Origin of the sequence: Streptococcus suis, from assembly GCF_019856455.1 — a bacterium.
Lineage (GTDB): Bacteria > Bacillota > Bacilli > Lactobacillales > Streptococcaceae > Streptococcus > Streptococcus suis_AE.
On record NZ_CP082205.1, the window covers coordinates 978,982 to 1,209,667 of the forward strand.

197 protein-coding genes and 16 pseudogenes (2 of these 213 running past the window's edge) are annotated in these 230,686 nt (G+C 39.6%); 175 read left to right on the plus strand and 38 right to left on the minus strand.

What is annotated here, in order from left to right:
• Nucleotides 1–163, plus strand: partial view of an IS110 family transposase gene (locus K6969_RS04845; protein WP_015445098.1) — the final stretch only. Its footprint begins 959 nt before the window's first position; the window shows 163 of its 1,122 coding nt (coding positions 960–1,122); the start codon falls outside the window, past its left edge; its stop codon occupies nt 161–163.
• A gap of 933 nt (nt 164–1,096) precedes the next feature.
• On the opposite strand, the pseudogene K6969_RS04850 reads toward K6969_RS04845, so the two are convergent.
• Nucleotides 1,097–2,260 (minus strand): annotated as a pseudogene (locus K6969_RS04850) (IS30 family transposase).
• Nucleotides 2,261–2,739: 479 nt separating this feature from the next.
• Between K6969_RS04850 and K6969_RS04855 the strand changes: the two are divergent.
• The 5 genes from K6969_RS04855 to K6969_RS04875 all read left to right on the plus strand — a co-directional run bounded on the left by K6969_RS04855 (nt 2,740) and on the right by K6969_RS04875 (nt 7,685).
• Nucleotides 2,740–3,699 (plus strand): ABC transporter substrate-binding protein, encoded by a 960-nt coding sequence (locus tag K6969_RS04855; RefSeq protein WP_029174304.1) that lies wholly within the window; start codon nt 2,740–2,742, stop codon nt 3,697–3,699.
• A 23-nt stretch (nt 3,700–3,722) separates the two neighbouring features.
• On the plus strand, nt 3,723–4,697 hold the full coding sequence (locus K6969_RS04860; protein ID WP_029174303.1) for an ABC transporter substrate-binding protein: 975 nt from the start codon (nt 3,723–3,725) through the stop codon (nt 4,695–4,697).
• A gap of 54 nt (nt 4,698–4,751) precedes the next feature.
• Nucleotides 4,752–5,645, plus strand: a complete 894-nt coding sequence (locus K6969_RS04865; RefSeq protein ID WP_024378161.1) for an ABC transporter permease — start codon at nt 4,752–4,754, stop codon at nt 5,643–5,645.
• Nucleotides 5,646–5,654: 9 nt separating this feature from the next.
• Entirely contained in the window at nt 5,655–6,455 is an 801-nt protein-coding gene (locus tag K6969_RS04870; RefSeq protein WP_024376553.1) for an ABC transporter ATP-binding protein, read from the plus strand.
• A 108-nt stretch (nt 6,456–6,563) separates the two neighbouring features.
• Complete coding sequence (locus K6969_RS04875) at nt 6,564–7,685, plus strand: IS110 family transposase (RefSeq protein WP_061366882.1); 1,122 nt, start codon at nt 6,564–6,566, stop codon at nt 7,683–7,685.
• Nucleotides 7,686–8,208: 523 nt separating this feature from the next.
• On the opposite strand, the gene aroB is transcribed toward K6969_RS04875, so the two are convergent.
• The 4 genes from aroB to K6969_RS04895 are packed head-to-tail and all read right to left on the minus strand — an operon-like array spanning nt 8,209 to nt 12,276.
• Nucleotides 8,209–9,276, minus strand: coding sequence for a 3-dehydroquinate synthase (gene aroB, locus K6969_RS04880; RefSeq protein ID WP_171942506.1), 1,068 nt, complete (start codon nt 9,274–9,276; stop codon nt 8,209–8,211).
• A 12-nt stretch (nt 9,277–9,288) separates the two neighbouring features.
• The gene (locus K6969_RS04885) at nt 9,289–10,158 is read right to left on the minus strand and encodes a shikimate dehydrogenase (protein ID WP_171942507.1); all 870 of its coding nucleotides are present in this window, start codon (nt 10,156–10,158) and stop codon (nt 9,289–9,291) included.
• A 45-nt stretch (nt 10,159–10,203) separates the two neighbouring features.
• A complete protein-coding gene (locus tag K6969_RS04890) occupies nt 10,204–11,229 on the minus strand; it encodes a 3-deoxy-7-phosphoheptulonate synthase (protein ID WP_044760237.1) in 1,026 nt (341 codons plus the stop codon).
• 9 nt (nt 11,230–11,238) lie between these two features.
• Complete coding sequence (locus K6969_RS04895; RefSeq protein ID WP_024376550.1) at nt 11,239–12,276, minus strand: 3-deoxy-7-phosphoheptulonate synthase; 1,038 nt, start codon at nt 12,274–12,276, stop codon at nt 11,239–11,241.
• A gap of 212 nt (nt 12,277–12,488) precedes the next feature.
• Here K6969_RS04895 and aroA point away from each other — a divergent pair, with 212 nt between their 5' ends.
• The 11 genes from aroA (at nt 12,489) to aph(3')-IIIa (ending at nt 23,904) form a co-directional block, all read left to right on the plus strand.
• Nucleotides 12,489–13,769 (plus strand): 3-phosphoshikimate 1-carboxyvinyltransferase, encoded by a 1,281-nt coding sequence (gene aroA / locus K6969_RS04900; protein ID WP_171942508.1) that lies wholly within the window; start codon nt 12,489–12,491, stop codon nt 13,767–13,769.
• 8 nt (nt 13,770–13,777) lie between these two features.
• The gene (locus K6969_RS04905; RefSeq protein ID WP_024400925.1) at nt 13,778–14,269 is read left to right on the plus strand and encodes a shikimate kinase; all 492 of its coding nucleotides are present in this window, start codon (nt 13,778–13,780) and stop codon (nt 14,267–14,269) included.
• On the plus strand, nt 14,260–15,087 hold the full coding sequence (pheA, locus tag K6969_RS04910) for a prephenate dehydratase (protein ID WP_074413912.1): 828 nt from the start codon (nt 14,260–14,262) through the stop codon (nt 15,085–15,087). Before K6969_RS04905 ends, pheA begins: the two co-directional genes overlap by 10 nt.
• Nucleotides 15,088–15,098: 11 nt before the next feature.
• On the plus strand, nt 15,099–16,421 hold the full coding sequence (locus K6969_RS04915; RefSeq protein ID WP_171942509.1) for an LCP family protein: 1,323 nt from the start codon (nt 15,099–15,101) through the stop codon (nt 16,419–16,421).
• A 66-nt stretch (nt 16,422–16,487) separates the two neighbouring features.
• Complete coding sequence (gene rlmD, locus K6969_RS04920; protein WP_171942510.1) at nt 16,488–17,843, plus strand: 23S rRNA (uracil(1939)-C(5))-methyltransferase RlmD; 1,356 nt, start codon at nt 16,488–16,490, stop codon at nt 17,841–17,843.
• Nucleotides 17,844–18,233: 390 nt separating this feature from the next.
• On the plus strand, nt 18,234–18,404 hold the full coding sequence (locus tag K6969_RS04925; RefSeq protein ID WP_053863315.1) for a hypothetical protein: 171 nt from the start codon (nt 18,234–18,236) through the stop codon (nt 18,402–18,404).
• 525 nt (nt 18,405–18,929) lie between these two features.
• Nucleotides 18,930–20,414, plus strand: a complete 1,485-nt coding sequence (lsa(E), locus tag K6969_RS04930; protein WP_171942511.1) for an ABC-F type ribosomal protection protein Lsa(E) — start codon at nt 18,930–18,932, stop codon at nt 20,412–20,414.
• Nucleotides 20,415–20,467: 53 nt separating this feature from the next.
• Complete coding sequence (gene lnu(B), locus K6969_RS04935; protein WP_018659192.1) at nt 20,468–21,271, plus strand: lincosamide nucleotidyltransferase Lnu(B); 804 nt, start codon at nt 20,468–20,470, stop codon at nt 21,269–21,271.
• A 327-nt stretch (nt 21,272–21,598) separates the two neighbouring features.
• Complete coding sequence (locus K6969_RS04940) at nt 21,599–22,507, plus strand: aminoglycoside nucleotidyltransferase ANT(6)-Ia (protein WP_001255866.1); 909 nt, start codon at nt 21,599–21,601, stop codon at nt 22,505–22,507.
• Nucleotides 22,504–23,046, plus strand: coding sequence for a streptothricin N-acetyltransferase Sat4 (gene sat4 / locus K6969_RS04945; RefSeq protein ID WP_000627290.1), 543 nt, complete (start codon nt 22,504–22,506; stop codon nt 23,044–23,046). Before K6969_RS04940 ends, sat4 begins: the two co-directional genes overlap by 4 nt.
• A gap of 63 nt (nt 23,047–23,109) precedes the next feature.
• On the plus strand, nt 23,110–23,904 hold the full coding sequence (gene aph(3')-IIIa, locus K6969_RS04950) for an aminoglycoside O-phosphotransferase APH(3')-IIIa (RefSeq protein WP_001096887.1): 795 nt from the start codon (nt 23,110–23,112) through the stop codon (nt 23,902–23,904).
• 239 nt (nt 23,905–24,143) lie between these two features.
• Here aph(3')-IIIa and K6969_RS04955 read toward each other — a convergent pair whose 3' ends face one another.
• From K6969_RS04955 to K6969_RS04970, 4 genes are all read right to left on the minus strand, one after another.
• A complete protein-coding gene (locus K6969_RS04955) occupies nt 24,144–24,824 on the minus strand; it encodes an IS6-like element ISS1S family transposase (protein WP_015063485.1) in 681 nt (226 codons plus the stop codon).
• An 83-nt stretch (nt 24,825–24,907) separates the two neighbouring features.
• The gene (locus tag K6969_RS04960; RefSeq protein WP_256769111.1) at nt 24,908–25,036 is read right to left on the minus strand and encodes a hypothetical protein; all 129 of its coding nucleotides are present in this window, start codon (nt 25,034–25,036) and stop codon (nt 24,908–24,910) included.
• Nucleotides 25,026–25,253: a hypothetical protein gene (locus K6969_RS04965; RefSeq protein WP_171942512.1), complete on the minus strand. Its 228-nt coding sequence runs from the start codon at nt 25,251–25,253 to the stop codon at nt 25,026–25,028. The genes K6969_RS04960 and K6969_RS04965 overlap by 11 nt, the downstream gene beginning before the upstream one ends.
• 2 nt (nt 25,254–25,255) lie before the next feature.
• Nucleotides 25,256–25,945: a helix-turn-helix transcriptional regulator gene (locus K6969_RS04970; protein ID WP_171942513.1), complete on the minus strand. Its 690-nt coding sequence runs from the start codon at nt 25,943–25,945 to the stop codon at nt 25,256–25,258.
• Nucleotides 25,946–26,081: 136 nt separating this feature from the next.
• Between K6969_RS04970 and K6969_RS04975 the strand changes: the two genes are divergently transcribed.
• From K6969_RS04975 to K6969_RS04995, 5 genes are read left to right on the plus strand one after another with little or no spacing between them, the layout of a single operon-like run.
• Nucleotides 26,082–26,282 (plus strand): helix-turn-helix domain-containing protein, encoded by a 201-nt coding sequence (locus tag K6969_RS04975; RefSeq protein ID WP_014638143.1) that lies wholly within the window; start codon nt 26,082–26,084, stop codon nt 26,280–26,282.
• Between the two features lies 1 nt (nt 26,283).
• Complete coding sequence (locus K6969_RS04980) at nt 26,284–27,012, plus strand: DNA-methyltransferase (protein ID WP_171942514.1); 729 nt, start codon at nt 26,284–26,286, stop codon at nt 27,010–27,012.
• On the plus strand, nt 27,005–28,072 hold the full coding sequence (locus K6969_RS04985; RefSeq protein ID WP_171942515.1) for a DNA cytosine methyltransferase: 1,068 nt from the start codon (nt 27,005–27,007) through the stop codon (nt 28,070–28,072). The genes K6969_RS04980 and K6969_RS04985 overlap by 8 nt, the downstream gene beginning before the upstream one ends.
• Nucleotides 28,065–29,903, plus strand: coding sequence for an AAA family ATPase (locus K6969_RS04990; RefSeq protein WP_253911785.1), 1,839 nt, complete (start codon nt 28,065–28,067; stop codon nt 29,901–29,903). Before K6969_RS04985 ends, K6969_RS04990 begins: the two co-directional genes overlap by 8 nt.
• A gap of 13 nt (nt 29,904–29,916) precedes the next feature.
• Nucleotides 29,917–31,206 (plus strand): LlaJI family restriction endonuclease, encoded by a 1,290-nt coding sequence (locus K6969_RS04995; RefSeq protein ID WP_171942516.1) that lies wholly within the window; start codon nt 29,917–29,919, stop codon nt 31,204–31,206.
• Here the strand turns inward: K6969_RS04995 and K6969_RS05000 are convergent, their stop codons facing one another.
• Nucleotides 31,207–32,388: a hypothetical protein gene (locus tag K6969_RS05000; RefSeq protein ID WP_171942517.1), complete on the minus strand. Its 1,182-nt coding sequence runs from the start codon at nt 32,386–32,388 to the stop codon at nt 31,207–31,209.
• A gap of 411 nt (nt 32,389–32,799) precedes the next feature.
• Between K6969_RS05000 and K6969_RS05005 the strand changes: the two genes are divergently transcribed.
• Nucleotides 32,800–33,405, plus strand: coding sequence for a hypothetical protein (locus tag K6969_RS05005; RefSeq protein ID WP_171942518.1), 606 nt, complete (start codon nt 32,800–32,802; stop codon nt 33,403–33,405).
• A 43-nt stretch (nt 33,406–33,448) separates the two neighbouring features.
• Here the strand turns inward: K6969_RS05005 and K6969_RS05010 are convergent, their stop codons facing one another.
• The 5 genes from K6969_RS05010 to K6969_RS05030 all read right to left on the minus strand — a co-directional run bounded on the left by K6969_RS05010 (nt 33,449) and on the right by K6969_RS05030 (nt 37,738).
• Nucleotides 33,449–35,404 carry a DNA polymerase gene (locus tag K6969_RS05010; protein WP_171942519.1) on the minus strand — a complete coding sequence of 652 codons (1,956 nt, stop codon included), beginning with the start codon at nt 35,402–35,404 and terminating at the stop codon, nt 33,449–33,451.
• A 234-nt stretch (nt 35,405–35,638) separates the two neighbouring features.
• A complete protein-coding gene (locus tag K6969_RS05015) occupies nt 35,639–36,187 on the minus strand; it encodes a DUF2815 family protein (RefSeq protein ID WP_171942521.1) in 549 nt (182 codons plus the stop codon).
• 4 nt (nt 36,188–36,191) lie between these two features.
• Complete coding sequence (locus K6969_RS05020; protein WP_171942522.1) at nt 36,192–37,313, minus strand: DUF2800 domain-containing protein; 1,122 nt, start codon at nt 37,311–37,313, stop codon at nt 36,192–36,194.
• Nucleotides 37,306–37,629, minus strand: coding sequence for a hypothetical protein (locus K6969_RS05025; RefSeq protein ID WP_171942523.1), 324 nt, complete (start codon nt 37,627–37,629; stop codon nt 37,306–37,308). Before K6969_RS05025 ends, K6969_RS05020 begins: the two co-directional genes overlap by 8 nt.
• Nucleotides 37,604–37,738 (minus strand): hypothetical protein, encoded by a 135-nt coding sequence (locus K6969_RS05030; protein ID WP_015057839.1) that lies wholly within the window; start codon nt 37,736–37,738, stop codon nt 37,604–37,606. Before K6969_RS05030 ends, K6969_RS05025 begins: the two co-directional genes overlap by 26 nt.
• Nucleotides 37,739–38,046: 308 nt before the next feature.
• On the opposite strand from K6969_RS05030, the gene K6969_RS05035 reads away from it, so the two are divergent.
• From K6969_RS05035 to K6969_RS05295, 53 genes are all read left to right on the plus strand, one after another.
• The gene (locus K6969_RS05035) at nt 38,047–40,329 is read left to right on the plus strand and encodes a phage/plasmid primase, P4 family (RefSeq protein WP_029185054.1); all 2,283 of its coding nucleotides are present in this window, start codon (nt 38,047–38,049) and stop codon (nt 40,327–40,329) included.
• Nucleotides 40,330–40,675: 346 nt separating this feature from the next.
• On the plus strand, nt 40,676–40,957 hold the full coding sequence (locus K6969_RS05040; RefSeq protein ID WP_029185055.1) for a VRR-NUC domain-containing protein: 282 nt from the start codon (nt 40,676–40,678) through the stop codon (nt 40,955–40,957).
• Nucleotides 40,938–42,314, plus strand: a complete 1,377-nt coding sequence (locus K6969_RS05045; protein WP_171942524.1) for a DEAD/DEAH box helicase — start codon at nt 40,938–40,940, stop codon at nt 42,312–42,314. The genes K6969_RS05040 and K6969_RS05045 overlap by 20 nt, the downstream gene beginning before the upstream one ends.
• On the plus strand, nt 42,307–42,810 hold the full coding sequence (locus K6969_RS05050; RefSeq protein ID WP_000361943.1) for a hypothetical protein: 504 nt from the start codon (nt 42,307–42,309) through the stop codon (nt 42,808–42,810). The genes K6969_RS05045 and K6969_RS05050 overlap by 8 nt, the downstream gene beginning before the upstream one ends.
• A 185-nt stretch (nt 42,811–42,995) precedes the next feature.
• Nucleotides 42,996–43,223 carry a hypothetical protein gene (locus K6969_RS05055; RefSeq protein WP_171942525.1) on the plus strand — a complete coding sequence of 76 codons (228 nt, stop codon included), beginning with the start codon at nt 42,996–42,998 and terminating at the stop codon, nt 43,221–43,223.
• 88 nt (nt 43,224–43,311) lie between these two features.
• A complete protein-coding gene (locus K6969_RS05060; protein ID WP_024388637.1) occupies nt 43,312–43,494 on the plus strand; it encodes a DUF6900 domain-containing protein in 183 nt (60 codons plus the stop codon).
• 47 nt (nt 43,495–43,541) lie between these two features.
• Nucleotides 43,542–44,579: a methionine adenosyltransferase gene (gene metK, locus K6969_RS05065; protein ID WP_171942526.1), complete on the plus strand. Its 1,038-nt coding sequence runs from the start codon at nt 43,542–43,544 to the stop codon at nt 44,577–44,579.
• Nucleotides 44,580–44,611: 32 nt separating this feature from the next.
• The gene (locus K6969_RS05070) at nt 44,612–44,983 is read left to right on the plus strand and encodes a hypothetical protein (RefSeq protein ID WP_171942527.1); all 372 of its coding nucleotides are present in this window, start codon (nt 44,612–44,614) and stop codon (nt 44,981–44,983) included.
• 24 nt (nt 44,984–45,007) lie between these two features.
• Entirely contained in the window at nt 45,008–45,373 is a 366-nt protein-coding gene (locus K6969_RS05075; protein WP_018374780.1) for an HNH endonuclease signature motif containing protein, read from the plus strand.
• A gap of 298 nt (nt 45,374–45,671) precedes the next feature.
• Complete coding sequence (locus K6969_RS05080; RefSeq protein WP_171942528.1) at nt 45,672–46,133, plus strand: helix-turn-helix domain-containing protein; 462 nt, start codon at nt 45,672–45,674, stop codon at nt 46,131–46,133.
• On the plus strand, nt 46,105–47,358 hold the full coding sequence (locus K6969_RS05085; RefSeq protein ID WP_171942529.1) for a site-specific DNA-methyltransferase: 1,254 nt from the start codon (nt 46,105–46,107) through the stop codon (nt 47,356–47,358). Before K6969_RS05080 ends, K6969_RS05085 begins: the two co-directional genes overlap by 29 nt.
• Complete coding sequence (locus tag K6969_RS05090) at nt 47,358–47,948, plus strand: HNH endonuclease (protein ID WP_014636330.1); 591 nt, start codon at nt 47,358–47,360, stop codon at nt 47,946–47,948. Before K6969_RS05085 ends, K6969_RS05090 begins: the two co-directional genes overlap by 1 nt.
• The gene (locus K6969_RS05095; protein ID WP_171942530.1) at nt 47,945–49,225 is read left to right on the plus strand and encodes a DNA cytosine methyltransferase; all 1,281 of its coding nucleotides are present in this window, start codon (nt 47,945–47,947) and stop codon (nt 49,223–49,225) included. Before K6969_RS05090 ends, K6969_RS05095 begins: the two co-directional genes overlap by 4 nt.
• Nucleotides 49,226–49,297: 72 nt before the next feature.
• Nucleotides 49,298–49,546: a hypothetical protein gene (locus tag K6969_RS05100; RefSeq protein ID WP_171942531.1), complete on the plus strand. Its 249-nt coding sequence runs from the start codon at nt 49,298–49,300 to the stop codon at nt 49,544–49,546.
• Nucleotide 49,547: 1 nt separating this feature from the next.
• Nucleotides 49,548–49,760 (plus strand): DUF4314 domain-containing protein, encoded by a 213-nt coding sequence (locus tag K6969_RS05105; RefSeq protein WP_136647579.1) that lies wholly within the window; start codon nt 49,548–49,550, stop codon nt 49,758–49,760.
• 282 nt (nt 49,761–50,042) lie between these two features.
• Nucleotides 50,043–50,516, plus strand: coding sequence for a phage terminase small subunit P27 family (locus tag K6969_RS05110; RefSeq protein WP_018374773.1), 474 nt, complete (start codon nt 50,043–50,045; stop codon nt 50,514–50,516).
• A complete protein-coding gene (locus K6969_RS05115; RefSeq protein ID WP_171942533.1) occupies nt 50,513–52,105 on the plus strand; it encodes a terminase large subunit in 1,593 nt (530 codons plus the stop codon). Before K6969_RS05110 ends, K6969_RS05115 begins: the two co-directional genes overlap by 4 nt.
• Before the next feature lie 70 nt (nt 52,106–52,175).
• A complete protein-coding gene (locus K6969_RS05120) occupies nt 52,176–52,433 on the plus strand; it encodes a type II toxin-antitoxin system Phd/YefM family antitoxin (protein ID WP_018374772.1) in 258 nt (85 codons plus the stop codon).
• Nucleotides 52,430–52,801 (plus strand): type II toxin-antitoxin system death-on-curing family toxin, encoded by a 372-nt coding sequence (locus K6969_RS05125; RefSeq protein WP_024409988.1) that lies wholly within the window; start codon nt 52,430–52,432, stop codon nt 52,799–52,801. Before K6969_RS05120 ends, K6969_RS05125 begins: the two co-directional genes overlap by 4 nt.
• 140 nt (nt 52,802–52,941) lie before the next feature.
• Nucleotides 52,942–54,225, plus strand: coding sequence for a phage portal protein (locus K6969_RS05130; RefSeq protein ID WP_171942534.1), 1,284 nt, complete (start codon nt 52,942–52,944; stop codon nt 54,223–54,225).
• Nucleotides 54,218–54,913, plus strand: coding sequence for a head maturation protease, ClpP-related (locus K6969_RS05135; RefSeq protein WP_171942535.1), 696 nt, complete (start codon nt 54,218–54,220; stop codon nt 54,911–54,913). Before K6969_RS05130 ends, K6969_RS05135 begins: the two co-directional genes overlap by 8 nt.
• Before the next feature lie 18 nt (nt 54,914–54,931).
• A complete protein-coding gene (locus tag K6969_RS05140; protein WP_171942536.1) occupies nt 54,932–56,137 on the plus strand; it encodes a phage major capsid protein in 1,206 nt (401 codons plus the stop codon).
• Nucleotides 56,138–56,139: 2 nt separating this feature from the next.
• The gene (locus K6969_RS05145) at nt 56,140–56,397 is read left to right on the plus strand and encodes a head-tail connector protein (RefSeq protein ID WP_171942537.1); all 258 of its coding nucleotides are present in this window, start codon (nt 56,140–56,142) and stop codon (nt 56,395–56,397) included.
• Nucleotides 56,397–56,735, plus strand: coding sequence for a head-tail adaptor protein (locus K6969_RS05150; protein ID WP_003054988.1), 339 nt, complete (start codon nt 56,397–56,399; stop codon nt 56,733–56,735). The genes K6969_RS05145 and K6969_RS05150 overlap by 1 nt, the downstream gene beginning before the upstream one ends.
• A complete protein-coding gene (locus K6969_RS05155; RefSeq protein WP_029173171.1) occupies nt 56,728–57,096 on the plus strand; it encodes an HK97 gp10 family phage protein in 369 nt (122 codons plus the stop codon). Before K6969_RS05150 ends, K6969_RS05155 begins: the two co-directional genes overlap by 8 nt.
• Nucleotides 57,097–57,102: 6 nt before the next feature.
• Nucleotides 57,103–57,429, plus strand: coding sequence for a hypothetical protein (locus K6969_RS05160; RefSeq protein WP_171942538.1), 327 nt, complete (start codon nt 57,103–57,105; stop codon nt 57,427–57,429).
• A gap of 1 nt (nt 57,430) precedes the next feature.
• On the plus strand, nt 57,431–58,000 hold the full coding sequence (locus K6969_RS05165; RefSeq protein ID WP_018374763.1) for a major tail protein: 570 nt from the start codon (nt 57,431–57,433) through the stop codon (nt 57,998–58,000).
• Between the two features lie 11 nt (nt 58,001–58,011).
• The gene (locus K6969_RS05170) at nt 58,012–58,431 is read left to right on the plus strand and encodes a hypothetical protein (RefSeq protein WP_003054982.1); all 420 of its coding nucleotides are present in this window, start codon (nt 58,012–58,014) and stop codon (nt 58,429–58,431) included.
• Between the two features lie 182 nt (nt 58,432–58,613).
• Nucleotides 58,614–61,472 carry a phage tail tape measure protein gene (locus tag K6969_RS05175; protein WP_171942539.1) on the plus strand — a complete coding sequence of 953 codons (2,859 nt, stop codon included), beginning with the start codon at nt 58,614–58,616 and terminating at the stop codon, nt 61,470–61,472.
• Nucleotides 61,469–62,191, plus strand: coding sequence for a phage tail protein (locus K6969_RS05180; RefSeq protein WP_024399338.1), 723 nt, complete (start codon nt 61,469–61,471; stop codon nt 62,189–62,191). Before K6969_RS05175 ends, K6969_RS05180 begins: the two co-directional genes overlap by 4 nt.
• Nucleotides 62,191–66,672 (plus strand): phage tail spike protein, encoded by a 4,482-nt coding sequence (locus K6969_RS05185; RefSeq protein ID WP_171942540.1) that lies wholly within the window; start codon nt 62,191–62,193, stop codon nt 66,670–66,672. The genes K6969_RS05180 and K6969_RS05185 overlap by 1 nt, the downstream gene beginning before the upstream one ends.
• A 12-nt stretch (nt 66,673–66,684) precedes the next feature.
• Entirely contained in the window at nt 66,685–66,879 is a 195-nt protein-coding gene (locus K6969_RS05190) for a hypothetical protein (protein ID WP_044777125.1), read from the plus strand.
• Between the two features lie 17 nt (nt 66,880–66,896).
• Nucleotides 66,897–67,265, plus strand: a complete 369-nt coding sequence (locus tag K6969_RS05195; protein WP_024407620.1) for a hypothetical protein — start codon at nt 66,897–66,899, stop codon at nt 67,263–67,265.
• A complete protein-coding gene (locus tag K6969_RS05200) occupies nt 67,243–67,638 on the plus strand; it encodes a holin family protein (protein WP_002943563.1) in 396 nt (131 codons plus the stop codon). The genes K6969_RS05195 and K6969_RS05200 overlap by 23 nt, the downstream gene beginning before the upstream one ends.
• Before the next feature lie 6 nt (nt 67,639–67,644).
• On the plus strand, nt 67,645–69,114 hold the full coding sequence (locus tag K6969_RS05205; RefSeq protein WP_171942541.1) for a LysM peptidoglycan-binding domain-containing protein: 1,470 nt from the start codon (nt 67,645–67,647) through the stop codon (nt 69,112–69,114).
• A gap of 221 nt (nt 69,115–69,335) precedes the next feature.
• On the plus strand, nt 69,336–70,577 hold the full coding sequence (locus tag K6969_RS05210) for a recombinase family protein (protein ID WP_171942542.1): 1,242 nt from the start codon (nt 69,336–69,338) through the stop codon (nt 70,575–70,577).
• Nucleotides 70,540–71,832: a recombinase family protein gene (locus K6969_RS05215; protein WP_261984157.1), complete on the plus strand. Its 1,293-nt coding sequence runs from the start codon at nt 70,540–70,542 to the stop codon at nt 71,830–71,832. The genes K6969_RS05210 and K6969_RS05215 overlap by 38 nt, the downstream gene beginning before the upstream one ends.
• Before the next feature lie 84 nt (nt 71,833–71,916).
• Nucleotides 71,917–72,555: a GmrSD restriction endonuclease domain-containing protein gene (locus K6969_RS05220; RefSeq protein ID WP_171942543.1), complete on the plus strand. Its 639-nt coding sequence runs from the start codon at nt 71,917–71,919 to the stop codon at nt 72,553–72,555.
• A 48-nt stretch (nt 72,556–72,603) separates the two neighbouring features.
• Complete coding sequence (locus K6969_RS05225; protein ID WP_171942544.1) at nt 72,604–73,668, plus strand: hypothetical protein; 1,065 nt, start codon at nt 72,604–72,606, stop codon at nt 73,666–73,668.
• Nucleotides 73,669–74,002: 334 nt separating this feature from the next.
• The gene (locus tag K6969_RS05230; RefSeq protein WP_044474380.1) at nt 74,003–74,170 is read left to right on the plus strand and encodes a hypothetical protein; all 168 of its coding nucleotides are present in this window, start codon (nt 74,003–74,005) and stop codon (nt 74,168–74,170) included.
• A gap of 2 nt (nt 74,171–74,172) precedes the next feature.
• On the plus strand, nt 74,173–74,991 hold the full coding sequence (locus K6969_RS05235; protein WP_029177878.1) for a replication initiator protein A: 819 nt from the start codon (nt 74,173–74,175) through the stop codon (nt 74,989–74,991).
• 147 nt (nt 74,992–75,138) lie between these two features.
• Nucleotides 75,139–76,494 (plus strand): DNA (cytosine-5-)-methyltransferase, encoded by a 1,356-nt coding sequence (gene dcm / locus K6969_RS05240; RefSeq protein ID WP_171942545.1) that lies wholly within the window; start codon nt 75,139–75,141, stop codon nt 76,492–76,494.
• The gene (locus K6969_RS05245) at nt 76,478–76,906 is read left to right on the plus strand and encodes a hypothetical protein (protein WP_171942546.1); all 429 of its coding nucleotides are present in this window, start codon (nt 76,478–76,480) and stop codon (nt 76,904–76,906) included. Before dcm ends, K6969_RS05245 begins: the two co-directional genes overlap by 17 nt.
• Nucleotides 76,907–76,916: 10 nt before the next feature.
• The gene (locus K6969_RS05250) at nt 76,917–77,300 is read left to right on the plus strand and encodes an arsenate reductase (protein WP_044791326.1); all 384 of its coding nucleotides are present in this window, start codon (nt 76,917–76,919) and stop codon (nt 77,298–77,300) included.
• An 8-nt stretch (nt 77,301–77,308) separates the two neighbouring features.
• A complete protein-coding gene (locus K6969_RS05255) occupies nt 77,309–77,542 on the plus strand; it encodes a transcriptional regulator (RefSeq protein WP_171942547.1) in 234 nt (77 codons plus the stop codon).
• Nucleotides 77,543–77,544: 2 nt separating this feature from the next.
• Nucleotides 77,545–78,129, plus strand: coding sequence for a CPBP family intramembrane glutamic endopeptidase (locus tag K6969_RS05260; protein ID WP_171942548.1), 585 nt, complete (start codon nt 77,545–77,547; stop codon nt 78,127–78,129).
• A gap of 77 nt (nt 78,130–78,206) precedes the next feature.
• Entirely contained in the window at nt 78,207–78,695 is a 489-nt protein-coding gene (locus K6969_RS05265; protein WP_002936460.1) for a hypothetical protein, read from the plus strand.
• Nucleotides 78,695–80,512: a VirD4-like conjugal transfer protein, CD1115 family gene (locus tag K6969_RS05270; RefSeq protein ID WP_000287329.1), complete on the plus strand. Its 1,818-nt coding sequence runs from the start codon at nt 78,695–78,697 to the stop codon at nt 80,510–80,512. Before K6969_RS05265 ends, K6969_RS05270 begins: the two co-directional genes overlap by 1 nt.
• A 17-nt stretch (nt 80,513–80,529) precedes the next feature.
• Entirely contained in the window at nt 80,530–80,772 is a 243-nt protein-coding gene (locus tag K6969_RS05275; RefSeq protein ID WP_001072172.1) for a hypothetical protein, read from the plus strand.
• Between the two features lie 18 nt (nt 80,773–80,790).
• A complete protein-coding gene (locus tag K6969_RS05280; protein ID WP_001872352.1) occupies nt 80,791–81,645 on the plus strand; it encodes a conjugal transfer protein TrbL in 855 nt (284 codons plus the stop codon).
• Between the two features lie 61 nt (nt 81,646–81,706).
• Entirely contained in the window at nt 81,707–82,060 is a 354-nt protein-coding gene (locus K6969_RS05285) for a PrgI family protein (protein WP_001097579.1), read from the plus strand.
• Complete coding sequence (locus K6969_RS05290; RefSeq protein WP_000734144.1) at nt 82,017–84,368, plus strand: VirB4-like conjugal transfer ATPase, CD1110 family; 2,352 nt, start codon at nt 82,017–82,019, stop codon at nt 84,366–84,368. Before K6969_RS05285 ends, K6969_RS05290 begins: the two co-directional genes overlap by 44 nt.
• A 1-nt stretch (nt 84,369) precedes the next feature.
• The gene (locus tag K6969_RS05295; protein ID WP_171942549.1) at nt 84,370–87,171 is read left to right on the plus strand and encodes a phage tail tip lysozyme; all 2,802 of its coding nucleotides are present in this window, start codon (nt 84,370–84,372) and stop codon (nt 87,169–87,171) included.
• Between the two features lie 62 nt (nt 87,172–87,233).
• On the opposite strand, the pseudogene K6969_RS05300 reads toward K6969_RS05295, so the two are convergent.
• A pseudogene (locus K6969_RS05300) lies at nt 87,234–87,632 on the minus strand (nucleotidyl transferase AbiEii/AbiGii toxin family protein); the annotation flags it as partial.
• Nucleotides 87,633–87,741: 109 nt separating this feature from the next.
• On the opposite strand from K6969_RS05300, the gene K6969_RS05305 reads away from it, so the two are divergent.
• Complete coding sequence (locus K6969_RS05305) at nt 87,742–88,863, plus strand: IS110 family transposase (protein WP_321537345.1); 1,122 nt, start codon at nt 87,742–87,744, stop codon at nt 88,861–88,863.
• Nucleotides 88,864–89,239: 376 nt separating this feature from the next.
• Here K6969_RS05305 and K6969_RS05310 read toward each other — a convergent pair.
• Together K6969_RS05310 and K6969_RS05315 are read right to left on the minus strand one after the other, a co-directional pair.
• Nucleotides 89,240–89,686: pseudogene (locus K6969_RS05310) on the minus strand (nucleotidyl transferase AbiEii/AbiGii toxin family protein); the annotation flags it as partial.
• Nucleotides 89,683–90,273: a type IV toxin-antitoxin system AbiEi family antitoxin domain-containing protein gene (locus K6969_RS05315; protein WP_000037237.1), complete on the minus strand. Its 591-nt coding sequence runs from the start codon at nt 90,271–90,273 to the stop codon at nt 89,683–89,685. The gene K6969_RS05315 and the pseudogene K6969_RS05310, both read right to left, overlap by 4 nt.
• 278 nt (nt 90,274–90,551) lie before the next feature.
• Between K6969_RS05315 and K6969_RS05320 the strand changes: the two are divergent.
• The 21 genes and pseudogenes from K6969_RS05320 to K6969_RS05420 form a co-directional block, all read left to right on the plus strand.
• Nucleotides 90,552–95,446: pseudogene (locus K6969_RS05320) on the plus strand (SspB-related isopeptide-forming adhesin).
• A complete protein-coding gene (locus K6969_RS05325; protein WP_171943054.1) occupies nt 95,447–95,638 on the plus strand; it encodes a calcium-binding protein in 192 nt (63 codons plus the stop codon).
• Nucleotides 95,622–96,173 carry a hypothetical protein gene (locus K6969_RS05330; RefSeq protein ID WP_171943053.1) on the plus strand — a complete coding sequence of 184 codons (552 nt, stop codon included), beginning with the start codon at nt 95,622–95,624 and terminating at the stop codon, nt 96,171–96,173. The genes K6969_RS05325 and K6969_RS05330 overlap by 17 nt, the downstream gene beginning before the upstream one ends.
• A 48-nt stretch (nt 96,174–96,221) precedes the next feature.
• A pseudogene (locus tag K6969_RS05335) lies at nt 96,222–101,672 on the plus strand (DEAD/DEAH box helicase family protein); the annotation flags it as partial.
• A 509-nt stretch (nt 101,673–102,181) separates the two neighbouring features.
• Nucleotides 102,182–103,960, plus strand: coding sequence for a reverse transcriptase/maturase family protein (locus tag K6969_RS05340; protein WP_001258309.1), 1,779 nt, complete (start codon nt 102,182–102,184; stop codon nt 103,958–103,960).
• A gap of 92 nt (nt 103,961–104,052) precedes the next feature.
• Nucleotides 104,053–105,441, plus strand: a pseudogene (locus K6969_RS05345) (helicase-related protein); the annotation flags it as partial.
• A gap of 70 nt (nt 105,442–105,511) precedes the next feature.
• On the plus strand, nt 105,512–105,811 hold the full coding sequence (locus K6969_RS05350; protein ID WP_000169469.1) for a DUF5962 family protein: 300 nt from the start codon (nt 105,512–105,514) through the stop codon (nt 105,809–105,811).
• A gap of 13 nt (nt 105,812–105,824) precedes the next feature.
• A complete protein-coding gene (locus tag K6969_RS05355) occupies nt 105,825–106,115 on the plus strand; it encodes a DUF5966 family protein (RefSeq protein WP_000893083.1) in 291 nt (96 codons plus the stop codon).
• A 94-nt stretch (nt 106,116–106,209) separates the two neighbouring features.
• Complete coding sequence (locus K6969_RS05360) at nt 106,210–106,941, plus strand: hypothetical protein (RefSeq protein ID WP_024402539.1); 732 nt, start codon at nt 106,210–106,212, stop codon at nt 106,939–106,941.
• A complete protein-coding gene (locus tag K6969_RS05365; RefSeq protein WP_001140406.1) occupies nt 106,881–107,255 on the plus strand; it encodes a TnpV protein in 375 nt (124 codons plus the stop codon). The genes K6969_RS05360 and K6969_RS05365 overlap by 61 nt, the downstream gene beginning before the upstream one ends.
• Nucleotides 107,256–107,621: 366 nt before the next feature.
• On the plus strand, nt 107,622–109,541 hold the full coding sequence (gene tet(O), locus K6969_RS05370; RefSeq protein WP_000691759.1) for a tetracycline resistance ribosomal protection protein Tet(O): 1,920 nt from the start codon (nt 107,622–107,624) through the stop codon (nt 109,539–109,541).
• Nucleotides 109,542–109,592: 51 nt separating this feature from the next.
• Nucleotides 109,593–109,766, plus strand: coding sequence for a cysteine-rich KTR domain-containing protein (locus K6969_RS05375; protein ID WP_002779755.1), 174 nt, complete (start codon nt 109,593–109,595; stop codon nt 109,764–109,766).
• A 487-nt stretch (nt 109,767–110,253) separates the two neighbouring features.
• Nucleotides 110,254–110,766 carry a sigma-70 family RNA polymerase sigma factor gene (locus K6969_RS05380; protein WP_321537478.1) on the plus strand — a complete coding sequence of 171 codons (513 nt, stop codon included), beginning with the start codon at nt 110,254–110,256 and terminating at the stop codon, nt 110,764–110,766.
• A gap of 94 nt (nt 110,767–110,860) precedes the next feature.
• The gene (locus tag K6969_RS05385; RefSeq protein WP_000323895.1) at nt 110,861–111,286 is read left to right on the plus strand and encodes a sigma-70 family RNA polymerase sigma factor; all 426 of its coding nucleotides are present in this window, start codon (nt 110,861–110,863) and stop codon (nt 111,284–111,286) included.
• 83 nt (nt 111,287–111,369) lie between these two features.
• Nucleotides 111,370–111,844 (plus strand): annotated as a pseudogene (locus tag K6969_RS05390) (RNA polymerase sigma factor).
• A 154-nt stretch (nt 111,845–111,998) separates the two neighbouring features.
• Nucleotides 111,999–113,024, plus strand: a complete 1,026-nt coding sequence (locus K6969_RS05395; protein ID WP_001170964.1) for an AAA family ATPase — start codon at nt 111,999–112,001, stop codon at nt 113,022–113,024.
• Nucleotides 113,025–113,548: 524 nt separating this feature from the next.
• Entirely contained in the window at nt 113,549–114,514 is a 966-nt protein-coding gene (gene mobV / locus K6969_RS05400) for a MobV family relaxase (RefSeq protein ID WP_001820668.1), read from the plus strand.
• 8 nt (nt 114,515–114,522) lie between these two features.
• Nucleotides 114,523–115,377: a ParB/RepB/Spo0J family partition protein gene (locus tag K6969_RS05405; RefSeq protein ID WP_000743700.1), complete on the plus strand. Its 855-nt coding sequence runs from the start codon at nt 114,523–114,525 to the stop codon at nt 115,375–115,377.
• A 45-nt stretch (nt 115,378–115,422) separates the two neighbouring features.
• Nucleotides 115,423–115,653 (plus strand): YdbC family protein, encoded by a 231-nt coding sequence (locus K6969_RS05410; RefSeq protein ID WP_001206986.1) that lies wholly within the window; start codon nt 115,423–115,425, stop codon nt 115,651–115,653.
• A gap of 71 nt (nt 115,654–115,724) precedes the next feature.
• Nucleotides 115,725–115,915: pseudogene (locus K6969_RS05415) on the plus strand (stage II sporulation protein R).
• A gap of 54 nt (nt 115,916–115,969) precedes the next feature.
• Nucleotides 115,970–116,131 (plus strand): annotated as a pseudogene (locus tag K6969_RS05420) (recombinase); the annotation flags it as partial.
• A 28-nt stretch (nt 116,132–116,159) separates the two neighbouring features.
• Here K6969_RS05420 and K6969_RS05425 read toward each other — a convergent pair.
• From K6969_RS05425 to K6969_RS05450, 6 genes and pseudogenes are all read right to left on the minus strand, one after another.
• Nucleotides 116,160–116,420 (minus strand): annotated as a pseudogene (locus tag K6969_RS05425) (topoisomerase DNA-binding C4 zinc finger domain-containing protein); the annotation flags it as partial.
• Nucleotides 116,421–116,589: 169 nt separating this feature from the next.
• Nucleotides 116,590–117,327, minus strand: a complete 738-nt coding sequence (gene erm(B) / locus K6969_RS05430) for a 23S rRNA (adenine(2058)-N(6))-methyltransferase Erm(B) (protein WP_002321849.1) — start codon at nt 117,325–117,327, stop codon at nt 116,590–116,592.
• A gap of 124 nt (nt 117,328–117,451) precedes the next feature.
• The gene (locus K6969_RS05435; protein ID WP_001809736.1) at nt 117,452–117,547 is read right to left on the minus strand and encodes a 23S rRNA methyltransferase attenuation leader peptide; all 96 of its coding nucleotides are present in this window, start codon (nt 117,545–117,547) and stop codon (nt 117,452–117,454) included.
• A 48-nt stretch (nt 117,548–117,595) separates the two neighbouring features.
• Complete coding sequence (locus tag K6969_RS05440; RefSeq protein WP_020220349.1) at nt 117,596–117,829, minus strand: peptide-binding protein; 234 nt, start codon at nt 117,827–117,829, stop codon at nt 117,596–117,598.
• 97 nt (nt 117,830–117,926) lie between these two features.
• Nucleotides 117,927–118,781 (minus strand): ParA family protein, encoded by an 855-nt coding sequence (locus K6969_RS05445; RefSeq protein ID WP_000409924.1) that lies wholly within the window; start codon nt 118,779–118,781, stop codon nt 117,927–117,929.
• 196 nt (nt 118,782–118,977) lie between these two features.
• Nucleotides 118,978–120,180, minus strand: coding sequence for an IS110 family transposase (locus K6969_RS05450; protein WP_105115525.1), 1,203 nt, complete (start codon nt 120,178–120,180; stop codon nt 118,978–118,980).
• A 398-nt stretch (nt 120,181–120,578) separates the two neighbouring features.
• On the opposite strand from K6969_RS05450, the gene K6969_RS05455 reads away from it, so the two are divergent.
• From K6969_RS05455 to K6969_RS05610, 32 genes and pseudogenes are all read left to right on the plus strand, one after another.
• Nucleotides 120,579–122,222: a recombinase family protein gene (locus K6969_RS05455; RefSeq protein ID WP_253911843.1), complete on the plus strand. Its 1,644-nt coding sequence runs from the start codon at nt 120,579–120,581 to the stop codon at nt 122,220–122,222.
• Nucleotides 122,215–123,174, plus strand: a pseudogene (locus K6969_RS05460) (hypothetical protein); the annotation flags it as partial. The gene K6969_RS05455 and the pseudogene K6969_RS05460, both read left to right, overlap by 8 nt.
• Nucleotides 123,175–123,244: 70 nt before the next feature.
• A complete protein-coding gene (locus K6969_RS05465) occupies nt 123,245–123,544 on the plus strand; it encodes a DUF5962 family protein (RefSeq protein ID WP_014636619.1) in 300 nt (99 codons plus the stop codon).
• A gap of 13 nt (nt 123,545–123,557) precedes the next feature.
• The gene (locus K6969_RS05470) at nt 123,558–123,848 is read left to right on the plus strand and encodes a DUF5966 family protein (protein WP_014636618.1); all 291 of its coding nucleotides are present in this window, start codon (nt 123,558–123,560) and stop codon (nt 123,846–123,848) included.
• Between the two features lie 95 nt (nt 123,849–123,943).
• Nucleotides 123,944–124,582 carry a hypothetical protein gene (locus tag K6969_RS05475; protein WP_014636617.1) on the plus strand — a complete coding sequence of 213 codons (639 nt, stop codon included), beginning with the start codon at nt 123,944–123,946 and terminating at the stop codon, nt 124,580–124,582.
• A gap of 39 nt (nt 124,583–124,621) precedes the next feature.
• Nucleotides 124,622–125,698: a toprim domain-containing protein gene (locus tag K6969_RS05480; protein WP_014621291.1), complete on the plus strand. Its 1,077-nt coding sequence runs from the start codon at nt 124,622–124,624 to the stop codon at nt 125,696–125,698.
• Nucleotides 125,699–125,751: 53 nt separating this feature from the next.
• Complete coding sequence (locus K6969_RS05485) at nt 125,752–125,979, plus strand: DUF5965 family protein (RefSeq protein WP_171942881.1); 228 nt, start codon at nt 125,752–125,754, stop codon at nt 125,977–125,979.
• The gene (locus K6969_RS05490) at nt 125,976–126,365 is read left to right on the plus strand and encodes a DUF5945 family protein (protein WP_000048066.1); all 390 of its coding nucleotides are present in this window, start codon (nt 125,976–125,978) and stop codon (nt 126,363–126,365) included. The genes K6969_RS05485 and K6969_RS05490 overlap by 4 nt, the downstream gene beginning before the upstream one ends.
• A gap of 50 nt (nt 126,366–126,415) precedes the next feature.
• Nucleotides 126,416–126,706 (plus strand): hypothetical protein, encoded by a 291-nt coding sequence (locus K6969_RS05495; protein WP_000667951.1) that lies wholly within the window; start codon nt 126,416–126,418, stop codon nt 126,704–126,706.
• 69 nt (nt 126,707–126,775) lie between these two features.
• Nucleotides 126,776–127,252, plus strand: coding sequence for a type II toxin-antitoxin system antitoxin PezA (pezA, locus tag K6969_RS05500; protein WP_000578719.1), 477 nt, complete (start codon nt 126,776–126,778; stop codon nt 127,250–127,252).
• Nucleotides 127,252–128,008: pseudogene (gene pezT / locus K6969_RS05505) on the plus strand (type II toxin-antitoxin system toxin PezT). The gene pezA and the pseudogene pezT overlap by 1 nt, the downstream one beginning before the upstream one ends.
• A 36-nt stretch (nt 128,009–128,044) precedes the next feature.
• Nucleotides 128,045–130,552, plus strand: coding sequence for a Spaf_1101 family AAA-like ATPase (locus K6969_RS05510; protein ID WP_171942885.1), 2,508 nt, complete (start codon nt 128,045–128,047; stop codon nt 130,550–130,552).
• Nucleotides 130,553–130,889: 337 nt separating this feature from the next.
• Nucleotides 130,890–131,252 carry an SAG1252 family conjugative relaxosome accessory protein gene (locus K6969_RS05515; protein ID WP_000140674.1) on the plus strand — a complete coding sequence of 121 codons (363 nt, stop codon included), beginning with the start codon at nt 130,890–130,892 and terminating at the stop codon, nt 131,250–131,252.
• Nucleotides 131,253–131,254: 2 nt separating this feature from the next.
• Nucleotides 131,255–131,620 carry a MobC family plasmid mobilization relaxosome protein gene (locus K6969_RS05520; RefSeq protein ID WP_000431640.1) on the plus strand — a complete coding sequence of 122 codons (366 nt, stop codon included), beginning with the start codon at nt 131,255–131,257 and terminating at the stop codon, nt 131,618–131,620.
• Complete coding sequence (locus K6969_RS05525; protein WP_000261812.1) at nt 131,607–133,490, plus strand: SAG1250 family conjugative relaxase; 1,884 nt, start codon at nt 131,607–131,609, stop codon at nt 133,488–133,490. The genes K6969_RS05520 and K6969_RS05525 overlap by 14 nt, the downstream gene beginning before the upstream one ends.
• A gap of 96 nt (nt 133,491–133,586) precedes the next feature.
• Entirely contained in the window at nt 133,587–134,960 is a 1,374-nt protein-coding gene (locus tag K6969_RS05530; RefSeq protein ID WP_171942882.1) for a S8 family peptidase, read from the plus strand.
• A 40-nt stretch (nt 134,961–135,000) separates the two neighbouring features.
• A complete protein-coding gene (locus K6969_RS05535) occupies nt 135,001–135,699 on the plus strand; it encodes a response regulator transcription factor (RefSeq protein WP_000276751.1) in 699 nt (232 codons plus the stop codon).
• Nucleotides 135,677–137,020, plus strand: coding sequence for a sensor histidine kinase (locus tag K6969_RS05540; RefSeq protein ID WP_000977993.1), 1,344 nt, complete (start codon nt 135,677–135,679; stop codon nt 137,018–137,020). Before K6969_RS05535 ends, K6969_RS05540 begins: the two co-directional genes overlap by 23 nt.
• Nucleotides 137,021–137,209: 189 nt before the next feature.
• Nucleotides 137,210–137,911, plus strand: a complete 702-nt coding sequence (locus K6969_RS05545) for an ABC transporter ATP-binding protein (protein ID WP_000452012.1) — start codon at nt 137,210–137,212, stop codon at nt 137,909–137,911.
• A complete protein-coding gene (locus K6969_RS05550) occupies nt 137,904–138,641 on the plus strand; it encodes a lantibiotic ABC transporter permease (protein WP_000181737.1) in 738 nt (245 codons plus the stop codon). Before K6969_RS05545 ends, K6969_RS05550 begins: the two co-directional genes overlap by 8 nt.
• Nucleotides 138,619–139,305 (plus strand): hypothetical protein, encoded by a 687-nt coding sequence (locus K6969_RS05555; RefSeq protein WP_001033677.1) that lies wholly within the window; start codon nt 138,619–138,621, stop codon nt 139,303–139,305. Before K6969_RS05550 ends, K6969_RS05555 begins: the two co-directional genes overlap by 23 nt.
• Before the next feature lie 347 nt (nt 139,306–139,652).
• Entirely contained in the window at nt 139,653–139,820 is a 168-nt protein-coding gene (locus tag K6969_RS05560) for a gallidermin/nisin family lantibiotic (protein WP_001058290.1), read from the plus strand.
• Between the two features lie 240 nt (nt 139,821–140,060).
• On the plus strand, nt 140,061–143,036 hold the full coding sequence (locus K6969_RS05565) for a lantibiotic dehydratase (RefSeq protein WP_171942883.1): 2,976 nt from the start codon (nt 140,061–140,063) through the stop codon (nt 143,034–143,036).
• Nucleotides 143,029–144,825: an ABC transporter ATP-binding protein gene (locus K6969_RS05570; protein WP_031912841.1), complete on the plus strand. Its 1,797-nt coding sequence runs from the start codon at nt 143,029–143,031 to the stop codon at nt 144,823–144,825. The genes K6969_RS05565 and K6969_RS05570 overlap by 8 nt, the downstream gene beginning before the upstream one ends.
• Nucleotides 144,818–146,095 (plus strand): annotated as a pseudogene (locus K6969_RS05575) (lanthionine synthetase C family protein). The gene K6969_RS05570 and the pseudogene K6969_RS05575 overlap by 8 nt, the downstream one beginning before the upstream one ends.
• Nucleotide 146,096: 1 nt before the next feature.
• A complete protein-coding gene (locus K6969_RS05580) occupies nt 146,097–146,813 on the plus strand; it encodes a NisI/SpaI family lantibiotic immunity lipoprotein (RefSeq protein WP_001226539.1) in 717 nt (238 codons plus the stop codon).
• A 267-nt stretch (nt 146,814–147,080) separates the two neighbouring features.
• Complete coding sequence (locus tag K6969_RS05585; RefSeq protein ID WP_000878635.1) at nt 147,081–147,485, plus strand: sigma-70 family RNA polymerase sigma factor; 405 nt, start codon at nt 147,081–147,083, stop codon at nt 147,483–147,485.
• Between the two features lie 361 nt (nt 147,486–147,846).
• Entirely contained in the window at nt 147,847–147,936 is a 90-nt protein-coding gene (locus tag K6969_RS05590; protein WP_306341207.1) for a hypothetical protein, read from the plus strand.
• 53 nt (nt 147,937–147,989) lie between these two features.
• Nucleotides 147,990–149,807 (plus strand): recombinase family protein, encoded by a 1,818-nt coding sequence (locus K6969_RS05595; protein WP_171942884.1) that lies wholly within the window; start codon nt 147,990–147,992, stop codon nt 149,805–149,807.
• Between the two features lie 133 nt (nt 149,808–149,940).
• The gene (locus K6969_RS05600; protein WP_321537479.1) at nt 149,941–150,441 is read left to right on the plus strand and encodes a GNAT family N-acetyltransferase; all 501 of its coding nucleotides are present in this window, start codon (nt 149,941–149,943) and stop codon (nt 150,439–150,441) included.
• A gap of 13 nt (nt 150,442–150,454) precedes the next feature.
• Nucleotides 150,455–150,910, plus strand: coding sequence for a GNAT family N-acetyltransferase (locus K6969_RS05605; RefSeq protein ID WP_029945645.1), 456 nt, complete (start codon nt 150,455–150,457; stop codon nt 150,908–150,910).
• A 318-nt stretch (nt 150,911–151,228) separates the two neighbouring features.
• A complete protein-coding gene (locus K6969_RS05610) occupies nt 151,229–152,605 on the plus strand; it encodes an IS1182 family transposase (RefSeq protein ID WP_105142655.1) in 1,377 nt (458 codons plus the stop codon).
• Nucleotides 152,606–152,709: 104 nt separating this feature from the next.
• Here the strand turns inward: K6969_RS05610 and K6969_RS05615 are convergent, their stop codons facing one another.
• Nucleotides 152,710–154,428, minus strand: coding sequence for a phospho-sugar mutase (locus K6969_RS05615; protein WP_029173694.1), 1,719 nt, complete (start codon nt 154,426–154,428; stop codon nt 152,710–152,712).
• Nucleotides 154,429–154,643: 215 nt separating this feature from the next.
• Between K6969_RS05615 and K6969_RS05620 the strand changes: the two genes are divergently transcribed.
• Entirely contained in the window at nt 154,644–155,807 is a 1,164-nt protein-coding gene (locus K6969_RS05620) for an IS30 family transposase (RefSeq protein ID WP_321537413.1), read from the plus strand.
• A gap of 272 nt (nt 155,808–156,079) precedes the next feature.
• Here the strand turns inward: K6969_RS05620 and K6969_RS05625 are convergent, their stop codons facing one another.
• From K6969_RS05625 to K6969_RS05640, 4 genes are all read right to left on the minus strand, one after another.
• Nucleotides 156,080–156,649 carry an ECF transporter S component gene (locus tag K6969_RS05625; RefSeq protein ID WP_044760524.1) on the minus strand — a complete coding sequence of 190 codons (570 nt, stop codon included), beginning with the start codon at nt 156,647–156,649 and terminating at the stop codon, nt 156,080–156,082.
• A complete protein-coding gene (coaC, locus tag K6969_RS05630; protein WP_029174004.1) occupies nt 156,636–157,184 on the minus strand; it encodes a phosphopantothenoylcysteine decarboxylase in 549 nt (182 codons plus the stop codon). Before coaC ends, K6969_RS05625 begins: the two co-directional genes overlap by 14 nt.
• 1 nt (nt 157,185) lies before the next feature.
• Nucleotides 157,186–157,875, minus strand: coding sequence for a phosphopantothenate--cysteine ligase (locus tag K6969_RS05635; RefSeq protein ID WP_029174005.1), 690 nt, complete (start codon nt 157,873–157,875; stop codon nt 157,186–157,188).
• A 593-nt stretch (nt 157,876–158,468) separates the two neighbouring features.
• Nucleotides 158,469–159,590 carry an IS110 family transposase gene (locus K6969_RS05640; protein ID WP_321537345.1) on the minus strand — a complete coding sequence of 374 codons (1,122 nt, stop codon included), beginning with the start codon at nt 159,588–159,590 and terminating at the stop codon, nt 158,469–158,471.
• Between the two features lie 394 nt (nt 159,591–159,984).
• Between K6969_RS05640 and K6969_RS05645 the strand changes: the two genes are divergently transcribed.
• Nucleotides 159,985–161,655 carry a formate--tetrahydrofolate ligase gene (locus K6969_RS05645; protein ID WP_029173510.1) on the plus strand — a complete coding sequence of 557 codons (1,671 nt, stop codon included), beginning with the start codon at nt 159,985–159,987 and terminating at the stop codon, nt 161,653–161,655.
• A 43-nt stretch (nt 161,656–161,698) separates the two neighbouring features.
• On the opposite strand, the gene K6969_RS05650 is transcribed toward K6969_RS05645, so the two are convergent.
• Complete coding sequence (locus tag K6969_RS05650) at nt 161,699–162,508, minus strand: PrsW family glutamic-type intramembrane protease (protein WP_002943604.1); 810 nt, start codon at nt 162,506–162,508, stop codon at nt 161,699–161,701.
• Between the two features lie 215 nt (nt 162,509–162,723).
• On the opposite strand from K6969_RS05650, the gene K6969_RS05655 reads away from it, so the two are divergent.
• The 15 genes from K6969_RS05655 to K6969_RS05725 all read left to right on the plus strand — a co-directional run bounded on the left by K6969_RS05655 (nt 162,724) and on the right by K6969_RS05725 (nt 178,077).
• Entirely contained in the window at nt 162,724–164,040 is a 1,317-nt protein-coding gene (locus tag K6969_RS05655; protein ID WP_171942672.1) for an FAD-containing oxidoreductase, read from the plus strand.
• A gap of 76 nt (nt 164,041–164,116) precedes the next feature.
• The gene (locus K6969_RS05660) at nt 164,117–164,734 is read left to right on the plus strand and encodes a DUF5052 family protein (protein WP_171942673.1); all 618 of its coding nucleotides are present in this window, start codon (nt 164,117–164,119) and stop codon (nt 164,732–164,734) included.
• Entirely contained in the window at nt 164,735–165,244 is a 510-nt protein-coding gene (locus tag K6969_RS05665; RefSeq protein WP_029173514.1) for a GNAT family N-acetyltransferase, read from the plus strand. It abuts the gene before it with no gap.
• Entirely contained in the window at nt 165,234–165,887 is a 654-nt protein-coding gene (locus K6969_RS05670; RefSeq protein ID WP_029173515.1) for a DNA alkylation repair protein, read from the plus strand. Before K6969_RS05665 ends, K6969_RS05670 begins: the two co-directional genes overlap by 11 nt.
• Nucleotides 165,888–165,895: 8 nt before the next feature.
• A complete protein-coding gene (locus tag K6969_RS05675; RefSeq protein ID WP_029173516.1) occupies nt 165,896–166,183 on the plus strand; it encodes a DUF1905 domain-containing protein in 288 nt (95 codons plus the stop codon).
• Nucleotides 166,184–166,619: 436 nt separating this feature from the next.
• Nucleotides 166,620–167,696, plus strand: coding sequence for an aspartate-semialdehyde dehydrogenase (locus tag K6969_RS05680; protein ID WP_002943623.1), 1,077 nt, complete (start codon nt 166,620–166,622; stop codon nt 167,694–167,696).
• A 72-nt stretch (nt 167,697–167,768) separates the two neighbouring features.
• The gene (dapA, locus tag K6969_RS05685; RefSeq protein WP_029173517.1) at nt 167,769–168,704 is read left to right on the plus strand and encodes a 4-hydroxy-tetrahydrodipicolinate synthase; all 936 of its coding nucleotides are present in this window, start codon (nt 167,769–167,771) and stop codon (nt 168,702–168,704) included.
• A gap of 478 nt (nt 168,705–169,182) precedes the next feature.
• The gene (locus tag K6969_RS05690) at nt 169,183–170,535 is read left to right on the plus strand and encodes an FAD/NAD(P)-binding oxidoreductase (protein ID WP_171942674.1); all 1,353 of its coding nucleotides are present in this window, start codon (nt 169,183–169,185) and stop codon (nt 170,533–170,535) included.
• Nucleotides 170,525–171,988, plus strand: coding sequence for a helix-turn-helix domain-containing protein (locus tag K6969_RS05695; protein WP_029173518.1), 1,464 nt, complete (start codon nt 170,525–170,527; stop codon nt 171,986–171,988). Before K6969_RS05690 ends, K6969_RS05695 begins: the two co-directional genes overlap by 11 nt.
• Before the next feature lie 229 nt (nt 171,989–172,217).
• Nucleotides 172,218–173,732 (plus strand): glycerol kinase GlpK, encoded by a 1,515-nt coding sequence (gene glpK, locus K6969_RS05700; RefSeq protein ID WP_171942675.1) that lies wholly within the window; start codon nt 172,218–172,220, stop codon nt 173,730–173,732.
• A 75-nt stretch (nt 173,733–173,807) separates the two neighbouring features.
• Nucleotides 173,808–175,637: a type 1 glycerol-3-phosphate oxidase gene (gene glpO, locus K6969_RS05705; protein WP_171942676.1), complete on the plus strand. Its 1,830-nt coding sequence runs from the start codon at nt 173,808–173,810 to the stop codon at nt 175,635–175,637.
• 13 nt (nt 175,638–175,650) lie between these two features.
• Complete coding sequence (locus K6969_RS05710) at nt 175,651–176,358, plus strand: MIP/aquaporin family protein (RefSeq protein ID WP_029173521.1); 708 nt, start codon at nt 175,651–175,653, stop codon at nt 176,356–176,358.
• Between the two features lie 131 nt (nt 176,359–176,489).
• Nucleotides 176,490–176,891: a VOC family protein gene (locus tag K6969_RS05715; RefSeq protein WP_228381421.1), complete on the plus strand. Its 402-nt coding sequence runs from the start codon at nt 176,490–176,492 to the stop codon at nt 176,889–176,891.
• Nucleotides 176,892–176,904: 13 nt separating this feature from the next.
• Nucleotides 176,905–177,447, plus strand: coding sequence for a hypothetical protein (locus tag K6969_RS05720; protein WP_228381548.1), 543 nt, complete (start codon nt 176,905–176,907; stop codon nt 177,445–177,447).
• A gap of 12 nt (nt 177,448–177,459) precedes the next feature.
• Entirely contained in the window at nt 177,460–178,077 is a 618-nt protein-coding gene (locus tag K6969_RS05725) for an alpha/beta hydrolase (protein ID WP_253911795.1), read from the plus strand.
• A 221-nt stretch (nt 178,078–178,298) separates the two neighbouring features.
• On the opposite strand, the gene pepF is transcribed toward K6969_RS05725, so the two are convergent.
• The gene (pepF, locus tag K6969_RS05730) at nt 178,299–180,089 is read right to left on the minus strand and encodes an oligoendopeptidase F (protein ID WP_171942677.1); all 1,791 of its coding nucleotides are present in this window, start codon (nt 180,087–180,089) and stop codon (nt 178,299–178,301) included.
• 166 nt (nt 180,090–180,255) lie between these two features.
• Here pepF and K6969_RS05735 point away from each other — a divergent pair, with 166 nt between their 5' ends.
• The 9 genes from K6969_RS05735 (at nt 180,256) to K6969_RS05775 (ending at nt 191,120) form a co-directional block, all read left to right on the plus strand.
• Nucleotides 180,256–180,594, plus strand: coding sequence for an ATP cone domain-containing protein (locus K6969_RS05735; RefSeq protein ID WP_002935455.1), 339 nt, complete (start codon nt 180,256–180,258; stop codon nt 180,592–180,594).
• 507 nt (nt 180,595–181,101) lie between these two features.
• On the plus strand, nt 181,102–182,469 hold the full coding sequence (gene nox / locus K6969_RS05740) for a H2O-forming NADH oxidase (protein WP_044760507.1): 1,368 nt from the start codon (nt 181,102–181,104) through the stop codon (nt 182,467–182,469).
• A gap of 142 nt (nt 182,470–182,611) precedes the next feature.
• Nucleotides 182,612–183,823: a Fic family protein gene (locus K6969_RS05745; RefSeq protein WP_029173525.1), complete on the plus strand. Its 1,212-nt coding sequence runs from the start codon at nt 182,612–182,614 to the stop codon at nt 183,821–183,823.
• 538 nt (nt 183,824–184,361) lie between these two features.
• Nucleotides 184,362–186,641 (plus strand): DNA helicase PcrA, encoded by a 2,280-nt coding sequence (pcrA, locus tag K6969_RS05750; protein WP_029173526.1) that lies wholly within the window; start codon nt 184,362–184,364, stop codon nt 186,639–186,641.
• Between the two features lie 2 nt (nt 186,642–186,643).
• Entirely contained in the window at nt 186,644–187,030 is a 387-nt protein-coding gene (locus K6969_RS05755) for a hypothetical protein (RefSeq protein ID WP_029173527.1), read from the plus strand.
• Nucleotides 187,031–187,345: 315 nt separating this feature from the next.
• Nucleotides 187,346–188,029 carry a YjjG family noncanonical pyrimidine nucleotidase gene (locus K6969_RS05760; protein ID WP_029173528.1) on the plus strand — a complete coding sequence of 228 codons (684 nt, stop codon included), beginning with the start codon at nt 187,346–187,348 and terminating at the stop codon, nt 188,027–188,029.
• A 78-nt stretch (nt 188,030–188,107) separates the two neighbouring features.
• Nucleotides 188,108–188,872, plus strand: coding sequence for a CPBP family intramembrane glutamic endopeptidase (locus tag K6969_RS05765; protein WP_029173529.1), 765 nt, complete (start codon nt 188,108–188,110; stop codon nt 188,870–188,872).
• Nucleotides 188,873–189,832: 960 nt separating this feature from the next.
• Nucleotides 189,833–190,588, plus strand: coding sequence for an LD-carboxypeptidase LdcB/DacB (gene ldcB / locus K6969_RS05770; protein ID WP_079397226.1), 756 nt, complete (start codon nt 189,833–189,835; stop codon nt 190,586–190,588).
• Between the two features lie 88 nt (nt 190,589–190,676).
• On the plus strand, nt 190,677–191,120 hold the full coding sequence (locus K6969_RS05775; RefSeq protein ID WP_002935466.1) for a VOC family protein: 444 nt from the start codon (nt 190,677–190,679) through the stop codon (nt 191,118–191,120).
• Between the two features lie 27 nt (nt 191,121–191,147).
• Here the strand turns inward: K6969_RS05775 and K6969_RS05780 are convergent, their stop codons facing one another.
• The 4 genes from K6969_RS05780 to K6969_RS05795 form a co-directional block, all read right to left on the minus strand.
• Nucleotides 191,148–192,446: a permease gene (locus tag K6969_RS05780; RefSeq protein ID WP_321537480.1), complete on the minus strand. Its 1,299-nt coding sequence runs from the start codon at nt 192,444–192,446 to the stop codon at nt 191,148–191,150.
• Nucleotides 192,447–192,932: 486 nt separating this feature from the next.
• Nucleotides 192,933–194,054: an IS110 family transposase gene (locus K6969_RS05785; protein WP_015445098.1), complete on the minus strand. Its 1,122-nt coding sequence runs from the start codon at nt 194,052–194,054 to the stop codon at nt 192,933–192,935.
• 83 nt (nt 194,055–194,137) lie between these two features.
• Nucleotides 194,138–194,365 carry a hypothetical protein gene (locus tag K6969_RS05790; protein ID WP_321537481.1) on the minus strand — a complete coding sequence of 76 codons (228 nt, stop codon included), beginning with the start codon at nt 194,363–194,365 and terminating at the stop codon, nt 194,138–194,140.
• A complete protein-coding gene (locus K6969_RS05795; protein ID WP_011922278.1) occupies nt 194,362–195,105 on the minus strand; it encodes an ABC transporter ATP-binding protein in 744 nt (247 codons plus the stop codon). Before K6969_RS05795 ends, K6969_RS05790 begins: the two co-directional genes overlap by 4 nt.
• Nucleotides 195,106–195,305: 200 nt before the next feature.
• Between K6969_RS05795 and uvrC the strand changes: the two genes are divergently transcribed.
• The 5 genes from uvrC to K6969_RS05820 all read left to right on the plus strand — a co-directional run bounded on the left by uvrC (nt 195,306) and on the right by K6969_RS05820 (nt 199,878).
• Entirely contained in the window at nt 195,306–197,075 is a 1,770-nt protein-coding gene (gene uvrC / locus K6969_RS05800; protein WP_171942679.1) for an excinuclease ABC subunit UvrC, read from the plus strand.
• Nucleotides 197,076–197,466: 391 nt separating this feature from the next.
• Nucleotides 197,467–197,619 carry a hypothetical protein gene (locus K6969_RS05805; protein ID WP_321537482.1) on the plus strand — a complete coding sequence of 51 codons (153 nt, stop codon included), beginning with the start codon at nt 197,467–197,469 and terminating at the stop codon, nt 197,617–197,619.
• A gap of 171 nt (nt 197,620–197,790) precedes the next feature.
• Complete coding sequence (locus tag K6969_RS05810) at nt 197,791–197,919, plus strand: DUF4044 domain-containing protein (RefSeq protein WP_002935474.1); 129 nt, start codon at nt 197,791–197,793, stop codon at nt 197,917–197,919.
• Nucleotides 197,920–198,120: 201 nt separating this feature from the next.
• On the plus strand, nt 198,121–199,434 hold the full coding sequence (gene obgE, locus K6969_RS05815; protein WP_171942680.1) for a GTPase ObgE: 1,314 nt from the start codon (nt 198,121–198,123) through the stop codon (nt 199,432–199,434).
• Between the two features lie 279 nt (nt 199,435–199,713).
• Nucleotides 199,714–199,878, plus strand: coding sequence for a hypothetical protein (locus K6969_RS05820; protein WP_002943677.1), 165 nt, complete (start codon nt 199,714–199,716; stop codon nt 199,876–199,878).
• A 127-nt stretch (nt 199,879–200,005) separates the two neighbouring features.
• Here K6969_RS05820 and K6969_RS05825 read toward each other — a convergent pair.
• Nucleotides 200,006–200,864: pseudogene (locus tag K6969_RS05825) on the minus strand (IS630 family transposase); the annotation flags it as partial.
• A gap of 678 nt (nt 200,865–201,542) precedes the next feature.
• Nucleotides 201,543–202,664 carry an IS110 family transposase gene (locus tag K6969_RS05830; RefSeq protein WP_321537483.1) on the minus strand — a complete coding sequence of 374 codons (1,122 nt, stop codon included), beginning with the start codon at nt 202,662–202,664 and terminating at the stop codon, nt 201,543–201,545.
• A gap of 432 nt (nt 202,665–203,096) precedes the next feature.
• Between K6969_RS05830 and K6969_RS05835 the strand changes: the two are divergent.
• The 5 genes and pseudogenes from K6969_RS05835 to K6969_RS05850 form a co-directional block, all read left to right on the plus strand.
• Nucleotides 203,097–208,454, plus strand: a pseudogene (locus K6969_RS05835) (MucBP domain-containing protein); the annotation flags it as partial.
• A 39-nt stretch (nt 208,455–208,493) separates the two neighbouring features.
• Nucleotides 208,494–210,485: pseudogene (locus K6969_RS12345) on the plus strand (MucBP domain-containing protein); the annotation flags it as partial.
• A 164-nt stretch (nt 210,486–210,649) separates the two neighbouring features.
• Nucleotides 210,650–213,916 (plus strand): ATP-dependent nuclease subunit B, encoded by a 3,267-nt coding sequence (gene rexB / locus K6969_RS05840; RefSeq protein WP_171943083.1) that lies wholly within the window; start codon nt 210,650–210,652, stop codon nt 213,914–213,916.
• The gene (addA, locus tag K6969_RS05845; RefSeq protein ID WP_171943082.1) at nt 213,916–217,569 is read left to right on the plus strand and encodes a helicase-exonuclease AddAB subunit AddA; all 3,654 of its coding nucleotides are present in this window, start codon (nt 213,916–213,918) and stop codon (nt 217,567–217,569) included. Before rexB ends, addA begins: the two co-directional genes overlap by 1 nt.
• A gap of 102 nt (nt 217,570–217,671) precedes the next feature.
• Nucleotides 217,672–218,961 (plus strand): IS4 family transposase, encoded by a 1,290-nt coding sequence (locus K6969_RS05850; protein WP_321537485.1) that lies wholly within the window; start codon nt 217,672–217,674, stop codon nt 218,959–218,961.
• A 227-nt stretch (nt 218,962–219,188) separates the two neighbouring features.
• Here K6969_RS05850 and plsY read toward each other — a convergent pair whose 3' ends face one another.
• A complete protein-coding gene (gene plsY, locus K6969_RS05855) occupies nt 219,189–219,890 on the minus strand; it encodes a glycerol-3-phosphate 1-O-acyltransferase PlsY (protein ID WP_321537486.1) in 702 nt (233 codons plus the stop codon).
• 142 nt (nt 219,891–220,032) lie between these two features.
• Here plsY and parE point away from each other — a divergent pair, with 142 nt between their 5' ends.
• The 9 genes from parE to K6969_RS05900 all read left to right on the plus strand — a co-directional run.
• Complete coding sequence (gene parE, locus K6969_RS05860; protein ID WP_321537487.1) at nt 220,033–221,982, plus strand: DNA topoisomerase IV subunit B; 1,950 nt, start codon at nt 220,033–220,035, stop codon at nt 221,980–221,982.
• A 23-nt stretch (nt 221,983–222,005) separates the two neighbouring features.
• Nucleotides 222,006–222,608 carry a protein adenylyltransferase Fic gene (gene fic / locus K6969_RS05865; RefSeq protein WP_174852245.1) on the plus strand — a complete coding sequence of 201 codons (603 nt, stop codon included), beginning with the start codon at nt 222,006–222,008 and terminating at the stop codon, nt 222,606–222,608.
• 32 nt (nt 222,609–222,640) lie between these two features.
• Nucleotides 222,641–223,144 (plus strand): YkvA family protein, encoded by a 504-nt coding sequence (locus K6969_RS05870; RefSeq protein WP_029174927.1) that lies wholly within the window; start codon nt 222,641–222,643, stop codon nt 223,142–223,144.
• Nucleotides 223,145–223,170: 26 nt separating this feature from the next.
• Nucleotides 223,171–223,731, plus strand: a complete 561-nt coding sequence (locus K6969_RS05875; RefSeq protein ID WP_029174928.1) for a GTP pyrophosphokinase — start codon at nt 223,171–223,173, stop codon at nt 223,729–223,731.
• Nucleotides 223,732–223,734: 3 nt separating this feature from the next.
• Nucleotides 223,735–225,759, plus strand: a complete 2,025-nt coding sequence (locus K6969_RS05880) for a class I SAM-dependent DNA methyltransferase (RefSeq protein WP_029174929.1) — start codon at nt 223,735–223,737, stop codon at nt 225,757–225,759.
• A complete protein-coding gene (locus tag K6969_RS05885) occupies nt 225,702–226,943 on the plus strand; it encodes a restriction endonuclease subunit S (protein WP_029178562.1) in 1,242 nt (413 codons plus the stop codon). Before K6969_RS05880 ends, K6969_RS05885 begins: the two co-directional genes overlap by 58 nt.
• A gap of 360 nt (nt 226,944–227,303) precedes the next feature.
• Nucleotides 227,304–229,757, plus strand: coding sequence for a DNA topoisomerase IV subunit A (gene parC, locus K6969_RS05890; protein ID WP_029178561.1), 2,454 nt, complete (start codon nt 227,304–227,306; stop codon nt 229,755–229,757).
• 153 nt (nt 229,758–229,910) lie between these two features.
• The gene (locus K6969_RS05895) at nt 229,911–230,528 is read left to right on the plus strand and encodes a DUF4230 domain-containing protein (protein ID WP_029178560.1); all 618 of its coding nucleotides are present in this window, start codon (nt 229,911–229,913) and stop codon (nt 230,526–230,528) included.
• A 110-nt stretch (nt 230,529–230,638) separates the two neighbouring features.
• Nucleotides 230,639–230,686, plus strand: partial view of a branched-chain amino acid aminotransferase gene (locus K6969_RS05900; RefSeq protein WP_029178559.1) — the 5' portion only. It continues 975 nt past the right edge of the window; 48 of the gene's 1,023 nt are visible here — the first part of the coding sequence; it begins with the start codon at nt 230,639–230,641; its stop codon lies beyond the right edge, outside the window.

The following is a 230,686-nucleotide window of genomic DNA, read 5'->3' on the forward strand; positions in this document are numbered from 1 at the left end:
AGTGGAGGTGATTGCTTATGCGGATAAGGCTAATGAACGCTTAAGAAGACGTTATCGCACACTTGTTCTAGGAAAAAATAAGAAACAAAATGTTGCTAAAACAGCTATTGCACGAGAATTGTCTGGTTTTATTTGGGGGATGATGACAGGAAGAATAGCTTGAAGTTAGCGCTTGTTTTCATGTACACTTTTGACCATTAAGTTTTATCATCGCAGAGCGATGAGGAATCCCTATTTCTATCCAAAATCACTGGGTGAATTTGGACAGAAATAAGGATTGAAATCATGTTTGAATGGAAAGTATCTTGAAGGAGTTTAGGACTTCAAGGATTGAGTCATCTACGAAACGACTAAGTGGCACAATTGTGATCCACGCTTATAGAGAGTAGGACTCGCGGCAGAACCATTGACCTGTAGGTAACCAATCCACGAATATCAGAGTGGCCAATGCCCGAAGCTAAGAACTAGGCTCTTTCTAGATACTTTTCATTTTTTAATCAGTTCGATTGTTTTTACTTGACAAAGGGCTTTACATATCAGTCATTTATACTCTTCGAAAATCAAAATCAGTCGATGTTGACCTGGTTTTGCAATCCGCTCTTATATCTCTCACCTTGAACAGTCCATTTACTGTGTAAGCAATCCCAGAAACAGTTATAGCTGCGGTTGTTGACGCAAACCTTGTTCCCCTTATTTCCAACCTCTGACTATTTGTGAAATAGTTGGAGCAAGTACTAAAAGGCTATATAAACATGATGACAGGTCATTTTATAGCTAATAATATAGGGGGCTATTTTTAGAAAAATTCGAAAAAACTTGAAAAATGGTAAATTCTCAAAGTAAGTTCTAGTTCCCGTCCTTCCAGAAGTTACTTTGAGAAAACTGCATAACATCAACAGAATTTAGTCTCAGACTAAGTTCTGTTTTTGACTAAAAATGTTGATAGTAGTGAGTTTTAGGGTTGAAAATGTTGAAAAAAAGAGTACACTAAAGTTACTGGCTCTGAGACGTCTCAAAGTAAGTTCTAGCTATCTGGAATTTTGGATGGGACAAGTTCCTTTCTATTTTGAAATTATTTTTTGATAAAAACTAACGATTATTTATCCAATAATCGAGGTGATTGGATGACGTTCTCAGGGTTAATTTTAGAGATTCCCAAAAGTGTTGCCAATTCATCACCGTAGGTAAATGTAAAGAGTTCATAGGCGGATTTTCCGTTGAAAGAAGCTCGTCTGACGCTGTTGACATGCGAACAAACCAGGTTGATGTCCTCCTGTGTCAAGTTATCAAACGAACTTCCTTTAGGAAGAATATCTCTGATAAGTGTGTGATTCTTCTCAATTCTCCCTTTCTGGTCAGAACGATTTGGGTCACAGAAGAATAGCTTAGATTCTCCACGAACATCCATTTCGATATCGTCCACTCTAGCGAATTCACCGCCATTATCGGTCAGAATGACAGGGAATAGTTCGCAGAAGTCCATCTCTTTCTGATGTAGGTCATTCTTGATAGCGTAGAGATGTTTAGCGACCTCATTAGCTGTTTTATTATCAAGTAATCGAGCGAAGATAAAGTTACAGAAGGAGAGGTTAAAGGTGAGAAGTACCTTTCCGCCGATCCGTCCAGTAACGGTGTCCATTTCCAGCCAATAGCTGCTTCCTTTCTCTATGAGGAAGCGTTGGAAGTCCTCGTAAGACCGTCCTTCTTTGGCAGTTTTAGGAATGGGTTGTAGGTTTCTGGTTCTTCGCTTTCTGAATTTCACGACACGGGGGAAATCAATGGGCTTTGTGGAAAGATAGCCTTTTTCAAGGTATCGGTAGATAGAAGCTCTGGATGCCGAAAGTTCGTTTGAGGCGATGATGTGGTTGAGGTGTTACCCCTTTTGGATGGCTGAAGAGACAATCTCATCCATGCGATAGAATTCTTCCTTGTTTAGTGCAACCCCTGTTCTCGAGTCTGAGAGCTTAGCTTCATAATCAAGCTGAGCTCTTTTTGCGTAGTAGAACTGTTTCTGGTATCCGCAGTTGCTTCTCTTTTTCGGACAGGCATTACAAACGTATGGAGCCTTTTTGAGTAGAGGGCAGGCCTCACAATTGGAGGTACTAGAGTTCTCTTTTATCACCCTATTTCTCCGAACTTCTTTTGAGATTGTGGACGGGTCTTTTCCTAGCTTAACAGCGATAGCTGAGAAGGGCTTAAGTTGTTCAATTCCTATTTGAATATCGTTGCGATCAGAGAGGGTTAAGTGTTTGTTTTTCATTGTCAGTTACCAACTTGTCCCATAGTAAGTTCTACCTTATTTCTTTGTCTCAGTCTAATTTCCAGTTTTTAAGATAGACTAGAACTTACTTTGGGAATTTAGCAAACTTGAAAAATCTGAAAATTTACGCAATTTCCTATTGACAAATAATTTGAAAACAGTTATGATAGTTACAAATAAATGAGAAAGGGAAACAGAGATGTTACAAATGTGTCAAAATCATTCAGCTAATCATACTTATTTCTACGGCTATTTTAGATAGTGTTTGTAGACATGGTAAACATGGATGCAAACACGGGAACGTAAAGTTTGTATCTATGTGGCTGTAGCTATTTTGACATGTGCCCATAGATGATACATCTAAATGGCACGGATAATTCATTCTGTTTTCCTACACAGATGAAATATAAGGACCGTTTAGAGTGTAGTCTAAGCGGTCCTTTCTTGTTTGCTATTATATTTATAAAAGGAGAATAATCATGGGATTTAAAAAAATTATACTTAGTTCAGTAGCACTTTTGTCAGCAGTAACACTTGCTGCATGCAGTTCCAATTCGTCAGATTCAAGTTCAGTCAATGTTGGTATTATTCAATATGCTGAACATGAAGCGTTGAGCTCAGCTCGTGAAGGCTTTGTAGAGGCGCTCGAAGAAGCAGGCTACAAGGAAGGTGAAAATCTGACGCTTGATTTGCAAAATGCCCAAGGTGATCAAGCAAACTTACAGACAATGGTTGAGAAATTGGCAGGAAAAAATGATCTTAACTTTGCCATCGCAACACCGGCAGCCCAAGCCATGCTTAATGCAGATAGTGAAACATCAAGTGTATTCACAGCTGTCACAGATCCAGTTGAAGCAGGTTTGGTTGAATCATTGGAAAAACCAGGTGGGACCATGACCGGATCGACTGATGCAACTGATGTGGAAGGTCAAATCGAGATGTTGCTCAAAGTTGTACCAACTGCGAAGACTGTCGGTATTTTCTACAATTCTAGCGAGGTAAACTCAGAAGTTCAAGCTGAGCAGGCTAAAAAAGCACTCGAAGCAAAAGGTGTAAAAGTAGAAGTGACAACAGTTACGACGACAAACGATGTTCAGCAAGCTATTACTTCACTTGCAGGAAAAGTCGATGCTATCTATCTTCCAACTGATAATACAGTTGCCTCTACAGCTTCAACAATCGGTGATATTTTAAAAGAAGCAAAAGTTCCAGCTATGGGAAGTGACGCGGCAGTTATTGACGCAGCTCTATTTACCTACGGTGTCGACTACCATGCTATCGGTGTTCAAGCTGGTGAATTGGCTGTTAAGATTTTGAAGGGTGAAAAGCCTGCTGACTTAGCAGTTGAAAAACCAAATACAGCGGCTATTACCGTCAATGAAGAAATGGCTAAAGCTGTTGGTATTGATGCAACGACTATAAAAGCATTAGAAGAGTAAAATATTTAGGAGAAGAAACGTTTATGTATTATAAGCTAGTAAAAAAATTGGCAACTATTTCAGTAGCAAGTATGGGTTTGTTAACACTTGCAGCTTGTTCCTCATCATCAGAACAAGCTTCCTCAGATGTGGTCAAAGTTGGAGTTCTTCAATATATGGAGCATGAATCATTGACAGCTGCCCGTGAGGGTTTTGTGGCGGAATTAGAAGCAAATGGTTATAAAGAGGGTGAAAAATTGGTTTTGGATTATCAAAATGCCCAAGGCGATCAATCTAACCTTCAAACCATTTCAGAACAATTAATCGATGGAAATGATATTGTCTTGGCAATCGCTACGCCGTCTGCCCAGAGTTTAGCGACTGTGTCTACTGAAACGCCGATTGTCTTTACTGCGGTTACAGATCCCTTGTCAGCTGACTTGGTAGAATCCATTGAAAAACCAGGTGGACTTTTGACAGGTACTTCTGATCAAGCTCCAATTGACAAACAGGTTGAATTGCTAGGTCAAGCTGTTCCAGATGCTAAGACCGTTGGTATTTTGTACACTACTAGCGAACGTAATTCAGAAGTCCAGGTAGAGCAAGCTAAGGAATTGCTAGAAAAAGCAGGTTATAAGGTAATTGTCAAAGGAATCACATCTTCAAATGAAGTCCAAGATGCGACAACAAGCTTGATGAAGGATGTAGATGCTCTCTTTATTCCAACAGACAATACTGTCGCTTCAACCATGACCATGATCGGTGAATTATCTGTGGAGCATAAGGTTCCAGTAATCGGTGGTTCAACGGATATGGTGGATGAAGGAGGTCTTTTGACTTACGGTACCAACTATGAAGCTTTAGGTCGTCAAACTGCAAAAATGGCTATTAAGATTATCGAAGGAGCTAATGTGTCAGAAACGGCAGTAGAATACCCAGAGACCGTCAGTCTTCACGTCAATGAAGAAATGGCTCAGAAATTAGGTATCGATACTTCTAAGCTTGCTGTATCTGAATAAGATCGGTAAGATAGAACCTAGTATCGACTACGAATTTAGAAAAAGGAGAAAATCGTGGATATTATTTTATCAAGTATCTCGCAAGGCTTGCTTTGGTCAGTTATGGCGATTGGTGTTTACTTGACGTTTCGTATTTTAGATATTGCTGATATGACAGCTGAGGGGTCTTATCCGCTTGGAGCTGCTGTTTGTGCGACAGGGATTGTGAACGGAGTGAATCCCTTGCTGGCAACCTTTATGGCTATGGTAGCTGGTATGGGTGCAGGATTGATTTCTGGTTTACTTCATACAAAACTAAAAATTCCAGCCCTTTTGACCGGTATTGTAACCTTGACAGGTCTCTACTCTATCAACTTGAAAATATTAGGCAAAGCCAATGTGGCTCTGCTTAAGCAAGAAACTCTAGTGACCCAATTGCAGGATTTCGGTTTGACAAAAACAAATGCCGTTTTGGTGATTGGTCTGGTCTTTGTACTAGCAGTTGTAGGTTTATTGACGCTCTTGCTCAATACACAAATTGGTCTAGCTATTCGTTCAACAGGGGATAATATTCCAATGAGTGAGTCCAATGGTATCAATGTAGACAATATGAAAATCTACGGCTATATGTTGTCGAATGGTCTAATTGCCCTTTGTGGTGCTCTTCTTACTCAGAATAATGGCTATGCAGATCTCAACTCAGGTACTGGTACCATTGTTATCGGCCTAGCATCTGTCATTATTGCAGAAGTTATCTTGCGTAACTTACGCTTGGGTTGGAGACTCCTATCGGTTGTTCTCGGTGCAGTTGTTTACCGTTTGATTATCTTAGCGATTTTGGAAATTCCAGGTATGGATGCAGACCTTGTTAAACTCTTCTCAGCTATCCTTCTGGCAACCGTTCTCTATGTGCCAGAATTGCAGAAGAAATTGAATATTCGTCGTCCAAAATTGAATGGAAATGCTTAGGAGGAAGTCATGTCTACAATTTTATCAATTCAAAATATTCATAAAACCTTCGAAGCTGGAACAGTTAATGAGAACCATGTCCTTCGTGGGTTGAACTTAGATGTAAAAGAAGGGGATTTTATCTCCATCATTGGTGGTAATGGTGCTGGTAAATCAACTTTCATGAACTCACTTGCAGGTGCCTTGACGGTTGATTCGGGCGATATTTTGCTTGAAGGTAAATCCATTAAGCATGTCTCAGCTGCCAAACGTTCTAAGGACATCAGCCGTGTTTTCCAAGATCCTAAGATGGGAACAGCTTCTCGATTGACCATTGAAGAAAACATGGCTATTGCCTATCGTCGTGGATTGTCACGTGGTCTTGGTTGGGGTGTGAAGGATAGTGAACGTGCTATTTTTAAGGAATCCTTGAAAGAGCTTGGTCTGGGACTAGAAAACCGTATGAAGGTTGACACGCAATTTCTTTCAGGTGGTCAACGTCAGGCTCTGACCTTGATGATGGCTTCGCTGGTTAAACCAAAAGTTCTGCTCCTGGACGAACATACTGCGGCCCTTGATCCAAAAACCAGCGATATGGTTATGGAATTGACCAAGAAAATCGTGGAAAGTCACCAGTTGACAGCTCTGATGATTACGCATAATATGGAAAATGCCATTGAATATGGTAATCGTTTGGTCATGTTGCACCGTGGTCAGATTGTTGTCGATGTAGAAGGAGAAGAGAAGAAGAACTTGACTGTTCAAAATTTGATGGACCTTTTCTACAAAAACAGCGGTGAGAAACTAACTGACGATGAGATGATTTTATAGACAATATGTAAAGACCCCCAGTTGAGAATTCGTGGATTTACCTGTACACTAGAATAAAAAAACAATCAACTTCTAACAGGAATTACCACACTCAATTGGAGGTCTTATATGTTTCATTTTACCACACTTTTCATCGGAATGGATGTTCACAAAGAAAGTTTTTCACTCTGCTATTATGATATGATGGCGAATCAATTCAAACATAGCACTAAAGTTGGTCCAAATGTTAGCTATATTGTGAACTATGTGAATGAGCTTCGTCGTTTATATGGTCAAGATGCAGAAGTGTTATGTGGCTACGAAGCCGGATGTCTTGGATTTACCCTATATCACCAGCTACAAGCTCACGGGATTCCCTGTATCGTGATGGCGCCTACAACGGTGATGAAGGAAGGATCTAAGCGTGTTAAGACTGATAAAAAAGATGCAGCTCAGCTCGCAAAAGCTCTGGCCTTTCGTAGCTATCGGCCTGTTCATATTCCTACTGTTGAGGATGAACAAGTCAAAGAATATATCCGCATGAGAACAGACCACAAAGTGGCTCTGAAGAAAATCAAACAACAAATTCTTGCCTTCTGTCTCCGACATGATTTTCGCTATACCGAGGGAAGCAGTAATTGGACACAGAAACATGTTCGCTGGCTCCGTTCCCTAAAACCTGAGGGACTTTACGCAGAGATTTTGACAGAATATCTATTGACCTATGAGAAATTAGTAGATCAAATAGAACGGTATGATGCACGAATTGAGCAACTGGGTCAAAGCGACAGTTACCAAGAGAAGGTCTCACGGCTTTCTTGCTTTATTGGCATTAAAACACTAACTGCTCTTTCCATTGTGACAGAAATCGGTGATTTTAATCGCTTTGCGACAGCTCAACATTTTGCTTCTTATCTTGGGCTAACTCCTAGCGAAAATTCTAGCGGCGACAAGGAGAGAAGAGGTGCTATCACCAAAGCGGGGAATAGCCATGTGAGACGACTTCTGATAGAAGCTGCACAATCATTGGCTAAGGGGACGATTGGGTATAAATCCAAAGAATTGAAAAGGAGACAAAGTGGAAACCGAGTGGAGGTGATTGCTTATGCGGATAAGGCTAATGAACGCTTAAGAAGACGTTATCGTACACTTGTTCTAGGAAAAAATAAGAAACAAAATGTTGCTAAAACAGCTATTGCACGAGAATTATCTGGTTTTATTTGGGGGATGATGACAGGAAGAATAGCTTGAAGTTAGCGCTTGTTTTCATGTACACTTTTGACCATTAAGTTTTATCATCGCAGAGCGATGAGGAATCCCTATTTCTATCCAAAATCACTGGGTGAATTTGGACAGAAATAAGGATTGAAATCATGTTTGAATGGAAAGTATCTTGAAGGAGTTTAGGACTTCAAGGTTTGAGTCATCTACGAAACGACTAAGTGGCACAATTGTGATCCACGCTTATAGAGAGTAGGACTCGCGGCAGAACCATTGACCTGTAGGTAACCAATCCACGAATATCAGAGTGGCCAATGCCCGAAGCTAAGAACTAGGCTCTTTCTAGATACTTTTCATTTTTTTATCAGTTCGATTGTTTTTACTTGACAAAGGGCTTTACATATCAGTCGTTCAGTTTATCTTTTATTACGTCGTTAACTCGTTTTGCCGTACTCCAGTACTGTCTTCAACTCGTTGCCTAGTACTAAAAGCAAACTGAAAGACTATACAAAAAATAAGACTACTGATTTCATGCAAGTCAGTAGTCTTTTTTTTATACTTGTAGAAATTCTAGCATTTCTTCCATTGGAATTTGATGGATGGCAGCCTGTCCCAATTGAGGAACGATGACAAGTTTGATGGTCTTGCCACGTGCTTTTTTATCGTGAGTTAGGGCGGCGTATAATTCATCTACATTCCAAGGCTGGTGTGTAGTCGGCAAGCCGAATTTTTCACACATGGCGATAATCTTTTCTGTCATACCAGCTGGCATCAGTCCTTTTTTCTCAGCTGTGCGTGAGATTTGTACCATACCGATGGCAACAGCTTCACCGTGCATGACCTGGCCGTAGCCAGCGGTCGCTTCAATAGCATGTCCAATCGTGTGACCGAAGTTGAGGTAGAGTCTGACACCGTTGTCTAATTCATCTTCGACAACAACCTTGCGTTTGACTTCACAGGAGTGGTAGATAATATAGTCAGCATGCTCCAGAATGCTCTCGATAGAGCCGTCTAATTGGTCTAGGGTTTCCCAGAGCTCCACATCATCTATTAAGCCATATTTGACAACCTCGCCCATTCCTTCAATCAATTCTCGTTTGCCGAGTGTTTTTAGGGTATCAGGGTCAATGAGAACGCCGTCTGGCTGGCAGAAGGTGCCCACCATATTTTTGGCAAATGGGATGTTCACGCCAGTTTTTCCCCCGATAGAAGAATCGACTTGGGCAGTTAGGCTGGTTGGAATTTGTAGGAAATGGATACCACGCATATAGGTAGAAGCGACAAAACCTGCCAAATCGCCAACGACTCCCCCACCGAGAGCAATGATTCCATCACTTCGTGTCATACCATTTTTTACGAGAAATTCGTAGGCCTGGTTGACGGTATCAAGATTTTTTGAGGCTTCACCTTCTGGAAATTCAAAGACAATGGTTTCAAAACCAGCTTGTTCTAAGCTTGACTGAACTGTTTCGCGGTAGAGTGTGCCAACGTGGTCATCTGTAATAATGGCGATTTTCTGAGGTTTCCAAAGTTCTTTGATCCATGTACCTATCTGTGCTAAACTTCCTCTTTGGATAAGGATGTCGTAGGGAGTGTTGGGAAGATTGACGGTCAGTTTCATCAGATTTCCTCTCTATTTGATGTCGTATTTCTGGACTAATTGGTCCCAAATCAAGTCAGTCGGCATTTCCTTACCAGTCCAGGCTTGGAATGCTTCAGCCGCTTGGAAAAGGAGCATGCCCAAACCGTTAATAGTAGGGGTGCCTTGTGATTGGGCTAGTTTTAATAAAGGTGTTTCGAATGGTTGATAAATCACATCTGCAACCAAAAGATTTTCGGGAAAGCGAATGGTAGACGGAACAGGTTGAGAATACCCATCCATGCCTACACTGGTTCCGTTGACTAGTAAGTCGGAGTTGGTGATATGTTCCTGTAGTAATTGGCTATCTTCAAGCGCTAGGACCTGTATGGGAACTCCAGTTGCTTGAGCAATAGGTGTAAGACTCGTCTGTGTTCTTTCCAAGCTTTGTTGACGGCAGAAAATGGTAATGTTCTTTGCACCATCCAATGTAGCCTGAGCTATGATAGCAGTAGAAGCACCACCACCACCTAGAATGGTCAGTCGCTTGTTGCGTACTTGGAATCCTCTTAGTTTTTCTAAACTTTTGAAGAATCCAATGCCATCGGTATTATGACCGATTAGTAAGCCATCCTGATGAATGACGGTATTGACAGCGCCAATCAAGCGAGCAGAGTCAGTCAGGTTATCGAGATAAGGGATGACAGCCTGCTTATAGGGCATGGACAGGTTGATACCAAACATATCATATCGTTTGATATTTTCAAGCGTTACAGCCAAATATTCCTCGGGAATTTCCCAAGCGACATAGACACCATTTACACCTGTTTCTTTAAAGGCCAGATTATGTATGAAGGGAGAAATGGAGTGTTTGATTGGCTTTGCAACTACGGCAGCAAGACGAGTGTAACCATCAATGTTCATAGCTTACCTCCAAATTATTTATCGTATAAAAAATTAAGGAAAGAATTAGACAGTTTGATGAATTTCACGAATCAGAGCTTCCGTTTTTTCCCAACCTAAGCAAGGGTCGGTAATGGATTTGCCGAATACCTCAGGGCTATCTTGACGGCCGTCTTCTAAGTAGGATTCAATCATGAAACCACGGACATATTTGCGAATGGATTCGTTCCAAGCACGGTTGATGAGGGTCTGACGGACGATACGGATTTGTTCCAGGTAGTTTTTACCAGAATTATCATGGTTGGTATCAATTACGATAAATGGATTTTTAAGACCAAATTGTTCATACTGTTTGATGGTTTTCAAGAGAATATCATAGTAGTAGTTTGGCTCATAACCGCCCTTTTCAGTATTGGCACCACGAAGGATAGCATGAGCTAGAGGGTTGCCATCTGTATCAACTTCTGCATCACGGTAAATAAAGTTCTGTTTGTTTTGTGCGGCGTAGATACCATTGAACATAACGGTCAAATTACCAGAAGTTGGGTTTTTCATACCAGTTGGCATATCGATACCTGATGCAACAAATCTATGTTCTTGGTCTTCAACCGAACGCGCTCCGATAGCATGGTAGGACACCAAGTCTTCCACAAGAGGGTAGTTGGCAGAATAGAGCATTTCATCAGCAGTTGTGAGTCCGGTCTCAGTAATGACACGGTAGTGCAGATTACGAACGGCAGCGATTCCGTTAATGAGGTCTGGTAATTTAGAAGTATCTGGCTGATGAACCAGTCCTTTATAGCCTTCCCCATTGGTACGTGGCTTAGCTGTGTAAACCCGCATGACCATGAAGATTTTATCTTTGACTTCCTCTTGAAGCTTAGAGAGACGACGTGCATATTCTAGAACGGCCTCTTCATTATCTGATGAGCAAGGGCCGATAACCAAGAGCAGACGGTCATCTTCGCCTCGGATAATTCTTTTCAGTTCTTCATCGCGCTGATTTTTTGCAGCTAGAAATTCTCCTTCTAACTTGGAAAGTTCCTTTACTTTATCGATGTCTAAACTGGTGCTACGTTTGTGAATTCCCATAATATCTTCCTATCTGTTGTAAATTTCTCGGATGAGTTCTTGTGTTTTTTCCCAGCCTAAGCAAGGGTCTGTGATGGATTTTCCATAGACATCTGGATTGTCTTGGCGACCGTCTTCAATGTAGGATTCAATCATGAATCCGCGAACGTAGTTACGAATGGATTCGTTCCAGTCACGGTTGATTAAGGTTTGACGGACGATACGGATTTGTTCCAAATAATTTTTCCCAGAATTGTCATGGTTGGTATCGATGATGATGAATGGATTTTTCAAACCAAATTGGTCATAGAGGTCAATGGTTTCCAAGAGATTGTCGTAGTAATAGTTTGGTAGGTATTTACCATTTTCATTGACTGCGCCACGAAGAATAACATGAGCAAGTGGGTTGCCAGATGTTTCAACTTCAGTATTGTTGAAGAGGAAGGATTGCTTCTTCTGAGCAGCAAAAAGACCGTTGAACATGACTTTGAGGTTGCCAGAAGTTGGATTTTTCAAGCCTGTTGGAACATCAATGCCTGATGCTACAAAGCGGTGCTGCTGATTTTCAACCGAACGAGCTCCGATAGCGATGTAGGAAACCAAGTCATCAACCAAAGGCAGGTTTTCAGGGTAGAGCATCTCGTCAGCAGTAGTTAAACCTGTTTCCGTAATGACACGATAGTGGAGGTTACGAACTGCTTTGATTCCGTTGATGAGGCTTGGTGCAGCATCGGTATCTGGTTGGTGCATGAGTCCTTTATAACCATCACCATTGGTACGTGGCTTGGCAGTATAGACGCGCATGACCATGAAAATTTTATCTTTGACCTCTTCTTGGAGCTTGGCCAAGCGGTGAGCATAATCTAAAACAGCCTCTTCATTGTCAGAAGAACATGGTCCAATTACTAGGAGAAGACGATCATCTTCACCTTTTAAGATGGCTTCAAGTTCACGGTCACGAGCTTGTTTTTTAGTAAGTGTTTCTGGAGAAAGTTTTGAATGTTCTCGTACTTGATTAATATCAATTTTTTCGCTGATTGGTGTAAACAATAGGTCTTCCTCTTTCATTTATAGATTTCTCAATTATACCATTATTTTTAAGAATTTAAAACCAATATTCATGATTTTGTGTAAAAATTACAGTAAATTCTGAAAATTCTTTCTTTAATTTCTGTAGATTTTGAGCATTTCTTTAATTTATACATAATTTGCCAAAAAAAATCTGAAAATATTCAATAAATATGATAGAATAGGTCTAACACTATTTCGAGGTATGAGTTATGAAATTAAGAACAAATGTAGAAAAATTACAAGGAAAAATTCGTGTCCCAGGTGATAAATCAATCAGTCATCGTTCTATTATTTTTGGTTCCCTTGCAAAAGGTGTTACTCGTGTCCACGATATTTTACGTGGGGAAGATGTCTTGTCAACCATGCAGGTCTTTCGTGATTTGGGTGTAAAAATTGAAGACAACGGTGACATTGTTGAAGTCCACGGTGTTGGTTTTGATGGTCTTCAAGTACCCAAAAATGATTTGGATATGGGAAATTCTGGAACCTCGATTCGTTTGATTTCAGGCGTTTTGGCAGGTCAAGACTTTGAGGCGACTATGTTTGGTGATGATTCCTTATCCAAACGTCCCATGGACCGAGTGACTATTCCACTCAGTCAAATGGGAGTAGAGATTTCTGGACAAACTGAACGTGACCTACCTCCGTTGACCATCAAAGGGAATAAGAATTTAAAACCAATTCGCTACCAACTCCCTGTAGCCTCTGCCCAAGTAAAATCAGCTCTGATTTTTGCTGCCTTGCAGGCTGAGGGAGAGTCGGTCATCGTAGAAAAAGAGTTGACTCGAAACCATACAGAAGATATGATTGTCCAGTTTGGTGGACAGTTGGAAGTCAATGGCAAGGAAATCCGCATCCAAGGTGGTCAGGAGTTTATTGCCCAAGAGATTACAGTTCCAGGAGATATTTCAAGTGCTGCCTTTTGGTTGGTTGCTGGCTTAATCGTACCAGGTTCAAAAATTGTCCTTGAAAATGTGGGAATCAATGAAACTCGCACTGGTATTCTAGATGTCATTAAAGCTATGGGAGGAAAAATGACCCTTTCTAACATAGATAAACTTGCAAAATCAGCAACCATTACAGTTGAAACGTCGGAATTGAAGGCTACGGAGATTGCAGGCGAATTGATTCCTCGTTTGATTGATGAGTTGCCAATTATTACCTTACTAGCGACTCAAGCACATGGAACAACGATTATTCGTGATGCTGAGGAGTTGAAAGTCAAAGAAACGGATCGTATTCAGGTTGTTGCAGATGCTCTAAATAGTATGGGAGCAACTATTGAACCAACAGAAGATGGTATGATTATTCACGGACCAACTGCTTTACATGGTGCTGAAATCAATACATTTGGTGACCACCGTATCGGTATGATGACTGCCATTGCTGCCTTGTTGGCCAAAGATGGAGAAGTTGTATTGGAAAGAGCAGAAGCTATCAATACTAGCTATCCTGCCTTCTTTGAACACTTAAATAGTTTGATGGATTAGGAGAACGTATGCCAATCGTTTTACTTGGATTTATGGGAGTTGGAAAAACAACAACAGCACATTTGTTAAATCTCCCCGTTTACGATATGGACCATATCATTGAAGAACGGATTGGTATGCCTATTGCTGACTACTTCAGTCTTGAAGGAGAGGCTTCGTTTAGACAACTGGAGACAGAGGTACTGAAAGAATTGCTGGACTTACCTAGTAATTGTATCGTGTCAACTGGTGGTGGTGTGATTAAATCTGAAGTAAACAGGGAATTGCTGTTGGCAAATAGGGAGAACAATGTACTTCTTACTGCCTCCTTTGAAGTTTCCTATCAGAGAATTAGTAAGGATAGACAATCGCAAAGACCTCTCTTTTTACAGTACAGTAAGGAAGAGTTTGAAGCCCTCTATCGTGAACGAATGGCACTTTATCAAGGTTTAGCTGATACTGTAATCGATACAGATAAACTGAATCCAGAACAAGTAGCAAGGAAAATTTTATGCAAGTAGCCTATCTAGGACCTCGTGGTTCTTTTACACATCAAGTGGCCCAGCAGGCCTTTCCGACTGCGGATTTGCAGGCTTTTGAGACGATTACAGAGGTTATCAAGGCCTACGAAACGGGAGAAGTTACCTATTCCGTTATTCCAGTAGAGAACTCGATTGAAGGTAGTGTTCATGAAACGATTGACTATCTCTTTCATCAGGCGGAGATTCATGCGGTTGCAGAGATTGTTCAACCGATTGCTCAACAACTGTTAGCCACGAGTGCCGATAAGGCTGTAGAGGTTATCTATTCTCATCCGCAGGCAATTGCTCAGGGGAAGAAATATATTCAGGAACATTTTCCTCAGGCTCGTATTGAAATAACAGCTAGTACAGCCTATGCTGCTCGCTTTGTGGCAGAACACCCTGAACAACCATTCGCGGCAATTGCTCCGCAAGCGGCAGCAGTTGAATATGGACTGGAAGTAATTGCGCAAGACATTCAGGAAATCAGCGAGAATTTTACACGTTTTTGGATTTTGGGGGATAAAGCTCCGTCTATTGCCCTGAAACAAGTAGCTAAAAAAGTCAGTCTTGCATTGACATTGCCAGATAACCTGCCAGGAGCCTTGTATAAGGCCATGTCTGTTTTCTCATGGAGAGGAATCAGCTTAACAAAAATAGAAAGCCGACCCCTGAAAACGGCTTTGGGTGAGTATTTTTTCATACTGGATCTGGATAATCAGTCTGAGGAATTATTAGCCTATTCTCAAAAAGAATTGACTAGTTTAGATATAACCTATAAAGTACTAGGGAATTACCTGGTCTATATGACCAGCTAGGATGAAGACAGATGAATAAAAACAATAATATCCTAACCCATCATGAACAATTGAGGTTAGATTATTTGCAAAAAAATATCCACTACTTAAATGACAAAGAATGTCGTGAGTTGGATTATCTATTATATAAAAAAGAGCTGAGAGAACGGCATAGAAGTCCAAGGCAATCTCTACGTAGCTTCACACCAACGGCTTATGAAGATGACTTCGAGGAAGATTATTTTGAAGAGGGTGATGAGCAAGAGGAACTGTTGCCTCGCTATCCTGAACGTAAATCCAGAAAAAACAGACAAGCCAAACCTCAACGGTTTCAGTCCTCTCGTATCGAGCCCAAAGCGAAAGTACCTAAACCTAAAAAAGCTCGTAAAAAGGGTGGTTTCAAGCGCTTTATTGGTTTCGTATTGCTTGCTATAGCGCTAGTGATTGTAGCGATGGGCTATAATTTCTTCAAAGGTATGAATAGCGTGAGCGAGAAGCCGGTAGCTGAGGTCTTCAACGGCGTAGATACATCGAATGGGACAAATATTTTAATTTTGGGAACAGACGGTCGTGTTGGCGAAAGCTCAGGTGAAACTCGAACGGATACCATCATGGTTCTAAATGTGAATAACACGGATAACAAAGTCAAACTTGTTAGCTTTATGCGGGATACCTTGGTGGATATTGAGGGATATGAATATAAACTCAATACTGCCTATACTTTGGGAGAACAGGATAATCAGCAAGGGGCTGAAGAAGTTCGGAAGGTGTTGAAGAATAATTTTGACATTGATATCAAGTACTATGCGATGGTGGATTTTGCAACCTTTGCGACAACGATTGATACACTTTTCCCTGAGGGCGTAACGATTGATGCACAGTTTTCAACTATTAATGGTGAAGTCGTTAGCTCAGTAGAAGTGCCGAATGATTTACAGCTGGAAGAAAATGCTCCTGCTTATCAAACGATTCAGGTCGGTGTACAGCAGATGGATGGTAAGACCTTGCTTAACTACGCGCGCTATCGTTCGGATGATGAAGGTGATTTTGGTCGTACGAGACGTCAACAGGAAGTGTTATCTGCTGTTATGACACAAGCTAAAAATCCAATGAAACTATTCTCTGGCTCCGAAGCTATCGGTAAGGTTGTGGCCATGACTCCGACAACAGTGCCACAAAGCTTTATGTGGCTACAGGGACCAGGCCTTCTATTGGATGCGGCAAATGGTATCGAACGTGTTACAATCCCAGAATATGGAGACTGGATTGACGACTATGATATGTATGGTGGTATGGCTCTTCGTGTTGATTTTGAAAAATACCAGCAGCGCTTGGCTGAGTTAGGCCTGCGTTAAGAAATATGGTATACTAGAAGTGACTTCGGTCACTTTTTTAGTGGTCCAAAAATAGAAAGTAGAATTATGTTAAAGAAAAACGATATTGTCGAAGTAGAAGTTGTAGATTTGACACATGAGGGGCAGGGTGTGGCAAAAATTGATGGTTTTGTCTTCTTTGTAGACAATGCTCTTCCAGGCGAGAAAATTTCTATGCGCATCTTAAAACTTAAGAAAAATATTGGTTTTGGTAAGGTGGAGCAATGGCAGAGCTTCTCACCAGACCGTAATCAGGACTTGGATTTGACCTATCTAAGAACAGGTATTGCTGACTTGGGGCATCTCACTTATCCAGCCCAACTAGCTTTTAAGAAAAAACAAGTTGAGAATAGTCTACGTAAGATTGCGGGTATTTCAGAAATAGAAGTAGCAGATACGTTGGGAATGGACAATCCTCTTGCTTATCGTAATAAGGCAGCTGTTCCAGTTCGTCGTGTGAATGGGCAGTTAGAAACAGGATTTTTCCGAAAAAATTCACATGATTTAGTTCCGATTGAGGATTTTTACATTCAACATAAGGAAATTGATGCCTTGGTTCTAGCGACACGTGACCTCTTGAGAAAATTAGACTTGAAGCCTTACGATGAGAAAGAACAGACAGGACTTGTGAGAAATATTGTTGTTCGTCGTGGTCATTATTCAGGTCAGTTGATGCTAGTTTTAGTTACGACTCGTCCGAAGATTTTCCGTGTTGAAACCCTTATTGAGCGTTTGACAAGCCAATTTCCAAATCTTGTTTCTATCGTTCAGAATATTAATGACCAGAATACCAATGCTATATTCGGTCAAGAATTCCGTCTTTTGCATGGCAGTGAAACTATTGCAGATACCATGTTGGGCAATGAATTTGAAATTTCTGCACCGTCTTTCTATCAAGTCAACACAGAAATGGCTGAAAAACTCTATCAGACCGCCATTGACTTTGCAGAATTGTCGGCAGATGATGTCGTGATTGATGCCTATTCAGGTATTGGGACAATTGGTCTCTCCTTTGCAAAACAAGTCAAGCATGTTTACGGCGTAGAAGTCGTTGAAAAGGCTGTCCTTGATAGTCAGAAGAATGCTGCTCGAAATGGGATTGATAATGTTACCTATGTCTGTGATAGTGCAGAATCCGCTATGCAAAAATGGGTGGCAGATGGAGTCAAACCAACTGTGATTTTTGTCGACCCACCACGAAAAGGTTTGACAGAAAGTTTTATCAAAGCAAGTACTTCTGTAAAACCAGAGAAAATCGTCTATATCTCTTGTAATGTGGCAACCATGGCGCGTGATATTAAACTTTATGAGGAATTGGGGTACAAATTGACGAAGGTACAGCCGACTGATTTATTTCCGAATACGCATCACGTCGAGTGTGTTACTCTGCTCGTAAAAGCTTAGAAACCTTTGAACGAAAGGGATAATGAAAGCCTTGATTGCAAGGCTTTTTGCTTTATGGTGGGTAAGTATCAGAGTGAGAAAATTTTTGGAATGAGTAGAAGTGATAGCTAGAAATTATCAGTTTCTATTTCCATTTACCCTGTGGGTACGTGTTTGTTTCCATTGACAAGGAGTTTGTGGGAATAGAAATGTACCCACCTTGTTTGAATCAAGTGAAGTGTAGTTGAAGGAAATCTGTTGAAAGCAATACTTCATTTTACCGAATAAGTAATAATTTAGGCAACTTCAAATCGATTAAAAAAAACTATTTTAAAGGTTAAGAGTAGACAAAAATTGTCCACTCTTTTTTGTAAACTCAATTTATCAATAAATGAAATGAGGGAATGTAAAATGAAATATTTTGAGGTTGAGTTAGAAAATCCTGATGAATTTTTAAAACTACAAACAGAAGATTTTGTGAAAGCTAATCGCTTGCTACTAAGGAAGATAATCCAGAGCGTTACAGTCTATGAAGAACACTTCGTCATAGCCTTTAAATCTGGCATCGAAATGGAAATATGAAAAAGTTGTGATAATATGAAGATAAACTCACGATAAATTCAAGTCAAAAGTCAGAATTGATATAGAGTTGTAATCTTTAGAAAAAAACAGAAAAATCACAAAAGCAGAAAAATTATATTGGATTTTTGAAGATAATATGATATAATAAAAAGACTTGGAGGTGGAAGAATGTATAACTTTTCTTGCTAATTATATGATGCATAATAAGATATTTAAAGAAACGGATATAGAACCGTTTGTTTTGTTGTGCAAATTGCAAGAAAGTTAAGTATTCGACACTCAATAATACATTACAGTAACCTTATATATTACAAAAGGTAATAATAGTATTTGTTTTTGAGCCGTAAGAATTTACTTTCTTGCGGCTTTTAATATTTGTAAAAGAAAGGAAGATAAATGTGATAGACAATAACACTATGCCATCCATGACAAAATCCATGCAGAGTTGGATAACATTGTAGAGTAATTAATGCCGAAAACCAACTTTGCTTATAAAATTATTATAATATAAAGGAGGAAGAATATATGTCTATAATAAATGTTTCAAATCTAACTTTTTCACACGAGGGAAGTTACGACAATATTTTTGAAAATGTAAGTTTTCAGATAGATACAGATTGGAAACTCGGTTTTATTGGAAGAAACGGACGCGGAAAAACTACTTTCTTAAATTTATTGCTTGGCAAATATGCGTATTCCGGCAATATAAGTTCTACAGTTAAGTTTGAGTATTTTCCTTATGATGTGGAAGATAAGAGTCTATATACAATTGAAGTAATGAAGAGTATTTGTACGGAATGTATGGATTGGGAGATTTTTCGTGAAATATCATTGCTTGATGTTCAAGAAGATGCTTTATATCGTCCGTTTAATACATTGTCAAATGGTGAGCAAACGAAGGTCCTTCTTGCAGCTTTATTCCTTACAGAGAGTTGTTTCCTGCTTATTGATGAACCTACAAACCATCTTGACATCGATGCACGTAATGTGGTGCAAAACTACTTGAAACGCAAGAAGGGGTTTATTTTGGTATCTCATGATAGAAGCTTACTTGATCAATGTGTTGACCATATACTATCTATCAATAAAACGAATATCGAAATCCAAAAAGGAAACTTTACTTCTTGGTGGGAAAACAAAGCGTTACAAGATAATTTTGAACTGGCGGAAAACAAGAAACTCCTTAAAGAAATAGGAAGGTTGTCTTATGCAGCAAAACGTAGTTCAAATTGGTCAAATAAAGTAGAAAAAAGTAAATATGGAACAACAAATTCTGGCTCAAAACTGGATAAGGGCTATGTTGGACATAAAGCTGCAAAAGCGATGAAACGTGCCAAAAATATTGAGTCAAGACATCAGGAAGCTGTTTCACAAAAATCAGAGCTGCTCCACAATATCGAACAATATGACGACTTAAAAATTTCGCCACTTGAATTTCACAAAGAGTGCCTAATAGAAGCGAATGATTTATCATTGTCTTATGGAGATAAAGAAGTATGCAGTAATCTTAATTTCAGAATCAATATTGGTGATAGAGTTGCCATTATCGGAAAAAATGGGAGTGGTAAGTCTAGTATCCTAAAATTGATTAATGGAGATGATATTAAATTTACCGGAAATTTTATTTTAGCAAGTGGACTAAAAATTTCTTATATTTCGCAAGATACTTCATATTTAAAAGGTAATCTATCTGAGTTTGCCTATAATAATAAGATTGACGAAACTTTATTTAAAACGATTCTTCGTAAACTGGATTTTAATAGAGAACAGTTTGATAAGAACGTGGAGGATTTTAGTGCTGGTCAGAAAAAGAAAGTACTAATTGCTAAAAGCCTGTGTGAAAGTGCACATTTGTATATATGGGATGAGCCATTGAACTATATTGATATTTTTTCACGTATCCAAATTGAAAAAATGATTTTAGAATATTGTCCTACACTATTGTTTGTGGAGCATGATGATGCTTTTTGCAATAATATTTGTACGAAAAATATCAATTTATGTCTATAGAGATTTTGAGTTGCCACAATAACTAAAAGATATTTAGATGAAAGGGTGAAGAAATGTTAAAACAAAAAGAATTAATTGCAAATGTTAAGAATCTTACTGAGTCAGATGAACGAATTACAGCTTGTATGATGTATGGATCGTTTACCAAAGGAGAAGGTGACCAATACTCGGATATAGAGTTCTATATATTTTTGAAAGATAGCATAACCTCGAACTTTGATTCATCCAACTGGTTGTTTGACGTAGCTCCGTACTTGATGCTTTATAAAAATGAGTATGGAACAGAGGTAGTTATTTTTGATAATCTTATACGTGGGGAATTTCATTTCCTTTCTGAAAAAGATATGAACATAATCCCCTCGTTTAAAGATTCAGGTTATATTCCTGATATGAAGGATATGCTTATTTACGATGAAACAGGGCAATTAGAAAATTATTTATTAGAGATAAGTGGTGCAAGACCAAATAGACTTACTGAAGAAAATGCTAATTTCTTGTTGTGTGATTTCTCTAATCTATGGTTGATGGGAATCAATGTTCTAAAAAGAGGAGAATATGCTCGTTCTTTAGAACTCTTATCACAGCTTCAAAAAAATATACTACAACTTATACGTATGGTAGAAAAAAATGCGGATAATTGGCTAAATATGAGTAAGAACCTTGAAAAAGAAATTAGCCTTGAAAATTATAAAAAGTTTGCAAAGACCACTGCTCGATTAGATAAGGTAGAATTATTTGAAGCCTATAAAAATTCCTTACTGTTAGTTATAGATTTGCGAAGTCACCTTCTTGAACAATACAACTTAAAAGTTACACATGATATTTTAGAAAGATTGTTGAATTACATTAGTGAATAGAAGAGTAACGTTATTTAGAGCATTGGTTACTAAGAATTAACAGTATACCTCGGTTTTCAAAAAACAGCGAAGTCTATGGATATGTTCCCACATACGCAAGCCCTCAGTGGATATCTTCCCTCAAAGACAATAATGTTCAAGTGACTAATTTTTGACAGCTATCCCCTCATCTCAAAACACGTCGAGACTGTTGCACTATTGTCCAAACTTGATGCTGAGCATCATATTAACATTGAAATTGATGAGGAAGATTTTAGTTCCATTAATATAAAAAAAGACGCAACATATCCAGAGATAAAATAGAAAAAATAAACGAGGAGTATGTAAATGAGATCAGAAAAAGAAATGATGGATTTAGTACTTTCTTTAGCAGAACAGGATGAACGTATTCGAATTGTGACCCTTGAGGGGTCACGCGCAAATATTAATATACCTAAAGATGAATTTCAGGATTATGATATTACATATTTTGTAAGTGATATAGAACCGTTTATATCTAATGATGACTGGCTTAATCAATTTGGGAATATAATAATGATGCAAAAGCCGGAGGATATGGAATTATTCCCACCTGAAGAAAAGGGATTTTCCTATCTTATGCTATTTGATGATTACAATAAAATTGATCTTACCTTATTGCCCTTGGAAGAGTTAGATAATTACCTAAAGGGCGATAAATTAATAAAGGTTCTAATTGATAAAGATTGTAGAATTAAAAGGGACATAGTTCCGACTGATATAGATTATCATGTAAGAAAGCCAAGCGCAAGGGAGTATGATGATTGCTGCAATGAATTTTGGAATGTAACACCTTATGTTATTAAAGGATTGTGCCGTAAGGAAATTTTATTTGCTATTGATCATTTTAATCAGATTGTTCGCCATGAGCTGCTGAGAATGATATCATGGAAGGTCGGCATCGAAACAGGCTTTAAATTAAGTGTAGGCAAGAACTATAAGTTTATTGAAAGGTATATATCCGAGGATTTGTGGGAGAAACTTTTGTCCACCTACCGGATGGATTCCTATGAAAACATATGGGAAGCATTATTTCTATGCCATCAATTGTTCAGGGCGGTATCCGGTGAGGTGGCGGAAAGGCTTCATTATGCCTATCCGGAGTATGATAGGAATATAACAAAATATACCAGGGACATGTATAAAAAATACACTGGTAAAACCGGCTGCCTGGATAGCACATATGCCGCTGATATAGAAGAGAGGCGGGAACAGTGATTACAGAAATGAAAGCAGGGCACCTGAAAGATATCGATAAACCCAGCGAACCATTTGAGGTGATAGGTAAGATTATACCGAGGTATGAAAACGAGAATTGGACCTTTACAGAATTACTCTATGAAGCGCCATATTTAAAAAGCTACCAAGACGAAGAGGATGAAGAGGATGAGGAGGCAGATTGCCTTGAATATATTGACAATACTGATAAGATAATATATCTTTACTACCAAGACGATAAATGCGTCGGAAAAGTTAAACTGCGAAAAAATTGGAACCGGTACGCTTATATAGAAGATATCGCCGTATGTAAGGATTTCAGGGGGCAAGGCATAGGCAGCGCGCTTATCAATATATCTATAGAATGGGCAAAGCATAAAAACTTGCATGGACTAATGCTTGAAACCCAGGACAATAACCTTATAGCTTGTAAATTCTATCATAATTGTGGTTTCAAAATCGGCTCCGTCGATACTATGTTATACGCCAACTTTGAAAACAACTTTGAAAAAGCTGTTTTCTGGTATTTAAGGTTTTAGAATGTTATAATTAGCTTCTTGGGGTATCTTTAAATACTGTAGAAAAGAGGAAGGAAATAATAAATGGCTAAAATGAGAATATCACCGGAATTGAAAAAACTGATCGAAAAATACCGCTGCGTAAAAGATACGGAAGGAATGTCTCCTGCTAAGGTATATAAGCTGGTGGGAGAAAATGAAAACCTATATTTAAAAATGACGGACAGCCGGTATAAAGGGACCACCTATGATGTGGAACGGGAAAAGGACATGATGCTATGGCTGGAAGGAAAGCTGCCTGTTCCAAAGGTCCTGCACTTTGAACGGCATGATGGCTGGAGCAATCTGCTCATGAGTGAGGCCGATGGCGTCCTTTGCTCGGAAGAGTATGAAGATGAACAAAGCCCTGAAAAGATTATCGAGCTGTATGCGGAGTGCATCAGGCTCTTTCACTCCATCGACATATCGGATTGTCCCTATACGAATAGCTTAGACAGCCGCTTAGCCGAATTGGATTACTTACTGAATAACGATCTGGCCGATGTGGATTGCGAAAACTGGGAAGAAGACACTCCATTTAAAGATCCGCGCGAGCTGTATGATTTTTTAAAGACGGAAAAGCCCGAAGAGGAACTTGTCTTTTCCCACGGCGACCTGGGAGACAGCAACATCTTTGTGAAAGATGGCAAAGTAAGTGGCTTTATTGATCTTGGGAGAAGCGGCAGGGCGGACAAGTGGTATGACATTGCCTTCTGCGTCCGGTCGATCAGGGAGGATATCGGGGAAGAACAGTATGTCGAGCTATTTTTTGACTTACTGGGGATCAAGCCTGATTGGGAGAAAATAAAATATTATATTTTACTGGATGAATTGTTTTAGTACCTAGATTTAGATGTCTAAAAAGCTTTAACTACAAGCTTTTTAGACATCTAATCTTTTCTGAAGTACATCCGCAACTGTCCATACTCTGATGTTTTATATCTTTTCTAAAAGTTCGCTAGATAGAGTTCTATATTAGAGATGTAAAGAGTTTTGGTGAAGAGGTTTGTGAGTATGGCTTTTATGGTTCTGTTGCAAAGTTTAAAAATCAAATACAAGGTTTATAATCCTTCTTGTTCTTAAGCTAATATTCCCATTAAGACCTTAATCTCAGTAGATACCGAAAATCCGAAGAGCGTTCCATTTCTTCGGTTCTTTTTGTATATTCCTCGAATTGTTTCCATGCCCTTAATCGTGGTTGAGGCAGTTCGTAGACTTCGATAAAATTTATTGCGTCGTTTGATTGGTCGATGGTCTTGCTCAATGAGGTTATTGAGATACTTCACGGTTCGATGCTCTGTCTTAGTATATAAACCGTTACTCTGTAACTTTCTAAATGCAGAACCAATAGAGGGCGCTTTATCCGTGACAATTACTCTTGGTTGACCAAACTGTTTATGGAGTCGTTTCAAGAACGCATAAGCAGCTTGAGTATTCCGTTTCTTGCGTAGCCAGATGTCTAAAGTCAATCCATCCGCATCAATTGCACGATAGAGATAATGCCAACGACCTTTGATTTTGATATAAGTTTCATCCATTTTCCACGAATAGAAGGACTGTCTATTTTTCTTTTTCCAGAGATGATAGAGGACTTTACTGTATTCTTGTACCCAACGATAAATAGTTGTGTGACAAACGTTAATCCCACGATCATAAAGGAGTTCTTGAATTTCACGATAGCTTAGATTGTAACGTAGATAATAACCAACAGCGACAATAATCACATCTTTTTGAAATTGTTTACCTTTAAAATAGTTCATTGATATATCCTCGCTGTCATTTTTATTCATTTTACACTAAAATAGACTTATCAGAAAACTTTGCAACAGAACCGCCCATAGGATTATCTCCGTTTGAGTTTTTCTAGCTCTTCGATAAGTTCGCCGATGTAGTCTGTGATGTCGTATTCAAATTTGTCAGGAGTAAAGATAATGCGTTCGTCCTTTATGTAAATCATTTCTTTAATGTTCATTGGTATTGTCATCCTCCTCGGTCATTGCAATCAAAATAGAATCTTCTATCAAAAAAGCGTAAGGATAGATTTTAGAATCCTCATTTTGAGGAATAAGAATTTCATCGAATCCTTCATTCTCTAGTCGCTCTTCAAAGTTGTCCATATTGAATATTTCAACTTTACAATCAGGGTTGAAGCCATACGTTCCAAGTTCTAAAATATCCTTTAGCTTCATGATTATACCCCCTCTACAGGCATAAAGTGACCCACAACTAGACCGACAATTCTTGGCTCATCTTCATAAGGGATGAACTTCTCAGGATAGTCCTTATTCAGGGAAACCATTCTAAATCCATCCTCATCACGGTAGAGCTTTTTGATATAAACTGAGTCATTCCAAGATAGTGCATAGACAGCCCCATCGTAGTCGAAACCGTTGGATCGAATAAGTGCAACTTCACCACTCTTATAGACAGGCTCCATAGAGTCTCCCTCAATCCAAGCAGCAATGTCGTAACCGTATTGTTCCTCATCAGAGTAGATTGTTTCAGTTTCAAACTCGTCAAAGAATCCTTCTCCAAGACCAGCTGAGAGTTGGATATCTGATAGCACTTGGACTGAGAAGAGAGGAATGACGTTTGAAGTTTGTTGGGAAAGAAGAAGTTCCTCAACATACTCCTCTGCCTTTAGCTGGTTATCGGGAGATAACTGAAGATAGTTATTTACGATATTGTATTCAGATTCAAAATAAGTGACTGGGACATCTAGGATTTTGGCGAGAGTAGTTAGGTTTTTTTGGTTAGGGATACTCTTTCCATTTTCCCAATTATGAAACGCAGTTCTATTGATTCCTATCATTGAAGCAATTTCGGATTGTGATAACATTTTTTCGTTTCTTCGATGCTTTAAACGTTCTTTTGAAAACATAAATCACCTCGTGTTAAATTATAACTTAACAAAATTATAACAAATTTGGATAAAAAAGCAATAAGTGAGTTAAATTGTACTGTTTTCGGTACATTTATGATAAAATGGTGTTTGATATATAAATTTAGGAGTTTGCATGAATATTAGCTACAATCCATTATGGGAGAAACTAAAAGAGAAGAATATTACAAGAACTGAGTTGCGAGAATCAGTGAAACTAGGCTCTAGTACATATTCAAATTTAGTGAAGAACCAAACCGTAACAACTGATACGCTTTTGAAAATTTCTAATTTCCTTTGTTGTGATGTTTCTGAATTGATAGAGAGTGGTAAGTAAGATGGTTAAAATAGAGTTAATTAATGATGACTGTAGTAACGCAATGAAAAACATAAATTCAGGTTCAGTCGACTTAATTTTGACAGATCCTCCATACAATCTTGGTGTTTTCATGAAGAATAGAGACACAAATTTACATAAAATGCGTGATAATTTTTTTGGTGCAGCAGGTTGGGATGATATGGAGTATGATGATTGGATAGAATCAATGGACTCTTTTTTTCATGAATCTTCGAGAATCATGAAAAAAGGTGGCAGTATGATAATGTTCATGTCACTAATAAAAATCGAAACCATTATTCAGTTAGCTACTAAGCATGGTTTCTACTATAAAACTACAGGGATATGGCATAAGACAAATCCGATGCCTAGGAATATGAATTTACACTTTGTAAACTCAACGGAAGCGTGGCTTTACTTCACTTATAGAACAAGGACTGGTACTTTTAATAATGAGGGGAAACTTTTTCATGATTTTATTGAAACTTCATTAGTTACAAAAAACGAAAAAATTTTTGGTAAGCATCCTACTCAGAAGCCTATTCAATTGATTAGTCATTTTGTTGAGTTACTTTCGAATAGTGGAGATTTAATAGTTGATCCATTTATGGGAAGTGGTACAACAGGGGTTGTAGCAAAAAGTCTAGGTAGAAACTTCATTGGAATAGAACTGAGTGAAGAATATTTTGACATTTCGTCTAAAAGGATAGAGGAGCTAGATAATGACTAAGACAATAATTGATCTTTTTTCTGGAGTTGGAGGACTATCCTTAGGTTTTGAACAAGCAGGATTTAGTACAATTGTAGCAAACGAATTTGATAAAAGTATAGCCTATTCTTATTCAAAGAATCATCCCTTTACAAAAATGATTGTTGGCGACATTACCTCTTTAGAGCTAGAAGAGGAGTTTTTACAGTACAAGAATAAAGTTGATGTAGTTGTGGGTGGCCCCCCTTGTCAAGGATATTCTCAAAAAGGGAGTAGAAAAACAATTCATGATGAAAGAAATTTCTTGTTTAAATATTTTGTAAAAGTCGTTGAACTTGTGTCACCAAATTATTTTGTAATGGAAAATGTTCCTAATTTGCTTACTGCTGAAAAAGGATTCTTTAAACAAGAGTTGATAACTTTATTTGAAGAATTAGGCTATAGTCTTTCTATGGAAATTATTGATGCTTCTAAGTTTGGAGTTCCTCAAAGACGTAGGCGTGCAATTATTTTGGGTAAGAAAGGGAAAAAATCTGTAACTTTTCGATTAGAGGAAAAAGAATCGGTCACAATTTGGGATGCGATAAGTGATCTTGCTTTTTTAGAATCGGGTGATGGTGCGGAAGAACAAAATTATTTGTTCCCTGCGCAATCAAATTACCAACAAGAATTACGTAGTGATTCAAAAATTCTGTATAATCATAAAGCTACAAATCACTCCCAAATAGCATTAGAAAGATTGAAAATGATACCAGAAAATTCTGGTAAGGACTCTCTACCAGAAGAGCATTTAACAAAATCTATATATAGTGGTACATGGGAGAGGATGAGAAAAAATGAGCAATCAGTTACTATAACGACAAGGTTTGATACACCATCATCTGGGAAATTTACTCATCCGTTTTTGAATAGGGCGATAACGGTTAGAGAGGCAGCTAGATTACAATCTTTTCCTGATAGTTTTATTTTTTTCGGACCAAAAACTTCTCAAATGAAGCAAGTTGGGAATGCAGTTCCCCCAAAATTAGCCAAAGTAATAGCAGAAATGATAGTGAAAGATATGGAGGTAAGCAATGGTTAAAGTGTCTAAATTAGCTGAATATCAGCCTGTTGACTTAAAACTTGGTATTAAATCTTCAATGCCTAATGTTAAGTCAGCGATTGCTTTAGTCTTACTCTTAGGTTTGACCGCCGAAAATTCGTATTCGGTTTCATACTCTATTGAAAATGGGGATACGATAGTTATACAAGAGTCTGTTTTTGACTCTCTACTATCGGTACTTAGAGAAATACTAAAAGATGAGGGAATTACTCTAGACGATTTCAGAAATAATCTAAATGATAATCAACTTTTTAACTCACAAATTGAAGCTCTTATTGTAACATTTGAACTATGTTATGAGTTAGCTAGATTCTCATTTAATAATAAACAACTTGCTTTCAGTTCAGAAAGAACTGGAGGTAAAAGGTATGCTAAGTCAATTGAGTTTACATCTAACATAGACTATGTTGAATTGATAGCTAGTGGAAATGAGAGGAAATTTTATTTAGTTCTTTTAAATTGGCTTGGTTTCCGGACATTGGTCGATTTAGACACTGAAAATAAACTTGTCAAGTTATTGACGTTAATTTCTGAAAAAGCTATATATAAAATTAAGGATGGAGATACAGATGTAATTTTTAACAATTTATCTATCTATAAACCTTTGCAAGAACATTCATCTATCCATTTAGCTAGTGATGAAGAGCCGAAAGGCTCATTTAGAGTTTTAACTTCAATTTTGAAGGGAGGATTAAATTCATACTTAAAATATCATCGCAGTGTTGTAGAATCTAAGGTTGAGAAAGATGAATTAGTTGGTTATATTAACAGGGTAGAGAAATATTTAGAATTGGAGAATAAAAAACTTTCTCTTGATAGTGAGAACAATACACAAGTGTCAGATGCAGAGGAATCATTAGAAAAAGAAGAAAGGATAACAGGTGGGGAAAATATCTTATTCTATGGAGTTCCAGGCTCTGGGAAAAGTCACGCTATAGATAGTAAGTATGGACAGGAGCGGATGTATCGAGTTGTTTTCCATCCTGATTATATGAATACTGACTTTATTGGTCAAATCTTGCCAACAATAAAAGAAGATGAGACAATTTCATATGAATTTAAACCTGGGCCATTCACAAAGGTAATGAGAAAAGCATACGAAGATCCAGCAAATATGTATTATCTTATCATTGAAGAAATTAACCGAGGGAATGCTCCAGCTATTTTTGGTGAAATTTTTCAATTACTTGATAGAACTGATAGTGGCGAAAGTAAATATTCAGTTGTAAATTACGATATATCTAAAGCTATATTTGATAATGATAGCATCCCAATAAGGATTCCGTCCAATTTGACAATTCTTGCTACCATGAACACATCAGATCAAAATGTTTTTACTTTAGATACTGCTTTTCAACGTCGGTGGACTATGAAATTGATATTAAATGATATCAATAAAGCGGAACATAAAAATGTAAAAATATCAGATACATCTGTTACTTGGGGATTATTTAATAAAGTTATTAATGAATTAATCATTAGTAGTAATGCAAGTATGCTTTCATCAGAGGACAAGAGATTAGGTGCATATTTCATTTCTCCAAGTGATTTAAGTAGGGACGATATAGAAAAGAGATTTTCTGAGAAGGTGATAAAATATCTGTGGGATGATGCTTTTAAGTTTTCAAGAGACAAGTTATTTAATACAATGTCATATAAAAGTCTGGAAGATATTATTGTTGGATTTTTATCTAAGAAAGCTGATGAGCGATTTATTATTTTTAAAGATGAAATCAGAGATTTACTGTCCTCTGAATCTGCAGATGTAATGGAAACGACCGATTATGAAATAGAAGATCAGAATCCATAATAGGGAGCATAGAATGGGTAATTTTGAAGACTTACAAATAGATAAGCCTCTTTATGAATATTGTAAAAATGCGACCAATAAGGAAGGTGATACATTTGTCGGTATTAGGTCAGAAATTGTAGATGAAAAACATAATTTGACTATCTATTTTCCTTTAGGATTTGAAATATCTAAAGATGAAACTTTAGTTAGAAATGAAATAATACAATTATTATCGGTGCTTCAGGATTATAATGATGAACAGTCTCAGGTTGCATCAATTACACCAGAACAGTTGTTAAAAACTGTCAGGTTTCCAGCTCAAGCTTATATAAGAGTAATTTCTGATTATTTAAATAGTGGATACTATAAAATGATTGAAGATGAGTTTAAACTGGGGCAGTCTGGAGCAGTTTCTTGGAATAAGACCAGAAAAAAGGTTGAGCCGATAGTAACCAAAAATGGGATTGTTTATCCACAATATGTGGTACGCCAACATAGTGAGACAGACAAGCAATTGATTACAGAAATTAGTCAGTATTGCGTTTATGAGAGTTACGTAAAAATTGGTTGGTTATATAGAATGCCAGATGTACTAAAGCCACATAGAACTAGAGACTTAGAAGTTTATAAATCATATATACATAATATGATGTTAGTTGCTACTAAGGATAGGGATAAGCAATTATTTTCAGCTATGCATGATATCCTAAATTTTACAAATCAGGATGATGAGCCAGAAGAATTTTATTTTGGAACCAACAGATTTGAGTATATTTGGGAACGCCTAATTGAAGCTACTTTTGGAAACGAGAATAAAGAGTATTATTTCCCACGAACAAAATGGTTACTTGACATTGGAGTAGAAAAGACCAACAAAGCTATTGAACCAGATACTGTGATGAAAAAAAATCATGATATTTATGTGCTTGATGCGAAATACTATAAATTTGGTGATACTTTAAATCCAAATCATTTACCTACATCAACTTCAATCAATAAGCAGATTTCATACGGAGAGTATATACAAACAAATGCTAAGTTTGAATCTGAAAGAAAACAGGGAATGGCAGTATATAATGCATTTTTGATGCCCTATAATTCTAGAAGTAAACCATTCAATGATGTGAGTAAGAGTACTTACTATTCCATTGGTGAATCCGTTGCAGATTGGAAAAATTCTACTGAAACGTATGAAAGAGTACAAGGAATTTTGGTTGATGTTAAGCATCTAATTAGTAATGCAGTAAGACCAAACAATATCGAAATCGAGAATCTATCTAATACAATATTAAAAAGTATTGAAAAAAAACGAGGGAAATAATTAACTCCTTCGTTTTTTTCGTTGTCGCATAATTCTAGCATTCTTACTATCTCTACAGTTATCAGAACAATGTCGTTTGGTACTATTGGTACTGGATACCTCGAAATACTGCTTACAATAATCATTTTGACATACTCTATAAATGATATTTTTAGAATTTTTATAATAGATTGAGAAGTATAGTGCACTAATCAATGAGGGTAACTTCCAATCGGGTGCCATAGTATCTGTGTTATATGTAAAGTGTATGTCCTCAAGCATTCTCTCAAATTCCTCACGAATAGTTATTTTTGATACTTCTAGAAGATATTCAGTAAAGTGATGTTGTGCTTCTATTTCTACGTAAATTGCCGTTGAGAAAGTATTTTTTATTTTAACTTGTTCTGAATAGAACGGATTCAGTATATATATGCAACCGAATAAGAAATCAATTTTTTTATTTAATTCATCAGTTAAAACAAGGTTATCAAGACTATAAAATAAATTGAAAATTCTTTTACACCAGTGAGGTGTATTTTCGTCCTGCATAATTTGCTGAGCTTCTAGCAAATCAAATTCAACCGTTTTATTCAATGATTCTGAATATCTTGAAAGTTTTGATTGAATTTGCCCTTCTACTGATACAGTTTTTACAGCATTATGATCTTTTGTTAGTGGAGTAATTGCTGCATCGAGTTGATTTTGAAGATCGGAGTTTGTAGGTAAAAACTTAGACTTCTTATAAGCTGTTGTAGAATATTTTCTTAAAAGGAGATAAAGTGTTGAGTCAAATAATTCTCGGTATTTTATTTGTGATTTGTTTTGATTGTTTATCAAATTAATAAATGCTTTTAAGCGCTCTTGAATCGAGTGTAGCTCTTCAATATCCACCGGACAATATTTTTCTTGTGATATAGGATAGATGAAACCGTATTTGTCAATAAAGTTTTTTAATTCGGATAAGTTATTTAAGTCGAGTCCTAGAAACTCACCAAGTGGGTTATTCTTTCGTCTGTTCCAAGTGATTATTTTTAACCCTTCACCAGGACTATAGCCCATTTCAATGTAAGGAAGATTAATTGATTTTATCACTAAGCGTTCTGTCTTTAATCCAGACACTTCATCTATTAGTGATTCAAATTCAGAAGATACAGCTTCATTTGTAAATGTAAATTCTCCTAAGTAACTTTTTTCACTACTCATTTTGTCCTCCGTAATTGGTAATTTAATAAAACTCTATGACAATATCTATTATATCACTTATAACAAGCAAAATACCAATGATAAAAATTTTTTATCATTGGTATTTTTGATATCTACTAAAATAGCATGAATTGATAGAGAATATATATATCAAGAAATATTTATGAAATGACATGACGATGTTGTTTAGCATGAATGTTTAGCTATTAACAATAGCACTTGAGGTATCTAGGCTACATTGTTACAACTGTAACTAAGCCATTAATGTTAGTTTGGATACAGTCATCTCAAATGGCAAGTTGACTAATTATGTATAAACCGCAAAGGAAAAGCATATGAGGTCAAAAATAAAACTAAATATTGGTTTGTCGTACTCTTTTTCTTTGCTTGTCAGAGAAAAGGAGTCAAGATATGACAACAAATGATAAAAATACTAATTCAAAATACACTCCAGAAAGCTATCGTGATGAGAAACCCTACAATGATATTCCTTGTGAAGAAGGGGAAGTTCTTGTTCCAATCGTGGTAATGAATAACGATATGATTAAAGCGATGGGTATTAATCGTTCAAATATGAAAACTGCTCGTATGAAAAACGGTTCAAGAGTACCAGTTGCTTATGCTCCAGTCAAACTTGAACATTTTGACAACGCTTTGAAGATATATTACAAGGATGTCAATATCTATCTAAATCAATTTAAAAGAGATTCAGATGTTTTATCTTTGGAAGAGATGATGGAAAATATGAATAATGAGAATAAAATGGGATATGACCCAACCGGAATTCCTTCTCACGAGGAGAAACTGATGCTTATTGTAACACTAGAAGAATTGATTGATGTTGTTTATCAACGTAATGAAAAGTACGGTAAAATCCTAAAGCTAATTTACCAAGATGTCACAATTAGCAAACAAGAGATCATTGAAAAACTTGGTCTGAAAAAGACCCAAGGTTATGATGCAATCAAGAAAGCACATGCACTCGCAAAGGAGGTATATAAAGAACTTAATCAATAATTTAAAATCGCCATCTCAATATTTTTGAGGTGGCGATTTTTTGCTAATCTTTCTGATAGAATAAGCATTCGTATCCGTCGGCACGAAGGTTAATATCAGATATCCAGTCTGGTGCAATTCCCATCAACGATGCAATCTCATCAAGTTTTTGTTCCATTGGGGATTCTATAATAACTTCATCATGTACATGTCCTACAATTTTAAACTCTTTTAGTTGCTTCAAAGAGTAAGCAAGAATGTCTCTACTGATAGCTTGGACAATGTTCTCCACAAATTTGGGACCATAACTTTCTAGCCTCTCCCAACGTTTGGCAGTTCCAGTCCCTTCGTAAGTGACGGACTCTCCACCGAACTGGTTCTCGCTAATTCTTGGTTTGATATATGATAATTTACGACCAGAAGGAAGAGTGATGAACAAAATGCCACTTTTAACTTCAAATTGTATACCGTGAATAGATGTTGGAATTAGGTCCTTTACAGCAGTCTTAACCGCCCTGTCCACATCCCACCATAAGAGAACGATATTCGGATTAGCTAGTCGCCATGAGTTTACTAGTGGTTGGAGTTCTTCCTCAGTTAGTCCCATATCAAGCGCACCCATGGCTTTGAGTGCACCGACTGAACCACCATAGCCACAAGCAAGCTCCGCAATTTTCCCTTTTTGTCTCAATTCAGAATTTTGTCCATGTTTTTCAACTGGTACTCCAAACATCTGAGAAGCGGACATACAGTAGATGTCTTTCCCTTGTTCAAATACCTTACTACGCCATCTCTCCCCTGCCAAGTGGGACAGGACACGAGCTTCGATTGCTGAAAAGTCGCAAACAATGAATTTCATTCCTTCACTTGGAATGAAAGCAGTACGGATAAGTTGCGATAAGGTATCCTGAGTATCGTAGAGTGGCTCAGTAGCTTCTAGGTCAGCTGTTCTGAAAAGTTCTCTAGCTTCCTCTAGGTCACGAAGGTGATTCTGTGGTAAGTTCTGAAGTTGCACTAAGCGACCAGCCCATCGACCTGTACGGTTAGCTCCGTAAAATTGAAACATTCCCCTTGCTCGATCATCCTTACACACACAGTTCATCATGGCCTGGTATTTAGACACACTTGATTTGGCAGCTTGCTGACGAAGTTTAAGAACTTGAGCTGTTTTTTCATCAACTGTTTGGAGTAATTCTTTCACAGCTTTTTTGTCTAGAGAATCTGTAGTTACACCATGTTCACGTAGCCAGTCAATCATCTGCAGAACAGAGTTGGGATTTTCAAGGCCAGTTAATACTTTTAACTCTTCTTGAATCTTGGCTTTGCTCTCACTGTCTATTTTTATAGCGGCTTTTACAAAGTCAACATCAATGCCAATACCATGGTCATTGATAATCTGATCCTGGAGGTACTCATCCCAAACAAAATCAGGTACTGGGAAGTTTTTCAGTCGTTCCTTGATAGCCAATTCGACCTCAACATCACGTCTGTTGTAATCGATGAAGGTAGACCACTTGTCAGGCGCGTGATGAGCAAAGTTTCGAACTCGCCCTCCATTGACCTTAGTAGGCTTACAAGGTACGCAGAAGTAGCGAATGAGGTCAGCACCCTCTCTCATCTTTTGGTCTTTGAGTTTGAGGACTGTTCCAACTCCCTCAAGGGAGAGTGGAAATCCTAAATAGGCTGACCAAATCATGCTACATCTCCATGAAACTGGAGATAAAAATTCATCTGATAACAATTCGGGGTGATATTTCTTGAGCCAGTTTGATAGACAAATTCGCTCAAATGAAGCGTTGAATGCCCATTTGATGACTCTATCGTCTACTAAAGCTTCAAGAATATCTTGTGGTAACTTCTCCTTAGTTAAGTCGTAAACAGTTACTGGTCCATTATCGACAGATACCGCAAACAAAAGGATTTCAAAACTGTTATCCTCCGCATAGCGATAGACACCAGATTTTCGTAAGTCAATTTCACAATAAGTTTCGATGTCAATGCTGAGTTCTCTAATTGGCATAGTACGTCCTTTCTGAAAAAGGTGACAGAAGTACTGCCACCTAAAGTTCTATTTGTTTTTTCGACTGAGCGGTGTTTGGCTAAGTTTTTCTTTGTTTAGCTTTGCCTTTCGTTCCATTTCATTTCGAATGTCATCTCTAATGGTCATATAGCCGAAGTATAGTCCGATAAGCACCCAGAGTCCCATAATTGTACAAGTTAAAATAGTATACATCATCAATCTAATTCTCCATTTCTAGTTCAAAAAGTCATCATCTTCTTCTGTCGCAAAATCATCCTCAGCACGAGTGCGTCCTCCGAGGGGTTCACCATCACGCAATTTTTGCAAGTTATTCAAACCGCAAGCAATCCCTTTGTTGCCATTAGAATTGAAAGCATAGAAGGTAATAGAAGCACGACCGTAGATACCAGAGTACAATTCTGAAGTATCAATGATTTCTTGACGATTGCCGTCAACCACCCCAGGTTTGTGTGGAGAGTTGGCATTTACAAAGTAAGCATTTTTGTATGCTTCATCATCCGGGCGTTCAAGATCACCGTCACGAAGTGGAGTTTTCAGAGTAGATAATGCAGGTACAGATTTACCGTTGCCTTTGAGTTTTGACTCACCTTCTTTGTAAGCTTGTTCAATAGCAGACTTGATTTTGTTAATAGTGATTGTATCCTCTTTTGGGATGATGAGTGAGGCACTGTACTTGGGAGTGCTACCGTTAATTGACTTTGGCTCATTGGCATTTAAGTAGCTGAAGCGCGTGTTTGGTCCTGTAATTACTTTAGTTGTCATATAGTTAATCCTCTTTAAATTCATGTTTTGCTAGGTTCATCTCTTGACGGCTATCGTCAATTGGAACGAGTGTTGGTTTACCACTTGGTTTTATTACGAGACCACCAAGTAGGTCGTTAAAGGTTTTCTTGCCGAGGAGTTTGGTCATGGCAGTGATAGTCAAGAGTTTCTTTTCGTAAGGGTCATAGCCAGCATCCATCACAGCTTGACTCACGGCTGACTCATCTGAGAATTTACGAATAGAGCGACCTTCAACCAGTTTGTATCCTGGGATGTGATGTCCTTCGGTAGCTTCTTTCAAAGCATAGGCTTTGACATCATTTGCCCACGAAACTAGCAAGTCCAGTTTAGGCAAAATCTCTGCAATGTCCTCGTTATCAAGAGTAGCTGGATTCGCAAACTCCATCTTGGCAAGAGCCAAATTATCCTCCGAACGTTTGCGACAGATATTCTTTAGTTTACAGAATTGGCAGTGTTTACCAGACTGCATATCCCCCTCACCTTTGAATGCAAGTTCAGCTTTTGGAGCGAGTTCGTTTTCTGCCCATTCAATCAACTCAGTCTTTTCTATCTCAAAGGTAGATATGTTATGTTTTCGTGGTTGAAAGATGGTCATGGTGACTTTATCAAAATCATAAAGCCCATCAAACATCTCAAGAGCACCTAGGGCATAACACATCATTTGTGGGTTATAGTCTGCATCAACCAGAACACCAAGACCGTGCTTATAGTCGATAACCTGAAGTAATCCGTCAGCCACGATGATGCAATCCCCAGTTCCAAAACCCTCAGGTACCCACTTGGAAAAGTCCAGTCGTTGTTCGACAAGAACTGTAGGGTCACGAGAGTAACCTCTAGCTTTCTCGACTTGTTCCATGACATAGTTGCGATATTCTTCTGCGCAATACTGCATTTCCTCGTTGTAATATGCTAAATCCTCAGTCGGGTCACGCGCATTCCTTCCCAGAGCTTTCTCGACAAGATAAGCACATAGCTCGTGAGCATCCGTACCTTCAAGGGCAAACTCAGAGTTTACATCTGGCATATCTTCTGTTAATCGAACGGAAGGTGGACAGTTCAACCAACGATGTGATGCAGATGCGGATAGAATGGCGTGGTTAGTCATTACCAATCCCTCCAGCTTCTTCAAGGACTGCCGCAAAGTGTTTAGGGTCAAGAGCTGATAGAGAAGAAGCACCGTAGGCATTTAGCAGAGAACGAACCTCATTCTTAAAGCCATCTTTTGCCTTTGTAGCAAGGACTGCACGGACATCCTCCAATTGAATTTCCTTTTGTGGTTCATTTTTTGGTGGATTTGATTTAGGTACTGTTTCCTCCTCAGTAGTGAGGAGTTTCTTGAACTCATCCACCAAGCGAAGGTAGTACTTTGCGGTTTCTTCCATATCATGAATTAGTCTATTCAGTTCTTTCATTTTGCTCATTGATTTCTTCCTCCTTTATTTTACGAGCGAGTTGCTTTGAGATGACGCTGATGGCGGTAAGTGTATCGACCAGTTCATCATTGTGATTCACAGTTATTTCTTGAGTCATTTTGTGACCTCCTATCTTATTAGGTAGAGATGTGAACAAAAATTCCGGTTTTTATTAAAAATTTTTTGAATCGATGTTTTTCATCCCTTACACCTATATAGGTAATACTAGGATGTAATTTTCCGCTTTTTTATAAAATTTTTTTTATTTGGTAAACATGAAAATAATCTTCCTCTAGCTATATAAAGGAAGATTATTTTTTTTGAAAAAAATTTTATTAAGGTGCGGAAAAATGAGCCGTAGTTCTACCTAATAAGGTAGGAGGGAAAAATCTCCACACATCATTAATTACATTTGGAGGGTGCATAATGCAATTTACCTTATCTCATTCTGGACAGACTGGGGTTCAGACAACCACGGTTTATCCCAATCAAGTAACTGTTACAGATGAAATATCGCTACAAACTGTTGCGCAATTCGACCATGTGGCAGGGCTGTTTTTAAACAATACACGCTCAAATACCAATTTCATCCAGTCGGACGTTTTGGTCATGGATATTGATAATGACCATTCTGAAAATTCAGATGAGTGGATAACTGTAGAGCGATTAAAAGAAATCTTTGCGGATTATAACTTCGCTTTGGTGACAAGCCGTAGTCACATGCAGACTAAGGCAGGAAAAGCACCTAGACCCAAGTTTCATATCTACTTCCAAATTAATGAGGTAACAGATAAAGACATCTATGTAGCAATGAAGGAAGAACTTTGTAATCAATACAAGTTTTTTGATGATAATGCCAAGGATGCGGCAAGGTTCTTCTTTGGAAATCCCAATGCACAGGTTATATGGCATGATTCATGGCTAACTATTGATGAAGATTTGTTTCAAGCTGTGTCTATTGATGACGAGGAAGATTTCGATGCAGACTTCTATACTCCTTCCAGTGGACCAATCCAGCAAGGAAGTCGTAATTCAACGATGTCAGTATTTGCAGCTAAGATTGTCAAACGGTTAGGCGTGACCCAAGAAGCTAGGGATGGTTTTGATGAGCAGGCACAGAAATGTGTACCACCACTTGATATAGCAGAGTTAGATTCCATCTGGGGAAGTGCAGTCCGATTTTACAATCGAACCATTAAGCAGTCACAAGATTATGTATCACCTGAGGCCTATAACCGAGAAGCCATGCGACCTGATGACTATACCGATATTGGTGAAGCAGGACTGTTAGCTCGTGAATATGGAGACCGAATTGCTTTTACTCGTGAGACTGACTATCTTGCTTTCAATGGGAAACACTGGGTGGAGGATGAGCAATTGGCCATGCGACAGGTTCATGTTTTCTTGGATGAGCAACTAGCAGTGGCAGATGCCAACCTAGAGGATAAGACAAAACGGCTCATCCAAACAGGTATTTCAGAGGAACTGATTTTTAAGGGGGTTAAAGCCATTGAAAAAGCCCTTGATGGACCAAGTCAATTATCAGCCTTTAAGGAGTACAAGAAAGCATTTGACTTCCATAAATTTGTCATGAAATATCGTGATTATCGCCATCTCTCAGCTATCGTTAAAACCGCTAAACACATGGTTCGGATGAGTGTGTCTGAGTTTGATAACAATGAAATGTTGCTCAATACTCCTAAAGCCACCATTAACTTATCCCAGGGCTTAGCTGGTGTAAAAGATCATGATTCAACTGACTATATCACGAAGATGGCAACAGCTTCGCCAAGCGATAAGGGAAAAGGCTTGTGGCTAGAGACTCTAGCAACTTTCTTTTGTGGTAATCAAGAACTAATCGACTACGTTCAGATGGTGGTGGGTATGGCTGCTATCGGTAAGGTTTACCAAGAGCACCTTATTATCGCTTACGGCAGTGGGGCAAACGGCAAGTCTACCTTTTGGAATACCATTGCACGAGTGCTGGGCAACTACTCAGGCAAATTATCGGCAGATGCTCTAACCATGAGTGTCCGACGAAATGTTAGCCCTGAAATGGCAGAGTTAAAAGGAAAACGTCTTATTATTGCATCTGAGATGAGTGAGGGAATGCGGTTGAACACTTCAATGGTTAAACAACTTTGTTCGACAGATGAAATCTTAGCTGAGAAGAAGTACAAGGCACCATTTCATTTTGTGCCATCACACACGCTAGTTCTTTACACCAACCATCTACCAAAAGTAGGTGCGAACGATGATGGGATTTGGAGACGTCTGATTGTCATTCCTTTTAATGCCAAAATCACAGGTCGGTCAGATATCAAAAACTTTGCGGACTACCTGTACGAGGAAGCATCCGAGGCAATTATGTCATGGATTATTGAAGGTGCAGAGAAAGCAATCAATGCCAATTTCAAGTTAACTCTGCCAAAGGTTGTTGCTCAATCTGTGTCTGCCTATCGAGAAGCTAATGATTGGATGGGTCAGTTTCTTGGTGATTGTTGTGAAATCGGCGACCAATTAACTGAGAAATCAGGAGAACTTTACTCAGCTTATCGAGCTTATTGTGCTGGTATCAATGAGTACACGCGCAGCACAACGGATTTTTACACAGCTCTTGCGAATGCTGGTTTCACCAAAAAAAGAACAAACAAAGGTGTTATAGTGAAAGGTTTACAGTTGAAATTAGATGATGATTTCCTTGATTAACAGTGTAAATCAGTGCAAGTTGCCTCTAGCAATAGGAGGTGTTAGTGCATGTCGTGATAGTTAAGTCACAGAGTGATTATCAGAGTAGCTGAAAGTTGATGTTTTTAGTGAAGAGAAAAGTTTATACAAAACTGTCACGACTTTCACTGGAGTTAAAAAGTGCATGTCGAGAATGTCACATACAAAAGTTGCCATAGGAAGATTTAAAGTGCAGGTTTAGTAGGTCTTTTCTATAACTTAGATATAAGAAAAAATAAAAAAGATAAAAGAGATATAGGAAAGTAATGTAACTGACTATCGTGAGATACACTTTTTCCTTGGCGATGTTTTGACGAGAGGATTTATTATGCGAGAAAAAATTGTAGAACAGAAGTTAGTGAGTGAAGTGAAAAAGCGTGGAGGGATTTGTCCTAAATGGGTATCGCCATCTTTTTCTGGTGTACCAGACAGGCTAGTGTTTTTACCCAAGGGCAAGTTTGGCTTGGTGGAAGTGAAGTCTCCTGACCAAAAGCCAAGGGAGTTACAAGTGTCAAGGCATAAACTGTTCGCACGGTTAGGTTTCAAGGTTTATGTGATTGACCGCATTGAGATGATTGGAGAAGTGCTAGATGAAATTGACATTACATAACTATCAGGTAGTCGCCAAGGACTTCATCATAGGTCACCCTTATGCAGCAGTCATATTAGACATGGGGATGGGAAAGACGGCAACAACCTTGTCTGCAGTGAATGAATTGATGTTTGACCGATTTGAAGTCACAAAGGTTTTGGTTATTGCCCCACTGCGCGTCGCAAATACTGTCTGGAGTGATGAGATTGAGCAATGGGCTGAGTTGCGTCACTTACGGTATTCGAAAATTGTGGGAACCCCCAAGCAACGAAAAGTAGCTCTTCAGAAAGATGCGGATATCTATATCGTCAATCGTGAAAACCTTCCTTGGTTGGTAGAACAATGTAGTCCCTACTTCAAGTGGGATATGGTAGTGATTGATGAATTGAGTTCTTTCAAGTCATGGCAGTCCAAACGTTTCAAAGCCTTTATGGTAATGCGTCCTTACATGAAACGTATTGTTGGGTTGACTGGAACACCAAGCTCAAATGGTCTAATGGACTTGTTCGCAGAGTTTAAAGTCATTGACGGAGGAGAACGTCTTGGTCGCTTCATCGGTGAGTTTCGTAGTCGCTACTTTGAAGAAGGTCGTCGCAATGGCAATATTGTCTATGAATACATCCCCATGGACTATGCGGAGTGTCAAATTCAAGACAAGATTAGTGATATTACCATTTCTATGAAAGCCTTAGACTATCTGGATATGCCTGATTTGATTTCAACCAAGAAACTAGTGCGTATGTCAGAAAAGGAGAAAGAAAGGTACAGTCAGTTTAAGAAAGAGTATGTATTGTCAGAGTTGGATGGATTAGAAGTAACTGCTACCAATGCTGCAAGCCTTACGAACAAGTTAGTTCAGTTATCTAATGGTGCTGTATATTCTGATGATCATACAGTCGTGTCACTTCATGAACAGAAACTAGATGCCCTTGAAGATATCCTTGAATCCGCAAATGGGGAGCCTGTTTTAGTTGCCTATTGGTTCAAACATGACTTGGCTCGGATTATGGGTCGTTTAGAAAAACTCAAGGTAAAGAGTCGGGTATTGAAAACAGAAGAAGATATTCGTGAATGGAATAAGGGTAATGTACCAGTTGGCTTACTTCATCCAGCTGGAGCAGGTCATGGGTTGAATCTTCAAAAAGGCGGTCACCACTTGGTCTGGTTTGGTTTAACGTGGTCGTTGGAACTATACCAACAAACAAATTCACGACTTTGGCGTCAAGGCCAGGAGGCTGAGACAGTTGTTATTCAACACATTGTGACTGAAGGAACGATTGATGAGGAAATTCTCAAGGCACTAGAAAACAAAGATGCAAAACAAGAACGGCTGATTGAAGCTGTTAAAGCACAAGTAGGAGGAACAGATGGATAAGGTGGAATATATAGCTAAAAACTATCGTGACATGAAAATGAAGTTACATTTAGTTCAGGAGAAATTGCTCAACTATCGACCTATCTCAGAGAATAGTGTGATTCAGTCACTGGTATTTGAGAAGTCAGAGCATGAAAAGGTCAAGAAAAGTAAAAACCATGGTCGTAGTGAGCTGATTTCTCTTAGTTTTAGAGAAAAACAAGAACAAGAAAATCAAGAGTACCTCAGTAGTTTGCTTAATACCTACTACTGCTTAAAAATGGATCTTTACTACTTTGAGTTCGTTATGGAGCTAATACCTGAGGATTTGAAGCCATTAGCCAAGGATTTAATTTACTTAGGCAAGAGTTGGACTGAACTAGAAGAGATTTATGAAATCAGTCATTCAACACTTGCTTATCGTAGGCGTAAGATTCTAAAACAATTACGCAAGTGTTATCGTTGGACTTCAAAAAGTCTTGAACTTAAGGTGGAAGATTATCACATCCCTATCTAGTGATGGTTGAATGCACTAAATTGGTACTAAATTAGCACTAAATTTGTACTGGTTTAGTACTGATTTTCAACCTAGACCTGTGATATACTTAAGATGTCAAAAAAGATAAAAATCTCCCTCAAATGACTGGATATTCTTTGGCTGATAGGGTAATATACACCTAGAAAAACCAAAGGAGAATAACCATGTGGACTGACGGACGGATTGATTATCAAGGACAAAAAGTGGATTACATTGCCAAGGTTAGTCCCCAACCTTCAGAAGTTGGAATTGACCTTGGATGTGTTTTCAAATTAGATATTGAAGTAGCTGAAGAAACAATCGTTTCTTACGACAGAGGATGGGAACTCTATCCTGAAACAGAAGAACGTGAAGCCATTCTTGAGGCGGTTTTGTTAATTTTAACTGTTTAAAATATCTATAAATTAATGCATAAAAGACTGGCTATATCTCCTTTTTAGAGTTAATATGTACACAACAAAAGAAGAGGAGAATAATACAATGACAAAACGCCAACAAGAAAAACTCAATGCCCTTTTAACAGAAATTGCAAAGGAAGAACTTTTTGTAGAAACCTTGGAAAAACGTTGGAGCGACAATCTAGACTTCTACGATGTTTCGGTATGGGGTATCAAAAGAGCATTGGAGAGAGCCTACGAAGCAGGCCAAAAATCAGTAAAATAAAGTAAAGCCTAGCCTCATAAAGGTTGGGCTTTTTGCGTGGAGGAATTATGATTATTTCTAGTGAACAAGTTTCAGTTGGACACCCAGATAAAATCTGTGATCAGATTTCAGATGCCATTTTGACGGAGTGTCTCAAGTTTGACAAATCAAGTCGAGTGGCAGTTGAGACCTTAATCAAAGATACCCAGGTTATAGTAGCTGGTGAAATTTCGACAAGACATTACTTTAATCTCGAGAACATTGTTCGTCGGGTTGTCGAGCCACTTGGTATGAAGAATGTTCGGGTAACTAACCTACTTGGACTCCAAAGTTCTGATATTGCCCAAGGTGTTGATAATGGTGGTGCTGGTGACCAAGGAATGATGTTTGGTTATGCGACTGATGAAACACCTGAGTACCTCCCACTGCCTTATGTTCTAGCAACTCGAGTTCTTGAGAAACTGATGTCGCTTGGTCACCCCTTACTTGGAAAGGATGCCAAAGCTCAGGTATCCTACGACTATGAGAAGAAACGGATTGATACCTTTTTAGTTTCCATCCAGCATACTGAAATGGCCGACCTTGCCAAAGTGAAACGAATTGTGACCGAAGCTATGATGTCAGTAGCACTTCGTTACCGTCAGAATCTAGATTTCAAAGTTCTAGTCAATCCAACAGGTCGTTTCGTACTTGGTGGTTCTTTTGCGGATGCAGGAGTTACTGGTAGAAAGATTGTGGCGGATACCTACGGCGGTTTCGCACATCATGGTGGAGGTGCCTTCTCTGGAAAAGACCCAAGCAAGGTGGACAGATCCGGTGCCTACATGGCACGAAAGATTGCAAAGGATATTGTTAGAGAAGGCTATGCGAAACGATGTGAAGTACAATTAGCCTATGCCGTTGGAGTAGCCAAACCTGTTTCGGTGTATGTAGATACCTTTGGAACCAGTCGCTACACCGCAAAACAACTGGAAGGAATGATCCGTGAGCGGTATGATTTAACACCACGAGGTATCATTAAGGAACTTCATCTCTTGAATGTAGACTACACCAAGACAACTTGCTTTGGGCATTTCACAAAAGGTTATCTTCCTTGGGAGAAATAGTGATATAATTGAGAGAGTAAAGGAGTGTTCATATGCCCAATCCTCAAGTATCTTCTATAACCGTATCACTATTTAGTTTCATGTTGCCGATGATTTCAATTGACATTAACGTAGAAGAAAAATTGGTAAGTATCCAAAAATTTCCTGAGACAGAAGCCGAGATAATAACAATCTCCAATATCCGATTATTTTTCTTCTTAAATCAATTAAAACGTGTGAAACTGTCTGAATGGAAGGAATATTATTCAAATGAGATGGAGATTTTAGATGGTACTCAGTGGAATGTATCATTTGTCATGAATGGAAGAACTTACAAATGCTCGGGGGATAATAATTTTCCAAGAGAATGGACGTTATTTTGTAGGGCAATAAATAGATTAGTAAAGCACAATTACCTAGAATAATTGTGCTTTTTCTTTGGAGGGAAAATGCCAAGAAGACCAAGCACACCTTGTAAACAAAATGGTTGTCCTAACCTAGTACCTTATGGACAGAAGTATTGTGAGAACCATAAAGCAAACTACCAACTGGATACCAAGTCAACCAGAGCCAAAGGATACAATGCCCAGTGGAATAAAGCACGACTTCGTTACTTAAAAGTTCATCCACTCTGTGTTCAATGCAAAGTCAAAGGTCGATTGACCAAGGCAATAGTGGTTGACCATATCACACCCCACAGAGGTGACCAAGAACTCTTTTGGAATCAAACCAACTGGCAAGCACTTTGTAAGTCATGTCACGACCGCAAGACCAAGACGACTGACCGATATGTGGAGTATACGTATCGATTTTAGTCTTTGAGTTTCGTTACAAAAGTATCTAATTTTTAACCCTATGGGGGAGGGGGGATGAAATCTCTAAACCCTTGGGAGACTAAGACCGACGCCCCCTCAAACGTGCAATTTCGCAAAATTCGCAAGCGGGTACATTAAAATCGCTTCATTTTGACGTTCCTTCCCACCGTTATCACGTTTCTAATGTGGGGATGTAGCGTTCCCTAGTATGGCATTTTGGTAATAAAATAGTGAAAAAGGCTAGAAACAATGTAGAAAATAGTTGTTTTTAGTCCTTTTTTGCTGGAAAGGAAAACAAATGGACGAAAGTCAACGCAAACAAATCTGGAAAATGCGAGCAGAAGGTCTTGGCTATGGATTCATCGGCAAGGCTACAGGACTGTCTAGAGATTCTGTTAAAAAATACTGTAAACGAAATCCAGCATTGCTTGGTTATGGAGCGGCGACAAAGCAAATGGCAAAAGCCGACCAGAATGACGGACTCCGTTGCCCTCAGTGTTATCAAACACTTAAAATTCATAAAATAGGAAGACCAAAGAAGTTCTGTTCGGATAAGTGTCGTAAGGTTTGGTGGACAACACATTCTGACGAACACGATAAATCAAAAACCGCATATGAAGATTTGACTTGCCAACAATGTGGCAGGTCATTTTTATCTTATGCCAATCCAAATAGAAAATATTGTAGCCATTCGTGTTACATTCAATCACGATTTTATAAAGGAGAAACCAATGACAAGTCAACCAACAATGGAAATTAGAGAGATTCGATTATCTGAACTACACCCAGCCTCTTACAATCCTCGAAAAAAACTCAAAAAGGGTGACAAGGAGTATGAAAAGATTAAGCAAAGCCTACTCAAGTTTGGCTACGTTGACCCCATCATCGTCAATAAAGATTTGACGGTTATTGGTGGCCATCAACGATTAACTGTATTGAAGGACTTAGACTATGAAACTGCCAAATGTGTCATTGTCGATTTATCCAAGGAAGATGAAAAGGCCTTAAACATTGCCCTTAATAAAATCACCGGTCAATGGGATGACCAGCTTTTGGCGGACTTGCTTTTGGATTTACAGGAGTCAGATTTCAATCTCGACCTGACTGGTTTTGAACCACCAGAAATTGACGATATCCTATCAAATATCCATGATAAAGACCTATCAGATGATGATTTTGATGTTGAAGAAGAATTAAAGAAACCGACCTTTTCAAAACGAGGTGACATTTGGCAACTTGGTAAGCATCGAGTGATTTGTGGCGATTCAACTAAAGCTGAAACGTATGACCAACTGTTAGGTGATAAAAAGGCAAACTTGGTTGTGACAGACCCGCCGTATAATTGCGATGTTGAAAAGACGGCAGGTAAAATTCAAAATGACAATATGGGTGATTCTGAATTTTATCAGTTTCTTTTAGCTATGTTTACTCAAGTTGAGAACCACATGGAAGCCGACGCCTCAATCTACGTATTTCATGCGGATACGGAAGGATTGAACTTCCGTAAGGCATTTAAGGATGCTGGTTTTTATCTCAGTGGATGTTGCATTTGGAAGAAGAACTCATTAGTGCTTGGACGTAGTCCTTATCAATGGCGACATGAGCCAGTCTTATACGGGTGGCGTCAAAAAGGCAAACACCAATGGTTCAGTGACCGTAAACAGACGACCATTTGGGAATACGACCGTCCTAAGTCCAGCAAAGACCATCCAACCATGAAGCCGATTCAGCTCATGGCTTACCCTATTCAAAATTCATCCATGAGAGGGACTTTGGTATTGGATCCTTTCCTTGGGTCTGGGTCAACCCTCATTGCGGCAGACCAGACAGGACGTATCTGTTATGGGATTGAACTTGATGAGAAGTTTGTGGATGTCATTGTGAAACGCTACATGGAAGCAACGGACAATACAGATGTGACGGTAGTCCGTGAAGGTCAATCAATCAGTTATGAAGAAGCAGTGAAACAGTTAGGGGGGATGTAATGTCTAATGTTCACTATTCATTTATTGGTTCAATTGGTATAGGAACTTTGAAAGATGGCACTCAATTTAGGTTTGATAGAGACAGATTCTCACTTATAGAAGATATTAACTTCTACCGAAATAAAAATAACGATGAAGATGCAAAGTCGTACATTATTTGTGCGAAAGGCAAATATCTTCATCGTTATTTATTTGGTCATCGCCATGGATATGAAATCGACCACATTAATCTAGATACCTTTGATAATCGTTCTGAGAATATTCGTTTTTGTACGCATCAACAAAACCAAATAAATCAAGGTCTACAATCAAATAATACTTCTGGAGTAACAGGGGTTAGTTATTATAAACCAAGACAAAAATATCGTGCCAGAATCAAAATCTCTCAACGTGATATTCACCTGGGTTATTATGATACATTCCTAGAGGCAACCCAAGCTAGGAATGTTGGCATTGAATTGTTGTTTGGTGAGTACGGTCGTTATAACAAAGTTCCTGAAGTACCAAACTGGATTCGTAATAAAGTTGAGAAAATATGTAGGAATTATAAGTCATTCGCTTTAACAAATTATAGGGAGGAGACGGTATGACCTTAACTTTTCTTGATTTCTTTGCAGGAGTGGGTGGTTTTCGTCGTGGTTTGGAATTAGCTGGTTTCAAATGTATCGGTTACTGTGAAAAGGATAAATTTGCAAGAAAATCTTACGAAGCAATGTACGACACGAAAGGAGAATGGTTTCATGACGACATCACAAGCATTGACCAAACACAACTTCCAAAAGCAGATCTCTGGTGTGCGGGAAGCCCTTGTCAAAATGTGTCTATCGCAGGAAAGCGAGCAGGCCTATACGGTGAGCGAAGTGGACTCTTTTTTACATTTGTTGACATCATCCAAAGCCAAGAGGAAGAAGATAAACCCGAGTGGATACTCCTTGAAAATGTTAAGGGACTTTTATCAAGTGGCGGGGGACGAGATTATCTCGACTATCTCTCTATCTTGGATGAAGCAGGGTACGACCTCGAGTGGCAAGTGTTCAATTCAAAAGACTACGGAGTTCCCCAAAATCGAGAACGCATCTACACTCTCGGACATCTTAGAAGTAGAGGTCGACGAAAAGTACTACCTATCAGCGGAGAAAGCGGTAGCCATCTTAAGCAACTTGTAGGTGGTATGCAAAGCTATCGTGTCTACGACCCTAGTGGAATTGCCACAACCCTTGTTGGTGAGGGTGGTGGACTGGGTGCTAAGACAGGTCTTTATCTTATTGACCAATCTTTGACAGAACCAAAGTTGACAGATGAGGCACGATGTATCACCGCACGATATACTGCTGGAGCTACAAAGCGGACTGCGATGAATTCTGGAGTACTCGAAATTCAACCCATTCTGACACCCAATCGAATCAATAAGCGTCAAAATGGACGTAGGCTCAAGGAACAGGATGAGCCAATGTTCACATTGACCTCTCAAGACCGCCATGGTGTTCTTGAAGGTATCAAGGTCAGAAATGGTACAAAGCAAGGTTATCAAGTTGCTGAGGTTGGAGATTCGGTGGATTTATCTTATCCCAACTCTCCAACGAGACGAGCAAGAGTTGGGAAGGGAATTGCCCATAACCTCTCCTGTGGTGGGCAAATGGGTGCTGTGGTTTGGAATGATCGAGTTGTAAAAATCAGACGCTTAACCCCTCGAGAATGTTTTCGCCTACAAGGTTTTTCGGATGATTTGTTCGAGAAAGCCCAAGCAGTAAACTCCGATGCCCAACTATATAAACAAGCTGGAAATGGTGTGACGGTTACAGTTGTATATGCCATTGGTTGTGCCATTCTAGCAAGCGAAGAATTATCAAAAATATCTTCAAAATAATCTAGAAATGACTGGATATAAGTCTCCTTTAGAGTTAATATGTACACAACAAAGGAAGAGGAGAACAAAACCATGGCAACAACACTTGAAAAACTTTACGAAATCTACCCAGCAACCGCAAGCATCATTCCTTACAAAGATTGGGTCATCGTTGCATCGAATGGATATAAAGGAACAGAAGTTGAGATTTACGAAACGGCTGATAGTCTTGAGGAGTTTGAAAACTTTGACCGCAGATTTGACCGCATTTACCAAGAAGCAGGAACATTCGAAGACTTTGGACATGCAGTTAAGTGGGCATTTGAAAAGATTGGAGAATAACATGGACGCAAAAATTTTCAATAACCTAAAGGCAATCTATCCGGTTGGTACAAAGGTTAGATTAGTAAAAATGGATGACCCACATCCAGTTCCTAAAGGAACACTTGGAACTGTGATTGGAGTGGATGATATTGGATCACTCCTAGTTAAGTGGGAAAATGGCAGTTGCCTAAATGTTTTGTATGGAATTGATATCGTAGAAAAGGTAATGTGAGATGTGGGAAATTATGACTCGAACGGTTGGAGACAGACATTACGTTTGTGAGTTTCTCCGTGAAGACACAACAGACCCAAGGAATATAGACGGTGCTTGGATTAGAATACTAACTATCAAGCGAGATGGTAACTATATTTACCAATATCGATATGGGAATGAAATAGATAACATGGACGATATTGACAGAACTGTCTGTCAGTCTGTACTTGATAACTTTAATGAACTGTAAGAAAGAACTCGAATTGAGTTCTTTTTTCTTACTCTAAAGGAGGTGAGATTGTGGCAATCAGGGGGCGAAAACCAAAGCCTACGAATATGAAAATACTTGAGGGAAACCCTGGTAAGCGACCACTCCCTACGAATGAAGTCAAACCCAAACAAAAAGCCCCACGTTGCCCACAGTGGCTTGAAGATGATGCAAAGAAGGAGTGGAAACGGATGGGAAAAATTCTCGAACAGATGGGAATTTTGACCGAAATGGACATGACTGCTTTTGCAGGATATTGTCAAGCTTACGCACGCTGGAAAGAGGCGGAAGAGTTTCTTACCAAGCATGGCTCCATTATCAAAACCCCGAATGGTTATCTGCAACAAGTCCCTCAAGTCTCTATCAGCCAGACTAACCTCAAAATCATGCTTAAATTCTGTGAACAGTTTGGTTTAACACCATCAGCACGTAACCGTTTAGCGACGATGGATTCGGAAGTTGGTACTGGTGATGAAATGGAAGATTTGTTAGGAGGAATTTTATGAGCTATCATTATGAACCAAGTCCATTCATGCTTCCAACCTCACACTATGATAAGGTAAAGGCTGATAGGGCAGTAACATTTATCAATAACCTCTCCCATACCAAAGGCAAGTGGGCAGGAAAGCGATTTGATTTGTTGCCGTGGCAGGAACAGATTGTCCGTGACCTATTTGGAATTGTCAAGGAGGATGGTAACCGTCAGTTCTTAACAGCCTATATAGAAATTCCAAAGAAGAATGGTAAGTCTGAGCTAGCAGCGGCTATCGCTCTTTATCTACTATATGCGGATAATGAAGCCAGTGCTGAAGTTTATGGTGCGGCTTGTGACCGAAACCAAGCATCAATCGTATTTGATGTGGCCAAACAGATGGTGCAGATGAGTCACCCCTTGGAAAAGCGTTCTAAGATAATGGGTGCTACCAAGCGTATTGTCAATTATTCTAATGCTGGGTTTTACCAAGTTCTTTCTGCAGAGACTGGGACAAAGCATGGACTAAACGTATCTGGCTTGGTCTTTGATGAAATCCACGCTCAGCCTAATCGCCATTTGTATGATGTATTGACCAAAGGGTCAGGAGATGCAAGGGAACAACCCCTCTTTTTTATTATCACGACAGCTGGAACGGATAGGAACTCCATCTGTTATGAATTGCATACTAAAGCATTGGATATTTTGAATGGTAGAAAGAAGGACACGTCATTCTATCCTGTGGTTTATGGATTATCCGATGAAGATGATTGGAATGATGAAGCAAACTGGAGAAGAGCCAACCCTTCACTTGGGCATACTATTGGGATTGACCGTGTTAGAGAAGCCTACCAACAGGCACTTGACAATCCTGCTGAAGAAAATGTCTTTAAGCAGCTCCGTCTAAATATGTGGACAAGCTCAAGCATTGCTTGGATTCCTGAACATGTTTATGCTAAGGGAAATGATCCTATTCAATATGAAAACCTCAAGGGTCGTAGTTGCTATGCAGGGCTAGACCTTTCTAGTACGTCAGATATAACAGCTTTAGTCTTGGTATTTCCTCCTAGATTTGAAGAGGAAAATTATATCGTTCTGCCATACTTTTGGCTACCTGAGGATACATTGGAACTGCGGTGTCGACGTGACCATGTTCTATATGATATTTGGGAGCGTCAGGGCTACATTAAAACTACAGAGGGTAATGTTGTTCACTATGGTTTCATCGAAAAGTTTATTGAAGAATTATCGGAAATTTATCATATCAAGGAAATAGCCTATGACCGTTGGAATGCGACACAAATGGTTCAGAATCTAGAAGGTATGGGCTTGACCTTGGTGCCTTTCGGTCAGGGATACAAGGATATGAGTCCACCATCAAAGGAACTTTATAAACTTATGATGGAAGGTAAGATTCAACATGGTGGGCATCCAGTTCTGAAATGGATGGGACAAAACGTAGTCATGAGACAAGATCCTGCTGGTAATATCAAGCCTGATAAGGAAAAGTCAGTCGAGAAGATTGACGGTATTGTAGCACTCATAATGGGGCTGGACCGTTGTATTCGTCATCAAATCGATGAAGGAAGTGTGTATGATGAACGTGGAATATTGAGTTTTTAGGATGAAAATAACCTAAATAGGTTGAATATATCCTAAAAAGTGGTAGAATAGTGAAAAGGAGGATATTACCATGCAAATCAATATTGAAAACTTAGTCTCTATTTCTGAAGCAAATCAAAACTTTTCTAAGGTAGCTCGTATGGTCGATACGAATGGTACTGCAGTAATATTGAAAAATAACACACCAAAGTATGTATTAGTGGACTATCAGAGTCTAATTAAAGAGGAACAGGCAACCCCTACGGTTGTTGAACAATCAACTTTGGATGAAGTTGCGACTTCGGTTTTATCACGCCATCTTGATGCATTTAAGGAATTGGCAAAATGAAAGTATTAACTGTTGAACAGGTTATTGAATTACATACTAGGTTAATTCAAGCTACTGGGGGTTTAGATGGTGTTAGGGATGTTGGTTTAATAGAATCTTCACTATCTTCAGCTTTTAGTACTTATTTTGGTGTTGAGAAGTATCCAAGTATTGAAGAAAAGGCTGCTAGACTTTGTTATTCGCTAGTTAATAATCATGCCTTCCTTGATGGGAACAAGCGAATTGGAGTGTTTGTCATGATTATTTTTCTAGAATTAAATGGCATTGTGTTAAATCAGACTGATGATGAAGTAGTGAAGCTAGGACTTGGAGTAGCTTCATCAGAATTAGATTATGATGCAATTTTAGAATACATACGGAATCATTAAAACTTTTCTTATTGAGGATATAACTTCAAGAAAGTGATAGAATATGGTATCTATTTGAAGAAGGAGAGATGAAAACCATCTAAGAACAAACGATAAGCACTTCAATCGAGGTGCTTTTTTCGTACTCAAAAGGAGGAAGTATGGGACTACTAGATTTACTGGGACGTAAGCGTTCTAGAGATAAACCACGAAATAGTTATGAAGGTCAGGACTTCTCATATCTGTTTGGACGAACGACCAGTGGGGAGAACGTAGATGAGTTTAAAGCTATGCAGACGACAGCTGTTTATGCTTGTGTCCGTATCTTAGCTGAAGCGGTAGCTTCACTACCCATTCATGTTTATGAGAGAACGGCAACTGGAAAGGAAAAGAAGGTGGAACATCCCCTTTATTTTCTCTTACATGATGAACCTAACTCTGAGATGTCATCCTTTATCTTTAGAGAAACCTTGATGACCCATCTATTGATATGGGGCAATGCCTATGTCCAGATTATCCGAGATAGGAGTGGACAAATTATCAGTCTTTACCCACTTTTACCAGATAAGATGTCTGTTCATCGAGACGAGAGTGGCAAGCTCTATTACAAATATAAGCGTCAGTCAGAAGAAAATCCTAACTTTAAGGAAAAGGGTGATGCTATCTTGAGAGCAGAAGATGTTCTCCATGTTCCAGGTCTTGGTTTTGATGGCTTGATAGGTTATTCTCCAATTGCCCTTGCTAAAAATGCTATCGGTATGACCTTGGCTACGGAAAACTATGGGGCATCATTCTTTAAAAATGGTGCAAATCCAGGTGGTGTTTTGGAACACCCAGGTATTCTCAAAGATCCCAAACGAGTGAGAGATTCATGGAATGCAGTCTACAATGGGGTAACCAATGCCCATAAAGTGGCAGTTCTTGAGGAAGGGATGAAATACACTCAAGTAGGCATTCCACCAGAAGAAGCCCAGTTTCTCCAAACTAGAAAATTCCAAATCAATGAAATTGCAAGGCTCTACCGCATTCCACCTCATATGGTTGGTGACTTGGAGAAATCCTCATTTTCAAACATCGAGCAACAATCACTAGAATTTGTTAAATATACCTTAGACCCTTGGGTAGTTCGTCTCGAACAGGCTTTCAAGAGGTCTCTTTTTTTACCTGAAGAAAAGAAAACCTACTTTGTGAAGTTCAATGTAGATGGTCTTCTTCGTGGAGACTATCAGAGTCGAATGAATGGCTATGCGATTGGGAGACAAAATGGCTGGCTGTCGACGAATGATATTCGTGAACTTGAGGACTTGAATCTCCTTTCAGATAAGGAAGGAGGCAATCTCTACTTGATAAATGGAAACATGACGAAACTGAAGGATGCGGGTGGCTTTATGAAACAAGCACCGTTAGTACAAGAAACACAATCTGAGGAGGATATGGATGCATAAGTTTTGGAATTTTACAGAAGATGATAGTGGTCGAACACTTCGTATTGAAGGACAGATTGCTGAAGAGACGTGGTTTGGCGATGAAGTCACGCCACAAGTATTTAAAAATGATTTACATGCAGGAAACGGAGACATCACCCTCTGGATTAATAGTCCAGGGGGTGATGTTTTTGCGGCTGCACAAATCTATAACATGCTGATGGATTACAAAGGTGATGTCCATGTCGTGATTGATGGCTTAGCCGCAAGTGCTGCTAGTGTCATTGCCATGGCAGGTACAACGGTTTCTATGAGTCCGGTTGCCATGATGATGATTCACAACCCTTGGACTGTGGCACAAGGTGAAGCCAAGGATATGCAGAAGGTCATTGAAATGCTGGGAGAGATTAAGGAATCCATCATCAATGCCTATGAATTAAGAACAGGACTTTCAAGAACCAAGCTATCACACCTCATGGACTCAGAGTCTTGGTTCAATGCCAAAAAGGCTGTTGAACTAGGCTTTGCGGACAAGATTCTCTTTGACAAACAAGGGGAACATGGAATGGAAATTGAGAGTTATTCTTTTAGTCGAACTGCTGCCCAACAAGATTTACTTGTAAAAATGCAGGCGAAACTTGAAGTCCAACAACCAAAGAAAACAATCCCTATCAATCAGTTGGAAAAACGATTGAATTTGCTCAAATAACGAAAGGAAAATGAATTGATGTCTAAATTACTTGAATTGAAAGAAAAACGTAACCAAGCTTGGCAACAAGCAAAAACCTTCCTTGATTCTGTCCGCTCTGAGGACGGACTGGTATCAGAGGAGGATTCTAAACGCTATGATGATATGGAAGCAAAAATCAACCTCTACAATCAAGAAATTGCACGATTGGAGCGTCAAGAAAAGATTGACCTTGAACTTTCTCAACCAGCCTCACAGGCTCTAATTGGACAACCCACTACAGTTTTGAATGACAAGACTACAGAAGAGGAAAAGAGAGGTGTGGCTTCAGATAGCTATGCCAAGACATTTTGGACAAGTGTACGTAAGCGTCACTTCTTTGATGTCAAGGATATCCTTCGAGTTGGGGAAGATACCGAAGGTGGTCATCTGGTTCCTGATGAGTATGAGAAGAAACTAGTTCAAGGATTACAAGAAGAGAATTTCTTCCGTAGCCTTGCGACTGTTATCAAAACATCTAGTGGTGAACGTAAGATTCCTGTTGTGACAGGACATGGTTCAGCCTCGTGGATGGATGAAAATGGTCTTTATCCTGAAACGGAAGAAACCTTTGGTCAGGTGACACTAGACTCTCATAAGATTGGGACTGCCATTCGTATTTCAGAAGAGTTGCTAAACGATTCAGTCTTTGACCTTGAATCCTATATGACAGCTGAATTTGCTCGTCGAATTGGAACGGAAGAAGAAAAGGCATTCTTGATTGGTGACGGTTCTAAGAAACCGACAGGTATCTTTACTCAGGCAGAAGTTACAGGTCCAACGACTGCTACAAAAGATATTACCTTTGATGACATGATTGAACTGTATCATTCTCTACCAGCACCATATCGTAAGAATGCAGTTTGGATTTTACATGATACGACTGTCAAAGCTATCCGTAAACTCAAGGACAATAATGGCAATTACATCTGGCAACCGTCTACACAAGCTGGACAACCAGATTTGATTCTAAATCGTCCATACTATACCTCAACCTTTGCTCCACTTCCTGAAGCAGGAAACAAGGCCATTGCATTTGGTGATTTCTCATATTATTGGATTGCGGACCGTCAAGGTCGGACCTTCAAACGATTGAACGAACTCTATGCCAATAATGGACAGATTGGTTTTCTTGCGTCACAACGTGTTGATGGTAAGTTAGTCCTACCTGAAGCCGTGAAGACACTAACAGTAAAGGCTAAGTAGTCATGGTTAGTTTAGCGGAAGCAAAACAGTATCTCAAAGTGGAACACGATGATGAGGATGGACTGATTGAGCAGTTGCTTGAAACCAGTCAACAACTCTGCGAAGATATTTTGCGACAATCAATTTATTCAGACGTTCTAAAGACGGCAATCCTTTATGGGGTTGCCTATCTTTATGAACACAGAGAAGATGCCAATCATAAGGAGTTGAAAGAGACTCTCTATCATTTGTTGTTGGCCGAACGAAAGGATGTTTTCTGATGAAGATTGCACCATTGAGGGAACGCTTGTCATTTCAGATTCGACAGATTGTTCAAGATGAGATTGGCAATGAAACTTCGACATGGATACCTTTATTTGACCGGTGGTGCTCTTGTCGTCCTCTCACCTTGACCGAAAGGGATGGGAGTGTGACGAAACTGGAACAAGAGAAAGTCCAGTTCACCCTCAGGTATGAAAAGGCAATTCTTGGACTTCATTCCTTAACGACTCACATTCAATTTCGTGGTCAAACCTATGAGATTGAGTCTATTGATGGAGATACAGTGCCACGTCAACTGATTTACATCGTCGCCATTAGGGAGGAGAGTTATGACTAGAATTGAACTAGATGCACTTGAAACTGCCATCGCAAATGAGCTGGCGGAATTTGTAGAGGATACAACAGAGGTGATGCGTGAAGTTGTAGAGGAAGTCACCGAGGAATCCATCGTAACCTTGAAAGCAACGTCACCTAGAAAGAGTGGTTCCTATGCCAAAGGGTGGAAGAGTAAAGCAACGATTGATACTAGTACAGGTCTAACCAAGACCATTCATAATCGAACGCCAGGCCTGACGCATCTGTTAGAAAATGGTCATGCCAAAAGCTCTGGTGGGCGAGTTGAGGGAATCAAGCATATCGCTCCCGTTGAGAAACAAGCGATACAATCCTTAGAAGAAAAGCTGAGAAAGCGAGTGTGATAAGACATGTTACTGAGTGAAATGTACTCCATTCTCAAAGAATTACAGCTCCCAGTTGCCTACCATCATTTTGAAGAAGGGAGTCATCCAAGACCACCGTATCTAGTATATTTGGTGCCTGATTCAGATAATCATGGTGCAGACAATTGGACCTATCATAAGCAGAATAACCTGCAAGTGGAACTCTATACCACTAAGAAAGATTTAGCAACTGAACACAAGGTGGAGTCATTATTTGACAGCCACCTTATTTATTTTGAAAAAGTAGAGACCTATATCTCATCAGAGAAACTCTACCAAATAACCTATTACATCACATTACATGGAGGATAATATGGCTGAAAAGAATAAGGTCACCTTTGGACTACAAGATGTCCATTGGGCAGAAGTTACAAGCGAAGGTTCGGATGGTACGTTGACATACGGCAATGTAGAACGCCTTCGTGGTGCTGCAGAATTAACCCTTGAACCAACAGGAGATAAGGGTTCTTATAAGGCAGACAATATCAATTTTTATACAACAGAGTCAAACGATGGTTACGAAGGGACACTAAAAGTTGCTCTTCTAACGCAGGAATTTTTGACACGAGTCCTTGGAGAACAGTTGGATGCGACGACAAACACCATTTCAGAGATCGCAAACAGCGAGAAGAAAAATTTTGCTTTGATGTTTCGTTTTGAAGGGGATAAAAAAGAAACATTACACGTTTTGTATTATTGTTACGCATCTCGTCCGACTGTTGGTTCAAAAACCAAGTCTGGTTCAGATATCAATGAGGTAGAGTTGACCTTTACTGCCAGTCCTCGTCCACTTGATAAAGTTGTACGTAGACGTACAACGGAGGAAACGAGTGATGAGATTCGTGAAAACTGGTTCAAGGCAGTTTTTGAGCCTCGTAAGTAAGGGAGAAGGCAATGAGAGAAAGTATTACCATAGCAGGCACGACCTACGAGTTAGCAACCAATGCCTACACACCAATTGCTTATAAAGAGCAGTTTGGTAAGGACTATTTCCAAGACTTATTCTCGATGGTCAATAGTCAAGCAATCTTGGCAAAACTTGACCAGTTAGAAGATGGAGAGGAATTACAGGCCCATCATATTGATGTTTCTATTCTGTCTGATTTCGATATGACATTTTTCCATCGAATCTTTTGGGTTTTTGCGAAGTCAGCCAATCCACGAGTGAAACCATTTGTGGATTTTTATATGGAGATGGAAGAATTTCCAGTGCAGGAAGTAGCCCCTGTCTTGATGAATATGTTGAACCAAGGGATGTCAACCAGAAAAAAGCAGATGAAACAGAAACAGCGAGTGAAGAAATCTTCACAGTAGAGAGTTATTTCTCCTGTTGTAAGGAGACTGGTCTGACTATTGACGATTTAAAACATATCTCTATTGGGATGGCACTTGACTACCAAACGGACTATGTGGAGATGCGTACTCGAGAAACTTCTCAAACACGCCCAGCAACTCAAGCTGATTTTGATAATTTCTGATGGTAGAAAGGAGGGACTATGGCAGGAAACATAAAGGGAATTACGATTGAAATTGGTGGCGATACTCAACCCTTACAAGATGCCTTAAAGGGTGTAAACAAACAAGCATCTGAAGCTACCAAAGAACTAAGACAAATTGATAAGGCTCTCAAGTTTGATACAGGCAATGTCACCCTCCTTACTCAAAAGCAGGAAGTCTTGGCAAAACAAGTCGAGACAACCAAAGAAAAATTGGCAACGCTCCGTCAAGCCCAATCACAGGTGGAAGCTCAATTTAAGGCTGGGGATATTGGGGCAGACCAGTACCGTGCCTTTCAACGTGAGGTGGAAACTACTCAAAGGTTGCTAACGTCCTATGAAACTAAGTTAGCTGATGTGTCATCAACACTTGAGAATCACGGTCGAGCTAGTAGTTCAGCGGCTCAACAATTAGATAAACTCCAAGTGGAGCAGGGGCAGTTAGCAAGTGAGATGAACAAGGTCATATCTCAATTTGAGTTACAAGAAAGTGCTTTGTCATCCAATAGTTCCGAAGCAGAACGCAATGCCATAGCCCAACAAAAGATTGGAGCACAGTCAGAAATTGTTTCTAAACAGATTTCCAATCTCGAAAAGCAACTAGCCCTGACAAAGAGTGAATATGGTGAGAATTCCATTGAAGCCAATAAGATGGAAGCTGAGTTGAATCAAGCAAAGACCGCACTCAATAACCTGAACAACGAGATGGATGAGACTAAATCCTCTGCCGATGGTGCTCAGGATGGCATGAAAGCCATGTCTGACACCATTCGGGCTGAGGCACTTCAAGCGACCAGTGAGAAGCTAGCAGACATCTCTCAGAAAATCTTCGAAGTCGGAACAGAGTCCATGTCTGCGGCAGCTCAACTTCAAGCCAGCAATGCCCAATTCTCTACCGTATTTGGGGATATGGAGAATTCTGCTAAGGATGCCCTCAATAAGATTGGGGAAGAGATGGACATTGTTCCAGAGCGTCTTCAAGGCTCCTTCACTCAGATGGCTTCCTTTGCCAAAACCTCTGGGATGGATACGGCTCAGGCTTTGGATCTGACCACTCGTGCCACCAGAGCAGCGGCTGATGGGGCAGCATTTTACGACAAATCCATCGAAGAAGTCACCGAAAACCTGCAGTCCTTCCTCAAAGGAAACTATGAAAATGACGCAGCTCTAGGTATTTCTGCGACAGAAACCACTCGTAATGCAGCGGCAAACAAGCTCTATGGAAAGTCCTTCAATGAACTTTCAGAAGCTCAGAAGCAGTTAACCCTCCTTCAAATGGTAGAGGACGGCAATGAACTCTCTGGAGCCCTGGGACAAGCTGCAAGGGAATCAGACGGACTGGAAAACGTTCTGGGTAACTTAAGACAGTCTGGAACTAATGCTCTAGCAGCAATCGGTCAACCGATTCTGGAGATGCTTATTCCAGTCTTTCAAAGTTTGGCAGACATTGTTAGTCAACTAGCGACTTGGTTTACCAACTTATCCAGTCCCATCAAGGAAGTCGTCATTATCTTCACAGGTATTTTAGCCGTGGTAGGGATGTTACTTCCAGTTTTCTTGGGCTTACAGGTTGCGGCAGCCGCTATGGGGACAACCGTTGTTGGAATGATAACGGCATTCTTGCCGATTGTGGGGATTATTGTTGGTATTGTAGCTGCCATTACCTTACTGATTGTTGGGTTAAAAGAACTCTGGACGAATCACGAAGGCTTTCGAACGGTTGTGACGGAAATCTGGAATAGTATCTATGCCTTTCTGTCCATGATCATCCAGCAGATTTCTAGTTTTGTTATGTCCATCTGGGGAACGCTAACCACATGGTGGACTGAAAACCAGCAATTGATTTTAAATGCTGCAACCACGGTATGGAATGCCATCACTACGGTTATTCAAACGGTGATGACTATTCTTGGACCGCTCATCCAAGCAAGTTGGGAGAATATCAAACTCATCATCACAGCCGCTTGGGAGATGATAAAGATTGTTGTCGAGACTGCTATCAATGTGGTACTTGGTATCATCAAGGCAGTCATGCAGGTTATCACTGGTGATTGGACTGGCGCTTGGGAAACCATCAAACAGGTCTTGTCGATGGCATGGGAGGGCATCAAGTCCCTTATTTCCTTAGCCCTCAATTTCATCGTCCAGTACATCTCAATTGCTTGGACAGGTATCAAGAATACCATCTCAAATTTACTGACAGCTATCAGTTCAGTCGTTTCATCCATTTGGTCAGCAATCCAATCGACCATATCCAGTATTTTATCTAACATCGGCTCAACAGTCTCCAATATTTGGAACAGTATCCGAAACACGGTCTCTAGTGTCTTGAATGGCATTTCAAGCACGGTGTCATCCGTTTGGAATGGTGTCAAGAATACCATTTCAAATGCCATCCATGGGGCAAAAGATGCCGTGAGTAACGCTATCAATGCCATCAAAAATCTCTTTAACTTCCAAATTCGCTGGCCGCATATCCCCCTCCCTCACTTTAGGGTGTCTGGGTCTGCCAATCCTCTTGATTGGTTGAAGGGTGGAATTCCTAGAATTTCCATCGATTGGTATGCCAAAGGTGGTATTCTAACCAAACCAACCGCATTTGGAATGAATGGCAATAGCCTGATGGTTGGTGGTGAAGCAGGAAAAGAAGCGGTGTTACCTTTGAATGAACAAACCTTGGGTGCCATTGGTCGAGGAATCGCAAAGACCATGACAAGCAATCTACCACCCATTCACATCACTATTACAGGTAACACAGTAAGAGAAGAGACTGATCTTTACCGACTAGCGGAGATGGTTGGAGAAAAACTAGTGTATGAATTAGAACGTCAACAAGGATTGAGAGGAGTGAAACCATGATTAGACATAATGCATTAACCATTGGTGGAGTATCCACGTCTAGTTTTCCTTTTAAGGTAATCGTGGAAGATAGTCCTTCAATCACAGTAAGTGAAAGTAAGACGCAATTGATAGAACACCAAGGCCTGTCAGGAGCGGTTCTTCAAACCAATCCTCGTAGAAGTGTCATGGAACTGAGCTACACCCTCTATCTTGTAAAACCTAGTGAAGAACAGTTATTTTCCTTTTTGAAGCTATTTTTGAAAGAAGGATTTTGGCTTGAGAACACTAGTTTCAAGACCATACGCTTTTGGTGTTACAAGGTTTACCATACTCCAGTTCAAAAGGATAAGCTGGGGGTGTATGGGCTTAAGGTTACCTTTTCTTGTCACCCAACCAAGTGGTTCAAAACGACGACCTCGCAGGTGTTTAGGACTAGTGGTACTTTGAGAAGTCAAGGTTCAGCCATTGCTTTTCCAAAGATTACCATTAGTGGCAACTCAAGTAGTGAAACTAGCTTTACGATTGGGGATGATGTCATCCGCTTGGAGCGATTACAAGAAACAATCATTATGGATAATAATCCTAGTCAGCCAAGTTTTAAGACACAAAGAGGTCAGCCTGTAAAATGGTCTGGTGATTTTATCTCCATTGATGCAGGTAGAAATGATTCAGTTGGAGTTGTCTTAGGTTCTGGCATCACATCATTAACAATAGAAACGAATTGGGGGTGGGCATAGTGCTATCATTATTAGACAAAACAGTTCGAACGGCAAAATGGCATGGGAAACCACTCCCAGAAACCATTAAGGCAAGTGTCAAAGAAACCTTGAATGGGGATTTTGTCCTGAACTTTACCTATCCGATCACAGATAGCGGATTATTTCGAGAGTTAAAAGAGGACTACCTCGTTCGTAGCCCAGTTCCAGTATCGGGACACCAGTTGTTTCGGATTAAGAAAGTCATCGAAGGAGACACCAGTCTTGAAGTTGTGGCCTATCACATTTCAGATGACATCATGACGAGGTTAGTATCGCCATTTAGGTGTGAACAGGTACCCTGTGCAACAGCACTATCAAGCATGGTCATGGCAAGCAAGTCTCCATTGGGGGATTTTTCTTTTACCAGCGACATTGTCAAGAACAGAACCTATACAACAGACAAGGAACAGACGCTTTACTCCACACTACTGGATGGTAAACACTCTATCCTTGGTACTTGGGAGGGAGAATTGGTTCGAGATAACCTTGCACTTTCAATAAAGGGTGAGCGAGGACAAGACCGTGGGGTAGTCATCTCTACTCACTACAATTTGAAAAAATATCAGCGAACCAAAGAAAGTTCACAGATTATCACTCGCATTCATGCCACTTCAAACTTTAAACAAGAGGGGCAGGATAGGGAAACTGTACTTCAAGTCACAGTAGATAGTCCACTTATAAACTCCTATCCTTTCATCAATGAGGTGACCTATACCAATAATAACCTCAGATCTCGTCAAGAGTTAATAGAGTGGGCTAGTAGCAAGTTTCGATTAGAGGGAATTGATAAACCAAAAGATGCCATCATCATTGAAGCATTTGAGTTAGATGGTCAAACGGTTCATCTAGGCGATACCGTAACTTTAAAAAGCAAGCTACACGGCATTGATGTGAGGAAGAAGGCCATCGCCTATGATTATGATCCTTTAGCTAAAAATTACCGCTCTATCACATTTGATGATAAGGCAAGTATCGGAACAGGTAAAACTGGCGGTAGCTTGACTACCCTAGCAAATAATCTCCTTGATGGGAATAAGCGGAGTGAGGATGTTGCCATTGAAATTGCCCTTGAGAATGCCAACAGAGCATTTGATGCAGAATTTGAGAAACGTCAAGTAGCTATCGATAACGCTATCGAACAGGCTCAAAGTCGTGGGGAGGTCTATTCGGATCGATTAAAGGCTAGCATTGATAGTGAACTTTCAACTATTCACCAACAGATGCGACAACAGGAAGAGGAGCAGCAACTCACAACTCGTGATTTATTGGCAAAGGCTGGGGTTAACACCAACCTAGCTACAGAAGCCAAACAAAAAGCAGAACAGGCTCAAACTGGGGCGACTGAAGCCCTCAGGAGGGCAGAACAAGCCAAGCTTGATGCCATTCAAGAGGCTAACCGCTTGACTGTAACGGAGCGTAGTCAAACTGAGATAAAGATTGCGACAGCAAAATCACAAGCTATCTCTGAGGCTAGTCGATTGGTTGATGTAGCAAAATCACTGTTGGGTGGACAGTTGGCTACTGTCAGTACCAATCTGTCACAAACCAAGGAGGGTATAAAACTTCTTGCGAGTAAGCAAGTTGTAGATAGTCTGACTGGTCGAGTAACCGGTGCAGAATCCATGATTCAAGTGCAAGCAGACCAAATTTCTCAGCGTGTTAAAACCAGTGATTTTAACCAAGCGAAACAGAGAATCGAAACTGCCGAGTCGTCTATTACGCAATTGGGGAATCGGATAACGACTGAGATTCGAGAGACCATAGCTAAGATTCCAGTTGATTTTGGTGGTCGAAATTACATACTAAAAAGTGATACTTATATTACATCCGGGAGTAAGTTTCTGGATAGTGCTTCGGACTTTATCGACTATGCACAGGCAGGGAAGTTTGTGACGATCAGCGTTGATATTAAGGGGGAAAATCTGTCGCCTGATGAAAGTGGACAGTCTAGAATAGGATGCGAGCTACGCTTGACTTTATCCAATGGCAAACCTCTCTATCTAAACTGCTATAAAGTTGTTTCAGCAACCCAACCTCGCGAGCGGATATACCGAACGGTTCGTATTCCTGATGGTGTATCGGTTGTTAGTGTAGCAAAGCTCAATCTTTTTGTGCAAGTCAGAGGAAATGCCTTAGCTGGAAGACCAAAGTTTGAACTTTCTTCTATGCCTACAGACTGGTCACCTGCACCTGAGGACTTAATCACAGATCTTACCCAAACCAGAACCCTAATTACTCAGACAGCTGAGGGACAAACTCAACTGTCTACAAAGGTTACTCGTACTGAGAATAAAATGATGAATGCTGAAACCCAAATCAGGCAATTGTTGGGTGATGTGGCTAGTAAAGTATCAAAAACGGACTATGACAATCTCAAGAGTACAGTTGAGAATCATACGACAAGTATTAATCAAACGTCCCAGTCCATTTTACTTAAAGCTGACAAGACCTTTGTGGACGGTGTGAAATCTACGGCAGAAACCGCCCTTTCAAAAGCAACTAGCAATGCGACAATGATTAGTCAGACTAAGTCTGAGCTAACTGTTGCCACTGATGCCATCTCACAGAAAGTCGCAAAGACGGATTTTAATAACTTGACTGGTCGAGTAGCAAGTGCAGAAACCACTATCCGAACACAGGCTGGGCAAATTGAACAACGACTAACAAGTACGCAAGTTGAATCTGCCATTAACTCAAAAGGCTACCAAACCAAGTCTCAGGTTGATTCCAATATAACGGGTCGTGGTTATCTAACCAGCAGTTCACTACAACCCTATGCGACAACAACTAGTGTGCAGAATTTGGTTAGAACCACCTCTGATAGTTTTACTCAACGAATCAGTCAAACGGAAAGCAGAATCCCTTCATCAGTTTCGCATCGCAACTTGATAGCTGGTACTTCGGATAGATGGGGTACTTATCAGACGATAAATGCCAATAGCAACTGGATAGCCTCTTTAGGAAGGGTGCAATTTGGAGATGGAAGCGGTATATATGTTGGGTCGAAAGTGCATTTATATGTTCATATCTCAGCGGATGAGATTACCTTTGACCCTGCTGTAACGACACGTACTATGAAACTTCAAGGTCCAATCTTGGATAGTCAAAATGTTTGGACATGGACCAACTGGAATTTGTATCACCCTTTCTACAATAAATGGAGCAGCAATCTGACGACGGGTAACAACTATCGCTTGATAAAACTGACCGCCACTGTCACTCAAGAGATGTACCAACACTCTAAAGGATTTGAACTTCAAGTCAGAGTTGATGGGGTTAAGACTGGTAAGTTCCATGTGAGAGCCTTAATGGTATCAACTGGTGATATTTTTCCAGACTATTGGACACCGTCATTAGATGACTTTACGACTGTAACCGCCTTTCATGAAGTGCGGGATACTGTAAGCAGTCACACTCGAACAATTGGAGATCACACCAATCAAATCAGTCAGGTTGTTCAAACGGCTACTGGGATTGTGACACGAGTTGGCAATCTAGAAACAAGTCGAGCGACAACGGCTGCCGTCAATGCCATTCAAACTCAAGTTTCAACTCTTGCAGGGTCGTGGTCGGTTCGAAATTTGACCAGTGCAGGAACAGTCCTGAGTCAGCTCAATCTCAATAAGGATGGCACAGTCAAAATCGATGGAAAACTCGTCCAAATTACAGGAACTACCTATATCCAAGAGGGTGTCATCTCAAGTGGTAAGATTGCAAGTCTTGATGCAGGCAAGATTACGACAGGTATTATCTCTGCAGCTCGAATTGGAGCAGAAGCAATCACTGCGGATAAGTTAAAGGTTGACCAAGCTTTCTTTACCAAGTTTATGGCAACAGAAGCCTATCTCAAGCAGTTGTTTGCCAAATCAGCCTTTATAACCCAAGTGCAGTCAATAACCCTATCTGCCAACAAAATTTCTGGTGGAATCTTGTCAGCAATCAACGGAGCTATGAAAATCAATTTATCACTTGGAAACATCAAATTCTTTACAAACTCTCCATCCATTTCTCGTGAGGTTAGTGGCTATCCCCACCAATGGGTTTCATTTGAAACAGGTACCTCAAACGGTAAGCCATGTGGTGTAACCATTATCGGTTCCAATCGATGGAACAACTGGAATGCCAATGACGGTGGTTTTGTAGGAATTCGAGCATGGAACGGTACAGATACCGACCAAATTGATGTGGTAGGTGATAAGGTTCGTTTGGCCAGTGCTCCATATACCAATCCAGATGGCTGGGAAATAGTAACGTTGCCTAACCGACTGAGTATTGATGCCTTTAAAGCATCTGATCGACCAAGTTCAATTTTGAATATCGGAGATATCCGCATCTATCGAAACGGTACAACCTACGTCAGTTTGAAAGATGTTCTCCATCAATTCAACCACAATTTTAAACACTTAGTAAACATCACAGGTCGAGGTGATGTCATCTTGACATGGGATACGATTAAATAAAGGAGTTCACAGATGAATCTAGAACAAATCAACCAATCATTAAAACTAACTATTCAGGAGCTTGTCACAAAGCTCTCTGATGAAATTACCGCTAAGAACCTCATTGCCATCCAATTGGTGGAAAGGGATGAGGAACTTAGCCTATTGCGTAAAGAAAAACAGGAATTGACTGAGTTGTTAGAAGTTCAGACAAAACCTGAAGAATAGAAAGGAGAATAGTTGCTATGGCACTACTCAATATTGACAAAGTAACAGAACCATTTGATTTGGAAACAGCTCTCGCTTACATGCGTAAGAATGGAGAGTTCATCCGATGTAAGACAGCCGAGCAGGATTTTTACATGTATCTTGAAGAAGTAAGGCGACCTGCCATTAAAAATGGAAAGCGGCAGTTGGTTACAACAGAAACAGTTTGGGCATTTAATCAGTGGGGTAGTACGACATTAACTCTGAACCTTTCTGATTTATTCCATGAATGTTTTTATCTGATGCGGTTTGATGAGAACGGTCAACCGGATTGGTCAGACCCTACCATTGTACAGGAAGGTTCAGTAGAAAGCGAGGTGACCGATGAAGGAACTGTTAACTCTTAATAAGATTTTATTTTCCATGATTGGAGGCTTGATTGGTAGTCTATTTGGAGAGTTGGATGGTATTCTATATGCCCTACTTGTCTTCATTATTATTGACTATCTAACAGGAATTTTTGCGGCGGTTGTAGAGAAACAATTGTCTAGTAGTATTGGTTTTCGTGGCATCTTTAAAAAGATAGCCATTTTATTTTTAGTTTCTATTGGTCATCTGATTGATACAGCTATTATCAAGCAGGGTGGAACAATTCGAACCATGGTTATATTCTTTTATCTCAGTAATGAGGGGTTAAGCATTCTAGAAAATACCGTTCGAATTGGTCTACCAATACCTGAGAAACTACAAGCAATTTTAAAACAAATCAACGAGAGGTGATAAGATATGGGAAAACATCTAGTCATTTGTGGTCATGGACAGGGGCGAACAGGCTATGATCCTGGAGCAGTGAATGCCAAACTAGGCATCACAGAAGCAGGAAAGGTTCGAGAATTAGCCAATTTAATGTCTAAGTACAGTGGGCAACAGATTGATTTTATTACCGAACAAAATGTTTATGATTATCGGAGTATTACTAGTATTGGTAAGGGATACGACTCAATTACTGAATTGCACTTCAATGCCTTTAATGGTAGTGCCAAAGGTACAGAAGTCTTGATTCAATCTTCTTTAGAAGCAGACAAGGAGGATATGGCTATCCTATCTCTCCTTTCACGATACTTTCAAAATCGTGGCATAAAGAAGGTAGATTGGCTCTATAATGCCAACCAAGCAGCGAGTCGTGGATATACCTATCGTTTGGTGGAGATTGCCTTTATCGATAATGAACAAGATATGGCGATTTTTGAAAACAAGAAAGAGGACATTGCGAAAGGTCTTGTGTCAGCAATAACAGGAGTTGAAGTCAAGACAATAGTTCCCTCGCCCCCCAGTTCAACTGTTGGGAGTTCAGGTACTCCTTCAAAATCAATCTATCTTGTTGGTGATAGTCTTAGGGTGTTGCCTCATGCGACTCATTATCAGACTGGTCAGAAAATTGCCAACTGGGTCAAAGGGCGCACCTACAAAATCCTCCAAGTGAAGAATGTTCACCAGTCCAACAGTAAGAGAGCTTATCTACTTGATGGAATCAAGTCATGGGTGCTAGAGCAGGATGTAGAAGGAACAACCAACGGCCATAGTGAGCAGACCTATCAAGCACAGAAAGGCGATACGTATTATGGAATCGCTCGGAAGTTTGGTCTATCAGTAGATACCCTTCTTGTAGTGAATGGTTTGAAGAAGTCGGATATCCTGAAAGTTGGACAAACACTCAAGGTTAACGCTGCTTCAAGGACAACAACTGCTATTCCAACTAGCGTTGCAAGCCGTGTGGTTGCATCAGCATTATCCAAGGTCGGTCAAAAGGTGACCGTTCCATCTAACCCTTACGGTGGACAGTGTGTCGCCTTGGTGGATAAGATTGTGCAAGAGTTGACGGACAAGAATATGTCCTATACTAATGCCATTGACTGTTTGAAGAAAGCAAAATCAAATGGTTTCCAAGTAATCTACGATTCTTGGGGTGTGAATCCTAAAGCAGGTGATTTCTATGTCATTCAAACAGATGGTATGGTATATGGGCATATTGGTGTCTGTGTGACGGATTCTGACGGAAAAAGTATTGATGGTGTGGAACAGAATATTGATGGATATGCTGACCATAATAAGAACGGTATCAATGACCAATTAGAAATTGGTGGCGGTGGGATCACTCGTCGTGTGAAACGTCAATGGATGGCGGATGGCTCACTCTACGATTCAACTGGAACAGTTAAACTCGGTAAAGTTGTTGGTTGGTTTAGAATTTCATAATTTAGTAATAAGCCTGGTGGGAACATCAGGCTTTATTTTTTTGCTTTTTTTCAAAAAATGCGGAAAAATTACTCCCAAACCTACCTAGTAAGGTAGGAGGAATATTTGTATTCCATGAACTATGGCATAAATTTATCAGGTCGAATTAGTTTGTCTGATAACTTGACTAATTTTCCCTTTAGAGTGATATATAGTGTGCCATTACATAGGAAGGAGAGTAAATGTCCGTAAAAAAGATTAGAGTCAATAATCAAAAACACAAGCAGAGGATCTGTGCCTACATTCGAGTTTCGACGACTAATGGAAGTCAGTTAGAATCGTTAGAAAATCAGAAACAGTATTTTGAAAATCTGTATTCCAATAGAGACGATATTGATTTTGTAGGTGTTTATCATGACAGAGGTATATCTGGTTCTAAGGATAATCGTCCAAATTTTCAAGCCATGATTGAAAATTGTCGTAAAGGTATGATTGATGTTATTCATACCAAGTCGATTGCCCGCTTTGCCAGAAACACGGTTACAGTTCTTGAAATTAGTCGTGAACTGAAGGCAATAGGAGTAGACATATTCTTTGAGGAACAAAACATTCATACCCTTTCAAGTGAAGGGGAAGTGATGCTTTCAGTATTAGCGAGTATTGCTGAGGACGAGTTGAGGAGTATGAGTGGCAATCAACGTTGGGCATTTCAAAAGAAGTTCCAACGAGGTGAGCTAGTCATTAACACCAAGCGATTCTTAGGATACGATTTAGACGAGAATGGTGAGTTGATTATCAATCCAGAAGAAGCTTTGATAGTCAGGCAAATATTTGCACTTTACCTTGAAGGGTATGGTACTCATCGTATTGCCAAGCTGTTAAATGAAAAGGGAGTTGAGACTGTTACAGGTGCTAAATGGCATGACACCACAATCCGTCAAATGTTAAGCAATGAAAAGTACAATGGTTCAGTCTTATTGCAGAAGTATTTTCACGATGGTGTGAATGGTCCTAAAAAATTGAATCAGGGTGAACTCGAACAATACTTTATAGAGGATAATCATGAAGCCATTATTTCTATGGAAGATTGGCAAGCAGTCCAGGACAAACTAATCAGTAGAAGATGGCAACAAGGTAGAAACAAAACCTATAAATTTACGGGGTTATTAAAGTGTCAGCATTGTGGTTCGACTTTAAAGAGACAAGTTTCTTACAAGAAAAAAATTGTTTGGTGCTGTTCCAAATACATAAAAGAGGGAAAAGCAACTTGTCAGGGTATGCGAGTGCCAGAAGTAGATATTTCAAATTGGGAGATAACCTCAACTGTTACAGTAATAGAAAGGGATAGAAATGGGGAAAAGTATTACAGTTATTCCGGCCAAGAAAGTGCAGACCAGTGTTCAACATCAGGTCAGGAAGAAAATCAAAGTAGCCGCATATTGTCGAGTGTCCACCGACCAAGAAGAACAGCTATCAAGTTATGAAAACCAAGTTAATTATTACCGAGAGTTTATCTCTAAACACGAGGACTATGAGTTAGTTGACATCTATGCGGATGAGGGCATCTCAGCAACCAATACCAAAAAACGTGATGCTTTTAACCGGTTGATACAAGATTGTAGGGCTGGTAAGGTGGATAGGATTTTGGTCAAGTCGATCAGTCGATTTGCCAGAAACACCCTTGATTGTATCAAATACGTCCGAGAGCTGAAAGAACTTGGTGTTGGTGTGACTTTTGAGAAAGAGAATATAGACAGCCTGGATTCCAAAGGTGAAGTTCTCCTTACAATCCTTTCTTCCTTAGCACAGGATGAGTCACGCTCTATCTCAGAGAATGCGACGTGGGGAATTCGTAAGAAGTTTGAACGTGGCGAGGTGCGCGTGAATACCACTAAATTCATGGGTTATGACAAGGATGATAATGGTAGGCTTATCATTAACCCTCAGCAAGCTGAAACTGTTAAATTTATATACGAGAAATTCTTAGAGGGGTACAGTCCTGAATCCATTGCTAAGTATTTGAATGACAATGAAATACCTGGTTGGACAGGAAAGGCAAATTGGTATCCAAGCGCAATACAGAAAATGCTTCAAAATGAAAAGTATAAGGGTGATGCCTTATTACAAAAGACTTTTACAGTTGATTTTTTGACTAAGAAACGGATTGCCAATGATGGTCAAGTTAACCAATACTATGTAGAAAATAGCCATGAAGCTATTATTGACAAAGACACTTGGGAATTAGTACAGTTGGAATTGGCAAGGAGGAAAGCCTACCGAGAGGAGCATCAGCTCAAGTCCTATATCATGCAAAATGACGATAACCCTTTTACAACTAAGGTGTTCTGTAAAGAATGTGGTTCAGCCTTTGGTCGAAAGAACTGGACCACCAGTCGAGGTAAACGCAAGGTTTGGCAATGTAACAATCGATATAGGGTCAAAGGACAGATTGGCTGTCAGAATAACCATATTGATGAAGAAACGTTAGAGAAAGCCGTAGTAATGGCTGTAGAACTATTGAGAAAGAACGTGGATCTGTTGCATGGGAAGTGGAATAAGATTCTAGAAGAAAATCGTCCGCTAGAAAAGCATTATAGTACAAAGTTGGCTGAAGTGATAAACAAGCCATCCTGGGAATTCGATTCGTATGAGATGTGTCAGGTATTGGACAGTATTACAATTTCAGAAGATGGGCAGATAAGTGTAAAATTCTTAGAGGGGACTGAGGTAGATTTGTAAGTGACTGTGGCCGAAAGGTTGCAGTTTTTTTTTTGTTTCGTGGTATAATAAAACTAATTTAATGAATGATAAAAGGATATTTCTATGAATACATACGTTACAAATCTTGATTTGAACAAAGTTTTTGATAGGTTTATTATCAGTGATATACAGAAGAAAGTTGGTGAGATAGATACGACTAGCTCAGACAAAACTATAAAATGCCTAATCGAGTATGTTCTTAAGCATTTCAATATATATGATTCCTATGTTACTCCCAAGATTTCTAATTTTTATCGTAAACATAAAAAATTCACTCGTTTTATTTTAGTAACTATTTCGCTTGTTTATTCACCTAATAGCATTAATGAAATGATAGAAAAGTATGAATTTAATCAATCGTTAAAATGGGAAATTGAACATATCGTACCTCAAAATCAAAATTATAATAAATTTAATTCTAAAAACTCTAGACTAAAAAATCGCATTGGAAATCTTGGATTATTGTCAAAGGATACCAATGTAAAAATAAGTAATCAATCTTTCCACAAGAAATGTAGGAGTCTTTCTGATAAGGAAAAAGAGTTGAAGGTTAATGAAGTTTTTCAAATTGAAAAGACTAATTTATCTAAAGCTGATATACTGGTACGTGAAAAGTGTATAAATAACTATATATTTGAAATTTTTTTTAAAAACGATGGTTTATTACTGAAGGATAAATTTAGAGAGTACTTTGAAAATTAAGTTCAGTGAGCATATTGTTATTATCTCTAAAAAATTAGGAGGTGGAAAATGGGGAAATGGACTTGTCAATGTGGTTATCCAATGAATGACCATGCCGCTCCAGATCCGAATGCTTTTTCAGTGTTTTCGGATGAGTTATGGGAAGAAATCACTAGTACTGCAGATGAAGATAACAAGATTGATTATGTTGATATTTCTGATGCCTCCTACTATGTTTGGGAATGCCCTAACTGTCACGGCTTGATGGTATTCGGTGAAGATGGTAATCATAATCGTTATACCTTTTATAAGAAGATCGATTTAGATATCGAAGAGGAGGAGCAAGTTATTGATTATAGTTCATCTAACAGGATTTATAGAGTAGCTACAGTTACTTTTTCGGAATTTGGTGATGAGTACACCTATCTTTGTGAGGATGAATCCATTAAAGAGGACAATTATGTGGTTGTACCTGTTGGAACTAATAATGTTGAAAAAGTTGCACATGTTGTAAAAGTACATCAGGCTACGCAAGAAGATATCTCATATCCAATTAACAAGTTGAAACATGTAATAAAGCGCTATTCAGATTTTGATAAAGAGGGTGCAGGGAAAATTGCAGCTGAGTTAGTAACGTCAGGTCGATGTTTGAAAATTGATGATTTTTCTAAATCATTAGCAGCAGACGAGTATTTTGATGTTTTGCACAATAAACTTGGACATTGGTGGTTGGAACTCAATGGCGTTCCTATTCCAATGAAAGTTATCCTATTGAATACCAACTATGAGAAGTATCATGTTGACTGTGCTGTACATATCAAACCCCACAATATCCACTATAGTACTTTCCAATCGTTGAAGTTATGTACCGACTTTGAGATTGACGCTTCACGCTGGGTTGATGTCATTTCTGATGAATATATTTGGGGAAATTCCTGGGAACTTGATGGTATTCAGTTTGGGATAACCTGTCAGGAATCATTAGAGGAGGATGAGGTGACACTTGGCAAATACAGTCGTGTTCCATATTATGTCGATTGGCATCCAGATTGGAGTGATAGATACGGTTTTAATTTAGCTTGGAAACGACATGAATCTGACGAAGACTTGTCGGTAGACTTTTACATTTCTTAGAGTAAAAAATTCGTTCAATAGTATAATAATAAAGCCAAACTAGACTTTTCGTTCTATAGTATAGAGGGTTGCTATCACCACACGTGGAGTGCGTAGTGTTGCTACAACGAAGCAACGGGTAAAAATCCTTTATTTTAAGCACTTTTTCAAGCATTTTGTCTTTATTGAAAAGAGTGATTTTGACATAAAAAAGGTTCAAAAAAAGTACATTGATGTGAATGTCTGTTTGGATGTCGACTGCGTAGACAAAAAATAGATACGTCATAAAATATAATAGTTCAACGAGAACATTTTAATAAGTGTTCTCGTTTTTTTTTTTTTTAAGGAGGAATTCATGAAAAAGAAGGAACAATCATCACGCCAAATCGTGATGTGCCATCTCGTGGCTATTTTAGGAGTTGATATTGAGAAAGCAACTCATCTGGTTGATGAATTGGAACAAGTAGGTTTAATCCGATTTGATGAATTCGGAAATGTTGGACTTTTAGTCTTGGAGGGATAATCATGAAACGTATTACCGCTAATCAGTATCAAACATCAGAGCGTTATTATAAACTCCCTAAAATTTTGTTTGAGAGTGAACGTTATAAGGATATGAAGCTGGAGGTTAAGGTAGCCTACGCGGTTTTAAAGGATCGGTTGGAGTTATCTTTGAGTAAGGGCTGGATTGATGAGGATGGGGCTATTTATTTGATTTATTCCAATTCAAATCTGATGGCACTTTTAGGCTGTTCAAAGTCAAAACTACTCTCTATCAAGAAAACCTTACGCGAATATGGCTTAATTGATGAAGTCCAACAGTCCTCTAGTGAAAAAGGTCGTATGGCAAATAAAATTTACTTGGGGGAATTAGAACATGAAACTACCCCAGTCTTACATACAGACGGGGCTAGTGTTAAAAAAACACTAGGGGGGTCTCAAAGAAAGACGGGGCCGGTCTTAAATTCAGCCCCTAGTGAGACTGAAGGAAGTGAGACTAAATATAGTGAAACTAAAGGGAGTGATTTCCTTATTGAGGACGAGGAGGAGAGGCAGCAAGTAGATGAGAAACAAGAAGAGAACTTTACTTCAAAAGTCGATGGCGTGACCAAGTACGATCGAGATTATATTTGGGGTTTGGTTCATGACCAGTTAAGACAGTCGGGGCTATCTCAGTCAGCTAGTGACTATGCCATGATTTATTTTAGTGACCGTTATCAGTATGCTTTGGAACATATGCGATTTGCTCGGTCAGCGGAAGTAATAGCTGAATACGTATTTAATGGTGTGCTGTCAGAGTGGACCAAGCAACTGAGACGACAAGAAGTAAAGGGAGGTGATTAAGTTGATTTGCTGGATACTAGGCGGAATCTATCTGATTTCTATCATCATTTTGATTGTTGAAATCATCCGTGCACCAGAAATGGATGATCATATATAAGCAAGAGTTTTACAAGTGTAAGGCTCTTTTTTAGTTGGAAAGAGAGGAAAATGAAATTTTTAGATTTATTTGCTGGAATAGGCGGTTTTAGGCTAGGAATGGAATCACAGGGTCATGAGTGTTTGGGCTTTTGTGAAATTGATAAATTCGCCAGAACATCTTATAAAGCCATGTTTAACACAGAAGGGGAAATAGAATACCATGACATTAAAGAGGTCACAGACCATGACTTTAGACAATTTAGAGGGCAAGTGGACATCATCTGCGGGGGATTTCCTTGCCAAGCATTTTCACTCGCAGGCAGACGATTGGGATTTGAAGATACTCGAGGGACTCTCTTTTTTGAGATTGCTCGAGCGGCCAAACAAATCCAACCACGTTTTCTATTTTTGGAAAACGTCAAAGGCCTACTCAATCACGACGAGGGACGGACGTTCGCCACTATCCTCTCCACGATGGATGAATTGGGGTATGATGTCGAATGGCAGGTGCTTAACAGTAAGGACTTCCAAGTCCCGCAAAACAGAGAGCGGGTCTTTATTATCGGACATTCTAGAAGATACCGTCCCAGATTCATATTTCCTCTCAGAAGAGAAAACAGCCCAGCTCATCTTGAAAGGCTAGGAAATATCAATCCCTCTAAACGTGGTTTGAATGGTGAAGTCTATCTGACGAGTGGACTTGCTCCTACACTAACAAGAGGTAAAGGAGAGGGAGCTAAAATCGCCATTCCAGTCTTAACACCAGATAGACTAGAAAAACGGCAACATGGTCGTCAATTTAAGGACAATCAAGACCCTATGTTTACTTTGACAAGTCAAGACAGACACGGAGTTGTTGTCGCAGGAAATCTGCCCACTAGCTTTGACCAGACTGGAAGAGTATTTGACATATCTGGTTTGTCACCGACTTTGACCACCATGCAAGGTGGAGACAAGGTGCCAAAGATTTTGCTGAGGGAGGAGCTGCCATTTCTGAAAATCAAGGAAGCCACAAAAAGAGGGTACGCAAAGGCAACTCTTGGAGACTCTGTCAATCTGGCTTATCCAGACTCAACCAATCGTAGAGGACGAGTGGGAAAGGGAATATCCAATACCCTGACAACTTCAGACAATATGGGAGTGGTAGTTGCTGCTCTGGAATATCGACAGGATAAGTGGTATGAAGTTACAGGCATTGTCTTAGAGGGGAAACTTTTTCGCCTGAGAATAAGACGACTGACACCAAGAGAGTGTTTCAGACTTCAAGGCTTTCCTGACTGGGCTTATGAAAGAGCAGAAAGTGTTTCCAGTAAGAGCCAACTATACAAACAGGCAGGCAATAGCGTGACTGTCACAGTTATTGAAGCCATTGCCAGAGAATTTAGAAGAATAGAAGAGGAAGAAAAACATGAATCTACTACATAAGAAAAGTATCCTAGATTGTACTGAATTAGAGGAACGTATTCACCAAGTTGAAACCAATCAGCAACTACAAAAGATATTGTCGCTCCCCAATTTTGATTGTGACTTTGAGGTGACTTTTGAAGATGATTACCACAAAGAGATGAATGATCCCCTATTCTACGAATCCAATCTTCATCGGATTTCGGATTATTTGGAAACTAGGGACATTAAAAATGGAGTGGATACCCTATTGACGAAAGACAATCACCTGGCCTTTCGTGCCTTTGGTGAAAATTATTCTGCTAGGGGAAAGGATGGCATTTTAACGACTCTGGTGACGGTCAAGTGTTTTGGTGAAGGACGGATGCCCATTGATATGAGTCGCTATTTCCCAACTCCTGAACCAACAGTTGAAAATAGCCTAACCCTTTAAGGAGGAGCCTATGCTTGAGGTATATCTAGGAAATAATGCCAATACAAATCAAGACTTACTAACCATTTTGACGACCTATGGTGTGACTTACCGTTGTACAAAAGCATGTGATGTAAACCGTGAAATCATACTGTCACTCTTTGCCAAAACCACGGATTGTTTTGAGTTGCTGTCGCCACGATTTCTTCGCTTTAAACGTCAATATTCGATAAGTTTGAATGAAATGATTCAGCTTATTCTCCAAAAACCAGACCAGAACCTTCGGCTGCCACTCATTGTCTGTCAGAATCATGTCTATCCAGCTATTGGGCTAGACGAAGTGAGAACCTTTCTTCCCAGACAGGTAAAAGAAGAACTGTTTCAGGCCAGTCTGATGAAACAAGTGACAGGGTAGGTGTGAAGATGAATGAACGATTTTGGGACAATTTAGAAATCATTCTGGCAGAAAATGACCTCACTTGGGCAGAACTAGCTCGCAAAGTATTCAACGGTCAATATGTTTATCCAAGTGAGTTTAATCGCCTCTATCAAAAACTGCGACATTACAAATCCAATCGCCTGATGCCACAAACAAGATGGGTTGAGCGTATTGTTCTAGTCTTAGATATTGATTATGAAGATTTATTCAAGAGGTGACAATGATAAGGATAGTGGTGTTTTATCTAGCCATACAGCTTAACGGTCTTCTGGTGAGTTTATACCTGAAAGAGTATCTGACAATAGAGGGTATAGTCTTGCTACAATTGATCCTATTAAGTGTGACTTGCTTAGAGATTGCCCGTCATAAAACTCTTCAAGCAAAAAATATAACCTTAAGAAATTGCCTAAGTTGGTTGCTTCTTGGCTTTGTGGCTATGTTTGTTTTTGCAGTCTTCATCAGTTTCCTATTTCCAGTTCAGACTAGGAATCAAGCGGTATTGGTACAAGTAGGAAAACAGGTTCCTCCTATTATCTTTTTATTGTTTCTGGTCAATGCAAGTCTCCTTGAAGAGATTGTTTATAGGCAGTTGCTGTGGGAAAAATTGACATTCCCTTTTGTACAAATAGGCGTGACCAGTTTTCTCTTCGTTCTATCCCATGGACCCAATCAGATAGGGAGTTGGCTCATGTATAGCTATCTTGGCTTGACCTTGGCTGCTGTTCGATTGAAAACTGATTGTATGATGGTAATCGCCTTACATTTACTTTGGAATAGTTTGGCTTATGTCGTAACTTTCTTGTGATACCAAAATCAAGAGTGTTTCCGTATTATGAAAACACCTTATGTTTGATAGGGAATCGAAAAAAAGAGGAGGTCACCATGTCATCTGAACAACAAGAACGTCAAGCGATGCAATACGTGGAAAGAAGTAGTTTATTGACAGTTAGAACCCTCTTAAAGCTCTTAGAATGGTCGGCTAGGCAAGCCTTAGCTCAAGATTCAGCTTATAAGATTGGGGTTCAAAAACTGGAAGAACTCCTTCAAAGCCCTTACGCAATTGAAGCGATAGATGTTAGTAAAGACATACTGGATAAGCCAATCGATGTAGAGAAATTTAAGGAGTTGATGGAGTCAGAAAAACTGCCAATTGCAATTAGTTGGCAAAAAGACTATCTCTACTTTTATGCCAAGGATAAGACCTTGCTTGATCATCACTTGGATGAATTGTTGAAGAAACTGATGTCTAATCCAGAGAAGCTAGAAGGTTTAACCTTTGATAAAACCTTGGACCAAGAGATAGAACTGGCCAAAGAGAAAATTAGAGTGACAGAACCTTCGGCAGTCAAAACCAAGGAGGTGACCTTGTAATGTATTCAAGACGAAAAGCTTTAGTCTTTGGACTCTTGGGTCTCGCCTTTGGTTATTTCTGCCATCGTCTAACCCTGCTCTATGATAGTTTAACCAATGCCCCACCTATGGAACGTTTTGCCTACCTCTTAGGAGAGGGGCTAAATCAAGTCTTCAATCCTTTATGGCTATTTTCCTTTACTCAAAAATCTCTTCTTGCCTTTATCCTTGGGGTTCTAACGATGACATTAGTCTATCTTTATGTATCGACAGGACAAAAGGTGTATCGAGAAGGGGAAGAATACGGTTCTGCACGATTTGGAACCAGTAAGGAAAAGTGGAACTTTTACAGTAAGAATCCTTTAAATGACACGATTTTGGCTCGTGATGTTCGTCTAACCTTGTTGGAAAAGAAGAAACCCCAGTTTGACCGAAATAAAAATTTGATTGTCATTGGGGGTTCTGGGGCAGGTAAGACCTTTCGCTTTGTGAAACCCAACCTTATCCAACTTAATTGTTCCAATATTGTCGTAGATCCGAAAGACCATTTGGCTGAGAAGACAGGTAAACTCTTTTTAGAGAACGGTTATCAGGTCAAGGTTTTAGACTTGGTTAATATGACCAATTCGGACGGTTTTAATCCCTTTCGTTATGTAGAAACAGAGAATGATTTGAACCGCATGTTAACGGTCTATTTTAATAATACCAAAGGAAATGGTTCTCGCAGTGATCCATTTTGGGACGAGGCTTCCATGACATTGGTGAGAGCTATTGCCTCTTATTTGGTAGATTTTTACAATCCTCCAGGAAGTTCCAAGCAAGAGCAGGAAGCAAGACGTAAGCGTGGCCGTTATCCAGCCTTTTCTGAGATTGGGAAACTCATCAAACTCTTATCAAAGGGAGATAATCAGGACAAAAGTGTTCTTGAAGTCCTGTTTGAAGATTACGCTAAAAAATACGGTCATGAGAACTTTACCATGAGAAACTGGGCGGATTTTCAGAACTACAAGGACAAGACCTTGGATTCGGTGATTGCGGTCACAACAGCTAAATTTGCCCTCTTTAATATCCAATCGGTGATTGATTTGACGCAAAGAGACACTATGGATTTGAAAACGTGGGGCACTCAAAAGACCATGGTCTATCTTGTTATTCCAGATAATGACACTACCTTTCGTTTCCTATCTGCTTTATTTTTCTCTACGGTTTTCTCCACTTTGACCAGACAGGCTGATGTTGACTTTAAAGGGCAACTGCCTATTCATGTTAGAAGCTATCTGGATGAGTTTGCGAATGTCGGAGAAATCCCAGACTTTGCTGAACAAACCTCAACAGTTCGCTCTAGGAACATGAGTCTAGTTCCAATCTTACAAAATATCGCCCAACTCCAAGGACTTTATAAGGAAAAAGAGGCTTGGAAAACTATTCTGGGAAACTGTGATAGCCTCCTCTATTTGGGTGGAAATGACGAGGAAACTTTCAAATTTATGAGTGGTCTATTAGGCAAACAAACCATTGATGTCAGAAGTACCAGTCGTTCTTTTGGGCAGACTGGCTCAAGTTCTACCTCTCACCAGAAAATTGCCCGTGACTTGATGACGGCTGATGAAGTCGGGAATATGAAACGAGATGAGTGCCTTGTACGCATTGCAGGGGTTCCTGTTTTTCGAACCAAGAAATATTTTCCACCCAAACATAAGAATTGGAAATGGCTTGCGGATAAGGAAACCGATGAACGCTGGTGGCACTATCGCATCAATCCCCTAACCGCTGAGGAAGAGCTAGAATTGTCAGGCCATAAAATAAGGGATTTAAGCACAGAAACGACACTACATTAATAGAAATGAGGAATTATATGAATCAAAAACTATCAGGCTTTGTTTACGGAGTGGACGCTAGCTCCATGTTCTCCCAAGCCATGTCTCTATTACAAAAAGGTTTGATTGCAGTAGGAGCCTTTCTTGTTGTCATGGGCATTATCAACCTTTCAACCAACATTAAAGATGGTGGGCCAGGTGTCCGAAATGCCATTCTAGAAATTGTTGGTGGGGTCATGGTGGGAGCCGCGGGTACTTTTGTGACTCAGATTACCATTTAGGGGAGGACAGCACATGACATGATAATGAATTTTACGTCATCTTTTGTATATCTAGCCTCTGAAAAAGTGTCTAGCGATAGCCTTTTTGAAGGGTTTCAAGTGGATTTAGAATCAACCGCCAACTTGGTTAAGTCACTAGCGGACTTTAATCCGACGGTTTGGTCTTACATGACAGCCATTACCAAGGGGATTATGCAACCCTTGGGAGTAGCTATTCTTGCGGTTGTTCTCGTACTCGAATTTTCAAAAATGGCCAAGAAAATCGCAAACTCAGGTGGTGCAATGACCTTTGAAGCTATGGCACCTATGATTGTCAGCTACATCATGGTCGCGGTCGTGATTACCAATACGACGGTTATTGTGGAAGCCATTATTGCCATTGCCTCTTATGTTATTGAACAAGTGGCAGAGCTTGTCACGAATGGTGGTGCTAATTATGATACCATCTCAGGCATTAAGGGATCTGGAATTGTAGGTAAAATGATTATTGGCTTTTTTGCGATTCTCATTTGGTTGGTACGAATGGCCAGTATCATGGTTGTCAATATCTTGATTACCATTCGCTTTATACAACTCTATCTGATGATACCCTTTGCCCCTGTTACCATTCCGACCTTTCTTAGTGATGACTGGAGAAGTGTTGGGATTGGTTACCTTAAAAACATCATGGTCTATGCCGTTCAAGGTATTTTGATTTTTCTAATTGTATCTCTTGTTCCCTTGTTTGAATCGGCTGGAAAGATTGCCGTATCAAATGGAGCTGGAGTGATGGAATCACTCGCCATTATGTTTGGTGGCTTGGTACAGGCTATATTGTTAATCATTGCCTTAGTTGGCAGTCAACGAACCGCCCGAAGTATTTTGGGGATGTAGGAGGAAGGGAGTCATTATCTCGCTTCCTCTTTTTATAGCTTACTTAGATTGGAGAACATTTATGAACACTCGTGTCTTTAAGGATATCTCAAAGGTTCAACACAGGGCATGGCTAGGATTTACAACTAGACAGGTTATTTTTGTATTTCCAGCTGTCGCCCTAACCATTTTGGTACTGGGCTTGAACCTATTTTATTGGCAATTTGGGGATTGGTTTGTCTATGGTTTTGTTTTTAGCTTTACCATTCCACTCATGTTATTTGGGGTCTATCGCCCTAATGATTTACCATTTGAAACCTACCTCAAGTACCGTTTTCATTATGAACTAACAGTACCAGATCGTACATTTACTGGAAGAAAAGGAGACCAACGTGAAAAAATTAAAACACTTAATGAAACCAAAGACCTCTTCTAATGACAAAAAGCAAAAGACGAAAACGCAGAAGCAGGAGATCAGACCTTCTACCGTAAATACGTTAGCCTATCAAGGGCTTTTTCAGAATGGCCTTATGCAGGTCAGTCCAAGCTATTTCTCACAAACCTATCTCTTAGGAGATGTCAATTATCAAACAGTTGGCTTAGATGATAAGGGAGCTATTGTTGAGAAATATTCCGATTTAATCAATTCACTGGATGATAAGACTAATTTCCAACTGACCATCCTCAATCAAAAGGTCAATCTGGAAAAATTCCGTAAGAGTATTCTCTATCCCTTACAGGAAGATGGGTTTGATGCTTATCGTGATGAATTGAATCGCATGATGAATGCCAACTTAGAGGCGGGTGAGAACAACTTTTCAGCTGTCAAGTTTCTTTCATTTGGCAAGAGCGACCAAACACCAAAACTAGCTTTTCGTTCTCTATCACAGATTGGGGAATATTTCAAAAGTGGCTTTTCAGAGATTGATGTATCTCTTGGTTTACTTGGTGGAGAGGAGCGAGTGAATGTCCTTGCGGATATGTTACGAGGTGAAAATCATTTACCGTTTTCTTACAAGGATTTGACCCTCTCAGGTCAATCCACCAAACACTTTATTGCCCCAACCTACCTTTCCTTTAAACACAAGAATCATATTGAATTGGACGATCGATTATTACAGATTGTTTATGTTCGTGACTATGGCATGGAGTTAGGGGATAAATTTATTCGTGACCTCATGCAGTCAGATTTAGAAGTGATGATTAGCCTACATGCTAAAGGCTCTACCAAGTCTGAAACCATGACCAAGCTGCGAACCAAGAAGACCTTGATGGAATCGCAAAAGATTGGGGAACAACAAAAGATGGCTCGGACTGGAATCTATTTGGAGAAGGTCGGGCATGTTCTTGAAAACAATATTGATGAAGCTGAGGCTCTTCTTCAAACCATGACTCAAACAGGAGATAAACTGTTTGACACCGTATTTCTAATTGGCGTGCTGGCGGATACTGAAGACCAACTCAAACAATCTCTTGATATTATCAAGCAAGTGGCTGGGTCAAATGATATGATTATCGATAACTTGACCTATATGCAAGAAGCTGCCTTTAATAGTCTCTTGCCATTTGGGAAGAACTATCTCGAAGGTATTTCTCGGTCTCTATTGACTTCAAACATTGCCGTGAATGCCCCTTGGACTTCCGTAGATATTCAGGACAAGGGTGGGAAATTTTATGGCATCAATCAAATCTCAAGTAATATCATCAGTATTGACCGTGGCAAGTTAAATACTCCGTCAGGTTTGATTTTAGGGACTTCTGGAGCTGGCAAAGGGATGGCGACAAAACATGAAATCATCTCAACTAAGCTCAAGGAAGCAGATAGTGATACTGAAATTATTATTGTTGACCCAGAAAATGAGTACAGTATTATCGGTCAAGCCTTTGGTGGGGAGAGTATTGATATTGCCCCAGATTCTACCACCTTCTTAAATGTCTTAGATCTATCTGATGAGAATATGGATGAGGATCCGGTTAAGGTCAAGTCCGAATTTCTCTTGTCTTGGATTGGAAAGCTCTTGGACCGTAAAATGGATGGTCGTGAAAAGTCCTTGATTGACCGTGTGACAAGACTCACTTATAAGCATTTTGACACACCGTCCTTGGTCGAATGGGTCTTTGTCTTAGCTCAACAACCTGAACAGGAAGCTAAGGACTTGGCACTGGATATGGAACTCTATGTGGAAGGGTCGCTGGACATATTTTCACATCGGACCAATATTAAAACAGACAGTCATTTCCTGATTTACAATGTCAAAAAGTTAGGCGATGAATTAAAACAAATTGCCCTCATGGTTATCTTTGACCAAATTTGGAATCGGGTGGTCAAAAACCAAAAGCTAGGTAAGAAGACCTGGATTTACTTTGATGAAATGCAGCTTCTCTTATTGGACAAGTATGCCTCTGATTTCTTCTTTAAACTTTGGAGTCGTGTCCGTAAGTATGGGGCGATACCGACAGGCATTACTCAGAATGTAGAAACGCTTCTTTTGGATGCCAACGGCAGACGCATTATTGCCAATAGCGAGTTCATGATTCTTTTAAAACAGGCTAAGAGCGATCGAGAAGAATTGGTGCATATGCTTGGACTTTCCAAGGAACTGGAGAAATACTTGGTCAATCCTGAAAAAGGTGCTGGGCTAATCAAGGCCGGTTCAACCGTTGTTCCATTTAAAAATAAGATTCCACAACACACCAAGCTCTTTGACATCATGAGTACGGACCCTGAAAAAATGAGGACATGAGATGAAAGAGGATAAAAAGCTAGTCAAACATGCTAGGCAAAACTTTCGAAGCAACTTAAAATCAGCCCGTATGCATTATCGGAAAGAAGTTAGAGCCTTAAAACAGACTGTTCCTAAAAAAGGACGATTTCGAAAACCAGCCCAAAATTCTCTTTTTCAGGAAAAGAAAACAGAGATAAAAGGAAATCTACTCAGTAGCCAAAAGGAAGCAGAAGAGAAGTTCCTAAAGGAAATTACCTATGTTTCTCCTAGACTGTTGAAGGTAAAGGAAATCAAGAACTATCGACTTCCTCAAGCTCAAGAGCGTTTGCGGACTGCAAGAAAACATTTGTCAGAAGTGAAACTAAGTGAGAAGCAAAAGGCAGTTAATCCCAAGTTTACTTTCCAAAAAGAAAATCCTTCCCCGAAGTCTCGCTTTCAGTTTCACCAAGAAAAATCATTTGATCGACTAAGTGCAGAAAAAGACGTAAGTTCTGCCAAGCGTGAGGTTAAACAACTCAAGAAAGTCCAAAAGACTAAGAAAAACTCTACCAAAGTCAAAGTTGGATTAGGCTTAGTTGCATCTGAATCCCTTGACCTGATAGCACAGGAGGATGATTTAGATGGTCTAAGATCCATGAAGGATATTAGTTTGAAAGCCAGACGCTATGGAAGGTTTACCTTTCAAGCAGGTAAGGTGGTAGTAAAAAGTGGACAGACAGGTGTGAGGTTTACCAAAACAAAATTTTCTCATGGAAAGGAACGATTCCAGAACTTCAAAAAGGGAAAAGGATTCACACGCCAGAAACCTCTTAAACCAAGAAGACGTTACCAGACCTTTTTAAAGCATGTGAGAAAACAAAGTGTCGCAGGTATCAAAGGAATCGTCCAAGCCATTAAGGGAAGTGTGACTTTCTTTTCTGTCCTTGCGGGAAATCCTTTGACTTGGATTGTCTCAGGCATTCTCTTGATACTCCTTTTGATGATGAGCTTTTTCATGAGTGTTTCAGGTAGTAGTGTCATTCAACAAGATGAGATGGAGTTGACCAAGGCCTATACCCACATGACGTGGGAAGATGCGGAACATACGAGAACCAATGAAAAAGGGATTGCCTACTACACCAAGATTGATGAGATTATGGTTTACATCAATCATCAATACCAAGACTACAAGCTTGACGATTTCATGGAAACAGGTGGTGTGACCTACAAAGCGTTTCTCAGTCAAGTGTGGACAGACTTAAATGGTGGAGATTCTATTAAATCCATGTCTGACTTATATAAAGAACCTACTTACAAGCTGTCTGATGAGGACCAGGAAGAGTTAAAGGAGTTGACAGAAGGAGGCAACTATCTAGCCCTTCAAGAATTGGACAATCCCTTTCAGGGACAGACTGACGAGGATAGCTTAAGCATGACCTACCGATATGGGTATGAGGTCATTGATGAGAAACCAACGCTGCATCACCATATCATCTTAGAAGCGAAAGAAGGTCAAGTCATTGTAGCTCCGATGGATGGCAAGGTATCTCTTGATGGAGAGAACGTTGTTTTGACATCTGGTAAGGGAGTGAATAAGACTAAACTAACCTTGTTTGGCATTCATTCAGGCCGAGTGAGTGAACATCAACATGTCTTGGCAGGAGATATTATTGGTCAGACCAAAGACGGAACGGGTCTAAAAGTCACCTATCAAAAGGTTGATGATGATACGGATAAGTTGGTCTATGTCAATCCAGCTTTCTACTTTCCAAAAGTAATCCAGGTTCAGACCACCATTCTTCCAACTATCGGTCAGTTTGGCGGCGATGAGTTCGAGAGAGCCAAGGCAATTTATGACTATCTTAAAAGCAAAGGTGCGACAAATCAAGCTATAGCAGCTATTTTAGGAAATTGGTCGGTAGAATCTTCCATTAATCCAAAACGAGCTGAAGGCGACTATTTATCTCCGCCAGTTGGTGCGACTGATAGTTCGTGGGATGATGAGGGCTGGCTCTCACTTAATGGTCCAACTATATACAATGGACGTTACCCAAATATTCTCAAACGTGGTTTAGGCTTAGGCCAATGGACAGATACCGCGGATGGGTCACGCAGACATACTTTATTGTTGGAATATGCCAAAGGAAAACATCAAAAGTGGTATGACTTAGAGTTACAACTGGATTTCATGTTGCATGGGGACAGTCCTTATTACACCAACTGGTTAAAAGATTTCTTCAAAAATACAGGTAGTCCAGCTAGTCTTGCCCAACTCTTCCTCATTTACTGGGAAGGAAATTCAGGGGATAAGCTACTTGAGCGTCAGACACGGGCAAGTGAGTGGTATTACCAAATTGAAAAAGGCTTTAGTCAACCCAACGGTGGGACAGCACAAAGTGATCCAAAAGCACTTGAAGCTGTACGAGGAGACCTTTTTGAAAACTCTATTCCAGGAGGTGGTGACGGGATGGGTTACGCTTTCGGCCAATGTACTTGGGGAGTCGCAGCCCGTATCAACCAACTGGGGCTAAAACTCAAAGGTAAAAACGGTGAGAAGATTCCAATTATCAGTACCATGGGCAATGGCCAAGATTGGGTACGAACAGCCGCAAGTCTCGGTGGGGAGATAGGGACAAGTCCACAAGAAGGAGCTATCCTTTCCTTTGCGGGAGGAGGACATGGCACACCAACAGAATACGGACATGTGGCTTTCGTCGAAAAAGTCTACCCAGATGGCTCCTTCCTTATCTCCGAAACCAACTACAATGGCAATCCCAACTACACCTTCCGTAAATTATCTGGAGTGGATAGTAGCTTGAGTTTTGCTTATACGACGAAATAAAAAAAGGATATGCTAACAAAATGAATAAATGTTAGCATATCTTTTGTGTTTTTTTGTCACGATTAATCAGAATTTATAGAAATGAGAACTGTTATGAGACGAATCATCTCATCAAGAACATCTGCAAGTGAAATCCCTTTTGTATAGCTATATTTTTTTGAATAATTTTGCCATTGTTTATTCTGAATAGGGTCAGATTTGAACCTCTCGAGTAGTTCAATAATCTTTACAAAATCGAGTTCTGTTTCGCGATATGAAAATGTTCTCTGACAGGCATTTCTCAACTGAATGAAGTCAATGTCTTCTTTCTTCAGTTTGGAAAGAATATAAACATCGTAAAAATCTTTGCTTCTACTGTTCAAGAAGTTACGTGAATAGATGGTTTGAAGTTTTTCAGCTAGAATTGTTTCAATTGTATAAGCAATGATTGGAAAATTGTCTTCATCAAAAATAGCTTTATAGACAATATGTAAAGACCCCCAGTTGAGAATTCGTGGATTTACCTGTACACTAGAATAAAAAAACAATCAACTTCTAACAGGAATTACCACACTCAATTGGAGGTCTTATATGTTTCATTTTACCACACTTTTCATCGGAATGGATGTTCACAAAGAAAGTTTTTCACTCTGCTATTATGATATGATGACCAATCAATTCAAACATAGCACTAAAGTTAGTCCAAATGTTAGCTATATTGTGAACTATGTGAATGAGCTTCGTCGTTTATATGGTCAAGATGCAGAAGTGTTATGTGGCTACGAAGCTGGATGCCTCGGATTTACCCTATATCACCAGCTACAAGCTCACGGGATTCCCTGTATCGTGATGGCACCTACAACGGTAATGAAGGAAGGATCTAAGCGTGTTAAGACTGATAAGAAAGATGCGGCTCAGCTCGCAAAAGCTCTGGCCTTTCGTAGCTATCAGCCTGTTCATATTCCTACTGCTGAGGATGAACAAGTCAAAGAATATATCCGTATGAGAACAGACCACAAAGTGGCTCTGAAGAAAATCAAACAACAAATTCTTGCCTTCTGTCTCCGACATGATTTTCGCTATACCGAGGGAAGCAGTAATTGGACACAGAAACATGTTCGCTGGCTCCGTTCCCTAAAACCTGAGGGACTTTACGCAGAGATTTTGACAGAATATCTATTGACCTATGAGAAATTAGTAGATCAAATAGAACGGTATGATGCACGAATTGAGCAACTGGGTCAAAGCGACAGTTATCAAGAGAAGGTCTCACGGCTTTCTTGCTTTATTGGCATTAAAACACTAACTGCTCTTTCCATTGTGACAGAAATCGGTGATTTTAATCGCTTTGCGACAGCTCAACATTTTGCTTCTTATCTTGGGCTAACTCCTAGCGAAAATTCTAGCGGCGACAAGGAGAGAAGAGGTGCTATCACCAAAGCTGGGAATAGCCATGTGAGACGACTTCTGATAGAAGCTGCACAATCATTGGCTAAGGGGACGATTGGGTATAAATCCAAAGAATTGAAAAGGAGACAAAGTGGAAACCGAGTGGAGGTGATTGCTTATGCGGATAAGGCTAATGAACGCTTAAGAAGACGTTATCGCACACTTGTTCTAGGAAAAAATAAGAAACAAAATGTTGCTAAAACAGCTATTGCACGAGAATTGTCTGGTTTTATTTGGGGGATGATGACAGGAAGAATAGCTTGAAGTTAGCGCTTGTTTTCATGTACACTTTTGACCATTAAGTTTTATCATCGCAGAGCGATGAGGAATCCCTATTTCTATCCAAAATCACTGGGTGAATTTGGACAGAAATAAGGATTGAAATCATGTTTGAATGGAAAGTATCTTGAAGGAGTTTAGGACTTCAAGGTTTGAGTCATCTACGAAACGACTAAGTGGCACAATTGTGATCCACGCTTATAGAGAGTAGGACTCGCGGCAGAACCATTGACCTGTAGGTAACCAATCCACGAATATCAGAGTGGCCAATGCCCGAAGCTAAGAACTAGGCTCTTTCTAGATACTTTTCATTTTTTAATCAGTTCGATTGTTTTTACTTGACAAAGGGCTTTACATATCAGTCGTATGTAATCGGCTGAGGAGTTACAACATCACCTGTCGCAATATCCAAATGGATAACTTGTTTAATATTCTCAAGTTGGCACGAAATTGTTGCTCGATAGCCACCATAGTCATCACTTTCTTTAATAGCTGTGATTGATTGAATCACAAAAGATATACCTTCTTCGGAATCTGCTAAAATTTCCTTGAGTTGCTGTTTAACAGTTTCTTCTGAGAGTGTTATTTGATGGAATAAAAAGTCAATATCAACAGTGCTACGAGATTCAACTCCGATGACATTCGAAAGTAGGAATCCTCCTTTGAAGATATAGTGATTTGAATAAGAACTTTGACTTAATTTTTTCAAAATGACTTCTAGGAAGTAATAGGTCATGACGGAATTAAAGGTTAAACCAGTATTCTTTGATATTTTATGACAGAGTGCTGTTAATTTAGCTTTGTTCATATTAGAACCTCCAGAGTTTGTTTAACTTTTTCTAAAGTATTCATTTTTGTCGCATATTCATAGAGTTTTGCTAGATTTTTTTTAGGATAGTTCCCATAAGATTGAAGTGTCTTGACAAAGAGTTCGGAATCAATCTTTTCTCGATGTATTACAAAATCACAAATAATACGTTCAAAATCATATACCCTTACGTTGTTTCCCAAAGGAGTAGGTACAGTAGTCATTCCCAGCTCGCTGTATTCTTTAGAGACAAAGTGAATATTTAGATTAGCTGGAGGAGTATTAAAGCGGTAGCCTCTAGGAACTGTCACATCAAAATATTGTGGAATTTCATCTGTAAACTGTTGTAGATACAGTGCCGAAATATAAGAGAAAATAGCCTTAGGAAAACGATATTGAAAGAAGTAGTATTCATCATAGTCTCCGTTTTGGGTTAGGAAAATACCTTTTTCAACTCGGAAGATAATGCCTTCTTTCTCTAGTCTTGTCAGATATATTGTTGGAATACCTAGTGCTTTACAATCTTTGTTTGTGACAATTCCATTGTTCTTTTCTATAAAATCGAGTAGAATCTCTTTTTTTGACATACGGCCTCCCACTTGTTGCTTTTACACTACAATTTTACAATATTTGTGGTATAAAAGCAACATTTTCTTTTCCCTCATTTTATTGTGATAACAAAATCAAGCCTTCTTTTTTATGATGGTATTGAACTTGGGCTACGAGCTGTACAAAAAAGAGAGTTTCTCCTAGAACGGAAAGTTCTTCGTCAAAACTCCTATTTTTGTCGTGCTCGCTTAACGCTCTCGTATCTAATAAAGAGTGACAGTTTGTTGCTACATAAAAAAGAAAAGAAGGACTATTTATGACCAAAACATGTAATCATCACTTTCTTGTCAATCAGGAAAAAGGCGAGAAACACGTCTTTCGCAAGAGTAAAAAATATCGCACTCTATGTTCCGTTGCTCTTGGAACAATGGTGACGGCTGTTGTTGCTTGGGGAGGAACGGTTGCACATGCTGATGAAGTCACATCATCAGTTGACACCGCCATTCAACGAACGGAAAATCCAGCTACGAATTTACCAGAAGCACAACCAAGCCCTGTTTCTGAACAAACTGAAAGTTTAGGGTCAACTGGACAATCTAACGGTACAATTGCAGTCACCGTACCACATGATACGGTAACACAAGCAGTTGAAGAGGCCAAGGCTGAAGGTGTTTCTACAGTTGAAGATAGCCCAATGGATTTGGGAAATACAACTTCTGCGTCAGAAACCAACCAACAAATTTCAAAAGCAGAAGCGGATGCCCAAAAACAGGTTGAGGCTATCACTGAAGTTACTGAAACCTACAAAGCTGATAAAGCGACTTACCAGTCGAATAAATCCCGCATTGAACAGGAAAACAAGGAACTGTCACAAGCCTATGAGGTAGCTAACCAAACTGGTAAAGCGACTAATTCCTGGGTTGAAACTAAAGTCAATAGCCTAAAAACTCGGTATGCAGATGCTGATGTGACAGTAAATGTACAAGTAGTTTCATCAGGAAATGGGACATCTGTACTTGACTATACAAACTATGGCAAGACTGTTGAAACCAGTCAATCAACTAACGAACAAGCTGTAGCGGATTATCTAATAAAGAAAACTAAGGCAGATGATATTGTTGCGAAAAATCAGGCCATTCAAAAAGAAAATGAAGCTGGACTTGCTAAGGCAAAGGCAGATAATGAAGCCATTGAAAGGCGTAATCAGGCAGGTCAAGCAGCTGTTGATGCTGAAAACCGTGTAGGTCAAGCCGCAGTAGATCAAGCGAATCAGGAGAAAAACAATTAGTTTCAAATCGTGCAGCCGAGATTGAAGCCATTACTAAACGAAATAAAGAAAAAGAAGCCTCAGCCAGAAAAGAGAATGAAGCGATTGATGTCTACAATGCCAAAGAAATGGAACGCTATCAACGTGACTTGGCCGAGATTTCAAAAGGTGAAGAAGGTTATATTTCTGAAGCCCTTGCTCAAGCCCTCAATCTCAATAACGGTGAACCCCAAGCACAACATGGAGCCATTACCCGAAATCCTAATCAAATCATTTCAACTGGTGATGCTATGCTGGGTGGCTACTCAAGAATATTGGATTCAACAGGATTCTTTGTCTATGATAGCTTCAAAACAGGTGAGACTCTTAGTTTTAGCTATCAAAATCTTCAAAATGCACGATTTGATGGTAAAAAGATTAGTCGAGTGACTTACGATATTACCAACCTTGTATCACCAGCTGGAACCGATGCCGTGAAATTGGTTGTGCCAAATGATCCTACCGAAGGCTTCATTGCCTATCGAAATGACGGAAATGGTGACTGGCGAACAGACAAGATGGAGTTTCGTGTAGTTGCTAAGTATTTCTTGGAAGACGGAACGCAGGTCACCTTTTCTAAGGAGAAACCAGGAGTCTTCACGCATTCTTCCCTCAATCATAATGACATTGGTTTAGAATATGTTAAAGATTCATCTGGGAAATTTGTGCCGATTAATGGTTCAACCGTTCAAGTGACTAATGAAGGTCTAGCACGTTCTTTGGGTTCCAACCGTGCAAGTGATTTGAATTTACCTGAGGAATGGGATACCACATCAAGTCGTTATGCTTATAAAGGAGCTATTGTCTCAACAGTTACATCAGGAAATACCTACACAGTAACCTTTGGCCAAGGCGATATGCCACAGAATGTTGGATTGTCTTACTGGTTTGCCTTAAATACTCTACCAGTTGCACGTACAGTAACACCATATAGTCCCAAACCTCATGTAACGGTGGAACTTGAACCCATTCCAGAACCTATTACGGTAACACCAGATGTCTTTACTCCTAAAACATTTACACCAGAAAAGCCTGTGACCTTCACGCCAAAACCTTTGGAAGAGGTGGTGCAGCCTAGTCTGACCTTGACCAAGGTAACCTTACCTGTTAATCCTACTCCAAAAGAACTTCCAACGCCACCACAAGTACCGACTATCCATTATCATGCGTACCGTTTGACGACAACTCCAGAGATTATGAAAGAAGTGATCAATAGTGACCAAGCTAATCTTCATGATAAAACTGTCGCAAAAGATTCAACGGTGATTTATCCCTTAACAGTTGATGCCTTATCGCCCAATCGTGCCCAAACGACTAGTCTCATTTTTGAGGACTACTTGCCTGCTGGTTACCTATTTGATAAGGAAACAACACAAAAAGAGAATGGAAACTATATCCTTAGCTTTGATGAGACTAAGAATTTTGTGACCTTGACCGCAAAGGAAAACTTGTTGCAGGAGGTAAATAAAGATTTAACCAAGGTTTATCAACTGACCGCTCCAAAACTCTATGGTTCTGTTCAAAATGATGGGGCAACCTATTCCAATAGTTACAAACTCCTTTTGAACAAGGGTACAACCAATGCTTACACAGTCACTTCAAATGTTGTAACGGTTCGTACACCAGGTGATGGGGAGACAACCACACTCATTACACCAGATAAAAACAATGAAAATGCGGATAGTGTCCTCATTAATGACACGGTCGTAGCCCTTGGCACAACCAACCACTATCGTTTGACTTGGGATTTGGACCAGTATAAGGGAGATCGTTCTGCTAAAGAGACAATTGCACGAGGCTTCTTCTTTGTGGACGATTACCCAGAGGAAGTGCTTGATGTGGTGGAAAATGGGACGGCTGTTACAACCCTTGACGGTCAGAAGGTATCAGGAATTACGGTTAAAAACTATGCTTCCCTAAATGAAGCCCCTAAAGACCTTCAAGATAAATTGGCTCGTGCTAAGATTACACCGACAGGTGCCTTTCAAGTCTTTTTGCCGGATGACAACCAAGCCTTTTATGACCAGTATGTTCAAACAGGAACTTCTTTAGCTCTTTTGACCAAAATGACGGTGAAAGATAGTCTCTATGGTCAAACTAAGACCTATACAAACAAGTCTTATCAAGTTGATTTTGGAAATGGCTATGAAACCAAGGAAGTGACCAACACCCTTGTTTCTCCAGAACCCAAGAAACAGAACCTCAATAAAGACAAAGTGGATATCAATGGGAAGCCCATGCTAGTGGGAAGTCAAAATCACTATACTCTCTCATGGGACTTGGACCAATACCGAGGGATTAAAGCAGACAACTCTCAGATTGCACAAGGTTTTTACTTTGTGGATGATTATCCAGAAGAAGCTTTACTGCCGGATGAAGCAGCTATTCAGTTTGTCACATCTGATGGTAAAACAGTTTCAGGAATCATGGTGAAGGCTTATTCTCGATTATCAGAAGCTCCTAAATCTTTACAAGAAGCCCTTTCTAAACAAAAAATTCAGCCTAAAGGAGCTTTTCAAGTTTTCATGCCTGAGGACCCACAAGTCTTTTTTGAATCTTATGTGACCAAGGGGGAGAATATTACCATTGTCACTCCGATGACGGTTTTGGAAACCATGCTTAATTCAGGGAAGTCTTATGAAAACGTGGCCTATCAGGTGGATTTTGGCCAAGCTTATGAAACCAATACGGTGACTAATTTCGTCCCTAAAGTAACTCCACATAAGTCTAATACCAATCAAGAAGGCATTTTAATTGATGGAAAGACTGTCCTTCCGAATACAGTCAATTATTACAAAATTGTCTTGGATTACAGTCAATACAAGGACATGGTCGTGACGGATGATGTTCTTGCCAAGGGATTTTACATGGTAGACGATTACCCAGAAGAAGCCCTTACCCTAAATCCTGATGGCATTCAAGTTTTGGATAAGGATGGCAATCGTGTATCTGGTATCTCTGTCAGCACCTACGCTAGTTTGTCAGAAGCTCCGAAAGTCGTCCAAGATGCCATGGTTAAACGTCAGTTTACACCTAAAGGAGCCATTCAAGTTCTTAGTAGCGATGATTCAAAAGCCTTTTATGATACCTATGTGAAGACTGGTCAAACCTTAGTTGTCACGCTTCCGATGACGGTAAAAAATGAGTTGACCAAAACAGGTGGTCAGTATGAAAATACAGCCTATCAGATTGATTTTGGTTTGGCCTATGTCACGGAAACAGTGGTTAATAATGTTCCAAAATTAGACCCACAAAAAGATGTGGTGATCGACTTGTCTCATAAAGATGACAGCCTTGACGGGAAAGAAGTGGCCTTGCATCAAACCTTTAACTATCGCTTGGTTGGAGCATTGATTCCAAGTAATCGTGCGACTGATTTATTTGAATATGGTTTTGAAGATAACTATGATGAAAAGCATGATGAGTATAATGGTGTTTATCGCAGCTATCTGATGACGGATGTCATCCTCAAAGACGGTTCTGTCTTAAAAGAGGGGACAGAAGTCACGAAATATACCTTGCAACAGGTGGATACAGAAAATGGCCTAGTGTCAATTTCATTTGATAAATCCTTCTTAGAGACTATATCTGATGATTCAGCTTTTCAGGCAGATGTTTACCTGCAGATGAAACGGATTGCGACTGGTCAGGTGGAGAATACCTACCTTCATACAGTGAATGGCTATGTCATTAGCTCAAATACAGTTGTAACACATACACCTCAACCTGAAGAACCAAGTCCAAATCAACCCACACCACCTCAACCACCAATTGAGACTATTGAACCGCCTGTTCCAGCAAGCATTTTGCCAAATACAGGGGAACAGGAATCCCTTTTGGGCTTAATTGGAGCTGGTATTCTACTTAGTACGGCTTATGGACTGAAGAGAAAGGAGGAGAAGTAGATGAATCCAAAAAGCATTTATGAAAAGGATTCAGACCAAGATGGTCTGACAGATGCTCAGGAACTAGCTTTGGGAACCAATCCGCAGTCTGTTGACACAGATGGTGATGGTCAAGCTGATTTAGAAGAGCTACAATCTGGACATTCACCACTACTCCCACAAAAGGAGTTGTGCGATGACTTGGAACTTTGACACCATGAAAGAGGCTTTGTCTGAAATGGAGAAGGTCGATTACCAAGAGTTTATCAAAGCCTTTCTCTCTTTGGAATTAAGTATTTCTGATAGAACAATCCTCAATCAGGTTTATCAAGATTATATGGATGAGGATGACTTATCCTTGATTAGTGATGAGCTACGAGTTAAAGTGGATAGTTATCAGGATGAAGTACAGGCAGATATGACTGACATTCTGGAAAAGCTGTACCGAACAGGGGAAGGCTCTAGTTTTATTATGGATGTCATGTCTTCGAATAGTCTTTCTGACACGATGGATCAATATGAAATTTTGGATAGTGAAGACTATTCCTTAATCGGTCTTGAAACCTTACAGGCCATGATTCAACAGGACTTGGCCATTTCCAGTCAGGATTATTTTGGAGACTTGGTTCACCTTGCCTTGCAAAAAGATTTACTAGACCAGAAAAGTCAATTCTTACAAAACTACGTGGCTACTGTAATGGAAGGTATTCCACAAGAAAGAGACCAACGAGCCTTGGTCCTTGATTAACACAAAGGGCTGAGAAACACTCTCAGCCTTTTTAAAATGGGAGGGAAAATGAATCAAGAAGTCTTACTACAAATGATGAGAGCCACCATTCCTCGTGATAGGGCCCTGCTTGAGGCATTTTTATATTACCAAGCAGAGCATTTTGATGAGGAGTGGAATAGTCTTATTCGTCAGTTTTTGACCAATAGGCAGGAATTCAAAAGATCTGTTCAGGTACTTCACTTTGAGACAGATGTTTCAGCTTTTGTCCAGGCTAGTCCTTATGATACTGCTCATGATCTATTGACCTATACACAAGTATTCGGCCAAACTGGTCTCCAAAAACTTGACCAACTATCGCCGTCTGAAAAAGACTTGGTGATTGAAGTGGCCTTGTTCAATCTGGCCACTCGTTTTCAACTATTAGACTCAAATGGACACTACCAAACTATTTCACCAGATTCTCTATTACAAAAGAGTAGGGGAGCTAATTTGGTCAATGTTTATCGTGTGGCTAATAATTTAGCGGATCGTATTAGCCGAGATATTGAACAGTTTCTCTTAACTTACGAGCCTGAGCTTGAAACAAGAGCTGATGAAACTATTCTAGAAAATGAAGAAACTATTGATGAGCACAAAACAAGTGTTCATCAAGCAATATCTTTTCGAGAAGAGGGCTCTCTGGTTATTGCTAGTTTAGATGTAGATTTGTCTCAACTAGATGTTCAAACAGGAAAAACCAGTCATCTGCCTGCTTATGAAGAGTTATCTTTACGACGTAAATTTGAGATTCTAACATATTTTGACCAAATTCGAAATGAACGTTCCAAAGTCGCAAGTTTTAGACGAGGTGATTTTGATACTGAGATGGAAATGACACCAATCTTTGAGGGCGAGGAGTTACTTACCTATCTAGAGGCTGATGGTAGTCCCTATGAGTTGAAACGAACGCTGACTACAGTCGAAGAAAAGGAATTAGAAAAAATTGGACAAGCCATTAGGATAGAAAATCAAGAAAAATTGACTCAGCTAGGGATTGAGCTATCTCAGTTTGAATCAGACCAAGTCGGTATTTTATTGGATGCGGCAGGTCGTTTTCGTTTAAAAAATGCGGACCTTGCTTTACTAGGTGGTTATCCCAAAGCCTCGGTAACTCAACTAGCCCTTGCGACAGAACTACTCCAAATGGGACTAAGTCATGAAAAGGTTGAATTTTTCTTTGGTAGTCAGCTTTCCATTGAAGAGTTGCGACAAGTTGCCTACGCCTTTTTACACCAAGAACTCAGTAGAGAAGATGCGGAGTATTTTGAAAAAGATAAGGGCAACCAGCCAGATTTGACCTTTAGAAATTGGAAGAACAAGCTAGAGAAAGCTGAGACGAAAGTAGTAGTTGATGAAGAATTTGCGGAAAGTCCACTAGTCCAGAGAGTATTGGACACTTATCCTCTGGGGTCATTGGTTTCCTATAAGGGACAGGACTTTGAGGTCATGTCGGTCAGCGATGCTCGATTGAACGGTTTGATTCGGATTGAGTTAGTTAATGACTTTTCGGATATCATTGAACAAAATCCAGTTCTTTATGTGAGGACCTGGGAAGAAGTCAGTCAGGCACTTCATCAGCCAAAGGCAGAACCACAAACAGAGTTAGAAGAAGCGGACCAAGAACTAAATCTTTTTTCATTTCTGGAAGAGGAGCCAGTTCAGAGTATTGGACTATTGGAACCCGATGGTTCTGAAAAAGGTCATAACGATATTGATCTTGAAGAAACAGATAGTCAAATTCCTGAAGAGGTAGTCGTCGAAACAATTCCAGAGATTCCAGTAATGGACTTTTATTTTCCAGAAGATATGACGGACTTTTATCCAAAGACTGCTAGAGATAAGGTTGAGACAAACATTGCGGCTATTCGTTTGGTAAAAAAACTAGAAGTAGAGCACCGCAATGCTTTACCAAGTGAACAAGAACTCCTTGCCAAGTATGTAGGCTGGGGTGGACTAGCCAATGAATTTTTTGATGACTATAATCCAAAATTTTCTAAGGAACGAGAAGAACTGAAAAGCCTAGTCACAGATAAAGAGTATTCGGATATGAAACAGTCCTCTCTGACAGCCTATTATACAGACCCTGCCCTTATCCGTCAGATGTGGGATAAGTTGGAAAGTGATGGCTTTACAGGTGGCAAAATCCTAGATCCTTCCATGGGAACAGGGAATTTTTTTGCAGCAATGCCCAAACACTTAAGAGAAAAGAGTGAGTTATATGGTGTGGAATTAGATACCATTACAGGAGCTATTGCCAAACACCTTCATCCCAATAGTCACATTGAAATTAAGGGCTTTGAGACGGTGGCTTTTAACGATAATAGTTTTGATTTGGTGATTTCAAATGTGCCTTTTGCCAATATACGAATTGCGGATAACAGGTACGATAGGCCTTACATGATTCATGACTACTTTGTCAAAAAGTCACTTGGTTTGGTCCATGATGGTGGACAAGTAGCGATTATCTCTTCCACAGGAACTATGGATAAGCGAACAGAAAACATTTTACAAGATATTCGTGAGACAACTGAATTTCTTGGTGGGGTTCGACTGCCTGATTCTGCCTTTAAGGCCATTGCAGGAACGAGTGTCACAACGGATATGTTATTCTTCCAGAAAAACTTAGACAAGGGATATGTGGCAGACGACTTAGCCTTTTCAGGTTCCATTCGTTATGATAAGGATAGTCGCATTTGGCTCAATCCTTACTTTGATGGAGAATACAATAGCCAAGTGCTAGGAACCTACGAGGTCAGAAATTTTAACGGAGGAACACTTTCTGTTAAGGGGACTAGTGATGACTTGATTGCAAGTGTTGAAGCAGCTCTACATCAAGTAAAAGCCCCAAGAGAGATTGATAGAAAAGAGGTCATCATTAACCCAGATGTGTTGATCAAACAAGTCATTGATACCTCCATTCCAGTTGAAATGAGGGAGAATCTGGGTCAGTACAGTTTTGGTTACCAGGGTGCTACAGTTTACTATCGAGATAATAAAGGCATTCGAGTCGGAACCAAGACGGAAGAAATCAGTTACTATGTCGATGAAGAGGGCAACTTTAAAGCATGGGACACCAAACATTCTCAAAAGCAGATTGATCGCTTTAATGCCTTAGAAGTGACTGATAACACTGCTCTGGATGTCTATGTGACCGATGATGCAGCCAAACGTGGTCAGTTTAAGGGGTATTATAAAAAGACAGTTTTCTATGAAACTCCTTTGTCTGATAAAGAAGTGGCACGAATCAAAGGAATGGTGGACATTCGCAATGCTTACCAAGAGGTCATTGCCATTCAACGCTATTATGACTATGATAAGGTGACATTTAACCACTTGTTAGGCAAACTCAATCGTGCCTATGATAGCTTTGTCAATCGCTATGGGTATTTGAATAGTGCTGTGAACCGCAATCTTTTTGATAGTGATGATAAGTATTCACTTCTTGCCAGTTTGGAAGATGAAAGTCTGGATCCAAGTGGAAAGTCTGTTACGTATACCAAATCCCTTGCCTTTGAGAGGGCTCTAGTGCGTCCCGAAAGAGAGGTTAAAAAGGTACATACTGCCCTTGATGCCTTAAATTCGAGCTTGGCAGATGGTCGAGGTGTTGATTTCGCTTATATGATGTCCATCTATCAGGTTGAATCAAAGATGACCTTGATTGAGGAATTAGGTGACCTCATTATGCCTGATCCTGAGAAGTATTTGAATGGGGAGCTGTCCTATGTTTCTCGCCAAGACTTCCTGTCAGGTGATGTCGTCACTAAGTTAGAAGTGGTGGACCTACTCGTCAAACAAGACAATCGTGACTTTAACTGGACGCATTTTGCAGGACTTCTAGAAGCGGTTAAACCAGCACGTATTACCTTGGCAGACATTGATTATCGGATTGGTTCACGCTGGATTCCCTTGTCTGTTTACGGAAAATTTGCCCAAGAAACCTTTATGGGGAAAGGCTATGAACTGTCAGACCAAGAAGTAGCAACAGTCCTTGAAGTCAGTCCCATTGACGGGGTTATCACTTACCAATCTAAGTTTGCCTACACCTATTCCAACGCAACGGATAGGAGTTTAGGTGTACCAGGTTCTCGTTATGATAGTGGTCGTAAAATATTTGAAAATCTCCTGAATTCCAATCAACCAACCATCACAAAACAAATTGTCGAAGGGGATAAGAAAAAGAATGTGACAGATGTAGAGAAAACAACGGTCCTGCGTGCCAAGGAAACACACCTACAAGAACTCTTTCAAGATTTTGTAGCAAAATATCCAGAAGTCCAACAAATGATTGAAGACACATATAATAGGCTTTACAATCGTACAGTATCAAAGTCCTATGATGGTAGCCATTTAACCATTGATGGACTTGCCCAGAATATCTCCTTACGTCCCCACCAAAAGAATGCCATTCAACGGATTGTGGAAGAAAAACGAGCTCTACTCGCCCATGAGGTAGGGTCTGGAAAAACCTTGACCATGCTTGGAGCTGGTTTCAAGTTGAAAGAACTAGGAATGGTACATAAACCACTTTATGTGGTGCCGTCTAGTTTAACTGCTCAGTTTGGTCAAGAAATCATGAAATTTTTCCCAACTAAGAAAGTTTATGTGACCACCAAGAAGGACTTTGTCAAAGCCAAACGTAAGCAGTTCGTATCACGTATTATCACAGGCGACTATGATGCCATTGTCATTGGAGATTCCCAGTTTGAAAAAATACCGATGAGTCGAGAGAAGCAGGTTACCTATATCAATGACAAGCTGGAGCAACTCAGAGAAATCAAACTAGGAAGTGATTCTGATTATACGGTCAAAGAAGCAGAGCGTTCAATCAAGGGACTAGAGCACCAGTTGGAAGAACTCCAAAAACTAGAGCGAGATACCTTTATTGAATTTGAAAACCTTGGAATTGATTTTCTTTTTGTGGATGAGGCTCATCATTTCAAGAATATCCGTCCAATCACTGGACTTGGGAATGTCGCGGGAATCACCAATACCACTTCAAAAAAGAACGTAGACATGGAGATGAAGGTGAGACAGGTTCAGGCAGAGCATGGCGATAGAAATGTCGTTTTTGCGACAGGAACACCAGTTTCTAACTCCATCAGTGAACTTTTCACCATGATGAATTACATTCAGCCCGATGTTTTGGAACGATATCAGGTATCCAATTTTGACTCATGGGTTGGGGCTTTTGGGAATATCGAAAACTCTATGGAACTAGCCCCGACAGGAGATAAGTACCAACCCAAGAAACGGTTCAAGAAATTTGTCAACCTTCCTGAACTCATGCGAATCTACAAGGAAACTGCCGATATTCAGACCTCAGACATGCTTGATTTACCAGTACCTGAAGCTAAGATTATTGCGGTGGAAAGCGAGTTAACGCAAGCTCAGAAATACTATTTGGAAGAGCTGGTAAAGCGTTCAGACGTTATCAAGTCAGGTAGTGTTGATCCAAGTAGAGATAACATGCTTAAAATCGTGCGCTGTTAAGCGTAAAAATGTATCTCCCTCGCAGAGGGATATTATTGAAAGTAAATAATAGGAACAACTAACTAACCTAGCGGGGAAACCCAAAGGGGACAATAGCATGTTAGTAAAGCGGATAAGGAGTGAGTTACAACGCTTTGATGTGCCGCAAGTTCCGTAACCTATGGTTAAGGCTAAACTGCTTGAACATCAATTCTGACTAGGTGCAAAGCATCGCCCATCGGAAAGTAACTGAGACCGATGTTACTGTATATTCGTTGTTGTGATTTTGGACGAATAACTTTCTACAGTAAAAGAGCATACGATAAGTATGAATAAAGGAATGAGTGAGGAACCTAAGGGTTACTAGAACGTACATTTTTAACGAATAGCAGGATTGCCTAAGAGGGGAGACCCTTATGGTAACGGAGTCACCGTAGTAGTTTGAGCAAGGGAAAACCTTGTACATGGCGAAGGGTGACAGGTAATTTCGATTAGTTAGAAAGGATTAGGTGCGTGAGATGCGTACAGCCAAAACTATTTTAACAGTCATTCATGAACGTGGAAAACAAGATAAACCACTTGAAAGGGTTTATAAATTACTATTTAATCGTGAATTGTATCTAATAGCCTATGCAAAGTTATACCCGAATAACGGAGCAATGACAAAGGGTGTTACAGAGGAAACGATTGATGGTATGTCTATTCAAAAAATAGATAGGATTATTGAACAATTAAGACGAGAAACCTATTACTGGAGACCAGCTAGGAGAGAGTACATTCCTAAAAAGAATGGAAAACACCGTCCTTTGGGAATACCAGTATGGAGTGATAAACTTCTTCAGGAAGTGATTCGCATGATATTAGAAGCCTATTATGAGCCACAATTTAGTGAACATTCTCATGGTTTTAGACCAAAAAGAGGGTGTCATACAGCTTTACAAGAAATTCAGACTTGGAAAGGGACACGTTGGTTCATAGAAGGAGATATCTCTAGTTATTTTGACACGATTGACCACGATGTATTAATCACTATGTTGTCTAGACAAATTCAGGATGGTCGGTTTATTAGGCTTATCAAAAATATGCTTGAGGCAGGATATCTTGATGATTGGAAGTTTCACAAGACTATTAGTGGAACACCGCAAGGTGGAGTTATTAGTCCTTTATTAGCTAATATCTATTTACATCAATTTGATAAGTGGGTCGGTGAAGAACTGATACCTCAATATACAAGAGGTAAAAAGCAGAAAGCAAACTCAGCCTATAATCGTTTGAGTAGAAGAATTAAATGCTATCAGGATAAAGGAGATTATAAAAAAGCTCATCAGTTAATTGTTGAGAGAAGAAATCTCCCTTCAGTTGATACTTATGATACCAGCTATCGGAGATTAAGATATGTTCGGTATGCGGATGACTTTATTCTAGGCTTTACAGGTTCAAAAGCTGAGGCAAAGGCTATAAAGAAGCAAATTGGAGACTTTTTAAATACTAAGTTATCTTTGGAACTTTCTCAAGAAAAGACTTTGATTACCCATGCGACTGGAGAATCAGCTAAATTTCTGGGATATGAGATAAAAGCACAACGTGTCAATGATTATATTGATAACAAAGGGAGACGGAGTGCCAATGGTGTTATCGCATTATTTGTACCTGCATCAGTTATTGAAAGCAAATGCCGCCAATACATGAAAAATGGTAAAGCTATTCATCGTAATAACTTATTGCAGGATGATGACTTTAGTATCGTTCAAACTTACCAACAAGAATATAGAGGGCTGGTTCAATATTATATATTGGCACAAAATTTGTCATGGTTCTCAAAAGTCTATTGGTATATGGAAACATCACTCCTTAAAACATTAGCATTTAAACATAAGTCATCCATTAATAAAATGTTAGCTAAATATAAGACTACCACAACTAGCACGAATGGCCGAACTGTGCCGTGTTTACAGGTAGTTGTGCCTCGAGAAGATAAACCTCCTCTAGTTGCAACGTGGGGTGGCATTTCACTTTCTTATAAAAAGAAAACTGTAATAGAAGATGCTCCGTATCAAGTTTATGGTGGTCGAACAGAGCTTATCAAGCGATTACTCGCAAATAAGTGTGAGCTATGTGGAAGTGAGGAGAACATAGAGGTACATCATATCAGAAAATTAGCAGACTTGAACAAACACAATGGGAAATTAGTTCCAAAGTGGAAAGAAGTCATGTCAGCAAGACGTCGAAAAACGCTAGTGACCTGTCGGGATTGTCACCATGCGATACATAATGGTTCAATAAATACACGTTTATGAAATGAAATTACTGGAGAGCCGGATGATGCGAAAGTATCATGTCCGGTTCGGTGGGGGGATAATGGAAAAGGGGTCGCAATGACTACCTCGCTAGTATCCTACCCTACACAGGTGAAGCCAGAAAACTAGCCATTGATATGCGGTTGATTGACCCTGCTTATAATTTATCAGATAATCAGAAAATCCTTCAAGTGGTCGATAATGTCGAGCGGATTTACCGTGAAGGAGCTGGAGACAAAGCCACACAGATGATTTTCTCTGATATTGGTACCCCTAAAAGTAAGGAAGAGGGTTTTGATGTCTACAATGAACTTAAGGACTTGCTAGTCGATCGAGGTATTCCAAAGGAACAAATTGCCTTTGTCCATGATGCCAATACTGATGAGAAGAAAAACTCACTGTCACGAAAGGTCAATAGTGGTGAAGTGCGGATTCTCATGGCTTCTACGGAAAAAGGTGGAACTGGTCTAAACGTACAATCACGCATGAAAGCTGTCCACCACTTAGATGTTCCTTGGCGTCCCTCAGATATTGTACAGCGAAATGGACGACTGATACGTCAGGGAAACATGCACCAGGAGGTAGATATTTATCACTATATTACAAAAGGGAGCTTTGACAATTACCTTTGGCAGACACAGGAGAATAAGCTCAAATACATCACTCAGATTATGACTTCAAAAGATCCTGTGAGATCAGCAGAAGATATTGATGAACAAACCATGACCGCATCAGACTTTAAGGCTTTAGCCACTGGTAATCCCTATCTCAAACTCAAAATGGAATTGGAAAATGAACTGACAGTGTTAGAAAATCAAAAACGAGCTTTTAATCGCTCAAAAGATGAATACCGTCACACTGTTTCCTATTGCGAGAAGCACCTCCCTATCATGGAAAAACGGTTGAGTCAATATGATAAAGATATTGCCCAATCTTTGGCAACAAAGTCGCAAGATTTTGTCATGCGATTTGACAATCAAGCAATGAATAATCGTGCAGAAGCAGGAGACTACCTGCGAAAACTCATTACCTATAACCGCTCAGATACCAAGGAAGTCAAAACACTTGCCAGCTTTAGAGGATTTGATTTAAAAATGACTACACGAGGTCCTAGTGAGCCTTTGCCAGAGACTGTTTCTTTGATGATTGTAGGCGATAACCAATATACAGTCGCCCTTGATTTGAAATCAGACGTGGGAACCATTCAACGGATCAGTAATGCCATTGACCATATTATAGATGACCAAGAAAAGACACAAGAGCTGGTAAAGGATTTAAAAGATAAGCTACAAGTAGCCAAAGTAGAAGTTGAGAAAATCTTTCCCAAGGAAGAGGAATATCAGCTTGTAATGGCTAAGTATGATGTTTTGGCTCCCTTGGTTGAAAAAGAAGCAGAGATAGAGGAGATTGATGCGGCTTTGGCCAAGTTTAGTGAAGATACAACACCCCAAATGAAGCAACAAGTAGTACTCGAGATATAAGAAAAATGGCTGACAAATATTTTTGAACGCGGTAAAATGAAGTCAAGAAATCACATAAGGAGCACAGACCATGACCAAAACAGTAGAAGAAATACGTTATCAACTTGAACAATGGTTGGCACAAGGTTTTACAAGCCCAGAGGATAGAGCCAACTACCAAGCTTTAAAGGAACAGTATGAAGATGAAACTCTTGATTATAGCTTTTCAAAGCGTGAAATCACTGGACAGCTGGAACTCATCATCACAAGTCGTGAGAATGATTTTCCAAACTTAGATGAGGTGACGAAGGCAGAATACCTTGATTTGGTTGCCCAACTTGATGATTTAGACAAGAGACAGGCTGACTATTATCGCAAGCAATTAGCCTAGAAAGAGGTGTAAGATGTTGGAGCAAATTCTACAAAGCCTTTTGATTATCGCAGCAATAGGACTGATGTTGTTTGTCCTTTATCGGATTGTGAAAGTTTCAGGTGCTTTATTTCTTATCGGACTCATCAGTGGATTAGTCTTTATTGAAATATATGGAATTTACCTATTCTTCACAGAAAGACACCTATATTCAGAAGATTTAGCAGCTAATGGCATATGGAGTTTCACTGGATTTTATATTGCATTGAATTTATTTCTTGCTATTAGCTTAAGTATGAGGTGGTGGAGAAATAGAATCGTTTAACATGGGGATTACCTACTGGTAGTCCTTTTTCTTGTGATAAAATCTCCAAGCTAATCTTGATATGATGAAGCTATCACTAATAGAGGAGTAAGCCATGTTAAATAAAGTGAAAGCTCGATTTCTGATTGGATTAGGAGGTTTAATCGCAGTCAGTTTTATGGTCATGATTGGCTACACGATTGGCTCACAAACCATTTCAAAGCAAACAGAGAACCAAATACGAGCAGAAGCCAATAAACTTGTGTCAAAGAAAAAGCAGGAGGAAAGAGCGACAGTCCTATCAGATGAGCTTGTCAATGAATTTCTCACTCAATATTTCACCAAGGTCCAGCTGGGTGAAAATAACGCTCGTATCAAACCCTACATGACGGACTCGGCATTTTCAGAAGAGGAAGCAAATCAGAATAAAGCGATCAATCAAGTTTATAAAGACTATATGCTTGACTACCGATTTGAATCAGCCAGTATCTATGTCAATACAGAAAGTAATGTTGCACTTGCGGAAGTTACCTATCAAGTGACCTATGTATCTGATTTGAGTGAGCAACAACAGCGAACCTCTCAAACAGAAACCAAGACGGTTATGTTATCCTACTCCAAAGTTTCCGACAAGCTCCTGGTTAATCAGTTGACCATTTGGAATGGGAAACTGGAGGACATTAAAGAAGCCACAGATGGTGCAAATTCCAGCATACCAACGATCCAAGGATGTAGGACGGATTTTGCGGACATTCAAAATAAAAAAGAATGTGGAGGTAACAGACAATGGCAAAGACAATTTTTGAGGAAATGGGCGGCAAATACGAAAGGCAAGGCGATTATTTAATACCGTGCTTAACTGTACCCGCCGAAGAAGAACAGCCGATAGGCATCTGGGGACAGCGGCATTTGGATTATCTGAAGCATCACTGCAAAGTTACATACACCAATCTTCTTACAAGCGGCAGACTTAACGCTTACCTTGCCGACATTGACAGACAGGCACAGGAACGCTTTGAAAGGCTCATAGAGGGTATGAAACAGGCACAGGGCATAACGGAACAGCTAAAGGCAGAAAACGCCTTAGAATGGACAGGATGCCTCAATAACATAAGGGCTTGTGCGAGGGAGATTGTGGAAAAGGAAATTATTTTTGCATAAACAGATGATTAGTGGCAGGGGGAAATCCTGCCGCTTTTTCTGCTTTAGTTTGTCAGCTTGACAAATAAAGGGTTAAGGAATATAATTAGATTCAGTATTATACAAGGAGTTAATAAATATGCGGCAAGGTATTCTTAAATAAACTGTCAATTTGATAGTGGGAACAAAAAGTAGCAGTCCCGTTTCACTTTTAATATGGGGCTTAGTTTTTTGTACCCAGTTTAATAATACTTTTATCATGTAATTTTATATGCCCGAAAACATATAAGTGTTTTGGGGCTATTGGAGTTATTTACCCAGTGATAGGAGTATTTATCACTGGGTATTTTTATGCCCTTTTTTGGGTGTTGATAGGAGGAAAATCACATGAAAATAATTAACTTAGGCATTCTGGCTCACGTTGACGCAGGAAAGACAACATTAACGGAGAGTTTATTGTATACCAGTGGTGCAATTGCAGAACCAGGGAGCGTAGATAAAGGCACAACAAGGACAGATACAATGAATTTGGAGCGTCAAAGGGGAATCACTATCCAGACAGCAGTGACATCTTTTCAGTGGGAGGATGTAAAAGTCAACATTATAGATACGCCAGGCCATATGGATTTTTTGGCGGAAGTATACCGTTCTTTATCCGTATTAGACGGAGCAGTATTATTAGTTTCTGCAAAGGATGGCATACAGGCACAGACTCGTATACTGTTTCATGCACTACAGACAATGAAGATTCCGACAATTTTTTTCATCAATAAAATTGACCAAGAGGGGATTGATTTGCCAATGGTATATCAAGAAATGAAAGCAAAGCTTTCTTCGGAAATTATAGTGAAGCAAAAGGTTGGGCAGCATCCCCATATAAATGTAACGGACAATGACGATATGGAACAGTGGGATGCGGTAATTATGGGAAACGATGAACTATTAGAGAAATATATGTCAGGGAAACCGTTTAAAATGTCAGAACTGGAACAGGAAGAAAACAGGAGATTCCAAAACGGAACGTTATTTCCCGTTTATCACGGAAGTGCTAAAAACAATCTGGGGATTCGGCAGCTTATAGAAGTGATTGCCAGTAAGTTTTATTCATCAACGCCTGAAGGTCAATCTGAACTATGCGGGCAGGTTTTTAAGATTGAATATTCAGAGAAAAGGCGGCGTTTTGTTTATGTGCGTATATATAGCGGAACATTGCATTTGAGGGATGTTATTAAAATATCTGAAAAAGAGAAAATAAAAATCACAGAGATGTGTGTTCCGACAAACGGTGAATTATATTCATCCGATACAGCCTGCTCTGGTGATATTGTAATTTTACCAAATGATGTTTTGCAGCTAAACAGTATTTTGGGGAACGAAATGCTGTTGCCGCAGAGAAAATTTATTGAAAATCCTCTCCCTATGCTCCAAACAACGATTGCAGTAAAGAAATCTGAACAGCGGGAAATATTGCTTGGGGCACTTACAGAAATTTCAGATGGCGACCCTCTTTTAAAATATTATGTGGATACTACAACGCATGAGATTATACTTTCTTTTTTGGGGAATGTGCAGATGGAAGTCATTTGTGCCATCCTTGAGGAAAAATACCATGTGGAGGCAGAAATAAAAGAGCCTACTGTTATATATATGGAAAGACCGCTTAGAAAAGCAGAATATACCATCCACATAGAAGTCCCGCCAAATCCTTTCTGGGCTTCTGTCGGGTTGTCCATAGAGCCGCTCCCTATTGGAAGCGGAGTGCAGTATGAAAGCAGAGTTTCACTTGGATATTTAAACCAATCGTTCCAAAATGCGGTTATGGAGGGGGTTCTTTATGGCTGCGAGCAGGGGCTGTATGGATGGAAAGTGACAGACTGTAAAATCTGTTTTGAATATGGATTGTATTATAGTCCTGTAAGTACCCCCGCAGACTTTCGGCTGCTTTCCCCTATCGTATTGGAGCAGGCTTTAAAAAAAGCAGGGACAGAACTATTAGAGCCATATCTCCACTTTGAAATTTATGCACCGCAGGAATATCTCTCACGGGCGTATCATGATGCCCCAAGGTATTGTGCAGATATTGTAAGTACTCAGGTAAAGAATGACGAGGTCATTCTGAAAGGAGAAATCCCTGCCAGATGTATTCAAGAATACAGGAACGATTTAACTTATTTCACAAATGGGCAGGGAGTCTGCTTGACAGAGTTAAAAGGATACCAGCCAGCTATTGGTAAATTTATTTGCCAACCCCGCCGCCCGAATAGCCGTATAGATAAGGTTCGGCATATGTTCCACAAGTTAGCTTAACAGCTTGCAAAAGTCATATAAAATGAGATTTGAAAGGATTAGAGACTAATTATGATGAAATGCGAATGGATATTGTGTCCTGTTTGTGGGAGCAAAACCCGTAATAAAATTAGGAAGGACACTGTTTTGGAGAATTATCCCCTTTATTGTCCAAAATGCAGACAAGAAAGATTGATTAAAGTTGACAACTTGAAGATAACTGTCATCAAAGAGCCAGACGCTTAAGACGCAGAGCCGATGAAATTGTGGAACAATTCACGAATCATCGGCTCTTTTTGTTTCGTATTTGAAAGAACAAACTCACCAAATAAAAAAAACGATATTCGGGTGGGTTATTTTGTTATACCCTAAATTACCCTCTGAATTTGTTTTTAAATTTGGAGGGATTTTTTTATGTCCTTTTTTCGGGCAGTTATCTATCTGCTCATACGAAGCAAAATTTATCAATACATAGCATATCAGAGAACGGCAGGAAACCAGTTAAAAAAATTTCTGCCAGTGCAACGGTACTTCTCACCTTGAAAGTAGAAGTACAATCTCCATACAATAGAATTACTATTTCCTATAACCGTAAAGGTCACAGAGCCTTTGCGGTTTTTCTTTTGTCGATTTTTGTTGGAAAGTGCCGTAGGGCTGTTTCTGATATGCGGTGTCGTTCTCCGCCTCTCCATCTGGATTTTTTACATTTCAAAAATTCAGATGGGAGGTATTTATGGTGAAATATGCACCAAGAAAGGTATATATCAGAGAAAGTGGCGGCTATGTGGAATTATCCTACACGGAGTTCTGCCGTTGCAGGGAATCCGACCAGACCTATATGGACAAGCTGTTTATCCCCATTCAAGGCTGTCTGCTTGAAGTCGTGAGGGAGCAATACACAGACTTCTACCGTGACAAGGAACGGTGGCGTTATCTGCAAAAATTAGATACAAAGAATAGACTGCTATCTCTCGACGGATTTACGGACAGCGAGGGGAATCCTCTGGACTTTATCACTGATGAAGCGGTGGACATTGCAGAAACCGTTGTCAATGCGGTCATGGTGGACATGCTGAAAGCCGCCCTGCCTTTGCTGTCGGATAGTGAACAGGAGCTGATACAGGCAATCTTTTTTGACGGACTTTCTGAGCGTGAAGTCGGGGCGAGGTTGGGCATAACCCAGAGCGTTGTAAACAAACGCAAAGCCAGAATCCTAATAAAACTAAGAAAGATAATAGAAAATTAAAATTTAAGGCGTTCAGCCCCCTTGTTTTTTCCTTTGGGAAGATGAGGGGGCTTTTCTCTGCCCTCTCAATCAATTCTGATTGGAGGAAGTAAGAATGGCATACAACCACGGACGGGAGGACAGGAAATGGCGTATCTGGAAAGAAGCGGAGGAAAAGCTGCTGCGTGAGTGCGGCGTTGATGAAGCGACCATTGAGCAGATACGCATGGCGGACAGGGCAGACTTCAATTCCAACAGGCGGTTTTACCGATGGACGAATGACGTTGCGGAATATCTTGAGGACATGGCAGGCAGGGAGCGGCAGGCGGAAGTGGGTACGGTTGCGGAGTTACTGGAAGAGATTGAGAGCGAAAATCTCTATCAAGTATTAGTCACGGTGGACGGGCGTACCTTGAAAATCGTCCTGCTGAAAATGCAGGGGTATTCCACAAAGGAGATTGCCCCGCTTGTGCATTTGACGACTGGTGCCATCTATGCGAGGTTAGACCATCTGCGGAAGAAGCTGCGGAAAATTTTATAGCTTCTAAAACAGCCTGCCATCCTGCGGGCTACTGGGTGAGGGATGGAAATCCCCTCACTCATTTTTTGCAGGAGGACAACAGGATGGCATACAGGGTTAAGGCATACACGCTTCGGGAGGAATCCACGGAAAGCGGCACAAGGTATTTTATCAGCTTTAAGGACGGGCAGGGCAAATCCCACGAGTTGGAAGTGTCGGAACAGTTCTTTATGGAGTTTCGGCAGATGGAGCGCAGGAACAGGAATCTTTTCTAATGGGACGAGCGGCACAGGGAGTTTAACGAGGTATGGGACGAAACCCTTTACAGACGGGCGTTGCGTGTGCCTAAGAGCCTTGATGAACGCATGGTTGAGGAAGAACGGAATGAAACGCTCTATAAGGCGGTTGGGAGCCTTCCAGAGATACAAAGGCGGCGTTTCCTGCTCTACTACGAGTATGAGTTCAATTTTTACCAAATCGCCGCTATGGAGCATTGCACCGCTTCGGCAATACAGAAATCTGTTGCGATTGCAAAGGAGAAAGTAAAGGCGGAAATTGAAGAAATATCTCCAACCGTGACTGACACCGCCCGAAAAAGAAATCTGTTTTTTATTTGTGTGGGATTGGCGGCATTACATACTCTCACTTTTTTCCGTGGGAGTAAATCTATTTTTAAGGAGGTCAACGCCTATGTGCAACGAAAACAAAGACACCGCCCGAAAGGAGGAAAGCCATGCAGAAGTTACAGACAGTCAACGCCGAAACGCTCCTTTATGAACCGCTTGAGAAACCATCCTTTGTGGTGGACAGCCTTATCCCGACAGGCTTATCGCTGTTCTGCGGCTCACAGAAGATAGGCAAAAGCTGGCTCATGCTGAAGCTATGCTTATGCGTGTCGCAGGGAATCCCTTTATGGGATATGCCGACAATGGAGGGCGATGTGCTTTACCTCTGCCTTGAGGACACGTTCTGCCGCATACAGGACAGGTTATTTCGTTTGACGGACGAAGCAAGCGGGCGGCTCCACTTTGCCGTGGCAAGCTGCAAGCTGTCAGACGGTCTTATCGTGCAGCTTGAAGATTATCTGAAAGATTACCCAGACAGCAGGCTCATTGTCATTGATACCTTGCAGAAAGTCCGTACAGCTTCAAAAGACAATGCCTATGCAAGCGACTATGGGGACATCTCCCTCATCAAAGACTTTGCCGACAGGCACTCTCTGGCGGTCATTGTCGTACACCACATCCGAAAGCAGAATGACAGCGACGTGTTCAACAAGGTGTCTGGGACGACAGGATTAACGGGGAGTGCGGACGCTACCTTTGTTCTGGAAAAGGAGAAACGTGCGTCTGACACCGCCAAGCTGTATGTGACGGGCAGGGACACGCCTTATCAGGAATACACGCTGCGTTTCCGTGATTGCCGTTGGGAGCTTGTGGAGCGGAAAACGCAGGAGCAGCTTGCGAAAGAAACGATACCAGATGTCCTTTTTCGGTTGGTGGATTTTATGAGGGATAAGGAAGAATGGATAGGCACGGCAACGGAACTGTTAGCCGCTATGGGGGAAACGGAAACCATACCCACGGTGATTACGAAATGGCTGAATGAATACCGCACCACATTTTTAAGCGAGAACCGTATCTGCTACCAGTACAGCCGCAGGAAAGACGGCAGGCGGATTGCCCTTGCAAGGAGGGCGGGTGACAGCGGTGATGGTGGTGACAGCGATATTAGGATACCCCCCTGTTACTGTCATTGACGCTTAAAGCCATGTAAAGCTGGCGGCTCTGCCCTGCGGGTGACAGCAGTGACGGTGGTGACAGTGATTTTAGGATACCCTGCCGCTGTCATCCCTACGGGAGAACACCCCGTAAACGCAAAATGCAGGCGTGAGATTTACTCGCCCTTTTCGGTCGTGTAAAACCACCCCTGCGGTCAGAAAAATCATTCCGATTTTTCCGACTGCGTTTACAGGGTGTAACACACTACACTTTGCCCTGCAAAGTCGTGTGCCAGACGTTCCCTCTGGACTCCCTTAAGGCAGGGCTGTGCCCTGCTATCCTACGCCTTACGGCTTCGGATAAAAGAATGGCGGCATGACGGTGACGGCTCTTGCGAGGGGGGTATCCCAAAAACACCGTCATCATCGACATGACCGTCATGCAGGGGGTGAGGGTGACAGTTGCGGCAGTCGGCAGGGGGTATCCCAAAACTGCTGTCACCACCGTCACCGCTGTCACCCCAAAGGACGGTCACCCGCCGAAAGAAAGGAGGAATCCGCCTATGCCTTATGCAATCCTGCGTTTCCAGAAACGAAAAGCGGGCGGCGTTGCGGCTTGTGAACGCCACAACGAGCGGAAGAAAGAAGCCTACAAAAGCAACCCAGATATAGATATGGAACGCTCTAAAAACAATTACCATCTCATAGCACCACCAAAGTACACCTACAAGAAAGAGATTAACCGCATGGTAGCCGAAGCGGGGTGCAGGACAAGGAAAGACAGCGTGATGATGGTGGAAACGCTCATCACAGCTTCACCAGAATTTATGAACCAGTTACCGCCCGAAGAACAAAAAGCGTATTTCCAGACGGCTCTTGACTTCATTTCGGAGCGTGTTGGAAAGCAGAATATCCTCTCCGCTGTCGTCCATATGGACGAGAGAACGCCCCATATGCACCTCTGCTTTGTGCCGATTACGCCAGACAATAAGCTGTCAGCGAAAGCTATCTTAGGCAACCAGAAATCATTATCCGAGTGGCAGACCGCCTACCATGAGCGGATGTCCTCACGGTGGAATCAGCTTGAACGGGGGCAGTCCTCAATGGAAACCAAGCGGAAACACGTCCCCACATGGCTCTATAAATTAGGCGGCAGGCTTGATAAACAGTATGAAGAAATCGTGTCTGCCCTATCCGACATCAACGCCTTTAACGCAGGGAAGAAAAGGGATAAAGCGTTAGATTTACTCTCTGCATGGCTGCCAGACGTGGAGAAATTCTCTAAGGAAATCGGGAAACAGCAGGCGTATATCGACAGTTTGAAAGAGAGAATTGGGCAGGAATCAGACTATGCGGGGCGTATGCGTGATGAAAAGTACGAGCAGGAACTAAAGGTGCAGAAAGCGAATCAGAAGATATTTGAATTGCAGAGAACCAACGAGCAGATGGGGCGGCTGCTGTCAAAAATACCGCCCGAAGTGTTGGAAGAATTGCAGAAAAATCATAGAAGCAGAGCGAAAGAAAGGTAGATATGTGAATGAAGAAACAGGATTTTAAGGTGTTAAAGACCAAAGACTTGTACCCGTTCCCCGACAATCCGTTTCATGTGGCAGAAGATGAAACACTGTCAGAGTTAGCGGAAAGCATCAAGGAATTTGGCATTGTCACGCCGATAATCACACGCCCGAAAGAGGACGGGGACGGTTATGAAGTGATTGCAGGACAGCGGCGTGTCCGTGCTTCTGAACTTGCAGGGATAAATACCGTGCCTGCGTTTGTCCTGCCCTTAGACCGTGACCGAGCCATCATCACCCTTGTAGACAGCAATTTGCAGCGTGAGAATATCCTGCCATCGGAGCGGGCGTTTGCTTACAAGATGAAATCCGAAGCCATGAAGCGGCAGGGTTTCCGCACAGACTTAACCTCGTCACAAGTTGTGACGAAGTTGCGGACGGACGACAAGGTGGCACAGGGCTTCGGCGTGGGCAGGATGACCGTGCAGCGTTTTATCCGCCTGACGGAACTGATACCGCCGATTTTGCAGATGGTGGACGAGGGGAAAATCGCCCTCACGCCTGCGGTGGAACTGTCCTTCTTGAAGAAAGACGAGCAGGAAAACCTCTTTGCCACGATGGAGAGCGAAGAAGCAACGCCCTCACTCTCACAGGCACAGCGGATGAAACAGTTAAGCCAGAGCGGGCGGCTTGACATGGATACGATATTTGCGATTATGACGGAGGAAAAGGGCAACCAGAAAGAAACCTTGAAAATCAACACAAGCAAGCTGAAAAAATACTTTCCGAAGAACACAACGCCGAAGCAGATGGAGGAAACCATCATCAAACTTTTGGAGCGTGAGTTGCAGAGGAAACGCAACCGTGACAGCCGCTAATCTTCTTTTTTCGGGAAGTAAATACAGAGAGTTGAGGTATGGAGAATGAGAGAAATCCAGTATGAAATCGTAAAGGAAATCGCAGTATTGTCTACGGGCGACAGTGGCTACACAAAGGAAATCAATCTCATTTCATGGAATGGGAAAGAGCCGAAGTATGACATCCGCAGCTTTTCCCCGAACCGTGAAAAGTGCGGCAAGGGAATCACGCTGAACGCTGATGAAGCGGCGGCACTCCTTAAAGCATTACAGAAAGAATTAAACAGCGAGGATTAATGGTATCTGATTGGCAGGGCGGGGACATTTCCAAACTCTTCCCTGCCCTGTCTGGAAAGGAAGATTTAAGTATGGGCGAGGATAAGAAAGCAGATAAAAAGAGAAAGCTATCGTGCCAAAAGCACCAGTGCAGATGATAATCAGCCGTGAATATGTCGGCACACAGACCGTTACAGAAGCGTTTGTCCCGATTATCTCCGAGGATATTCGGAAGAAGATTGCCGAGGGCGACACCTTCGACAATGAGGGGCTGTCCGCTTAGAATGTACGCAATGGGACATGAAAACAGATAGGACAGATACGGAGGTTTTACAGTATGGCAGGAATCAAAGAAGAAAAGAAAATCTATTTAGTCGGCATTTATTGCCGCTTATCTAAAGACGATGGTACGGATAACGAGAGTGCGAGCATTGCGACACAGAAATCCATCCTCACGGATTATGTGAAAAAGCAGGGATGGCACATAGCAAAAACGTATAAAAGCCCTCTTTAAAGGGCTTTTATGTTTATTTTGAAAAAGAGATAAAATCAATATATCCCTTTTCTCCGATTTTTACAACGGCATTGTAGGACTTTCTATCTTTCGTTTTGATTCCTTTTACCAGGGTTTCTTTTCCCTCTAGTAATTCTTTTACATTTGTTTTGGTGAGTTTTTTCTTTCTAAAATGTTCAGCTAAAGTGAAGGTACATTCAGGATAATTTGAACAACCATAAAACGATTTTTTTAATACAATATTGTTGCCACACTTAGGACATTTTCCTACAAGGGGTCCCGAGCGCTTAGTGGGAATTTGTACCCCTTATCGATACAAATTCCCCGTAGGCGCTAGGGACCTCTTTAGCTCCTTGGAAGCTGTCAGTAGTATACCTAATAATTTATCTACATTCCCTTTAGTAACGTGTAACTTTCCAAATTTACAAAAGCGACTCATAGAATTATTTCCTCCCGTTAAATAATAGATAACTATTAAAAATAGACAATACTTGCTCATAAGTAACGGTACTTAAATTGTTTACTTTGGCGTGTTTCATTGCTTGATGAAACTGATTTTTAGTAAACAGTTGACGATATTCTCGATTGACCCATTTTGAAACAAAGTACGTATATAGCTTCCAATATTTATCTGGAACATCTGTGGTATGGCGGGTAAGTTTTATTAAGACACTGTTTACTTTTGGTTTAGGATGAAAGCATTCCGCTGGCAGCTTAAGCAATTGCTGAATCGAGACTTGAGTGTGCAAGAGCAACCCTAGTGTTCGGTGAATATCCAAGGTACGCTTGTAGAATCCTTCTTCAACAATCAGATAGATGTCAGACGCATGGCTTTCAAAAACCACTTTTTTAATAATTTGTGTGCTTAAATGGTAAGGAATATTCCCAACAATTTTATACCTCTGTTTGTTAGGGAATTGAAACTGTAGAATATCTTGGTGAATTAAAGTGACACGAGTATTCAGTTTTAATTTTTCTGACGATAAGTTGAATAGATGACTGTCTAATTCAATAGACGTTACCTGTTTACTTATTTTAGCCAGTTTCGTCGTTAAATGCCCTTTACCTGTTCCAATTTCGTAAACGGTATCGGTTTCTTTTAAATTCAATTGTTTTATTATTTGGTTGAGTACTTTTTCACTCGTTAAAAAGTTTTGAGAATATTTTATATTTTTGTTCATTTAATCACTCCTGAAGTGATTACATCTATAAACAAATACAGAAGTTAAACGATTTGTTTGTAATTTTAGTTATCTGTTTAAAAAGTCATAAGATTAGTCACTGGTAGGAATTAATCTAACGTATTTATTTATCTGCGTAATCACTGTTTTTAGTCTGTTTCAAAACAGTAGATGTTTTATCTACATAACGCATTTGATAACGCATTTGGAATACCAACATGACGAATCCCTCCTTCTTAATTACAAATTTTTAGCATCTAATTTAACTTCAATTCCTATTATACAAAATTTTAAGATACTGCACTATCAACACACTCTTAAGTTTGCTTCTAAGTCTTATTTCCATAACTTCTTTTACGTTTCCGCCATTCTTTGCTGTTTCGATTTTTATGATATGGTGCAAGTCAGCACGAACACGAACCGTCTTATCCCCCATTATATCTTTTTTTGCGCTGATTGGCGTATCATTTCGTTTTGCTTTCTGTGCGCCTAAATTTCCCACGATCTCTCACTTCTTTCTATTTCTTCTTATTCTTATTTTATCATCAACAATCACAAATCACAAGTGATTTGTGATTAATCACTTGTGATTTGTGATTCTATTCTTTTTCGTTTTCTAATTGAATGATTCGCTCAAGCATTTCAAAAAATACGTTCTCATACATAGATAAAACTTTTTTGTCATAGCCTTTGTGTTCTGTAATGCCGTTTTTAGACCAGGTACTTACTTTATTACTTCGCTTGATAATATTTTGGAAAACCAAGTTATCTTCTTTATGTTGCTTGTACAGTTCTTCCAGGTTTGATTTTATCGTTGTGCTGTCCGTATCAACTAAATAAGGAACAAAACCGATCATATCTAGTCCAGGGTTAAACTGTTCTTGTAAATCAATCAAATAGGAAATATAGTTTTGAATGTTGTTTGTACTTTCTTCTTCTGCTTGTAAAGGGATCATGACGTAATCACTTGCCACGATTGCATTATTTGTATAAACGCTTGGCGTTGGTACAGTATCAATAATAATGAGATCATAGTCACTTTTTAAAGGTGCTAAAAGAGTAGCAAGCAATCTACTTTCATTTTCAAAAGTCCATGAGCGAGTTAATTTTGGCAGTAACATCAAATCAAACGTGCCAGGGATCAAGTCTAAATTATCAGTCAAATGAACAATAGAAGAAGCCAAGTTTCCATTTTTCAGTCCTTCATAAAAATTAACACGTGGCAATTCTACCTTAAATGTTTTTGCTAAGTCTTTTGTCAATGTTGCTTGTAAGTCCTTATCGATCATTAAAACTTTTAAATTAAATTTGTCTGTCAAGTAAGCAAACATAGTCGATAATTTTGACTTTCCAACACCACCTTTAAAATAATTGTTTAAGATAACAATCGCTTCATTTTTACTGTTTAAAATACGTCTTAATTCTTCAAGTATTTTGAGTTCTTCCTTCTCCATAACTACGCCCCATTCTTTTTTCTACCATTTGTCAAGTCCATCAAGGTATTTGACAAAAAATATTTTGAGTCTCGTAATCCAAATATGGAAATTATTTTATTTTGGACTAAAGTTTAGTGTAAAAAGTGTATACAAAAGCAACACCTTATGTTGAAATTTTTTGATAAGGTGTTACAATAATATGGCATAAACAATTTTACTGATTTTGGGTTGAAATATAATCGTAAAGTTTGTTATGCGTTATGAGGTAATACATTGTCCGAATGAGACGATGTATGGAGGCAATCGTGTGTGGCTTGGTTGAAGTCATTTGCGATTGCCTTTTTCGTTTCTCATAAAAGTCTGCTATATGGCAAGGATTGGTGTGACTAGCTGAAGCGATATTGTGAATGCATTTGAACAGAATCTTTCTAGCATAGGGATTGCCACGCTTGGTAATGTGTTCCTTAGCGATGAAGTTTCCAGATTCATAGTGTCTCAGGTCAATACCGATAAAGGCATTGATTTGATTGGCAGACTGAAAACGGCGAATATCTCCCAGTTCGCCAATAATACTTGTTGCAGTAGTCTCAGCGATACCAGGAATAGAAAGCAGAATGTCATACTCTGGTAAAGGTTGGGCTAGTTCCACCATTTCGTCTAAGACTGCTTGTCTCTGTTCAGAAAGTCTAAGCAATTCTTTCGCATAGTAACGCACCTCTTCCATGATTGGAGATTTTTTCTTAACGGCACAATAAGATTGATTGGCTAGTGCTGTCAGCTTCTCTGCTAAGTAAGCCACACGCTTGTCAGAAATCCGTTTTGAAGTGGACAGACGGATGCTCTTTGAGAGTTCATCCTTGCTTAACTCAAGAACGAAGTCCTTGCAAGGAAAGGCTATGACCAAGTTCCAGTATTGTTCCCCAGTTGGCGTTGACAAGATAGTTTCCAATTCAGGGAAAGTGACCTGTAAGACCTTGTGCAGACGATTTTTAGCTCGAACGATGTCCTCGGTTAAGTTCTGATAGAATCGACTGAGATCTCGCAGATCTTGATAGACTTCTTCTTGGATATAAGTGGGTTTACGATTCAGTACAAACTGAGACTGAGCCAGTTTTTCAGCGTCAATTTGATCTGTTTTCCGCACACGCAAGCTATCCAGTTGCTTCTTGGCTTCTAAGGGATTGAGCCGTGTATAAGCGTAGCTATGTTCATCCAGAAAAGCTTGAAGACGACGAGAATAGACGCCTGTTGCTTCAAAGATGATTTCTGGCTTGTGGACGGTTTTCAAATCGCCAAGTAGCCGGGAAAAGCCAATGGCATCATTGGACATGGTGTAGTTATGTACCTTCTCGCCATTGACTAGAATGGCTACTTCTGAACTTACCTTACTCACGTCAATCCCAAATACTACTCGCATGATACTACCTCTTTGTCTTGAATGATTCCTTGTTTTAGCGATGTCATTTTCAATACTCGACGTCTGGCGTCCCACATACTTTGATAACATTCTTCCTAAAACAGGTGTCTTGCCAGTTTTTGTCGCGACGTCTAGCGTCAAAAGAGTTCTCGACTTAACAAGACACCTCTACTTTATCATCTTGAGAATGAAAAAAGTAGTGAGTACTCTCTCCCGTCGGAGATTTCTTCACTACTAATCTTAGTATGTTTTTGTATAGTAATATTGTATCATTAGGAATCACAAATCACAAGTGATTTGTGATTAATCACTTGTGATTTGTGATAAGTGATTTGTGATTAATATATGTGGACGATGGTTATTCTGGTACAAATTTCCAAAGACCAAGTTTCCAGAATATGATAAAAGACATTGAAAGCGGTCTGATAAACTGCGTGATTACGAAAGATTTATCCCGTCTGGGGAGAAACTATCTTGATTGTGGGTTATATCTGGAAGTTTTCTTCCCAGAGCATAACGTGAGGTATATAGCGGTCAATGACGGCGTAGATACCTTGAATAAATCTGCTATGGACATCACGCCTTTCCGCAACATTTTAAACGAAATGTATGCCGCTGACATATCTGTTAAGATAAAATCGGCATATCGGGCGAGGTTTCAACAGGGGAAATTCATGGGAACTACCGCCCCTTATGGCTATATCAAAGACCCTGCCGACCACAACCATCTGCTGATAGATGATAAAGTGGCACATGTTGTAAAAGAGATATTCGACCTTGCATTAAAAGGGAATGGAGTTGCCAAAATTTGCAGACATCTTAATAAACAGCATATCCTACGCCCTGCCGCTTATGCGGCGGAGCGTGGCGAAACAGGCTTTGAACGTCATTTTGAGGGGAACGAGGACAAACGCTATATTTGGAGTGGGAACAGCGTGAGGAGCATTTTAAGAAGCCCGATATATGCGGGAAATCTTGTAGGCTACAAACGGATTGCCGCCAATATGAAAAGCAAGAAACGCCCCTCTAAGCTGCCCGAAGAATGGGAAGTGATACCCAATACCCATGAGGGAATAGTCACGCAGGAGGAATTTGATATTGTCCAACAGCTTATTACAAGTCGTAGGCTTCCACAGAACAAGGGAGGATTTGTAAATATTTTTGCAGGCGTTATCAAGTGTGTGGACTGCGGATGTGCTCTGCGGGCAATGAACGTACACAGGAGGAAACGCCCAGAGATTATCGACTGTGTACAGTATTCATGTAATAATTATGCAAGAAACGGAAGAAGCGAGTGTAGTGCCCACAATATAGAAGCAAGGGATTTATTCAATGCCGTTCTTGCCGACATCAACTGTTTTGCGGATATGGCAGTGAATGATGAAAAGGCGGTCAGGGCCATAGAAAAGCGGCTCACGGAAACAGACCAGAGCAGGGCGAAAGCATTAGAGAAAGAACGTAAGAAGCTGAACAAACGCCTTGCGGAACTGGACAGGCTGTTTTCCTCTCTCTACGAGGATAAGGTCATGGAGCGTATTACCGAGCGGAATTTTGAGATGATGTCGGGGAAATACCAGAAAGAGCAGCTTGAAATTGAAGCAAGGCTGAAAGAGGTGACGGAAACTCTTAATGAAAGCTACGAGAAATCACGGGGAATCCGTGACTTCCTCGCCCTTATCCGAAATTATCAAGGCTTAAAAGAACTGGATGCAACAGTTATAAACGCACTCATAGACAAGATACTTGTTTCGGAGCGTGAGAAGATGGCAGACGGAACAGTGAAGCAGGAAATCAAGATTTGCTATAAATTCATCGGCTTTGTCGATGAATTACATATCATACCTACAAAACGGTGGGCAGCAATGCCCGCTAAAAATTGTACGGTGTGCGGCGTTGAATATGTCCCGGGCTCTGGTGCATCAAGGTATTGTCCTGCTTGTGCCAAGAAGATACGGAGGGAGAAATCAAACGAGAGCAAACGCAGGAGCAGAGAACAGAAAAGGATAGCATGTATGAACTGTCCGCAAAAAATGACCGACTGATATTGTACAGCGAAATGGTAGGCTCATCCGACAAGGGAACATGCACAATGAAGTAGAAATTTATCACTATATTACCAAAGGGAGCTTTGACAATTACCTCTGGCAGACACAGGAGAATAAGCTCAAATATATCACGCAGATTATGACCTCAAAAGATCCTGTGAGATCAGCAGAAGATATTGATGAACAAACCATGACCGCCTCAGACTTTAAGGCCTTGGCAACTGGAAACCCCTACCTCAAACTAAAAATGGAGTTGGAAAATGAACTAACAGTTTTAGAAAATCAAAAACGAGCCTATAATCGTTCCAAAGACGAATACCGCCACACAATTTCCTATTGCGAGAAGCACCTCCCCATTATGGAAAAACGGTTGAGCCAATACGATAAAGATATTGCCCAATCCCTAGCAACTAAACAGCTAGATTTTGTCATGCGGTTTGACAATCAGGCGATGGATAATCGTGCAGAAGCAGGGGACTATCTGCGAAAACTCATTACCTATAACCGCTCAGAGACCAAGGAAGTTAAAACACTTGCCAGCTTTAGAGGATTTGATTTAAAAATGACTACACGAGGTCCTAGTGATCCTTTGCCAGAGACTGTTTCTTTGATGATTGTAGGCGATAACCAATATACAGTCGCTCTTGATTTGAAATCAGACGTGGGAACCATTCAACGGATTAGTAATGCCATTGACCATATTATAGATGACCAAGAAAAGACGCAAGAGCTGGTAAAGGATTTAAAAGATAAACTACGAGTAGCCAAAGTAGAAGTTGAAAAAGTCTTCCCCAAGGAAGAAGATTATCAGCTTGTAAAGGCTAAGTATGATGTTTTGGCTCCCTTGGTGGAAAAAGAAGCAGAGATTGAGGAGATAGATGCAGCTTTGGCCAAGTTTAGTGAAGATACAACACCTCAAAAGGAGCAACAAATAGCACTTGAGATATAAGAAAAATGGCTGACAAATATTTTTGAACGCGGTAAAATGAAGTCAAGAAATCACAAAAGGAGAATAGATTATGGCCCAAACACTAGAAGAAATGCGTTGTCAAATTGAAGAATGGTTGGCACAAGGCTTTACAAGCCCAGAGGCTAGAGCCAACTACCAAGCTTTAAAGGAACAGTATGAAGATGAAACTCTTGATTATAGCTTCTCAAAGCGTGAAATCACTGGACAGCTGGAACTCATCATCACAAGTCGTGAGAATGATTTTCCAAGCTTAGATGAGGTGACGAAGGCAGAATACCTTGATTTGATTGCTCAACTAGATGAACTTGACCAGGAACAAGCCAACTATTACCGTAAGCAATTAGCCTAGAAAGAGGTGTAAGATGTTGGAACAAATTCTACAAAGCTTTCTGATTATCATAGCAATAGGACTGATGTTGCTTGTCCTTTATCAGATTGTGAAAGTTTCAGGTGCTTTATTTCTTATCGGACTCATCAGTGGAATAATCTTTATTGAAATCTATGGAATTTACCTCTTTTTTACAGAAAGATACCTTTATACAGAAGATTTAGCCACCAATGGTATTTGGAGTTTTACAGGATTTTTTATTGCTTTGAATCTATTTTTAGTTTTTAGTATTATTATGAAGTGGTGGAGAAATAGAATAGTTTAACACGGAGGATTACCAATAGGTAGTCCTTTTTCTTGTGATAAAATCTCCAAGTTAATCTTGTTATGATGTGGCTATCATTAATAAAGGAGTAAGCCATGTTAAATAAAGTGAAAGCTCGATTTCTGATTGGAGTAGGAGGTTTAATCGCAGTCAGTTTTATGGTCATGATAGGCTATACGATTGGCTCACAATCCGTTTCAAAACAAACAGAGAACCAAATACGAGCAGAAGCCAATAAACTTGTGTCAAAGAAAAAGCAGGAGGAAAGAGCGACAGTCCTATCAGATGAGCTTGTCAAAGAATTTCTCACTCAATATTTCACCAAGGTCCAGCTAGGAGAAAATAACACTCGTATCAAGCCTTACATGACGGATTCGGCATTTTCAGAAGAGGAAGCAAATCAGAATAAAGCAATTAATCAAGTTTATAAAGATTATATGCTTGACTACCGATTTGAATCAGCCAGTATCTATGTCAATACAGAAAGCCATGTTGCACTTGCGGAAGTTACCTATCAAGTGACCTATGTTTCTGATTTGAGTGAGCAACAACAGCGAACCACTCAGACAGAAATCAAGACGGTTATGTTATCCTACTCCAAAGTTTCCGACAAGCTCCTGGTTAATCAGTTGACCATTTGGAATGGGAAACTGGAGGACATGAAAGAAGCCACAAATGGTGCTAATTCCAGCATACCAACGATCCAAGGAACTACAACAAGTGAGAACAACTAGCAGGAGACAGTCTTCTGCTTTTTTTGATAGGGAGACAAGATGACACGAATTAAAATAGTAAAACAAAAGGCCATTTTAGATGTGGCTGAAAGTTTAGGTTATTCCTTCAGACGTTTATCAGGACACATTTATGAACACCCAGACCATGATTCCTTTCGGATTTTTGCCGATACCAATACTTTCAAATGGTTTTCAAGAGATATACAAGGGGATGTGATTGACTTTGTTCAATTAGTGGCAGGTGTTACTTTCAAAGAGGCTGTATCCTATCTTGAAACTGGAGATTTTGAACAGGCTACGGTAATAGAAGAAACTTATCAACCGTTTCAATATTATTTGCATGAAGAGCCGTTTCAGCAAGCACGTATTTACTTAAAAGACATCCGTGGCCTAAGTGATCAGACTATCAATACCTTTGGTAGACAAGGATTGCTTGCTCAAGCTACTTATCAAGCGGAGTCGGTTTTAGTGTTTAAAAGCTATGACCATAATGGTGTCTTACAGGCCGCAAGCCTTCAAGGTCTCGTCAAAAATGAAGAAAAACACGATCGAGGTTATCTCAAAAAAATCATGAAAGGCTCAAAAGGCCATGTTGGTATTAGTTTCGATATTGGGAATCCCAAGAGACTCATTTTTTGTGAATCAGTTATAGATATGATGAGTTATTATCAACTTCACCAAAAGCAGCTATCAGATGTTCGCCTGGTGTCAATGGAAGGCTTAAAACTTTCAGTGATTGCTTATCAGACTTTACGTCTAGCAGCCGAGGAACAAGGGAAATTGGCATTTCTAGATACAGTAAAACCAAGCAGACTTAGCCATTATCTTCAGGCAATACAAGAGACGACAACCTTTTTTCAAACTCATTCAAACGTGCTAACATTGGCTGTTGATAACGATGAGGCAGGAAGAGAATTTTGTCAGAAACTGTCAGATAAAGGACTTCCAATCACCAAAGATTTACCACCATTGCAGGGACTGGAAACAAAGTCAGATTGGAATGATATTGTGAAGCAACAGAAGGAAATATCCTTAAGCAATCTTATTCAGTCAGCCCAGATACAAGCCATTAAGAATCATCCTCCACCAAAACGAGAGCGTGCTATGGAATTGTGATAACAAAATCAAGTCCGCTATCATAATCTAGAAAGGGACAAGGAGGACACCCTATGAGTGTGATTGAACGTCTGGCTGAAAAAGTAGCTAGGCAAGAAGAAAAGGTCTCACGTGAGACAGAGAAATTGGAACACTATCGTGCCCAACTACAAACAGCTATGTACAGTACCTTTATCAAACGGCAACAATCTAGTCAGTTGTCATTTCATGAAGCACTAGAGCAAGCCTTTGGTAAAGAAACCACACTACACTCAAATTACAGAAATGAGGATACAGAATGAGTAAAACATGGAATTTTGATCAGCCACTAGACGATGTGAAACCAACATCGTCCCATGAAGAACGAGCTAAAATCGCAGCACTCTTCCATAAACAGGATGAAAAACCAATTGAAGAAGTAGACTATGTGGCTGCTTTTGAACAGCAACAAAAGGAGTCAGAATCTAAAGATGTACAGACGCCCGAATCAAAAGTTAAACAAAGCCAGCCGAAGAAAGTAAATATCACAAGCGACTATAAACAACACTTGGCAGACACTATTGCACAAAACAACAAGGATATTTCAGCCTGTCAAAAGCAAATTGAAGAACTTCATCAATTGATTGATGAAAAGAAAATCCAAAATAAAAAGTTGCAGGCTATTTCAGTAGCCATTGATGATTTATAAGTCAGGTAGTCCTATGCGGGCTACCTGACTTATAATTGAAGGAGAAGATAATGAAATTTTTTCAAAAGAAAAAACAGAACCAGGATCAATTTAAACGACTGATTCATCGACTATCAGAGATGTCAGATAGTGAACTAACCAAAGTAGAGCAACTCCTAGATGTGGTCTTTGATTCAAGTTTCAAGTCTAGTGAGAGAGTGGAAATATCTAGGGACATTATAACCGATGAGGAACAAATTCTTGATAAGTCAATCCAAGAAGCGAAAAATAAACTGAATACTGAGCAGTTGGAGAAGCGAATAGAGGAGTTTAAGCAATCGAAGAAACCTAAAAACGGATAATGCACCAAATATGGTGCGTTATCCGTTTTTTATGGTATAATGAAAGCAAATATGAGGAGGTCTTTATCTATGATCGGAGACAATATAAAATCACTACGCCGAACACACGATTTAACACAGCCAGAATTTGCGAAAATGGTTGGGATTTCACGCAATAGCCTGAGTCGCTACGAAAATGGTACCAGCACTGTTTCAACTGAACTCATCGACCGTATTTGTCAGAAATTTAACGTTTCTTATGTCGATATTGTAGGAGAGGACAAGATGTTAACACCTGTCGAAGATTACCATCTGACTTTAAAAGTAGAAGTGATAAAAGAACGTGGAGCAGCCATTTTATCAAAGCTTTATAGATACCAGGATAGTCAAGATATTGTTTTTGATGATGAATCTAATCCTTGGATTTTGATGAGTGATGACTTGGCCGAATTGATCAATACGAAAATTTACCTTGTCGCTACTTTCGATGAAATAGAGCGTTACAATGGCTATTTAGATGGTATAGAGCGGATGTTAGACATGGTGCATCATCGGGTGGTGGCTTAATGAGACTGGAAGAATTTAGTGAGGCTGAGTTTCAGAAGGCCTTGCAGCGAACCATTCGGGCCTTAACCCGAGGAAAGACGATTCCAGATCAACTTGCTTGGTGGACAAAGCGGAGCAGGTAAGACGACTATTCATCGTATCAAGCAAAAGGAATTTCAAGGTAATATCATTATTATCGATGGTGACAGCTACCGTTCTCAGCATCCCAATTACTTAGCCCTGCAAGAAAAGTATGGCAAGGATAGCGTGGACTATACCAAGGGATTTGCAGGAAAAATGGTAGAACAGTTGGTTGATGAACTCAGTACGCAAGGCTACCATTTGCTGATTGAGGGAACCTTGCGAACTACTCAAGTTCCTCGTCAGACTGCTCAATTATTATCTTCTAAAGGATACCAAGTTTCCTTAGCAGTGATTGGTACCAAACCAGAGCTTTCTTATCTCAGCACCTTGATTCGTTACGAAGAGCTTTATGCCATCGATCCGACTCAGGCTAGAGCAACACCAAAAGAACACCACGATGGGATTGTTGAGAACTTGGTTGATAACTTGAGGGAGTTAGAAAGTGAAAATCTCTTTGACCAGATTCAAATTTATCAAAGAGATAGAACTTGTATCTATGATTCTGAAACTGCTGAAGGTTCCGCAGCAGAAGTGCTACAAGAATGCCTATTTGGAAAATGGAGCAAGGTAGAGGAGGAGATGGTGAAGGAGAGTGAACTCCTACTTAAGGAATTACTTGAGAAAAATAAATAATTGATTTTAAAGATAATATTTTTTTGGGGGTTAGAATTGCGAGGATTTAATAATAAGATAAAATCTGTTTATCGAGAATTAACAAATACCAAAGAGAAATTCGGTAGTTTTCATAAGACCTTGATTCATTTACATACACCTGTTTCTTATGATTATAAGCTATTTTCGAGCTGGACTTCAACGAAATATAGAAAAAGTACAGAAGATGAATTATTTGATATATTTTTCAAAAATAAGAAAATCAAAGTTGATAAAACAAAATTTTTTGGTAGCTTTGATAAAGTTATCTTTTCTAGCCCAAAAGAGTACATTAGTTTTCTTTTGTTAGCAGAAGCTATCTTAAAAAATGAAATAGAAATAGTTGTAGTAACTGATCATAATACTACCAAAGGTATTAAAAAACTTCAAACAGCAGTTTCAATTATAACGAGAACCTATCCGACTTATAATATACATCCTCATATTTTACATGGAGTAGAAATTAGTGCAGCAGATAAGTTACATATTGTTTGTATATACGATCATGAAAAAGAATCTTGGGTTAATCAATGGTTATGTGAAAATATTATAAGTGAAAAAGATGGAAGTTATCAGCATTCGTTGACTATCATGAAAGATTTTAATAATCAAAACATAATTAACTACATTGCTCATTTCAATAGTTATAATATTTTGAAAAAAGGTTCTCACTTGTCGGGTGCATATAAGAGACAAGTTTTTACAAAAGAAAATACACGATTTATTGGTGTAAAAAATATAAATTCTGTTGAAGGATCGAAAAATCGTTTATTGACAGATTTTAATTGTGAACCAAATTTTTTATTAGATAATGATTCACATGATATTGATTCAGTCGGAAAGAATAATATGTGGATAAAAGGTGGAAAGATTTCTTTTAAAATGTTCCAAGAAGCTTTGCTTGATTACACTGTATCAGTAAGTTTATTTGAACCAAATTTTGAACAAAAGTCTTACATAAAAGGTTTATACATTCAAAGTCGTGGAGGCGATAGAAGTTTTCTTACAGGTGATAAGTTAGAAAAAGATAGAGACTTCTTTTTAACATTCTCACCATCTATGAACTGTTTAATTGGAGGGAGAGGTACAGGGAAAAGTACACTAATAGATATGTTACAATTTGTACTTTCTCAGGATTGCGACAAGCAGAGTAAATTAGAATTCCTATGTAACCATACAAATGCTTTTGTACTCTATGTTTTAGAGGATGCTGAATATATCATTGAGGTTAGTTTGCCAGATGTCTTGCAGGAAAATAGGGACAATATCTTACAATATTATGGGCAAAATCGTGAGAATAGGTATGGATATCCTTATAACTACAATTCTGACTCTATCAAAGAGTGGACACGCTCTCAATATACGAAAGTATACAAAGTTGAGGGAAAATTTTTCAAATTAGTTGATAAAACTAGAATATTAGAAAAAATGTTTGATAGGAGATATTCTGTTAATGAGTTGGTTAGAACAGCGGATGGAGAAAAAATTACAGAATTTATTTCCGACTTAATGCTAAAAAATAAAAATTTACCGAGACCAAACTATGGTTTAAGAACTCAGACTCTAGAATCATTCGAAGCTAAACTACAGGAACTTGATAAATATAGGAGAGTTCGTAAGGATTCAATACTCAAAATAATTGATGATTTCAATCAAACTCAAGTTGGTAAGTTAAGAATCTGTTATGAGCAAATTGATAGATGGGAAGTACCAGATTTTGAAAGCACTCTTTTCAAAAGTAATTCAACTCTCAATTTCTCATTTGAAAATTATAGAATTAGTAAGCGGGATGTTGCAGATATTCTATACCTTGTTTATCAGGAGTTAGGAATAAAAGGATTTGTTAACGTTATTTTGAAACAAAATATTCCTAATAGGTATTTTATATTATTAAAAAATATTTCTGAGGAGAATTTTGCAAAACATGAGAATAAGTGGAGAAATAATTCCGAGATTAATGATTCTAACATACCCTATTTAAAAACTAGTATTTATTCTTTAATCGCAAATAGTAGTTTACTAGATGAGTTAAAGAGAGTGCTAAAAGAACACGTAGCCAATGAAAGACTTTTTTTGGAGTTTAACATTAACTCAAAAGAAACATCACAACATCTTGACATTCTTTATAAAGAAGTTAGTGTATTAAGTTTGGGTCAAAAAGTTGTAGCGATGTTAGATTTTTTACTAGCATATAGTGATTATTCAAAGGATTTCAGACCATTAATTATTGATCAACCTGAAGATAATTTGGATAACCGCTATATATACAGACATTTAGTTCAACAGTTTAGAGACGTGAAAGCTCAACGACAAATTATTTTAGCAACCCATAATGCGACAATTGTAACAAATTCCATGACCGATCAAGTGGTAATTATGGAATCAGATGGGGCTCATGCTTGGATTGAATCACAGGGATATGTTAGTGAAAAATTTATAAAAAACCATATTATCAATCAATTGGAAGGTGGAAGAGACTCATTTAAACATAAGATGTCCATATATGAGACAGCTCTTTCTGAATAATATAAGGAAATGAAAAGTAGGTTAGAAATATCCTACTTTTTGTTTTGTGATACCTTTTCCAAATCACCTCTATTATCCTAATATCATTCCTAAAAAAATCAATCCATGATTTTTCACTGGGGGTTTGGGGGCGAAGCCACCAAGTTATCTTATCATCGGCTATCAAAACTCAAAGGTTTTGGTCGGCTGGCGATAAGATTTTTGGGATATTGTGGACACAATATCTGAGCTCGCAAAAGCCGAAAAGGGAAGATTTGAGGCTTTTAGGGAGCCCCCGTATCAGATATGGTATCGGTGCTAACCCGCTAGAGGGAAATGTGAGAAGGAGTGTATCATCATGACAGAAAGTTATCGGACAATTCGTAAGGAAATCAACTTGACGCTTGAGGAATTTGAGCAGATTCAACTACTGATGAGAAAGGAGAATGCGGAGCAGTTTTCTCCCTTTGTTAGACAAAAACTATTGGACATTGTCAATAACAAGGATGACATCAGAGATTGGTTTATTCTGTGGCAATCTCAAAAAATAGAACAAATCAGTAGAGATATTTTACAGGTAGCAACTCTAGCGGAACGAGGCCATCAGGTCACGTCAGAACACTTAAGAATTATATTGACTTGTGTTCAAGAACTGATGACAGAAGTAGAGAAGGCAGTACCACTCAGTTCAGAATTTCGAGATAAGTATATGGGAGGTTAGATATGGAAAATCGTTATCGAACCAATCTCAAAAAAGTCTTTTTAACAGACCAGGAACTTGCGAACCTGAACAATCATATTAGCCAAAGTTCTTGTCAAAATTTTTCTGCTTATGCCAGAAAGGTTTTGCTTAATCCAAATATGACCTTTTTAACAATTGATACCAGTAACTACCAAGACTTGGTTTTTGAATTACGTCGAATTGGCAATAACATTAACCAGATAGCTAAAACAGTCAATCAGACAAAACTTCTGACAGTAGAGCAGCGAGATAATTTGAAAACGGGCATAGGTCAGCTGATTGCGGAAGTTGATAAGGACTTCTATGTCAAGTGTCAAAAGTTGAGGGAATTTTATGGTAGTCACTAAACATTTTGCGGTTCATGGCAACAAATACCGTAAAAGTCTTATCAAGTATATTCTAAATCCAGCTAAGACTGACCAACTCAAATTGGTTTCAGATTTTGGAATGAGCAATTACCTCGACTTCCCTAATTATGAAGAAATAGTTGAGATGTATCAGGCAAACTTTGTCAATAATGATAGGCTTTATGATTCGAGAAATGACCGGCAACAAATCAAGCAAAATAAAATTCATGCTCATCATCTTATCCAGTCATTCTCACCTGAGGATAATCTTACACCTGAAGAAATCAATCGTATTGGTTATGAGACGATAAAGGAGTTGACTGGCGGAAACTTTCGCTTTATTGTGACAACCCATACGGATAGGTTGCATGTTCATAACCATATCCTCATCAATTCTGTTGACCTCAATTCTCATAAGAAACTCAAATGGGATTATGCTCAGGAGAGAAATTTACGGATGATTTCTGACCGTCTTTCCAAAGAAGCAGGTGCCAAAATTATCACACCGAACCGTTATTCTCATGAGAAGTTTGTGACCTATCGCAAAAGTAATCACAAATTTGAATTGAAGCAACGTCTTTATTTTCTGATGGAGAATAGTAAGGATTTTGACGACTTTTTATCCAAGGCAGAAGCATTGAATGTTCAGATTGATTTTTCAAGAAAATACGCTCGTTTTTTGATGACGGATATGCCCATGAAGCGAGTTATTCGAGGCAAGCAACTAGATAAACGTCAACCCTATACCGAGGAATACTTTCGAGAGCACTTTGCCAAGCGAGCGATTGAGCAATGTTTAGATTTTCTCTTACCCAGAGTTCGTGACCTTTCACAACTTTTGGAGTTTGCAAGAGAACTCAACCTTGCTATGTCTCTAAAACAAAAGAATGTGGCGTTTACTCTAACAAAAAATAGTCAGAGCATTACAGTCAATAATCAAAAAGTCAGTTCCAAAAATCTCTACGATGTTCAATTTTTCGAAACTTACTTTGAGAAACGTGGAGAAGTTCCTGATATTGACCAGTCGCAACTTATTTCCGACTTTGAGGGATATTGTGAGGAACAAGATAAGGAAAAGCTAGCTTATGAAGACTTGCAAGAGGCTTATCAGGCATTTAAGGAGAAAAGAGACCAGGTTCAAGAGTTTGATGTCGTCTTAGCTGACCATCAGATTGATAAGTTAGTCAAAGATGGTCTCTTTATCAGAATGAACTACGGCGTTAAAAAAGATGGCTTGGTCTTTATCCCAAACCGTCATTTAGATATTAAAGAGACAGAGAGTGGTAAACACTACCATGCCTTTATCCGTGAGACCGCACAATTTTTCATTTACAATAAGGAGGCGTCCGAACTCAATCGCTATATGCGAGGGCGTGAACTCATTCGTCAGTTAACCAATGATAGCCAGACTATCTCTAAAAGAAAAAGACCGACCATTGACACACTTAAGAAAAAGATTGAAGAGATTAATCTTCTTATTGAGTTGGGTACGGAGAATAAGTCTTATCAAGATATTAAAGACGAGATTATTAAGGATATTGCTCAATTAGATTTGACCATTACAGAGATTCAGGAACACATAGATCATCTCAACAAGGTTGCGGAAGTCTTGCTTAACCTGGACAATAACGATATAGAGAACCGCCGCTTGGCCAAATATGACTATGCCAAGATGAATCTAACTGCGGCTATAAAACTGGAACAAGTTGAGAAAGAAATCGAAATCTATCAAATTAAGTTAGATAAGTCAATAGATGATTATGAGTATTTAATAAGGAGGTTGGAAAAGTTTGTCAAAATTTTAAATGAAATAGACTCAAGCAAGGATGAACTAAAATTTGAACACAGTGAAAAAAATGTGAAAGAATAGCATTTTTCGGATTTATTGATACCAAATATTGAGTACTCTGAAGAAATTCTGAAATAAAATTGATAAAAAGGAATAAAAAACTAAGGAGATGATATTATGAAAAAGATAGGCTTATTGTCGAATGTTTTTATATCATTGTTTATTGTTATATTAGCTAGCGGTTCTGTGTCATCAGGAGTAAGTGCTAATGAAAATAAGGAAATTAGTTATAATGTTTTAGTTAGTGAAAATAAATCTATTGAGGATGTAGAAGATGTTTTACAAAGTCAAGGAATTAAAGTTATTGATAAAATACCTGAAATAAATTTTTTAACTATTTCTACCGAAAAAAGTGAAGATACAATAAAAAAAGAAAACTCTAATTATATTGATGACATAGTTATAGATAATACTATGACTGTAAAGCCTAATATTACTTATTTGTATGGGGACAAGGTTTATACAAATACTAATTTAGATTTTTGGGGAAATCAGTGGGATATGCAAAAGAGTATTAGTACTGGAAGTAAATTTCAACATAAGTCTTCTGGTAAAGCAACAATTGGTGTAATAGATTCTGGTATTACATATGATAATCCAGATATTTATTCACACATTATTTCAGTACAAAATTTCACATCAGATTTGGAAACAGGAATAGTTGATAACCAAAATGTTGTAGATAAAATTGGCCATGGGACCTCTGTTGTGGGACAAATTTCATCAAGTGGAGAATATTTAGGGATAGCACCTGACATGAAAATACGAATGTATCGTGTTTTTGATGAAGGGAATGCTCAAGACCAATGGATTCTCAAAGCGCTCATTCAAGCAGCAAAAGATGATGTTGATGTTATTAACCTTAGTTTAGGAGAATATTTGTTAAGAGATTCCACTGATGAAGATGATGATACAGCTTTGATCAATATCTATCAACGGGCAATTAATTATGCTCATAATCAAGGTTCCGTTGTCGTTGCTTCAGTAGGTGATGAAGGGATGGATTTACAGAATCAAGATGAATTAAAAAACTATCTTGGTAGTTTAAGAGGAAAAGATTATAGTCAAGTTGATGGAACTGTACAAGATATTCCGGCTGAATTAGACAATGTTGTTACAGTTGGTTCAGTAGATGATAATGATCTTGTATCTAGTTTCTCAAATCAAGGGAATGGCGACATTGATATCTATGCAACAGGAGGTGGAAGTCAAGCGCTTTCTAAAGTAGGATATGATAAATGGGTAGCTGATAAATTATATGAAAAAGAATGGATTCTTGTTCCAACGCTTGAAGGAAAGTATACATATGCATATGGGACTTCAATTTCGACTCCTAAAGTCTCTGCAGCTTTAGGATTGATTATAGAAAAGTATAATTTGAAGGACCAACCAGATGAAGCTATTCGAATTTTATATGATAATTGTTTTCTTAGTAATAATGGAAACAATGGACAAATTAGGCTACTAAATATTACAAATTTTGTGCAATAATAGTGTAAAATAGTAGTATGAGATAAAAGAGGTACCTAGTATGTATAAGATTTTGGTAGTTGATGATGATTTTGAAATTGTAAAATTGATGCGAACAATTTTAGAAATGAAAAACTATAATGTGACGACTTATCAAGAAGTTAGGCTTCCTATAAAAATAAGTGATTTTGATGGATTTGATTTAATATTGCTTGATGTTATGATGCCAAATGTTGATGGTCTGCAAATCTGTAAACAGATTCGTAAATCAGTATCCTCTCCGATTATTTTTGTCAGTGCAAAAGATTCTGAAGATGATATTGTATCTGGCTTAAATCTCGGTGGTGACGATTATATCACAAAGCCATTTAGTGTTAATCAACTAGTTGCTAAGGTTGCAGCGCATTTAAAACGAGAAGAACGTTATAGAAATGCTGAATCTAATGAATCTGTTATTCGAGAATTATTTCCACTAACATTTTACCTTCAAGAAAAACTCGTGTGTGTTAATGGTGAAGCTATTTCTCTTACTAAAAGGGAATATGATATTTTAGAGCTATTATCTAGTAAGACAAATAAGGTTTATACAAGAGAAGAAATCTATGAATGTGTCTATGGTGATGAAGCAGATGCATTATTTCGTTCAATTTCGGAATACATTTATCAAATTAGAGTCAAGTTTGGTCCCTATGGAATTAATCCCATTAAAACAATAAGGGGGATGGGATATAAGTGGAATGATGAAAAGGTATTCAATTAATAAGCGGATTTTAAGGACAGTTCTTGAAATAGTGATTGGTACAGTTGCAAATGTTATTATGTTGCTTGTATTGAGCTACGTTCTTATTTTTACAGGTCAGTTGAACACATATGGAACAGACTATCATATTTCAATTAGTGATAGTAAATCTGCTAACGGTATTAAGAATCAAATGGATTATTCTGTCTTTGATTATGTATTGTTTGATAGCGATAATGGCGAATTGGTCTCTGGAAATTATCAAAAACAGGATTTACAACATTATAAAGAAGTTTTTGATACTGGAAGTTCGGTTAGCGAGGGTTCTATATTGTTTACAAAATATGAAAACTCAGATTTTATTTTGGTTATTAGAAGACCAACAATGCCCGAATTTGTAAATCGAAACTTTCGACATATTTCCTATAATTTAGTCTCTTATTTGTTTTTTATAGTGCTAGAATTATTACTCATCTCTATCTCTGTTATTAGGCTCTTAAGAGAATTTACAAAAAATTTTCGTCTAATTGAAAAAATATCTCTGAATATGGGAATACCAGGAATGGATATTGGACGTAAAGAAACTGCAATCTTAGAATGTAATAACATTTTATTGACGCTTTATCAAAAAGACGAAGAGTTGACAAAGTTATTAGAAATGGAGAAAAAAGATAAAGAAGATTTGTCATTTCAAGTTGCTGCATTAGCACATGATATTAAAACACCATTAACTGTTTTAAAGGGGAATATCGAGTTGCTTGAGATGACTAATCTAGATGAAAAACAATTAGATTTTATGTCCTCAATGAATCATAGTGTTGGTATATTTGAAAAGTATTTTAATTCAATGGTTAATTACTCAAGATTGCTAATTGAGGATAAGAATTATCAGGAAGATATTGAATTATCAAAATTTCTTGATGAATTATCATTAGAATGTCGAGATATTATGTCTTCAAAAAAAATTAATTTTCAAATAGTTAATGAATCCCATACCAGAGTGATTAAAGGAAATCGTCTCAACTTAGATCGAGCTTTGATAAATATCTTATCTAATGCGACTAGATTTTGTTCAGAAGAGGGCAAGGTGGTACTGACTATATCTGAAAGTTCCAACTTTATCAGTTTTGAGATTTGGAATAATGGTTTACCATTTACAGAAGAGTCTCTTAAAGATGGAGGAAAACTTTTTTACACAGAGAATAAAGGAAGAAATGATAAGCATTACGGAATAGGACTTTCATTTGCTCAAAAGATAGCTATGAGACATCAAGGTCAATTAATACTCTCAAATCCACAAAATGGTGGTGCACAGGTCACTTTATTAATTAAAAAATTTTAGGGGCTGGTCAAAAAGCCTAATATAAACAAAACCGCATGAAATCTTTCATTTAAAAACGTTGATTTTATGCGATTTTTTATTTCGAAAATTTGAAAAAATCAAAGAGATATCGACTTTTTGCTCAATTTTTTTCTGAACAAATACTGAAATTTCTTTTGTATTATAATAAAAGAAATGGAGGCAGAAAAAATGGAAGTTATCATTCAAAATCTAAGAAAAAGCTATAAAGACAAAGAGGTTTTAAAAGACGTTTCATTTAAAATTGAAGAAGGTACTATTTGTGGTCTTCTGGGAGTAAATGGGGCTGGGAAATCCACCATTATGAAAATTCTTTTTGGGTTAGAAAGAGCTGATAGTGGAGAAGTCATTTTCAATGGAAAGCATAAGGATATTGTAGAAGAAAATAGATTTGATATTGGAGCGTTGATAGAATCTCCTGCTATCTATTTGAATCTTTCTGCATTTGACAATTTAAAAACACGAGCATTGCTACATGATATTCCAGATGAAAGAATTTATGAGGTACTTCAGTTGGTTGGTTTATCTGATACTGGAAAAAAGAAGGCAGGGCACTTTTCATTAGGAATGAAGCAACGACTTGGTTTAGGAATGGCAATTATTACCAATCCTGATTTATTAATTTTAGATGAGCCAACTAATGGTCTAGATCCAGATGGGATAAAAGAATTGCTAAATTTAATTAGGGATCTAAAAAAATCTGGAATGACAGTCCTCTTGTCCAGCCATCAACTAAGTGAAGTCAGCAAAATTGCGGATCAAATCGTTATACTGAATCAGGGCAAGATTTTTTACGATGATATTAATAAGAATTCAAATGATTTAGAAAAACTATTCTTTAGAATTGTCCATGGAGGTGATGGAAATGACTAATATTTTTAAATCTGAGTGGCTGAAGCAAAAATCTAGTTCTGATAAAAAATTACTAATCCTTATTCCTTTGCTAGCAATTTTTATAGCTTTCATACTAGCAGGACCTCTCAATTTAGAAAGTTTTTCAATTTATTGGTGGGAGGGAGGATTCCTTTTCACTCTCCTTGGGTTATTGTTTTTAGCTGATTATAGCGCGGAGGAGAATGCAGGTGCGTTTCAAAATATTAGCTTGGGTAGATATACGTTTACTATTTATTTAGCGAAGATACTGTTGAAGTTCAAGGATGTTTTGATTTCAACCTTTATTTTTACGATAATATTTTATGGCATCTCATTTCTTTTTTCAGGTGTGATATCAGTAGACATTGGTAAAGATTTGATTTGTTTATTACTTATTGGTGTTTCTTCTGCTTGGGTATTACCACTATTATATTTTCTAGCAAAGTGGATAAATCCCTACTTGTTGTTGGCTACAAATTCTCTTATTTGCTTATTAGTTGCTCCTCTAATAGCTCAGACATCGGTTTGGTTCATATTTCCTTATACTTATCACTATAAAATTGCTTATGCTCTTTTACATTTAAAACCCTCAGGTGATTTAGAGGCAGCATTAAGTGGAGTTGAAATATCGACAATTTTAATATCAGTATCTCTTTCAATCTTAGTTTTTGTGAGTTTCCTTAGTTTGTTGAAGTGGAGGATAACTAATGAACAAAATTCTAAAAAGTGAGTTGCTAAAGTTGAAAGGCTCTCTTACTTTAAATCTTATTTTAATTTTATCAATTATTCAATTATTCACAATTCCTCTTTATTTACAGTTTACAAATAATTCAGTTGTAATTGAAAATATCATTTTTTTACCTATGTTAGGATATTGTATATTAGCATCAATTTTCTCTATTTTTCTTCATGAACAAGAGGAAAAAGCAAATTTCTTTCAAAATATTAAAAGCGAAAAAAATAGTGGAATTATTTGGGGAATAAAGCTTATTTCGACAGACTTACTTATGGTTTTATTGGGAGTTCCAGTTTGGATAGTGGTAGGAGTTGAATTTAATAGACTCTCTTACTTTGCGTATGTTGGTGTGATTACTTGGTTATTATTAGTCTTACTTAACCATTTCCATATGTTACTTAGTCTTATCATGGGAAAGGGAGGGAATCTAGTAATTTCTTTTATCGAATGTCTGTTTATTATATTTGCAACCAATAAAGTATTTTTAAATAACTTCTGGTTGCCTATCGTTTTACCTGTTAATATGATCCTAGAAATTGGGAAAAATGAAATTTTTATGATTCTAGTATACTTAATTGGTTTTATCATATTATCGTATTTTTGTAATTTAGCTGTTATGAATAATGTTGAAATTCAAAAAATATGTAAAAAGAGGTAAATTGGTTAGAGGTCACTAAAAGAGTAGAATACAACAAAATTCAATAGATAAAAAGCGAATGACAGCATATTTTGAAATCTAAAGATTGCAGATCATCCGCTTTTTATGTCTATTTTATTATCTTTTCAAGACAGTATTGTTCATGATATTTTAAAAATATCAGACTTTTTCAGCAGTTTCATTGGTCAACTATCTTTTTATTTAATTGTCCAGAGTATCAGTATAAATATTTCATGCATTCTAAATAAAAAATTTGTTCATTCTCTATAATTATGAACAAATTCTGAACTAGGTATCTTACAATATATTTGTTCGAACAAAGAAAAAATAATTGGAGGAATTTTATTATGAACAATGAAGATTTTAATTTGGATCTTGTCACAATCTCAAAGGAAAACAACTCAGGAGCTTCACCTCGGGTAACTAGTAAATCATTATGTACTCCTGGATGTAAGACGGGTATTTTGATGACCTGTGCAATCAAAACTGCAACTTGTGGTTGCCATTTTGGATAAAATTTATTTGTTTAGTAACTATCTTTTTGCAAATCTTGACTAAGAAAGAAAGGGACTCTATATCTTTTCGAGTAAGGTCCCTCTAAATATTAGAATATTTGTTTAGGATATTACTCTTTAGACGAATATGTCTATTGCTAAAATAAAGGTAGTGGATAGTAGTCTACTACCTTTATTTTTATAAATTTCCAAAATAATATTTGAAGATTTATAAAAATAATTTAGAAGTTGGAGCTGCTAATGGAACATAAATATACTACAAATAATTTTTTGGTTCGTAATGCAATCATTGGAATACATGAATTGTTGGAATGTGATTATAATTCATTTTTAGAAACTATAAGAGAGAATAAGATATTCCAGGAGCAACTATTTGTAGCCAGCAGGAGTTTATATGAATCGCTTCAAAAATATTATAGTGGTGATTCAATGAAAAGGAAAAAAATCAACCAATTATCAGAATCTGTATATAAATATTATAAGCGTAGTAAGGTGCGCTCAACACCATTTGGTTTATTTAGTGAAACTTCAATAGGTTCATTTTCTTCTACAGAGAAATTAAACTTGAATGGAAAAACATTAAAAAAAGTACTCTTGGATTCAGAGTGGTTAATACGTCTAGTTTTTAAGATTGAGAAGGAATATTCTCGAGAATTAGCCTATAAAATAAATCCAGCCAACTATCAATTTGGAGATAGAGTTGTTCAATTGTTTTCTATAAATGATACTAAAATTGAAGAAGTCAACATAAAGTTCACTAAAGTTTATCAACTTATTGATGAGCTTTGTTGTGATAAATATGTATATTTTAACTGTATTATAGAAAAACTTGTTGAATCCTATGGTGAAGAGTATCGAGATATTGCAACATCATATATCATGAGTTTGATTGATAGTCATTTTCTAATTTCAAATATTAATTCAGAATTAATAATGAATTTTAAGTTTGAAGAATTCATTTCTAAAGTCAAAGAAATCGATAAGCAAAATCTTTATTATTTTAAACTAATAGCAATTAGCAACTTAATTGTTGAATATTCTGAATTGGAAATTGGGGATGGGATTGAAAAGCTTAAAGAAATCTACAAGTTAATGTCATCGTTAGTTGAAACCCCTAATTTTCTTCAAATTGATCTTTATAATGATGGTCAAATCCAATTAGGTAATGAAAATAAAACTCAGATAGTAGAATTTGCTGAGTTTCTAGTAAGTAATTCAGATCATGTAAAGCGTACTTATTTAGATGATTATAAAGAAAAATTTTTAGATAAGTACGGAGTAAATAGAGAAGTTCAGTTGATGGAGTTGTTTGATTCTAATTTAGGAATTGGTTCTCCATATGGATATCAGCACCCCAAAAATGATTTCTGGGAATCTTCGCCTTCTACTGTATATTTTAGTGAAAAAGAAGAATTAGAATATCTCAATAATTTTGAAAAAGCCTTAGAAACAGGTGGAAATATTCAACTTTATAATGAAGAAGATTTTTTTAATCAAGACAAAGATAAAATCAATCTAGGATTTGAGTTGTTCTTTTATGTTAATAAAGTAGATGGTAAAAGCGTACTAAGCTTAACTAATACAGGATGTTCTAAGAATTTAGGAGCTAGCTCAGGCAGGTTTTCTATTCTATCAGATAAGTTGGAACATTATCATCAAACTATCACTCAAATTGTTGAAAACAATAATCACGTATCAGGGTATAACTCTTGTGAAATAACATTTTTACCAGAGAATCTTCGTCATGCTAATGTTATGCGCACAACAAATGTCAGAGAAAAAGTATTATCACTTTTTACGAATATGGATAAGAGAAGTCAAATTTTATCTGATATATATATTGGTATTGATTCTAAGAATAGTTTTTATGCTAGAAATTTTAAAACTAAGGAACTCTTAAAATTTTATAGTACAAATATGTATAACCAAATGATGTTTAGCAATGAATTACGGTTTTTATGTGAGATAGCTCAAGAAGATCATTTCGGAATATTCCCTTGGGAGATGGTTTATCAAAAATTTTCTCATATTCCTAGAATAGTATTTAAGGACATTATTGTTGCTCCTGAACGTTGGAGGCTTAGTGGAAGGATGTTGTCGAAGGATATTCATCAGATTATTCTTGAAAACAATCTTCCGACAAAATTGTATGTTGATAACAGTGATAATCGAATATTAATTAACCGTAATAATCCACTAGATAATCAACTTTTTGAAGATATTGTAAGAAAAAGTAGTAATAAAAATGAAGAATTATGTCTATCAGAGTGTATTTTTGATTCACACCTTGTAGAGAAGGAATCTACAACTCATATTTCTGATATAGTTGTTCCAGTATTTGCTAAGGATGAAATTAAGGAACCTAGGTACATAAAAGAAATATTACCAGAGGTTATTCCGACAAATGTTAGACAGAAAATACCATTTGATGAATGGCTCTACTTTAAATTGTATATGTCGGCAGATAGGCAAGAGGAATTTCTTTCGGATATAATGCCTCAAATTTTGAAGTTAGTAAATTTAGATGATGGGATGAGCTTCTATATCAGATATACTGATCCAAAATTTCATATCCGACTAAGGATAAGAACGCAGAATTTATATAAAAGTTTTGAAAAAATTCAAGAGATTTTTCAACTCTGCATACAAAACAAGTTAATATCAAATATAGATATTTCAACGTATGACAGAGAAATCGAAAGGTATGGGGGACTAGAAAGAATTCCTTTGGTAGAAGAAATTTTTTGTCTAGATACTGAAATAGTCATCAATTCATTAAGTTTAATTCGGCAGAAAAGATTAGATTTAACCCTAGATGATTTAGCAATAATATTTAACTACTTTTATCTCAAATCATTTTTTAAAGATAACAATAAAGAAATAATACAATTTTTAGAATTTGCTTGTCCAGAGCATTTAGACAGCCAAAATAGAGATAAAAATAGGAATACTGCATTAATTGATTTGTACTTAATAAAGGGATATTTAATAAATCTTCTTCCAGAACTATCTAAACTATGTCAAAGACTTAAGAAATTATCAGACAGTTGTATTCAATTATCAGATGACTATACATATATCATTTATGATAGTATCATTCATGTACACAATAATCGCTTATTTGGTATAAAGAGAGAAAATGAGACTAAGATTTATGCTATAATTCGCGGATTGATAATCAGTGAAGAATTTAGAAATGGGCACAATCATGGATAAATTTACACTAAAAAATTTTTTTCAAACAATTTTGACAATTCCTAAAACAATAAGATTAATTTTTCGAATAGAAAGAAAATATGCTAGCTATCTAATAATTTTAAACATATTACAATCAATAATTCCTTTAGCAAGCTTATTTATCTATCAAGAATTAATCAATGCTGTTTTAAAAAAAGGAAGTAACATTTTTTCAGTATTAATTGTCTATATATTAATGCAAATGATGCTATCAATACTAAGTCAGTTAAACTCATATATAAGTGAGAAATTTAATATGAACTTGTCCTATAATCTCAATTTGAAGTTATTGAAAAAAACATCATCTCTAAATTTAATAGATTTTGAACAAGCAGATACATACAATCTCATTGAAAATATTGTACAAGATAGTACATATAAGCCGTTCCAACTTTTCAATGCTATCATTGGTGTGATTACAGGGTTTCTATCTTTATTAACAAGTATTATTTATGTGTCCACTTGGAATGTGGCAGTATCGACTTTTTTACTGATAATTCCTGTTATTTCCTTAGTAATTTTTATGCGTGTTGGCCAGCTAGAATTTTTGATTCAATGGGAGCGAGCAAATTCGGAGAGGGAAGTTTGGTACATCAATTATCTTCTTACTCATGATTTTTCATTTAAAGAGATTAAACTAAATGGTATTAGTCAATATTTCATTGATAAATATGGAACATTGAAAAGAAATTTTATGAATCAGGATTTGAATATTTCGAAAAAGAAAGTTCTTTTCAGAGGAAGTTTGGATATTTTATTGAATTTTATTAATGGTATAGCTATTTTTATGATGATACAGTCAATTCGAAGCGGTAAACTTTTAGTAGGTAATTTTGTAAGCCTTATTCAAGCAATAACTCGTGTAAATACCTACTCACAATCTATGATCCAAAATACTTATATCATCTATAACACAAGTTTATTCATGGAACAATTATTTAAATTTTTTGATATGGAAGTAAGTAATATTTCAATTCAGAATAGTAGAATCTCAAGAATTGAAAAGCGCATTGACAAAATAAAAGTCAATAATCTCTCTTTTATCTATCCAGGAAGTGTCAAAAAAACTTTAGAGGATATTAATGTTGAGTTTAATAAGGGTGAACTTGTAGCAATTGTGGGGAAGAATGGTTCTGGTAAGAGTACCTTAGTAAAATTACTATCGGGATTATACCAACCTTCAGAGGGTCAAATATATTATAATAACGAATCTAGTGATGTCCTAGACTTGAGTTATTATCAAAATAATGTTTCTGTTCTTTTTCAGGACTTTGTGAAGTTTGAATTATCTGTGAGAGAAAATATTGGCCTAAGTGATGTAAACAGTATATCTGACTCCAAAATAAAGAAACATATTGATAACTTAAAATTAAATTTCTTAACCGCAGAAAACAATTTCAACCTTAATCAACGTTTAGGGACCTGGTTTAACGATAGTAGACAAATTTCAGGAGGACAATGGCAAAAAGTAGCATTGGCTAGGACTTTCTTCAAGAATGCAAGCATATACATTTTGGATGAACCAAGTTCAGCGCTTGATCCTGTTTCAGAGAAAGAAATATTTGATGAATTTGTAACTCGTTCTAGAGATAAGATTGCTTTGTTTGTGTCACATAATCTAATGGCTGCGAGTAGAGCAGATCGAATTATAGTTATGCAAGATGGACGAATTATTGATGAAGGAAAACATGACGACCTTATAAGTAAATCTAAATATTATAGGGAACTTTACTATTCAGAAAAGTACGAGGAGGAGTCTGATGGATGAAAATAAAGTTATTATTGATTTATCTGAGAAAGTATTTGCTAAATTTGATGAGCAGTTAAAAAGATATGCTGAACAACCGAATTATGATTTATTGACCTTGTCTTCTGGTTTACCTGGATTGATATTATTATCTTCAGAATTGACAAGTTTAACTAGTGAAAGAAAATACTCCGCTAGAACGGGTAAATATGTTAACTTTATGGTTAAACAAATGAGAAATTATGGTGTTTTATCGGATTCTTTATTTTCAGGAGTTTCTGGAATTGGAATAAGTATACTTCATTTAGTTGAAGAACACCCAGAATATCATAACTTATTGATTAGTTTTAATGAGTACATTAAGTACTATACGTTAAGTAAGATTGAAAATATAGATATTAAGAAAATCTCTCCTACAGATTATGACATCATAGAAGGAGTATCTGGAGTATTAGTTTATCTTTTATCTCAGGAGCAAGATGAAAATGATTATATAATAAACAGAATTATCAATTTCTTATCTGAGTTTTCACTAAAAAATTCTACTTTAACAGGCTTCTATGTGGAATCAAAGAATTAAATGTCCAAGACAGAGTCTAAGCTTTATCCGTTAGGATGTCTAAATTTTGGTTTAGCACACGGCCTTGCGGGTGTTGGCGCAATGTTGTCTTATTCAAAATTAAAAGGCTATTCTAATGAAAAATCTATTGCAGCAATCAAAAAAATTATAATGTTATACGAAAAACACGAGTTAAAAAATTATATGTGGAAAGAGGGATTAAGCGATATTGAACTAAAGAAAACAGAAAAAAGCAATTTACAGTATGAATTTATTCGAGATGCGTGGTGCTACGGTAGCCCAGGAATTAGTTTACTATATCTGTATTCAAGTTTGGCTCTAGAAGATAAGAAACTAAAATCTAAAGCTTGTAACATCTTGAAAGCATCCATCAGGAGAAGTAATGGTTTGGAACAATCTATTTTATGTCACGGATTTTCTGGAGCAATTGAGATTTGCCTATTTTTTAAAAAAATTTATAAAACAACTGATTTTGATGACTGTATAAAATCTCTTAAGGAAAAGTTAATTAGTGATTTTAGAGAAGACATGACATATGGTTTTAATACTACCGCGGAATTTGAAAATATAAAAACAAAAGATAATCTTGGTTATTTAGATGGAATAATTGGAATTCTGTTAACAATGATCGAACTAAATAACTTAAAGGTTACAACAAATTGGCAAAGGGCACTCTTATTATTTGATGATGTTATAAAGGAGGTGAAGTAGCATGAGGAAAATTTTATTTAGCTTAGTTGTTCTTATTGGAATTTGTACTTTAGTTGCATGTAGATTGGTAGACAATAAAACAATAGAGTTTCATGATCAATCATTTAATCAATTTACATATAAAGGAAATGATTATACAATCATGAATCAAATTGTTGATGAAAATGATCTAGGTACTGTGAAGGAATCTTTTTTTAAAACATTAGTAATTGATAGAAATAGCCAGAAAGTTGTTACTAAAAGTAATAGTGATACAGTATCATTAGCATATAGTGGGCTCTATAATTTTAGTGATGGTTTAGCTATTTCTATAAATGATTCTTATTATAAGGTTTCTTTGAGTTCGGATGTGCAATCCAATAATGAAATGCTGAGCTTGGAAGAGTTCAATAATAATTCAGCAGGTGGGGAACTTGCAATTGATCCATCTGATTGTAGGATAGTTAAATTTAATAATAAAAAATTTCGTATTTCATCTGATATTGTATCTGATGATAAACTAAAAGAATTTCTAGGAGTAATAGCAGATTCAAAAACATTTATTTTGAATACGGGACAAGAAATTTCTAAATCGGAACTAAATAAAATAGATTATTCTGGTTCTAATTCTAATGAAAAAAGAGAAGTTTGGGATTACGGAGAAGTTTATTTGTTAGCAGAAGAAGGAACCATAGCTGTTGAGATTAATAATGAATTTAGAATAGCGCGCATAGAATAAATTATAGATTATCTAGGTATTACATTGCTTATATAGCAAAATATCTTATTGTTACCTACTAAACAGAAACTTATTAAAATATAGATCAGCAAGTTCAGAAGAGCTTGCTGTTTTTTGGTACATATAATTTTTTTTGGAACAAGAGCACCATATTTTCACTCTTATAGTGAGGAGAACTCCTTGATTTGATAAAAGTGAGAAATAGCTATGGTTGAGATAAGGAGCCCTCCTTTTATGACTAAGAAAAAATCATAAACGGAGGCTGAAATGAAATATTATATTCACGTTAGAGGTAGTAAAATCCCCGTAACAGAAACGGTTTATAAAAGCTACTGGCAATTGGTCAATCACGAGAAGTATCTGAATAGAAAAGATAGGAAATTTGGAGTATTACCTTTTTCATCATTTGAAGTAGATGGGTTACTGCTAGCAAATGTACTGCCTGATACAACTGTTGATGTTGAACGTTTTATAGAAAACAAGCTCCTTATTGAGCAACTAAATGAGGCTTTATTAACCTTATCTGATAAAGAGTTTAAAATCATTGATGCTCTGTATTTTAGAGAGCATACCATCAGAGAAGTAGCAATAGAGCATGAGATGTCTGCGACTAGTCTATTTCGGATGAGAAATACAATTTTGGACAACCTACGAAAATTTTTTGAAAAATAAGGAAACAGGAGACTAAAAAATTCACTCTTTATAGTGAGAGGAATTTTTAGTCTCTTTTTGCCCTTTGACAATTGAATAATTCTAGGTGGGACTTTATTTATTTGTTGAGCAATAGAATGTAATGCGCCAGGAAATGAGCGGAAATCATTTATTCAAAAATAGGATGGTGACCTATCTGCCATGACACAAATAATGATAATGATACTTCTGACCGTTCAGGCTGCCAACGTAAAAGGACAGCGGGTGAAATTCCCATGATTGATATAACCAGTCATACCCACAGAGAATAACTAAGAGTAACATGTTATCAGGAGGGTAAGTTTTGGAACAATCAGTAGTAAAATATAGTATGCAACTTTCAATGCTTAATTTTTTATATTCCAGAAATATGTTGACTAAAAAGGAATATGAAAAAATTAAAAATAGACTGCGCATTAAGTACACAAATTAGCTGACCTTTTGATTTGAACGCGGTAATATAGAATCAAAAGGAGGAATTTCAGTATGAAAAAAAATAATGTTGAAATAATAAAAGCTGATTCTTTAGTTCGTCGTAGAGGCGACAATTTCGAAAGAGAGTCAAAAAGGGTTGCTGCTTATTGCCGAGTTAGTTCTGATAGCGAAGATCAGAAGAACAGCTATGAATCTCAGGTGAGACATTATAAAGATTATATCTCTCAGCGGTCGGATTGGGAACTGGCAGGTATCTATGCAGATGAGGGGATTTCAGGAACACAAGTAGGAAAGAGACAAGATTTTCAACGATTAATAAATGATTGTGTAAATGGAGAAATAGATTACATTGTCACAAAGGCAATTGCTAGATTTGCCAGGAATACCCTAGATACTTTGAAATATGTCAGAATGTTAAAAGATATGCAAATTGGAGTATATTTTGAGGAAGAAAATATAGATACCCTAACAATGGATGGAGAATTGCTTTTGACTATTCTAAGCTCCGTTGCACAGCAAGAAGTAGAAAATACATCTGCTCATGTGAAAAAAGGATTAAAAATGAAGATGCAACGTGGTGAATTGATAGGGTTTCAAGGATGCTTGGGGTATGACTATGATGTAGAAACCAAGCAACTTTCAATCAATAAAAAAGAAGCCAAAATAGTTCGCTATATCTTTGAAAGGTACTTAGAAGGTATTGGAGGAAAAGTAATTGCAAGGGAACTTGATGAACTAGGTTACAAATCGCCGAGAGGATTAGATCATTGGAATGATACAACAGTCTTAGGAATCATAAAGAATGAAAAATATAAAGGCGATATTCTAATGGGCAAAACTTTTACAGTGGATCCAATAAGCAAGAGACGTTTAAGTAATTTTGGTGAAGAAGATAAGTACTACATCAAAGATAATCATGAACCTATAATATCTAAAGAAGACTTTGAGAAAGCTCAGGAGATAAGACTTCGTCGAGCAGGAAATAAGAAGACTGCTGCAAATGTAAATGGCAAGCGTGAACGCTATTCAAAAATGTATGCTTTTAGTAGCATGTTAGAATGTGGTTTTTGTGGTTCAATATTATCTAGAAGAAGTTGGCACTGCCGTTCAGATTATCGCAAGGTTGTGTGGCACTGTGTTACATCGATAAAGAAAGGAAAGAAATTTTGTAAGCATAGTAAAGGATTAGAAGAGCTCGCTATTGAGGGGGCTTTCATGGAAGCTTACAGAAAACTTTATCATTCAAATGAAAACTTAATGACAGACTTACTTGAAACGATTGAATCTGAATTGAATGACAATAGCCTTAATAAGGAACTAAAAAGGATTACAAACAAACTTCGAACATTACTAAAAAAAGAGGAAAATCTTGTAAATCTAAGGCTCGAAGGGAAAATTAGCGATACCATATACAATGAAAAGTACAATGAAATTTCCTCAGAAAAAGAGTTTCTAGCAGAAGAGAAGGTAAATATTGAAACAACCTTAAAATCAGAAATCGATGTAAAGAAAAGACTAACTGAGTTTAAGCACTTGCTATCTTCACAGAAAATGCTTACGGAGTTTGATCGTGCAGTTTTTGAAAGTATTGTTGAGAAAATTATTGTAGGTGGAGTTAATAGCGACGGAGAAATTGATCCTGCAATGTTAACCATAATATTCAAAACAGGTGAAACTCAAAACAAGGATGGTAAACAATTTAAAAGTAAACGTAAAAATGCTAAACTAGAAACAGATAAATTGTGTCCTCAAAACAGTGACGAGGATAAAAAATTGTATTCTCAAGGAACAGACTACACACGTCGAGTGTGTTGCTCTGCTCGTAAAAGTCTAGAAACCTTTGAACGAAAGCATCTTAAAAAGCCTTGATTGCTTGGCTTTTTGCTTTATGGTGGGGAAGTATCAGAGTGAGAAAATTTTTGGAATGAGTAGAGGTGATAGCTAGAAATTATCAGTTTCTATTTCCATTTATCCACCTAAAATTTTTAGAATATGTTAATTAATGTGCAAAATTAATGTTACTGCTTGCAAAAACTATTTATTATTAATAGAATGGAACAGATTGGATGGTAAAGGTATGATTAGAAAATTTCAAAATGAAGATATTGAAACAATTGTTCAACTTTGGTTGACTGGCAATGTTGAGCCCCATGCATTTATTCCAGCTGAGTATTGGGAATCAAAAATTGACTTTGTAACATCTCAGCTATTAGATGCAGAGATTTATGTTTATGTTATTGAAGAAAGAATTGTTGGATTCATTGGAATGCAAGGAACATATCTAGCAGGAATTTTTGTTTCTAAAGATTTGCGTAGTAATGGTTTTGGTAGGGAGTTGCTTAATTTTGTAAAAGCAATTCATCCAACGCTTCAGTTAAATGTATATCAAAAAAACCAAAAAGCAATTTCATTTTACCTGAGAGAAGGATTTTCGATTATTTCAGAGAACATAGATGAAGATACTCAGGAAGTAGAATTGTTTATGTCATGGACAAATTTGTAAGGAAGGATGAATAATGTCAAAAGAGATTAATATTAGACAGTATCTTCAAGAAGACTTTGAAAGGCTTTGCCAAATTCATGACCCTGCACGTCAAGAAGAATTGGATTTAGCTAACTTATCAGAAGCATTTATTCCGCTTAGTATTGCTGCTGATAGGGAAGGGTTGTTTGATTACCAGATTCTTGTGGCAGAGATGGAAGGATTTGTAGTTGGTTTTGTTGCATTTACAGATGATGAACTAGCATGGTTATATGTAGATAGGGAATATAGTCGGCTTGGGATTGGAACGAGGTTAGTGAATGTTGTTCTCAAAAAGATGCATGAACCTATTTCAATTGAAGTATTAACTGGAAATACCCCAGCACTTAATTTTTATCAAAAATTTGGTTTTGAAATAGTAAAAACAGAAAGTGGACAAATGCCAGGAAATGAAGAGTTCTCAGTTACCGTGCATATATTGAGAAAGTGAAGTAGCAATGATTGAACGCCTAGTATGTAACTTTAGAGCTGAAAATTATTGTCATTTGAATTGGTTTTGATTTATCGTCACTTTCGGATTTTCGTATTCTACATAAGTGTCTCTCACTTCAGTTCTTTGTCTAAAAGAAATTCATTCATCTATAGAATATCGTCCTATTAATAGATACAAACGATAGATTAGAAGCAAAAAAGAGCCGCGAAAGCGACTCTTTCAGACTGAAGACAAAGTCCTTAGAATTGATTTTCTAAGGGCTTTTCTTCGTATTTAGGAGTATAATATAAGAAAAAGGACTTATGAGGTTCTCCTATGCTACACAAAGAAAAACCTGACTATAACCGCAATCAGTACGGTTTCTATACCCTTGACCAGCTTGTGCCTGCAGATCATTTCCTGCGCCAAGTGGAAGTTGTGATTGACTTCGACTTCATTTATGATCTAGTAGAAGATACCTATTCGTCTGATAATGGTCGTCCTAGTCTTGACCCTGTCATGTTAGTTAAAATTCCTCTGATTCAGTGCTTTTATGGTATTCGTTCCATGCGTCAGACCATCAAGGATATTGAAGTGAATACTGCCTATCGCTGGTTTCTTGGTTTAACCCTAGATGACAAGGTGCCTCACTTCACGACATACGGCAAAAATTATTCCCGTCGCTTTCAAGAGAAAGGTTTGATTGAGTCCATTTTCACGCATATTCTTGGGCTGTGTATCAATGCAGGCCTAATTGACCCGACGGAGATTTTCATAGACGGAACTCATATTAAGGCTGCGGCTAATAATCGTAAGTTTATCAACCAAGAGGTGGAAAAGCAGGCCAAATTCATGAGTGAACAGCTGGAAATCGAAATTAATCAAGATCGGGTAAAGCACGGAAAAAAGCCACTAAAGCCCGTCGAAAAAAGAGAGGTTAAAAACCAGAAACTATCCACTACCGACCCAGAAAGTGGCTGGTTCCACAAAGGTGATCATAAGGAAGTTTTCGCTTATTCTGCCCAAGTTGCCTGTGATAAGTATGGCTGGGCACTTGCTTATAGTGTTGAGGCTGGCAATATCCATGACAGCCAGGCTTTTCCTGCACTTTTTGCCAAGCTTGAACCCTTGAAACCAGAGTATATCATTGCAGATTCGGGCTATAAAACTCCCAGTATTGCCAAGTTTCTAATTGATAAGGAAATCACTCCTGTCCTTCCCTACACCCGTCCCCGTGGGAAGAAGGGTCAACTTCGTCCTAAAGATTTTGTCTATGACGAACACTTCGATTGTGTCCTGTGTCCTGAACATCAGGCCTTGACCTATCGCACGACTACCCGAGAAGGCTACCGAGAATACAAAAGTGATCCAGCAATTTGTGCCAACTGTCCCCTATTATCTGTATGTACGACCAGTAAGAACCATCAAAAAGTTGTCACGCGGCATATTTGGAAGGAGTATTTGGAACAGTGCGAGGATATTCGTCACCAAAGAGGGATGAAGGAACTCTATCAACATCGGAAAGAGACGATTGAACGGCTATTTGGCACAGCCAAGGAATACCATAATCTGCGCTACACGAGGGAAAAAGGCAAGTCCAAAATGGAGGATAAGATTGGACTGACTTTGGCGTGCTTAAATCTCAAAAAACTAGTTAAAAGGATGGCAAGAAGGCCTTTTTATTTTGTCCAGATGGGGTGGTTTCAGCATTAAAACAGCCATTTTTCTCTAAAAACAGTAAAAAAGACAAACACCAAAACGATGTTTGTCTGCAATCTGAAAGAGCCGCGAAAGCGACTCTTTTTGGTTTCAAATATTTACCCAACAAATTCGTTGATTTCTTTTTCGATGTTGGCGATTTTTTCTTCTGCTTCAGCAAGGGCTTCACCGACTGTTGCAATGTAGAATTTGATTTTTGGTTCTGTTCCTGAAGGACGAACAGCAAACCAAGAATCATCTGCCAGGGTGTATTTCAAGACATCTGATGGAGGAGTAGTGAGTTTTTCAACATTTCCATCTTTGTCTGTCTTAGTTTGAAGGGCAAAGTCTTCAAAGATTGCGATGTCAGTTGCGTTAAATTGTGCTGGTGAGTTATCGCGGAATTTGGCCATGATTGCCTTGATTTGTTCCGCACCGTCTTTACCAGAAAGAGTGACAGAGATTGTTTTCTCAGCGAAGTAGCCATATTCTTTGAAGATTTCATCGATACCGTCAGCCAAGGTCATGCCACGTGAACGGTAGTAGGCAGCAATTTCAGCAACCATAAGCACAGCCTGGATAGCATCCTTGTCACGTACAAATGGCTTAATCAAATAGCCAAAGCTTTCTTCGAAACCAAACATGTAAGTATGGTTGTGTTTTTCTTCGAACTCTTGGATTTTCTCAGCGATGAATTTGAAACCAGTCAAGACGTTGAACATGGTAGCGCCATAGCTTTCAGCAATCTTAGTTACCAACTCAGTTGAAACGATTGACTTAGCTAGGGCAGCGTTTGCTGGAAGTGTGCCCGCTTGTTTGTGGGCTTCAAGGATGTACTTAGCAATGATAGCGCCGATTTGGTTACCAGAAAGGTTCCAGTATGAACCGTCAGCTTGACGAACTTCAACACCAACACGGTCAGCGTCAGGGTCAGTTGCAAGAAGGACATCTGCCCCGACTTCACGGCCCAATTCTTCTGCAAGGGCAAATGCAGCTTGGCTTTCTGGGTTTGGTGAAGCGACAGTAGAGAAGTCTGGGTCAGCAGTCGCCTGTGCTTCAACAACTTGAACAGATTCAAAACCAGCTTGTGCAAGAGCACGGCGAGCCAACATTTCACCAGTACCATGAAGCGGTGTATAGACAATCTTCATGTCCTTACCGTATTCAGCAATCAATTCAGGGTTGATGTTGAGGTCTTTGAGTTCTTCAAGATATTTAACGTCAGTTTCTTCGCCAAGAACCGTAATCAAACCATTTTCCTTACTTGCTTCAAGGTCAGCCAATTCAACAGCAAATGGATTGTCGATGGCACGGATGAAGTTGGTCAATGCATCTGCATCAGCTGGTGGCATTTGTCCGCCGTCTTCACCGTAAACCTTGTAGCCGTTGAATTCTTTCGGGTTGTGGCTGGCAGTCACCATGATACCTGCGATGGCATTGTAATGGCGCACAGCGAATGACAACTCAGGAGTTGGACGAAGGCTTTCAAACACATAAGATTTGATACCATGCGCTGCCAAAACTTGAGCTGATTCAAAAGCAAATTCTGGCGAGAAGTGACGTGAATCGTAAGCGATGGCAACACCACGTTTTTTAGCTTCTTCACCTTTTGATTCTACCAATTTTGCCAAACCTTCAGTAGCTTGACGGACTACGAATACGTTGATGCGGTTGGTACCAGCGCCAATATAGCCACGCATACCAGCTGTACCAAATTCAAGATTTGTATAGAAGGCATCTTCTTTTGTTTTTTCATCCATTGCGACTAATTCTTCACGCAAGTAATCTGGAAGGTCCGCAAAGTCGAGCCATGTTTGATAGGTTTCTTGATAAGTCATCGCATATCTCCTTAAAAATTTTTCTATTAAACGCTTTCATTATACCATGTTTGAAAAGAAAAATCACGCTTTCACATGATTTTCTGATATTTATTTTTGAATGCTAAATTCCCAAAGTAAGTTCTAGTCTGTCTTAAAAACTGGAAATTAGACTGAGACAAAGAAATAAGGTAGAACTTACTATGGGACAAGTTGGTAACTGACAAAAAGGCTAAATGAAAAACAAACACTTAACCCTCTCTGATCGCAACGATATTCAAATAGGAATTGAACAACTTAAGCCCTTCTTAGCTATAGCAGCTAAGTTAGGTAAAGATCCTTCTACAATCTCAAAAGAAGTTCGGAGAAATCGAGTGGCTAAAGAAAATTCTGTGACATCCAATTGTGATTCTTGCCCTTTACTCAAAAAGGCTCCCTACGTTTGTAATGCCTGTCCGAAAAAGAGAAGCAACTGCGGATACCAGAAACAGTTCTACTACGCAAAAAGAGCTCAGCTTGATTATGAAACTAAGCTCTCAGACTCGAGAACGGGTGTTGCACTAAACAAGGAAGAATTCTATCGCATGGATGAGATTGTTTCTGCTGCCATCCAAAAGGGCCAACACCTCAACCACATCATCGCCTCAAACGAACTTTCGGCATCCAGAGCTTCTATCTACAGATACCTTGAAAAAGGCTATCTGTCCACAAAGCCCATTGATTTCCCCCGTGTCGTGAAATTCAGAAAGCGGAGAACCAGAAACCTACAACCCATTCCTAAAACTGCCAAAGATGGACGGTCTTACGAGGACTTCCAACGCTTTCTCATAGAGAAAGGAATCAGCTATTGGCTGGAAATGGACACCGTTACTGGACGGATCGGTGGAAAGGTACTTCTCACCTTTAACCTCTCCTTCTGTAACTTTATCTTCGCTCGATTACTTGATAATAAAACAGCTAATGAGGTCGCTAAACATCTCTACGCTATCAAGAATGACCTGCATCAGAAAGAGATGGACTTCTGCGAACTATTCCCTGTCATTCTGACCGATAATGGCGGTGAATTCGCTAGAGTGGACGATATCGAAATGGATGTTCGTGGAGAATCTAAGCTATTCTTCTGTGACCCAAATCGTTCTGACCAGAAAGGGAGAATTGAGAAGAATCACACACTTATCAGAGATATTCTTCCTAAAGGAAGTTCGTTTGATAACTTGACACAGGAGGACATCAACCTGGTTTGTTCGCATGTCAACAGCGTCAGACGAGCTTCTTTCAACGGAAAATCCGCCTATGAACTCTTTACATTTACCTACGGTGAGGAATTGGCAACACTTTTGGGAATCTCTAAAATTGACCCTGAGAACGTCATCCAATCACCTCGATTATTGGATAAATAATCGTTAGTTTTTATCAAAAAATAATTTCAAAATAGAAAGGAACTTGTCCCATCCAAAATTCCAGATAGCTAGAACTTACTTTGAGACGTCTCAGAGCCAGTAACTTTAGTGTACTCTTTTTTTCAACATTTTCAACCCTAAAACTCACTATTATCAACATTTTTAGTCAAAAACAGAACTTAGTCTGAGACTAAATTCTGTTGATGTTATGCAGTTTTCTCAAAGTAACTTCTGGAAGGACGGGAACTAGAACTTACTTTGAGAATTTACCTTTATTTTTGAATTTTCTGTAAAGTTGGAACAAGCGCTGCAGTTAATACAGAAGAAATGATCATTTCTGCAATTGAATTGGTACCTAAAACGGTTGCTAACATTGCTTGAATATTACCATCAAAGACAGAGGAGAAGAGGAAGAAAATACCTCCAAGTACAAAAATAGTATTGGTCATTGAACCAATTGCACCAGCAATAAATAATCCTTTACGATTTTTTATCCATTTGTAGACGAAATAAGGTGTAATCCCGACTAATATACGTGGGACAACTGCAATGATGATTGAATAAACATTACCATTTTCAACAAATGGGGAGAAAAGATAGCTGGTTGGTAGTAAGATAATAGTATTATGGGTCATACTCATTAAGCCCATGAGAGCCCCCAAACAAGCCCCAACACGTGGCCCGTATATAATAGAAGCAATAATGACTGGGATATGTACGATGGTGGGTTTTATTGGAACAGGCAATATATTAAAAATAATTGAACTCAATATATTGATGATAATCATGACAGCAAAGAAGATTGCAATTGTAGCAATTTGAGTTGATTTATTTTTTTTCATCAAGGGTGTTACTCACTTTCTCTAAAATATCAGTTACCTCAGCCAAGGCCCCAGTTCCAAAATCTCCACAAGCAAGCAGGGCTTCACGCGGTTTGATTTCCTCAAAACCATACTCTATGAGGGTTTTGAGATTTTTCTGGGTAGCAGGATTAAGGTACATGTTAGTATTCATAGCAGGTGCCAGCAGTTTTTTAGTACCAATTGGCAGAGCCAGAGCTGTTGCCGTAATAATGTTGTCAGCCATACCATTAGCTAATTTAGCTATCGTATTGGCAGAAGCAGGGGCAACTAAAAATACGTCTGTTTCTTTGGCAATATCGATATGCTTGATAAGAGTAGGATTTTCTTCAATCATGACATCTGTGTGAACCAGATTTTTTGCCAAGGATTGGAGAGTCAAAGGTGTGATGAAGTCCATAGCAGAGCGACTCATGAGGACTGTAACCTGATGACCGAGCTTGGTCAATTGGCTAGTTAGGTCAGCTGCTTTGTAGGCAGATATGGAGCCAGATACTGCAAGTGTAATCTTTGCCATTTTACTTTCCTTCTTTCTGCACAGTTTTGAGTAGAAGCTCTGCAATTTCTTCCTTGGTATTGGCGCTGACTGCATCGTCTGTGGACACCAGGTAGGCACGGTGCTGGTTTGGCCCAATCTGGACCAGGTCATTGGCCAAGATGTAGTCAGCCTTGTTCTGGACAAGACTTTCCCGAGCTACGCTCAGCAGTTCTTCCTTGGATACATCAACCAAGAGCTTGAAGCCAAAGAGTGTGATAGCTGGATTCCATTTTTTTACATAGGAAATGACCTTGGGAGTTTTTTTCAAGAAAAGAACTTGGTAGTCATCCTTGGATGAAATCTTACTTTCTGTATTCTGTTTTTTTAGTAGACTAGAGATATCTTCAGTTGCTCTTAGTTCATCTAAACCAGCCATATAAACAGGTGTATAATCGGATACAGCCATGCTATGAATCAGAGCCTGGTGTGATTTGACTAAAGGTTCTAATGTTTCTTTCAAACTATCAACATTTGTGATTTCGATAATGGTTAAATTCTTCTGAGAATCTGGTTTAACAGCCTGTCTTGTAGTTACAAGAGTAACTTCATGACCGCGTTTCAAGGCTTGTTCGGCAATGATTTTTCCAAGATTTCCAGAAGCATGGTTTGTAATAGCGCGGACTTGATCGATAGCTTCGCTTGTTCCGCCTGATGTAATCAATAGTTTCATGTTCATATTTTACTAGAATTTCTATTTTTCGTAAAGTTTGCACTAATCGATTTGCTAATCAATCTGTGACACTGGAAAATGATGCTGCTAATACAAAAAAATATAAGGGCCTGTATTATCGTCATTTAGTTTTTTTTTATTACTTCGTTAACTCGCCTTGCCTAACTTCAGTTATGCCTGCGGCTCATTGCCTCGTACTAAAAGTAAACTAAAAGACTGATATGTAAAGCCCTTTGTCAAGTAAAAACAATCGAACTGATTAAAAAATGAAAAGTATCTAGAAAGAGCCTAGTTCTTAGCTTCGGGCATTGGCCACTCTGATATTCGTGGATTGGTTACCTACAGGTCAATGGTTCTGCCGCGAGTCCTACTCTCTATAAGCGTGGATCACAATTGTGCCACTTAGTCGTTTCGTAGATGACTCAAACCTTGAAGTCCTAAACTCCTTCAAGATACTTTCCATTCAAACATGATTTCAATCCTTATTTCTGTCCAAATTCACCCAGTGATTTTGGATAGAAATAGGGATTCCTCATCGCTCTGCGATGATAAAACTTAATGGTCAAAAGTGTACATGAAAACAAGCGCTAACTTCAAGCTATTCTTCCTGTCATCATCCCCCAAATAAAACCAGACAATTCTCGTGCAATAGCTGTTTTAGCAACATTTTGTTTCTTATTTTTTCCTAGAACAAGTGTGCGATAACGTCTTCTTAAGCGTTCATTAGCCTTATCCGCATAAGCAATCACCTCCACTCGGTTTCCACTTTGTCTCCTTTTCAATTCTTTGGATTTATACCCAATCGTCCCCTTAGCCAATGATTGTGCAGCTTCTATCAGAAGTCGTCTCACATGGCTATTCCCAGCTTTGGTGATAGCACCTCTTCTCTCCTTGTCGCCGCTAGAATTTTCGCTAGGAGTTAGCCCAAGATAAGAAGCAAAATGTTGAGCTGTCGCAAAGCGATTAAAATCACCGATTTCTGTCACAATGGAAAGAGCAGTTAGTGTTTTAATGCCAATAAAGCAAGAAAGCCGTGAGACCTTCTCTTGATAACTGTCGCTTTGACCCAGTTGCTCAATTCGTGCATCATACCGTTCTATTTGATCTACTAATTTCTCATAGGTCAATAGATATTCTGTCAAAATCTCTGCGTAAAGTCCCTCAGGTTTTAGGGAACGGAGCCAGCGAACATGTTTCTGTGTCCAATTACTGCTTCCCTCGGTATAGCGAAAATCATGTCGGAGACAGAAGGCAAGAATTTGTTGTTTGATTTTCTTCAGAGCCACTTTGTGGTCTGTTCTCATACGGATATATTCTTTGACTTGTTCATCCTCAGCAGTAGGAATATGAACAGGCTGATAGCTACGAAAGGCCAGAGCTTTTGCGAGCTGAGCCGCATCTTTCTTATCAGTCTTAACACGCTTAGATCCTTCCTTCATTACCGTTGTAGGTGCCATCACGATACAGGGAATCCCGTGAGCTTGTAGCTGGTGATATAGGGTAAATCCGAGGCATCCAGCTTCGTAGCCACATAACACTTCTGCATCTTGACCATATAAACGACGAAGCTCATTCACATAGTTCACAATATAGCTAACATTTGGACTAACTTTAGTGCTATGTTTGAATTGATTGGTCATCATATCATAATAGCAGAGTGAAAAACTTTCTTTGTGAACATCCATTCCGATGAAAAGTGTGGTAAAATGAAACATATAAGACCTCCAATTGAGTGTGGTAATTCCTGTTAGAAGTTGATTGTTTTTTTATTCTAGTGTACAGGTAAATCCACGAATTCTCAACTGGGGGTCTTTACATATTGTCTATATAAGTGAAGTGCTTTATGCAAGCGGTCGTTTGCTTGCTCATCAAGGCAATTTTTAAAGGAATACTGACTCTCTTTTGGAAAAACTAACTAAAACTAGTCTTAGATGGAAGTGTATAGCTATGATGAGAATGCAGTTTTTAAAAATTTGTATCTGTTTAAGTAAGGAAACCTGTAGTTTTTCTGAAAATTCCGTACGTTAGTGAATAAATAGTAAAAAATATGCGAAAATAAGCTGTGGTATGGTATAATGTCCATAAAAAATAAGGAAATTAGGAGCTTTCATGAAAACAGATATTGAAATTGCACAAAGTGTAACCTTGAAACCTATTACTGAAATCGTTGAAAAAGTCGGTATCGGCTTTGATGATATTGAATTATACGGAAAATACAAGGCAAAATTATCTTTTGATAAAATCAATGCCGTTAAGGAAAATGCGCCTGGTAAGTTGATTTTAGTAACAGCTATCAACCCAACGCCTGCTGGTGAAGGCAAGTCAACAGTAACCATTGGTCTGGCGGATGCTTTGTCTAAAATTGGAAAGAAAACTATGATTGCCCTCCGTGAGCCTTCTTTGGGGCCTGTTATGGGAATCAAGGGCGGAGCTGCTGGTGGTGGTTTTGCACAAGTCTTGCCCATGGAAGATATCAACCTGCATTTTACAGGCGATATGCATGCCATTACCACAGCTAACAACGCTCTTTCAGCCTTGATTGACAACCATATCCATCAAGGAAATACGATTGGGATTGACCAGCGACGTATTATCTGGAAACGTGTTGTGGACCTTAATGACCGTGCTTTGCGTAAAGTAACTGTTGGATTGGGTGGTCCGCTCAATGGTATTCCGCGTGAAGATGGATTCGATATTACCGTAGCTTCTGAAATCATGGCGATTTTATGCTTGGCGACAGACATCAATGACTTGAAAGAACGTTTGGCAAATATTGTGATTGGTTATCGTTTCGATCGCAGTCCTGTCTATGTGCGTGATTTGGCGGTGGAAGGTGCTTTGACTCTTATTTTGAAGGATGCTATCAAACCAAACCTTGTTCAAACCATCTATGGCACGCCAGCTTTTGTCCACGGTGGTCCATTTGCCAACATCGCCCATGGCTGTAACTCAGTGCTCGCTACCACAACAGCTCTGCGTTTGGCCGACTATACCGTAACAGAAGCAGGTTTTGGTGCAGACCTTGGAGCAGAGAAATTCCTTGATATTAAGGTGCCGAACTTGCCTAAGGCTCCAGATGCTGTGGTGATTGTAGCAACCCTGCGTGCGCTTAAAATGCACGGTGGTGTAGCCAAGACAGAACTTTCTGCTGAAAATGTAGAGGCAGTGAAAGCTGGTTTTTCTAACTTGAAGCGTCACGTTGAAAATATTCAGAAATACGGTATTCCAGCAGTCGTTGCTATCAATGAATTCGTCTCAGATACAGCTGATGAAATCGCCGCGTTGAAAGAACTTTGCGCTGAAATTGGCGTACCTGTCGAGTTGGCAAGTGTTTGGGCAAATGGCGCTGATGGTGGTATTGAATTGGCTGAGACAGTTGTTGCTACTATTGATAACCAAGCAGTAAACTACCAACGTCTTTACAAGGCTGAGGATAGCTTGGAAGAGAAAGTGACCAAGATTGTTACGCAGATTTATGGTGGCTCAGGTGTGGTTTTCGAGAAGAAAGCTCGTAACCAGCTGACTGAATTTGCTAAGAATGGTTGGGACAAGTTGCCAGTCTGCATGGCCAAGACCCAATACAGCTTCTCAGATGATCAGTTTGCCCTTGGAGCGCCGACAGACTTTGACATTACAGTCCGTGAATTTGTTCCAAAATTGGGAGCAGGCTTCATCGTTGCCTTAACAGGTGATGTCATGACTATGCCTGGTTTGCCAAAAGCACCCGCAGCTCTCAACATGGATGTGGCAGAAGATGGGACAGCTATCGGCTTGTTCTAACAAGAATGAATATAAAAAATCCGCTCAAAGGCGGATTTTTTGTCTATTCAGACAGTTTCTCAACCGTTTGATAGGCAAGTAAGCCAAGGAAAATACTCAAGATAGGAAACACCGTCTGGAAGATACCTGTGTTGAATGGTGAATTAAAGAGAAAATGGATTCCAAAGCTTGCACCAATCCAAAATACTCCCTGTGCTTTTGACATACCTGTATTTTTCGTGAGAAGGGCTACTAAGCCAATGGCAAAGAGAAGCGTGAAAACCCAATGGGCCCAACCAGCTTGACCAACGCGTTCAAGAATGGTTTCAAAGCCGTCTAATTTATTCATGAACATGTCTCTAAAAACAAAGGTGATGTCTTCCATGATTTGGAAACCTAATCCAACAATCACTCCGCTTACCAATGCATTTTTTAGTGTCATTTTTCTACAAATGAGCAGTACAAGTAGAACAGTTAGCCCTTTTCCGATTTCTTCTGCCAATGGACCTGAAATAGCTGCGCCCCAGTCATTTAGGAAATTATTACTAGCTTTAACGATTTCGAGCAGGAAATATCCGATAGCTGTATGTCCCAGTTCAGAAAAAGAGATGCTACTTGTTAAGCCTAAAAGCCAGCTAAGCCCTATAACTTGTTTGGAGATGTTATAGCGTTTAGCTAAGGAATATGTCAGTACTAGTAGGGGGATGATGTAAATAGCGACCAAGGAAATGGTTAGGAGAAAGAGAGGATATTTAGCTTCCATGCCATTTGGCTTACCTAATTCTCCAAAGATAATTTTGCAACCGTTGACAAATCCAATCGTTGCTAAGACGACTGGAAGATAAGTTTTACACATTTGAAATTTTTCTTTCATAGTTTTACCTTTCTGTATTAATAAACTGGTGTATGGATACATTGTATCAAAAATAAGTACATTTCGTCTATTATTCACCTATTTTTTATCTAAACCTTCTCAGTTATTGTAATGTTTTTTTCTGCAACCAGGACTCCATAATAGGCCGTAGCAGAATTGTGCCAAAAATTTTCTTTTTTGATAGACTAATGTTAAAAAAATAAAAGGAGTATCTTATGGAACAATTTGATTTGTTAGTTATCGGTTTTGGTAAGGCTGGAAAGACCTTAGCAGGTAAGCTTTCTGTGGCAGGTAAAAAGGTTGCCTTGGTCGAGGAAAATCCTGCTATGTTTGGTGGTACCTGTATCAATATTGGCTGTATTCCAACCAAGATTCTCTTGGTAGCAGCAGATAAAAACTGGACTTTTGAGCAGGTAATGGAGCAAAAGGAAACAGTCACCACTCGTCTACGAAACAAAAATGAAGCGGTCTTGAAAGGCAGCGGTGCCAATCTTTATCAAGGTCACGCACGTTTTGTTGCGGACAAAGTTGTTGAAGTGTCGGCCGGTGAAGAGTCGATCCAACTGACTGCGGAAACTATTGTCATCAATACAGGTGCTAAGTCGCGCGTGCTTCCAATTCCAGGTTTGTTGGATACAGCTCACGTTTATGATAGTACAGGCATTCAGAACTTGGAAACCCGTCCTGACAAGTTGGCAATTATCGGTGGTGGTAACATTGGACTTGAATTTGCTGGACTTTACAGCAAACTCGGCAGTCAGGTGACAGTATATGAAGCCAGCTCTGCTATTTTACCAAGAGAAGAGGAAGTAGTTGCCAAGTTAGCCAAGGAGTATATGGAAGAAGCTGGCGTGACCTTCGTCTTGGGTGCTAAAATTGAGCAAGTCGCAGCAACAGGTGATCAAGTTGCTGTGACAGTCAATGGTCAAACAGCAATTTTCGATGCCGTCCTCTATGCGACAGGTCGGGTGCCGAACACTGCTGACTTGGGCTTGGAACATACGGCGATTGAGCTTTTGGAAAATGGTGCTGTTAAGGTGGATGACTACTGCGAAACGACTGTTCCAGGTGTCTATGCGGTGGGAGATGTCAATGGCGGACCACAATTTACTTACACATCCCTAGACGACTTCCGTATCGTTTTTGGTAAATTGACTGGGACTGGTACTTACAACTTGAGCCAACGCAAGTCTATTCCAACCAGCGTCTTTATTACGCCTGTGCTGTCTCGTGTTGGTCTGACCGAGAAGGAAGCCATGGAAGCAGGTTACGACTATATTGCCAACGAATTGCCTGTTGCCAATATGCCACGTGCCCATGTCAATAATGACCTCAAAGGTATCTTCAAGGTTATCGTGGATAAGGAAAGCAAACTGGTTCTTGGAGCAACTCTCTTTGGTCGAAATTCAGAAGAGTTGATTAACTTGATTGCTATGGCTATTGATAATAAAATCCCTTATACCTACTTCAAAACACAGATTTTCACCCATCCGACCATGGCTGAGAATTTGAATGATGTCTTTAATTTTTAATGGTGTAATGACCGTCCGATAGGGCGGTTTTTCTTTTTCCATGTTACAATAAGGTATCAACCATTGGAGGTTTTATATGAAATGGAATAAAAAACTAGCCCTTAGTGCCGTCTTAGTCGCAAGTTTGTTTACTTTGTCAGCCTGTCAATCAATTTCAAATTGGTGGAAGAATACCAAGGAAGAATGGATTGGCTTGGAAATGACAGTTCGGACATTTGATGAGAATTCTCAGTTAATCGATGAAATGTCTGGCAAGTCCTTATCGATTTCGCGGAATCAGGAATTTGACTCGGTGGATGCCGAAGGCTATTCCAATGCGGATTCATCTGTTTTGAAGGTCACACTTGGCAATTATGAAATTGACCATGTTGGTTCTTCCTTGATTGCTGCCGAAGAGGGCTTGGAGGATTTATTTGCTAAGTATCAATCGACTGTAGATATTGCCAACTATGATCGTTCTATTCCCTTGGTTAATCGGATGGTTTCGAGCTTGAAAAATGATTTTACTGGTAAGGCTAAGGTTGTTTTAATTCGTTCGCAAAATGGCACACCATTAGCGACCTATGTTGGTGATAAGGTATCCCTTTATGCTTCTGATGCGCCCAAAACATCAGAACTACTGATAGATGGTAAACGCTTGATTATCTATCGTTGTGACTATACGATTTATGACAGAGAGTTGTTGGAGAACTAGATGATAAAAATTCAGTCAGCACAGATAGAAGATGCCGCAGATTTGGTGGCTATCTACGCTCCTTATGTTGAAAACACAGCCATTACTTTTGAAACAGAGATACCGACAGTTGCAGACTTTGCCAGTCGGATTGAAAAGACCTTGGAGAAGTTTCCCTATCTGGTAGCAGTAGAAGAAGGACAAATTCTAGGCTATGCTTATGCTTCAACCTACTATGCCCGTGCGGCTTACGATTGGACGGTGGAATTATCCGTATATATCAAGCAAGAAGCACGCGGAAAAGGCATTGGAACTCTTCTCTACAATGCTTTGGAAAGGGAACTGACAGCGCGTGGTTTTAAAAATTTCTTAGCCTGTATCGCCCTGCCCAATCCAGCCTCTATAGCCCTCCATGAGAAGAGGGGCTATGAACAGGTAGCTCATTTCAAGAAAGTTGGCTACAAATTCGATACCTGGCATGATATTGTCTGGCTCCAAAAGTCTCTTGTAGGTAAGCAAAATGAAGATTGATGAATTAGAAAAACGATTATTACTAGTAGCAGATGTTAGTCAAGCCCAACCGATGAAAGCCTACATGAAAAACAACTTTGACTTTTTGGGTGTTCGGACACCTGACCGTCGAACAGTTGCCAAGCAGTTTTTCAAAGACTTTAAGGCTCAGGGAATTGATTGGGACTTTGTAGAGGCTTGTTGGGACAAACCCTACCGCGAGTTTCAGTATATCGCTATTGATTACCTGGTCACCAAGAAAAAAGATCTGGTCTTAGCTGACCTGCCCCGCTTGAAAAAGCTTGCTCAGGAAAAGTCATGGTGGGATAGTATTGACGGACTGGACAAGCTAGTCGGTAAGATTGTTTTGGACAATCCAGAGGCCAAGCAGACCATTTTGGAATGGAGTGTAGATGACGATTTCTGGCTGAGACGAATTGCCATTGACCACCAACTCTTGCAAAAAGAAAAGACAGATACGAAACTGTTGGAACAAATCCTAATCAATAATCTTAATCAGACTGAATTTTTCATCAATAAGGCGATTGGTTGGAGTTTGCGAGATTATTCTAAGACCAATCCTGAATGGGTACGGACTTTTCTTGACACCTACCGGTCCCAAATGGCAGGTCTGTCCATTCGTGAAGCCAGTAAGTACATCTAGGAGGATCCATGTCAAAAATCTATGAGTTTGAAGCAGTCATTCATCCAGTACCAGATAAGGGCGGAGCCTACGTTATTTTTCCCTATGATATACGAGAGGAATTTGGAAAAGGCAGAGTAAAGGTACATGCGACTTTTGATGAACATCCTTATGATGGTTCAATCATCAATATGGGAATCAAGGATGAAGCAGGCAATGTTTGCTATATCATCGGTATTCAGAAGGCTATTCGAGCTACCATAGGTAAAGAGGCTGGTGATAGAGTTCAGGTGACTATTCAAGAACGACTGGAGTAACAGGCTTGCAAATCCTTGAGATTATGGTAGAATGGTTACATGCGATGAGCCCGAGTAGTGGGGGGGATTAAGGTTCAGCACACTTCTAAGAGTTCGTGTCAACATCTCAGCGCAGTGGTTGATTGGCAGATTTGTTCGTATTTTATACTCCAAATCTGACCTAATCAACTGTGCGGGGGTGGGAAGACGAACTCTTGGTTGACAAGTTGAGTTCTTTCCCACTCCCTTCGACGCTAGGGAGGTCTTCATTAGATTGAAACGCAGGAGCGGACCTTGGATAGTTGTGTGAACCTTCTATTCTCATCAGAAATGATGCCCTTGCCCACTTAGGTGGGCTTTTTTGCATTTCAGACTTTCCATTTATTGAAATTGTGGTATAATTATGAAATAACAAATATTTAGAAAATTTTGAAGAATTGATTTAAAGGAGATTTCTATGGCTTATGTAGTAGCTGTTGTTGGTGCGACTGGTGCAGTTGGTGCCCAAATGATTAAAATGTTGGAAGAATCAACTCTTCCAATCGAGAAAGTGCGTTTCTTGGCTTCTGCTCGTTCAGCAGGCAAGACCTTGCAGTTCAAGGGACAGGACATTGTCATCGAAGAAACAACAGAGACAGCTTTTGAAGGAGTGGATATTGCCCTCTTTTCAGCTGGTGGTTCTACATCTGCCAAATATGCTCCTTACGCAGTAAAAGCTGGCGCAGTTGTGGTGGATAACACATCTTATTTCCGTCAAAATCCAGATGTACCTTTGGTTGTTCCTGAGGTGAATGCTCACGCGCTTGATAATCACAATGGTATCATCGCCTGCCCTAACTGTTCAACTATTCAAATGATGGTCGCGCTTGAACCTGTCCGTCAGAAATGGGGCTTGGAGCGGATTATCGTATCGACCTATCAGGCGGTTTCTGGTGCAGGTATGGGAGCTATCTTGGAAACCCAAGCTCAATTGCGTGCAGTCTTGAATGATGGAGTAGAGCCAAAAGCGGTAGAAGCAAATATTCTTCCTTCTGGTGGCGATAAGAAGCACTATCCAATCGGCTTCAACGCTATTCCTCAAATCGATCTCTTCACTGAAAATGACTATACTTATGAAGAGATGAAGATGACAAAAGAAACCAAGAAAATCATGGAAGACGATAGTATTGCTGTTTCTGCAACCTGCGTCCGTATTCCAGTCTTGTCAGCTCATTCAGAGTCTGTTTACATTGAAACAAAAGAAATTGCTCCAATTGATGAGGTAAAAGCAGCCATTGCAGCTTTCCCAGGCGCAGTTTTGGAAGATGATGTGGCAAACCAAGTCTATCCACAAGCTGTCAATGCAGTTGGTAGCCGAGATACCTTTGTCGGTCGCATCCGTAAGGACTTGGACAAGGAAAACGGTATTCATATGTGGGTTGTCTCTGACAACTTGCTTAAAGGTGCAGCATGGAACTCTGTTCAAATCGCTGAAACCCTCCACGAACGTGGTCTTGTTCGTCCAACGGCAGAATTGAAGTTTGAATTGAAATAATTTTATTAACCAAAAGTACACAAAAGGCTGCACTCAGCCTTTTTTAGCAACAATCAGTAAGAGAGGAAGCCTATGTCTATTCAAGATTTACGTGATGTAAAAATCATAACAGCCATGATTACGCCCTTTAAAGAAGATGGTGCAATTAACTATGATGTGTTGCCAGAATTGGTCGAACATTTATTGGCTCATCATACGGAAGGAATTTTGTTGGCAGGAACAACTGCCGAAAGTCCAACACTTACACACGCGGAAGAATTAGAATTGTTTGCGGCGGTACAAAAAATTGTCAACGGTCGTGTTCCATTGATTGCAGGTATCGGTACCAATGATACGCGCGATTCGATTGAGTTTGCTAAGGAAGTAGCGGCCTTCGGAGGATTTGCGGCAGGTCTTGCCATTGTGCCTTATTACAACAAACCTTCTCAAGAGGGAATGTATCAACACTTCAAGGCTATTGCGGATGCCTCTGATTTGCCAATCATTATCTACAATATTCCAGGTCGTGTTGTCGTTGAAATGACGCCAGAAACCATGTTACGTTTGGCAGAGCATCCAAACATCATCGGTGTTAAAGAGTGTACAAGCCTTGCCAACATGGCTTACCTAATTGAGCATAAACCAGAAGACTTCTTGATTTATACAGGTGAGGACGGCGATGCCTTTCATGCTATGAACCTTGGAGCCGATGGTGTGATCTCCGTTGCTTCACATACCAATGGTGATGAAATGTATGAGATGTTTACTGCTATTGAGCAGCAAGATATCCGAACAGCAGCTGCCATTCAACGCAAGTTCATTCCGAAAGTCAATGCCCTCTTCTCCTATCCAAGTCCTGCACCAGTTAAGGCGGTTCTTAATTACCTTGGATTTGAAGTTGGTCCACTTCGCTTGCCGTTGGTTCCATGCCCAGAAGAAGATGCTAAACGCATTATTAAAGTAGTCGTTGACGGCGACTACGAAGCGACCAAAGCCACAGTAACAGGAGTCGTAAGACCGGATTATTAAAATAGTCAGGGGAGTGACTATTTTAACGTGAGCCTTGAAATAAGAGAGCGAACAATGTCTGGGGGAGTGGATTAAAACAGTCAGGGAAGTGACTGTTTTAACCCGAGCCTGAAAATACGACAGCGAGGCTTGTTTGGGGGATACGAATAAACCGGTGGTCTATTCGTACCTGAGCCTGAAAACAAAAAAGTGAAGTACATCAGCTGGTCACCAAGAAATATGAAAGTGACCATAGAAGACCCGAGCCAAGAAATGCGACAGCGAGGACAGTCAGGGGAGTGACTATTTTAACGTGAGTTAGAGCATAAAGAGTGAGGTGTTTAGAAAAACATTAATCTAGAGGAGCTTCTGGCCATCTTCCTCGTTTTATTTAAGTTTACACAAGCACATCAGTTATCTGGTGTGCTTTTTAGTTGCAAGCCTTTTCAATTTTTTGGCATTCTTGATATAATGACTAAAAACGATAAAAGGATTAAGTATGAATATTGTTATTATAGGCGCCTCCTTTGCTGGTTTAAGTGCAGCTTTAGAATGTCGAAAATTGTATCAGAATGCTCAAATAACACTAATTGATAGAGAAAAAGATGTGGCTTACTTTCCAAATACCTTGAATTGGAAAGTGGCAGGAAAAATTTCTGGTTGGGAAGAAGCGAAGATTTCTTTGTTCAGTGAGGTACAGCATGCAGCTATTTCTTGTCTTTTTGAAACAGAATGTCTCGCAGTTTATCCCGAAATGCGAAAGGTAAAGATACGGCATCATCAAGATATAGGTGATATTATTTATGACCGGCTAATATTGGCTATGGGAGCTAGTCAAACATGGGAATGGGGAACGGAAGAACTTCAAGACTATCTAATTCGCTCAAAAACGCTATCTCAAGCACAAGCTAGTCTAGAGAAATTGACAAATGCAAAAACAGTTGCAGTGATTGGGGCAGGACAGATTGGTTTGGAAAGCTTGGATGCCCTTAGCCAGTTGGATTTGAATTTGCATGTGTTTGAGGCGCAAGATTCACTCCTTGCAAAGTACGTTGATGAGGATATGATTGCGTCGATTCGTCAAGAGATGGAAAAAAGAGGAATCCAACTTCATTTATCCGAAACAGTCAATCAGATAACGATTGATACTCAGGAAGAACAGCTGGTTTGTCATACAGTCACAGGTAATTATCCAGCTGATTTAGTCTTGCCATCCACCAATTTGACGCCCAATATTCAGCTAGTGAAAGACAGGCTAAAAGTGACTGCAGAAGGGACTGTATGGGTGGATGAGTTTCTTGAAACAAGTCAAGAGAATATTTTTGCTGTAGGTGATTTGGTCAGTCTCCCAGTAGATTATTTTGGCCAGGCATATCTTCCGATGATTCATCATGCGATTATGACAGGGAGGATGGCTGCTCGAAATTTGCAAAAGAGAATTGCTCCTATTAAGAGAGCCCAGCGGATTGTTTCTAGTCATGTATTTGGCTATTATATAACTAGCCTTGGCTTGACCGAGAGTGAGGCGAGCTTGTGTTTGGAGAGTAAATCGATTCGGATTAGAAGGTCATATAGTCAGTGGGAACCAACTTTAGTAGATTTCAAGCTGATTGTCGAAGAAACGAGTGGGCGCCTCCTAGGGGGACAACTCGTTTCTACTGCAGATTATATTGAACAGATGGATGTACTGTCTCTAGCGATTTCAAAGGATTTGACCGTCTTTGACTTGGTAGAACATTCTTGGCTCTGTCTTCCTGGAAATACTCCTCTGGTCCCCTTCATCGTAGAGGCCGCTCAAGAGTATATTCGGCAATTTTATCAGGTTGATGGGGAGGGTGTCTATGCGGATTGATTCCTTATTGGAAAAGCGTGAGCGCGCCATTTATCAGCTTCTCCTCTACTTAGAAGATAGGAAAGAGGCGCCATCGCTAAAGGATATTTGCCACTATTTAGAAGTGTCAAAATCAACTCTTCTTCGCTATATTGTATCTTTCAATGAAGAAGCAGAAGTAACCGACTTGGGACTCTCTTTTCAACTCGAAGATGAAAAGGTTTTTTTGAAGAAAAAGGCCAGTTTGAGTCTTCATCGTATCCTAGCCTATCTCTGTCAAACCAGTACCAAATATCAAATTATTGTTTATTTATCTGATAAGGAAGAGGTTTCTATTCAACAGCTGGCTCAAGAATTGCTGATAAGCGAAGCGACTCTGAATCGCCATCTTGCCTCTTTGAACCAGATATTGGCAGAATTTGGTATTGGAATCAAAAGTGGTCGTCTAAAAGGTAGTGAGCTTCAAATACGGTACTTTTTACATCAAATGTTGAGTTTGACTACTACGAGAGCGGAATTACAAGAAGAGTTTATGCTAGGGAAAATAGAGGCCTTATTGCCGGTTTTCGAACGCTTCTATCAATCGTCGCTCAATCCCAAGCAAGCCCATCGTCTTTTGTTGTGGTTAATGATTTCACAGCAACGCTCTCGATTGCGACAGCTAGATTTTAAGCACCTTTACAAATTGATGGAACCCTATCAAGAACATAAGTTTTACCGACGTTTGAGAAAGATGTATTTTACACTAAGTCAGCAACAATCCACCTCTTTCCAAGAAGGGGAGATTATGGCGTTGTTTGCTTTCCTGTTTAGCCATTTCATTTTAGCGCCGCATCAATTAGAGCAGGTTCTTGGTTTCGGTGGGCCGATTATGGAAGCTACCTCTTTGGCTCTTCAGAAATTACGGTTATATTTTGAGGAAAATTTACCAGTCTCAGAAGAAGCACTCTATCATCTGAACCAAATTATGAGCCAGCTATATTTCTTTTATTCTTCCGTTGAACTGGAAGAAGTAGAAGCTTCTAGTTTCTATCCAGAAGCAGAAGACTTGCTAAAAGACGTCTATAAATCAGTTTTTCATAGAAAAGTCGATAAAGAAATAAGGAACTCTTATCTGACAAATATTGCGGATTTGTATATTTATTTTAGCCAGGTCCAGCCTATACAGGTCAAGGTTGCTTTTGCTTCTTCCCTACATGAGGTTCTATCCTATCCTCTCTTGTTGCAACTAAGGGAGAAGTTAGAAGGCAATCGTCAGGTTCTTATTGAGCCTTATCAAGCAGGATATGACTATGATTTGATCATTACAGATTACCTCGAAAATACAAGCATTCCAGTTTATTGCCTAGGAAATCGATTGAAAATCCAAGACATCGTACAATTAAAGGCATGGATACAGGATATATATCATCAAAAGTCCTGTCAATCAGAGATTATGGCGACCAAAACTTCTTTTCCTATCGAGCATCGCTAGATGATGTCAGATAGTCTTTGTGAAAAATGTAAGTGCATTTAACCTTGAAAAATTTATTTTATAAACTCTGATAACAGTTGATAGAATCATCTTTCTAGCCACTGCTTATCAGATTTTTTTATTTTTTTGAAAAAAATGATAGGAAAAATTCACAAGAATGGGTTAGAATAGAATTACCAAGAAAACGGAAGCGTTTTCAAAAAAAGATAAACAAACAGGAGGGAGACCTATGTCTACTGAAAAATACATCATGGCCATTGACCAAGGAACTACAAGTTCACGTGCCATTATCTTCAATAAAAAAGGTGAAAAGGTTGGCAGTTACCAAAAAGAGTTTACGCAAATTTTCCCTAAACCAGGTTGGGTTGAACATAACGCCAATGAAATTTGGAATTCTGTTCAGTCTGTGATTGCAGGGTCCTTTATCGAAAGCGGTGTTTGTCCTGATCAGATTGAAGGAATTGGTATTACCAACCAGCGTGAAACAACCGTTGTCTGGGACAAAGAAACAGGACTTCCAATCTACAATGCAGTTGTCTGGCAATCTCGTCAAACAGCTCATATTGCTGACCAGCTGAAGGCGGATGGTCATGCAGATATGATTCATAAAAAGACAGGTCTAGTAGTCGACGCTTACTTCTCAGCAACCAAAGTTCGTTGGATTTTGAACCAAGTTCCTGGAGCGCAGGAACGTGCTGAAAAAGGTGAGATTCTCTTCGGAACCATTGATACTTGGTTGGTTTGGAAATTGACTGATGGGAAATGCCATGTGACGGATTATTCAAACGCAGCTCGTACCATGCTCTACAACATTGAAGAGTTGAAATGGGATGATGAAATTTTATCTCTTCTCAATATTCCAAAAGCCATGTTGCCGGAAGTTCGTTCAAACTCTGAAGTTTATGGCACAACAGCTCCATTCCATTTTTATGGCGCAGAAGTGCCAATCTCTGGCATGGCAGGTGACCAACAGGCTGCCTTATTTGGACAATTGGCATTTGAGCCAGGTATGGTGAAAAATACTTACGGAACTGGTTCCTTCATCGTGATGAATACAGGTGAAGAGATGCAGTTGTCACAGAACAACCTTCTCACAACAATTGGCTATGGTATCAATGGTAAAGTATACTATGCTTTGGAAGGCTCTATCTTTATCGCTGGTTCAGCGGTTCAATGGCTCCGTGATAGCATGCGAATGGTGACTACATCACCTGAGTCAGAAGAGCTTGCTCGTAAGTCTACCAGCAATGATGAAGTCTATGTTGTTCCAGCTTTTACAGGACTTGGAGCTCCGTATTGGAACTCAGATGCGCGTGGCTCAGTCTTTGGTCTCACTCGTGGTACAACAAAAGAAGACTTCGTCAAAGCAACTCTTCAATCCATTGCCTACCAAGTTCGTGATGTTATTGATACCATGCAATTGGATACAGGTATTGATATTTCTGTCTTGAAGGTTGACGGTGGTGCAGCAATGAACAGTCTCCTCATGCAATTCCAAGCAGATATTTTGGGTATTGAAATCGCACGCGCTCAAAACCTTGAAACTACAGCTCTTGGAGCAGCATTCTTAGCAGGTTTAGCAGTTGGTTTCTGGAAAGATTTGGATGAATTGAAAGAACTCAACGCTGTCGGCCAATCCTTCCAACCAACCATGAACGAAGCTCGTAAAGAACAACTTTACAAGGGATGGAAAAAAGCTGTCGCAGCAACTCAACTATTTGCAGAAGTGGATGAGGAGCAATAAAGGACTTGTTAGCTAGGGGAAAGAAGAATTTCCTCTTGCTAGACAGTCCTATTCGAAAGTTAGGAAGTGAATCGTATGGAATTTTCAAAAGAAACAAGACGCTTAGCTATTGAGCGAATGCAGGATCGTCAACTTGACCTCTTGATTATCGGGGGAGGTATTACAGGTGCTGGTGTGGCTTTGCAGGCAGCAGCAAGCGGTATGGAAACAGCCTTGATTGAAATGCAAGACTTTGCAGAAGGAACATCCAGCCGTTCAACAAAATTGGTTCACGGTGGTCTTCGCTACCTCAAACAATTTGACGTGGAAGTGGTATCCGATACCGTATCTGAACGTGCTGTAGTACAAAATATTGCCCCACATATTCCAAAGCCAGACCCGATGCTCTTGCCAGTCTACGACGAGCCAGGTTCAACCTTCAGTCTTTTCCGTTTGAAAGTGGCTATGGACCTCTATGATCTCTTGGCTGGTGTTAACAATACGGACCTTGCCAATAAGGTGTTGACAAGAGAAGAAGTGCTGGAACGTGAACCAAACTTGAAGCAAGAAGGATTGATTGGTGGAGGAGTTTATCTTGACTTCCGTAACAATGATGCCCGCTTGGTTATTGAAAATATCAAACGTGCAGCCAAGGATGGCGCCTTGATTGCCAGCCGTGTCAAAGCTGAGAAATTCATCAAAGATGAGGTTGGAAAAGTTGTCGGTATCATTGCTCGTGATTTGCTGACAGACCGCACCTTTGAAATCCGTGCGCGTTTGGTCATCAATACAACAGGACCATGGAGTGATGAAGTGCGTAATCTGGATGGAGAAGGTTCAGGCGTTCTCCAGATGCGTCCGACCAAGGGTGTGCACCTAGTTGTCGATAGCTCTCGCTTGTCTGTACCACAGCCGACTTACTTTGATACTGGCTATGCGGATGGTCGAATGGTCTTTGTCCTTCCACGTGAAAATAAAACTTATTTTGGTACGACAGATACAGACTATACTGGTGATTTGGCAAATCCAATGGTAACCCAAGAAGATGTTGACTACCTGCTTGATATTGTCAATAATCGCTTCCCAGAATCAAACTTGACCTTGGATGACATTGAGAGCGGTTGGGCAGGTCTTCGTCCCCTCTTGTCTGGAAATGGTGCTTCTGACTACAACGGTGGAAATAATGGTAAGCTCAGCGATGACAGCTTTAATGGCTTGATTGAAACAGTTAAAGGTTATTTGAACAATGAAAAGACACGTGACGATGTGGAACATGATTTGACACATTTGGAAGGTAGCGTTTCTGAAAAACACTTGGATCCTTCAGCTGTATCACGTGGCTCTGCCCTTGACCGTGATGACAATGGTTTGCTGACTCTTGCTGGTGGTAAGATTACTGACTTCCGTAAGATGGCGGAAGGTGCAATTGAAAAAGTGGCAGACATTCTCAAAGAAGAACATGGTCGCAGCTTCAAACTCATCAATTCTAAGACCTATCCAGTCTCTGGTGGTGAATTGAACCCAGCTAATGTAGCAGAAGAAATAGAACACTTGGCTCAATTAGGTGTGAAAAAAGGTTTGGACTACGAGGATGCACTCTACCTTGCTAACTTGTACGGTTCAAATGCGCCAAAAGTATTTGCCTTGAACCATAAAGTAGAAGCCGTTTCTGGCTTGAACAAGCGTGACTTGCTTTCCCTTCATTATGCTATGAAGGAAGAGATGACCTTGACCGCAGTTGACTATCTTCTCCGTCGTACCAACTACATGCTCTTTATGCGTGAGCAGTTGGATGCGGTAGCACCAGACGTTTTGAAAGAAATGGCGGCTTACTATGCTTGGTCAGAAGAAGAAGTTGCTCAACAGGAACAATTGTTGGCAGATACACTTGTTAAGAATGATTTGACCTATTTGAAAGAAAAATAGAAAGAGGTGCATGATGACAAATGAATTAATCGGTGAAGTACTGGGTACTGCCTTGCTGATATTACTTGGTAACGGTGTTGTAGCAGGGGTAGTGCTAGATAAGAGTAAGGCCAAGGATGCTGGTTGGATTGTAATCACAATTGGTTGGGGTCTAGCAGTAGCCATGGCGGCCTTTGTGAGTGGTTTATTGGGCCCAGCCCACCTCAACCCAGCTGTATCAATTGCCATGGCCTTGGCAGGAAATCTCCCATGGGGGTCTGTAGTCCCTTATATCCTTGCTCAATTTATCGGAGCTTTTATCGGTAGTATCCTAGTTTACCTCATGTACAAGGATCACTATGATGCAACAGAAGACACTGGTGCTGTATTGGCAACCTTCTCTACTGGACCTGCCATCCGGAACTTAGTTTCTAATACAATTAGCGAAGCAATCGGAACCTTTGTTTTGGTCTTGGGATTACTGGCTTTCGGTCAGTATGATTTTCCAACAGGGCTAGGCACTTTAATCGTCGGTGGTTTGATTGTTTCCCTCGGAGTTTCTCTTGGTGGTCCAACAGGATATGCCCTAAACCCTGCGCGTGATCTTGGTCCTCGTATCATGCATGCCATCCTTCCATTGAAGCACAAGGGAGATTCGGATTGGGGCTATGCATGGGTACCAGTAGTTGGTCCAATCATCGGAGGCTTGCTTGCGGCTCTCCTTTATGGTTTCATTTTTTAAAAAATATCCTTCTCTAATCAGCAATGGTTAGGGAAGTTTTTTATTACTTGGCTGTCAATCGTGAGCAAAAGATTGTTGTTTATCAATAATTAGCGATAAAATAAGTCTATCAACATCAGTGAGGTCATCTTATGAACAATACAGGTATTCATCACATTTCAAGCTTGGTAGGAAATATTCATCAAGCCTATCATTTTTATCATCATATTCTTGGTTTGAAATTGACCTTGAAAACTGTCAATCAAGAAGATTCAAGCATGTATCATCTCTTTTTCGGTGATGATGAAGGTCGTTTTGGAACGGAATATACCATTTTTGATATGCCTAACCATCCCAATCATCGAAACGGAACCAATCGTTTGGAAAGAACTGTTTTTCTGGTAAAAGATTTGGAGGCATTAGAATTTTGGCAGAAAAGACTGACAGAGTTTGAAGTGGAGAATGAAGGAATTCAGGCTTTTGGAAATGGGCATATTCTTAATTTCCAAGATGAAGATGGCCAGCTGCTTGGCTTGACTTACGACTTACCATGAATCAGTCGGAGAAATGTTTCCGTATAAAATAGATGAAATTCCGTCAGAATACGCTATTCTTGGCATCGCCAGTCTACATATGCGGATTCGTGAAGAAAAGGCATTGTTATCTTTACTGACAGAGACTTTTGGTTTCGTCGAGGAAGGTCGATTTGTCTTTGAGGATAAGTTAGTGATTTCTCTGCTCTTTGATAACACCTTCCAGAATCGCCTTTATTTGATTTTAGACCAAGAGTCTCCAATCAGCGTGATGGGAGTCGGGGCCATTCATCATATTGCATTTGGTGTCCTAGATAAGTCTGATTTGGAAGATCTGATTAGCCGATTAAATCTCATCAATCGTCCACATTCTGGTATCATTAATCGAGATTTCATTCATTCCTTGTACTTCCGCGCGCCAAATTACCTTATGTTTGAGGTGGCAACCATGACTGGTGAGCGCGAATCGGAAATGCCAGCTCAGAATGAAGAGTTGGATCAGGTAGACCTATTTTTGCCAAGTTTCTTTGAGGAGGAGCGGCAGGATATCGAAAAAACTCTCTCCCAACGTTATTAGGAGAAATGAAGTATGGATTATCGCTTCATCAAAGGGACCAGTCCCCGTCTTTTGGTCTTTTTCCACGGCACAGGTGGAAACAAGGAATCCATGCTCTTTCTCCGCCAACAGCTGGCCCCTGAAGCTTCTGTCTTTTCTTTCGATGGAAGTTGGGGTCAAGGCAGGGAAAGGCGTTTCTTTGCACCGCTGATCGACGGTCAGTTGGATCTCGTCGATTTTGAAAAGCGTTTGACTGCTTTTCTGGATTTTTGGCAGGACTTAGATATTCAGCCCTACCAGCAGATTACCTTTGTTGGCTTTTCAAACGGTGCCAACTTTATCATGGGCTTGTTGACCAAACAGTCAAACCTGGTGGACAATTATATCTTGCTCCACCCTTCGGCCTTAGATTACGCTTTTCCTATGGAAAATAGCAGAGCAGAGATTTTATTTACACTGGGGCAGAATGACCAACTCGTCGACCAAGTCGCTCTTGAAAATCTTGTAGATGACTGGCAAGCGTCAGCTTTTCCCAGTGCCAACCTAGTTCGTTTTGACAAGGGCCATTTTTTAATACTCAATGAAAATCAAAATCAGACTAGCTCCAAAGGTTTGGGGAACCTTTGGAGGTTGGAGATAGAGCGAACGTAGTTCGTTTCTACTCAGCAGATAGAACCCTGTTACTATTTTGTTTCAAGGTAACAGGCTGAAAGGCTCCACTGGAGCCTTTCACTCATCAAATCAAGTCAACAACGTCTGATTTTGATTTTCGAAGAGTATAAGTCAGGATGAATTGACCTATATCAAAAATTGGTATCAAGAAAGAATAGACAAAAAGACCTGAACAAATAAGTTCAAGTCTTTTATGTGTCTTAGATTAGTGATTCCAATTTATCCACCAATGAACCGACATAAGCAATAGTTTCTTTAAGTGGTTGATCAGTCGAAACATCAACACCTGCGTGCTTAGCAAGGTCTTGGGCAGAAAGACTTGCACCAAGTGACAAGGTTTCCAACCATTTTTCAACAACTTCTTCAGGATGTTCTTCCAATTGCTTAGCCATAGCTGTACCGATGGTCAAACCAGCTGAGTAGGTATATGGATACAAACCAATGTAGTAGTGCGGTTGACGCATCCAGATAAGACCTGCATCGTCACCGATTTCAAAGTCTTCACCCCAGAATTCCTTGATGACATCCAACTTGATTTGGCAGAGAATATCACCGTTGAGGTATTCTTCATTGTCCAAACGAGTGTAGACTTCACGTTGGAAGGCTGCTTCAAGCAAGTGAGTGACCATGTTGTGGAAGTATGTACGGCTGATCAGTTCGCTAATCAAGTAAGCCTGGAAGCCAGGATCTTGGTTGTTTTTCAAAAGGGTGTTACATGTCAAGACTTCATTGGCAGTAGATGGAGCCTCGATGAAGTAGAGGGATGGATCGTAGCTGAGGACGCTTTGTTTCTTAGCCAATTGGAAATGTCCTGCGTGACCCAATTCGTGAGCCAATACCAAGACCTCGTTCATCAATCCTGTCCATGAAAGTAAGATGTAAGATGGTCCATCATAAAGAGTAGCGCAGAAGCCTCCTGTTGCTTTACCTTCGTTTTGAGCAAAGTCGATCCAACGCTCATCAAATGATTGTTCAATCATTTTCACATAATCTTCACCAAGAATGCCCAAGCAGTCAATCAAGAATTGCTTAGATTCTTCAGGTGTAATGCGTTGGTTGTATTCTGATGGCAAGCTGATTTTCAAATCGGCATGGGTGATTTTTTCCAAGCCATGAGCCTTGGCAACCAATTTTACATAGCGGCGCATGTGAGGTGCCAATTCCTTCATGATGACATCAATCTGACGGTCGAAGAGATCACGAGAGACATTTTGACTATGCAAGAGGAAGTCAATGGTATTTTCAAATCCACGCAAGCGAGCTTCGATTTGCTCATTCTTGATATGAGATAAATAAGTCGCTGCAGTAGTATTCTTGTATTTTTTCAAGGTTGAATAGAAACCAGCAGCTGAATTACGACGGATTTCGGTATCATGGCTGAGCTCATAATCATTTTCAAAGAGAACATAGCTATTACCAAGTGTTTCACCATTTGCCTCGAAGTTGTCAAAGGTCATATCCTCAAACTTGGTCACACCGTAGTTGCTATAGGGCTGACCAAATGTTGGTGCAAAATTTGATAAAAGTTCTTCTTGAAGTGGGTGCAGTTGATGCGGCTTGTCACGGAGAATAGCATCAAAGAATGCAGCCCATTGTGGTTGTTCTTCTTTTAATTCAAGAAGAAAGGCTTCATCTAATTGCCCAAGTTCTGAATAGAGGAAATCTCGTTGAGGACGTGCCTTGGCAGAAACGAGGTCGTATTCGTTGGCCAGGCTCGCCAATTCAGTATTCATCTTATCGACTTCCAAAGGAAGGAAGGCATAGTGGGAAAGTCTGCTATCAAGAATAACGATTTTTTCGTATTCTGTTAAGGCGGAAACGATGGTATCCTTATCAGTTAGCTTCCCTTTGTAATTCGATTCGAAAGCTGTCACTTGCTTAGCGTAGGCTGCTAAATTTTCTTTGTAGTTGTCAGGGGTCGGAAATAAAATGTCCGTATCCCAGGTTAATTGCACATCAATTTCTTGACGTTTAGGCATTGCGTTTGTCATGATTTTCTCCTTATTTCATTTTAATAGGTCCATTATATCATACTAAAGGGCTTTCAGCGAAAATAAGCCAAGGCAAAATTTATGAAACAGAATACTTGACAAAATACACAAAAACCTAGATAATATAAGTATGAAAGGGTTTACTGAAAACCAGAAAGGAGCTTTTATGCAAGTCATTAAACGTAGTGGAGAGATTGTTGAATTTGACCCAGATAAAATCTACCAAGCCATCATTAAAGCTGCACAGACAGTCTATGTCATTGATGAAACTTGGCGGAAAAATCTTGCTCAGGTCACAAAGAAAGTCGTGCTTGACTTGGAAGAAGCTCATACAGAGCGACCAACGATAAGCATGGTTCAGTCGCAAGTTGAACACCGTCTTTTAGATGCAGGGTATATTTCTATTGCTGAGCATTACATTTCCTATCGCTTGCAACGTGATTTGGAACGTAACGGCTATGGCGATAAGATTATTGTACATCTGCGTTTTGAACAAGTACGTTAAGAGAAGAGGCTGGGCAAAAGGCCCAGGACCACTACTCAGAGTTCGTGTCAACATCTCAGCGCAGTGGTTGATTGGCAGATTTGTTCGTGTTTTGCACTCCAAATCTGATCATTACGACTGTTGCGAACAAAGTTCGCTTCATCTCCAACCTCAAACTGTCTCCCAGACAGTTTTGTAGCGAACTTTGTTCGCTCTATTTCCAACTTCCAACTGTCCCCCAGACAGTTGGAACTATGCGGGGGTGGGAGTGAAACAGTCTGGGGATAGACTGTTTCAGCTCAACAACTAGAAATAAAGACTTGTTGACGAACTCTTTTTATCTTGGTCGAGTTCTTTCCCACTCCCTTTTTGCTTTTATATATCTTTACATTGTTTAAAGAAAATAGCATTTTAAAAACTTTTTGAAAAAAATGTGATATTCTGAGCAAAAATTTTGTAATCGGTATCATTTTTAGTGTATAATAGACTTTGTAAAAAAATATATTTTCGAAAGTGAGATTTCACATTATGGCTAAAATCGTTGTTGTCGGTGCTAACCATGCTGGTACTGCCGCAATCAAAACTATGTTGACAAATTATGGTCAAGAAAACGAAATCGTTGTATTTGACCAAAACTCAAATATTTCATTCTTGGGTTGTGGTATGGCTTTGTGGATTGGTGAGCAAATTGGCGGTCCTGAAGGACTTTTCTACTCAAACAAAGAAGAGTTGGAGAGCTTGGGCGCGACAGTATACATGGAGTCACCTGTTACAAATATTGACTACGATGCAAAAACAGTTACTGCACTTGTAAATGGTCAAGAACATGTTGAATCATTTGAAAAACTTCTTTTCGCAACTGGTTCACAACCTATCTTGCCACCAATCAAAGGAGCTGAAATCAAAGAAGGTTCTCTTGAATTTGAAGCAACTCTTGAAAACTTGCAATTCGTAAAATTGTACCAAAACTCAGCAGATGTTATTGAAAAATTGAAAAACAAAGACATCAACCGCGTAGCAGTAGTTGGTGCTGGTTACATCGGTGTTGAGCTTGCGGAAGCATTCCAACGTAAAGGTAAAGAAGTTATCCTTATCGACGTTGTAGATACATGTTTGGCTGGTTACTATGACCGCGACTTGTCAGACCTTATGGCTAAAAACTTGGAAGAGCATGGTATTCAACTTGCCTTTGGCGAAACTGTTAAAGAAGTTGCGGGTAATGGTAAAGTTGAGAAAATCATCACTGACAAGAACGAATACGATGTTGACATGGTTATCTTGGCTGTTGGTTTCCGTCCAAACACTGCATTTGCAGGTGAAGGAATCGAGCGTTTCCGTAACGGTGCCTTCCTTGTAAACAAACGTCAAGAAACTTCAATCCCAGGCGTTTACGCTATCGGTGACTGTGCAACTATCTACGACAACGCTACTGGCGACACAAGCTACATCGCTTTGGCTTCAAACGCAGTACGTACTGGTATCGTAGCAGCTCACAACATCTGTGGTACTGACCTTGAAGGTATCGGTGTACAAGGTTCTAACGGTATCTCTATCTACGGACTTAACCTTGTATCAACAGGTTTGACACTTGAAAAAGCTACTCGTCTTGGTTTGAACGCTACTGTTACTGAAGTAACAGACAACCAAAAACCAGAATTCATGGAGCATGGTAACTTCCCTGTTACTATCAAGATTGTTTACGATAAAGATTCACGTCGTATCCTTGGTGCGCAAATGGCTGCTCGTGAAGACATCTCATTGGGTATCCACCTCTTCTCATTGGCAATCCAAGAAGGCGTAACAATCGAAAAATTAGCATTGACAGACTTGTTCTTCTTGCCACACTTCAACAAACCATACAACTACATCACAGTAGCTGCCTTGGGTGCTGAATAATTAATTGAATACAAAAGCTCAGAGATGACTCTGGGCTTTTTTAGTAAAAATTGAAATTATATTTAAAAATATCAAAAAAACTTGAATTTAATTTTTAAAAATGGTAAAATTTTAGAAATTCAAAAACAAAAGAGGTGTTTTTATGTACAAAAGACTAGAAATTGTGAGTTATTCTGATTTTGATAATTATGAAGCGGAATATCAAAAACGCTTTGATAGTCTAGCTACCATAAAAACAGGATTGACAATCAATCCTGTTTCAAAGAGGGAACAAAGAAGGTTGGCAGATAAACACCAATTGTTCTATGTATTGCTTCCGAACCATGTCATGGATATTGAAAAGATTTATAAAAATAGCCAACTTCTTTCTAATTTTGATTTATCAAGCGTTCAGATGCAAAAGCTATTCTATTTGCAAATCATTGATGAAATCCAAAGTACCAATGATATGGAAGGAGTCAAATCTACTCGTAAAGAAATAAAGGAGGCATATAACTCTCTAGATAAAAATAAAAGGTTTTCTGGAATCGTTTCGATGTACCATTCTATTTTGAAAAATGAATTTGAGAAAATAGATTCTTTGTCTAAATTTAGAAATATTTATGATCAATTATTTTTAGATGAGATGTCAGAAGATGAAAAGCCTGATGGAGAGCTTTTTAGAAAAAAAGTGATTTATGTCGGAGATGGAAATTCCTATGTTCACCAAGGAAATTCCTCGGAGTTTTCGATTAATGAAGATTTAACGAAGTTAATCATTTTTATGAACAATCCGGAGATTCCTCTTATTATCAAATCAATTATTACGCACTATTTTTTTGAGTATGTACATCCCTTCTATGATGGAAATGGTAGAATGGGGCGTTTCCTAATGTCATCCTATCTGTCTAGAAAATTAGATTTTTTAACAGGGTTGTCTCTGTCGGAGTCTGTTTTGCAAAATAAGAGTAAGTATGAGGAGGGTTTCTCAATTACTTCTCACCCTAAAAATAGAGGTGATTTGACCCCGTTTGTAGGGACCATGCTAGAAATCATTTTAAATGCACAAGAGAACATGAAGACTAAGTTGGGCAAGTTGAAGTCACAATTAGATAGAGTGTGGATCTTGATAGATGGTCTAGACCTGACGGGACCTCAAAAAGAATTGTTGTTTATACTTTCCCAAGATAAGCTTTTTGATGTTTTGCATACTGGCGTCAGCAACAAGGAATTAACGGAAGCATTCGGCGGAAAATACAAAAGGACGAGAATTGATTCTACTCTGAAAACACTGGAAGGAATGGGCTTAGTGACAAAAGTGAAATCATCCCCAGTCATTTATGAAGTTAGTTCTAATTTGATAAAAGATATTTAATAGCACCGGCCTCGGCTGGGCTTTTTTACTTGCCATCTATCACATTGCAACTGCTTATCGAGTGATTTTTTGGTATAATGGAGAGAATGATTATAACGAACCTGTATTCACAGTGTAGTACTTCCATCTAAGCCTAGTTTTTCAGCTACTCATCGTTAGTTTTTTCAAAATATAGTCTTTTAGTTTACTTTTAGTACTCGCTCCAACTATCTGGTAGATAGTTGGAGGTTGGAAATAAAGCGAACAAAGTTCGCATCAACAGCCGCAGGCATAACTCAATGCTTTCTTGTTTCTAGACATTGACTTGAAACAGTCCCCCAGACTGTTTCAATCAGGCAAGGCGAGTTCAAACACTCCAGTGGAGTGTTTGAAGTTGGAAATAGGGAAACGAAGTTTTCTCGTACGTCGAAGTAATAACAGAAAAACTAAATGACGATACAGTTGGTATTCCTTCAAAAAACTACCTTGATTAGCGAAAAACTATCTCTTATTTAAAAGCACTCCACTTGTAATACATGTTCTAAGAAAGTATGAGAAAATGAACCCATTATTAAACGGAATGAATGACAGACAGGCAGAAGCGGTGCAGACGACGGAAGGTCCGCTCTTGATTATGGCAGGGGCTGGATCGGGTAAGACGCGAGTCCTGACTCACCGTATCGCTTATTTGATTGATGAAAAAATGGTCAATCCTTGGAATATCTTAGCCATTACCTTTACCAATAAAGCGGCGCGTGAGATGAAGGAGCGGGCCTACGCCCTCAATCCTGCTACGCAAGACTGTTTGATTGCTACCTTCCACTCCATGTGTGTGCGGATTTTGCGTCGGGATGCTGACCATATTGGTTATAATCGCAATTTTACCATTGTCGATCCAGGCGAGCAACGTAGCCTCATGAAACGGATTTTAAAAAGTCTCAATCTAGATCCGAAAAAGTGGAGTGAACGTTCTATTCTAGGAACCATTTCCAATGCCAAAAATGACTTGATTGATGACAAGGCGTTTGAAGCGCAGGCAGGTGACCTATACACGCAGATTGTTGCTAAATGCTACACGGCTTATCAAAAGGAACTAAGACAGTCAGAGGCCGTTGACTTTGATGATTTGATCATGTTGACGCTCCGCCTTTTTGACCAAAATCCAGAGGTCCTGACCTATTACCAGCAGAAATTCCAGTATATCCATGTCGATGAGTATCAGGATACCAACCATGCCCAGTACCAATTAGTCAAGCTCCTGGCATCACGTTTCAAGAATATCTGCGTGGTCGGTGATGCGGACCAGTCGATCTATGGTTGGCGTGGTGCGGATATGCAAAATATCCTGGACTTTGAAAAGGACTATCCAGAGAGCAAGGTTGTGCTTTTGGAGGAAAACTATCGTTCGACCAAGAACGTCTTGCAGGCTGCCAATGAGGTCATCGAAAACAACCGCAATCGACGTCCCAAAAAACTCTGGACACAGAATGCCCAAGGGGATTTGATTACCTACTATCGTGCTCGGGATGAAAATGACGAGGCGATTTTTGTCGCAGGGCAGATTGACCAGTTGCACCGAGAAGGCAAGGCTTATAAGGATTTTGCAGTTCTCTACCGTACCAATGCCCAATCCCGTACCATTGAAGAAGCCTTGCTCAAATCTAATATCCCTTATACCATGGTTGGAGGCACCAAGTTCTACAGTCGTAAGGAAATCCGGGATGTGATTTCTTATTTGAATATCATCGCAAATCCATCGGATAATATTTCCTATGAACGCATTGTCAATGAGCCAAAACGTGGCGTTGGACCTGGCACGGTTGACAAACTCCGTGATTTTGCGACCAGCCACAGCATGTCCTTGCTAGAAGCTTCTCAGGATATTATGTTATCGCCGATTAAAGGTAAGGCAGCACAGGCAGTCTTTGACCTAGCCAATCTCCTCTATAATCTTCGCAATCAATTAGACAATTTGACGGTTACCCAAGTAGTCGAGGCAGTATTGAACCAAACAGGCTACATCGATGCCCTTGCAGCACAAAATACGCTGGAAGCCAATGCTCGCATAGAAAACATTCAAGAATTCCTGTCTGTTACCAAAAACTTTGACGAAAAGGATACAGAGGAAGAAGAGACAGGTCTGGATCGCTTGACACGCTTCCTGCTTGATTTGGCACTGATTGCTGACACAGATGATGGCGATACAGAATCTTCAGAAGTGACTCTTATGACCCTCCACGCAGCCAAAGGTCTGGAATTTCCAGTTGTCTTCCTGATTGGCATGGAAGAAAATGTCTTCCCGCTCAGCCGTGCTTCAGAAGAGGAAGCTGAGTTGGAGGAGGAACGCCGTCTGGCCTACGTGGGCATCACCCGTGCTGAGCAGATCCTCTACCTGACCAATGCCAACTCCCGCCTGCTCTTTGGTCGGACCAATTACAACCAACCTAGCCGTTTCATTCGGGAGATTTCCAGCGACCTCCTCGACTACCAAGGTCTTGCCCGCCCAGCCAATACTAGCTTTAAGGCTTCTTATGTCAATGGCAGAGCGACACAGTTTGGACAAGGCATGAGTTTGCAACAAGCCATGCAAAGTCGAAAAGCATCCGTACAACCATCGGCTAAGCTCGGAGGTAGCATGCCTTTCGCATCAAGTAACAAATCGTCTGGCTCAGGCACCAACTGGTCAGTTGGTGACATCGCAGTCCACAAGAAATGGGGCCGCGGAACAGTCCTTGAAGTATCAGGCTCAGGCAGCAACCAAGAACTCAAAATCAATTTCCCAGAAATGGGACTCAAAAAAGTCTTGGCAAGCTTAGCACCGATTAGTAAGGAAGAGTAGGGATGAATCTTCAGGTACAATTTTTTCAAAATGATGTTATAAAAGCCATCAAGGGAGGAGTATATCAAATATCGCTTCAGAAAGATGATGGTGAACGACGAGTTTTGTATATCGGTGAATCATTTTCTATGCTGATAAGATGTGCACAACATTTATATCAGTTGAGAAAATACCCAGAGTATTTAGGGATGACCACTGAAACCCTTCGTGATCAAAACCTTATCTTAATGTTTGAAATTCTAGAGCTTGAAGAAGCGATGGGAATCAGAAGAAAAAAAGAAAAGGAGTACATTAAGAAGTATAGGCCCTTGTTACAGAGTGGACTTAGTGATCGTATGTTACCCATTTTTAGAAAAAAAGAAGCGGTGGCTAATTTTCTGGAAATATAGATAGTGATTAAAATACAATGCATTAAATGTGTTGTATTTTTTTTATTCATACTCTTCGAAAATCAAAAGTAGCCTAGGAAACGAAGCCGATGATAGAACTCTGTTGCTTTCTTATTTCAAGGAAACAGGCTAAAAAGCTCCACAGGAGCTTTTCACTCATCGAGGCAAGTTGACAACGTTTTAAAGAGTATGAAATCTGAAAAACAGTATAATAGAGTCTAGGACACAGAGATATTTTTTTAGAAACTGTGGTATACTTTAGATATACTGCCTGACATCGTTTCAGTAGTTTCTGCTTAGAAAGGACTTATCATCTTGCAATACAAACACTTACTCTTTGATCTTGACCATACTCTTCTTGACTTTAATCGTGGAGAAGAAGTAGCCTTAACCCAGTTTTTGACAGCTATGGAGGTTGAAGATATTCAAGCTTTTAAAGAAGTCTATCGACCGCTCAATCAGGGTATGTGGAAGGATTTGGAAAAAGGGAACATTACAAAGAAAGAGCTAATAAACACCCGCTTTTCACGGACCTTTGCCCACTTTGGTCGGCAAGTTGATGGAAGGGAGATGGCCTTGCGCTACCAAGAATTTATTGGGCGGCAGGGACAAATTTTTACAGGTGCAGATAAGCTTTTGCAGGAATTGACACACCGAGGCTACCAGATTTATGCAGCGACCAACGGCGTGACCTATATACAGGAAAATCGCTTGCTTCACTCACCGATTCAATCGTATTTTAAAGAAGTATTTATTTCTGAGCAGATGGGGACGCAAAAGCCTGCGGCTGATTTTTATGAAAAAATAGCAGATCAGATTGCAGGTTTTCAGTTTGACCAAGCCTTAATGATTGGAGACAGTTTGACATCAGATATTCAAGGTGGCAATAATGCGGGCATGGATACTGTTTGGTACAATCCGACTCATATGATAAACAATAGTAAGGCAGTTCCAACCTATACCATTCATAGCTATCAAGAATTATTAGATTTGTTATAAGATATTTTAAGAAACTTATAAGGATTTTAGTATATAATTATACAGAAAGAATATGTACAAAAATATAAGGAGGAAAAAGTGAAAAGCTTACTGAGACGTATTCGTCCAACCAAGCCCCTAAAAGAACTCACTTGGATAGATTTGATTATTATCACAACGATTTTATGTGGTAATGCTATTTATACCTCAACCATGCAATGGATAGCATCATTTTCCGCAACAGAAACCGTTGAAACAGGGGTTTTATCGTTTAGTCCAGCCGATAATTGGTGGGCTCTAGCCAATCAAGGAAAATTATTCCTGTTTGCCCTGGTGTATTTATTGATTCGGAATTATGATTTCAAGCAGCTAAAAGTAAAATTAGAGTGGAGAGTTTTGCTCTGGGGACCACTGATTTTCATCGGTGCGGGCCTGATTAGCGATTTGGCATTTACAGCTTTTTCATATATTCCAGGTCTGTCTGGTGGGTATAATTTCCTCGGATACTTGCCTTATTATGACTGGAATATCATGACGGTGCTCAACCGTTTCCTAGCCGTTGACTACAGCACAGTTATCTATTCCTTGTTTAATGGCTTCTATGAAGAGTTCTTTTTCTTAGGCTTATTGTTGAGTACAGATAAGCAAAAGCGTTCGCTGGTCTTACTCTTTTCAACAATTGTCCGTATATCTTTCCATACCTATCAAGGAATGGTATCTGCTCTTGTTATTGGTGTAGCCTTCGGCCTTTTCTATTACTACATGTACACAAGGAAAAATGATAATTTATTACCATATTTCTTAGGGCATGCTCTTGCGGATATGGTTGGTACAAGTTTCTTCTCATTGTTTATTGCAGGGTAAATAATGAGAAGAACGGATATCAAGCTAATCGAATAAAATTTCTTTCTCCCTACAGCTGACAAACGGATGATGATATGTAGTTTCTATCAACTCGGTATCATCACCCGTTTTATTGTGCTGATATATTTAATCTGTTCAGTCAAATTTCGATTGCTTTATCATAAAACCAAATCGAGCAGACGATTTGTGTCATCCTTAGTATTCTTGTATTTTTAGGAGTGCTAAATAATAAACCGGATGTGAAGGTAGAAGACATCATAAAAAACGGTATGTCATCTAAAAATCAACAATAATGTTTGTTTAGAAACTACTGATGAGGTATCTAGTTGTACTTACAGTTCAGTATCTCTAGCTAAGACGGAGTTTTCAAAACATAGTCAGTATTTCCTAAAAAACTATTTTGTATATAAATCACTTTACTTGTGAATACGACTATTTAACATCATATATGTCCGAGGCTGGGCAAAAAGCCCAGGACCACTACTCAGAGTTCGTGTCAACATCTCAGCGCAGTGGTTGATTGGGGTTAACAGTCACTACTCTGACTTAACGACTGTTGCGAACTTCGTTCGCTCTATTTCCAACCTCAAACTGTCCCCCAGACAGTTTGAGCTATACGGGAGTGGGAGTTTAAAAGGTCTGGGAGACCTTTTAAAGTGGGAGATATAAGCTGACGGCAGTCAGCTCACATAAATTGATGTCTGGGAATAGACTGTTTCAGCTCAACAACTAGAAATAAAGACTTGTTGACCAACTCTTTTTATTTTGGTCGAGTTCTTTCCCACTCCCGTTTCTATTTATGACATGTATGTTATCGTGGATACCAATATTTTAAAGGGAAAGAATCGAGAGAAATTCAATGAACACTAAAAATATCAATAGTAGTTAAAATCATAAGCCGTTATTAGACGGGGTCTTATGATTGTGCTACAATAGACATAATTATAAGAGAACGGGGTGATGATAATGAAACGTACTATTCTGTTATGCTTGCCGACAATACTGTTACTAGCAGCATGTCATCAAAATACAAATCAGGCCAATACTACAAAAAATTCGTCAACAGTTGTTTCGACTACTTCAAGTCAGTCTGCTTCAACAACTTCGGAGCAGTCAACAAGCAGCTCTACATCGGCGGAAACGAATCAAGAAGTAACAAGTACAGAGACTCAGGTCAATTTTAACGGTTCCTATTATAGTGTACAAGGAAAATATGGCGAAGTGATTATCGCAAATAAAAAGCATCCGCTTGCAGCTGATTATGCACCGAGCGAAAATCCTGAAGCCTTAGCAGCTTTTCAACGATTAATAGCAGATATGCAGGCGCTAGGATTTGGTGTCTCCAATAACTACAGTGGATTTCGTTCCTATGAAACTCAGGCAAGTCTCTACCAGTCTTATGTAAATCAGGAAGGACAAGCAGCGGCAGATAGGTATTCTGCAAGAGCTGGATATAGTGAACATCAGACAGGATTAGCCTTTGATTTATTGGATACAAGTGGTAATTTATTAGAAGAACCCAATGCTTCTCAGTGGTTGGCTACGAATGCACATCTATATGGCTTTATTGTCCGCTATCTTCCAGGAAAAGAGTCTAGCACAGGCTATATGGCAGAATCCTGGCATGTACGATATATTGGTCAAGAAGCGACAGATATTTACAATTCAGGCTTGACCTTGGAAGAATATTTTGGTGTACCAGGTGGAGATTACTAATTTTACATTTAGTCAGAAATAAGTCGAAAAATTTGTCTGTATAACTAACTCGTGATATAATAAACCATCATAATTTTGGAGGTCCATCATGCTTAAAGCAATGGAAGTATACTTGGTTACTAATGGTAATGGTTTGGAAGCCATCGAGTTTTATAAAAATGCTCTTGGGGCAACAGTTGAGCAAGTAAATCTATTTAAAGATTTCTTACCAGACTGTCCTGCTGAACTAGAAAATTACGTGATGAATGCACAGTTTCGTTTGAATGGTCAACGTTTTATGTTGTCAGACAACAACCCAGAAATGCCTTATACAGTAGGTGACAATATTACAGTTGCGCTTATCACAGACGATGCTGAGACAGCGCAGGAACTATACAGCAAGTTATCCGTAGATGCAACGGCTATCAATATGGAACTTCAAGCAGTTCCTTGGTCTCCTGCCTATGGTAATGTAACAGACAAGTTTGGTATCTCTTGGCAAATCAATGCTGAAGTAGAAGGCTACGGTCAGGAATATTACGCAGAAAACTAAAATAGATTGGACAAGGCCTTGTCCAATCTATTTTAGTTTTTGCCAATAAGCTTTGTAGATATAAAGTTGAAGAGCAGCAGATAGAACAAATAGTAAGGTCATCAAGGCTGAGCTTACATAAGCTGCACCAATAGTGCCAGCTAATATGATGCTGACAACTAGAATAATGGCTCCGAGAAACATTGTTCCTATGATCGATCCAGCAATCAACCATTGACCCGCTCCGCGACCAAATAACTGGTTACTATTTTGCCAGTTGAGCATGAGGAGTCGTTGGTCACGCCAGTAATAAATCTGACCAGTTAGCAGGGCTGAAATGATGATGCCGACTGTAAAGAAGAATGCTAGAATGAGTTTGACTTTCATGAAACCTAGAGCCAAAGCAAAGTAAAGTAGAGTTGGTAGTGCAAATTGCACGGCAGCCAATACCCAGAATTTTTGAATGATAAATTTTTTGAAACTAATAGGAAGCGTTCGAATGAAATGATAATTTTCCTTTTCCAATGACATGGCTACTCCGATGAAGGTTGTAGAACCAGCAAATAGACTGCCAAGCAAGAATCCAGCTAATAGAGCAATACCAAAGAAATCCCATCCAACTGAACTTAGACCACCATTCTCCGTGAAACGGCTAAAACTTGGAAACAGTGCCACCCCCATGATGATAGGTTGTATCATTGTTTGGACCATGAGGTTGCTATCTTTAAGAGTAGATAGGTGGTGTTTCACTAAAGCCTGATTGAGATTGCTAGGAATCTTGGCAGACTTAGCATTATTGGTCCGTTTTGTCGAAGCATTTTCAATCGCCAAAACTTGATTAAAGTAGTTGGGGATGACAGTTTTAAACGCAAACACAATAAGTCCAAACATCAAAATGAGAGGAAGTCCAAAATGAAGGAGTGTTTCTAGTGATATAGTATGGCTGACCAGGTAATGGAATCCAGCAAATATGGGTATGATAGGAAAATCAACAAAGCCACCGGATTCGAGTGAAACGGTCTGCTGAGATTGCAGGAACATGAGCGCAGCAAAAGCCATCAAGGAAGAACCTGTCATCAGGATTGTAGAAATCAATGTTTTACGAGGGCTTTTTGTCAGAACTTCCCCAACAAAGTGCATGATAATCAGGTTGACTAAATTAACTAAAATCCAGAGAATCAAAAAGGAAGGAATGGAAGCTAAGGCGAGGAGCGGACCGCCAATTTGCCAGTAAGTGATTAGAAGTAAAGACAGACACGGCATGAGGAAGGGTAGGACCATCCCTTGTGCAGAGAGGATTTTAGCGAGGAAGACTTCTTGTGGCTTCAGGGGAAGTGCTAAATACAACTTTGTATCCTTACTATCGTAGAAAACGGAGAAGAAACCTGTAAAACCGTAGACAATGGCAATAATGGTAAAGAGCGCTAGTTGCAGAGAAAAGAAACCGATAGACTGACTGATATGTAAAGCCCTTTGTCAAGTAAAAACAATCGAACTGATTAAAAAATGAAAAGTATCTAGAAAGAGCCTAGTTCTTAGCTTCGGGCATTGGCCACTCTGATATTCGTGGATTGGTTACCTACAGGTCAATGGTTCTGCCGCGAGTCCTACTCTCTATAAGCGTGGATCACAATTGTGCCACTTAGTCGTTTCGTAGATGACTCAAACCTTGAAGTCCTAAACTCCTTCAAGATACTTTCCATTCAAACATGATTTCAATCCTTATTTCTGTCCAAATTCACCCAGTGATTTTGGATAGAAATAGGGATTCCTCATCGCTCTGCGATGATAAAACTTAATGGTCAAAAGTGTACATGAAAACAAGCGCTAACTTCAAGCTATTCTTCCTGTCATCATCCCCCAAATAAAACCAGACAATTCTCGTGCAATAGCTGTTTTAGCAACATTTTGTTTCTTATTTTTTCCTAGAACAAGTGTGCGATAACGTCTTCTTAAGCGTTCATTAGCCTTATCCGCATAAGCAATCACCTCCACTCGGTTTCCACTTTGTCTCCGTTTCAATTCTTTGGATTTATACCCAATCGTCCCCTTAGCCAATGATTGTGCAGCTTCTATCAGAAGTCGTCTCACATGGCTATTCCCAGCTTTGGTGATAGCACCTCTTCTCTCCTTGTCGCCGCTAGAATTTTCGCTAGGAGTTAGCCCAAGATAAGAAGCAAAATGTTGAGCTGTCGCAAAGCGATTAAAATCACCGATTTCTGTCACAATGGAAAGAGCAGTTAGTGTTTTAATGCCAATAAAGCAAGAAAGCCGTGAGACCTTCTCTTGGTAACTGTCGCTTTGACCCAGTTGCTCAATTCGTGCATCATACCGTTCTATTTGATCTACTAATTTCTCATAGGTCAATAGATATTCTGTCAAAATCTCTGCGTAAAGTCCATCAGGATTTAGGGAACGGAGCCAGCGGACATGTTTCTGTGTCCAATTACTGCTTCCCTCGGTATAGCGAAAATCATGTCGGAGACAGAAGGCAAGAATTTGTTGTTTGATTTTCTTCAGAGCCACTTTGTGGTCTGTTCTCATGCGGATATATTCTTTGACTTGTTCATCCTCAACAGTAGGAATATGAACAGGCCGATAGCTACGAAAGGCCAGAGCTTTTGCGAGCTGAGCTGCATCTTTTTTATCAGTCTTAACACGCTTAGATCCTTCCTTCATCACCGTTGTAGGCGCCATCACGATACAGGGAATCCCGTGAGCTTGTAGCTGGTGATATAGGGTAAATCCAAGACATCCGGCTTCGTAGCCACATAACACTTCTGCATCTTGACCATATAAACGACGAAGCTCATTCACATAGTTCACAATATAGCTAACATTTGGACCAACTTTAGTGCTATGTTTGAATTGATTCGCCATCATATCATAATAGCAGAGTGAAAAACTTTCTTTGTGAACATCCATTCCGATGAAAAGTGTGGTAAAATGAAACATATAAGACCTCCAATTGAGTGTGGTAATTCCTGTTAGAAGTTGATTGTTTTTTTATTCTAGTGTACAGGTAAATCCACGAATTCTCAACTGGGGGTCTTTACATATTGTCTATAATCTACTCCCATGAAAAAGACAGAATAGAGAAGTCCGAAACTCAAAACCATAAATACTTGTTGCAAGAGTATACTTTTATAGGCTGAAAAGGAGGCGTCTTTGCGCTTACTTTGTTTCTTCTTGACGGAAGCTAGAAGTTGAGGATTGGAATAAAGAATATTAATCTTTACTAGTTCCCAAATGATGGATTTACTCATACTTCCTCACCTGCCTTCACTTGTTGGCGTCCAGCTAATTCCAAATAGATGGTCTCCAAATCTTTATCTGGATACTGTGATTTGAGTTCATCAAGACTTCCTACGAAAATGAGTTGCCCTTTTCGGAGAATAGCAATGCGGTCACAGAGTTGTTCAGCTACTGAAAGGACGTGTGTAGAAAATAGAACGGTGTGACCAGATTGAGCATGTTCTTTCATCATTTGTTTTAGGTCGAATGAAGCCTGAGGATCCAGTCCAGTTAGGGGTTCATCCAAAATCCAAATATCAGGGTTAGGGATTAATGCACCAATAATAATGGTTTTCTGACGCATACCGTGTGAAAAACTATCAATAGGCTCATGCTGGCGCGCTGTCATATCAAATAGACTAGATAGTTTAGCGATACGGTCATCAACTGTATCCTTTTCTACACCATAGACCTTGCCCATAAAGTGCCAGTATTCAAATGCTGTTAAGTGTAGGAAGATGTCTGGCGAATCTGGAACATAGGCTATCCGTTTTTTGACTTCATCGCGGTTCTCCTCTAGGTTTAAACCATCAACAGAGATAGTTCCATAACTGGCTTCGATTATCGAAGTCAGTAGACTGATTGTCGTTGTTTTTCCTGCCCCATTGTGACCAATTAAACCGAAAATCTCGCCGCTTTCAATTGTCAAATTTAGGTCATCAAGTGCGATTGTTTCGCCGTATGTTTTTGTGATATGGTCAAATTGTATCATAGTAACCTCCTTGTTATTCGTGAACTAAAAGTAGGGGCTTTCTAGGTATTCCAAGCCGTATTCCAAATGTCCTTCGAATAATATATACAATTAATTACATTTATTATACTGCTACCTTAGTACAAAAGCAATAGTTTTTTAGAAAAATGTTTAGAATTTCACAAGTTAATGATTGAAGAAAAATCTGCTATAATAGACCTATGAACGATTTAATCAAGCATAAATTGGAGTTGCTGCCGGACAGTCCTGGCTGTTACCTCCATAAAAACAAGTACGGTAAGATTATCTATGTGGGCAAGGCCAAAAACCTGCGCAATCGGGTGCGGTCTTATTTTCGTGGTGCCCATGATACCAAGACAGAGGCCTTAGTGTCTGAAATTGCCGATTTTGAATTCATCGTAACGGATTCTAATATCGAGGCACTCTTGTTGGAAATCAATCTGATTCAGGAAAACAAGCCTCGCTATAACATCATGCTCAAGGACGACAAGTCTTATCCTTTTATCAAGATTACCAAGGAACGTCACCCACGGCTGATTATTACTCGGCAGATTAAGAAGGATGGCGGTCAGTATTTTGGTCCCTATCCAGATGTGGGTGCGGCCAACCAGACCCTCAAACTGCTGGAACGCCTCTATCCTTTCCGTAAGTGTAAATTGCCTGAGAACAAGTATTGTCTTTATTATCATTTGGGGCAATGTTTGGCTCATGGGGAAAACCTGCCCAGCCTGTCTGACTATGACAAGATGGCCAAGGAAGTTGCCCAGTTCTTGACAGGTCATGATGATAAGATTGTCAAGGAAGTGCAGGAAAAGATGAAGGCGGCTGCTGGCAATTTGGAATTTGAAAAGGCTGCGGAATACCGTGATGTCCTGCAATCCATTTCTACCCTACGGACCAAGCAACGAGTGATGGCTCATGACTTGCAAAACCGCGATGTCTTTGGCTACTACGTGGACAAGGGCTGGATGTGTGTGCAGGTTTTCTTTGTTCGGCAGGGGAAACTGATTGAGCGGAATGTCAATCTCTTTCCCTACTATAATGATGCGGACGAAGATTTTTTGACCTACATCGGTCAGTTTTACAGGGACCAGCAACATTTGATTCCCTCAGAGGTCTTAATACCGCAGGATATTGACCAAGAAGCCGTAGAAGCTCTGGTCGATACCAAGGTCATCAAGCCCCAGCGTGGCGAGAAGAAGCAGCTCATAGCTCTTGCCACCAAGAATGCGCGTGTCAGTCTGGAGCAGAAGTTTAATCTTTTGGAGAAAAATCTGGAGAAGACCTACGGTGCTGTGGAGAATATCGGTCAGCTTTTGGGGATTCCGACGCCTGTGCGGATTGAGGCTTTTGATAACTCCAACATTATGGGGACCAGTCCTGTGTCGGCCATGGTGGTCTTTGAAAATGGGGTGCCTAATAAAAAAGAATACCGCAAGTATAAGATTAAGACGGTGGAGGGACCGGATGACTATGCTTCCATGCGAGAAGTTTTGCAGCGGCGGTACAGTCGGGTACTGCGGGACGGTTTGACACCGCCTGATTTGATTATCATTGACGGTGGTCAGGGGCAGGTCAATGTCGCCAAGCAGGTCATCGAGCAGGAGTTGGGTATGTCCATTCCCATTGCAGGTTTGCAGAAGAATGACAAGCACCAGACACACGAATTGCTCTTTGGAAATCCATTGGAAGTAGTGGAATTACCCCGTAATTCACAGGAATTTTTCCTCCTTCATCGGATTCAAGATGAGGTTCACCGCTTTGCTATTGAGTTTCATCGTCAGGTTCGGTCAAAAAATTCCTTCTCATCTAAATTGGACGGCATAGAAGGCTTGGGACCAAAACGCAAGCAGGCTTTGATGAAGCATTTCAAGTCCATTGGCAATATCCAGTCGGCCAGTCTGCAAGAAATCGCAGAAGCAGGTGTTCCCTATAAGGTGGCTGAGTTGGTCAAGGAGAAGTTGAAGTAAAACTAAATGGTGTAATAATATCCAAAAATCTAATAAAAATACATCGAAATACTTCATAATCTTGGTGATATATATTATAATATACACATAAAGCACTTGATAAGCTTCAATTTATTACTAATACAATGATGCTAGTAAAATAGAGAGTTAGGTAAAGGCTATGCAAAGATATATCACTCATGCAGTTGGACTATTGTTCATATTGTGTATGCTACTGCCGTTTGGATATACTACGGACAGTGAAAGTTATTCTGTTATCCTTGTGTCAGGTTGGCGGTATTTCAGCCAAAACTTGTTTTCTTTGTCCTCTATTCTAATCTTTTTAGCTTTCTTTTTCATTAATTACCAAGCTGATAAAAATATTCAACTGATTATTTTTATCATGACTTTTATGGTCACATTGTATTTTTATTGCTTATCCATTCTGGCTCTAGGAGAAGAATTCTGGAGTCGTATAATCGAATTGCCTGTTGCTTATTACATTTGTAGTTTGCTTATGATTGTTGGAGTTGGATTAAAAGTAAAACGTTTGGTATCTGGTTGATTGTCTAATATTTCTGAAAAGCACGAGGACTGTCTTTCTAGTCAAAAGCTGGAAAGCAGTACTTTTAAGATAATCTGGTAAATCTTGTCTTCTGGCAGGTAGAGATGAGATTTGAAAGCTCTACTAATTTATGGTAAAATGAATTATCAATGACTGATTAAGGAGAAAGCAATGGCGTTCGGCGAAGAAAAACACAAGAAAACAACATTTGAAAAAGTAACTTTAGTAATTGTTGTCGTGATGGTTGTCGCGACATTAGCTGGCTTGATTTTACCAGCCATTAATGCATTGATGAATTAAGAATCTGTATTCACTGTTCAGCACTTCTATACTAAGGCTAGTTTTTAAACACTCATCGTTAGTTTTTTCAGCATACAGTCTGTATTTTGAAACAACTACCTTGATTAGCTAAAAACGATTTCTTATATATGAGCACTTCGCTTGTGAATACAGGTCTAAAACGCTTTTAAGCGTTTTTTCTAGGAAAGAATAGGGTAAATTATGAGTATGTTTTTAGATACTGCCAAGATTAAGGTCAAGGCAGGGAAAGGTGGCGACGGGATGGTCGCCTTCCGCCGTGAAAAGTATGTACCTAATGGCGGTCCTTGGGGCGGTGATGGTGGCCGTGGCGGAGACGTTGTTTTTGTTGTAGATGAAGGCTTGCGTACTCTCATGGACTTTCGTTACAACCGTCGTTTTAAAGCTGACGATGGCGAAAAAGGGATGACCAAGGGCATGCATGGTCGTGGTGCGGAAGACCTGATTGTTCGAGTACCACAGGGGACAACTGTTCGTGATGCGGATACTGGCAAGGTCATCACCGACTTGGTTGAAAATGGTCAAGAATTTGTCATTGTCCACGGTGGTCGTGGTGGTCGTGGAAATATTCGTTTTGCGACACCTAAGAATCCAGCGCCTGAGATTTCTGAAAATGGAGAACCAGGTGAGGAGCGCAATCTTGAATTAGAATTGAAAGTGTTGGCTGATGTAGGTCTTGTAGGTTTCCCATCAGTTGGAAAATCAACGCTTCTCAGTGTTATTACAGCAGCTAAACCTAAAATTGGTGCCTACCATTTTACAACCATTGTGCCAAATTTGGGAATGGTTCGGACCAAATCTGGCGAGTCATTTGCTGTGGCAGACTTACCAGGTTTGATTGAGGGTGCTAGTCAAGGTGTTGGATTGGGAACGCAATTCCTTCGTCACATCGAGCGGACACGTGTTATCTTGCATGTTTTGGACATGTCAGCAAGTGAAGGTCGTGATCCTTATGAAGATTACGTAGCCATCAACAATGAATTGGAAACCTACAATCTTCGCCTCATGGAGCGTCCTCAGATTATCGTTGCCAACAAAATGGATATGCCAGAAGCGGCAGAAAATCTGGAAGAGTTCAAGAAAAAATTGGCAGCCAACTATGATGAGTTTGAAGAATTGCCACAGATTTTCCCAATCTCAGGGATTGCTCACCAAGGTTTGGAAAATCTTTTGGATGCCACAGCTGAGTTGCTAGAGAAAACTCCTGAATTCTTGCTCTACGAGGAATCAGATTTCCAAGAAGAGGAGGCTTACTATGGCTTTAACCCAGATGAGCCAGAATTTGACATCAGCCGTGCAGACGATGCAAGCTGGGTTCTATCTGGTGACAAATTAGAAAAACTCTTCACCATGACTAACTTTGATCGTGACGAATCTGTCATGAAATTTGCTCGCCAGTTGCGTGGCATGGGTGTCGATGAAGCCCTCCGTGCCCGTGGAGCCAAAGATGGTGACACCGTTCGCATCGGCAAGTTCGAATTTGAGTTTGTGGATTAGTGAAAAAGTCCAGTGGACTTTTTCAGCTGGTCGCCTTGAAATACGAAAGCGACCATGTCCGTTGAACAGTTTTAACCCGAGCCTAAAAATTCGATAGCGAGGTAGTCTGGGGATAGACTGTCTCAGCCCGAGCCTCGAAGCGAGGTAAGCAGTTTGACTGCAAGTTAACTTGCTAGTCAAACTACGCCAAGTCCTAGGGGGACCTTGGCTAGCTACCTTACTAATTTCATTCAGTTAATGATCGTTTGTATACAGTCTATAAAATAGTTGGAGGTTAATATGGGCGATAAACCAATATCCTTCAAGGATAAGGATGGAAATTTTGTCTCAGCAGCCGATGTATGGAATGCTGAGAAATTAGAAGAACTTTTTAATACACTTAATCCTAATCGGAAATTACGTTTGGAGAGGGAGCGTTTGGCAAGAAAATCGGAAAATGAATAATTAGAGATCTGTTAGTTTCAAAAGACTAGCAGGTTTTTATTAAGAATTTTAAAAATATGATTGTTTGTTCTGTAGTAATCTTATCGTCGAATGAATTAATACTCAACAAAAATCAAAATCAAACCAATCAAGTGTTTTTTAACCATCGTCTACTAACAATTGGTTTTAAAATAGACCAATCTAACTCTCGTATCACTTCTTGAAGCTTGTTTATCACATCATCTAGTGTTTTAAAAGCTTTATTCTTAAACCCTCTCTTTCGAATCTCAGCCCAAACTTGTTCAATTGGATTCATTTCAGGAGTATAGGGAGGAATAAACTCAAAACCAATATTATGTGGTTTCTCTAAGGTACTTGATTTATGCCAAACGGCATTGTCCATCACTAATAAAATATAATCGTCAGGATAAGCTTCAGATAGTTGTTTGAGAAAAACATTCATCCAATCTGTATTGCAACCCCCAGCGATAATGAAGAAGGACTCTCCTGTATGGGCATCAATAGCACCATAGCAATAGCGATACTCACGAATATAGTGGCTATGTACATGCGGTCTCACCCCTTTTGGTGCCCAGGCCTTTCCAATTTTACTAATCCGACCGAAACCCGCCTCATCTTGATACATTAGTCTGACTTTATGATAGCGACGACTATTCTTGAAGCGCTTTCCTATTTTCGTGAATGAAGATTTTATTTTTAGACGCTAGAATCGTTTCGGCGTCTGCTTTTTTAGGGTGTTCTGGTCTTGGCGTCACTTTGCGCCAACCATGGCGTTTCAGAAGGGCATAGAATCCTTCCTTGGTCGTAGGGTGTCCAACCCGTTTCTGATAAGTTTCGTAGAGAGAGTTTATGGTCACAAATTCGCCATTTAGTGAAGCTGTTAACTGTTCTTTTAGAAATGCTTCCTCTTCTTGAAGGGTTAAATATTGACGGTTCCGTCCACCTCGCGTTTCTCTTACTAGAGCTGAAATCCCACCAAGCTCATACTTGCCTTGTAAGGACCAGATTGTATACTTTGAATAGCCGATAAGGTTAGTGATTTCCTTATAACTAAGCCCTTCTGCTCTGAATAGGATTACTTGAAGTCGTCTATGAAATGGGGAATAGGTTTTATCTTTCAAATAAGTTTTTAATTCGTTTGTTTGTTCGATAGTAAGTTTCATAAATCTATTATACGTTAGTTTTTGTTTTTTGAACAGTATAACTTTCAGACAAGGAGCTGAGGCGCAGGCTATACTAAAGTATGGCAAGGCGAAAGCGACGATGTATCAAAGTTAATTCAAATGACTGATATGTAAAGCCCTTTGTCAAGTAAAAACAATCGAACTGATAAAAAAATGAAAAGTATCTAGAAAGAGCCTAGTTCTTAGCTTCGGGCATTGGCCACTCTGATATTCGTGGATTGGTTACCTACAGGTCAATGGTTCTGCCGCGAGTCCTACTCTCTATAAGCGTGGATCACAATTGTGCCACTTAGTCGTTTCGTAGATGACTCAAACCTTGAAGTCCTAAACTCCTTCAAGATACTTTCCATTCAAACATGATTTCAATCCTTATTTCTGTCCAAATTCACCCAGTGATTTTGGATAGAAATAGGGATTCCTCATCGCTCTGCGATGATAAAACTTAATGGTCAAAAGTGTACATGAAAACAAGCGCTAACTTCAAGCTATTCTTCCTGTCATCATCCCCCAAATAAAACCAGACAATTCTCGTGCAATAGCTGTTTTAGCAACATTTTGTTTCTTATTTTTTCCTAGAACAAGTGTGCGATAACGTCTTCTTAAGCGTTCATTAGCCTTATCCGCATAAGCAATCACCTCCACTCGGTTTCCACTTTGTCTCCTTTTCAATTCTTTGGATTTATACCCAATCGTCCCCTTAGCCAATGATTGTGCAGCTTCTATCAGAAGTCGTCTCACATGGCTATTCCCAGCTTTGGTGATAGCACCTCTTCTCTCCTTGTCGCCGCTAGAATTTTCGCTAGGAGTTAGCCCAAGATAAGAAGCAAAATGTTGAGCTGTCGCAAAGCGATTAAAATCACCGATTTCTGTCACAATGGAAAGAGCAGTTAGTGTTTTAATGCCAATAAAGCAAGAAAGCCGTGAGACCTTCTCTTGGTAACTGTCGCTTTGACCCAGTTGCTCAATTCGTGCATCATACCGTTCTATTTGATCTACTAATTTCTCATAGGTCAATAGATATTCTGTCAAAATCTCTGCATAAAGTCCATCAGGATTTAGGGAACGGAGCCAGCGGACATGTTTCTGTGTCCAATTACTGCTTCCCTCGGTATAGCGAAAATCATGTCGGAGACAGAAGGCAAGAATTTGTTGTTTGATTTTCTTCAGAGCCACTTTGTGGTCTGTTCTCATGCGGATATATTCTTTGACTTGTTCATCCTCAACAGTAGGAATATGAACAGGCCGATAGCTACGAAAGGCCAGAGCTTTTGCGAGCTGAGCTGCATCTTTTTTATCAGTCTTAACACGCTTAGATCCTTCCTTCATCACCGTTGTAGGCGCCATCACGATACAGGGAATCCCGTGAGCTTGTAGCTGGTGATATAGGGTAAATCCAAGACATCCGGCTTCGTAGCCACATAACACTTCTGCATCTTGACCATATAAACGACGAAGCTCATTCACATAGTTCACAATATAGCTAACATTTGGACCAACTTTAGTGCTATGTTTGAATTGATTGGTCATCATATCATAATAGCAGAGTGAAAAACTTTCTTTGTGAACATCCATTCCGATGAAAAGTGTGGTAAAATGAAACATATAAGACCTCCAATTGAGTGTGGTAATTCCTGTTAGAAGTTGATTGTTTTTTTATTCTAGTGTACAGGTAAATCCACGAATTCTCAACTGGGGGTCTTTACATATTGTCTATGTAATCAATGACCAAGTGGCACAATTGTGATCCACGCCTATAGAGAGTAAGATAGGACTCGCGTCAGGACCATTGACCTGTAGGTAACCAATCCACAATATCAGAATGGGCATGCAACTAGAAAAAAGTTACATGCGTCTTTTCGCGTATGTTGCGGAAAATGGAAGATTTTACTTGAAAATCGGGGGGGGGGGGTAGGGTATAATGCTTATAGAAGCTAAAAATAGCTAGCTAATAGTAAAATGAGGGAGATGTAATCTGAAAGCATTTTTAGTTACCTATCTTATTTTTAGCTATGCATAGAATACAGGAGGATAATAATGCATCATTCTAGAAGTAAATCTTTTGACTGGTACGGATTGAAACAGCACTTCTCAATTCGTAAATACCACTTTGGTGCTGCTAGTGTCTTACTTGGGATGTCATTGGTTATGGGGGCTGGTGCGCAAACTGCTCAAGCAAAAACAACCACTGCAACAACAGGAGCAACAACACTAGCTTCATCAACAGAGGTTGATCCGTCAACAACTACTGAAGCATCAGCGACAGAAGCTACACCAACTACTGCCTCGACAGAAGTAGCAACTGCAGAACGTACAGCGACTATTGAATATACTGTTGAGTACCAAGATGAATCAGGGAAAGTTGTATCATCAACTGTTAAGTCAGTTGAAACGAAAACAACAGATACAATTGCTATTGCAATCGTTACTGAGTCAGCAATAGTACCTGAAGGTTATGAACTAGCTGCGAATGAAACGGCAACAGCTACGACGGGAGTTATAGAAGCTGGTCATTCAAAAGTTGTCTTCAAAGTTGTGAAGAAAGCTGAAGAAAAAGCGGCAACTTCTGAAACTACTACAACAGCTTCAACAGAAACAGCAACTGCTAAATCAACAGAAGGCGCAGCTACAACAACTGCAACAGTTTCTGAAGCTGTAAAAACACCTGCTACCGTAGAAGAAGCAAAAACTGTTCTTGAGCAAGTAACTTCAGAAGCAGAAGTTTTGGCAAATGAATCTGAACGCCTTGTAGCTGCATCTGACAAGGAAAATACAGCCTTGAAAGCAGCTGCTGCAGCGACTAAATTAACTGCAACACAAGCAACTGCAGTCTTGAAGGATTCAGTAGCGACACTTGAGGAAGTAAACGCTCAAATCAGTGCAGTTCGTATAAACGTAGAAGCTCTAGTCTTAGAATTGCGTAAGTACTTGGGGACAGATGTTATCGAAATCGCTCTGAATACTTCAATTTCAAATTTGAATGTTACTGAGGGAAGTGGTCTACTCGTAGCAACTACTTCAACAGCGACACCGTCTATGGAAGACCCGCATGGAGCAACTGTTGGAAGACATGAACTTCCTACTGGTACCGCCGCAACAACTGAGAAAGGATGGTACACGTTTGGAGCGTATGATTTGAGATCATATAACACTAACCAAGCAGGTTCAGTAGTTGGAGGGGCTGCAGTTCCAGCGTATATTCGCTATTCTTTGGATGGAGATTCGACAACAACAACGGTTCTCGCTGAATTAGTAAGTACCACGGACGGACAAGTATTGGAAAAGGTTACAATTGAGCCAGGTGCTAGCGTGGAACTTACTTATCCGACTACATTCAATGCTAAAAATCAGGCTGTAACATTATTCTATGATACTTCAGAAGCAGTTGAGGGCGGAGTTTCAGGGACAATCAAATTTAATGTCAAGGAAAAAAATTCTGGTGTAGATACTTATAGTACTACTTATGTTCCTCCGTATCTTGTAAATACTACTCGTTATGTGACTGAGAACGGAGATTTAATCGCGACTTATAATGTCCAAACTATTTCTGGACAACCCGTGACATCTTCTGGTCAACGTGAATTTACGGGTGTAGAGTATGTAAGTCAGTCGATTGAGGTTGCCGATAGTATCTATCCAAAAGGTTCAACATCTGTTGCAGCTACATATGACCTTGGCAATGCAGTAAAAGTTAAAGTTATTCGAGAAGTAGTTGACCATGGAAAAATGACCTTGACTTTCTATGTGACAGATCCGTCATATACTAAATCGTATGATTTAGTCACTACAGATACGACAGGATTTTTACCAGTATTTCAGACTTCCGAATTGACACACCGTGTTGGTAATACTTATGTGTATAATAAGAATCAAAATTTCATCGGAAACTATATCACTGACCCTAACGATCCAACTGGTTCCAGAAAGATTTACGCGGTAAGTGCACAAAATGATAAAGGTAGTATGTATCGTATAGTTGCTAATTTTTCAGGTGATGATACTACTGATGGTCCAAGTGGTAGATTATATTTATCGACTGAGGTTTGGACAACAGCAACAAATGGCGTAGATGATAAAGATTTTTCTTGGCGTACTGGTCTTGTTGGAGATCCTTACGCTAATAAAGGTTACACACCTGGTGGGCGTCAAAATATTCTCCGTGTTGGTACAACTGCTTCTGCCAATCAAATCACATACATCTATCGTGCACTTGCACAAGAGGCTATCATCCGCTACAAAGTTGAAGGTGCGACAGATTATTTGGAAGATTCAGGTACCTTGACTGGTGGTTCAGGAACAGATATTAACTATTCAACTGAAGACACAATTAATAAGTATAAAAAATTGGGTTATGAGCTTGTATCTGACAATTTCACTACTGACGCTGGTCAGGATTACGACTACGACACATCAGTTAGACAAGAGTTTTTAGTAGTTATCAAGCCTCGTGTCGTTGACGTTCCTAAAGGCGTTGTACCGAGAAAACCAGTGGATCCAGCAGATCCAAACTCACCAGTATGGCCAGATACAGTAAAAAATCAGGAAACTACCCAAGCAGTAACGCGTACTGTTGAGTACAAGTATGAAGATGGAACACCAGTCCGTATAGATGCGTCAGGTAATATCTTGCCAAAAGACTCTACTGAGGGTACACCACTTGTTAAGACTCAAACAGTAACCTTTACTCGTCCAGCTCAAGTTAACCTTGTTACAGGTGAGATTACTTATGGTGAATGGTCAGCAGATTCTACAGATGTTCTAAGTGGTAACTTGATTCCAGAAATCACAGACTATACTGCAACTCGAACGACTCTTGAAGGTGCAGATGCTCCAATGATTGAATCTGTTACAGATAAAACAGTTGTTGCAACAGATGCGGACATCAATGAGGTCGTTTACTACACACCAAATCCTAAGTATGGTGATGTAGTTGTAAATTATGTCAATACAGACGGAAAAGTAATTGCAACTCCAGTGGTGGATACTAATGATGCTCTTGTAGGAACAGATTACTCTACTGCTGATCGTGTACCAGAGAAAATTGTTGAAGATACAACTGGTGATGTCTACTACTATAAAGAAATCAAAGCTGAAGATGCAGCTAAAGAAACAGGTAGAGTAGTAGAAGGTACGACAGAAGTTACATACATCTACCAAAAAGCTGGTAGCGTTAATGTTAACTATGTCGATACAGAAGGTAATGTTCTTAAAGATCCAGTTGCAGACATGACAGATGGTAAACCAGGTTCTGGCTATGACACTGTTCTTGATAACAAACTGGCTAGCATCTCAGTAGATGGCAAACTTTACCGCCTTGTTCCAGCAGGAACTTACAACGTAGGTACAGTTTCAGGTGACAACAACTTGACAGCAGTTGGTAACGGTAAGGCAACAGGTATCGATGCTACGACTGGTACAGTTGAAGCAGGCGTAACTAAAGAAATCACTTACGTTTACGAAGAAGTGAAAGGTGACGTTGTAGTTGAGTACTACGATACAGAGGGTAACCAAATTGCCAAAACAGTCGTAGACGAAGACGATAAGTCTGTCGGTACAGTCTACAACACTGACGAAGACAACAAACCAGAGAAAATCACAACTGAAGATGGAACAGTTTACTACTACAAAGAAGTGAAAGATACTTCTGCAGCTGAAGATGGTACTGTTGTAGAAGGTACAACAACTGTTCAATACGTTTATGAAAAAGCTGGTTCAGTCAACGTTAACTATGTAGATGTAAATGGTACCGAAATCAAGGCAGATGTATTGGATGTTGAAAACGGCAAACCAGGTTCTGACTACGATACACTTGTGGACAACCGTCCAGATACAATTGTTGCTAAAGATGGTAAGACTTACAAACTTGTTCCAGCAGGTGACTACCCAGTAGGTTCAGTAGCAGCAGACAGCAACTTGGCTTCAGATGATACTCCAACAGGTGCAGTTGAAGCAGGTGTGACTAAAGAAGTTACTTACGTTTACCAAGAAGTCAAGGGTGACGTTATTGTTCATTACGTTGATACTGAAGGTAATCCAATCTCAGGTACAACAGATGACGGCAAACAAACGGAAAGCACAGTTGAAGACACACCAGAAAGCTCAACAGGTACTCCGTACAACACAACAGACCTCCGTCCAAATACTATCACAACAGCAGACGGTAAGATCTACAAACTTGTTCCAGCAGCAACAATCGGTAAAGAAGATGGTAAGGTTGTAGAAGGTACAACCGAAGTCACTTATGTCTATGAGTTACTTCAAGGTGATGTTATCGTACATTACGTCGATACAGAAGGCAACACAATTGCAGACGATGTGACAGACCAAACTATCACAGATACAGGTACAGAGTACGATACTAAAGATAACAAACCAGAGAAAATCGTTAATGACAAAACTGGCGATGTTTACTACATCTTGCCAAAAGATGAAGTCAAAGCAGGTGATAAAGAGACTGGTAAAGTTGTAGAAGGTACGACAGAAGTTACATACATCTACCAAAAAGCAGGTAATGTTGTTGTTAACCATACATTGGCTGACGGTACTGTCATCAAAGATCCAGTAAACGACGAAACAAATGCGAAACCAGGTAGTCCATACGATACAAAAGATAACAAACCAGAAACGATTACTACTACAGATGGCAAAGTTTACAAACTTGTTCCAAATGCTACTAAAGGTAACGAGACTGGTGATGTTGAAGCAGGTAAGACTATCGAAGTAACTTACATCTACGAAGAAGTTAAGTCTGACGTCGTTGTAGAATACTACAACACAGATGGTGAAGTTATTGCAGCAACTGTTGTTGATGAAGATGATAAGTCTGTTGGCACAGTCTACAATACAGATGAAGACAACCGTCCAGAAACAATTACTGCGACAGATGGTACAGTTTACTACTACAAAGAAGTGAAAGACACTTCTGCACCAACAACTGGTAAAGTAGCAGAAACGACTACAACTGTTCAATACGTTTATGAACAAGCTGGTAACGTTGTTGTTAACTACATCGCTGAAGATGGTACAGTTATCAAGGCACCAGTGAATGATGAAACAAATGCTAAGCCAGGTACTGAGTACAACACAGCTGACAACAAACCAACTACTATCACAACTGAAGACGGTAAGACTTACGAGTTGATCCCAACAGCGACAATCGGTAACGAAACTGGTAACGTTGAAGCTGGTAAGACAACAGAAGTAACTTATGTCTACAAAGAAGTGAAAGGTTCAGTGGTTGTTAACTATGTAACAACTGATGGCACAGTTCTTCAAGCGCCTGTGACAGATACACCAGAAACATCTACAGGTACAGCTTACGATACAAAAGACAACAAACCAAATACTATCACAACTGCAGATGGTAAGACATACAAACTTGTCCCAACCCTTACTCAAGGTTCTGAAACAGGTAAAGTTGTTCCAGGTGTAACTGAAGTCACTTACGTTTACGAAGAAGTTAAGGGTGATGTTGTTGTTAACTATGTAAACACTGCAGGTGAAGTAATCGCTCCTCAAGTAGTGGATACGAAGACAACTTCAACAGGTACAGCTTACGATACAACAGATAACAAGCCAGCTAAGATTACAACTGAAGATGGCACAGTTTACTACTACAAAGAAGTAGATGCAACTTCAGCTACTGAAACTGGTAAAGTCGTTAAAGGTACAACAGAAGTTACTTATGTTTATGAACAAGCTGGTAACGTTGTTGTTAACTACATTACAGAAGATGGTACAGTCATCAAGACACCTGTTAATGACGAAACAAACGCAAAACCAGATAGTCCATACGACACAACTGATAACAAACCAACAGAGATTGTTACAGAAGATGGTTCACGTTATGTCTTGATTCCGTCTAAGACAATTGGTACAGAAAACGGTACAGTTGAAGGTGGTAAGACAATTGAGATCACTTATGTGTATAAGAAAGTCGCTAACTGGATCCCACAAATTCCAGGTGTACCAGAAGGACAAGAACCAAAAGTTCCATATCCATTTGATCCAACCAATCCAGATGTACCAGTAACACCAACTCCAGATACAGTGATTCCAAACGTTCCAGGCTACACACCAGTAGATCCTAAGGACAACACACCACTGAAACCAGTTGATCCAAACGATCCAGGTAAAGGTTATGTGCCACCAACACCAGAAGATTCTGGCGTTGACACACCAGTCCCTTACGTTCAAAATGGTAACGTTGTGGTGAACTACGTGGATGAAAATGGCAATGTGCTTAAGACACCTGTTAACGACGAAACAGACGCAAAACCAGATAGTCCATACGACACAACTGATAACAAACCAACAGAGATTGTTACAGAAGATGGTTCACGTTATGTCTTGATTCCGTCTAAGACAATTGGTACAGAAAACGGTACAGTTGAAGGTGGTAAGACAATTGAGATCACTTATGTGTATAAGAAAGTCGCTAACTGGATCCCACAAATTCCAGGTGTACCAGAAGGACAAGAACCAAAAGTTCCATATCCATTTGATCCAACCAATCCAGATGTACCAGTAACACCAACTCCAGATACAGTGATTCCAAACGTTCCAGGCTACACACCAGTAGATCCTAAGGACAACACACCACTGAAACCAGTTGATCCAAACGATCCAGGTAAAGGTTATGTGCCACCAACACCAGAAGATTCTGGCGTTGACACACCAGTCCCTTACGTTCAAAATGGTAACGTTGTGGTGAACTACGTGGATGAAAATGGCAATGTGCTTAAGACACCTGTTAACGACGAAACAGACGCTCCAGCAGGCAAGTCTTATGACACAACTGACAACAAGCCAAACACTATCACTACAGAAGATGGTACAACTTATGAGCTTGTTCGTGTGGAAGGTTCAGAAACTGGTACTGTTGTAGGTGGTAAGACTACTGAAGTAACATACGTTTACCGTAAAGTAGAAACACCTGCTAAGAAAGTTGTAACAAACCACGTTGACGAAGATGGTAACCCAATTGCACCACAAGAAGAGGGTACAACACCGAACAAGTCAATCCCAGGATACGAGTTCACAGGTAAGACTGTAACAGATCCAGACGGTAATACAACACACATCTACCGTAAGGTAACTAAGGTTGTAACAAACCACGTTGATGAAGACGGTAACCCAATTGCACCGCAAGAGGAAGGTACAACACCGAACAAGTCAATCCCAGGATACGAGTTTACAGGTAAGACTGTAACAGATCCAGACGGTAACACAACACACATCTACCGTAAGGTAAGCAAACCTGTTGCACCAAAACCACAGGCTCCTGTAGCTCCAACAACTGCTAAAGCTGGTGCGGCTCAATTGCCAAACACTGGTGAAGCTTCATCATCAGCAACAGTACTTGGTGCAGGTATGCTTATTGCAGCTCTTGCTCTTGCAGGTAAACGTCGTCGCAACGAAGACTAATTATGTTTCTTTACACGAATTCTTCCCCCGATAGAATAAGTGAAGAAATTTAGATAAATGTAGAAAGAATTACCTTTCTGAAAAAATGGTCCATTGGACCATTTTTTTGTTTGAATTTTGATATACTAGACATAGTATATTCAACGAAAGAATGAGAATTTGATATGAAATTAGTCTATACAGATATTCGCAATCCTCTGACGCAGTATTTAACGGATACCGCAGCAGAATTTGCTAAGGAAGCTAAGCGAGTTTTTTATATTGCTCCAAACTCTCTATCCTTTGAGATGGAACGCAAGGTCTTGGAATACCTACCTGAACAAGCAACCTTTGATATTATCGTGACCCGTTTTGGGCAATTGGCCCGCTATTTGATGATTGATAGGAAAGAATCAGCTCAACCGCTGGATGATGTTGGTCTGGCAATGATTTTCTTTTGTGTTCTATCGCAATTTGAAGATGGCGACTTGAAAGTCTATGGTCGGCTGCAGAAGGATTTTGGCTTCGTTCAACAGTTGGTCACTTTATACAAAGAGTTGCAACGGGCAAATATGTCTATTTTGGACTTGGAAGCCATGGAGTCGCCAGATAAGCAGGCTGATTTGGTAAAGATTTTTCTGGCTGTAACAGGCATTTTGTCCAAAGAAGGCTTTGAGCATCAGTCTAAGTTGGCACAGCTGACTAGCTTGGTGGAAACTGGTCAGTTGGATGAGCAGTTGAAGAACATTGTGTTGGTAGTAGACGGATTTTCTCGTTTTTCGGCTGAAGAAGAAGCTTTAGTAAGTGCTTTAAATGAACGGGTGTCGGAAATCCTGATTGGTGTATATGCCAGCAAGAAAGCTGTGCAAGCGACCTATACGGAAGGCAATGTCTATCAAGCCAACGTTGATTTTTTACGTCAGCTATCAGCGCAGTTCCAGACTAAGGCAACTTATATTGGTCAAGAGCCAGTCTTGGACAGTATTGGAAAATTTTCAAAGAATATGGAGTCGATTTATGATTATAGCGGAACTTTACTTGAGTTGACTCCAGCTGACCAAGAAAAAATCAAGCTATGGGAAGTCGTTAACCAAAAAGAAGAGGTGGAGCAGGTAGCAACGGCAATTCGTCAGCATGTGCATCAAGGGGTTCGCTATAAAGACATCTTGTTGCTCTTGGGGGATGTGGATAGCTACAAGTTGCAGATTGGCAAGATTTTTGACAAGTATGACATTCCTTACTATTTCGGCAAGGCAGAGGAGATGAGTCATCATCCCCTGGTCCATTTTGTGGAGTCCTTGGAACGCTTACGTCGCTATCGTTTCCGAGCGGAAGACCTGCTCAATCTCCTCAAATCTGGTTTGTACGCCAGCATTTCCCAAAAGGAGCTGGACCTATTTGAGTCTTACATCCTCTTTGCGGATATGAAGGGGCAGGCTGCTTTTTCGAGGGCTTTTTCGGTCAATGGCAGAGCTGACTATGACGCTGAAGTCATTAAGGAGAAAAGGCTTGTCTATGATTTGGCTGTCTTGGAACCTCTACGTGCTAAGATTATGGAGCCTTTGAACCAGCTGTTTAAGGCTGGACCACAATCTGGAACTGCCTTGCTTGAGAAATTTATGGCATTTTTGGAGGCGATTGAACTTCCTAAAAATATGGAAAAAATGTCTCGAAATTTGAGCGAAGTAGAGCAAGAAAAAGAAGAGCAGGTCTGGAAAAGTTTTACCTATATTCTTGAGAATTTTCATCAGATTTTCGGAAAAGAAAAGTTGAAAATGGATGATTTTCTGGCTATTTTACAGGCTGGAATGCAGGCCAGCCACTATCGTACCGTTCCTGCAACGGTTGATGTGGTCAATGTCAAATCCTATGATTTGATTGAGCCACACACTGCAAAGTATGTTTATGCTATCGGAATGGGCCAGTCCAATTTTCCAAAAGTTGCCAAGAATACCAGTTTATTGACAGAAGAAGAGATGGAAAAAGTCAATCTTGTTTCAGCTAGTTCTTCACGTTTTGATTTGGTCAGCCGAGAGAATATCAAGAAGAACCATGCTGCCATGATGTCTCTGCTTAATGCTGCGACGGAACAGTTAGTTATTTCCACACCTCAGATTTATAACGAAGGTGAGGATAGTCTCTCCCCTTATATCAAGATTCTCCAAAAAATGGGGCTGAAATCTGAAGAACGTGGACGGATTAAAAGACTTAGTCCGCAAGACATCGGTCACTACAAGAGTCTCTTATCCCGTTTGATTGAGTCGGAAAGACCATCTCTTGATAATGAAGAATGGGAAGGGCAGACGGCCTTCTGGACAGTCTTGGTTCGCCATTTGAAGAAGAAATTGGAGTCGCAAGGTATTGAAATTCCGACCATTACTGGCGAAATTACTTCTAAACAACTTTCAGATGAAACCTTGGCTGCTTTATATCCAGAGGATAAGCCACTCAATCTTTCTGCATCCAGCTTGACCAATTTCTACAATAACCAATATCTTTACTTTGTCCGCAATGTTCTTCGCTTGCGGGAACAGGAATCCATCCATCCGACTGCCTTTCAGCATGGTTTGTTCTTGCATCGGATTTTTGAACGAGTGGTCATGGACCAATCTGATCTAGATTTTGATCAAAAAGTGGACAAGGCCATCCTGCGTACGCATGACGAGGCAGAATTTGCTATGTTTTATAACCAGGCTGCGGATGCTCGTTATACGGAGGAGGTGCTGGATAAGATTGCTCGTTCCAGTGCGACTATTTTGCGGGATAATGATTTGGTTGAAATTGATGGTCAGGAAAAGAGTTTCCGTCAGGATAAGGCGCTGGTTTTTGACCTTCAAAATGGCAAGAGTGTGCATGTCAATGGTACCATTGACCGCTTGGATACCTTACAAATCAATCAGGCTGTCGGTGTTGTGGATTACAAGTCCAGTGACCAATCTTTTTCAGTTGGGGATTTTTACAATGGTCTAAAACCTCAGTTGGTGACCTACTTGGCAGCCTTACAAGAGCTGGATGAAACCAAGGATAAACCTGTTTTTGGAGCTATGTATTTGCATTTGCAGGATCCGATTATCAAATTAAAAGACACAAAGAATTTAGAACAGCTAGAAGGAGCTGCCAATACTAGCTTGGTTTACAAGGGGTTTTTCTTGAAGGAGGAAAGTCTGGGGCTCAATCATTTTTATCAGACTCGTAACCAACTCTACACAGAAGATGAGTTTGCGGTTTTATTGAACCACAACCAAGAACTCTACAAACAAGCTGCCATGGACATTCTGGCTGGTCGCTTTGCTATTAACCCTTATACAAAAGATGGGCGTTCGGTGGCAGGTGAGCAGCTGAAGGCAATCACTGGTTTTGAGGCGGATCGGCACATGGGCATGGCACGGCGGTTGGTCAAGGAGGCCAAGCGTCAAGATTGGATGGAACGAATGAAAGGAGGTCAGGACTAATGGCTTTTGAACAATTTTTAAGCACGGAAGAAATCAGGGCTGTGCAGCTGGCGGAAGCCAATTCTGATAAGCAACAAAAACGCACACCTGAGCAGATTGAAGCCATTTACACGCACGGTCAGAATGTTCTGGTCTCTGCATCGGCCGGGTCAGGAAAGACCTTCGTCATGGTTCAACGGATTTTGGATAAGTTGAAGCGTGGTGTGGGAATCGACCAGCTCTTTATCTCGACCTTTACAGTCAAGGCGGCTGGTGAGTTGAAGGAGCGGATTGAGAAAAATCTCAATGAAACCATTGCGGAGACGACCGATATGGACTTGCGTCGGCATTTGTCTGCCCAGTTAGCGGATTTGACCAAGGCAGACATCGGTACCATGGACTCCTTTACGCAGAAATTGGTGACAACCTATGGTTATAGCCTTGGTATTTCTCCGCAGTTTCGGATTTTACAGGATGAGACAGAAAAAGCGAGTCTGAAAAAAGAGGTCTTTGACCAGCTCTTTGCAGATTATCTTGAAAAGGATGAAAATGGTGCATTCCGCAAACTGGTTCGCAATTTTTCGGGCAACCGCAAGGATAACAGTGGTTTCCGTCAGGTTGTTTATCAGGTGCATGATTTTAGCCAATCGACGAGCAGTCCAACTAAATGGCTGAAAGAGCAGGCTGTTCAAGCTGATTTGTACAGTCAAGAGCGTATAGAGCAGATGCTAGAGCAAGGCTTTAAGGAAAAAGTGTTAGACAAGCTCTATCAAGCTGCAGATTTCTTCCGCTACCATGTGGAATGGGGCAGAAATGACTTTGGTTCTGCCAAGTATTTTGCAAATGTGGAAGAAGTCTTGGATTTGCTGACAGGTTTAGATAGTCTGGACCAGAAGGACTTGATGGAGCGGGTTGAAAGAATCCTTCTCATCAATGATCAGTCCAGAGGCAAGGGTCTGACCAATGCCAATCGACCAAAAGATGAGCATTTGATAGCCTTTAAAGAAGAATACAATGCTGGCAAGAGCCAGATCATCTCAGGACTACGAGATTTGGGTCAGGAAGTTTATGAATTAACCCTGCTGAAAGATTATCAGATTCAAGCTGTGCCCTTGCTGATATTATTACGTGACTTTGTCTTGGATTTTTCGCAGGCTTATCTGGATGTCAAAATCAAGGAAGCAGCTTTTGAATTTGGCGATATTGGGCATTTCGCTATTCGTATTTTAGAAGAAAATGCAGACATCCGCCAGTTTTTCCAAGAAAAATACCACGAAGTCATGGTGGACGAGTACCAGGATAACAACCATAGTCAAGAGCGAATGCTGGATTTGCTGTCTAACGGTCACAACCGCTTTATGGTGGGCGACATTAAGCAGTCCATCTATCGATTCCGTCAGGCGGATCCGATGATTTTCCAAGAGAAATTTGAACTGTATCAGGCAAATCCTCAGGCTGGGAAATTGATTTTGCTCAAGGAAAATTTCCGTAGTCAGATTGAGGTCTTGGAGGCGACAAATGCTATTTTCACGCGCCTGATGGACCGTCAAGTAGGGGAAATCAAGTATGACGACACCCACAGTCTAGTGGCTGGTAGTCCTGGTCAAAAAATTACCCAGCCCAAGCATGAGATGGAATACTTGATTTACGATCAGCAGGATAGCGCAAACTCTTCAACGGATGCTGAGGAGGAAACATCTCTGACTGCTGGTGAAATTGAGGTTGTTGCAAAAGAGATTATTCGTCTTCACAATGAAGAAGGAGCAGACTTCAAGGACATCACTCTCTTGGTGCAAAAACGGACGCACAATGACCTCATTATGTCTATTTTTGAAAAACATGGGATTCCTATTGTGGCAGATGGCGGAGCAACCTCCTATCTGCAATCTTTGGAAGTCATGATTATGCTGGATACCTTGCGGGTTATCAATAATCCACTCAATGACTATGCCTTGGTTGCCCTGCTTAAATCACCTATGTTCCGATTCGATGAAGATGAGCTGACACGGGTTTCCTTGCAGGCTGGGACAGGTTTCTTTTACCAGAAAATGGAAATAGCCCAGCAAACAAATGGGCAACATCCTGAACTTATGTCAGGAGAGTTGAAGAAGAAAATCAAGGATTTCTTGTCTATTTTGGAAAACTGGCGTGCCTATGCCAAATTGCATTCTATTTATGACCTGATTTGGAAGATCTTCAATGAAAAATTCTACTATGACTATGTCGGTGCTCTTCCAAATGGCAGCAAGCGTCAGGCCAATCTATATGCACTAGGTCTGCGTGCCAACCAGTTCGAAAAAACAGGCTACAAGGGCTTGTCCCGCTTCATCGCCATGATTGACCGTGCCTTAGCAAATGACAAGGATTTGGCAGATGTACAAGAGTTTCTACCGCAAAATGCTGTACAGCTGATGACCATTCATAAGTCAAAAGGTCTGGAGTTCAAGTATGTCTTCCTCATGAACATCGATAAGCGTTTCAACTTGGAAGACCATTACCAGTCAGTCATTATCAGCCGGAAAAATGGTCTAGGTATCCAATATTTAGCGGATATGAAAGATAAGGTAAATAGCCCATTGCCTCAGGTGCGAGTCTTAATGAACACCCTTCCTTATCAAACTAATCTCCAAGAGCTAAAAATTGCCAATCTTTCGGAACAAATGCGGTTGCTTTATGTTGCACTAACGCGTGCCGAGAAGAAGCTGTATCTGGTTGGAAAGGGTAATGCTGACAAGTTAGCTGAAAAATACGATGGCAAAAAGGAAAATGGCGTACTTGCCCAATCAACTCGTGAAAGCATGGCGACCTTCCAAGACTGGATTCTAGCCATTGATGAGGCCTTTTCAGGAGAAGACTTGCACTTCAAGAAAGTCTTTGTGACGGATGAGGATTTGACGGAGGAGAAGATTGGCAAACTTATATTGAAGAGTAAGCTAGAAGACGCCAGCCTTAAAGATATTCGTCAATCAGAAGACATCGCCCAGGCCTTGGACCAGTTGTCTTCTGTCCAAGAGTTGAACGAACGCTATAAGGCTGCTATAGAATTACCAAGTTTACGGACTCCAAGTCAAATTAAGAAACTCTATGAGCCTATTTTGGAACAAGAAGGCATGGAAGTTATGGAAAAATACCAGCCCAAACGGACCTTCAACTTGCCAGATTTCTCCAAGAAACCAAAAATCGCTGGAGCCCAAGTCGGTTCAGCAGTGCATGAACTCATGCAACGCTTGGATCTGTCTTGGTTGGTGACTGAAGATACGGTAAGAGAAGCTCTAGAAGCTGTTCATGCTGAGCAAGCGGTTAAAGATAAAATCAATGTTCATATTATTTTGGATTTCTTTGATACAGACTTAGGAAGAGAAATTCTAGCCAATACGGACAAACTCCACCGAGAAGCTCCATTTGCAAGTTTGCAGACAGATCCTGTATCTCAGGAAAACTTTGTCCTTCGTGGGATTATCGATGGCTACCTACTGTATGATGATCATATTGTCCTCTTTGATTACAAGACGGACAAATATGACCAACCAATCCAACTCAGCCAACGTTACCAAGCTCAAATGCAACTCTATGCGGAGGCATTGAAAAAAGCCTACAAGATAAATCGTGTAGACTGTCATTTGATTTTGCTTGGTGGGGAGAAGATTGAAGTGGTCGAAGTTGATGTAAACTAAAAGAGGCTGGGCAAAAGACCCAATGTCATTAAGTTAACTAACCTATCACATTTTGTGGTGGGTTAGTTTTTATGTTACACTAAAAATAAAAGGGGAAAAGTCATGCTAGATCAGATTAAAGCTCATTTACTTGATAGTATTAACGACATCGTTTCTAGTGCCACTCAGTTTGTGCTTCATCCTGAAAAAGATTTTAGTCGGCAAAGTCAGCTAACTATGAAAACCATGATTCAAGCTATACTGACCATGGGGGGTAATACCTTAGCCAAAGAGCTACTTGATTTAGATTTGCCTGTCTCTCAATCTGCCTTTGTTCAACGACGGTATCAGATTAAACACCAAGCTTTTAAAACACTTTTTAGGGATATTACTTCTAAAATTCCAATCTCTGATAATCTCCCTATCCTGGCTGTTGATGGCAGTGATGTGATTCTACCAAGAAATCGTTTTGATAAAACGACCTCTTTTCAAACTGGACCACACCACACTCCTTACAATCTCATTCATATTAATGCTCTCTACAATCTCGAACAAGAGATGTATCATGATTTACGGATCCAAGATAATCGAGAGGTTGATGAACGTGCGGCTTTTATTGATATGATGAAGAACTCTTCTTTCAAACAAGCTCTGGTAATAATGGATAGGGGGTATGAATCCTACAATGTCATGGTTCACTGCCAAGAAAGAAATTGGTCCTATATTATTCGTATTCGTGACGGGAATCATTCTATGAAATCAGGATTTAACCTCCCTGACACCCCTTGTTTTGATGAAAAATTTGACCTAAACATCTGTCGGAAACAAACCAATGAGATGAAGCAACAGTATCAAAATTTTCCTAATCACTATCGCTGTTTACCTAATCACACATCCTTTGACTTTCTACCAAGCTCTAGCCGAAAAAGCGACCCAGTTCAGTTTTACGAACTTCATTTTCGAATGGTGCGTCTCGAAATCAAGCCAGGTTTCTTTGAAACTTTGGTGACAAACACCGATTATTCTCCAGAAAAATTAAAAGATCTCTATGCCTACAGATGGGGCATAGAGACCAGTTTTCGTGACCTAAAATACAGTATCGGTCTGACTCATTTTCATGCAAAAAAGAAGGAAGGGATTCTCCAAGAAATCTACGCTCGCTTTATCAATTTTAATGTTTGTAAATGGCTAACCTCACACGTTGCTATTAAAACATCAAAGTTAAAACAGACTTATAAAATTTGTTTTTCAGACGCTGTTTATGCCTGTCGAAAATTTCTTAGAGAAGAACTTACTTCCTTCCAATTAGAAACCTACATTGCCAAACATTTATCCATCATCCGACCCAATCGAACATTCCAAAGAAAGATAAAAAGCAAGGCACCTGTAAGCTTCACTTATAGAGTAACATAATAGTTGAAAAATTGGGTTAAAAAACCTCCTTTTTGTGCGCCCTAAATACAAAAACTATTCCCGTTTGGTCATCAATTGCTCGGACGGGAATAGTTCCTTTAATTGTTTAAATGCTTAACTTAATGACATTGGGCAAAAGACCAACCTCGCTTCTCAGGGTTCGTGTCAACATCTCAGCGCAGTGGTTGATTGGCAGATTTGTTCGTGTTTTACACTCCAAATCTGACCTAATCAACTGTGCGGGGGCGGGAAGACGAACTCTTTTTTTGGCCAGTCGAGTTCTTTCCCGCTCCCTTTTTCTGTTTGGTTAGATTGAGGCCGAATGGGACAAGATTTTCTTCTTTTTTCAAAATTCGCTGGATATTTTCCTTGTGACGGATGATGACAAATAGGCCCAAAAAGACGATGATGATGGTAAAGAGCCAGTCGTAGCTTGGCAGGATGATTCCTATTGCTGGAAATAGCAGAGCTCCTAAGATGGCTAAGGTTGCTGCTAAGACGCTAGAGAAGGAAACCATGGACGTCAAGTAGAGGCAAAGGGCAAATACTAGAATTAAATAAAAACAGAAGGCAGGAGCAAATCCCATTAACATACCAGCCGACGTTGCCACAGCCTTTCCACCTTTGAATTTGGCAAAGATAGGGAAAGTGTGCCCCAGTACAGCCAGTAGCCCAAAGACAATCGGAGAAATTCCTTGAACATGAAAAATGACTGGGAGCAAGGCTGCCAAAGTTCCCTTGAGAAAATCAACAACAAATACAATCGTTCCAGCTTTTGGCCCAAGAATACGAAAAGTATTGGTCGTACCCGTATTTCCAGAGCCATGCTCGCGAATATTAATCTTGAAAAATGCCTGTCCAATCCAGAGACCTGACGGAATAGAGCCCAACAAATAGGCTACAATCAATAAAATACAATTCAATAACATGCTCTCATTATACCACAAATTCAATTGATTTTTCGTAAAATACTTCTGTTTGCCCTGTTCCATCCGAAAGACAGCAGAAAAATTTTGCAAAAATGCCCAAAAACTTGTAATATAGAAAGGATGATAAGTATGGAGGTCAGTTTTGGCTAAGAAAGAGATTAATATAAATAACTATAATGATGATGCCATTCAGGTATTGGAAGGGCTGGACGCCGTCCGCAAACGCCCCGGAATGTACATCGGATCCACAGATGGGAATGGCCTTCACCACATGGTCTGGGAGATTGTAGACAACGCTGTCGATGAAGCCTTGTCTGGATTTGGTGACCGAATTGATGTGACCATTAACAAGGATGGTAGTTTGTCCGTTTCCGACCGTGGACGTGGAATGCCTGTCGGCATGCACGCAACAGGCAAGCCAACCGTTGAAGTTATCTTCACCGTTCTCCACGCAGGTGGTAAGTTCGGTCAAGGTGGCTACAAGACTTCAGGTGGTCTCCACGGGGTTGGTTCTTCGGTGGTCAATGCCCTGTCCAGCTGGTTGGAAGTTGAGATTACCCGTGACGGAGCTGTTTATAAGCAACGATTTGAGCAGGGCGGAAAGCCAGTCACGACCCTAGAAAAGATTGGTACCGCACCAAAATCAAAAACAGGTACAAAAGTCACCTTTATGCCTGATGATACCATCTTCTCAACGACTGATTTCAAGTTCAATACCATTGCCGAACGCCTGAAAGAATCAGCCTTCTTGCTCAAACAAGTCACCATGACCTTGACAGATGAGCGGACTAGTGAGCAGGAGGAGTATCACTATGAAAATGGCGTTCAGGACTTTGTATCCTACCTCAACGAAGACAAGGAAACTCTGACACCAGTCCTCTATTTTGAAGGAGAAGATGCAGGATTCCAAGTACAAGTTGCTATGCAGTACAACGACGGCTATTCAGACAACATCCTATCCTTTGTCAACAACGTTCGGACCAAGGACGGCGGTACCCACGAAACAGGTCTCAAACTAGCCATTACCAAGGCCATGAACGACTATGCCCGCAAGACCAACTTGCTCAAGGAAAAGGACAAGAACTTAGAAGGTTCTGACTACCGTGAAGGTTTGTCTGCGGTTCTCTCAATCCTTGTCCCAGAAGAGCATTTGCAGTTTGAAGGACAGACCAAGGACAAGCTGGGCAGCCCGCTTGCTCGTCCTGTGGTGGACGGCATTGTATCGGACAAGCTGACCTTCTTCCTTTTGGAAAATGGTGAGCTAGCATCTAATCTAGTTCGCAAGGCTATTAAGGCACGTGACGCCCGCGAGGCCGCTCGTAAGGCACGTGACGAATCTCGAAATGGTAAGAAAAACAAAAAGGACAAGGGTCTTCTGTCAGGTAAGCTAACCCCAGCTCAGTCTAAAAATCCAGCCAAAAACGAACTCTATCTGGTCGAGGGAGATTCGGCCGGAGGCTCTGCCAAACAGGGTCGTGACCGCAAGTTCCAAGCCATTCTACCCTTGCGAGGTAAGGTTATCAATACCGCCAAGGCGAAGATGGCAGACATCCTCAAAAACGAAGAAATCAACACTATGATTTACACCATTGGTGCAGGTGTTGGGTCAGATTTCACTATCGAAGATGTCAACTATGACAAGATTATTATCATGACCGATGCGGATACGGACGGTGCCCACATTCAGACCCTCTTGCTGACCTTCTTCTATCGTTATATGCGACCATTGGTAGAAGCAGGACGGGTTTACATTGCCCTTCCGCCGCTCTACAAGATGTCCAAAGGCAAGGGCAAGACTGAAAAGATTGCCTACGCTTGGTCTGATGGAGAACTTGAAGATCTCCGCAAGGATTTTGGCAAGGGCTTTATCCTCCAACGCTACAAGGGGCTCGGTGAGATGAATGCCGATCAGCTCTGGGAAACAACTATGAACCCTGAAACTCGTACTCTTATCTGTGTTACCATTGAAGACCTAGCCCGTGCTGAACGCCGTGTGTCCGTCCTCATGGGCGACAAGGTCGAGCCACGCCGCAAGTGGATTGAGGACAATGTTAAGTTTACCTTGGAGGAAGCAACAGCTTTTACTAAATAATCTCAGGGAAGTTGAGGTGCCATATGGTTTTAGAAAATAAATTGGGGATTGAAAATTCGGCTGAATTAGCCCGTCTTGAGGAACAAATCAGCAAGAAAAAAGCAGCTCAACTGTTCGAAACTGGCCAACTGTTCCAGATAGAAGTTGGAACTTTTGCAGGTTTGGTACACATTCATCAGGCTTTATTTGAGGATATTTACGACTTTGCAGCTAAGATTCGCGATGTTAATATTGCCAAAGATAATTTTCAATTTGCCCCTCGTATTTTTCTGGAGCAGTCATTGGCTCACATTGACAAGCTACCTCATACTACTTTCGATGAGATTGTTGACAAGTACGCAGATATGAACATCGCACATCCCTTCCGTGAAGGAAATGGTCGTAGTATGCGTATCTGGTTGGATTGTATGCTACGGGATAGTTTGGGTAAGGTTGTTGACTGGAATAGCATTGATAAAGATGAGTATTTCAATGCAATGGTTAGAAGCCATGTGTCAATAGGAGAGCTTAAATATCTGTTATTGCAAGCCTTAACGGAGGATCTTGGTCAGGCTACTTATTTCAAAGGCATCGACCATTCTTATTACTATGAAGGATACAATCTCTATCGCACAGAGGATTTGTAACTCTAGCAGAAGCAAACTATGTGAGGTGTTTTATGCCACTAAGAGTAAAATTAACTGACCGTTTTCAAAAACGGTTGTCTGAATGGGCTCGAAAGCGCAAGCCATTTAAAAACAAACAGGAATTAGAAGAAAAGTTTGACCAGGCGCTTGAAACTTGGAAATCCTCCAAGACTAGAGAACGGGCAGAAGCCTTGTTGTCTGATCAAGGGAAATTGGAACATTTTCTACAAGATATCGAGAAGAAATTGGCGCGACTTCCATTTGGCGGGGACAAGTTTTCAGCCATTCCAGGCTTGATTTCCATGGTGCGAAGCTATATTCGTAGGGATTACAGCAAGTTACCCAAAGGGACAATTCTCGCAATTATAGGTGCTTTGATTTATTTTTTTAGTCCTATTGATGCCTTACCAGATTTCATCCTTGGAGCAGGTCTACTTGATGATGCCTTTGTCCTTAATGCCTGTTTGAAATTAATCAAAACAGATGTCGATGATTTCAGAAACTGGCAGGCAAGTCAGCGGAAATTGGAAGAGTAGCTCTGCTATGACAAAAGGAGCAGAAATTGTTAGAAAAAGTCGAGCGATTTATTGCTGAAATCAACAGAATTGACAGGGAGCTTTTCCAGGACTATTTTGAAACGGGAAAGGTTGAAAAAGTCAATCTCAAACATACATTTACTAAGGTGCCAACTCAACCTATTCTGGCTTATCGACTCAACTTACACGAATCTATCAATGACTACTTGATGCGTGCTGATGTGAAGGACATTGCCTATTTTTACCGTGTCAAAACATCGGAATCCATTTTGGATAAGATTGAGCGTTTTAAGGAGAGAAATGAGGGATATCCTGTCAACTCCATTCTCAATGATATTTTCGGTGCTCGTATGATTTTGACTTCTGAGGAAATCGCAGAGGTCATGGAGCGTCTGGATGACTGGCAGGAAAAATATGGACTGAAAAACTGGTATCTGCGAGATAAGGACGACTATGTCGGCATTCATATCTATTTCAAAAATAAGAGTAATTTTTATTATCCGTGGGAATTGCAACTCTGGGATGAGAAGGATGTCGATGGCAATATCGCCAGTCATATCAAGTATAAAAGGAAGTTTGTGGGGTAAAAAATGGATTGGAAATTAGAGTCAGATGTTAATGACTGGGTAAAAGGTCAGTTAGACCGTATTGGATTACGAAAGTTGCAAGATTACAATGAAGAATCAGGTATGAGTCCTTATATGAGAGAGGCTCTGAGAGGGTCTGCCAAAACGGAATCTAAAGCTAATTTTGGTAAGCCAGATTTTCATGTAGAAAAATACAGTCGTCCTGTTATCTTTGAAAATAAATTTTCAGCAAAAAAATTACTTGCTGAAAATAAAGACGGTATCAAACAAGATGATAGTTCTGTTTCTGCTTATGCAGTTAATGGTGCTCTGTATTATGCTAGAAATATGATTGCTTCTGGTAAATACAGCGAGGTCTTTGCGATTGGTGTGGCTGGTGACAACGAAGAAAATGTTTCTCTCAAAGTTTACTATGTCTTCGGTTCTGCTCTAAATGCCTATAAAGAATTAACAACCGTTCAAACTCTTGATTTTCTTGAAAATGAAAAAAGTTTTGAAACGTTTTACAAGAACGCTGTTCTGACAGAAGAAGAAAAACATCAGATTTTAATTGATAGTCAAGCGGTCTTGCAAAGTTATGCCAAGAAACTCAATCGCCTGATGCACAATCATAATATCACTGCTCCACAGAGAGTTCTCTATGTATCTGGTATGCTTTTGGCCATGCAAGATATTGAAATGCTTACTCCAAATGGTGACAAAATTAAGTTAGACGACGGTCTAATTCCTGACAATTTATTAGGGAAACAAGTCAAAGACAAGCATGATGGCGAATTGATTGTAACGCATATTTCAAATTTTCTAGAAAACAGAGGGATTGAGAAAACCAAGCGTGACTTGATGATTTCCTCTTTCAAGGAAATTTCAAAAGATGCTCAGCGTGACGAAAAGACAGACCTTGATAAAGAAGTTGCCAAGTTGATTGATGGTCAGGCAAGTGTGACCAAACAAATTTTCACCTTTATCTACGAATACATCTTCAAAGCCATTGACGGTTTGGGTGGTCATATTGATATTATGGGGGAAATGTATTCTGAGTTTCTCAAGTATGCTCTCGGAGATGGTAAGGAAATTGGCATTGTCTTAACGCCGCCTTATGTGACCAAGATGATGTCACAGATTTTAGCAATCAAAAAAGATAACAAAGTAATGGACTTGGCGACAGGTTCTGCTGGATTCTTGATTTCTGCAATGGAATTGATGATAGAAGATGCCAACGCTATCTTTGGTAAGGCGACCACGGCCGCAAATGAAGCTATTGATGCACTCAAGAAAAACAATCTTCTCGGCGTTGAGCTAAACGCAGAGATGTTTACTTTGGCGGCGACCAACATGATTTTACGTGGTGATGGTTCAAGTCGTATTGAGAAAGGTTCAGCCTTTAACCGCCCAGAAAGTCTCTTTGAAAACTTCAAGGCTGACCGTCTGTTGTTGAACCCACCTTTTTCTTATGATGAAAATGGACTGCCTTTCTTAGAACATGGTCTTGATAAGATGGAAAAAGGAAGCTTAGGTGCGATTATCATCCAAGATTCAGCAGGTTCTGGTAAAGCTACCAAGACAGCCCAATCTATTCTTAAAAAGCATACCATGCTTGCCTCAATCAAGATGCCAGTAGATCTTTTCGTGCCAATGGCAGGGGTGCAGACGTCAATTTATATTTTTGAAGCTAAGACCCCTCACGATGTAGAACGCCCTGTCAAATTCATTGACTTCAGAAATGATGGCTACAAGCGCGCTAAACGTGGGATTTCAGAAGTGGATAGCCCTGTTCAACGTTATCAAGACATCATCAAGATTTACAAGGCAGGCAGTCGAGCTAAAGTAGAGGCAGATTGGGATTTGGATGCTGTCTATATCGAGGACTTTATCAGTCTAAATGGTAATGATTGGAATTTTGAACAGCACCAAGTCATTGATACCAAACCAACCTTAGAGGATTTCAAAAAGACCGTTGCTGACTACCTTTCTTGGGAAGTTACCCAACTCCTCCAGCAAAAAGGAGAAGACGTCACAAAAAAGCCCTAAGCCCTCGCCTAGCCAAACTAGACAAAGAGTTTGAAGAGGCAGGGGGAGAGTGGCGGGAGTATCGTATCGGAGATTTATTTGAAAAATTAGAATTAAAATGTCATAGAAAGAATTTTGATAAATTAAAAGACACTTCTAAGGTGCAGAGTATGGAATTTAGTCTTCCACTTGTTAATGCAAAGCTTGGTAATAATGGTATTATGTTTTATGGTCGTGAGGAAGATTTTGATAGTGCTGAAATGACCATTGATATCATTAGCAATGGTGCTGTAGCAACAGGTACTGTATATCCACAAATAAAGAAAGTAGGTGTTCTATGGGATGCTTATTTAATAAAATTTAAGAAAGAAATTCTTCCAGAGCACTTGATATTTATATCTTCAGCTTTAGAGAAATCGATTAAACTGCGTTTTGGTTGGGAGAATAAGGCTGTTTGGACAAAAGTTAGGAGAGAATTTTTTGAGCTTCCGACTATTAACGGAAAGATAGCATTTTCATATATGGAGAATTACATAAAGACGCTCGAGGCTGAACGCATCGAGACGCTCGAGGCTTACCTAACAGTAACTGGACTTAAAGAGTATCATCTTACAAAAAATGATGAGAAAATACTTGACAGATTTGCTAAACTCTCCGATACTGAGAGTAGAGTAGAGTATTTGGGTACTTATACCCTATCGGATTTATTTTATCTCAACAGTAGCAAGAGGAAATATAATGCAAATTCAATTGAATTTGGAGGAGAATTTCCATATGTTGCGAGAGGAGAAAGCAATAACGGTATCAGAGGGTATATTACTGAACCAGAAGAGTTTTTAAATCCTGCAGGTTCAATCAGTTTTGGGCAAGATACAGCAACGATGTTTTATCAAAAGGAAGCTTATTTTACTGGAGATAAAATTAAAATTTTACAAGCAAAAGACATTGAACTAGATAGATTTACTGGTCAGTACATTATAACTGCTATGAGAAAAAGTTTTTCTACATTCAGTTGGGGTAGTAGTTCTTTTAATGAACATGTACTGAAAAGCGTTGAAGTTTCTTTACCTACCCAAAACAATCAACCTGACTACACTTTCATGTCCGATTTCATTAAAGTTATCGAAAAATTGGTGATTAAAGACTTGGTTGAATGGACAGACAAGAAAATCCAAGCAACAAAAGAGGTTGTTGCTCAACATTAACATTTTGCTACGGCATGCAAGCGAGCGTTAGCGAGCTCAAAATGGATAATCGCCGCCGTAGTGAAAGAAGCTAATAACAAGGTTATTAGCTTCAGGGAAGTTGGAAGACTTCGGCTTCCAACTTAGGAATGGAACTCCGCAGGAGGTCGCTTCCGTCCCCACTACCTAAGGCGATTATCAAAAAAGTAAAAAAGAAAGATAAACTTTCCGTCAAGAAACAAAGAAAGGAATGTTCAGTTAGTAGAACCAACTGAACACGCCCTAAAGGCTGTGTCAAAAAGATAAATCGTCTTGAAAATCAGGATTTTCTGCCGATTTCCTATTTTGACTTTGTCTTTTACGGGCTTTGTATCTTAATTTATGTCAAACATTCAAAACATGTCCCTTGAGGACATCATGGGAGAGCGTTTTGGTCGCTACTCCAAATACATTATTCAGGAGCGGGCTTTGCCGGACATTCGTGACGGTCTCAAGCCCGTGCAACGTCGGATTCTTTATTCCATGAATAAGGACGGCAATACTTTTGACAAGGGCTATCGTAAGTCCGCCAAGTCAGTCGGGAATATCATGGGGAATTTCCACCCGCACGGTGATTCTTCTATTTATGATGCCATGGTCCGCATGAGCCAGGACTGGAAGAACCGTGAGATTTTGGTGGAGATGCACGGAAACAACGGTTCCATGGACGGCGATCCGCCTGCAGCCATGCGTTACACCGAGGCTCGCCTCTCGGAGATGGCAGGCTACCTGCTGGCCGACATCGAGAAAAAGACGGTACCATTTGCCTGGAACTTTGACGATACGGAAAAAGAGCCCACTGTGCTACCAGCTGCCTTCCCTAATCTCTTGGTCAATGGAGCGACAGGAATTTCAGCAGGATACGCGACTGACATCCCGCCGCATAATCTGGCGGAGGTCATCGATGCCGTTGTTTACATGATTGATCATCCGACTGCTAAGTTAGAAAAGTTGATGGAGTTCTTGCCTGGGCCTGACTTCCCAACAGGTGCCATTATCCAAGGGGCTGACGAAATCAAGAAAGCCTATGAAACTGGTAAGGGACGTGTCGTTGTCCGTAGCCGTTGTGAAATTGAGCAACTCAAGGCTGGTAAGAAACAGATTGTCATTACCGAGATTCCTTACGAGGTCAACAAGGCTGTACTGGTCAAGAAAATTGATGATGTCCGTGTCAACAACAAGGTGCCTGGTATTGCCGAGGTGCGTGATGAGTCAGACCGGACAGGTCTGCGGATTGCCATTGAGCTGAAAAAAGACAGCGATGAGCAAACCATTCTCAACTACCTCTACAAATACACCGACCTGCAAATCAATTACAACTTCAACATGGTGGCCATTGATAACTTCACACCACGTCAGGTTGGCTTGCAGAAGATTCTGTCCAGCTACATTGCCCACCGCCGTGAGATTATCATTGCCCGGTCTAAGTTTGACAAGGAAAAGGCAGAAAAACGCCTCCATATCGTAGAAGGTTTGATCCGTGTCATTTCCATCTTGGACGAGGTTATTGCTCTTATCCGTGCTTCTGAAAACAAGGCGGATGCCAAGGAAAACTTGAAAATCAGCTATGATTTCAGCGAGGAACAGGCTGAGGCTATCGTGACCTTGCAACTTTACCGTTTGACAAACACCGATATTGTGACCTTGGAAAATGAAGAAGCAGCTCTACGCGAGCAGATTCAGACCTTGGCAGCCATTATTGGCGACGAACGGACCATGTTCAATCTCATGAAGAAAGAACTGCGTGAGGTCAGGAAGCAATTTGGTAATCCTCGTTTGAGTGAGTTACAAGATCAAGCAGAAGCGATTGAGATTGATACCGCTAGCTTGATTGTCGAGGAAGAGACTTTTGTCAGCGTGACTAAGGCTGGCTATATCAAACGGACTAGTCCGCGTTCTTTCGGTGCTTCAACGGTGGAAGAAGTTGGCAAGCGGGATGACGATCAGCTGATTTTCTTGCAGAATGCCAAGACAACCCAGCACCTCTTGCTCTTTACCAATCTTGGAAATGTCATCTACCGACCTGTCCATGAGTTGACAGATATTCGTTGGAAGGACATTGGTGAACACCTTAGCCAGACACTCATGAATTTTGAGACCAATGAAGAAATTATCTTTGCTGAATTGGTGGAGAATTTTGAGGAGGGAACTTATTTTGCGGTGACCAAATATGGTCAAATCAAGCGTGTGGAGCGGAAGGAGTTTGCTCCTTGGCGAACTTACAAGTCCAAGTCAACCAAGTATGCCAAACTCAAAGATGCGGAGGATGTGGTCATTACTGTATCACCTGTGGTCTTGGACGACATTATGCTTATCACAGAAAAGGGCTACGCTCTGCGATTTAACATCGAAGAAGTGCCAATCATCGGTGCCAAGGCGGCCGGTGTCAAGGCGGTCAACCTCAAGGACGAGGATGTGGTGGTTGCGGCCTTTATCAGCAAAACCAGCTCCGTCTATCTCCTGACTCAGCGTGGTAGTTTGAAGCGGATGGCGACGGAGGAAATCCCTGTGACCAGCCGTGCCAAGCGTGGTTTGCAGGTTTTGCGAGAGCTCAAGTCTAAACCGCACCGTGTCTTTGCTGCGGGTCCAGTCTTGACGGATCAGGGCGATTTTGATCTCTTTAGCACGACAAATGAAGATGAAACGACAAGTCAAATCTTTCACGTGCAGTCCAAAACGGGTAAACTCTATGATGTCGATGTGACCCAGCTTAGCCTGTCCGAACGAACCAGCAACGGTAGCTTTATTTCAGACACCATTTCTGATGAGGAAGTCTTCAGAGCCTGGATAGACTAAAAAAATTGCTGAGATTTGCTTCGCAAATCTTATCTCCAACCTTTAACAGTCCACTGGACTGTTAAACCCAATCAACCACTGCGCTGAGATGTTGACACGAACACTGAGAAGTGGGTCAGGGCTTTTTGCTATACTGTAGAGGAGGTAAATATTATGAAAATTATCAAATTATTTTTCAGTATAAAAGTCTATCTATGGCTTGTTCTGTCCTTCCTTCTGTTATTGTGTGGTGTATGGGGATACGGTTACATCTCTGGTGAAAAGAGTAATCAGCAGGAAGTGAGTGTCCATACGGCTATTGAGTCTGTCGAGCAAGTCAATGAATTGGTATTTCTAAATACAGCTGTCCAGAAAATTGTGACTGCTAAAAACTACACGGTCTTATTTGGTCAAGAAATGCCCTTCTCAGAGAAATCAGCCCTCTTAATTATCAAGTACAAGGCAAAATTTGGTATCAAAAGTCCTGTATCTATTGAACATCTTTCTGAAAATCGGTACAAAATTACCCTTCCAGCCTTTGAAGTCATTGGATTGGAATTAGATGCAGAAGAACCTTATACCTTATATGATAAGAGTGGTGAGATACTGAGTTTTGCGACAGAAGAGATCGATACTGCCCAACTTATCACAGATGAATTTCAGTCAGCAGAACAAGAAACGTTTCTAGCAGATTATCAGGAGGACATAAAAGAGTCAGCCAAAACCTACTATCAAAATTTATTCAGTGCTATCTCACCTGAAATTCAACTAGAATTTGTTTTTAAAGAGTAAGAGTCTGGTTTACCAGGCTTTTTCTTATATTCACAAAATTTTCTGAATTTTTAATTGAAAATCACTTTCAAAAGTAGTAAAATAATAAAAAATGAATTTGGAGAAACTATATGACAGTGAACATTGACTGGGAAAACCTTGGTTTTTCTTATATGAAA

Coding starts and splice junctions, on each gene's coding strand:
- K6969_RS04855 (WP_029174304.1), top strand. CDS start 2,740: ATGGGATTTAAAAAAATTATACTTAGTTCAGTAGCACTTTTGTCAGCA.
- K6969_RS04860 (WP_029174303.1), top strand. CDS start 3,723: ATGTATTATAAGCTAGTAAAAAAATTGGCAACTATTTCAGTAGCAAGT.
- K6969_RS04870 (WP_024376553.1), top strand. CDS start 5,655: ATGTCTACAATTTTATCAATTCAAAATATTCATAAAACCTTCGAAGCT.
- K6969_RS04875 (WP_061366882.1), top strand. CDS start 6,564: ATGTTTCATTTTACCACACTTTTCATCGGAATGGATGTTCACAAAGAA.
- aroB (WP_171942506.1), bottom strand. CDS start 9,276: ATGAAACTGACCGTCAATCTTCCCAACACTCCCTACGACATCCTTATC.
- K6969_RS04885 (WP_171942507.1), bottom strand. CDS start 10,158: ATGAACATTGATGGTTACACTCGTCTTGCTGCCGTAGTTGCAAAGCCA.
- K6969_RS04890 (WP_044760237.1), bottom strand. CDS start 11,229: ATGGGAATTCACAAACGTAGCACCAGTTTAGACATCGATAAAGTAAAG.
- K6969_RS04895 (WP_024376550.1), bottom strand. CDS start 12,276: ATGAAAGAGGAAGACCTATTGTTTACACCAATCAGCGAAAAAATTGAT.
- aroA (WP_171942508.1), top strand. CDS start 12,489: ATGAAATTAAGAACAAATGTAGAAAAATTACAAGGAAAAATTCGTGTC.
- K6969_RS04905 (WP_024400925.1), top strand. CDS start 13,778: ATGCCAATCGTTTTACTTGGATTTATGGGAGTTGGAAAAACAACAACA.
- pheA (WP_074413912.1), top strand. CDS start 14,260: ATGCAAGTAGCCTATCTAGGACCTCGTGGTTCTTTTACACATCAAGTG.
- K6969_RS04915 (WP_171942509.1), top strand. CDS start 15,099: ATGAATAAAAACAATAATATCCTAACCCATCATGAACAATTGAGGTTA.
- rlmD (WP_171942510.1), top strand. CDS start 16,488: ATGTTAAAGAAAAACGATATTGTCGAAGTAGAAGTTGTAGATTTGACA.
- K6969_RS04925 (WP_053863315.1), top strand. CDS start 18,234: ATGAAATATTTTGAGGTTGAGTTAGAAAATCCTGATGAATTTTTAAAA.
- K6969_RS04940 (WP_001255866.1), top strand. CDS start 21,599: ATGAGATCAGAAAAAGAAATGATGGATTTAGTACTTTCTTTAGCAGAA.
- K6969_RS04955 (WP_015063485.1), bottom strand. CDS start 24,824: ATGAACTATTTTAAAGGTAAACAATTTCAAAAAGATGTGATTATTGTC.
- K6969_RS04960 (WP_256769111.1), bottom strand. CDS start 25,036: ATGAACATTAAAGAAATGATTTACATAAAGGACGAACGCATTATCTTT.
- K6969_RS04965 (WP_171942512.1), bottom strand. CDS start 25,253: ATGAAGCTAAAGGATATTTTAGAACTTGGAACGTATGGCTTCAACCCT.
- K6969_RS04970 (WP_171942513.1), bottom strand. CDS start 25,945: ATGTTTTCAAAAGAACGTTTAAAGCATCGAAGAAACGAAAAAATGTTA.
- K6969_RS04975 (WP_014638143.1), top strand. CDS start 26,082: ATGAATATTAGCTACAATCCATTATGGGAGAAACTAAAAGAGAAGAAT.
- K6969_RS04980 (WP_171942514.1), top strand. CDS start 26,284: ATGGTTAAAATAGAGTTAATTAATGATGACTGTAGTAACGCAATGAAA.
- K6969_RS04985 (WP_171942515.1), top strand. CDS start 27,005: ATGACTAAGACAATAATTGATCTTTTTTCTGGAGTTGGAGGACTATCC.
- K6969_RS04990 (WP_253911785.1), top strand. CDS start 28,065: ATGGTTAAAGTGTCTAAATTAGCTGAATATCAGCCTGTTGACTTAAAA.
- K6969_RS04995 (WP_171942516.1), top strand. CDS start 29,917: ATGGGTAATTTTGAAGACTTACAAATAGATAAGCCTCTTTATGAATAT.
- K6969_RS05000 (WP_171942517.1), bottom strand. CDS start 32,388: ATGAGTAGTGAAAAAAGTTACTTAGGAGAATTTACATTTACAAATGAA.
- K6969_RS05005 (WP_171942518.1), top strand. CDS start 32,800: ATGACAACAAATGATAAAAATACTAATTCAAAATACACTCCAGAAAGC.
- K6969_RS05010 (WP_171942519.1), bottom strand. CDS start 35,404: ATGCCAATTAGAGAACTCAGCATTGACATCGAAACTTATTGTGAAATT.
- K6969_RS05015 (WP_171942521.1), bottom strand. CDS start 36,187: ATGACAACTAAAGTAATTACAGGACCAAACACGCGCTTCAGCTACTTA.
- K6969_RS05020 (WP_171942522.1), bottom strand. CDS start 37,313: ATGACTAACCACGCCATTCTATCCGCATCTGCATCACATCGTTGGTTG.
- K6969_RS05025 (WP_171942523.1), bottom strand. CDS start 37,629: ATGAGCAAAATGAAAGAACTGAATAGACTAATTCATGATATGGAAGAA.
- K6969_RS05030 (WP_015057839.1), bottom strand. CDS start 37,738: ATGACTCAAGAAATAACTGTGAATCACAATGATGAACTGGTCGATACA.
- K6969_RS05035 (WP_029185054.1), top strand. CDS start 38,047: ATGCAATTTACCTTATCTCATTCTGGACAGACTGGGGTTCAGACAACC.
- K6969_RS05040 (WP_029185055.1), top strand. CDS start 40,676: ATGCGAGAAAAAATTGTAGAACAGAAGTTAGTGAGTGAAGTGAAAAAG.
- K6969_RS05045 (WP_171942524.1), top strand. CDS start 40,938: ATGAAATTGACATTACATAACTATCAGGTAGTCGCCAAGGACTTCATC.
- K6969_RS05050 (WP_000361943.1), top strand. CDS start 42,307: ATGGATAAGGTGGAATATATAGCTAAAAACTATCGTGACATGAAAATG.
- K6969_RS05055 (WP_171942525.1), top strand. CDS start 42,996: ATGTGGACTGACGGACGGATTGATTATCAAGGACAAAAAGTGGATTAC.
- K6969_RS05060 (WP_024388637.1), top strand. CDS start 43,312: ATGACAAAACGCCAACAAGAAAAACTCAATGCCCTTTTAACAGAAATT.
- metK (WP_171942526.1), top strand. CDS start 43,542: ATGATTATTTCTAGTGAACAAGTTTCAGTTGGACACCCAGATAAAATC.
- K6969_RS05070 (WP_171942527.1), top strand. CDS start 44,612: ATGCCCAATCCTCAAGTATCTTCTATAACCGTATCACTATTTAGTTTC.
- K6969_RS05075 (WP_018374780.1), top strand. CDS start 45,008: ATGCCAAGAAGACCAAGCACACCTTGTAAACAAAATGGTTGTCCTAAC.
- K6969_RS05080 (WP_171942528.1), top strand. CDS start 45,672: ATGGACGAAAGTCAACGCAAACAAATCTGGAAAATGCGAGCAGAAGGT.
- K6969_RS05085 (WP_171942529.1), top strand. CDS start 46,105: ATGACAAGTCAACCAACAATGGAAATTAGAGAGATTCGATTATCTGAA.
- K6969_RS05090 (WP_014636330.1), top strand. CDS start 47,358: ATGTCTAATGTTCACTATTCATTTATTGGTTCAATTGGTATAGGAACT.
- K6969_RS05095 (WP_171942530.1), top strand. CDS start 47,945: ATGACCTTAACTTTTCTTGATTTCTTTGCAGGAGTGGGTGGTTTTCGT.
- K6969_RS05100 (WP_171942531.1), top strand. CDS start 49,298: ATGGCAACAACACTTGAAAAACTTTACGAAATCTACCCAGCAACCGCA.
- K6969_RS05105 (WP_136647579.1), top strand. CDS start 49,548: ATGGACGCAAAAATTTTCAATAACCTAAAGGCAATCTATCCGGTTGGT.
- K6969_RS05115 (WP_171942533.1), top strand. CDS start 50,513: ATGAGCTATCATTATGAACCAAGTCCATTCATGCTTCCAACCTCACAC.
- K6969_RS05120 (WP_018374772.1), top strand. CDS start 52,176: ATGCAAATCAATATTGAAAACTTAGTCTCTATTTCTGAAGCAAATCAA.
- K6969_RS05125 (WP_024409988.1), top strand. CDS start 52,430: ATGAAAGTATTAACTGTTGAACAGGTTATTGAATTACATACTAGGTTA.
- K6969_RS05130 (WP_171942534.1), top strand. CDS start 52,942: ATGGGACTACTAGATTTACTGGGACGTAAGCGTTCTAGAGATAAACCA.
- K6969_RS05135 (WP_171942535.1), top strand. CDS start 54,218: ATGCATAAGTTTTGGAATTTTACAGAAGATGATAGTGGTCGAACACTT.
- K6969_RS05140 (WP_171942536.1), top strand. CDS start 54,932: ATGTCTAAATTACTTGAATTGAAAGAAAAACGTAACCAAGCTTGGCAA.
- K6969_RS05145 (WP_171942537.1), top strand. CDS start 56,140: ATGGTTAGTTTAGCGGAAGCAAAACAGTATCTCAAAGTGGAACACGAT.
- K6969_RS05150 (WP_003054988.1), top strand. CDS start 56,397: ATGAAGATTGCACCATTGAGGGAACGCTTGTCATTTCAGATTCGACAG.
- K6969_RS05155 (WP_029173171.1), top strand. CDS start 56,728: ATGACTAGAATTGAACTAGATGCACTTGAAACTGCCATCGCAAATGAG.
- K6969_RS05160 (WP_171942538.1), top strand. CDS start 57,103: ATGTTACTGAGTGAAATGTACTCCATTCTCAAAGAATTACAGCTCCCA.
- K6969_RS05165 (WP_018374763.1), top strand. CDS start 57,431: ATGGCTGAAAAGAATAAGGTCACCTTTGGACTACAAGATGTCCATTGG.
- K6969_RS05170 (WP_003054982.1), top strand. CDS start 58,012: ATGAGAGAAAGTATTACCATAGCAGGCACGACCTACGAGTTAGCAACC.
- K6969_RS05175 (WP_171942539.1), top strand. CDS start 58,614: ATGGCAGGAAACATAAAGGGAATTACGATTGAAATTGGTGGCGATACT.
- K6969_RS05180 (WP_024399338.1), top strand. CDS start 61,469: ATGATTAGACATAATGCATTAACCATTGGTGGAGTATCCACGTCTAGT.
- K6969_RS05190 (WP_044777125.1), top strand. CDS start 66,685: ATGAATCTAGAACAAATCAACCAATCATTAAAACTAACTATTCAGGAG.
- K6969_RS05195 (WP_024407620.1), top strand. CDS start 66,897: ATGGCACTACTCAATATTGACAAAGTAACAGAACCATTTGATTTGGAA.
- K6969_RS05200 (WP_002943563.1), top strand. CDS start 67,243: ATGAAGGAACTGTTAACTCTTAATAAGATTTTATTTTCCATGATTGGA.
- K6969_RS05205 (WP_171942541.1), top strand. CDS start 67,645: ATGGGAAAACATCTAGTCATTTGTGGTCATGGACAGGGGCGAACAGGC.
- K6969_RS05210 (WP_171942542.1), top strand. CDS start 69,336: ATGTCCGTAAAAAAGATTAGAGTCAATAATCAAAAACACAAGCAGAGG.
- K6969_RS05220 (WP_171942543.1), top strand. CDS start 71,917: ATGAATACATACGTTACAAATCTTGATTTGAACAAAGTTTTTGATAGG.
- K6969_RS05225 (WP_171942544.1), top strand. CDS start 72,604: ATGGGGAAATGGACTTGTCAATGTGGTTATCCAATGAATGACCATGCC.
- K6969_RS05230 (WP_044474380.1), top strand. CDS start 74,003: ATGAAAAAGAAGGAACAATCATCACGCCAAATCGTGATGTGCCATCTC.
- K6969_RS05235 (WP_029177878.1), top strand. CDS start 74,173: ATGAAACGTATTACCGCTAATCAGTATCAAACATCAGAGCGTTATTAT.
- dcm (WP_171942545.1), top strand. CDS start 75,139: ATGAAATTTTTAGATTTATTTGCTGGAATAGGCGGTTTTAGGCTAGGA.
- K6969_RS05245 (WP_171942546.1), top strand. CDS start 76,478: ATGAATCTACTACATAAGAAAAGTATCCTAGATTGTACTGAATTAGAG.
- K6969_RS05250 (WP_044791326.1), top strand. CDS start 76,917: ATGCTTGAGGTATATCTAGGAAATAATGCCAATACAAATCAAGACTTA.
- K6969_RS05255 (WP_171942547.1), top strand. CDS start 77,309: ATGAATGAACGATTTTGGGACAATTTAGAAATCATTCTGGCAGAAAAT.
- K6969_RS05260 (WP_171942548.1), top strand. CDS start 77,545: ATGATAAGGATAGTGGTGTTTTATCTAGCCATACAGCTTAACGGTCTT.
- K6969_RS05265 (WP_002936460.1), top strand. CDS start 78,207: ATGTCATCTGAACAACAAGAACGTCAAGCGATGCAATACGTGGAAAGA.
- K6969_RS05270 (WP_000287329.1), top strand. CDS start 78,695: ATGTATTCAAGACGAAAAGCTTTAGTCTTTGGACTCTTGGGTCTCGCC.
- K6969_RS05275 (WP_001072172.1), top strand. CDS start 80,530: ATGAATCAAAAACTATCAGGCTTTGTTTACGGAGTGGACGCTAGCTCC.
- K6969_RS05280 (WP_001872352.1), top strand. CDS start 80,791: ATGATAATGAATTTTACGTCATCTTTTGTATATCTAGCCTCTGAAAAA.
- K6969_RS05285 (WP_001097579.1), top strand. CDS start 81,707: ATGAACACTCGTGTCTTTAAGGATATCTCAAAGGTTCAACACAGGGCA.
- K6969_RS05295 (WP_171942549.1), top strand. CDS start 84,370: ATGAAAGAGGATAAAAAGCTAGTCAAACATGCTAGGCAAAACTTTCGA.
- K6969_RS05305 (WP_321537345.1), top strand. CDS start 87,742: ATGTTTCATTTTACCACACTTTTCATCGGAATGGATGTTCACAAAGAA.
- K6969_RS05315 (WP_000037237.1), bottom strand. CDS start 90,273: ATGTCAAAAAAAGAGATTCTACTCGATTTTATAGAAAAGAACAATGGA.
- K6969_RS05325 (WP_171943054.1), top strand. CDS start 95,447: ATGAATCCAAAAAGCATTTATGAAAAGGATTCAGACCAAGATGGTCTG.
- K6969_RS05330 (WP_171943053.1), top strand. CDS start 95,622: ATGACTTGGAACTTTGACACCATGAAAGAGGCTTTGTCTGAAATGGAG.
- K6969_RS05340 (WP_001258309.1), top strand. CDS start 102,182: ATGCGTACAGCCAAAACTATTTTAACAGTCATTCATGAACGTGGAAAA.
- K6969_RS05350 (WP_000169469.1), top strand. CDS start 105,512: ATGACCAAAACAGTAGAAGAAATACGTTATCAACTTGAACAATGGTTG.
- K6969_RS05355 (WP_000893083.1), top strand. CDS start 105,825: ATGTTGGAGCAAATTCTACAAAGCCTTTTGATTATCGCAGCAATAGGA.
- K6969_RS05360 (WP_024402539.1), top strand. CDS start 106,210: ATGTTAAATAAAGTGAAAGCTCGATTTCTGATTGGATTAGGAGGTTTA.
- K6969_RS05365 (WP_001140406.1), top strand. CDS start 106,881: ATGGCAAAGACAATTTTTGAGGAAATGGGCGGCAAATACGAAAGGCAA.
- K6969_RS05375 (WP_002779755.1), top strand. CDS start 109,593: ATGATGAAATGCGAATGGATATTGTGTCCTGTTTGTGGGAGCAAAACC.
- K6969_RS05380 (WP_321537478.1), top strand. CDS start 110,254: ATGGTGAAATATGCACCAAGAAAGGTATATATCAGAGAAAGTGGCGGC.
- K6969_RS05385 (WP_000323895.1), top strand. CDS start 110,861: ATGGCATACAACCACGGACGGGAGGACAGGAAATGGCGTATCTGGAAA.
- K6969_RS05395 (WP_001170964.1), top strand. CDS start 111,999: ATGCAGAAGTTACAGACAGTCAACGCCGAAACGCTCCTTTATGAACCG.
- mobV (WP_001820668.1), top strand. CDS start 113,549: ATGCCTTATGCAATCCTGCGTTTCCAGAAACGAAAAGCGGGCGGCGTT.
- K6969_RS05405 (WP_000743700.1), top strand. CDS start 114,523: ATGAAGAAACAGGATTTTAAGGTGTTAAAGACCAAAGACTTGTACCCG.
- K6969_RS05410 (WP_001206986.1), top strand. CDS start 115,423: ATGAGAGAAATCCAGTATGAAATCGTAAAGGAAATCGCAGTATTGTCT.
- K6969_RS05435 (WP_001809736.1), bottom strand. CDS start 117,547: ATGTTGGTATTCCAAATGCGTTATCAAATGCGTTATGTAGATAAAACA.
- K6969_RS05445 (WP_000409924.1), bottom strand. CDS start 118,781: ATGGAGAAGGAAGAACTCAAAATACTTGAAGAATTAAGACGTATTTTA.
- K6969_RS05450 (WP_105115525.1), bottom strand. CDS start 120,180: ATGCGAGTAGTATTTGGGATTGACGTGAGTAAGGTAAGTTCAGAAGTA.
- K6969_RS05455 (WP_253911843.1), top strand. CDS start 120,579: ATGATAAAAGACATTGAAAGCGGTCTGATAAACTGCGTGATTACGAAA.
- K6969_RS05465 (WP_014636619.1), top strand. CDS start 123,245: ATGGCCCAAACACTAGAAGAAATGCGTTGTCAAATTGAAGAATGGTTG.
- K6969_RS05470 (WP_014636618.1), top strand. CDS start 123,558: ATGTTGGAACAAATTCTACAAAGCTTTCTGATTATCATAGCAATAGGA.
- K6969_RS05475 (WP_014636617.1), top strand. CDS start 123,944: ATGTTAAATAAAGTGAAAGCTCGATTTCTGATTGGAGTAGGAGGTTTA.
- K6969_RS05480 (WP_014621291.1), top strand. CDS start 124,622: ATGACACGAATTAAAATAGTAAAACAAAAGGCCATTTTAGATGTGGCT.
- K6969_RS05485 (WP_171942881.1), top strand. CDS start 125,752: ATGAGTGTGATTGAACGTCTGGCTGAAAAAGTAGCTAGGCAAGAAGAA.
- K6969_RS05490 (WP_000048066.1), top strand. CDS start 125,976: ATGAGTAAAACATGGAATTTTGATCAGCCACTAGACGATGTGAAACCA.
- K6969_RS05495 (WP_000667951.1), top strand. CDS start 126,416: ATGAAATTTTTTCAAAAGAAAAAACAGAACCAGGATCAATTTAAACGA.
- pezA (WP_000578719.1), top strand. CDS start 126,776: ATGATCGGAGACAATATAAAATCACTACGCCGAACACACGATTTAACA.
- K6969_RS05515 (WP_000140674.1), top strand. CDS start 130,890: ATGACAGAAAGTTATCGGACAATTCGTAAGGAAATCAACTTGACGCTT.
- K6969_RS05520 (WP_000431640.1), top strand. CDS start 131,255: ATGGAAAATCGTTATCGAACCAATCTCAAAAAAGTCTTTTTAACAGAC.
- K6969_RS05525 (WP_000261812.1), top strand. CDS start 131,607: ATGGTAGTCACTAAACATTTTGCGGTTCATGGCAACAAATACCGTAAA.
- K6969_RS05530 (WP_171942882.1), top strand. CDS start 133,587: ATGAAAAAGATAGGCTTATTGTCGAATGTTTTTATATCATTGTTTATT.
- K6969_RS05535 (WP_000276751.1), top strand. CDS start 135,001: ATGTATAAGATTTTGGTAGTTGATGATGATTTTGAAATTGTAAAATTG.
- K6969_RS05540 (WP_000977993.1), top strand. CDS start 135,677: ATGATGAAAAGGTATTCAATTAATAAGCGGATTTTAAGGACAGTTCTT.
- K6969_RS05545 (WP_000452012.1), top strand. CDS start 137,210: ATGGAAGTTATCATTCAAAATCTAAGAAAAAGCTATAAAGACAAAGAG.
- K6969_RS05550 (WP_000181737.1), top strand. CDS start 137,904: ATGACTAATATTTTTAAATCTGAGTGGCTGAAGCAAAAATCTAGTTCT.
- K6969_RS05555 (WP_001033677.1), top strand. CDS start 138,619: ATGAACAAAATTCTAAAAAGTGAGTTGCTAAAGTTGAAAGGCTCTCTT.
- K6969_RS05560 (WP_001058290.1), top strand. CDS start 139,653: ATGAACAATGAAGATTTTAATTTGGATCTTGTCACAATCTCAAAGGAA.
- K6969_RS05565 (WP_171942883.1), top strand. CDS start 140,061: ATGGAACATAAATATACTACAAATAATTTTTTGGTTCGTAATGCAATC.
- K6969_RS05570 (WP_031912841.1), top strand. CDS start 143,029: ATGGATAAATTTACACTAAAAAATTTTTTTCAAACAATTTTGACAATT.
- K6969_RS05580 (WP_001226539.1), top strand. CDS start 146,097: ATGAGGAAAATTTTATTTAGCTTAGTTGTTCTTATTGGAATTTGTACT.
- K6969_RS05585 (WP_000878635.1), top strand. CDS start 147,081: ATGAAATATTATATTCACGTTAGAGGTAGTAAAATCCCCGTAACAGAA.
- K6969_RS05590 (WP_306341207.1), top strand. CDS start 147,847: ATGCTTAATTTTTTATATTCCAGAAATATGTTGACTAAAAAGGAATAT.
- K6969_RS05595 (WP_171942884.1), top strand. CDS start 147,990: ATGAAAAAAAATAATGTTGAAATAATAAAAGCTGATTCTTTAGTTCGT.
- K6969_RS05600 (WP_321537479.1), top strand. CDS start 149,941: ATGTGCAAAATTAATGTTACTGCTTGCAAAAACTATTTATTATTAATA.
- K6969_RS05605 (WP_029945645.1), top strand. CDS start 150,455: ATGTCAAAAGAGATTAATATTAGACAGTATCTTCAAGAAGACTTTGAA.
- K6969_RS05610 (WP_105142655.1), top strand. CDS start 151,229: ATGCTACACAAAGAAAAACCTGACTATAACCGCAATCAGTACGGTTTC.
- K6969_RS05615 (WP_029173694.1), bottom strand. CDS start 154,428: ATGACTTATCAAGAAACCTATCAAACATGGCTCGACTTTGCGGACCTT.
- K6969_RS05620 (WP_321537413.1), top strand. CDS start 154,644: ATGAAAAACAAACACTTAACCCTCTCTGATCGCAACGATATTCAAATA.
- K6969_RS05625 (WP_044760524.1), bottom strand. CDS start 156,649: ATGAAAAAAAATAAATCAACTCAAATTGCTACAATTGCAATCTTCTTT.
- coaC (WP_029174004.1), bottom strand. CDS start 157,184: ATGGCAAAGATTACACTTGCAGTATCTGGCTCCATATCTGCCTACAAA.
- K6969_RS05635 (WP_029174005.1), bottom strand. CDS start 157,875: ATGAAACTATTGATTACATCAGGCGGAACAAGCGAAGCTATCGATCAA.
- K6969_RS05640 (WP_321537345.1), bottom strand. CDS start 159,590: ATGTTTCATTTTACCACACTTTTCATCGGAATGGATGTTCACAAAGAA.
- K6969_RS05645 (WP_029173510.1), top strand. CDS start 159,985: ATGAAAACAGATATTGAAATTGCACAAAGTGTAACCTTGAAACCTATT.
- K6969_RS05650 (WP_002943604.1), bottom strand. CDS start 162,508: ATGAAAGAAAAATTTCAAATGTGTAAAACTTATCTTCCAGTCGTCTTA.
- K6969_RS05655 (WP_171942672.1), top strand. CDS start 162,724: ATGGAACAATTTGATTTGTTAGTTATCGGTTTTGGTAAGGCTGGAAAG.
- K6969_RS05660 (WP_171942673.1), top strand. CDS start 164,117: ATGAAATGGAATAAAAAACTAGCCCTTAGTGCCGTCTTAGTCGCAAGT.
- K6969_RS05665 (WP_029173514.1), top strand. CDS start 164,735: ATGATAAAAATTCAGTCAGCACAGATAGAAGATGCCGCAGATTTGGTG.
- K6969_RS05670 (WP_029173515.1), top strand. CDS start 165,234: ATGAAGATTGATGAATTAGAAAAACGATTATTACTAGTAGCAGATGTT.
- K6969_RS05675 (WP_029173516.1), top strand. CDS start 165,896: ATGTCAAAAATCTATGAGTTTGAAGCAGTCATTCATCCAGTACCAGAT.
- K6969_RS05680 (WP_002943623.1), top strand. CDS start 166,620: ATGGCTTATGTAGTAGCTGTTGTTGGTGCGACTGGTGCAGTTGGTGCC.
- dapA (WP_029173517.1), top strand. CDS start 167,769: ATGTCTATTCAAGATTTACGTGATGTAAAAATCATAACAGCCATGATT.
- K6969_RS05690 (WP_171942674.1), top strand. CDS start 169,183: ATGAATATTGTTATTATAGGCGCCTCCTTTGCTGGTTTAAGTGCAGCT.
- K6969_RS05695 (WP_029173518.1), top strand. CDS start 170,525: ATGCGGATTGATTCCTTATTGGAAAAGCGTGAGCGCGCCATTTATCAG.
- glpK (WP_171942675.1), top strand. CDS start 172,218: ATGTCTACTGAAAAATACATCATGGCCATTGACCAAGGAACTACAAGT.
- glpO (WP_171942676.1), top strand. CDS start 173,808: ATGGAATTTTCAAAAGAAACAAGACGCTTAGCTATTGAGCGAATGCAG.
- K6969_RS05710 (WP_029173521.1), top strand. CDS start 175,651: ATGACAAATGAATTAATCGGTGAAGTACTGGGTACTGCCTTGCTGATA.
- K6969_RS05715 (WP_228381421.1), top strand. CDS start 176,490: ATGAACAATACAGGTATTCATCACATTTCAAGCTTGGTAGGAAATATT.
- K6969_RS05720 (WP_228381548.1), top strand. CDS start 176,905: ATGTTTCCGTATAAAATAGATGAAATTCCGTCAGAATACGCTATTCTT.
- K6969_RS05725 (WP_253911795.1), top strand. CDS start 177,460: ATGGATTATCGCTTCATCAAAGGGACCAGTCCCCGTCTTTTGGTCTTT.
- pepF (WP_171942677.1), bottom strand. CDS start 180,089: ATGACAAACGCAATGCCTAAACGTCAAGAAATTGATGTGCAATTAACC.
- K6969_RS05735 (WP_002935455.1), top strand. CDS start 180,256: ATGCAAGTCATTAAACGTAGTGGAGAGATTGTTGAATTTGACCCAGAT.
- nox (WP_044760507.1), top strand. CDS start 181,102: ATGGCTAAAATCGTTGTTGTCGGTGCTAACCATGCTGGTACTGCCGCA.
- K6969_RS05745 (WP_029173525.1), top strand. CDS start 182,612: ATGTACAAAAGACTAGAAATTGTGAGTTATTCTGATTTTGATAATTAT.
- pcrA (WP_029173526.1), top strand. CDS start 184,362: ATGAACCCATTATTAAACGGAATGAATGACAGACAGGCAGAAGCGGTG.
- K6969_RS05755 (WP_029173527.1), top strand. CDS start 186,644: ATGAATCTTCAGGTACAATTTTTTCAAAATGATGTTATAAAAGCCATC.
- ldcB (WP_079397226.1), top strand. CDS start 189,833: ATGATAATGAAACGTACTATTCTGTTATGCTTGCCGACAATACTGTTA.
- K6969_RS05775 (WP_002935466.1), top strand. CDS start 190,677: ATGCTTAAAGCAATGGAAGTATACTTGGTTACTAATGGTAATGGTTTG.
- K6969_RS05785 (WP_015445098.1), bottom strand. CDS start 194,054: ATGTTTCATTTTACCACACTTTTCATCGGAATGGATGTTCACAAAGAA.
- K6969_RS05790 (WP_321537481.1), bottom strand. CDS start 194,365: ATGAGTAAATCCATCATTTGGGAACTAGTAAAGATTAATATTCTTTAT.
- K6969_RS05795 (WP_011922278.1), bottom strand. CDS start 195,105: ATGATACAATTTGACCATATCACAAAAACATACGGCGAAACAATCGCA.
- uvrC (WP_171942679.1), top strand. CDS start 195,306: ATGAACGATTTAATCAAGCATAAATTGGAGTTGCTGCCGGACAGTCCT.
- K6969_RS05805 (WP_321537482.1), top strand. CDS start 197,467: ATGGTCACATTGTATTTTTATTGCTTATCCATTCTGGCTCTAGGAGAA.
- K6969_RS05810 (WP_002935474.1), top strand. CDS start 197,791: ATGGCGTTCGGCGAAGAAAAACACAAGAAAACAACATTTGAAAAAGTA.
- obgE (WP_171942680.1), top strand. CDS start 198,121: ATGAGTATGTTTTTAGATACTGCCAAGATTAAGGTCAAGGCAGGGAAA.
- K6969_RS05820 (WP_002943677.1), top strand. CDS start 199,714: ATGGGCGATAAACCAATATCCTTCAAGGATAAGGATGGAAATTTTGTC.
- K6969_RS05830 (WP_321537483.1), bottom strand. CDS start 202,664: ATGTTTCATTTTACCACACTTTTCATCGGAATGGATGTTCACAAAGAA.
- rexB (WP_171943083.1), top strand. CDS start 210,650: ATGAAATTAGTCTATACAGATATTCGCAATCCTCTGACGCAGTATTTA.
- addA (WP_171943082.1), top strand. CDS start 213,916: ATGGCTTTTGAACAATTTTTAAGCACGGAAGAAATCAGGGCTGTGCAG.
- K6969_RS05850 (WP_321537485.1), top strand. CDS start 217,672: ATGCTAGATCAGATTAAAGCTCATTTACTTGATAGTATTAACGACATC.
- plsY (WP_321537486.1), bottom strand. CDS start 219,890: ATGTTATTGAATTGTATTTTATTGATTGTAGCCTATTTGTTGGGCTCT.
- fic (WP_174852245.1), top strand. CDS start 222,006: ATGGTTTTAGAAAATAAATTGGGGATTGAAAATTCGGCTGAATTAGCC.
- K6969_RS05870 (WP_029174927.1), top strand. CDS start 222,641: ATGCCACTAAGAGTAAAATTAACTGACCGTTTTCAAAAACGGTTGTCT.
- K6969_RS05880 (WP_029174929.1), top strand. CDS start 223,735: ATGGATTGGAAATTAGAGTCAGATGTTAATGACTGGGTAAAAGGTCAG.
- parC (WP_029178561.1), top strand. CDS start 227,304: ATGTCAAACATTCAAAACATGTCCCTTGAGGACATCATGGGAGAGCGT.
- K6969_RS05895 (WP_029178560.1), top strand. CDS start 229,911: ATGAAAATTATCAAATTATTTTTCAGTATAAAAGTCTATCTATGGCTT.